The sequence below is a fragment of the Delftia sp. GW456-R20 genome (genome assembly GCF_001622915.1).
Lineage (GTDB): Bacteria > Pseudomonadota > Gammaproteobacteria > Burkholderiales > Burkholderiaceae_C > Comamonas > Comamonas acidovorans.
Map to the genome: position 1 here is coordinate 622740 of NZ_LWCN01000005.1, position 227999 is coordinate 850738.

Genomic DNA, 227999 nt, shown 5'->3' on the forward strand with positions numbered 1-227999 from the left:
CATGAATGGCCAGGCCATACGTTCCTGCGTGACGCCGATCTCGGCGGCCGCGGGACAGAAGATCACCACCATCGAGGCCATGACCTCGGGCTCCGACCGCGTGGGCACCGCCGTGCGCGATGCCTGGGTGCGCCACGACGTGGCCCAGTGCGGCTACTGCCAGAGCGGGCAGATCATGAGCGCCACGGCCTTCCTCAAGTCGCTGCCCAAGGGCAAGAAGCCCAGCGGCGAGGAGATAGACGCGGCCATGGCCGGCAACATCTGCCGCTGTGGAACCTATGCACGCATCCGCACGGCCGTGGCCGATGCCGCGCGCACCCTGGGCTGAACGGAGAACGCCGCATGCTGACCACCTTCAACCCCGCCGAACTGCCGCGCGCCCTGCAGCACATCCTGGACCGTGACGAGGCCGCTGCCGCCATCGCCGACGCGCCCACCCTTGCACAGATCCCCCGCCGCAGCTTCCTCAAGATCGCCGGTGCCGGTTCGCTGGCCCTGGGCGTGTTTCCCGCCATGGCGCAGGCGCCGGGCAAGGGCGAGGCCGCCGGCCTCAAGCCCACCGAGCAGCCCGCCTCCTTCGTGGAGATCTCGCCCAGCGGCGAAGTCACCGTGGCCATCAACCGACTGGAATTCGGCCAGGGCGTGCACACCGCCCTGCCCCTGGTGCTGGCCGAGGAGCTGGACGCCGACTGGAGCAAGGTCCGCGCCCGCCTGGGCGGCAACGATGCGGCCTATGCCGATCCGCGCTACGGCATCCAGATGACGGGCGGCTCCACCGCCCTCAAGCACAGCTACACCCAGTACCGCGAGCTGGGCGCCCGTGCGCGCGCCATGCTGGTGGCCGCCGCCGCCGCGCAGTGGAAGGTGGACGCCGCCACGCTGCGCACGCGCGAGGGCTTCGTGCTCGGCCCCAACGGCAAGAAGCTGTCGTATGGCGAGCTGGCCCAGGCCGCCATGGCCCAGCCCGTGCCGGCCACCGTCGTGCTGAAGAATCCCAAGGACTTCCGGCTGATCGGCAAGCCCACGGGCCGCATCGACGCCCGGGCCAAGAGCAGCGGCCAGCAAAGCTTCGGCATCGACATGCACCTGCCGGGCCAGCTGACGGCGGTGATTGCACACCCGCCCGTGTTCAAGGCGCAGTTGGCCTCGCTGGACGACGCTGCGGCGCGTGCCGTGCCCGGCGTCAAGGCCGTGCTGCGCGTGCCCGTGGACGGTGGCGGCGAAGGCGTGGCCGTGATCGCCACCGGCTACTGGCCAGCGCGCAAGGGCCGCGAAGCGCTGAAGGCGCAATGGAACACCGACGCCGTGGAGAAGGTGGACAGCGAACGCCAGCTGGCCCAGTACCGCGAGCTGGCCGCGCAGCCCGGCGCGCGCCACTTCGACGCCGATATCTCGGCGCTGGACAAGGCGCCGCACCATATCGAGGCCGAGTTCAGCTTCCCCTACCTGGCCCATGCGCCCATGGAGCCGCTCAACTGCACGGTGCAGATGGGCGAGACCGGCGAGGCGGGTGCCGACCTCTACCTGGGCACGCAGTTCGCGGGCGTGGACGGCATGGCCGCCGCGCGTGTGCTGGGCCTCAAGCCCGAGCAGGTGCGCGTGCACGTGCAGATGGCCGGCGGCGGCTTTGGCCGCCGGGGCGTGGGCACCAGCGACTATGTGGTCGAGGCCTGCCAGGTGGCGCTGGCCGCGCGCCGCGCCGGCCTGAGCGCCCCCGTGCGCATGGTCTGGAGCCGCGAGGACGACATCAAGGGCGGCTACTACCGCCCCATGCACCTGCACCGCGCGAAGATCGGCTTCGACGAACGCGGCAAGGTGCTGGCCTGGGACCACGCCATCGTGGGCCAGTCCATCACGGCGGGCACCATGTTCGAGGGCGGCATGATCAAGAACGGCATCGACGCCACGGCCGTGGAGGGCATGCGCGAGCCCTATCCGCTGCCCATGCGCCTGACCGTGCACCACCCCAAGGTCAACGTGCCCGTGCTGTGGTGGCGCAGCGTGGGATCGACCCACACGGCCTTCGTCATGGAAACGCTGATCGACGAGATCGCGCGCAGCAGCCGCCAGGACCCCGTGACCTACCGCATGCAGATGTTCGGCGACAAGCACCCGCGCCATCGCCTGGCCCTGCAGCTGGCCGTGGACAAGAGCGGCTACGGCAAGCGCCAGCTGCGCGCGGGCCGTGCCTGGGGCGTGGCCGTGCACGAGTCCTTCGACACGGTGGTGGCCTATGTGGTGGAGGCCTCGGTCAAGGACGGCCGCCCGGTGCTGCACAAGGCCACGGCCGGCGTGCACTGCAACCTGGCCGTGAACCCGCGCACCATCGAGGCGCAGGTGCAGGGCGCGGCGCTGATGGGCCTGTCCATGTGCCTGCCCGGCGCGGCGATCACGCTCAAGGACGGTGTGGTGGAGCAGAGCAACTTCGGCGACTTCGCCGTGCCGCGCATCACCGACATGCCCGAGATCGCCGTCCACGTCGTGCCCAGCGCCGAGCCGCCGACGGGCATGGGCGAGCCCGGCCTGCCGCCGCTGGCCCCGGCCTTCGCCAACGCCGTGGCGCAGCTCACGGGCAAGCCCGTGCGCAAGCTGCCGTTCGATCTGGCGTGATCGAGCTGGCCTGAACGACCGGACCTGATCCCGGTCAGCCCCCGGAAAGGGCGGCGGCACCTGCGGCCGCCGCCCTTTCCAGTTCTTCCATGGACAGCAGATAGTCCGGGCAGTCCTGCAGCCGCTGCACGGCCAGGTCGATGAAGGCACGCACGCGCCGGGGCAGCGCGTCGCGGCTGCCGTAGTAGACATGCAGGCCGATGTGCTCGCTGACATGCGCCAGCAGCACGGGCACCAGGCGCCCCGCGCGGATGTGCGCGGCCGCGCAGATGTTGGACAGCTGGCCCAGCACCTGGCCGGCCAGCACGGCATGCAGCTCCAGCTCGGCATCGTTGGTGGACAGGGCCGGCTGCAGGTAGCGGTGCGTGAGCTCGCCATCGACCGGCAGGTACCAGGGCATCACCGTGTCCGTGGCCGCATGGCGGAACATGCTGCAGCGGTGCGCGGCCAGCTCGTCCAGCGACCGGGGCACGCCATGGCGCTGCAGGTACTGCGGCGCCGCGCAGACGATGAGCTGCACGGGAAACAGCCGCCGCCCGATCACGCTTTCATCGGGCGAGGCGCCGATGCGAAACCCCGCATCGACCCGGTCCAGCACCCAGTTGCCTATGCCGTCGTCCAGCCGCACATCGGGGACGATGCCCGGGTGCAGGCGGCAGAACTCATCGAGCAGCGGCATCAGCACGGGCGCAAAGCAGGACTTGGGGCCCACGATGCGCAACGGCCCCGCAATGCCCTCGCGGCTGTCGCGTGCCAGGTTCAGTGCGCGGTCCAGCGCGGCCAGCGCCGGCTGGGTGTCCTGCAGGAAACGCTGGCCCTCCTCGGTCAGCGCCAGGCTGCGCGTGGTCCGGTGCAGCAGGCGCACGCCCAGGTGCTGCTCCAGATGGGCCACCGCCTGGCTGGCGGCCTGGGGGCTCACGCCCTGGGACAGCGCCGCCTGGCGCAGGCTGCCCAGCTCGACCGCCTTGGCAAAGGTGGCGATGGCGCGCAGTTCATTGATGGGCATGGTGCGGAAATCCGGTATTCGTGGGCTGACAGTGCCGCAGTATCCCGCCTTTGCGCATGCCCTGCCCGCGGCTTGCGGGGCAAGCTAGCGCCCCTGGCGCGCCAGCCACACGCCGGCTGCCGTCAAGGCCATGCCCGCCAGCGCCAGGCCGCCCAGCGTCTCGCCGAACATGGCCCAGGCGATCAGGGCCGTGGCCGGTGGCGTCAGGTAGAACAGGCTGGCCACGTGCACGGCGCCGCCGCGGCGTATCAGCAAGTTGAGCAGGCTGACCGCGCCCACGGACAGCACCAGCACCAGCCAGCCCAGCGCGAACAGGAACTCGCCGCTCCAGCGCACCTGCATGGTTTCCGTGGCCAGGGCCAGCGCCCCCGTCGCCACCAGGCAGGGCAGGTACTGGATGACCGAGCCCGTGCGCAGATCAAACGAGGGGCAGAACCGCTTCTGGTATAGCGTGCCGGCCGTGATGCCGGCCAGCGCCACCACGGCCGGCACCAGCATGGCCAGCAGGGCATGGACCGGCACCGAGGCGATCTTGCCCGCCACCACCAGGGCCACGCCCGTGAAGCCCAGCGCCAGCCCGGCCCACTGCCGGGGCCGCACGGACTCGCCCAGCAAGGTGCCGGCCACCAGGGCCGTGATCAGCGGCTGCAACCCCACCACCAGGGCCGTCACGCCCGAAGGCAGGCCGTGGGCGATGGCCGTGAACACGCCGGCCAGGTACACGCCATGCACGAACAGCCCTGACACGCCAATGTGCAGCCACTGGCGTGCCGACCGTGGCCAGGGCGCGCGCAGCACCAGGGCCACCGCCGCCATCAGCACCAGGACGATGGCATAGCGCAGCGTCAGAAAGGTCAGCGGCTCCACATAGGGCAGGCCGAACTTGGCGCCGATGAAGCCCGTGCTCCACAGCAGCACGAACAGCCAGGGAAGCAAGGCGGGCGGCGAGGGTTTTTGGGTCATGGAGCGGAAGCGGAAAAGGGCGGGGGCACGGGTGGGGGCGGCGCCAGTGTGTCATGCCCCGTGCGCCAGGGGCTGCGCGTGGCAAACCACCGCACCAGGCAGTCGCGCAGCGCCGTCATGGCCGCGCTGCTGAACGCCGCCGAGGGCCGCACGAAGTAGATGCCCGAGGCGCCATCCAGGCGCCATTGCGGCAGCACCCGAACCAGCCGGCCTGCGGCCATGTGCTCGCTCATCAGCCAGTCGCCACCGGCCAGAATGCCCACCCCCATGACGGCGGCCGTGAGCAGGGCCTCGCTGTCATTGCTGACCATGGGGCCGCGCACCAGCACGGTGTGCCGGGCCTGGCCCTGAGGCACATCGCCCGATGCGCCACCGTGCACCAGCTCCCATTGCGGAAACGACTGCAGCCCCGTGAAGCCCAGGCAGCGGTGCGCCGCCAGGTCCTCGGGGTGCGCCGGCGTGCCGTGGGCCTGCAGGTAGGCGGGCGCGGCGCCCAGGATGCGCTGGTGCCCGCCCAGCCGCAGCGCCACGAGACGGCTGTCCGCCAGCCGGCCTATGCGCACTGCCGCGTCGAAGCGCTCGCCCACGATGTCCACGAAGCGGTCCGCATACTCCACCTCCAGCACGATCTGCGGATGGGCCAGCGCAAACTCGGCCAGCAGCGGGCTGAGCCAGCGCCGCCCCATCGCTGCCGGCAGCGACAGCCGCAGCCGGCCCCGGGCCTGCGAGGCGCCCTGGGCGGCCTCCTTCTGGGCATCGGCAATCAGGCCGGCCGCCTGGCGCACCTTGTCCACCAGGCGCAGGCCCTCGTCGGTCAGGTGCAGATGGCGTGTGCTGCGCTCCACCAGCCGCACGCCCAGCCGGGTCTCCAGCGCGTTCAGGCGTTTGGACAGCACGGACGGATGGCGCAGCAAGGCCCGCCCCGCCGCAGCGAAGGAGCCTTGTTCATGCAGCGCCACCAGGGCCGCCAGTTCATCGGCGTGCTGGCTGTCCAGAAGGTTCATGGGGTCAGGATGATCGCACCTTGGGAGCGTCCCTGCTCCAGATCGCCATGCGCCTGCGCCACCTCCGCCAGCGCATACCGGCGCCAGACGCTAGGCACGATGATGCCGGCCGCCACGGCGGCCAGCACGTCCCGCGCGCGCTCCTGGTACTCGGCCGCCGTGGCCGTGTGCGCGGCCAGCGAGGGGCGCGTGAGGAACAGCGAGCCCTTGGCATTGAGCGTGGCCACCGAGATGGGATCGGGCAGGCCGGAGGTCGCGCCGAAGGACACCAGCAGGCCGCGCGGGCGCAGGCAGTCCAGCGAGGCGCCCAGCGTCGTGCGGCCGATGGGGTCGTAGACCACATCGGCCTTCAGGCCCCCGGTGGCCTGCAGCACCTGGCCCGGCAGCGTGGCCGCATCGAACACGAAGACCTCGTCGCAGCCGGCCGCCCGCGCGCGCTCCACGCTGGCCGCCTTGGACACCACGCCGATCACCAGAGCGCCCAGGTGCCTGGCCCAGGCGCACATCAACTGGCCCAGCGCACCGGCGGCGCCATAGATCACGATGCGGCTGCCGGGGCCCACGGCATGGGTGGTCTTGAGCAGGTACTGCGCCGTGATGCCCTTGAACAGCACGGCCGCCGCCGCGTCGTCAGGCAGCGCATCGGGCAGCTTCACCAGGCGCTCGGCCGGATACAGGCGGGCGCTGGCATAGGCGCCCAGCGGCCCCGTGGCGTAGCCCACGCGCTCGCCCACGGCCACATTCGTCACGCCCTCGCCCACGGCGGCCACCCGCCCCGCGCCCTCCAGCCCCAGGCCCGAGGGAAAGGCGATGGCGACCGCGCCCTTGCGCTGGCTCACGTCCAGCGGGTTCACGCCGATGGCCGTCTGCTCCAGCCAGACCTGGCCGGGGCCGGGCGCCTGCACCTCGACCGGCTCCAGGCGCATGGCGTCGGGGGTGCCTGCGGCGTCCATGCGGACCTTGATCAATGGATTCATCTCGCTGCTCCGTGAAATGAGTGCAGCGTAGAAGAAGCGATTGACGGCAGCAATAGGCCGGCGTGCAGTTCACTGCTGCATGGGGTGCAGCAATGACCACGAACCAGCGCGCAGGCAGCCCACGCTGCCCGTCAGAAGTCGTGCCGGAGGCCCAGCTCGAAGGCCGTGGAGGCGCGCCCGCCAAAGTAATTGGCCGCGGCCGGATTGCCGCTGACTGCCGCACCCCCGGCTATGGCGAAGGCCGCCCCATTGCGGTTGGACATGCGGGCCGCATGCGCGTACAGCGCCGTGCGCCGCGACAGTGAGTGCACATAGCCCAGCGCCCACAGGTCGGCATCGCTGGCGCTTTGCGCCGCCGTTGCGCCCGTCTGGTCGGCCTTGACATAGCTGAGCTTGACCACGCCGCTGCCCACGGGAACACTCATGCCCACCAGGGTGTTGACCGTGCGGTCCACGCCATGGACCCAGCGGCGCTGGGCCAGGCTGGCCTTGAGCCAGCCGAAGTCGTAGGAGACACCGTAGCTCTGGTCCTTGAAATGGATGCCGCTCAGGGTGTTGCGCGTGGTGAACTGCGCGCCCGCCACGTTCCAGCCCGCGCCCGCCCAGCCCAACCGAAAGCCGTTGCCGCGCGTCTGGCCTGCCGCCGTGGCGCCCTTCTCGCCCAAGGTGGCGATCAGGCTGCCGGACACGCCCTGCAGCCCGCCCAGGCCGGCCGGCAGGAAATACTCCACCGCATTGCTCACGCGCAGCGTGGGATTGGCAGCCTGCGACTCCGGCGCCGTGCCGAAGGCCTGGCCCAGCGCGCGGGAAGCCGTGAACGAGCGAAAGCCATTGGCGCTGCCGATGCCCAGCGTGGCAAACGGATCGAAGCCGCTCCACACCAGGTGCGTGGGCACCCAGTCACGCCCCAGCCGCAGCTCGCCCCATTGCCGCGAGGCCAGGCTGACCGTGGAGCGCCGGTCCCAGAACGGGCCGCTGGCGCCCATGGCGCCGGTGTCGGCCAGCAGGCTGCCGTCCAGGTAGAAGCCCGCGCTCAGGCCGTCGCCCAGGTCCTCCTGCCCCCGCAATACCAGCTTGCTGGTGGAGTTGGCGCCGCTGGCCTGCGAGGTGACCGTTCCCAGGCCCTGGTTGCGCACCTGCCTGACGCTCACATCGACGGTGCCCGAGATCGATACCGAGGACTGCGCGCCCGCATGCGCGGCGGCCAGCCCCAGCGAGGCGGCCAGGGCATGGCGTATGAATACCTGCATGTTGTCTCCTTGTGGTTTTTTGCTTTGCTTTGCTCTTTGCTCTTTGTTTTTCTCGGGCGTGTGCCGGGGTCTGCCCCGCTACTCGGGCTTGAAGCCCGCGCCCTTGAGCAGCGCGGCGCTCTGCGCCACATCGGCGGCGATGAAGCGCTTGAACTGCTCGGTGCTCTCCGAAACCGTGTCGATGCCCAGGCTCGCGAAGGCGCCGGACCTGGCCAGCTCGGCCACCGCCGCGTTGGAGGCCTGGTTCAGCCGCTGCACCCGGTCGGCAGGCGTGTCCTTGGGCGCCCACAGTCCGTACCAGGACGTGTAGGCAAAGCGCGGCAAGCCGCTTTCCTGCATGGTGGGCACCTCGGGCGCCAGCGGACTGCGCTTGCCGGAGGTGATGGCAATCGGCCGCACCTTGCCGGCCTTGGCCAGCGGCAGCACGGAAACCATGGAGTCGAGCAGCAAGTCCACATGGCCGCCGCCCACATCCACCAGCGCGGGCTGCGTGCCCTTGTAGGGCACGTACTCGAGGCGCATGCGGCCCTGCTGGGCCAGCAGCAGCGTGGCCAGGTGGCTGGGTGCACCCACGGCGGGAATGGCCGCCGTCCACGTGCTCTTGGCGCCTGCGGCCAGCACCTCGCCCAGCTTGCTGTGGGGCAGCTGCGGCGAGATCACCAGCATCAGCGGCGCCTCGCCCACACGCGCCACGGGGACAAAGTCTGTCTGCGGGTCATAGGGCGGATGGGCCAGCACCTGCTTGGCCAGCACATGCGTGGCGGCCGAGAACAGCAGGGTGTAGCCATCGGGGGCAGCCGCCAGCACCGCGCGGCCGCCCACCACACCGCTGCCGCCCACGCGGTTCTCGACGATGACCGTCGTGCCCAGCTGCTTGCGCAACTGCTCGGCGAACAGGCGCGCGGCGCTGTCCACGCCGCCGCCCGCCACGAAGGGGACGATGACCTTGACCATCTTTCCCGGCTCGGGAAAGGCGGCGGACGCACTGGACGAGGCCATGCTGGCGATGGGCAAGGCAGCCAGCGCACCCAGTAAGGCGCCCAGCACCGGCCCCTTCAGCCGTGTCAGAGTTTTCATGCTTTGTCTCCTGTTTCTTTTGAAAATGGGCCGGCCGTTGCGTGGCTCAGCCCGGGTCCTGATTCGGCGCGCGCCGCCTGTGCCTGCGCACCAGCACGCTCAGCGTGTCGTCCAGGGCCTGGGCATCCAGCCCCCGCGTGATGAAGACGATGCGCGTGCGCCGGTCGGCACCCGGCCAGCGGGGCAGCGTCTGCGGCGGGGCGAACAGGTGCTGCACGCCATGGATGACCAGGGGCTGGTCCGGGTGCTCCTGCAGGTGCACGATGCCTTTGACGCGCAGCAGGTCATCGCCGCGCATGGCCGTGACCCAGTCCATCCATTCTCCGAACGCCTGCGCGGGCAGGGGCTCGTCGCGCTGCAGCACAAAGGACGAGATGCCGTCGCGGTGCGCGCCTGCCGGCGCTGTCACCGGAGCTGTCACCGGAGCCATGGCCCGGTAGCCGGGCGCCTGGAGCATGCCCGCAGCGGCGTCCTGCTGCCCCGTCGCGCCTTCCGACATCAGCCGCTGCAGCAGCGCCACATGGTGGCCGGGGTCCATGCCTTGCGGCGCCTCGCCGTTGATGGCCTGAACCTGGGCCAGCAGTTGCGCAGCGGGCTGTGCGCCGCCCAGCAAGTCTGTCTTGGTCAGCAGCAACAGGTCGGCCACAGCCAGTTGCCGCACGGCTTCGGGATAGCCTGCCAGCGTGGCGCTGCCCAGCACGGCATCGACCGTGCAGGCCACGCCGGCCAGCGCATAGCGCGCCCGCACGGCGGGCTCGCCCAGGAAGGAGCGCAGTATCGGCCCCGGATCCGCCAGGCCGCTGGTTTCGATCAGCACGCGGCGCGGCGCGCCCTGTTCGCGCAGGGCCAGGCGCTCCAGCGCCTCCACCAGATCGCCGCGCACGCTGCAGCACAGGCAGCCATTGGCCAGCAGCACCGTGTCCTCGCAGGCCAGGCTGGTCAGGTCCTGGTCGATGCCGACCGCACCGAACTCGTTGACGATGACGGCCGTCCCGTGCAGGTCCGGCAGCGCCAGCAGCCGGTTGAGCAGCGTGGTCTTGCCGCTGCCCAGAAATCCCGTGAGCACGGTGACCGGAATGCGCTGGCCCGCCGCTTCGGGCAGGGCCAGCAGGCTGGAGAAATGCCCGCTCATGACGCCACCCCGCCCTGTACCCCGCCCTGTGCCCCACCATGCACCTCGGCGAACGAGCGCAGCGTGCGCTCCAGCCGCGCCAGCGCCCACTGCGCCACGGCCTGCGGCACCTCGTCCGAGCCCAGCGCATCGAGCAGGCCGCGCAGCGGCTGCGCGCCCTGCCCGGCTGCGGGCCGGGCACGGAACCAGGCCGCCACCTCGGGCTGCTCGCAGCGCTCGCCCCCGTCCTGCAGGTAGTCCACGATGTCCAGCTCGAAGTCCTCCAGCCGCAGGCTGATGCCGCCCGCCCCGCAGGCGCAGGCACCGCCCAGGGCGACATGGCGCAGCGCCAGGGCGCACCACAGGTCCCAGAGCCGGCCGGCCTGCAGGGCGTGGTCGGACGCCATGGCCGTGCTCACTGCCCGTCCCAGGCCACGGCGGCAGCCGCTGCACCGGATGCACCGGGCACTCTGGGCGCACTGCGCAGCGCCTGCGTGCCCTCGTGGTCCACCTGTCCCTGGCCATCCAGCGCCACGCGGTAGACCTCGCGGGCCACCTGGGCGCTCACATAGCCTTCGCGCACGTCCTCGGCCACCTTGTCCAGTTCGCGCGCCAGCGGGTCGCCAAAGCCCCCGCCGCCGCCCGACAGCATGCGGTAGGCATCGCCGCGTTCCAGGCGCACGTTGAAGATCTTGGCGTTGGCGTGGTCGGTCTTCCACTCGCCCTTGTGGCGCACGGCCAGGCCGTTGCCCATGGCATCGCCGCCGCCCTCCAGGCCCCAGGGCTTGCAGTGCACGCGGTCGATGCGCGTGGTGACGGTGAAGGGCGACAGCGCCTGCACCACCATCTCCGCGCCCAGGCCGCCCCGGTACTGGCCCGCGCCGGCCGAGTCCTGTCGGATCTCGTACTTCTCCACCAGCACCGGGTACTTGGCCTCGAGCTGCTCGGTGGGGCTGTTGTGGGTGTCGCCGTCATTGATGCAGACGGTGACGGACACGCCGTCCTCACAGCTCTTGGCGCCCCAGCCGCCGCCCAGCGGGCCGATGCCGACGATGAACAACCGCCCGTCCTCGGGCGAGATGCCATGGATGTTGGGAAACACCAGGTCCGCATGGTGGCCCGCGATGGAGCGGTCGGGAATCGCCGGCGCCAGGGCCTTGAAGATGGTGTCGATCACCGTCATGGGGAAGGTCATCCACACGCGCATGGGATAGGGCCTCTCGGCGCTGATCACCGTGCCCATGGGCATGATCACCTTGAGCGGCCGGAAGCTCCCGTCGTTGACCGGGTAGTCGGTCGGCGTGGTGAGGCATTTGTAGGCCACCTGCGCGCAGGCGATGCCCGTGGTGAAGCCGGAGTTGTAGAAGCCGCGCACCTGCTTGGAGACATCCGACAGGTCCACCGTCATCTCATCGCCCTGCACCGTGACCTTGACGCGGATGGGAATGCGCTTGCCGATGTCCAGCCCGTCGTCGTCCATGAAGGACTCGGCCTCGTACACGCCATCGGGAATCGACAGCGTGTTCTTGCGCGCCACGGCCTCGCTGGAATCCATGATCTGCGCGATGGCGCCGTTGACCGCATCCACGCCATAGCGCTGCAGCAGTTCCACATAGCGGCGCTCGCCCGTGGTGATGGCCGTGATCTGCGCGCGCAGATCGCCCAGGGCCCGCTCGGCCAGGCGCACGTTCATCGCGATGATGTCGATCAGGTCCTGGTTGACCTCGCCCTGGCGCTGGTACTTCATGATGGGGATCTGTATCCCCTCGCTGAAGATGTCCGTGGTGACGTTGCCCAGCGTGCCGCCCACGTCCAGCCAGTGGGCCATGCAGCAGGTGAAGCCTTCGAGCCGGCCCTCATGGAACACCGGCATGGTGAACGTGAAGTGGTTCAGGTGGCTGCCGGTGGTGTAGGCATCGTTGGTGACCAGGATGTCGCCGGGCAGGATGTTCTCGTAGCCGAAGTGGCGGATCTTGGCCTTGACCGTCTCCGACATGCCGCGGATGAACATGGGCAGGCCCAGGCCGATGGACACCGTATCGCCCTCGCGCGTGAACAGGCCGACCGTGAAGTCCAGCGCCTCGTAGATGATGAGGTTGTAGGCCGTGCGCGTCAGGTTGGTCTTCATCTCCTCCGTGACGGCGTACAGGCCGTTGCGGATGATCTCGACGGTGACCGGATCGACGGGCCTGGAGTCAGTGGGGTGGTTCATGTGCGGTCGCTCCCGATGTCGATTTGCAGATTGCCCAGTTCGTCCACGCGCAGCCGGTCGCCGGGCTGCACGACGGTGGTGGATGCGTGTTCCTCGATCAGCGCGGGCCCCGCGATCTCGTTGCCCGCCAGCAGGCGTTCGCGCAGATGCACCGGCGTGTCCACCCAGCCGCTGGAGCGGAAATAGACGGGCTTGACCGTACGCACGGAGGCACGGCTGGGCTCGGCGCTGCCGCGCTCCACGCTGTGCCTGGGCGGTTTCTTCATCGTGCCCAGCACCGTGACGCGCAGGCTCACGAGGTCGGCCGGCTCCTGCGGGGCCGAGGTGCCGTAGCGCACCTTGTGCAACTCGTCGAACTGGCGCTTGATGGCCGAGCGGTCCCTGCCCTCGAAGAAGGCCATGGGCAGGTCCACGGTCACCGCATGCTCCTGGCCCACGTAGCGCATGTCGGCGGCGCGCTCGATCACGATGCCGTCCGGCGCGATGCCGGACTGCGCCAGCGCGGCGCGGCCCTCGTCCTCCATGCTCTGGTAGGCGGCCTCGATCTCCTCGAAGGAGACCTCGCCCAGCTTGCGGAACACCGAGCGCACGTAGTCGTAGCGCAGGTCGGAGAACAGCATTCCGTAGGCCGAGAAATAGCCGGGCGCATAGGGAATCAGCACCTTGCGGATGCCGATCTCGCGCGCAATGGCCGAGGCGTGCAGCGGCCCCGCGCCGCCGTAGACGACCATGGTGAAGCTGCCCGCATCCAGGCCGCGCTCGGTGGTCACGGCCTTGACGGCATGCGACATCTGCGTCACGGCGATGCGCAGGATGCCGTCGGCCGCCTCGGTGGGCTCCAGGCCCAGCGGGGTCGCCACGCGCTCGGCCATCTGGCGCTGGCAGGCATCCATGTCCAGCTGCAGCTCGCCGCCCAGGAAATGCTCCGCGTCCAGCCGGCCCAGCACCAGGTTGGCGTCGGTCACCGTGGGCTCCAGCCCGCCACGGCCATAGGCCACGGGGCCAGGGATGGAGCCAGCGCTCTGCGGGCCCACGCGCAGCGCGTTGCCCGTCTCCACGCGGGCGATGGAGCCGCCGCCCGTGCCCACTTCGTGGATGTCCATCATCGGGATCTGTATCGGCAGGGCCTGCTCGTAGCCGCCGATCAGCGCCGAGCCCGTGGTCAGCGGCCGGCCCTCGCTGATCACGCCGGCCTTGGCCGTGGTGCCGCCCATGTCGAAGGCGATGGCGTCGCCCATGCCCAGTTGCGCACAGATGGCCTGGGCGCCGATCACGCCGGCCGCCGGACCCGATTCGAGCATGCGCACGCAGCCCACCTTGGCATGCTCGACCGGGAACAATCCGCCCGTGGACTGCACGATGTAGAAGTCGCCCTCGAAGCCCTTGCCGCCCAGGTGGTTCTCCAGCTGGCCCAGGTACTGCGACACGCGCGGCCCCACATAGGCATTGGCCACGGCGGTGGACACGCGCTCGAACTCGCGGTACTCCTGCGACAGCTCGTGCGAGGCGCAGACAAAGGCGCCCGGCATCTCTTCCTGCAGGATCTGCTTGACGCGCTGCTCGTGCGCCGGGTTGCGGTAGGAATGCAGCAGCAGCACGGCCACGGCCTCCACGCCCTGCCCTGCCAGCTCGCGGGCCAGCTCGCGCACGGCCGCCTCGTCCAGCGGCTTGTGCAGGCTGCCGTCGGCGCGCAGGCGCTCGGACACCTCATGGCGCAGCGAGCGCCGCACCAGCGGCTGGTGCTTGTTGAAGAACAGGTTGTAGGCATCGGGCCGGTTCACGCGGCCGATCTCGTAGATGTCGCGAAAGCCCTCGGTGATCAGCAGCGCGGTGTGGGCGCCATTGCGCTCCAGCAGCGTGTTGATGGCAATGGTGGAGCCGTGCAGGAACAGATGGCCGTCGCGCCAGTCGATGCCCGCGCTGTCTATCGTGGCCTGGATGCCGTTGACCAGCTCGCCATGCGTGGACAGGGCCTTGCCGAACAGCAGCCGGCCGCTGGCCTCGTCGAACGCCGCCATGTCGGTGAAGGTGCCGCCGATATCGACGGCAATGCGCAGCCGGGGCCGCTGCGAAATCGCTTGTTGGTTATCCATGAAATTCTCCAGAGACAGTTATTCACAGCGCCATGCGCCGCCCACAGTCCTTGAAACCGGCGTGCCCCAAAGCGAGGGACACCGAGGAAGGGCCGCCCCGCACCGAGGGTGTCGTCCCCCTCCCGCGAAGCGAGAGAGGGGGAAGGCGCGAAGCGACTCAGGGGGTGTCATCTCAGACATCAGTGCCGATACGGTTGCGCAGCACGCCCAGTCCCGTGATCTCGACCTCGACCACATCGCCGTGCTTCATGTACAGAGGCGGCTCGCGGCGGTCGCCCACGCCGCCCGGCGTGCCCGTGGCGATCACGTCGCCGGGCGACAGCGGTGTGAAGCGCGACACATAGGCCACGATGGTGGGGATGTCGAAGATCAGGTCGCCCAGGCTGGCCTGCTGCACCACGCTGCCGTTCAGGCGCGTCTGCAGCGCCAGGCTGCGCACGTCGGCCACCTCGTCGCGCGTGACCAGCCAGGGGCCGAAGGGCGCCGTGCCGGGAAAGTTCTTGCCGGGCGTGAACTGGTGCGTATGGCGCTGCCAGTCGCGCACGCTCACATCGTTGAAGCAGGCATAGCCGGCGATGTGGTCGAAGGCATCTTCCTTTGCAATGTGGCGCCCGCCCCGGCCGATGACGAAGGCCAGCTCGCCCTCCCAGTCGAAACGCTCCGAGAAGGCCGGGCGCAGCAGCTCGTCGCCATCGGCGGCCAGGCTGTCGTTGAAGCGCAGGAACAGCGACGGGTGCTCGCTGTCGGCGCGCCGCGTCTCGGCCACATGGGTCTTGTAGTTCAGGCCCACGCAGATGAGCTTGCCGGGGTTGGGGATGACGGGCAGCGCCTGGGTCTGCGCCGCATCGACGGACACGGCGCCGGCCTGCAGGGCCTGCTCCAGCTCGCCCAGCGCCTGTGCGCGCAGCACGGACAGCAGGTCGGGATGGCGGGCGAGAAAGTCGGCGGGCGGCAGCAGGAAGCGCTCGGCCAGAACCTGCCCGTAGCGGGGCTGTCCGGCATGGATGAAGCTGGCGAGTTTCAACGGATTTTCCTTAGGTTCGGTGTCTGGAAAACCTGCCAAGGCAAGGCCGCTGGCAAGGCATGACTGCACTGTAGAAATCCCGTTGATATCTGGATAGATAGAATTTCAGGCTTTCAGAATTGCCTCATCAGGCATACCTCAACCGGGTAACCACCATGCACCTGCCCAGCGTCAAGCTCTTCCTCGAGGTCTCCGAAGCCGGCAGCATCAGCAAGGTCGCGGCACGGCGGCACACCGTGCAGTCGCACATCAGCCGGCAGATCAGCGAATTCGAAGCGTCTCTGGGCGGCCCCTTGCTGCGGCGCACGGGCCGGGGCGTCACGCTGACGCCGCTGGGCGCGCGGGCCGCGCTGCGGCTGCGCAGCTGGCTGCAGGAAACCGAGCAATTGCAGGAAACACTGCGTGCGGACGCAGGCCAGCTATGGGGAGAGGTGCGGCTGGGCATCGTGCCCTCGGCCGCGCACCCGCTGATGACGCATGTGTTCGACTGGCTGCAGCGCGAGCACCCCGGCATACGCCTGAACATCACCGAGGCCCAGGGCACGGAGCTCGATGCGCTGCTGGACAGCGGCGCCGTGGACCTGGCCATCCTCTTTCGCTTCGCACGCCCGGCCGGCGACGACGAGCGGCTGCTGAGCACCGCGCACAGCTATCTGGTGTCGCGCCCTGGCGACCCCTTGACCCTGGCGCCCACCACGGAGTTCGCCGCGCTCGACGGCCTGCAACTGGTGCTGCCGCGACGCCCCAGCCATTGGCGCGACGCGCTCGATGAGGCCGCGCACAGCCACGGCTTTCGGCTCGCGGCGGCCGCCGAGGCCGACTCGCTGACCGTGCAAAAGGAACTCGTGGCCCATGCGCCCGGCCTCTACTCGGTGATCGGCCCGTACTCCATCGATGCCGAACTGCGCCAGGGCCGGCTGCAGGCCAGCCGACTGGTCAACCCCGGCCTGGTGCGCCATGTGACGCTGGCCCTGCCCCGGCACGGCAAGCTCACCCAGGCCTGCCGCGTGGTGGGCGATGCCATCGAGGCCTTGACGCAGGCCTGGGGACAGCAGCTGTCGCCGGGGCCGCTGAGCACCTCGGGACTGCTCGGCGGTTGAAGGCATCAGATGTCGGCCCCATCGGCTCCAGTCGTCGGCCATGCACGCCGTGGCCAGGCCATCGGAACACAACGGCCGCAACCATGTCAGCGGGCCTGGCCATCACGCACGGCTGCAATGGCTTCGATCTCGATCATGGCCGCCGGGTCGTAGAGCGCCTGGATCTGGGCAATCGTGTCGGCCGGATAGGGGGAGCCGAAGAACTCGCGGCGAAGGGCAACCACCTCGTCGAAGTGGCCCATGTCGGTGACGAAGATGGTGACCTTGATCACGTCCTTCAGGCTGGAGCCGCCCGCCTCCAGCGCGCGGCGCAGATTGGCAAACGCCTGCCGGCCCTGGGCCAGGAAGCCGCCCGGCACGATGCGGCCATCGTCTCCGGCGCCGGCCTGGCCGGAGATGAACAGCAGCTCGCCAAAGCGAATGCCTTGCGACAGCAAAAACGGCTCGTAGGGGTCGGGTTGCGTGGTGACACGGTGCAGCATGGTTTCATTTCCTTCATCCATCCCCGGCAGGATCGCGCTTGGGGCATGGGTGGACGATAGGGAAGCCGGGTGATTGCGACAAAGGTTCATTTGTCAGGCATAAGATGAGTTTTCCTCACCCCATTCCTCACCCGACCCTTGCGTCCTCCAGCCCTCATGCAACGCAACCAGCTGCCGCTTTCCGCACTGCGCGCCTTCGAGGCCGCCGCCCGCCTGGGCAGCTTCAAGCAGGCCGCCGACGACCTGGCAGTGACCCCCACGGCCATCAGCCACCAGATCCGCGCGCTGGAGGAACAGCTGGGCCTGGCGCTGTTCGATCGCCAAGTACGCAAGGTGGTGCTGACCGAGGCCGGCGCCCAGCTCTATCCGGTGCTGCGCGATGGTTTCGACGCCTTTGCCGCCACGCTGGAGCGCCTGCTGCAAAAGCGCCTGCGCGCCCAGGTCAGCATCTCGGCCACCAATGCGTTCACCGTGAAATGGCTGGTGCCGCGCATGGCCAGCTTCCGCGCGCTGCACCCTGAGGTGGACCTGCAACTGCAGGCCTCGGACGATGTGGTGGACCTGCGCTCCCATGCCGTCGATATCGCCGTGCGCTACGGGCGCGGCCCTTATCCGGGCCTGGTGGCCGAGCCCCTGTTCAGCGACCGCTTTGCGCCCGTGGCCAATCCCCGGCTGGGCGTGCTGGGTCCGGCCGACCTGGCCCGCCTGCCGCTGATCCGCTTTGACTGGAAGACGGCGCACGCCAGCAATCCCACCTGGGAGCGCTGGTTTGACGAGGCAGGCCTGGCCTGGAATTCACCGGCGGGGCAACTGCGCTTTTCCGACGAGGGCCATGCCATCCAGGCGGCCATTGCCGGTCATGGCATTGCCCTGGTGAGCCTGGCCCTGGTGGCCGAGGACTTTGCGGCCGGCCACCTGCTGCAGCCCTTCGGCCCCTCGATCACCGGCCATACCTACCATCTGGCCGTGGGCGAGCAACGGAAGCCGGGCCCCCATGTGCGCGCCGTCATGGACTGGCTCAGAAGCCAGTCCATGGCCTTGCCGTAGCCGTACCGTAGCCGCCCTCAATAACCCCGTGCCGCGTCCACCGCCTGCGGCAGCTCGCCGCTGGCGCGCCAGCGCCGGATGTTGCCCGCCACGATGGCCGATGCCGTCGCGCGGTCCGTGGGTGCCGAGATGTGGGGCAGCACGGTCACGGCGGGGTGCGCCCATTGCCAGGACGCTTCGGGCAGGGGCTCCTGCTCGAACACGTCCAGCACGGCATGGGCCAGGCGGCCGCTGTCCAGGGCGGCGCGCAGCGCGGCATCGTCCACGATGGGGCCGCGCGCAAAGTTGATCAGCGAGGCATGGGCAGGCAGCGCGGCCAGCGCCTGCGCGCCGACGATGCCGCGCGTCTGCGGTGTGAGCGGCAGCAGGCATACGAGGATGTCGGTCTGCGCCAGCATGGCGGGCAGCTCGGCATCACCCGCATGGCATTGCACGCCTTCCATCTGCCTGGGCGTGCGGCTCCAGCCGCGCACCTGGAAGCCTGCCGACAGCAGCCGCTGCGCGGCGGCCTTGCCCAGTGCGCCCAGGCCCAGCAGCGATACCGTCCTGTCCTGCGCGCGCACGCCGTCATGCGCCAGCCATTGGCGCGCGGCCTGCTGCCGGGCATAGCGCGGCATGTCGCGGTGCAGGTACAGGGTCCAGGCCAGCACGGCCTCGGCCATGGTGTCGGCCAGTTGCGGGTCCACCAGGCGGACGATGCGCAGGTCGGTATCGCCCAGGTCGGCCACCAGGCGCTCCACGCCGGCCCAGACGCTGTGCACCCATTGCAGGCGCGGCAGCGTGCGCAGGTCGGCGGGCTGGGGGTTGGCGACGATGGCGACCTCGCAGGCCGCGCGCTGGCCCGCATCCAGCGCATCGAGGGCGACCACGCACTCCTCTGGCAGGGCGGCCTGCAGGGCCTGCAGCCAGGCTTGGGCTGCCGGATAGCCGGGTGCGCAGACGAAAGGGAGCGGAGACAGCGAACCGCTCATTTGGCGAAGACCTTGTCCAGGTCGGCGAAACCCTTGACCTCGATGGGATTGCCGCTGGGGTCGCGGAAGAACATGGTGGCCTGCTCGCCGGGCTCGCCCTCGAAGCGGATGCCGGGCTGCAGCACGAAATCCACCACGCCGCCGGACAGCCGCGCGGCCAGGGCCTTCCAGTCGTCCATGGCCATCACCAGGCCCAGGTGGGGCATGGGCACCATGTGGTCGCCCACGCGGCCGGTGTTCGTGACCGGGAAGGGCTCGCCCAGGTGCAGCGAGATCTGGTGGCCGAAGAAGTCGAAGTCCACCCAGGTCTCGGTGCTGCGGCCTTCCTGGCAGCCGAGCAGCGTGCCGTAGAAGGCGCGCGCTTCGTCCAGATCGCGGACATGGTAGGCAAGGTGGAAGCTGGTGCGCATGGCTGATCCTTTGGTTGTGCTTGTGGTGCAGTCAGGTTCGCAGGCCGTGGCCTGCCGTGGGTGGCGCGAGCCTAGCAGAGGCTTTCCGAAAGTGATAGCGTTGATTTCTTTGCAATCCCCAAGGAAATCTTTTGGAGACCCGCTATCTCAAGAGCCTGATCGCCGTGGTGGACAGCGGCTCCATCGCCGATGCGGCGCGCGCCGAGCACCTGACCGCCGCCGCCGTGGGCCAGCGCGTGCAGGCGCTGGAGCGCGAGCTGGGCTTTGCCCTGCTTTCGCGCAGCGGCCATGCGGCCCGCCCCACCCAGGCCTGCCTGGCCCTGCTGCCGCGCGCGCGGCGCCTGGTGCGCGAGGCCGCGCTGCTGGGCAGCGATGCCAGCGCCGATGGCCTGGCCGGCACGCTGCGCATCGGCGCCATCTCGACCGCGCTCACCGGCATGCTGCCGGCCGCGCTGCGCAAGCTCACGCAGGCGGCGCCACAGTGCCGGCCGGTCATCGTGCCGGGCACCTCGCGCGCACTGTTCCAGATGCTGCAGGCCGGCGAGCTCGATGCCGCCGTCATCGTGGCACCCCCTTTTGAACTGCCCAAGGCGCTGCGCAGCGTGCAGCTGCGCCGCGAGCCGCTGGTGCTGCTGGCCCCGCCCCAGGCACGCGGCCGGCCTGCCACGCTGCTGCGCAGCCTGCCCTACATACGCTACGACCCCGATGCCTGGGGAGGCCGCCATGCGGCCGACTGGCTGGCCGACCAGGGGCTGGAGCCTGCGGTGCTGTGCGACCTGGACGCGCTGGAGGCCATTGCCATGCTGGCCGCCGACGGCATGGGCGTGGGCCTGGTGCCGCACTGGACGGGCCTGGAGCGCTTCATGGGCGACTGCCGCATGCTGCCCATTGCGGGCGCCGCCTATGAGCGCGCCATCTTGCTGGTGACCAGCGCCGAGCCCGACCTGCCGCGCATGGCCGAGCTGCTGGAGGGCGCACTCGCGTAGGTTGCGGCCTTCGTTCTCAATCCGCCTGCACGTAGCCCGTGACGCGGATCATTTCGCGGTACTTGGCGATCTCGCGCGCATAGGCGGTCGCCGCATCGTCCAGGCCCATGGGCTTGGCGACGTCACGGCCGTCGGCCTCCAGCTTGGCGATGACCTGCGGGTCCAGCAGGGCCTGGCCGATGGCCTGGTTCAGGCGCTGTTTGACATCCTGCGGCGTGCCGCGCTTGACGAAGTAGCCCGCCAGGCTGGCGTACTCGAAATCGCGCAGCGCCGGCACTTCCGTGATGCTGGGCACGGCCGACAGCACCGCAGGCCGGTTGCGCGACAGCACGGCCAGCGCCCGGAAGCGGCCGGTGCGGATCATCTCCAGCATGGACGCCTGGAACGGCATGATGCTGAAGTCGATCTGGCCGCCGGCCAGGTCCTGGATCACGGGCGCCGTGCCCGCATAGGGCGCGTGGGTGAACGGCACCTTCACCACCTTGCCCATGTACTCGGTGATCAGGTGGTAGAGCGAGCCTACGCCCACGGAGCCGTAGGTCAGCGAATTGCTTTCGTTGCGCGAGCGTGCCAGCGCCAGGAACTCTTGCATGTCCCGGGCCGGCAGGCCCGAGCGCACCAGCAGCACCAGGTGGGTGACGGTGATGTACTGCAGGTTCTCGAACGCATCGGGCTGGTAGCGCACGGCCTTGTTGGTGAGCGGCGGCAGGATGAGTTCGTTTTGCGTGCCCTGGAAGAACATGCTGCCGTCGGCCCTGGCGCCCAGCACTTTGGATGCGGCAATCGTCCCCGTGGCGCCGCCCAGGTTCTCCACGATCACCTTGGCCGCCAGTCCCTCGCCTATGGGCTTGCTCAGGATGCGGGCGCTGACGTCGCTGGGCCCGCCTGCCGGGTAGGGCACCATCAGGCTGACCGGGCCGGGCGCCGAGGCCGCGGCAGGCTGCAGCAGCAGGGGCGCCAGCGGCAGGCCGGCGGCGATTTTCAGGAGCGAGCGGCGTGTGGGCAAGGCAAGTGGATTCATGGAAGTGCACCAGGCAGTGGCTTGAGGGGGAAGGCGGGAATCAGGCGCGCCCTACCACCGGGCGTGGGGCAGGCGCGCAATGGTGTGGAGCACCGCCAGGCCGCGCGGGACGATGGTGTCCACCTCGCAGTACTCGTCGGTGGTGTGGAACTTGCCGCCCACGGGGCCGGTGCCGCACAGCGTGATGGCGCCCAGGCTGGAGGTCACGCCCGAGTCCGCGCAGCCGCCGCTGAACTCGCCCTCGGCCTTGTGGCCCAGCGCGCCCAGCTCGGCCTGGTACAGCTCGAACAGTTGCTGCGACTGCGGCGTGGGAACGAAGGGGCGGAACTCGCCGGTGATGTTCAGCGTGGAGCGCGTGCCCTGGATGAAGGACTTGTCGCAGATGCAGCGGATGCGGCCCACCAGGGACTCGCGCTGGTCCAGGTCGAAGATGCGCAGGTCGATGGCCGCCTTGGCCGACGGCGCCGACGTGTTCACCGACAGGCCGCCCGACACCAGGCCCACGTTGACCGTGACGCCCTTGTCCAGGTCGGTGAGGGCGTCCAGCGCCACCACCTTGTGCGCCAGCTCCGAGATGGCGCTGATGCCCTCGGCGAAGTTGGCGCCCGAGTGCGCCGCCTTGCCCTCGATCTCCACGCCGAAGAACACGCCGCCCTTGCGGCCCGTGACCACGTTGCCCGAAGGCCGGCCCGGCTCCGCATTGAAGACAAAGCCCGCCTTGCGCGCAAAGGGCTCGATGACGGACTTGCTCAGGGGCGAGCCGATTTCCTCGTCGCAGGTGAACAGGCCCGTGACCTCGGGCGCAGGCTCCGCGCTGTGGGCCAGCGCAGCCAGCAGGAAGGCGTTCATGACGATGCCCGACTTCATGTCGGCCACGCCCGGGCCGTAGGCCCTGCCGCCTTCGATGCGGAACGGCCTGCGCGCGGCCTCGCCTTCAGGGAAGACCGTGTCGCAGTGCCCCATCAGCAGCACGGGCCTGCCCACGGTGCTGCCCGCGTTCACGGTCACCGAGATCGCCGCCTCCACGCCATCGACGAAATGCGGGCTGACCTGCAGCCCCTGGCCCAGGAAGAAGGCCTCCAGGCGCCGGAACACGCGCGCCACGCCAGGCTTGTCGAAACTGCCCGAGTCGATGTTGACGATGTCCGCCAGCAGCGAAAGCATGTTCTCCCGCTGGCCCTTGATCCACTCCGACGCGCCGACCGCCCGGTCCGCACTGACAATGGCTTGCTGTGGCATCCGCTGCCTCCGTATTTTTCAATACTTGGTATTGTTATTTAATACTTCAGATTCACAATCAGGTAAAACGATGATCGAAAACGCGTTGTATGTGGGCTCCGTGGGCAAGGCATTCCGCGTGCTGGACTGCTTCAAGGGCGCGGCGGGCGACCTGAGCCTCACGGAAATCATGGAGCGCAGCGGCCTGGACAAGAGCGCCGCCCAGCGCTACGCCTACACCCTCAGCGCCGAGGGCTACCTGCAGCAAAACAGCCAGACCCGCCGCTACCGGCTGGGCCCGGGCGTGCTGGACCTGACCTTCCACTTCCTGCGCACGCATGCGCTGGCCGAGGCGCTCAACCCCCTGCTGCTGCAGCTGTCCAAGGACACGGAGCAGAAGATCAGCCTGTCGCTGCGCGACGGCGACTGGCTGGTGCACGTGCTGCGCCACCAGACCAGCACCGAGCACTACCACGCCTCGCTTGTGGGCCGGCGCGTGCCCCTGCAATGCACGGCAGGCGGGCGCGCCGTGATGGCCCGGCTGGACGAGGCGCAGGTGGAGCAGCTGCTGGCCCCCGGCCGCCTGGTGGCCAGCACGCCCCGGACGCTGACCACGGCCAAGGCCGTCCAGGCGGAACTGAAGAAGGTGCGCGAGCGCGGGTACGCCATGGTGGTCGATGAATTCATCATGGGCGAGGTCGCGCTGGCCGCCGCCGTGGTCGATGCCGACGGCGTGCCGCTGGGCGCCCTGCACCTGAGCGGCTCGTCAAGCCAGTGGAGCGGCGCCGACTACGCGAAGAAGTTCTCGCCCCTGCTGCTCAACGCCATCGCCCAGTACGAGCGGCGCAACGCGTAGCGCCTGCCGTCCAGCGCGGATCCCGCTATACTGCGCCCCTTCTTTCTTGAACGAGCTGCTGCAGGAAAGACGTTTTCCGGGCCTTTGCCGCCCGGGTGTCTTTCATCGTCCGTACACCCACCGGACGCGGCGAGCGCCAACCAGGCCTCGCGGATCTGCAGCCATGAGCACTCCTCAACGACTCCAGCGTGCCTTTGCACGCACGGGCATCTCCCTCGACTATCGCGACGGCATCTACCACGTGCGCGATGGCCAGGCCGAGGCCCACATTCTTCTTCCCGACAGTCTTCCCCTGGAGGACAAGGCCGTGCGCCAGTTGCTGGCCTTTGCGGCCGTGCGCCGGCATGACGGCCAGGGCAGCCACGGCGCCGTCTGCCGCGCCTGCGCCACGCCCGACTTCCATCCGGGCACGGTGGCGCCCGTGGGCAGCGTGGTGGCCACGCCATCGGACTTCGTCATTCCGGCCGCCATCGGCACGGACATCAACTGCAGCGTGCGCCTGCTGACCACGGGTGCCCGGCTGGACCAGTTGGCACCGCACAAGGGCAGGCTGGTGGACTTGCTGACCGCCAGCCTGCTGGGCAGCGGGCGCGACGTGCCCGTGACCACGGCCGCCTTCCGCGCGCTGTTCGACCACGGGCCGGCCGCCTTTGTGGACCGGCTCAGCGGCCAGGGCCTTTGGGGCCATGTCGACAGGGACCGCCTGCACCGCGAGTTGGCCGCCTGCATCGGCCTGGACAGCTTCGCGGGCAGCGCCCGCCACGCGCCCCATGCCTATCTGCAGGAGCGCCATGCCGTGTTCCGCGACCCGTGCCTGGGCACGGTGGGATCGGGCAACCATTTCGTGGAACTGCAGGTGGTCGACGAGGTGCTGGACCGCCACGCGGCCTACCGCGCCGGACTGCGCGCGGGCGACGTGGTGGTGATGATCCACAGCGGCTCGCGCGACCTGGGCTTTTACGTGGGCCAGGCCTGGATGGACCGCGCCCGGGCCGAGTGGCCGCAAGGCGTGAAGCACCCGGCCAGCGGCCTGTACGGCCTGTCGGGTCCGCTGGCCGGCGAGTACCTGCAGGCCATGGGCGTGGCGGCGCGCTATGCCTGGGCCAACCGCGTGGTACTGGCCGAGCTGGTGCGCAAGGACCTGGAGCAGATCGTGGGCGCAGCGGATTCGCGCCTGGTGGTCGATGTGCCGCACAACGTGGTCCTGCAGCAAGGCGGCATGAACATCCACCGCAAGGGCGCCACGCCGGCCAACGAGGGCGACTTCGCGCTGATCCCGGGGTCCATGGGCGATGCCTCCTACCTGGTCACGGGCCTGGGCGCGGCCGATTGGCTCTGGTCCTGCAGCCATGGCGCGGGGCGGCGCATGCGCCGCCAGGCCGTGCGCGCACTGCGCCCCGAGGCCCGTGCAGGCCATGCGGCCGAACAGGGCTGGCAATGCGTGACGCTGCGCGAGGAGCGCCGCATCGAAGAGGCCCCGGAGGCTTACAAGCCCATCGGCCCGGTCATCGAGTCGCAGGAGGCCGCCGGCCTGATCCATGCCGCCGTGAAGCTCAGGCCCTGGATCACCTTCAAGGCCTGAGCACCGGCAGGCGCCTCACTGCAGTCGCAAGCCGTCCGCCGCACGGTCCTGGGCCAGCTTGCGGTACAGCGTCTGGCGGCTGATGCCCAGCATGCGCGCGGCCTGGGTGACATTGCCCCGGCAGTTCTCCAGCGCCTGCCGCACGGCCGAGCGCGAGAGTTCATCCAGGCTCTGCGGCGCAGCGTCGAGCCGGGGGCCGCTGCGGGCGGTCTGCGCCAGCTCGGCCTGGAAGTCGTCGGGCAGATGCTGCCACTGCAGGCAGTCCTCATGGGGATCGAGCATGGCGCAGGCCGTTCTCAGCACGCTGGCGCACTGGCGCAGATTGCCGGGCCAGCCATGGCCGGCCAGCTGCGCCAGCAGGGCCGGTGCCATGCGCAGCGGGCGCGCGGGTTCGATGTCGGCCAGCATGCGCGCGGCCAACGCCTCGAAGTCGCCGCGCTCGCGCAGCGGAGGCAGCTCCACGGCCAGGCCGTTGATGCGGTAGTACAGGTCGGCACGAAAACGCCCCTGGTCGGCATCCTCGCGCAGCCTGCGGTTGGAGGCGCTGACCAGCGCGAAATCGACCGCAACGGGCGTGCCGCCGCCCAGCGGCACCACCTGCCGCTCCTGCAGCACGCGCAGCAGCCGGGTCTGCAGCGACAGCGGCATGTCGCCGATCTCGTCCAGGAACAGGGTGCCGCCGTGCGCCTGGCGCAGCAGGCCCGCCTGTCCTTCGCGCCGCCCGCCCGTGAAGGCGCCCTGGCGGTAGCCGAACAGCTCGGCCTCGATCAGCGACTCGGGCATGGCCGCGCAGTTGATGGCCACGAAGGGGCCGTCGCGGCGCGGCCCGCTGTCGTGGGCCGCGCGCGCAAACCATTCCTTGCCCACGCCGGACTCGCCCTGGATGAGCAGCGCAATCGGCTTGCCCAGCACGCGCCGGGCCTTGTCCGCCGCCGCACGCCAGCGCGCATCGCCCGTGTCCAGCCGCGCCAGCGCATCGCGCGCCGGCTGCTGCGGCGCCTGTTCCTGTTGCTGTTGCTCTGCAACCCGTTCCACGACCGAGGACCGGACCGTGCGCCGGTCCGGCACCAGCTGGCCGAACAGCGCCGTGCCGTCATGGCGCCGCAGCGGCTGGGCCGCATCGGGCTGGCGGTGCTGGCGTGACAGCAGCTCCTCCAGTCCGGCGTCCAGCACCTGCTCCAGCGACACGCTGCCCAGTTGCGCCCGCGACAGGCGCAGCAGGGCCAGCGCGGCGCGGTTGGCGCCTACCAGCCATCCGTCCGCGGAAATCAGCGCAATGCCTTCGGCCACCGTGCCAATGCCTTCGGGCCGCGCGTGCAGGTGCAGGCGGATGTGGCGCTGGCCGTCGCAGGCCATGAGGCGGTTTTCGATCATGCGGGCCGCCGTGCCGACCAGGCCCAGCGTGTGCGGGCTGCCCCGGCCATGTTCGCTGGAGATGTCCAGGATGCCCAGCAGCTGGCCCGTGCCCGACAGGATGGGCGCCGCCGCGCAGGTGAGAAAGCCGTTGCGCTCCAGGAAATGCTCGCCGCCCTGGATTTCGATGGAGTCCATCTCGGCCAGTGCCGTGCCGATGGCATTGGTGCCGCGCTGCGCCTCATGCCAGGACGCACCGCTGGCCAGGGCCACGCGCTCGGCCTTGCCCAGAAAGAAGGGGTCGCCGCAGGTATCCACCAGGGTGCCGCAGGGGCCGGCCAGCACCACCACGCTCTGGCTGCCGCGCACTTGCTCGGACAGGTATTCCATGACGGGCCGTGAATGCGCCAGCAGCGCATGGTGGCGGCTGCGCAGCACGCCCAGCGCGTGCTGCTCCAGGTTGTCGGCGGCGCCCAGCCGTCCTGTGGGACGCAGTCCCTGCTCGATGCAGCGCTGCCACGAGCGCGCCAGGCGCTCGTCCACCAGGCCGCTGGGGCACAGGCCTGACTCCATCAGGCTGTGACGGGCCTGGCGCAAGGCCACAAGGGAGGCTCTCGATTGCATGCTGTCTCCTGCTCGGGCGTCATTGCGCCGCGTTGCAGACCAGTATGCGGGGCCGGCGGGCACCGGGCAAGCCAAGTGGCAGGCCAGGCGCCCGACTGTTCCATTTCTGGACAGTTGTCCTGTTGCGCAACGTCACGGCACAGGGCGAACGCGCACGGGAATACCCGCAGCAGCCACGTCCCGCGTGCCTTTGCGGGCACCTGACCTGCGGCCTGCAGGCTGGCACGGCTTTTGAATCATGTCTGCCGTCCGGCCATGGCCGGATATCCCGATCCACACCCGATCACAACAGACCCATAAGCATCCTCAGGAGACAAGCAGCATGACCGTCTACGCAGCACCCGGCGCCGCTGGCGCCAAGATCGCCTACAAGGCCCGCTACGACAACTTCATCGGCGGCAGGTTCGTACCTCCGGTCAAGGAGCAGTACTTCGACGTGGTCACCCCCATCAGCGGCAAGGTCTACACCCGCGCCGCGCGCTCCACGGCCGAAGACATCGAACTGGCGCTGGACGCCGCCCATGCCGCCAGCGACGCCTGGGGCCGCACCAGCGCGGCCGAGCGCGCGAATGTCCTGCTGAAGATCGCCGACCGCATCGAGGCCAACCTGGAGCTGCTCGCCTATGCCGAGACCGTGGACAACGGCAAGGCCATCCGCGAGACGCTGAATGCCGACATCCCGCTGACCGTGGACCATTTCCGCTATTTCGCGGGCTGCGTGCGCGCCCAGGAAGGCGCGCTCAGCCATATCGACGAGACCACGGTGGCCTATCACATCCAGGAGCCGCTGGGCGTGGTGGGCCAGATCATTCCCTGGAACTTCCCCATCCTCATGGCGGCCTGGAAGCTGGCACCCGCGCTGGGCGCGGGCAACTGCGTGGTGCTCAAGCCGGCCGAGTCCACACCCATCAGCATCCTGATCCTGGCCGAGCTCATTGCCGACCTGCTGCCGCCCGGCGTGCTCAACATCGTCAACGGCTTCGGCCGCGAGGCCGGCATGCCGCTGGCCACCAGCAAGCGCATCGCCAAGATCGCCTTCACGGGCTCCACTTCCACGGGCCGCGTGATCGCCCAGGCCGCGGCCAACAACCTGATCCCGGCCACGCTGGAGCTGGGCGGCAAGTCGCCCAACATCTTCTTCGCCGACGTGATGGACAAGGACGATGCCTTCCTCGACAAGGCCGTCGAAGGGCTGGTGCTGTTCGCCTTCAACCAGGGCGAGGTCTGCACCTGCCCCAGCCGCGCGCTGATCCACGAAAGCATCTACGACCGCTTCATGGAGCGCGTGCTACAGCGCGTGGCCGCCATCCGGCATGCCAACCCGCTGGACACCGACAGCATGATGGGCGCGCAGGCGTCCAAGGAGCAGCTCACCAAGATCCTGTCATACCTGGACCTGGGCAAGCAGGAGGGCGCCGAGGTGCTGGCCGGCGGTGGCCAGGCCCATCTGGGCGGTGACCTGGAAGGCGGCTACTACGTGCAGCCCACGCTGTTCAAGGGCCACAACAAGATGCGCATCTTCCAGGAGGAAATCTTCGGCCCCGTGCTGGCCGTGACCACCTTCAAGGACGAGGCCGAGGCCCTGGCCATCGCCAACGACACGCTCTACGGCCTGGGCGCGGGCGTGTGGAGCCGCAACGGCAACGTGGCCTACCGCATGGGCCGCGCCATCAAGGCCGGGCGCGTGTGGACCAACTGCTACCACGCCTACCCGGCGCATGCGGCCTTCGGCGGCTACAAGGAATCGGGCATCGGCCGCGAGACCCACAAGATGATGCTGGACCACTACCAGCAGACCAAGAACCTGCTGGTCAGCTACAGCGAGAACAAGCTGGGCTTCTTCTGAAGTTCTTCCCAGGTGAATGCGGCCGGCGGCGCACAGCGCGGCCGGCCGCCCAGGAAAGGACCAACCCATGGTTGACAAAGTGATTGCCACCGACGCCGCGCTGGCGCTGATCGCCGACCTGCAGGCGCAGCACGGGCCGGTGTTCTTCCACCAGTCCGGCGGCTGCTGCGACAACAGCGCCGCCAACTGCTACCTGCCCGGCGAGCTGACGATAGGCGCCCAGGACGTGCTGCTGGGCCAGGTGGGCGGCGCGCCCTTCTACATCGGCAAGTCGCAGTACGAATACTGGAAGCACACCCAGCTCATCCTCGACGTGATCGAGGGCCAGGGCGGCACCTTCTCGCTGGAGGGCAGCACGGGCAAGGCCTTCCACACACGCTCCAGGCTGTTCACGGACGAGGAATACGCCGAGATCCTGGCCAGCGAGGGCAACGGCCCCTGACAGCGGCCGCGCGGCCGGCTACTTTCCGGTCAGCCGCTTGACCGCGGCCTCGGTCTGGCGCACATGCTCGTCAGGGTCCGAGCCCATGTGCACGAAGCGGACCTTGCCGTCCTGCCCGATCACGTAGGAGATGCGGTCGGCGCGCTGGGGGTCGGCGGCGGCCGAGGCGTCGTAGGCGCGGATGGTCTGCGCCTGCGGGTCCGATGCCACGGCGAACTGGTCGCGGCAGGCCTCGGTGGAAAAGCGCTTGAGCGTATCGATGTCGTCATGCGACATGCCCACCACCGTGGCGCCCATGGCCGCGAAACGCGGCGTGGCCTCGGCAAAGGCGTGGGCTTCCATGGTGCAGCCCTGGGTGAAGGCCTTGGGGAAGAAATACAGCACCACCGGCCCCTTCTTGAGCGTGGCGGCCATGTCGAAATCGAAGGCCTTGCCCGCCACCGCTGCCGGCGTGGTGAAACGCGGCGCGTTGTCGCCCACCTTGAGCGCGGCCTGGGCCAGCGGCGACAGCAGCAGCGCCGCCAGCAGGGGAGCGGCGGCACGCGCGCAGCGGCGGCCCAGGGATGCGCGTGGGTGGGTGGAATCGCCGCAGCGGATATCGGACATGCATGGCCTCCTGAGCCTGGAACGGGATGCCCCATTGTGGCCAATCGGCCAAAGCCCTGGGCGCGTGTGCCGTGCATCAGCGCCCTGCTTCGCCGGGCCTGATCCTGAACCAGATCGAGTACATGGCAGGCAGGAAGACCAGTGTCAGCACCGTACCGGCGAGCGTGCCGCCGATCAGCGTATAGGCCAGCGTTCCCCAGAACACCGATTGGGTCAGCGGGATGAAGGCCAGGATCGCCGCCAGCGCGGTCAGGATCACGGGCCGGGCGCGCTGGACGGTGGCCTCCACCACCGCCTGGAACGGCGCAAGCCCCTCCTGCTCGTTGTGCTGGATCTGCCCGATCAGGATCAGCGTGTTGCGCATCAGGATGCCCGACAGCGCGATCAGCCCCACCAGTGCGTTGATGCCGAAGGGCTGCTGAAAGACGATGAGCGTCGGCACCACGCCGATCAATCCCAGGGGGCTGGTCAGGAACACCATGACCATGGCCGATATCGACCGCACCTGCAAGATGATGATGATCAGCGTGATGGCGATCATGATCGGGAACAGGGGCAGCATGGCCGTCATGGCCTTGCCGGATTCCTCGATGGAGCCGGCCTCGTCGATGCGGTAGCCCGCAGGCAACGCCTTCCTGATGGGCTCCAGCTGCCGGGTGATGGCCGCCGACACATCGGGCGGCTGCAGGCTGTCATCGATATCACCGCGGACCGTGATGGTGGGCATGCGGTCGCGGCGGCGCATGACGGGCTCCTCCATCTGCACGGTGACCTCGCCCAGCTGCGACAGCGGTATGCGCTGGCCAGTGGCGTTGGTGAGCGTGAAGTCGCCGACCCTGGCCACATCGTGGCGGGTGCCGCCCGCAGAACGCGCCATCACCTGCACGGTGCGGATGTCCTCGCGCGCGGTGGTCACGGGCACGCCGCTGAGCAGGAACTGCAGCTGCTGCGCGACCGCCGCGGAGGTCAGGCCCATGGCCTGCAGCCGGTCCTGGTCCAGGGTAAAGCGCATGACAGGGGTGCGCACGCCCCAGTCGGAGTTCACGGTCCGCATCATCGGGCTGTCGTGCAGCACCTGGTGCACCTGGCCGGCAATGTCGCGCAGCCGCTGCGGGTCGGGGCCGGAGACGCGATACGCCACGGGGAACGGGGAGTACGGCCCGAACACGATCTGCGATGCGCGCACCTGCGCCTGCGGAGCCAGTCCCAGGGCGATGGCCTCGCGCAGCCGGAGCTTGAGTGCGTCGCGCTGCGCCTGGTTGGCGGTGCGCACGACGATCTTGGCGAACGACGGGTCGGGCAGCTCAGGGGAGATGGCCAGAAAAAAGCGCGGTGCGCCCTGGCCGATATAGGCGGTCACGATCTCCGATTCGGGCTGCTGCAGCAGCCAGGCTTCCACCTTGCGGGTGGTCTCGCTCGTCTGGCCGATGGAGGTGCCGTAGGGCATCTGCACCTCGACCATCACCTCGGGCCGGTCGGAGATGGGAAAGAACTGCTTCTTCACGATGGACATGCCCAGCACGGAAGCCACCATGAGCCCGCCCACGACTGCGGCCACCATGCCCTTGCGGGCGATCACCTTGCCCAGCACGCGCCGCAGGCGCTCGTAGCGGGGCGTGCCATACATCGCCGCATGTCCGCCTTCGACCTTCTTGAGAGGGGGCAGCATCTTCACGCCGAGATAGGGCGTGAACACCACGGCCACCACCCAGGACGCGATGAGCGCGATGCCGACGATCCAGAACATGTTGCTGGTGTACTCGCCTGCAGCGGAGCGGGCGAACCCGTTGGGCATGAAGCCCACCGCCGTCACCAGCGTTCCGGACAGCATGGGCGCCGCGGTATGGCTCCAGGCGTAGGCAGACGCGGTCACGCGGTCGTAGCCCTCTTCCATCTTCACCACCATCATCTCGATGGCGATGATGGCGTCGTCCACCAGCAGGCCCAGCGCAAGGATCAGCGAGCCGAGCGTGATGCGGTCGAAATTCTTTCCCGTGGCGGCCATGATGATGAACACGGCCGCCAGCGTCAGCGGCACGGCCGCAGCCACCACCACGCCAACGCGCCAGCCCATGCTGGCGAAGCACACCACAAGCACGACCAGCAGCGCGGCCAGGAACTTGAGCATGAACTCATCGACGGCGGCGCTGATGTTCACGGCCTGGTCCGTCACCTTGGTCAGGCCCATGCCCAGCGGCATGTCTGCGTTGATGGCGCCCACCTCCCTGTCCAGCGCCTTGCCCAGGTCCAGCCCGTTCCAGCCATCGCGCATGACGACGCCCAGCAGCAAGGCCGGCTCCGCGCCGTTGCGGATGATGAAGGTCGAGGGGTCTTCGTAGCCGCGCTGGACGGTGGCGATGTCGGACAGCCTGACCGTGCGGCCCTGGGCCACGATGGGCGTGTCGCGGATCTTCTGCAGCGCGTCGAACGCCCCGTCGATGCGGATGAACACCTGCGGTCCCTGGGTCTCCACCGACCCGGCAGGGGTGAGGGCGTTCTGGTTGTTCAACGCAGCGAAGACGTCCTGCGGGCTGATGCCCAGCGTGGCCAGGCGCTCGTGCGAGAACTCCACGTAGATCCGCTCGGATTGCTCGCCGACGATGTTGACCTTCTTGACGCCCGGCACATGCAAAAGACGCTGGCGCAAGGCTTCGGCATCGCGCACCAGCGCCCTGGGCTCCTCGCCGCGCGCCTTGAGGGCGTAGATCGCAAAGGTCACGTCGGCGTACTCGTCGTTCACCATCGGGCCGATCACGCCCGCCGGCAGGTTGCGGGCCTCGTCACCGAGCTTCTTGCGTGCCTGGTAGAACTCCTCCTGCACCTCGCCGGGGGGCGTGGAGTCGAGCAGGGTCAGCGTGGTGAAGGCCAGCCCCGGCCTGACGAAGGTTTCGGTGCGGTCATACCAGCGCAGCTCCTGCAGGCGCTTTTCCAGCTTCTCTGCCACCTGGTCCTGCATTTCCTGCGGGGTGGCGCCAGGCCAGGCCGTGATGATCGTCATGACCTTGACGGTGAAGGCCGGATCTTCCGCCCGGCCCAGCTTCAGGAAGGCAAAGACACCCGTCAGCGAAATCAGCAGGATCAGGAACAGCGTGATGGAGCGCTCACGGACGGCAAGCGCCGACAGGTTGAAACGGCCTTCACTCACGGGACGCTCCCGTGGACACGGAGGACGCCGTAGACGTTGTTGCCGTTGAAGGCGCCGGCGCCTCGCTGTCCAGTCGCACCTGCGCCCCCTCGCTCAGCAAATGCGCGCCGAGCGCGACGATCCGCTCCCCCAGGCCGAGCGCACCCGCCACCTGGGCATTGCCGTCCTGCACCTGAACCACGGTGACGGGCTGGCGCCGCACCTGATCGCCCTGCACCACCCAGACAGCGGCACCCTTGCCCTCGTCGAGGATGGCGCCGATGGGGACCTGCAGGGTTGCCTTGCCCGCTGTCGCTGTCGCTGTCGATGTAGATGTAGATGTCGATGTCGCTGTTGCTGTCGATGTCCCGCCAATCCTGAGCGTGACCGTGCTGCCCAGCGGGGCGCTGGCCGCCGCGCCAGCGTCCAGCACATAGCGGGCCTCAAAGGTGCGGGTGGCCCGGTCGGCCACATCGGACAGCTGGCGCAGTCTGGCGGGGATGACCACATCCTCCCTGCCGAACAGGCGGGCCTGGGCCGCCGAGCCCAGCGCGGGCCGCAGTGTTTCGGGCAACTGGACGACCGCTTCGCGCCTGCCGGCATGGGCGAGGCGCACGACCACCTGGCCGGCACTGACGACCTGGCCAGGCTCGGCAAGTGTTTCCATCACGATGCCATCGGCATCGGCCAGCAGTTCGGCGTAGCGGCTGGCGTTCAACGCTGCGGCGGCCTGCGCTTCGGCCGCCCTGAGCTGGGCGCGGGCGGAATCCGCGGCCGCCTTGATCTGTTCATGGGCCAAGGCCGAAACGGCACCCGTTCCCTGCAGGTCACGGTAGCGCTGCTCCTCGTCGCTGGCCTGCTGAGCCCGTGCCCTGGCGGCTGCGACGGCCTCCTGCTGGGCATTGGCGGCCAGCTTCAGGTCCACCGGGTCGAGGCGCAGCAATGCCTGGCCCCGCCTGACCGTCTGGCCTGTATCCACCAGGCGCTCGAGCACCTTGCCGGCCACGCGAAATCCAAGATCGCCCTGCACCCTGGCCGCGATGGTGCCGGTGAAGACGCGCTCGGAAGCATTGCCTGGCGCTACCAGGGTGGTACGAACGAGGGGTGGCTGAGTGCGCGGATCCGGCGGCGTGATTTTGCCGCAGGCAGCCAGTGCAAGTGACAGTGCGCCGACAGCGGCGATGGACAGATGGCGGTGCCGAAGCATGAGGGGTCCCGATCAATGAGCAGGACCCGATTCTGTGATTAGTGACCATATATGTCAATGGTCACAACTGCGGATTTTAGGGCGACAGGCTTCTCAGCACCAATCCGGCCAGTTGTGCCGGCGCCTCGTCCGCATGGTCGAGGCTGTGCTGCAGCATCACCGGGTTCAGATAGGGGAGCATGACCAGGAAGATGGCACGCCCGGTTTCATCCAGTGGCGTCTTGCGCTCGAAGTCGCCCCGCTGGCGCCCGGCATCGAGTATCTGCAGCAGCAGCTGATGCATGCGTTCCTCATAGGCCTGCGCTGCCTGCCAGCGCTCGGCCGACGCGGAAATGGCGATCTCGTACAGCTTGCGGTCTTCGGAGAAAAGCCGCAGCGTGGCAGCGACGATCGCCTTGAACAGGCGCCGCAGCTGCTCGGGAGGCGCATCCGTGCTGGCGACGGCCTGGCGGATCTCCGCCTCCATCTCCATCAGGCAGTTGGAACAGATCATCTCGCCGATGACCTGCTTGGACTCGAAGAACTTGTAGATGTAGGCCTTGGAAAAGCCGATGGCCTTGGCAAGGTCGGACACCGTGGTTTTCTCATAGCCGTAGCGGCTGAAATGCTCTTTCGCCGCAGTCACGATCTGTTGCCGGATATCGTGTTCGACCGGGCCGCGCGCAGAGGTCGGATAGACGTTGGTGGTGCTCATGCGGCCTAGCTTACTCCATCAAAAAAATACTATGCAAGTGACCATTTTGGAATATAGTCACAGCGTCACCACGCTTCTGACTGTTGAACATGCCGCGTCTTGCCGCCCCCGTCTTTCTGATGCTCGCCAGCCTCTGTGCAGGGTGTGCGGTAGGCCCTGACTACCAGCCGCCCGCCCCGGCCCTGCCCCAGGCCTACATGGGCAGCCGCGTTCTGGGTGAGGGCAAGCCTCCTTCGCCGGCCTCCTCCACGGACCTTGCGGCCTGGTGGGCAGCCTTTGGCGATCCGCAGATGGCGCGCCTCGTCACGGCGGCACTGCAGCAAAACCTGGATGTTGCCCAGGCCGCTGGCCGCGTGCTTCAGGCACGCGCCGGGCTGGATGCGGCGGCCGCTGCGTTGTTGCCGTCGGCCCAGATCTCGGCGCAAACGGCCAGGAGCTATCAGTCGGTCGAAACTCCGCTGGGCCGGGTGCTCGACTCCATGCCGGGGTTCGATCGCTACGGCAGCGCCCAGGAGGCCAACCTCGGAGCCAGCTGGGAGCTTGATCTCTTCGGCGGCCTTCGCAGGGCCAGGCAGGCCTCCCTGGCCGAGTACCAGGCATCGGAAGCCGGCGCCACTGCCGTGCGGCTCGCGGTGGCCGCACAGACTGCGGACACCTATATCCAGATTCGCGGCCTGCAGGCGCGGCTGGCAGTGGCACGCTCGCAAGTGCAAACCCAGCAGCAACTGCGCTCCATCGTCGAACTCCGGTTTGGCAAAGGCCTGGCACCGGAGCTTCAGCTGCGCCAGGTCGAGGGAGCGCTCGCACGGGCACAAGCCACCGTCCCGCCGCTGGAAAATGCGCTCGAGGCCGCCCTCAACGCCATGGACGTGATGCTGGCCACGGCACCCGGCACGCACCGGGCAGAGCTGGCCGAATCCCGCCCGGTCCCCGTATTGCCAACCCTTTCCCTGGCGGAGGCGCCCGGCGATCTGCTGCGGCGACGCCCGGACCTCATCGCGGCGGAGCGGCGCCTGGCAGCGTCGAACGCACGCATCGGCGTGGCGATCGCCGAGTACTACCCGAAGCTGTCGATCAGCGGCCTGATCGGCAGCGCCACCTCCATCTCCGCAGGCAATCTCTTCAGCGCCGGCGCGTCGCAGGCAAGCGTTGTGGGCGGCCTGCGCTGGCGGCTGTTCGACTTCGGTCGCATCAACGCCCAGATCCACCAGGCGCAGGCACAGGAGGCGGAAAGCCTTGCCGCCTACCGGCAGTCGGTACTGCGCGCCACGGAAGAAGTGGAGAACGCCCTGGTCTCGCTGGACAAGCGGCAGGAGCTGATGGCCGTGCTCGCCAGGGGCGCGGATGCGCTCACGCGGGCCCGGCAGGCCGCAGGCGCCGCCTACGACAAGGGCGTGGTCAGCCTGATCGAGGTGCTGCAGGCGGATGAAAGCCTGCTGGGCGTGCTCGATGCACAGGCGCTGGCACGGACGGAGTCGGCGCGATCGACGGTCGCGATCTTCAAGGCGCTGGGCGGCGGCTGGACGCCGGAGCCCCTGCCTTCCAGGGCGTTGGCGGCCGCCAGCCACGGTCTTCCCGCCAGCGTTGCCCCCTGAACCTGCCACTTCCCGAAAGGAGCCCCCTTTCCACACAGCAAAGAAACCGAACACCCCTGCGGGACATGCGGCCCAGGCGACCTGCCCAAGCAGGCGGCCGAAGCCATGGCCCGGCTCCACCCACTCCATCTGTCAAACCATGTCAAACACAACCCCCTCCCCCACCGTTGCTGCAGCCGCACGCATCCTGAAGCCGGCGCTTGCGGCCATCGCCTTCTCGACCTGCTTCGCAGCCCATTCGCAGCCGCAAGACGCCTCGGCAGCCACATCGGACGCAGCGCTTTCCCGCGCCGAAGTCATCGCCGATCTCGCCCTCTGGCGCCGCGCCGGATTGGACCGCCGTGCGGAGATATCGATCTCCTACGGAGTCGAAACGCAGGAATATCGGGCCGCATACCAGGAGTACCTGCGCCTTCGCAACGGCGAGGCGTTTCAGGCGGAGGTCCGCAAGGCGTTGAGTCGGTAAGGCGGAGCTCCTCCCCGCCCAGGCCATCGCCGCAGCGGCTGGCTGCCTGGGGACGTGGCCCGGGGCTTTGCCTACAGGCCCAGGTCGGACAGCCCGGGGTGGTCATCGGGGCGACGGCCCAGCGGCCAGTGGAACTTGCGCTCCGACTCCTGGATGGGCATGTCGTTGATGCATGCGAAGCGCCGGCGCATGAGACCGTCGGCCTCGAATTCCCAGTTCTCGTTGCCGTACGACCGGAACCAGTTCCCGGCATCGTCGTGCCACTCATAGGCGTAGCGGACCGCGATCCGGTTTTCCGCGTACAGCCAAAGCTCCTTGATCAGCCGGTAGTCCAGCTCCTTCTTCCACTTTCTCTCAAGAAGGGCCTGGGCCTCGGCGCGGCTGTTGGCGAACTCCGCCCGGTTGCGCCATTTCGTGTCGGGGGTATAGGCCATCGCGACCTTGGCCGCATCGCGTGTGTTCCATCCATCCTCGGCCAGACGGACCTTTTGGACGGCGCTTGCGAGAGAGAACGGGGGCAGGGGTGGGCGAGTTTCCATGATGTGACCTTTTGAAAAAATGTAGAACGATCTGTCTACATGCGCCACTCTAACGGAGGTGGAACGATCTGTCTACAATGTCTTCATGAAAACTCCCGAGCCATCCTTCGAGTCATTGCCTCCCCGCGAGCGCATCCTGGTGGCCGCCCATCGCCTCTTCTACGCAGAGGGCATCCGGGCCACGGGCGTGGACCGGATCATCGAGCGGTCGTCGGTCAGCAAAGTCACCTTCTACCGCCAGTACGCCAGCAAGGACGACCTGATCCGGGCGTACCTCGACTACCGCCATGAACGGTGGATTTCCTGGTTCCAGGCCAGCCTGGCGCAGGCGACCGCGACGGGCTCGTCCGCGTTGGATGCTCTGTCCGCCACCCTCAGGAGCTGGTTCGGCCAGCCCGACTTTCGGGGCTGCGCCTTTCTCAATGCCGCTGCCGAACTGGGCTCGTCCGACCCTGAGATCCTGGCAACGGTCCGGCGGCACAAGCAGGAAATGTCGTCCGTGCTGGATCGCCTGTTCGGTGGCCATCCCGTGTCCGTGGGCGCTGCGCTCACCCTGGTGGCGGACGGCGCCATCGTCCATGCGCAGATGGGTCAGCCGATCGATGAAGTCATGGAGAACTTCAAGGCAGCGGCCGAGGGGGTTGTGAGCCGCCCCGGGTCTTGAGGAGGTTGCGCAAGTTCCGCACCGGGCCTCGTTACTCCCCTGCCAGCGCAACGACAGGATCGAGCCTTGCCGCCTGCCGGGCCGGCATGAAGCCGAACACCAGGCCCGTCGCCACCGCACAGCCGAAGGCCAGCAGCATGGCTCTCGCCGAGAAGACCAGTTCGCTGCCCCAGACGATGAGACCCGCCCCGATGGCCACCCCCGCCACGACGCCGGCGGTTGCGCCGACCATGGTCACCAGCACGGCCTCGGTGAAGAACTGTCGCTGGATGTCCCTTTGGCGCGCCCCGGTCGCCATGCGGATGCCAATCTCGCGCGTGCGCTCCTTCACCGCCATGAGCATGACGTTCATCACGCCGATGCCGCCCACCAGCAGGGACACGGCGGCGATCAGGCTGAGCATGGTCGTCATCGAATCCTGGGCCTGTGCCTGCGCCTGCAAACGCGCGGCCGCATTGGCGACGAAGAAATCCTCGCGTCCGTGGCGCAAGCGCAGCAACGCCTCGATGGCCGCCTGCGCCGGCAGCACGCTCGACGAATCCCGCGCCTGGACCACCGTGTAGTGCGGATCGAAGCTGCGGCCGTTCGGAAAAACGCGCAGGATGCCCGAGCGGTAGGGCACCACCACCAGGTCGTCTTGCGAACTGCCGCCATCGCCGGCGCCCTTGGCAGCCATGACGCCGACCACCTGGAACGGTGTATTGCCGATGAGAAGTTGCCTGCCCAGCGGCGATTCATCTTCGAAGAACCGCTCGCGCACCTTCTGCCCGATCACGACTACCGGCGCGAGCTGTTCGTCCTCCGCCTCGGTAAAGAACCGGCCTTCTGCCACCGGCCAGTGATGGATGGACGGCCATGCATGGGTGGCCGCGATGGTGTCCGCCTGCCAGGCCAAGTTGCCATGTCGCAGCATGGCCGGGTCGCGCGCCACGGGCATGGCGTGCGCCACTTCCGGCAGCTTCTCCATCTCTTCGAGGTCGGCCAGGGTCGTCACGCCCTGCGGACCACCCTGCGGTGGCGGGCGGTTGTTGATGTACATGACGGTCGAGCCCATCGCGCCCAATCGCGCGACCACATCCTCGCGCGCTCCCATGCCAACGGCCAGCATCACGATGACCGAGGCCACGCCGATGACGATGCCCAGCAAGGTCAGTGCGGTGCGCGAGCGGTGGATGCGCATGGAGCGCCAGGCCGATCGCAGCGCCTCGCGCAGGTCCGACAGCAGCGGCGTGCCCGGCTCCAGCCGCGCCCGTGCCGCGCCGGGTGTGGGGATGGCGGCGAGCGCGAGGTCTGACGCGGCCTGGCCTGACGCGGCTCGGCCTGTCGCGGCGCGGCCTTCCCGGACGTCGCCGACGATGCGCCCGTCGCGGATCTCCACGACGCGCCGGGCCTGTGCCGCCACCTCGCGGTCGTGGGTGATCAGGATGATGGTGTGGCCGGCATCCGCCAGCTCGTGCAGCAGTGCCATGACCTCGGCGCCGCTTTGGCTGTCCAGCGCGCCCGTGGGCTCGTCGGCCAGGATGATGCGCCCGCCATTCATCAGCGCCCGGGCGATGGAGACGCGCTGCTGCTGTCCTCCGGACAGCTGGTTGGGCCGCAGGTGCAGCTTGCCGGCAAGCCCCAGGCGTCCCAGCAGCGCGCCTGCACGTTCTGCGCGCTCGGCCCCGGTCTTGCCGGCGTAGATCGCCGGCATCTCCACGTTCTCCTGCGCGGAGTCGGTGGCGATCAGGTGGTAGCCCTGGAACACGAAGCCGAAGGCCTCGCGTCTAAGCCAGGCCAGCTCGTCGGCAACCAGGTCGGCCACGTCACGGCCGTTGAAGCGGTACGTGCCTTGACTCGGCCGGTCCAGGCAGCCCAGCAGGTTCATCAGCGTGGACTTGCCCGAGCCGGACTGGCCGACGATGGCGACGAATTCCCCGGCATGGATGGCCAGGTCGATGCCGTGCAGCACCTCCACCACGGGGCGCCCCGTGGTGGCGCCGCCATAGCGCTTGCGGATGCCCCGCAGTTCGATCAGCGGGGTCACCACCGCAATCTCCTGGGGCCTGCGGCCGGGGCCGTCTCACCGGTGATGATCCGGTCCCCTTCGGCCAGCCCCTCCAGCACCTCCGCCTGAAGGCGGTCCCTCACGCCCAGACGCACACGGCGGACTTCCACGACCTGGTCGGGTGACCGCTCGGCAAGCAGGCGGACCTCGTGCGTCTTGTCGGTGTGGAGGTCGCTGGCGGTCTTGAAGGCGGCCAGCGGAGCGACAAGCACCCCCTGGGCCGCCGCAGCCACCACGGTAGCTTGGGCCGTCATCTGCGGCATCAGGGCGCCGTCGGGATTGTCCACGTCGAACAGCACGGTGTACTGCACGGCCTTCATGGCGGGCGCCGCAGCAGCGCCGCTGCCACCGGCGGCACCGGCACCGGATTGCACGGGCGGGGCCGGCAGCACCTGCCGCACCTTGCCGCTCCATCGGCGCCTGTCCCCTCCGAGCGTGGTGAAGTAGGCAGCCTGGCCCACCTTGACATGGCGGATATCGGCCTCGGACACCTCGGTCCACACCGTCATCCGCGAGAGGTCGGCAATGCGCAGCACCACGGGCGTCTGGTAGGTGGCGTTCAGCGTCTGGCCTTCCTTGACGTCGATGCCTGTCACCACGCCTTCAATGGGTGCGTAGATGCGCGTGTAGCCCAGCCGCGCCTCGTCGGCGCGCAGACTGGCCGCCGTCTGGCGAATCGTGGCCTCGTACTGCGCCACCTTGGCCCGCGCCGAGCGCCGCATGGCAGCGGCCGTCTGCACGTCCTCCAGCCGGGTGGCTCCATCACGCGCCATCTGCTGCTGGCGGCTGTACTGCTGGCCGGCCAGCTCCGCCTGGGCCTGTGCATCGTTCAGCTGGGCCCGCAGGCTGGCAATCCGGGCCTGTCCGGCCTCCACGGTGGCCGCCAGCACGCTGGCGTCGATCTCGGCCAGCAACTGGCCCTTGCGGACCGTATCGCCCGGCTGCACGTGGATATGGGTGATCTGGCCTGATACCTGGGCGCCCACGTCCACCGAACGCACGGGTTGCAAGGTGCCGATGGCCGCGACGCTCGATTCGATGTCGCCGCGGCCGACCGTGGCCGTCTGCCATCGCGGCGATGAATCCGGCCGCAGCAGGAGCCAACCCGCGGCAGCGGCCACCGGAATCAGGATCGCCAGGGCGAGCCTGCCCGCGCCGGGCCGCCACCGGCGCTGCGTGGAGTGCGGCGGCATCACCGGGCAGCCTCGCAACTCGATGTGGCGTTACGGCGCATGTCGTCGTGCTTTCCGTCCCGCCGGTCAGTAGTCATAGCGCAGGGTCACCGCGAAGCTGCGTGGCGTGCCGGCGAAGACGCCACCGTAGTTGTTGTTGGTCGGGATGGTCTGGTAGTAGTGCTTGTCCAGTGCGTTGCGAACGTTCACCTGCAGCCGCAGGCGGCTGGTGAACTGGTAACCCGCATGCAGGTTCAGCAGCGTGTAGCCGCCCTGCTGGATGCGAAACCCGGCACCGTCGTGCGACATGGCGCTCTGTGCCTGCACGCTGCCGCCCACACGCCACCGTCCACCGGGCAGGCGGTAGTCGGTGGACAGCTTGAAGACCTTGCGCGGCAAGGTGGTGTTGTAGTGCTTGCCCGCATTGGGGCCGGCCACGTACTTCGGGTCGCTGAAGGTGAAGCCGGCGGCAACGTTCCAGCCTGGTGCGGGCGAGCCCGTGACCTCCAGGTCGATGCCACGGTTGCGTACCTTGGCGCCCTCTGTGTAGCAGCGGGCGCCGCCACTGAGCCCGCAGGTCGAGGCCATGCTCAGGGCCACCGGCAGGTTCAGCTGGTCGGTCTGGAACACGGCCAGCGCAGTTTGCAGGCGGCCGTCGAAGAACTGGCTCTTCACTCCGGCTTCGTAGTTCTTGCCCTTCACCGGGTCGAGCAGGCCGCTCGGGCTGTAGTACTGCTGGATCGAATAGATGTCGGTGTAGCTGGCGTAGAGCGCATGCGCAGGACTCAGGTCATGGACCACGCCCGCATACGGAATGAACTGCCGGCCGGAGTCGAACGAGGCGGTCGTGTACGGGCTGCGGGAGGAATAGTCCGACCAGCTCAACCGGCTGCCGACGATGAAGCTCAGCGCCTCTGTGGCGCGCAGGCGGGTGGCGATGGAAGCGCCTTTCTCGTTGCGCTCCAGCGCATAGACGGAGGGCGTGCTGCTGAAGCCCGGCACCCGGATCGAGGAGAAGTCGAAGCCGGTGACGTCTATCGTCTGCGAGCCCCGGGGCGCGTAGATGTCGTAGTCGAAGTTGTCCCTGCGCGTGCTCAGGCCCAGCATGAGCTGGTGCTGGCGGCCGAACAGGGTGTAGGGGCCTGTGGCATGCAGGTCGAAGGCGAACTGCTTGTCGGTGTACTCCGCGTCCACCCAGGTCAGGGCATGGCTGTCGCCCGAGATCCGTGCGGGGTAATTGGCAACGAAGCTGGCCTTGGAACGCACCGCGTTGAAGGCGGCGGCCAGGTTCCAGCCGTTGCCCAGGCGGTGCTTCACGTCGCCGAAGACGGTGTAGTTGTCCCGGTTCAGGTGCGCGTCGGGACCTGCTTGCGAGGCCGAGCGGTCCAGGGGGTAGAACGAGCCATCTTCCCGCGTGTTGAAGCCGCCCCAGTCGTAGCCCTGGTGGTTGTCGCGCTGCGCGCTGAAGCCGAGGCTGGCCGTCGTGGCGGCGCCCAGGTCGGTCTCCACGATGGCGTAGAGCATCCGGTTGTCGGCCTCGGCGCCCTGCCTGAAGCTGTTGGACTGGTTGTTGAGCAGCACGGCGCGGCCGCGCACGGTGCCTTGGGCATTGAGCGGGCCGGATACGTCGAACTGCGCCCGGTAGTCCGCCCAGGAGCCGGCGCCGACCTCGGCACTCATCTGGAACTCGCGCGTCGGCCGCTTGCGCACCAGGTTGATGACGGCCGACGGGTTGCCCGAGCCCTGGAGCAGGCCGTTGGCGCCGCGCACCACCTCCACCCGGTCGTAGATCGCCATGTTGTTGAGCGACATGGCGTCGGCCGAAAAGCTCTCGGCCATGCTGGTGGACAGGCCATCGATCTGCAGGTCCGTGACCTGGAAGCCTCTGGAATAGAAGTACGAGCGCTCGGTGCCCAGCTGGCTGTAGGTGACACCCACAAGGGCATCGGTCACGTCGTCGAGTGACTGCATGTTGGCATCGCGCATCTGCTGCTGCGTCACCACGCTGACCGATTGCGGCGTCTCGCGGATGGACAGGTCCAGTTTGGTGGCAGTGCGCACCCGGTCCGCGGTGTAGGAGCCGGTGCCTTCGGTCGCTCCATTGGCATCGGCTTGCGCCGTCACCGTCACTTCCGCCAAAGTCACCTTGGAAGCCGCAGCCGCTGCTGTCTGGATGGTGAAGGTACCGGGCTGCGTGCTGACGGCGGCCAAGCCCGTTCCAGCCAGCAGTCTTGCCAAGGCTTCGCGTGCACTGAGATTGCCGCTGACTGCTGCGCCTTGGCGCCCTTCGACCAGCCCGTCATCAAAGAGCACCTGCGCTTGCGTCTGGCGGCCAAATGCCTTGAGGGCTTCGAGCAGGGGCTGGGCCGCAATGTGAAAGGGCTGGCGGGTTTCCATGGAGGCGGCGGGCTGGGCCAGCGCCTCGCCGGGGCTGACGGCCATCACGGCTACCGCTGCCGACACGAGCACCGCCACCAGGCTGGGCCGCAGCACAGGGCCGCACTCCTGTGTGCGGACAGACCGCGCACGGTGCGCGGCCAGCTTCCCATTGTTGTTCTCGAAACGTTCCCTCGACTGACCTTGGTACATGACCTGTAGCTCCTGGATTCCTTGTGCGTACGACGACGGCAGGCCCAGGGCAGGAAGGCGGGTACGCCCGCTTGCCAGATCAGGCGGGGGCGTAAAGGACAGCCAACTGCGCGGGGATGCCGCTTGCTTGCGGCCGTTGGCTGGGAATCAATCAGAAAGCGGTGATTGCTCATTTCCGTGGCTGGCAGCCCCGGGGCGCAGAAATTCCTCGCCCCTACCCATGAAGAAGCAGGAAAAGGCAAAACCAGAGAACCCGACAGAATGAAACAATTTGTATCTCAACGAGAACCGATCAGCCAGCCACCCTCGGCGCGCCGCTGCACGCGCACGCTGGCTACGCTGGGCAGGGCCAGGAGGAAGCGTTCCGGCTCCTCCAGCGCAAGCAGGCCCGAAACAGTCACGGCCTGGAGCGCAGGGCTCTCTATCTCCACCGGCTGGCCGAGGTAGCGCGACAGTTCATCCGCCACATGCCGAAGCGTGGCGCGCTTGAAGTAGATCTGCCCGGTCCGCCATTGCGCAACGTCTTGCGTTGCCACTGAAAGGCTGCGGCGGCGCCCGCTGGCGGGATCGATGGCCACACCCGCACCCGGGCCCATGGCGAGCACGGGGGCTTCGGGATGGGTCTTTGAGCGCACCTCGACGCGCCCTTCCTGCACCTGCACCACGAATTCCGGCGGGCCTGCCCGCACATTGAATGCGGTGCCGACGACGCGCACCTGGCTGCCGCTGCTGTCCACGGTGAAGGGCTTGCCGGCATCCGCCGCGACCTGGAAGAAGGCCTCGCCCTGGTCGAGTACGGTTTCGCGCCGGCGGGGGTAGTAGCGCACCTGAAGTCGGCTGTTGGCATTGAGCGCCACCTGCGATCCATCGGGCAGGTCGATGCGGCGAAGTTCGCCGGGAGCGGTGGCGATATCGACCGCATAGCTGGCGGTGTTGTCCCAGCGGTGCCAGCCGTACCCGGCGGCGACCACGGCGAACAGTGCTGCGGCGAAGGCCGATGCCATGGCGGGTCTGCGCGGCCGGTCCGCGGCCCCTGCAGCACTGCTTGGCTGCGGCGCCGGCCTGCCGGCGCGCGGCGCTTCGCGGGCGGCAGCCGCTGGCGGGTTGCTCCCGTAGACCGCCGGGAACATGGCCTTGAGTTGCTCCGCTTCACGCCAGGCGCGGCCGACACCGTCCATGGCCTCGCGATGGGCCGGGTCCTGCGCCAGCCACTCGTCGAGAGCGCGCTCGTCCGCGCCCGACCAGCCGGGCTGCTGGCGACGCACATACCACTCGCCCGCGCGATGGTTGAGCCCAAGCACCTGCTCGGGCGGGAGGTCCTGCAACCGGGAATGGCCTGGCTCTGCGCTCATGCTCTTTTGCCCTGCGCCGGTGGGGCGGCGCATTCGTCGTCGTTGTCTTCTTCGGCGTCCAGTGTGCCCTGCAGGGCCTGCAGGCGCCTCATCTGAGTGGCACTTGCGAACAGGATGCGCGTCTCGCAATAGCCGACGGCCCGGCCCAGGTGCTTCACCACCATCCGTGTACTGATCCCCATGCAATCGGCGGTTTCCTCAACGGTGCGCCCCTCGATCCGTTGAAGAATGAAGGCTTCGCGCTGCCGCGGCGGCAGTTCCTGGATCGCCTCGTGCAGCCGCGTCAGCCGCTGGCGGCTCTCGGCTTGACGCTCGGTGTCTCCGAAGCCCTCGGCAGAGATGGCAAGCAGCTCTTGCTGGCAGTCGTCATACGGAACACTCTGGAGCCCGTGCGCCTCCGGGCCCTTTTCCCAGTCGCGTGCCGCCACGCTGCGCACGGTCTGCCGCAGATAGGGCTGCTCCTGCCCGGGCTCGAGATTCCTGCCCGTGGCGGCCACCCGCGCGAACACTTCCTGCGCCGCGTCCTCGACCGCTGCAGTGGTTCGAAAGTGTCGGCGCAACATGCGCATCACAGGCGTGCGCCAACGCGTATAGAGCGCAACCAGGGGAGCCTCTGGAGTCTGGCGCCCAGGTATCGGCTCACCCCGCGCTGCGGAGACCGGATTGCGTTTCATCCCCTGGCCTTTGCGCCCGGGAGGAATGCAGCAGCCGACCGTGAACCCGCAAGGGCACTGCATTCGTCAGTGATGAAAGTCTGGAGGTGAGGCACAACGCGCAGATGGGCAACCGATCCGTGGCGCCGGGGGCCCCACGCATCGGATGGACAACGACGGGGAGGGGCGCCCTGAACATGTGCGCAGATCGCATGAATTGATGAATGAGATTCATTCCCATTCTAGCGCCTGGACATCCCTCAACCAAGACTCTGGCCCCCAGCGGCGCGCCGCAGGAACTCCATCGGCGCGGGCTCCGCAGATGCCACGTCTTGCCATAGTGCTGGCCGAGCGATGAGCCAACACCCACCGGGAATCCGTGGCGCAAAAGCATGTGAGGCGTCGTTACACACTGCGGCACATCGACCCTACCCCTTGAATCCTGGCCGAATTGCCTTATTATTAGCACTCGTTGGGTATGAGTGCTAACAGTCCTCTGTCCCACATTGCTTCGAATGCCGGCCCGCCGGGCCGGCAAGTCTTTGTTTCAACTTTGTTGATGATTTAGGAGTTGGTATGAACCTGCGTCCCCTGCACGATCGCGTGATCGTGAAGCGCCTCGAGAACGAAACCAAGACGGCTTCGGGCATCGTGATCCCCGAGAATGCCGCCGAGAAGCCCGACCAGGGCGAAGTGCTGGCAGTGGGCCCCGGCAAGAAGAACGACAAGGGCGAAGTGATCGCTCTGAACGTGAAGGTCGGCGACCGCGTTCTGTTCGGCAAGTACAGCGGCCAGACCGTCAAGGTCCATGGCGACGAACTGCTGGTGATGAAGGAAGACGACCTGTTCGCAGTCGTCGAAAAGTAATCCGCGCTTCGAAACCGCACTTTCCAACTGAATCCGGAGAATTGAAATGGCAGCAAAAGACGTAGTTTTCGGCGGCGAAGCACGCGCCCGCATGGTTGAAGGCGTGAACATCCTGGCCAATGCGGTCAAGGTCACCCTGGGCCCCAAGGGCCGCAACGTGGTGCTGGAGCGCTCCTTCGGCGCCCCCACCGTGACCAAGGACGGTGTCTCGGTCGCCAAGGAAATCGAACTCAAGGACAAGCTGCAGAACATGGGCGCCCAGCTCGTGAAGGAAGTGGCCTCCAAGACCAACGACATCGCCGGTGACGGCACGACCACCGCCACCGTGCTGGCACAGGCCATCGTCCGCGAGGGCACCAAGTACGTGGCCGCCGGCCTGAACCCCATGGACCTCAAGCGCGGCATCGACAAGGCTGTCGCCGCCCTGGTGGAAGAGCTGAAGAAGCAATCCAAGGCCACCACCACCTCCAAGGAAATCGCCCAGGTCGGCTCGATCTCCGCCAACTCCGACGAATCCGTGGGCAGCATCATTGCCGAAGCCATGGACAAGGTCGGCAAGGAAGGCGTGATCACCGTTGAAGAAGGCAAGTCGCTGGCCAACGAACTCGACGTCGTCGAGGGCATGCAGTTCGACCGCGGCTACCTGTCGCCCTACTTCATCAACAACCCTGAAAAGCAGGTTGCCCTGCTGGACAACCCCTTCGTGCTGCTGTTCGACAAGAAGATCAGCAACATCCGTGACCTGCTGCCCACGCTGGAAGCCGTGGCAAAGGCCGGCCGTCCCCTGCTGATCATTGCAGAAGACGTCGAAGGCGAAGCCCTGGCAACGCTGGTGGTCAACACCATCCGCGGCATCCTGAAGGTTGTGGCTGTCAAGGCTCCTGGCTTCGGCGACCGCCGCAAGGCCATGCTGGAAGACATCGCCATCCTGACGGGCGGCAAGGTCATCGCTGAAGAAGTGGGCCTGGCGCTGGACAAGGTGACCCTGGAAGACCTGGGCCAGGCAGTGCGCATCGAAATCGGCAAGGAAAACACCACCATCATCGACGGTGCTGGCCAAGCTGCTGAAATCGAAGCCCGCGTCAAGCAGATCCGCATCCAGATCGAAGAAGCCACCAGCGACTACGACCGCGAAAAGCTGCAAGAGCGCGTGGCCAAGCTGGCTGGCGGCGTTGCCGTGATCAAGGTTGGCGCTGCCACCGAAGTCGAAATGAAGGAAAAGAAGGCCCGCGTTGAAGACGCCCTGCACGCTACCCGCGCTGCTGTGGAAGAAGGCATCGTGGCCGGCGGCGGCGTGGCTCTGCTGCGTGCCAAGCAAGCCGTGGGCGACCTGAAGACCGGCGATGCCGAGCAAGACGCCGGCATCAAGCTGATCATGAAGGCCATCGAAGCGCCCCTGCGCGAAATCGTGGCCAACGCCGGTGGCGAGCCCTCGGTGGTGGTCAACGCCGTGCTGAACGGCTCGGGCAACTACGGCTTCAACGCTGCCAACGACACCTACGGCGACATGCTGGAAATGGGTATCCTGGACCCGACCAAGGTGACGCGTACGGCCCTGCAGAACGCCGCTTCCGTGGCATCGCTGCTGCTGACGACCGAAGCCATGATCGCCGAGTCTCCCAAGGCTGAAGGCGGCCCTGCCATGCCCGACATGGGCGGCATGGGTGGCATGGGCGGCATGGGCATGTAATTGCCCTCCGCAACCGGGCAGGCCTTGCGCCATGCCCGGTTCGCCCAGCAAGACAAAGGCCGCCCTCGGGCGGCCTTTGTCATTGCATGAACGCTTTTGCCTATGTCTTTCAGGACACGGCCTGGCCCCAGGCTCGGCCCAGGCGGGCCACGGCCTCGGTGATCTGGGGCACGGTGGGCGCCGCATACGACAGGCGCATGCACAGGCCGGCCTTGTCTGCCGCATCGGCCGGGAAGAAGGCCTTGCCCGGCACATAGAGCACGCCCTGCTCCACCGCTGCCGTGAACAGCGCACGGGCCAGGGCCTGGGAATCGCCCGCAAGCCGCTGCGGCGGCAGCAGCTGGGCCCAGACGAACATGCCCCCCGCAGGCCGCACGAAGCGGATCTGATCGCCCAGCGCCGACTGCATGCCAGAACACAGCGCATCCATGCGCGCCGCGTACTCGGCGCAGGCCTGGGCCAGCTGGGGCGCATAGCGGCCCGAGCGCAGATAGTGCGCGGCGATCATCTGCGCCAGCGGCGAGGTGCACAGATCGGCCGTCTGCTTGGCGATGGTGCAGCGGCGCAGCAATTGGGCATCGGCCAGCATCCAGCCGATGCGCAGCGCAGGCGCCACGGTCTTGGACAGGCTGGACAGGTAGACCACGGGATTGGCCTGGGCGCCGCACAGCGCCAGGCCCGTTTCGTAGATCGACGGTTCGCGCTGGCCGGTAAAGCGCAGCTCGCCATAGGGGTCGTCCTCGACGATGACAAAGCCATGCTGGCGCGCCAGCGCCACCAGGGCCGTGCGCCGCGCCGCGGGCAGCAGGGTGCCGCCCGGGTTAGAGAAGTTGGGCACGGTATAGAGCAGCTTGGGGACACGCGCATGGGGCCACTGCGCCAGCAGGCGGGCCAGGGCCTCGGTGTCCAGGCCCTGCTCATCCGTGGGCACGGCAACGACCTGTGCCTGGGCCAGCTTCAGCGTCTGCAACGTGGCCGGGTAGGCGGGCGCCTCGACCAGCACCGGATCGCCGGGCTCGACCAGCACCTTGACCAGCAGGTCGAAGGCCTGTTGCGAGCCCGTGGTCACGATCATGTCGGCCGGCGTGCAGGCAATGCCGCGCGTGGCGCACAGCGCGGCCAGGGCTTCGCGCAGCGCAAGCTGGCCTTCGCTGGCGCCGTACTGCAGGCTGGTGGCGGCATCCTGCTGCAGCGCGGCCATGGCGGCCTGCTGCAAACCTTCGGCATCGAACAGGCTGGGCGATGGATAGCCTCCGGCCAGCGAGAGCATGCCGGGACGGCTCAGGTAGGGAAACAGCTCGCGGATCGGCGAGCCTTCGGGCTGTGCGAACAGCGGGTTGAACAGATGGGCGGTGGGCGACGACGCGCCCTGGTCTGCGGTGCTCATGAAGGCCTCCGGCAAATGGCAAAAACAAAGGGGCGCACGCGCAGGCCTGGCGCCTGTGCATGCGCCCCGGGGAAGGGGATCAACGGTGGCGGGCTCAGCCCGGGTCGGCGCTTATGCGGCGACCTTGGTGGCCTGGCCGCGCAGCGCGCTGCGCAGCTGGTCGATGGAGCGCTGCTGGGCCTGCTCGTACAGCGCGATCTCGTCATGCACGCGGGCACCCAGGTCGGCCTCGAAGGCCTGCTGGGCCGCATGGGCCGCGTACTGCTTTTGCTCTTCGCCGCCCAGGTTGGACTGGAAGATGCCGGCCGCGCTCACGGGCAGGAAGTCTTCGTAGACGATGGGCTCGGCCTGGGCCAGGCCGCGGGCGATCAGGGCGTCCAGGTCCGACGCGGCGGCCGCTGCGGCCTCGCCTGCGGCCAGGGCGGCTCCCTCGTCGCTCAGCGTGAAGCGGTAGAAGGCCAGGTCTTGCCGGCGCAGCTGCTCATGGGTGTCGGGGAAAGCCTCGAAGACCTGGGCCAGGCGGCTGCCGTAGTCCGGCGCGGCACTGCCTGCGCTGCCCATGTCGCGCACCTGGGCCAGCAGCTGGTCGTAGAGCGCGCGGCCCTTGCGCGTGAGCGCCACGCCGCGCTGCTCGATCTCGCCGAAGCGCGCCGTGTGCGAGCCTGCGCCCGTGGCATCGCCCGCAAAACGCACGGTCTCCTTGAGCGCCTTGAAGCTGGTCTGGCGCAGAAGGATGGGGCAGGCGCGGCGCGGCGGGCCTTCGACCACGTCCTTGGCGTCCATGCCGCGTGCGGGCATGGCGGCCTGGGCCGCGTCGATGTCCAGCGTGCGCGGCGTCAGGTGGTTGATGTGCGGGCCCTTGAAGCAGACCACGTCGGCGATCAGGCGGTGGGCCTTGTGCAGCGCGTCGTAGGTGGTGCCGTCCACGGTGGACTCGCTATGCCAGCGGAAGGTCTCCAGTGCCTCGCGCACGAATGCGTCGGCATCGGCGTCGGCCAGGCCGCCATGGGCTTCGGCCTGGGCGATCAGCGCCAGCGCGCGTTCGGTGAAGATGCTGCGTTGCGCCAGGATGGCGCCCGCCTGGGCCCGCAGCGCCTCGTCGGCAATCAGGTCCAGGCGCAGCAGCGAGGTGAAGACGCGGAAAGGGTTGGCCAGCAGCGCCGCATCGCCCACGGGGCGGAAGGCCGTGGAGTGCACGGGCACGCCGGCCACCGACAGGTCGTAGTAGCCCACGGGCTCCATGCCCATGATGGCGAACAGGCGGCGCAGCATGGACAGCTCGGCCGCCGTGCCCACGCGGATGGCGCCGTGGCGCTCCACGCCCAGGCGGGCCAGCTCGCCACTGCGCTGCATCCGGGCCAGCAGCGCGGGCTCGGCCTGCAGCGTGCGCTGATTGATGTCGGCCACGAGTTCGATCAGCGTGCCGTACTGGGGCACTTCATCGCGGTACATCTCGGACATGGCGCTGGAAAACCGTGCGCGGATCTCGTCGGAGGGCACGAAGGTGTGGGCAGGCGTAGAGGACATGGTGCTCGTGGGGACTGAAGTTGGAGCCACAGGGCAGCCCTGCGGCAGAGTGGATTCCTGGCACGCATGCTAGGTCTGCGCCTTGAGCCTGGTCAAACGATAATCAGGCCCATAGGTCATTCCCAAACAGAATGCCCCTCCCACGATTGCCCCACCGCCCTCTGCCATGCTGCTGTCCCGCCGTTTCCTGCCCCCCATGTCCCTGCTGTGCGCCTTCGAGGCGGCGGCCCGGCACCAGAGCTTCACGGCAGCTGCGGCCGAGCTGCACCTGACGCAAAGCGCCGTCAGCCGCCAGATCCGCGCGCTGGAGGAGCGGCTGGAGGCGGAGCTCTTTGTGCGCGAGCGCCAGACCGTGCGGCTCAGTCCGGCCGGCCAGGCCTATGCCCAGGAGATACGCGGCGCGCTGATGCGCATCTCCACCGCCACGCTGGGCTTTCGGGCCAACCCGCGCGGCGGCAGCCTGAACCTGGCCATCCTGCCCACCTTCGGCACGCGCTGGCTGGCGCCGCGCCTGCCGCAGTTCTTCAGTGCCCACCCGGGCATCACCATCAACCTGACGACGCGGCTGTCCCAGTTCGACTTCCAGCTCGAAGCCGTGGACGCCGCCATCCATTTCGGCCTGCCGCACTGGCCGGGCGCCGAGCTGGCCTTTCTGATGAGCGAGACCGTGGTGCCTGCCTGCAGCCCCGCCCTGCTGGCCCAGCATGGCTTTGCCCAGCCCCAGGACCTGCTGCAGGCGCCGCTGCTGCACCTGGCATCGCGCCCCGATGCCTGGCAGCGCTGGCTGTCCGTGCACCATGCGCCCATGGCCGAGGGCCAGGGCATGCTGTTCGACCAGTTCGCCACCGCCGCCCAGGCCGCCATCGCCGGCGTGGGCGTGGCCCTGCTGCCACGCTTTCTGATCGAGCGGGAACTGGCCCAGGGCGATCTGGTGCGTGCCCTGCCCCATCTGCCCGAGATGGAAAGCGCCGAGCGCTACTACCTGGCCTGGCCCACGAGCCGCGGCAACTACCCGCCGCTGCAAAGCCTGCGCGAGTGGCTGCAGCAGGCGGCCCAGGATTTCATGCGGGACGGCCCGCAGCCCTGACGCCCGCAGCGCCTGCCACCAGCGCCTGCAGCGCGGCCACCGGCAACTGCCCGGCCAGGCCGATGGCCACGATGGCGGGCACCTGCTGCTGCGCGGGCGCGGGCGCTGATGCGGCACGCAGCCGGCCGCTGCGCCCGGCAAATTGAAGCTCGCTCCACTGGCCCGCCCCGGTCTGCACCACGCCCTTGAGCCGCAGCACGCCGGCCGGCATGGCCTGCAGCCCCGCCTGCAGGGCCGTCTCGGACAGCACCCCGGGCGGCTGGCAGGACCAGGTCTCGAACTGCCGGCCATGCATGGGGCGCGCAGTGCCGGCACCCCATGAAACCTCCCGCACGCCACGCAGCAGGGCTGCGCCGCTGAGCAGCTCCACGGGCACCCGGGCTTCGTGCACATCGCAGCGTTGCGCGGCTGGCGCGTGGCTGGCTATCCAGCCGTGCACGCGCTCCAGGGTCCGGGCATCGGCCAGATCGGTCTTGTTGACGATGACCAGATCAGCCCGGGCCACCTGGCGCTGCAGCGTGTCGGCCAGCAGCGGATCGGCCGCCTGCCCGGGCAGGGCAGCGGCATCAACGACCACGATGACGCCGTCCAGCGCCAGCGCGGGATCGGCCAGGCCCAGCTGGGCAATGCGCCAGGGGTCGGAGACGCCGCTGGCCTCGACCACCACGGCGTCAAAGCGCTCGCGCTGCTGCAGCACGCCAATCAGGGCCATGGAGAGGTCATCGCCGATCTGGCAGCACACGCAGCCATTGGTCAGCGCGATGGTGTCGCCGCTGTGGACCTTGATCAGGCCTGCATCGATGTTGAGCGCACCGAAGTCGTTGACCAGCACGGCCAGCCGCTGGCCTTCCGCATGGCGCAGCCAGTGGTTGAGCAGCGTGGTCTTGCCGGCGCCCAGGAAACCGCCGATGACCGTGAACGGCAGCCGCTGTCCCATGTCATGCCGCCTTGAAGACGCGCCCCGACAGCACCGTGCCCCAGACCCGGAGGTCCTTGAGCACCATGGGGTCCAGGGACAGCGGATCGTCCTCCAGCACGCAGAAGTCGGCGCGCTTGCCACATTCGATGCTGCCGATCTCGTGGTCCAGCTTCAGCGTCCAGGCCGCTCCCAGCGTGACCGCATGCAGGGCCTGGGCCACGGTCAGGCGCTCGGCCGCGCCCAGCACGCGGCCCTTGGGCGTGATCCGGTGGACCGCGCACCAGGCGGTGAACAGCGGCCCCAGCGGCGTGACGGGCGCATCCGAGTGGATGGCCAGCGGCACGCCGGCAGCCAGCGCGCTGGCGCAGGCATCGAGCCGCATGGCGCGGTCCGGCCCCATGGTCATCTCGTAGTGCTGGTCGCCCCAGTACCAGAGGTGGTTGGCGAACAGGTTGGCGCACAGGCCCAGCGCCGCCATGCGGCGAAACAGCGGCGCATCGATCATCTGGCCATGCTGCAGCGTGTGACGGTGGTCGGGCCGGGGCGCGCGGGCCAGCACGCGGCCTATGGCGTCGATGGCGGCTTCGCTGGCCTCGTCGCCATTGGTGTGCGTATGGATGAGCAGGCCTGCGCGGTGGTAGGTCTCGAAATCGGCCTCGTACTGCGCGGGCGCCGTGACCCAGATGCCGTTGGGCGCGCCGTTGTAGTGACCGGGCCAGCGCAGGCGGGCCGAAAAGCCCTGGATGGAGCCGTCCAGCATCATCTTGACCAGGCCGTAGCGCAGGCGGTCGGTGTTGCGCGCCATGAGCGTGCGCACATGCTCGGCACCGGCCTCGGCGCCATGCGTGCCGTGAAACGCCTGGAAGGCCGGCAGGATGCGGATGGGCACCTGGTCGTCGGCCAGCGCGGCCTCCAGCACGCGGCAGTCCTGCTCGCCCAGCCTGTTGACCAGGTCGGTGGCCGTGGTCACGCCCTGGCGGCAGGCCAGGCGCGCAAAGGAGCGCACGCCAGCCTCGGTCATGGGCGCCAGCAGCCCGGCGTTGCCGATCTTGCGCAGCACCAGGAACATGGCGGCCGGCTCCTGCAGCTCGCCCGTGGGCTCGCCGGCCAGGGCGTGGCCGGGCGCAAAGCGCACCACGCCCTCGACCTCGTTGTCGCGCGTGATCTCGGCCAGGCGCAGCATGGCGCTGTTGACGTTCATCAAATGGCCGTTGGCGTGCGAGAGCACGACGGGACGGCCTCCTGCGGCGCGGTCCAGGTGCTCCACCGTCATGCGCTCGCCGCCAAAGTAGATGGGATCGAACCCCCAGGCGATCAGCGGCTGCCCAGGCGGCAGGCCCTGCGCATCCATGCGCGACGCCACCTCGGCCAGGCGGTCCACCACGGCATCCATGGAGCGCAGGCCGGGCCAGGTCTTTCCGTCGGGGTCGCGCCGGTCGAACCAGCCCGTGTATGTCCAATCCCACATGCTGCCTTCCTTGAGGTGGCAGTGGCCCTCCACCAGGCCGGGCAGCAGCACCTGGTCGGCAAAGCGCTCATCGATGCGGCACTCGCCCCAGGCCGTGCAGCGCGCGAGGTCCCCGACCGCGAGGATGCGCCCGTCGCGCACGGCCACATGCGTGGCCTCGGGCTGCATGGGGTTCATGGTGATGATCTTGCGGGCGGCGTAGACGGTGATGCTCATGGTGGCGGGTGCTCCGGGTTCAAAGGGCCAGCGGCGCGCGCGGCACGCCATCGATGTGGTCCACGCGGATGCAGCGCACCCAGTGGCCGGGGGCGGCTTCGCGCAGCGGTGGCGTCTCGGCCGAGCACGCAGGCACGGCCACGGGGCAGCGCCCGGCGAAGCGGCAGCCCGCAGGCGGGTCGATGGGGCTGGGCGGGTCGCCGGCCAGCCGGATGCGCCGCGCCGCGCGCTCGCGCCCGCCGCGCACCGTGGGCACGGCCGACATCAGGGCCACGCTGTAGGGATGCAGCGGCCGCGCGAAGAAGGCCTGGCGCGGTGCGCGCTCCACGATCTGGCCCAGGTACATGACGGCGATGTCGTCGCAGATGTGCTCGACCACGGCCATGTCGTGCGAGATGAACAGGTAGCTCAGGCCCAGCTCGCGCTGCAGCCGCGCCAGCAGGTTGAGGATCTGGGCGCGGATGGCGATGTCCAGCGCCGACACGGGCTCGTCGCAGACCACCAGTTCGGGCCGCGTGGCCAGGGCGCGCGCGATGTTGATGCGCTGGCGCTGGCCGCCCGAGAACTGGTGCGGGAACAGCTGGCGCTGTTCGGGCCTCAGGCCGACCTGGGTGAAGAGCTCGGCCACGCGCGCCTCACGCTCGGCCGGCGTGCCCACGTCCATCAGGTCCAGCGGAGCGCGCACCGCATCGCCCGCACGCTGGCGCGGATTCAGCGAGGAAAACGGGTCCTGGAACACGATCTGCATGCGCCGCCTCGCCTGGCGCAGGGCCTCGCCCGACAGGCCGCCCAGGTCGGTATCGCCCAGCTGCATACGGCCCGCCGTCACGGGCGCCAGGCGCATCACGGCCAGCGCCGTGGTCGTCTTGCCCGATCCCGACTCGCCCACCACGGCCAGCGTGCTGCCGCGCCGCAGGCTGAAGGACACGCCGTCCACGGCCTTGACCACTTCGGGCCTGCCGAACAGGCCCTTGCCCGGGCGCGGAAAGTGGACCTGGAGATCGTCCACCTGCAAGAGGGTATCGTCCATGCGTGCGTTCATGCCAGGGCCTCCGTGTGGGCGCGGATGCGGGAAGCGGGAGCGTGCAGCCAGCAGGCCACGCCGTGGGATGGATCATCCAGCGCGACCAGCGGCGGCGCCTCGCTGGCGCAGCGCGGCTGGGCCTCACGGCAGCGCGCACGAAAGGCGCAGCCGCTGCCCAACTCCCAGATCGAGGGCACGACGCCGGGGATCTCGGGCAGCTCGGTGCGCCCGCCTGCCTGGCTGCTGCCCAGCTCGGGCAGGCAGGCGATCAGGCCGCGCGTGTACGGATGGGCGGGCGCCGACAGCACCTGTTCGCAGCGGCCCTGCTCGATCACGCGGCCCGCATACATGACCATGACGCGGTCGGCCATTTCGGCCACGGCCCCCATGTCGTGCGTGATCAGCACGATGGCCGTGCCCTTGTCGCGCTGCAGCTCGCGCAGCAGGTCGAAGATCTGCGCCTGCACGGTCACGTCCAGCGCCGTGGTGGGCTCGTCGGCGATCAGGATGTCGGGCCGGCACGCCAGGGCCATGGCGATCATCACGCGCTGGCGCATGCCGCCCGACAGCTGGTGCGGGTACTCGTGCACGCGCCGCTCGGGTGCGGGGATGCCGACCTGCCGGAGCATTTCCACGGCGCGCTGGCGCGCGGCGCCCGCGTCCAGGCCGGCGTGCAGGCGCAGCGGCTCGGCGATCTGCTCGCCCACGGTGAGCACCGGGTTCAGCGAGGTCATCGGCTCCTGGAAGATCATGGAGATACGGTTGCCGCGCACCTGGCGCATATGGGCCTCGCCGGCGGCCACCAGGTCCTCGCCCTGGAAGCGCACCTGCCCGCCCGTGATGCGGCCCGGAGGCGAGGGAATGAGGCGCAGCAGCGCCAGCGCCGTCATGCTCTTGCCGCAGCCGGATTCGCCGACCACGCACAGGGTCTCGCCCGCGCGCAGATCGAAATCCACGCCGTTGAGCACCGTCGCCTGGCCGCGCCGGCCCTGGAAGGCCACGCGCAGGCCGCTCACTTGCAACAGGGGGGTGTCGGTATCCATCAGCGCTCCCTCAGCTTGGGGTTGAGTGCATCGTTGAGGCCGTCGCCGATCAGGCTGACGGCCAGCACGGTGACGAAGATGGCGGCACCGGGAAAGGCCACGGCCCACCAGCACGACAGCAGGTACTGGCGGGCCGACCCGATCATCAGGCCCCAGCTCATCTGGTTGGGATCGCCCAGGCCCAGGAAGGACAGGCCTGCCTCGAACAGGATGGCGGCGCCCACGGCCAGCGTGGCCGACACCACCAGCGGCGGCAGCGCATTGGGCAGGATCACCTTCCAGATGATGCGGCCGTGGCGCGCGCCGATGGCGCTCTCCGCGCGCACGAATTCAAGCTGGCGGATGCGCATGAACTCGGCCCGCGTCAACCGCGCCGTGGCCGGCCAGCTCACGCTGCCGATGGCCAGCGTGACCGTCACCAGCGAGGGCGAGAACAGCGTGACCACCACCATGGCGAACAGCAGCGCAGGCAGCACCTGGAAGAACTCGGTCACGCGCATCAGCAGCGCATCGACGCGGCCGCCGTAGTAGCCCGCCATCGCCCCCAGCGTCACGCCGATGCACACCGACAGCAAAGCCGCGAAGGCGCCCACCATCAGCGTGGCGCGGCCGCCGTGGATGATGCCCGTGAGCACGTCGCGCCCCAGCTGGTCGCTGCCCAGCCAGGCCTCCTCGCTGAACGGCGGGCTCAGCGGCATGGTGCGGATCTCGAACGGGTCCGCAGGCCAGATCCAGGGTCCGGCGATGGCCACCAGCAGCACGATGAGCAGCATGGCCATGCCGGCAATGGCCGAAGGGTTGCGCAGGAACATGCGCAGCGCTTCGCGCGCCGGGTGCTCGGCATGGGCTGCGGCCTGCGGCGCGGCGACGCTCGGCACGGACACGGAAAGTGGTGTGATGGCATTCATGGTCTCAGGCCGCCTTGATGCGGGGATCGATCAGCCGGTAGCACAGGTCGGTGACGAGGTTCATCACGACCACGACGATGGAGGAGAACAGCAGCACGCCCAGGATGGTCGGGTAGTCGCGCCGCAGCACCGAGTCGAAGGCCAGCCGGCCCAGGCCCGGCCAGTTGAAGACCGTCTCGACGATGATGGCGCCAGCCATGACGTTGCCGAACTGCAGGCCCAGCATGGTCACCACGGGCAGCAGCGCGTTGCGCAGCGCATGGCGGTAGAGCACCACACGCTCGGCCAGGCCCTTGGCGCGCGCCGTGCGGATGTAGTCGGCGCCCAGCACGTCCAGCATGGACGAGCGTGACAGCCGGCTGTACTGCGCCAGGTAGACCAGGGCCAGTGTCAGCGCAGGCAGCACCAGGTGCCGGGCCACGTCCAGCAGATCGGCAAGGCCTGCGCCGCCTGCGGCATCGGCCGAGCGCATGCCCGATACCGGCAGCACGGGCCACCAGGAGGCAAAGGCCAGCACCAGCAGCATGCCGGTCCAGAACACGGGCGCCGCAAAGCCCACCAGGGACAGCACGGTGATGCACTGCGACAGCAGGCCGTTGGGCCGGCGCGAGGACAGCACGCCCAGCAGCGTGCCCACCACGAAGGCCGTGAGCACGGCGGCCAGCACCAGCAGCAAGGTGGCGGGCACGCGCTCGGCAATCATCTGCGCCACCGGCAGGTTGAAAAAGTAGGAGTAGCCCAGATCACCACTGGCCACGCGCGCCAGGTAGATGCCCAGCTGCACGGGCAGCGGCCGGTCCAGCCCGTAGCGTGTGCGCAGCTCGGCCATGAGCTCGGGCTCCATGCCGCCGCTGGCGCCGGCAATGGTCTCCACGGGATCGCCGGGCGCCGCATGCACCAGCATGAAGTTCAGCACCACCACGGCCAGCACCAGCGCCAGGCCCTGCAGCAGCCGCTTGAGGAGTGTGCGAAGAAAAGCCATGGACTGCACCTCCCCGACTACTTCAGAAAGATCTCGTCGTAGGGCGAGGCCGGCCCCCAGACCGTGGTCGGCAGGTTGCCCACGTTCTTGCGCGCGGCGGTGTGGTAGGGCGAGTTGTTGATGAAGATCACCGGCAGCTCGTCGGTCACGGTCTTCTGGAAGGCCGCATAGAGCTTCTTGCGCTCGGCCGTGTCCAGCGTGCTGCTGGCCGTGTTCAGCAGCTCGTCCACCTTGGGATTGCGGTAGGACTGGGTGTTGGTCCAGACCACGGGCTTGATGTTGGTGGACAGGTAGCTGCGGTGCACGCCGATGACCGGATCACCCCAGTTGAAGACGATGTCCATGGACAGGTCGAAGTCATGCGTGGCCAGGCGCCGGGCCCAGGCCGGGAAGTCGGCCGAGGCCCTTACATCGACGGCGATGCCGACCTTCTTGAGTTGGGCGCGCACGTACTCGGCCACGTTCTTTTGCTGCTCGTCCGAGCCGGGCAGGTAGTCGATGCTGATCTTGAAGCGCTCTCCGTTGGCGCCGGGCTTGAGGCCGGCCTCGTCCAGCAGGGCCGCCGACTTCTTGAGGTCCAGCGGATAGCGCACCAGGTCGGCCGAGGCAAAGGGGCTGGCCGCCACGATGGGGCCGTCGGCCACGGTGGCGAAGCCGCCCATCAGCGCCTTGGTGATGAAGTTCTTGTCGATGGCATGCGCAATGGCCTTGCGCACGCGCACGTCGTCCAGCGGCTTCCTGTCGGTGTTGATGGCCAGCCAGTTGATCGAGCCTATGCCCTCGAAGCCCTTGCCGGTCAGCGTGATCTGGGGATTGGTGGACAGGCGCTTCAGGTCGATGGAGGCCTGCAGGTAGGGCACCATCTGCACGTCGCCGCGCTCCAGGCTCAGCAGCAGGCTGGAGGAGTCGGGCACGATGTTGAAGACCAGCTTGTCCAGGTAGGGGCGGCCGGGCAGGAAGAACTTGTCGAAGCGCTCCATCACGATGCGCTGGCCCGCGCGGAACTCGGTCAGCTTGAACGGCCCCGAGCCCACCACGTCGGCGCTGTTGCGCGCATGGGTCTTGAGATCGGCACCATCGCCATAGATGTGCCTGGGCAGTATGGGCGCCAGCGCCGGGCTCATGGCCAGCAGGATGGCCGGATGCGGCGCGTTCATGCGGATGACGGCCGTGTAGGGGTCGGGCGTGTCCACCTTTTCCACGGGCCCCAGCATGGTCTGGAACGGGTGGTTGGCCTTGATGGCCATGATGGAGAAGGCCACGTCGGCCGAGGTGATGGGCTTGCCGTCGTGGAACACGGCATTCCTGCGCAGGTTCAGGGTCAGCGACTTGCCATCCTCGGCCAGCTTCCAGGATTCGGCCAGGTAGGGCTGGGGCTTCCACTGGTCATCGAAGCGCAGCGGGCTGGCGAACAGCTGGGTGGAAGGCATGGCCGTGGCAATGCCCGATTGCACGGCGCCGTTCAGGTGCCGTGGCACCTGGGTGCTGCCCACGATCAGGGTGCCGCCGCGCTGCGGCTCCTGGGCCTGGGCCTGCAGCGGCGTGGCCGCCAGGCCCGCCAGCGCGCCGGCCAGGGCCAGGGCCGCCAGGGCGCGGCGTCGGAAAGTGATGGTGTGCATGGACTGTCTCCCTCGTTGGATCGCCAGGCCGCGCGGCTCGCTGCCTTCAATCCAGAATACGCAACAAGGGCGCGGGCCGCGGGGGCCACAGCCGTCCAAACGTAGGAGCCAGAGGCCCGGTGTTTACCCGCGTCGGCCGGCCCAAACCTTTACTTGCCCGCACCCGCACCGCAACATGGCGCCGACCGCGCGCCCTCTGCCCGGCCGCGCCAAGAACGCCCCCCGATTGCCTCCGTTGCGCCATGAGCACCCCTTCCGCCACAGACCCACGCCACCAGTGGGCCCGCCTGTTCGCGCTGCCCGAGCAGCCCGGCCTTCCCCTGAAGGACCGCCTGCGCCTGGCCCTGGTCCAGCCCATCCTCGAAGGCCGCCTGCCGCCCGGCGCGGCCATGCCGCCCTCACGCGAGCTGTCGCGCCTGCTGGAGGTGTCGCGCAATACCGTGACCACGGTCTACGAGCAGCTGGTGGATGAAGGCTTTCTGGAATCCCGCCCGCGCAGCGGCGTGTTCGTGGCCCGGGATTCGCGCCTGGCTGGTGTGGACGGCGCCGTGGCCCTGCCTGCGACAAGTCCCGGGGAGCCCGCACCGGACTGGTCTGCACGCGTGCTGCGCTCGCTGACGGACAGGCACACGCTGTCCAAGCCGCTGCAGTGGCGCGAGTACCCCTACCCCTTCGTCTACGGCATGCACGATCCCGCGCTGTTTCCCACCGAAGGCTTCCGGGAATGCTGCACGCGCAGCCTGGCGCGCGCCCAGCTGCCCCACTGGACGCCGGACTTCGAGACCGACGACGTTCCCGACCTGATCGAGCAGATCCGCCTGCGCCTGCTGCCCCGGCGCGGCGTGTTCGCGCTCAAGGAAGAGATCCTGGTCACCGTGGGCGCGCAGCAGGCCTTCTACCTGCTGGCCGACGCGCTGCTGGCCCCCTCGCAGCGCCTGGGCTTCGAGGAGCCCGGCCACCCGCATGCGCGCAACACCTTTTCGCTGCGCCGCCCCCACTGGGTGCCCGTGGCCGTGGATGGAGAAGGCGTGGTGGTCGATGGCCTGCCGCCGCTGGACTACCTGTTCGTCACGCCCTCGCACCAGAGCCCCACCACCGTGACGCTGAGCCTGCAGCGGCGCGAGCAACTGCTGCGCCGCGCCGAGCAGGGCGATTTCGTGATCATCGAGGACGACTACGAGGCCGAGAACCTCTACCAGGGCACGCCCATGCCCGCGCTCAAGAGCCTGGACAAGGGCGGGCGTGTGATCTATGTGGGTTCGCTGTCCAAGAGCCTGTCGCCCGCGCTGCGGCTGGGCTACATCGTCGCGCCGCGCGCGCTGATCGACGAGTTGCGCGTGCTGCGCCATGCCATGGTGCGCCACCCCAGCGCCTTTCTGCAGCATGCCTATGCGCTGTTCCTGTCGCTGGGCCACCATGAGGCCCATGCGCGCCGCGTGAACCAGGCCATGCTGGAACGCGTGGCGCAGGTGGACCGCTCGCTGCGCGCGCACCTGCCGGATTTCATCTTCCGCCAGCCCCAGGGCGGCGCGTCGCTGTGGGTGCAGGCACCGGCGTGGCTGGACGCCGATGCGCTGGCCGCCGTGGCGCGCCGCCACGGCGTGCTGATCGAGGCAGGCAGCGCGTTCTTTGCGACGCCGCGCCAGCCCTGCCCCTTTTTCCGGCTGCGCCTGTCCTCCATTGCCATCGATCAGATCGATGCCGGCATCCAGGCGCTGGCGCGGGCGGTGATGGAGCTGGACTCAGCCCGCAATCACTGCTGCGCGTAGGATTCCAGCGGCTTGTCGTTGGGCTTTTGCAGCAGCTGCTTGAGCAGGTCGCTCATGGGCAGGTTCAGCGGGGCATTCTTGGGCGGAATGGGCTGCACGAACCACTTGTCGTAGATCTTCGCCACTTCGCCCGAGGCCATCATGCCCACCAGCACGTCGTCCACGGCCTTCTTGAAGGCTGGATCATCGCGGCGGAACAGGATGGCGATGGGCTCGGAGCCCAGCACCTCGCCCACGATCTTGAAGCCTGCAGGGTTCTTGGAGTTGGCGATGACGCCGGCCAGCAGGTTGTCGTCCAGCACGAAGGCATCGGCACGGCCCGATTCGAGCATCAGAAAGCTCTCGAAATGGTCCTTGCCCAGCGAGGTGGGCAGGTTCACGCCATTGTCGCGCCCGTACTTGCGCAGCAGCTGCACGGCGGTCGTGCCGGCCGAGGCCGCCACGGGCTTGCCGTCGAGCTGCTTGAAGGAGGTGATGCCCGAGTCGGCACGCACGGCCATGCGCACCTGGCTCACGTAGGTGGTCACGGCAAAGGCCACCTGCTTTTGGCGAGCGAGGTTGTTCGTGGTCGGGCCGCAGCCGATGTCCACGGTGCCGTTCTGCACCAGGGGCATGGTGTTCTGCGAGGTCAGGGCCATGTACTCGATCTTGGCCTTGGGCACGATCTGGGCCAGCACCTTCTCGCACAGCTCCACGTGGTAGCCCACGTACTTCTGCGTGGTCCCGAAGGCATAGGCCATGGGCGCCGAGCTTTCGCGCACGCCCATCACCACCTTGCCTGTGCTCTGGATCTTGTCCAGCGTGCCGGCCGCCTCCTGTGCATGGGCAGCGCCAGTTGCCGCCACCACACATGCCATCGCCACATGGGCCAGTACGAATCGCATCGAGGGTCTCCTTGGATAGTTGTTGCAGGTCCGAAGGCGCGCTGCGCCTCCACCCTGCCGTGCCGCCGTCACCGGCTGCCTCCAGGCAGGGCCGCCGTCAAGGCGATTGCATCAACTATCGAGCAATCAGGCGCCTGTGCATAACGATGAAATGGAAGAAGGTCATGCTCCACCCACATGACCCGGCACCCTGCTGGTGCGCCGCGGTGGCCACAGGCCCGCCGCGCCCGGTCAGCCGGCCGACCCTGCCGCAAGCCGGTGCATGAGGCCCTGCGTCGAGGCATCGACGCCCTGCCAGTCGCCACTGTCCTGGCGTGCATGCAGCTGGCGCGCCAGGTGCTTGCCCAGCTCCACGCCCCACTGGTCGAAGCTGTTGATGCCCCACACCGCACCGGCCGAGAAGACACGGTGCTCGTACAGCGCGATCAGGGCGCCCAGCGATGCCGGGTCCAGCTGCTGCAGCAGCAGGAAGCTGCTGGGCCGGTTGCCCGCGCAATGGCGCTCTGCCCCTTCTTCGCCGTGGCGCCCCTCCATCAGGGCCTGGGCCTGGGCAATGGCGTTGACGACCAGGCTCTGGTGGTGGGCGCCCAGGTATTTGCCGCCGTCGCGCAGCGCGATGAACTCCACGGGAATCACGTCCTGGCCTTGGTGCAGCATCTGGAAGAAGGCATGCTGGCCATTGGTGCCGGGCTCGCCCCAGATCACGGGCGCCGTGCGCACGGGCAGTGTCTGCCCGTCGCGCGTCACGCCCTTGCCGTTGCTCTCCATCTCCAGCTGCTGCAGGTAGGCGGTCAGCCGCCGCAGGCCATGGCTGTAGGGGGCAATGCAGCGGCTGGACAAGCCGCAGAAATCGCGGTACCAGACGTCCAGCAGGCCCAGGCGCAGCGGCAGGTTGCCCTCCACGCCCGAGGAAAAGAAATGCGCATCCATGGCATGCGCGCCGTCCAGCAGCGCACGGAACTGCGCCGCGCCAATGGCGATGGCCACGGGCAGGCCGATGGCCGACCACAGCGAAAAACGGCCGCCCACCCAGTCCCAGAAACCCAGCGTGCGGCGGATGCCGAAGTCGGCTGCGGCCTGCACATTGGTGGTGAGCGCCACGAAGTGCCGGTCGATGGAGCACGCGGCCTGCGGGTCCTCGCTGCCGCCCTGCTCCAGGAACCACCGGCGCGCCGAGTGCGCGTTGAGCATGGTCTCGGCCGTGGTGAAGGATTTGGAGGCGATCAGGAACAGCGTGCTGTGCGGGCGCACGCGGCGCAGCACATGGCCGAGCTCATGGCCATCGACGTTGGAGACGAAATGGAAATTCTTGCCCGCATCGACCCAGTCCTCCAGCGCATTGACCACCACTTCGGGGCCCAGGTGCGAGCCGCCGATGCCGATGTTCACGATGTCGGTGATGCCCTCGTCGCCACGCACCTGCTCGGCCAGGGCCAGCATGGCGTCCAGCGTCTCGTGCACCTGGCCCAGCGCCTCGTGCATGGCCGGCTGCCACTGCTGCACGGTGGCGCAGTGGCGCAGCTGGCCGCCGTCGCGCGGCATGCGCAGCAGCCAGTGCATGACGGCACGGCCCTCGGTGCAGTTGACGGGCTCGCCAGCCAGCATGGCGTCGCGCTGGGCCAGCACGCCGGCCTGCTGCGCCAGCTCGCGCAGCAGCTCTTCGGTGCGCTCGGTCCAGAGGTTCTTGGACAGGTCGGCAAAGACATGGGGCGCCTGCTGGCTCAGCGCGTCCAGCCGGCCCGCGTCCGCGGCAAAGGCCTGGCGCAGATCCAGGGTCTGGATGTCTTCGTGGAAATGGCTTTCAAGTGCCGGCCATGCCGGCAAGGTATTGCACAGAACGGGCAAGGTCTTCATCCAATCAGTCTGCGGCCTGCTGCATCAATGCTTCGAGCTTGCGCGTGTCGGCAGCAAAGGCGCGAATGCCTTCGGCCAGCTTTTCGGTGCCCATGGCGTCTTCGTTGAGGGCCAGGCGGAACCCGGCCTCGTCGTAGTGCACGGGATCGAGCTCCAGGGTCCGCGCCGCCTCGGGGTCCAGGGCGCGCGCCAGAGGCGCATCGCTGGCGCCCAGCTGGGCCAGCAGTTCGGGGGCAATGGTCAACAGGTCACAGCCGGCCAGTGCCACGATCTGGCCCGTGTTGCGAAAGCTCGCGCCCATGACCTCGGTGGCGATGCCGAAGTGCTTGTAGTGCTCGTAGATGGCACGCACGGAACGCACGCCGGGGTCGTTGGCGCCGGCCATGGCGGCCTCGTCCCACTGGGCGCCGGCCTGCTTCTTGTACCAGTCGTAGATGCGGCCCACAAAGGGAGAGATCAGCTGCACCTTGGCCTGGCCGCAGGCCACGGCCTGGCAGAACGAGAACAGCAGCGTGAGGTTGGTGTGGATGCCGCGCAGCTCCAGCTGGCGCGCCGCCTCGATGCCTTCCCAGGTGGAGGCGATCTTGATGAGCACGCGGTCGATGTGCACGCCTTCGGCCTGGTACAGCTCGATCAGGCGCTCGGCACGCGCCACGGTGGCCGAGGTATTGAAGGACAGGCGCGCATCGACTTCGGTGGAGACGCGGCCCGGAATGGTGTTCAGGATCTCGCAGCCGAAGCGCACCAGCATGCGGTCCATGACCTCGTCGAGGCTGCGGCCCTTGTACTGGGCCACGGTGGCACGCATCAGCGGTGCGTACTCGGGCTTTTGCACCGCCTTGAGGATGAGCGAGGGATTGGTGGTCGCATCCCGTGGCTGGAACTGGGCCAGTTGGTGGAAGTCGCCGGTATCGGCCACCACGGTCGTGTACTGTCGAAGCGCATCAAGCTGGTTCATGGAACATCCTTTGGGCGGGAGCCTGGCGAGGGGCGGCATCGCACCAGGGCGGTGCGGTTGTACCGGCAAATCCTCCGAGTGTATGCGCGCGCATGGTTTGCATCGGCGTCAGGAAAGTAAGCGAAGGCTGCCGCTCATGCAAAATGCGCGCTGGACCTGCCTTGCGGCAACCGCTTCCCTTTACCCACAGAACAACGCCCACCGCCTAATGCTGGACCGCATCACCGCCTCGCTGCCCTCGCTTGCTCCCGCCGAACAACGCGTGGCCCGCCTGGTGCTGGCCGATCCACGGGCCTTCGCACGGCAGCCGGTGCGCGAACTGGCCGAGCGTGCCCACGTCAGCAAGCCGACGGTGGTGCGCTTTTGCCGCAGCATGGGCTACGACGGCCTGGCCGATTTCAAACTCAAGCTGGCCGGCAGCGTCAGCGAGGGCGTGCCCTTCATCCACCGCAGCGTGGACACCGACGACAAGACCAGCGACGTGATGGTCAAGGTGGTGGACAACGCCGTGGCCGCCTTCCTGCAATACCGCAATGCCGCCAGCACCACGGCCATAGAGCAGGCGGCGCAGGCCATCGCCTCGACCTGGCAGACGGGGCGGCGCATCGAGTTCTACGGCGCAGGCAATTCGGGCATCGTGGCGCAGGACGCGCAGCACAAGTTCTTTCGCCTGGGCGTGACCAGCCTGGCCACCAGCGACGGCCACATGCAGGTGATGAGCGCCACCCTGCTAGGACCCGGCGACTGCGCGGTGATCATCTCCAACTCGGGCCGCACGCGCGACCTGATGGACGCCGCCGACATCGCGCGCAAGAACGGCGCCACCACGATTGCCATCACCGCCAGCGGCTCGCCCCTGGCCTCGGCCTGCCACATCCATCTGGCCGCCGACCATCCCGAGGGCTACGACCGCTACAGCCCCATGGTGTCGCGCCTGCTGCACCTGCTGGTCATCGACGTTCTGGCCACCTGCGTGGCGCTGCGCATCGGCCCGGCCCTGCAGCCTGCGCTGGAGCAGATGAAGAACAACCTGCGGGCCAAGCGCTACACGTAGCACCGGCCCCAGGCCCACCCGCCTCGTTCAGCCCTGCCAGCGCCTGAGCACCAGCGAGGCGTTGACACCGCCAAAGCCGAAACCGTTGACCAGGGCATGCTCCATGGCCCAGGGCCTGGCCGCGCCGGCGATCAGGTCCAGCCCCTGGGCCAGGGGATCGGGCTCCACGAGATTGCGCGTGGCCGGCGCCATCTGGTCGCGCAGCGCCAGCACCGTGAAGATGGCCGCCACCGCGCCCGCCGCGCCCAGCAAATGGCCCGTGGCCGACTTGGTGGAGCTGATCGCCACGCCGCTGCCCTCGCCAAACAGGGAGCGCATGGCCGCCAGCTCGCCGCGGTCGCCCACGGGCGTGGAGGTGGCGTGGGCATTGAGGTACTGCAGCTGATCCGGCGACAGCCCGGCCATGGCCAGCGCCTGCGCCATGCTGCGGCGCGCGCCGTCGCCATCTTCCGGCCCCGAGGTGATGTGATAGGCATCGGCGCTGGTGCCGTAGCCCACCACTTCGGCCAGCGGCACGGCGCCGCGCGCCAGGGCGTGGTCCAGCCCCTCCAGCACCAGGGCGCCCGCGCCCTCGCCCATGACAAAGCCGTCGCGGCCTGTGTCGAAGGGGCGAGAGGCCTCTTCGGGGCGGTCGTTGTATCCCGTGGAAAGGGCCTTGGCCGCCGAGAACGCACCCAGGCTCACGCGGTCGATGGCAGCCTCGGCGCCGCCGCACAGCGCCACATCGGCCTCGCCCGAACGGATCATGCGCAGGCCGTCGCCCACCGCCTGAACGCTGGCCGCGCAGGCAGTGACCGGCGCACCCAGCGGGCCCTTGAGCCCATGGCGTATCGACACATGCCCGGCCGCGAGATTCACCAGGAAAGACGGCACGGTGAATGGCGACAGGCGCGACACCCCCCGGCTGTCCGTGGTGCGCACGGCCTGGGCAATGGCGCCAAAGCCGCCGATGCCCGAGGCAATGATGCAGGCCGTGCGCGTGCGTTCCTGCTCGCTGGTCGGCTGCCAGCCGGCCTGGGCCAGGGCCTGGTCCGAAGCGTCCAGCGCCAGCGGAATGAAGCGATCCATCTTGCGCTGGTCCTTGGGCGAAACCACGGCATCGATGTCCCAGCCGCCTTCCGGGTCCCGGGCCAGGTCGGGCACCTGGCCTGCCACCTGGCCCGGCACATCGGGCGCCAGATCCTCGGGCAGCCGGCTCAGGCCCGATGCGCCGGACAGCAGCCGGCGCCAGGCCAATTCAGTGCCCCGCCCCAGCGGCGAGACCATGCCCATGCCCGTGATGACCACGCGGCGAGGCAGGTGGGCAGCCGTATGGGCCGTATTCATGAGCCGCTCCTGGCACACCGTACGGAGGTCGGAGCGGGCCCAGGCAGCAGGCTGCGCAGAAGTGAACAGGCATTCATCGGTTCTTCCCTGTAGAGTGCACAGCCCCTGCAGAACATGGCGCACAGGCCATGGCAGGGGCTGATTTATGATGATGGCCGTCATCATAAACGTGTTTTGATAACGACCACAATCATTGGACAGCGCACATGAAAGTCACGAAAGCCCAGGCCGCGCAGAACCGGCAGGACATCCTCGAAGCCGCCGCGCGGCTGTACCGCGAGCACGGGCTGGACGGCGTCGGCGTGGCCGAGGTGACGCGCGGCGCGGGGCTCACGCACGGCGGGCTCTATCGCCACTTCGAATCCAAGGATGCGCTGGTGCGCGAGGCCTGCGCACGCGCCTTCGACTGGTCCATCGCGCCGCTGGACGGCCTGCAGGGTGAACAGGCCGGCAGCCTTGCCGCGCGCGTGCAGTCCTATCTGTCGCCACAGCACCGCGACAGCCCCGGCGAGGGCTGCCCCGCTGCCGCGCTGGCCGTGGACGTGGCCCGGGCAGGCGGCGATCTTTCAGCGGTGTTCGCCGAAGGGGTGGAACGCAACATCGGCAGATTTGCGCGCGTGATCGGCACACTTGGCGACGCTCAGGCACCCGATGCCGCACAGCGCGCCCAGGCCATGGCCATGCTCAGCAGCATGGTGGGCGCCCTGGTCCTGGCACGCGCCACGGTCGCAGCCAATCCAGCCTTGTCCGACGAGATTCTGAAAACGGTGCAGGCCCACCTTCTTGCGCCCGAGAGCCAGGCCCGTTGACCCGCTCCGCCTGCGCTATACGTCCTGCGAATGCAGCGGCATGGCCTGCTCGATCAGGCTGGCGTGCAGGGCAGCGCCCAGCGGCAGCACTTCGTCGTTGAAGTCATACCGGCTGCTGTGCAGCGGCACCCCGGGCTGGGCGCCCGTGGATTGCCCCAGGCGCAGGTAGGCACCGGGCTTGTGCTGCAGCATGAACGAAAAGTCCTCGGCCCCCATGCTGGGCTCCAGCTGCCGGTCCAGGTTCTCCACCCCCACCAGCGACTGGGCCACATCGGCAGCAAAGGCGGCTTCCGTGGGGGAGTTGATGGTGGCGGGATAGATGCGCTCGTAGTTGACCTTGGCCGTGGCACCCAGCCCCAGCGCCACCGCGCTGCACAACTCCTGCAGGCGCTGCTCGACACGGTCCTGCACGGCGGGGTCGAAGGTCCGCACGGTTCCCACCAGCGTTGCCGTGCCCGGCATCACGCTGAAGGCACCCAGGTCCCCGGCCTGCACGGCGCACAGGCTGATGACGGCGCTGTCGATGGCGCGCACATTGCGCGAGACGATGCTCTGCACCGCCGTGGTGATGTGCGCGGCCGCCAGTACCACGTCCACCGTCTGGTAGGGATGCGCACCATGGCCGCCGCGCCCCGTGATCTCGATGGTGATGCGGTCGGCAGCCGCCATCATCGCGCCCATGTTGATGCCCACCGTGCCCGCACGCATGGCGGGCCAGTTGTGCATGGCGTACACGGCCTGCATCGGAAAGCGGTCGAAAAGACCATCGGCAATCATGGCCCGCGCACCACCGCGCCCTTCCTCGGCGGGCTGAAAGACCAGCACGGCCGAGCCATCGAAGCGCCGCGTCGCGGCCAGGTAGCGGGCGGCGCCCACCAGCATGGTCGTATGGCCGTCATGCCCGCAGCCGTGCATCAGCCCCTGCTTGCCGGACTTCCAGGGAAATTCGTTGTGCTCGACCATGGGCAGTGCGTCCATGTCGGCACGCAGGCCCACCATGGCGCCCGAACTGTGGCCCTGCCCGCGGATCACGGCCACCAGGCCCGTGGTGCCCAGGCCCTCATGGATCTCGTCCACACCGCACTGGCGCAAGGCCTCCTTGACGCGCGCCGCCGTGAAACGCTCCTCGAATCCCAGCTCCGGATGCGCATGCAGCTCGCGGCGCAGCGCCGTCAGCTCCGGGTGGTACTGGGCGATCTGGGCAAAGGCCCGACCGCCTGCCTTGTATCGAGTGGCTTCCATAGCCTTGGTTCTTTCGCTTCGTTGGCCTGCGCATTACCTTAACGCAGGAAATCGCGCCCGCCCACCGTCAGCCCATCGACAGGAAACAAAAAGGCCTCCCGAAGGAGGCCTTTCGTTGCGCAGACGCCGCGTGCTCAGAAGCGATGGCGCAGGCCGACGGTGAAGCCCGTGCGCTTGGTGGCGCCATTGGCGTCCAGCATCACGCCCGAGCCGCCGCTGGTCTTGGTGTGGTCCAGGGCCACATAGGCATCGGTACGCTTGGAGAAGGCGTAGTCGACCACCGCCACCAGGAAGTCTGCCTTGCCATTGAAATTACCCGTGCCCGAGCCCGACTGCTTGGCATGGTAGTAATGCGCGCCCACATTGATCTGGGGCGTGATCTGGTAGCCGAAGCCCATCTTGTACATCTGGCGCTTGTTGGCGTCGCCGGCCACGAAGCCGCCGTTGGACGAGCCTGTCCAGAAGGAATTGAGGATGGCCTGGTCGAATCCACCGCCTGCGGTTGCCGCCGGGAACGCGTCCTTGCGCTTGTTCAGGCCGTAGCCCAGGTTGACGTACCAGGGGCCCACACGGTACGAGCCGCCCAGGGTATAGGCATCGACCTTGGTGCCGGCCGGCAGCGTGGTGCCCAGGTAGCCGGCGCCTGCGGAGATGCCGCTTTGCGAATAACGCAGATAGCCGCCGGCCGTCTTGATGGCGCCACCAGGGGCCACACCGGTGCCGACCTTGTCGAAGGTGTTGTTCTCGTCGAACGAATACTGCAGGGCACCGCGCACGGGGCCGAACTCGGCCAGGTACTTGACCATGTTGCTGGCGCGCGCGCCCATGGACATGCCGATTTCAGGCTTGTAGGCCTCCATGTACGGCGAGTACGGGAAGGAGGCATAGGTGGAGGTCACCAGGTCGAACAGCATGTTGTACTGGCGGCCCAGGGTGACCTGGCCAAAGCTCTTGCTGCGCAGGCCCACCCAGGATTGCTGGAAGTAGCTGGCTGCAGCCTGCTCGCCGGTGTCGGTGAGGAAACGGGCTTCCAGGTTGGCAATGGCTGCCAGACCGCCGCCCAGGTCCTCGGTGATGTTGATGCCCCAGCGGCTTTGCGACATGCCGCCGCCGATCATCTGGGTCTTGCCGCTCTTGGTCGGGCCTTCATTGGTGGTGTGGCGCACGCCGGCATCGACGATGCCGTACAGCTGCACGCTGCTTTGCTGGGCGAATGCTGCCAAGGGTGCCGTTGCTGCCAACACCGCCAGTGCCACGCTCTTTTTCACGAATGAAGAATTCATTGTGTTGTCTCTCTCTTGTTAACGATTGGTTGGTGGAAATTTCATTCTAGAAACGCTTTTCCCGCCTCGTCACCGTTGGCACAAGCACAACACAGGTCTTTCCCTAGCACAAAACAAAAGAGCCAGTCCGAAGACTGGCTCTTTTTTGCTTCAAATGGCAACTGGCTTACGCCAGCCGTTCATTAGAAAGCGTGGCGGATGCCGACTTGCACGCCAGTCTGGCTTTCGCCAGCTTGCACGCCACCAGCGTACACGCCCTTGGCTTGCAGGCCCAGGGTCGACAGATCCTTGTTCTTCAGGAACGCCAGGTTGCCGTACAGAGCGGTGCGCTTGGACAGGTTGTGGACGTAGCCCAGAGTGATCTGGTGAGCCTTGGAGTCGATGGCCTTTTGGTCGTACAGAGCGTATTGCAGCTTGACTTCGCCCACGCCGCCGACGGGAGCCGAAGCGCCCAGCATGTAGGAGTTGGTCTTGATGTCGCCGCCGATGTCACGCTTGAACTTGGTCTGTTGCAGCAGGCCGCTCAGCTTGGCAACGCCGAAGTTGTACGAAGCACCCAGGGTGATTTCGTCACGGTCGGTAGCCAGGCCGCCAACGGCAGTCTTTTGCTGGGCCAGGCCCAGGCTGGCGCTCAGGGGGCCGTTGTCGTATGCAACGTAACCGCCGATGTAACGGCCGACGCTGTCAGCAGTACCGATGGTTTGCTTTTCGTCGAAAGCGTAGCCAAAGCCGGCGTTGAAACCGCCGAAGTTGGGGGTGTAGTACGAGATCAGGTTGTTAGCGCGGATGCCGTTGTCGTCGGCGCCTTGGCCAGCTGCCCAGTTACGGAAGCCCATGAATTGGCCGATACCGGTGGCGCTGAACAGGTCGTAGGAGGTCAGCTTTTGGAAGGTCGGGACTTGGTCACGGCCCAGGCGCACTTCACCGAAGTTGCCCGACAGGCTCACGGTCGAACGACGCTTGAAGTTGAAGCCGCTGGCGTTGCCATCGTCACCGAAGATTTCGCCTTCCAGCCAGAAGCCAGCCTTCAGACCACCACCCAGGTCTTCCGTGCCGCGCAGGCCCAGACGGCTCGTGGAAGCGCCGCTGGTGCCCAGGCCGTAACGGCTGTCGCCAGCTGCGTCCTTGTTCACGTAGGCAACGCCAGTGTCGACGATACCGAACAGGGTCACGGAGGATTGAGCCATTGCGGCGCCGGAAGCAGCCAGCACTGCCAGGGCAATCAGAGATTTTTTCATTACGAGTTACTCCAAGGTTTAGAAGGGCGCCGGTCGTGAGGAAGAGAGGCTTGGCCTGATGCTCCACCGGTTTCCCGCGCCAACCTCCTGGTGGGGAAGTTAGGGCCTATTGCACCAGACCACCGCTGCCCATGCAAAGAAATTCACCCACAAACGGGCATTACCCCCCGTTTTTCGTTGCACTGCCGCAACAAACCTGCAAGCCAACACAATCAGGCCCAACCCGAACATCGCGCCGGCCTTGTTGCGCTTGCACAAAGAGAGGGCATGGCGTCCTGGTGTACCGTTCAGACCCTGAATTTGCCAAGATTTTCCGCTCTAGGGACCGCCCATGGACAAGATACTGACTGCCGCCGATGCGGCGCTTCGCACCCTGTTTGCACAGCCTTCCGCCGCCGAACGCTCCCCGGCCGCCGGCATCGCGGAGGGAGAGCTGACCGAGGCACAGCGTCGGCTGTCGGGCGCCTTGATGCGCGTCAATCACGTCGGAGAGGTCTGCGCCCAGGCGCTGTACAACGCCCAGGCCATGGTGACGCGCGACATGGTGCTGCGCGAGCACCTGTTGGAGGCGGCGCGCGAGGAGACCGACCACCTGGCATGGACCCGCGACCGGCTCAACGCCCTGGGTGACCGGCCCAGCCTGCTGAACCCGCTGTGGTTTGCCGGCGCCTTCGCCATCGGTGTGGTGGCCGCCAAGATCAGCGACGCGGCCAGCCTGGGGTTTGTGGTTGAGACGGAGGAGCAGGTGTCCGCCCATCTGGAAAGCCATCTGGGCCTGTTGCCCGAGGAAGACCGCGCCTCACTGGCCGTGGTGGCCCGCATGAAGGATGACGAGGAACGCCATGCCGCCGCTGCGCGCGAAGCTGGCGCCCTGCAATTGCCGCCCCCCGCCCGCGCCCTGATGCGCCTGGCAGCCAAGGTGATGACGACAACCGCCCACCGCATCTGAACCTTCAGAAACATCTGAAACAGCATTCCATCCAAAAAAAGCGGGCATTGCCCGCTTTCTTCATTTCAGGAGGGGCGCCGAGGCGCCAGCCCAGCCATCGGCGGCATCAGGCCTCGACGATGTCGAATCCCGTGGTGATCTCGGCCGTCTTGCCCAGCATGATGGTGGCCGAGCAGTATTTGTCATGGCTCATGGCGATGGCACGTTCCACCGCACCCGTGGGCAGGCCCGTGCCGCTGACGGTGAACTGCATGTGGATCTTGGTGAACACCTTGGGGTCCGCATCGGCGCGCTCCGAGGTGAGCTTGACGCTGCAGCCTTTGACGGCATGCCTGCCGCGCTTGAGGATCAGCACCACGTCATAGGCCGTGCAGCCACCGGCGCCGGCCAGCAGCATCTCCATGGGGCGGGGCGCCTGGTTCTGCCCCCCATTGGCGGGGTTGGCCGCATCCGGCGCCCCATCCATATTGACCACGTGGCCGCTGCCCGTTTCCGCCACGAAGCCCATGCCCGAGCGCATGCCGGTCGTGCCGCCTGTCCAACTCACTGTGCATTCCATTGTTGCGTCCTCAAAAAACTGTTGCTATTTTGCATCAACTACACAAAAACCCTGATTTTGTTGCAACGCAGCACCTGCCGTGCATACAATGCACCCAAGCGTTATCTGAAGGGTTAACCCGGACACCCCTCCAGATGGACTGCAGATTGTGAACCAACTTCGCTCTGCATCGCACCAGTTGTCTCCTCCACCTCCTCTATTGGTGGATTCAGCCCCCGGCTTTACAGCCTGGGGCTTTTTTTTGGTTTCGTCGCTCCCGGCCTGTGCAGGACGCTGCACTGCAGCATGATTCACAAGCGCCTATGATGGCCGCCTGACACCGACGGGCCGCCTCCCGGCCTGCTGCTCTCCAGCCTTTCGCCGACGATGAACCACCCCCTGACCCCTGCCGACTACCTGACCAAGATCCTTACCGCGCGCGTCTATGACGTGGCCGTGGAGTCGGACCTGGAGCCCGCCAAGGCGCTGAGCCGCCGCCTGCACAACAAGGTGCTGCTCAAGCGCGAGGACCAGCAGCCGGTGTTCAGCTTCAAACTGCGCGGCGCCTATAACAAGATGGCGCACCTGTCGGCCGAGCAGCTGGAAAAGGGCGTGATCTGTGCCTCGGCCGGCAACCATGCGCAAGGCGTGGCCCTGGGCGCACGCAAGCTCGGCTGCCGTGCCGTGATCGTGATGCCGACCACCACGCCCCAGGTCAAGATCGATGCTGTGCAGGCGCTGGGCGGCGAGGTGGAACTGGCCGGTGAAAGCTATTCCGACGCCTACAAGCACGCCGTCAAGCTGCAAAAGGAAAAGGGCCTGACCTTTGTGCACCCCTTCGACGATCCCTACGTGATCGCCGGCCAGGGCACGATTGCCATGGAAATGCTGAGCCAGCTGCAAAAGCTGGGCAGCCCGCGCCTGGACGCGGTCTTTGTCGCCATCGGCGGCGGCGGCCTGATCTCGGGCGTGGCCAACTACATCAAGGCCGTGCGCCCCGACGTGAAGGTGATCGGCGTGCACACCAAGGATTCGGACGCCATGCTGCAGTCCGTGCGCGCCGGCCACCGCGTGGAGCTGGCCGACGTGGGCCTGTTCGCCGACGGCACGGCCGTCAAGCTGGTGGGCGAGGAAACCTTCCGCATCGCCCAGGGCCTGGTGGACGACTACGTGGTGGTCGACACCGACGCCGTCTGCGCCGCGATCAAGGACATCTTCGTGGACACGCGCTCCATCGTCGAGCCGTCCGGCGCCCTGGCCGTGGCGGCCATCAAGCAGTACGTTGCCAAGCACAAGACCAAGGGCGAGACCTATGCCGCCATTTTGTGCGGCGCCAACATGAACTTCGACCGGCTGCGCTTCGTGGCCGAGCGGGCCGAGGTGGGCGAGGAGCGCGAGGCCCTGTTCGCCGTGACCATCCCAGAGGAACGCGGCAGCTTCAAGCGCTTTTGCGAAGCGGTGGGCAAGCTGCCCGGCGGCCCGCGCAACGTGACCGAATTCAACTACCGCATCAGCCACGAGAACAAGGCCCATGTCTTCGTGGGCCTGACCACGGCAGCACGCGGCGAGTCCGAGAAGATCGCCAGGAACTTCGAGAAGCAGGGCTTCGAGGCGCTGGACCTGACCTTCGACGACATGGCCAAGGAGCATCTGCGCCACATGGTCGGCGGCCATTCGCCGCTGGCGCAGGAAGAGCGCCTGCTGCGCTTTGTCTTCCCCGAGCGCCCCGGCGCACTGTTCAAGTTCCTCAGCCTGATGGCGCCGACCTGGAACATCTCGCTGTTCCACTACCGCAACCAGGGCGCCGACTACGGCCGCATCCTGGTCGGCATGCAGGTGCCCGCCAAGGATGGCAAGAAATTCGACGCCTTCCTGAGCAATCTTGGCTACCCCTGGGTCGAGGAAACCGCCAACCCGGCCTACCAGCTTTTCCTCAAGTGACGGACCTGGCTGGCCGGCACTGACACGCCCATGCAGCCGCTTCGCCACTTTGTCCTGGCCGTCCAGTTCTTCAGCCGCATCCCGGTCACGGGGCGGCTGGCCGCCTGGGCTGGCTGGAGCCCCCAGCTGCAGCATGCCAGCGTTGCCCATCTGCCCGGCGTCGGCTGGCTGGTGGGCGCATGGGGCGCAGCGTGCCTGATGGCAACGGGCTGGCTGCTGGCGCCCAGCCCCTGGATGCCGCTGGTTGCCGCCGTTCTTTCCACCGTGGCCACGCTGTGGCTGACCGGGGGACTGCATGAAGACGGATTGGCCGATGTGGCCGACGGCCTGGGCGGCTTTGTCCCGCCCGAGCGCGCGCTGGAAATCATGAAGGATTCGCGCCTGGGCGCCTACGGCGCCATGGCCCTGGTGATGGCGCTGCTGGCCAAGCTATCCCTGGTCGCGCTGCTGGTCGACATCCACGTGCAATGGGCGGCCTTGCTGCTGTGCAGCATCCATGTGCTGTCGCGCATTGCGCCGCTGACCCTCATGCAATGCCTTCCCTATGTGGGCCAGGCCGCCCACTCCAAGGCCTTGCACGCCGCGGGTCGGCCATTGGCTGCCAGGGGCCTGGTCGCGGCAATTCTCTGGTGCCTGCCCGCCCTGGCGCTGACAGGCTGGCTGGGGGGCCTGCCGCTGGTCATCGGCCTGGTCCTGCCCGGCGCCCTGGCCACGGCCGCCATGGTGCACTGGCTGCGCCGCCGGCTGGGCGGCATGACGGGAGATTGCCTGGGAGCTGCCCAGCAGGTCTGTGAACTGGCCATGCTGCTGGGGGCTGCCGCCGTACTGGTGCGCGTGCCATGAACTGCGCCTGCACCAACCCGGCACCACGCCTTTGGCTGGTACGCCATGCCCGCCCCCTGGTGGCGCCCGGCATCTGCTATGGCCGACTCGACATGCAAGCCGACGCCCAGGCCACGGCCGATGCAGCGCAGGCCCTGCATCTCGCCCTGCCTGCGGATTGCCGGCTGGTGCATTCGCCCCTGCGCCGATGCCGTCAATTGGCCCGGGCCCTGCAGGCACTGCGGCCCGGCCTGGCATCGGCAGCGGACAGCCGCCTGCTGGAGATGGACTTCGGCGAGTGGGAAGGCCAGCCCTGGGATGCGCTGGACCGCAGCGCCATCGATGCCTGGGCGGCAGACCTTGCCGGGCACGCGCCGGGCCGGGGAGAGTCCCTGGCGACCATGCTGCGCAGAGTGGATGAGGCCTTGCAGCAGGCGAGCAGGGGTTCGGTGGGCGATGGCGCCGCACGCGACACCGTCTGGATCACCCATGCCGGCGTGGCGCGCTGCGTGCAATGGCTGATGCGCGAAGGCAGCGCCTTGCCCCAGGCGGCCCAATGGACGCTGCCCGCGCCTGACTTTGGCGGCTGGCTGGCGCTGGACCTGCCGTTGCCGCGTTGACCGGGATCAGCGCTTGTCGGGCAGGGGAATCTGCAGCGTGATGGAAGCCGGGCCATCGACCCTGGGCCCCAGGCGCGCCTCGCGGCCCGACACCGACTGCAGCACCACGCCGTCTTCCACGGCGCGCCCCACGCGGAAGGGCTTGGCCGGCTGGTTGCCCACGGCGATGACCGCCGCTCCGCCGCCGCTGTCGCGCCCGGCCAGCACACCGACCAGCGCATAGCGCGAGACCACAGGCGCTGCAGCGGGGGCAACGGCGCCCTGCGCGGCCGCCACGCCTCCCAGCGCCTGCGCCAGCGCGGGCGCATCGACCTGCAAGGGCTCGGCGGGCGCGGGTGGCACGGGCGCTCCCGCGCCGCCGTTGCCCAGGCGCATGGCCCAGAAAGCCACGACGCCGGCAGCCAGCAGCCAGAGCACGAATGTGGCCGCCTTGACATGCCAGGTCCGGGCCTGGCCGCGGTTCAATGAAAGTGTCACCATCGCGCGATTATGATGGAGCGATATGTCCAATTTGCTGCACCGTTCCATGACCAGCCTTCCCCGCCGTCCGTTGCCTGCCCTGCGCACTGCCGTCCAGCGCGGCTTCACGCTGATCGAGCTGATGGTGGTCCTGGTCATCATCGGCGTGCTGGCGGCCCTGATCGTGCCCAATGTGCTGGACCGCGCCGACGATGCCCGCGTCACGGCTGCACGCACCGACATCACCAACATCTCCCAGGCGCTCAAGCTCTATCGCCTGGACAACCAGCGCTACCCCACGGCCGAGCAGGGCCTGCAGGCCCTGATCGTCCGCCCCACGAGCGGGCCGCTGCCCAACAACTGGAAGCCCTACCTGGAAAAGCTGCCCAACGATCCCTGGGGCCGCCCCTACCAGTACCTGAATCCTGGCATCAAGGGCCCCATCGACATCATGTCCTTTGGCGCCGACGGCCAGGCCGGCGGAGAGGGCAAGGATGCCGACATCGGCAGCTGGCAATAAGTCGATGGCCCGGGCGACGGCCCGCAGGGGCCGCGCCGCACCGCACCACAGGCCCGCACTCCCAGCGGGCCTGCCTGCTCTCATGCCCCGCCAGACCGCTCCCTCCTCCCTGTCCACCCCTTCGCGCGGCTTCACCCTGCTGGAGCTGATGGTCGTCATCAGCATCATGGCGATTGCCGCCGCAGGCGTGAGCCTGTCGCTGCGCGACAGCGGACAGGCTCAGCTGGAGCGCGAGGCCGAACGCCTGGCCGCGCTGCTGGAGTCGGCCCGCGCCCAGGCCCGTGCCAACGGCGTGCCCGTTCGCTGGCGGCCCATGCCGCAAGGCTTTCGCTTCGAGGGACTGCCGGCCAGCGCGCAATTGCCTTCCCAATGGCTGCAGCCCGGTGTGCAGGCGCAGCCGGCCACGCCGCTGGTGCTGGGCCCCGAGCCACTGATTCCGCCCCAGTCCGTCACGCTGACGCTGCGCGACTCCACCAGCCCGCCGCTGCGCGTGGCCACGGATGGACTGCGCCCCTTTGCCGTGCAGTCCCTGCCATGACAGCCCTCCACGGACCGCGCCGAAAGCACGGTGCCCCCAGGCGCCCGGCACGCGGCTTCACGCTGATCGAGGTGCTGGTGGCCCTGGGCATCGTGGGCATTGCGCTCATGGCCGGTCTGCAGGCCACATCAGCCCTGACGCTCAATGCCGAGCGCCAGTCCGAGGTGCTGCTGGCCCAGCTGTGCGCGCAAAACGAGCTGGTGCGCATGCGCCTGTCGCGCCAGATGCCGCCCGTGGGCGACAACAGCCTGACCTGCGAGCAGGGCGGCCGGCAGCTGCAGGTCCGGCTCAGCGTGCGGCCCACGCCCAATCCCAGCTTCCGCCGTGTCGATGCCCTGGTGGTCACGGCAGAGCACCCCGTGCTGCGCGTATCCACCATCGTGGGACGCTTCTGAATGCGCTTGCGCCCCCCCTCCCGCACGCACGGCTTCACCCTGGTGGAGCTGATGGTGGCCATCGCCGTCATGGCCCTGCTGGCCCTGGTGAGCTGGCGCGGGCTGGACAGCATGGTGCGCTCGCAGGAGACCATTCGTGCCCGCAACGAGCAGCAGATGGTGCTGCAGACCGTCATCGCCCAATGGAATGCCGACCTCGAAGCGCTGATGCCGCTTGAAAACACGCAGGTCATCGACTGGGACGGCCAGGTGCTGCGCATGACCCGCAAGAGCAGCGCCGCCGTGGACGACGGCGCCGTGGTCGTCGCCTGGGCGCGCCGCCAGACGGCCGGGCGCGATCAGTGGCTGCGCTGGCAGTCGCCGCCGCTGCGCACGCGCGCACAGTGGCGCGATGCCTGGAACCAGGGATCGCAATGGGGGCGCAACCCCTCGGACGACCAGCGCCGGCGCGAAACCGTGCTGATGCCCCTGGACCAATGGCGCCTGTACTACTACCGCGACAACGCCTGGAGCAATCCGCAGTCCAGCGGCTCGGACAACGGCACGGGCACGGTCAACCCGCCGTCCGGCGGCACCAACAGCAGCGCGCAGCTGCCCACGATTCCCGACGGCATCCGCGTCGAACTGACCCTGCCGCCCGACAGCGCCATTCCTGGCCGCGTCACCATGGACTGGGTCAACCCCTTGCGCTCCAACAGCCGATCATGATGCGCGCACCCCGCCCCCTGCCCGGCCGCCGCCGCCACCGTGGCGTGGCCTTGCTGGCCGCCATGCTCACGGTGACCCTGGTGGCCACGTTCGCCGCCACCGCGCTGTGGCAGCAGTGGCGCAGCGTGGAGGTCGAGACCGCCGAGCGCAACCGCATGCAGGCCGCCTGGATCCTGCTGGGTGCGCTGGACTGGTCGCGCGTGGTGCTGGCCGAGGATGCGCGCACCAGCCTGCAGGTGGACCATCTGGCCGAACCCTGGGCCGTGCCGCTGCAGGAGGCGCGCCTGTCCACGTTTCTTGCGGCGCAGAACAACGTCAGCCAGGTCGATGACGGCATGGCCGACATGCAGGACGCCTTTCTCTCGGGCCAGATCATCGACCTGCAGTCGCGCCTGAACCTGCGCAACCTGCTGAGCGCCCCCGACAAGCCCGAAACCCTGCGCCCGCTGTCCCGCCTGCTGGAGCGCCTGAACCTGCCCCCTGCCTATGCCACGCAGATCGTCCAGGCCCTGCGCGCAGCCGCCACCGCTGGCGAGGGCGCGCAATTGCTGATGCCGCGCACGCTGCGCCAGTTCGGCTGGTTGGGCCTGCCGCCCGAGGTCGTCGCGCGCCTGGAGCCCTACATCACCCTGCTGCCCGAGAACACGCCCGTCAACCTCAACACCGCCAGCGCCGAAGTCATCTGGGCCAGCGTGGAGGACCTGACCTGGTCCCAGGCCAGCCAGCTGGTGCAGTTGCGCGCATCGCGCCCGCTGCGCAGCCTGGCCGATGCCTCCAACGCGCTGGGCCTGCCGCAGAAATTCGAAGGACAGAACCTGTCGGTGGCCACCAGCTTCTTCGAGGCGCGTGGCCGCATGCGCCTGGGCGAAATCGTGGCCAGCGAACGCTCCATGTTGCGTCGCAACAACATGACAGTCACTACCATCTGGCGTGAGAGGGGGGACTGGGGATTGCCCGAAGCTCCCGCGCCATGACAGATGGCTGTCACACTCGCCCCCTACAATGCCCGCTTCCGCCCATGAGCACCTTGATTCTTCATCTGCCTGCGGGCCCCGCTGGCGAATACGCCTACGCACTCAGCAGTGACGGCCTGCGCGCCGACCGGCATGGCCACGCCGCCGCAGGCCTGCTGCCCGATCCTGGCCGCACCGGCCAGACGGTTGCCGTGGTGCCGCACCAGGCCTTGTCCTGGCATCTGGTCAGCCTCCCCCATGGCGTGCCTACGGGAAGCCGGCGCGGACATGTGCGCCTGCGCGCCGTGCTCGACGGGCTGCTGGAAGAGCGCCTGCTCGACGAGCCCTCCCAATTGCACCTGGCCCTGCAGCCGCAGGCACGCGCAGGCGAGCCCTGCTGGGTTGCCGCCTGCAACAAGGCCTGGCTCCATGCCCACCTTCAGGCCCTGGAATCCGCAGGGCGGCCCGTGGGCCGCATCGTGCCGGAATGCCCACCCCAGGCCACGCCCCAGCTCTGGGCCGTGGGCTCACCCGAATCGGCCTGGCTGCTGGCCACCGGCCTGAGCACCGCCCCGCAGGGCATGGACTCGCTGGCCTGCCTGCCGCTGCGCACCGACAGTGCCGACCCCGCCATGCTGGCAGCCCTGCTTCAGGCCCTGCCCCCTGACACCCCGATCCAGGCCGACCCGGCGCTGGCCCGCGCCGCCGAGGCCCTGCAGCGCCCCGTCAGCCTGCTGACGGACGCCCAGCGCGGCCTGGCGGCCCGCGCACAAAGCTGGGATCTGGCGCAGTTCGACCTGGATCTGGGCGGCGGCAGCCGCACACGGCGGCGCATGCTCGACGGCTGGCAGAGCTTTCTGCGCGCGCCGCAATGGAAGGCCGCGCGCTGGGGCGCCGTGCTCGCCCTGCTGGCCCAGGTAGTGGGCCTCAATGCCTGGGCCTGGACCGAGAACCGCGCCATCGCAGCCAAGCAGGTCCAGGTGCGCTCCACGCTGGCCACCAGCTTCCCCCGCGTGCCCGTCATCGTCGACGCGCCCGTTCAAATGCAGCGCGAAGTCGCCACGCTGCGCCAGACCGCCGGCGCGCTGACGCAGGGCGACCTGGAGCCCCTGCTGGCCGCCGCATCCCGGGCCCTGCCCGCTGGACAGTTGCCCCAGGCCATGGACTACCAGGACCGGCAGCTGCGCCTCAAGGGCGTCTCGCTGGAGGCCGAGGCACTGGAGCAGGCACAACAACATCTGGCCGGCAGCGGCCTGCGACTGCAGCGCGACGGCGCCGAACTGCTGCTTGCCCAGGAGGCCCGGCCATGAACATGCGCGCATCCCGCCAAAGCCTGGCACCCCTGCGCGCGCGCTGGAATGCCCTGGCGCCGCGTGAACAGAACATGACCCTGCTGGCCGGTGGCGTGGTGGCACTGGCCCTGCTGTGGTGGGTGGCCCTGGCCCCCGCCCTGCACAGCCTGCGCACCGCGCCCGAACGCCATGCCCAGGCCGACCGCCAGTTGCGCCAGATGCAGCTGCTGCAGGCCGAGGCCGAGCAGCTGCGCGGCAACGCACGCCCCGTGGTCGGCGATGCCAAGGCGCTGCTGCAAAGCTCGCTGTCCGCCGAACTGGGCGCCTCCGCCCAATTGAACTGGATGGGCGACCGCGCACAGATCACGCTCAAGGCCGCACCCGCCGCCGCACTGGCGCGCTGGCTGGCCCAGGTCCGCAGCAACACCCACGCCGTTCCGGCCGAGATGAAACTGGCCCGCAGTGCATCTGCAAGCACTGCCGCCGCCTCCGGCGCGGCAGGCGGTGCCGATGCCGTGCGCTGGGATGGCAGCCTGGTGCTGGACCTGCCCTTCGATCCGTCGCGGGCGCCTTGAGCATGCAACGCAAGCCCCGCACCCAGCCGGCCCTGCGCGCACCGCGCGGCTGGGCGCTGGCCGGTGCCCTGTGCGGCCTGGTGGCCACCACCGTCGTCTGGGCGCCCGCCGCCTGGCTGGCGCGCGGCGTGGATTCGGCCACGCAGGGCCAGGTGCTGCTGCAGCAGCCGCGCGGCACGCTGTGGAATGGCTCGGCCTCCCTGGTCTTCACCGGAGGCGCCGGCAGCCGCGACCGCACGGCCCTGCCCACACGGCTGGAATGGACGCTGCGCCCCCGCCTGGACGGCGCCCGCATACAACTGCGCAGCGAATGCTGCACACCCACGCCCGTGGTGCTGGACCTGCTGCCCCGCTGGCAGGGCCTGAGCGCCGTGGTGCATGACAGCGACACGCGCTGGCCCGCCTCCCTGCTGTCCGGTCTGGGCACGCCCTGGAACACGGTGGACCTGCAAGGCCAGCTGCGGCTGGCCACGCAGGCCCTGCAACTGCAGCTGCTGTGGCAATCGGGCCGCTGGCGCAGCGAAGGCAGCACGCGCCTGGAGGCGCTGGCCGTATCCTCACGCCTGTCACCGCTGCGCCCGCTGGGCAGCTACCGGCTGGACATCCTCGGGGGCGACAGTCCGCAGCTGCAGCTCAGTACCCTGACCGGCGACCTGCGCCTGAGCGGCCAGGGCCAATGGGTGGGCCAGCGGCTGCATTTCCAGGGCGAGGCCTCGGCCAGCCCGGAGCGCGAAACCGCGCTGTCCAACCTGCTCAACATTCTGGGACGGCGCCAGGGGCCCCGGTCCATCATTTCCTTTGGTTGATCCATGACTCAGCAGCACACGACCCCGTTCTGGCGCAACACCCTGCACACGCTGGCCGTCAGCGCCATGCTGGCCTGCACCGCTGGCACCGCCCAGGCCCAGCAGACCAATGCACCGGCCGGCGCCACGCCCAGCCTGCGCCCCGGCGAGCCTGTGACACTGAATTTCTCAGGCGCCGACATCGAGGCCGTCTCGCGCGCCATCGGCGCCATCACCAACCGCAACGTGGTGGTCGACCCCCGCGTCAAGGGCCAGATCACGCTGCTGACCGACAGGCCCGTGCCGCCTGCCACCGCCTACCAGCAGTTCCTGGCCGCGCTGCGCCTGCAGGGCTTCACCATTGTCGAATCGGCCGGCCTGTACAAGGTCATCCCTGAAGCCGACGCCAAGCTGCAGGCCAGCGAAGTGGCCGTGGGCGCGAGCCGCAGCAGCGCGGGCAGCCAGATCGTCACCCAGATCTTCAAGCTCAACTACGAGAACGCGGCCAACCTGGTGCCCGTGCTGCGCCCGTTGATCAGCCCCAACAACACCATTAACGTCAACCCGGGCAACAACTCGCTGGTCATCACCGACTACGCTGACAACCTGCAGCGCATCTCGCGCATCGTGGCGACCATGGATGTGTCCAACGCCACCGATGTCGAAATCATCCCGCTGCGCCATGCCGTGGCCACCGACATGGTGGCCCTGGTGTCGCGCCTGATCGAAGGCGGCACGGCCAGCCCCGGCGGCCTCACCGTGACCGCCGGCGGCGCCAATATTCCGGGCCAGAGCGACAACGCCTTCAAGACCTCGCTGATGGCCGAGCCGCGCAGCAACTCCATCGTGCTGCGCGCGGCCAACCCCGCACGCCTGGCCCAGGTGCGCTCGCTGATCGCGCGGCTGGACCAGCCCGCCATGAACGGCGGCGGCGACCAGGGCAACATCCATGTGGTCTATCTGAAGAACGCCGACGCCGTGGCGCTGGCAGCCACCTTGCGCGCAGCCATAGGCGCCCAGGCCACGGCCGCGGGCACGGCCAGCGGCCAGCCCGGTGCGGGCGGCACCACGCCGCAGGGCGGCGGCATGTCCTCCATTCCCACCTCGCAGCCCGTGGTCTCGCGCGACTCCAGCGGCACGGCATCCATGGGCATGGGCTCGTCCTCGGGCCTGGGCAGCGGCGGCGGGGGCGGCGCGCTGGGCGTGGCCCAGCAGCCGTCCACGGGCGGCATGATCCAGGCCGATCCGTCCACCAACTCGCTGATCATCACGGCCCCACCGCCCGTCTATCGCCAACTGCGCGCCGTGATCGACAAGCTCGACGGCCGCCGCGCCCAGGTTCTGATCGAAAGCCTGATCGTCGAAATCAAGGACAACCGGCTGGCCCAGTTCGGCATCCAGTGGCAGGCCATGCTCAGCAACAACGGCCGCGTGATCGGCACCCTGGGCACGAACTCCAATGTGGCGGGCGCCAACATCCTGAACCTGCTCGGCCTGGTCAAGGATGGAGGCCTCGACGGCAGTGCCATCACGGGCGACACGCTGACCAGCCTGAGGGGCACCAACCTCGGCTTCACGCAGCGCGTCAACGGCAAGGACACTCTGGGCTTTCTGGCCAACTTCCTGCAAAACAGCGGTGACGCCAACATCCTGTCCACGCCCAACCTGATGACGCTGGACAACGAGGAGGCGCGCATCATCGTGGGCCAGAACGTGCCCATGGTCACGGGCTCCTACGCCAGCAACTCCACGGGCGGCACGGTCAACCCGTTCACCACGGTGGAGCGCAAGGACGTGGGCCTGATGCTGCGCGTGCGCCCGCAGATCAACGAGAACGGCACGGTGAAGCTGGCCGTGTTCCAGGAGGTCTCCTCGGTGGACGAGTCCACGCGCAAGGACACCAACGGCCTGACCACCAACAAGCGCTCCATCGAGTCCAACGTGCTGGTCGAGGACGGCAACATCGTCGTGCTCGGCGGCCTGATCGACGACAACTACTCCCAGGCCGAGGACCGGGTGCCTCTGCTGGGCGACATCCCCGTGGTCGGCAACCTGTTCCGCAACACCAACCGCAAGCGCAACAAGACCAACCTGATGGTCTTCCTGCGCCCCGTGGTGATGCGCGATGCGACTGCGACCAACCAGGTCTCTTCCGAGCGCTACGAAGCCATCCGCGCGCAGCAACAGAGCCTGCAGCCCGAACCCAGCGCCCTGCTGCGCTCGGTCAATGCCGCGCCCGTGCTGCCCACGCTGACGCCGCAGCCGGACCCCGGCTCGTTCACCAACCCGGCCGCCATCGTCAACGTGCCGGGCGCAAAGCCCGAGCTGATCGACTTCACCCAGCCGCAGCCCGCCGCTCCCGCCGTGCCGGCAGCCCCCGGCGCGCTCTGAGGCAGGAAGGCCCCATGCGCTATCCCCTGCCCTATTCGTTTGCGCGCACCAGCCAGCTGCTGATCGAGGACGACGGCCACGAGCCCCTGCTCTGGCACGGCCCCTCGCCCGACTGGCAGGCCCTGTCCGAAGTCCAGCGCAAGCATGCGGTGCAGCGCTGGCAGATGCTGGATGCGGGCACGCTGGCGCACCGCATCAGCGCCGCCTATTCGCAGGGCGAGTCCAGCGCGGCCCTGGTGGTCAGCGAGGTCGAGTCCGACGCCGACCTCTCGCGCATGATGCAGGAGCTGCCCGCCGTCGAGGACTTGCTGGAGACTGCGGACGACGCACCCATCATCCGCATGCTCAACGCCCTGCTCACGCAGGCCGCGCGCGACGGCGCCAGCGATATTCACATCGAGCCCTATGAGCGCCACTCCAGCGTGCGCTTTCGCGTGGACGGCGACCTGCGCGAGGTCGTGCAGCCCAACCGGGCCCTGCACGCGGCGCTGATCTCGCGCCTGAAAATCATGGCCGACCTGGACATCGCCGAAAAGCGGCTGCCCCAGGACGGCCGCATCAGCCTGCGCCTGGGCACGCGCGCCATCGACGTGCGCGTCTCCACCCTGCCCAGCGCCCATGGCGAGCGCGCCGTGCTGCGCCTGCTGGACAAGAGCGAGAGCAAGCTCAGCCTGGAAGCCGTGGGCATGCAGGGCGAGACGCTGAGGCGGTTCACCCACATGACGGCGCAGCCCCACGGCATCGTGCTGGTCACCGGCCCCACGGGCTCGGGCAAGACCACCACGCTGTACGCGGCGCTGTCGCGCATGGACGCCAGCCACAGCAACATCATGACGGTGGAAGACCCCATCGAGTACGAGCTGGCCGGCGTGGGGCAGACCCAGGTCAACGCCAAGATCGAGCTGACCTTCGCCAAGGCCCTGCGCGCCATCCTGCGCCAGGACCCGGACGTGATCATGATCGGCGAAATCCGCGACTTCGAGACCGCGCAGATCGCCATCCAGGCCTCGCTGACGGGCCACCTGGTGCTGGCCACGCTGCACACCAACGACGCCTCCAGCGCCGTCACCCGCCTGATCGACATGGGCGTGGAGCCGTTCCTGCTGTCGTCCTCCCTGCTGGGCGTGCTGGCACAGCGCCTGGTACGCAAGATCGACACCACCGAGCCCAGCGGCTACCGGGGGCGCACCGGCATCTTCGAGATGCTGGTGGTGGACGACACCATCCGCGCGCAGATCCACCGCCAGGCCAGCGAGGCCGAGATCCGCGACACCGCGCTGGCCTCGGGCATGCACCTGATGCGCGACGACGGCGAGCGGCTGGTGCGCGAGGGCATCACCACGCCCGAGGAAGTGCTGCGCGTCACGCGCGACTAGGCGCAGGCGGCCACGCCCGACCCTGCGCAGCACGGGGCATCCCCGTTTGCCACAATGGTCGGCATGTTGGAATCCCTACGCGCCTGGAGCGCTCCCTATGGCGGCGACCTGTTCCTGTGGGTCGCCACGCTGAGCCTGATCAGCTACATCGCCCTGTGGTGGTTCAAGTCCCGGCTGTCCACCAGCCAACTGCGCCGCGTCATCCGCCTGTCGGCGCTGGTGGCGCTGCCGCTGTCCTGGCTGGCCATCCAGCAGGGCGAGAACCATCTGGCGGCTGCCATCCTCCCCCTGGTCTGGTGCGTGGTGCTGGGCATCACCTGCGCACGGGAAATGTCCAGAAGAAACTGAGTGCGCGAACGCGCACCAGGAATGCCCTGGCGCGGCAAGGCCCGCGCCGCCCCCACCCACCGTGAACTGGAAGTTGGAACCTGCCATGACATCATTCAATGAAGTCCGTCTGTCCATGCTCGACCTCGTGGCCGTGCGCGAAGGCGGCACCGTCGCCGAGGCCCTGGACATTGCGCTGGCCACGGCCCGCAAGGCCGAGGCACTGGGATTCGAGCGCTACTGGCTGGCCGAGCACCACAACATGCCCGGCATCGCCAGCTCGGCCACGGCCGTGCTGATCGGCCATATCGCAGGCGGCACCTCGAAGATCCGCGTGGGCTCGGGCGGCATCATGCTGCCCAACCATGCCCCGCTGGTGGTCGCCGAAGCCTTCGGCACGCTGGCCGAGCTGTACCCGGGCCGCATCGACCTGGGCCTGGGCCGTGCGCCCGGCACCGATGGCGCCACCATGCGCGCCCTGCGCCGCGACCGCGTCGAGACCGAGGAAGACTTCCCGCGCGACGTGATGGAGCTGCAGCGCCTGCTGGCCCCGGCCACGCCCGATCAAAAGCTGGTGGCCACGCCCGGCGCGGGCACCAACGTGCCGATCTGGCTGCTGGGCTCCAGCCTGTTCTCGGCCCAGCTGGCCGCCCACCTGGGCCTGCCCTACGCCTTTGCCTCGCACTTCGCGCCGCGCATGCTCTACCAGGCCGTGCAGCTGTACCGCAGCCTGTTCAAGCCGTCGGCCCAACTGGCCAAGCCCTACGTGATCGTCGGCGCCCCCGTGATCGCCGCGCCCACCGATGACGAGGCCGAGTACCTGGCCAGCAGCACCTACCAGCGCGTGCTGGGCATCATCACGGGCCGGCGCGGACTGCTGCCGCGCCCCATCGAGAACTATGCGGCCCAGCTCGGCGAGCAGGAGCGCCGCGCCATCGGCGACTTCCTGGCCGTGGCCTCCATCGGCGGCCCGGACAAGGTGCGCACGCGCCTGCAGAAGCTGCAGGCCGACACCGAGGCCGACGAGCTGATCCTGGTCAGCGACGTGTATGACCGCGACCTGCGCCTGCGCTCGCTGGAGATCACGGCCGGCGTCATGGGCCGCTGAAGGCATGAGCCGCTCCGCCCGGCTGCTGCAGCTGATCGACCTGCTGCGCCGCGCGCGCCTGCCACAGGCCGGGCCGGTGCTGGCCCGGCAGCTGGACGTGAGCCTGCGCACCCTGTACCGCGACATTGCCACCCTGCGCGAACAGGGTGCAGCGATTGCGGGCGACCCGGGTGTGGGCTACGAGATGCGGCCCGGCTTTCTGCTGCCGCCGCTGATGTTCACGCCCGATGAGCTGGAAGCCCTGCTGCTGGGCGCGCGCTGGGCCAGCCGCCAGGCCGACCCCGAGCTCGCCCAGGCCGCCACCGCCGCGCTGGACCGCATACGCAGCGCGCTGCCGCTGGAGCTGCGCATTGAGGTGGACACCAGCGGCCTGCTTGTGCCGCCCATCTGCCACGAGTCCGTGACCGAGCCCTGGCAGACCGCGCTGCGCCTGGCGATACGGCGCCAGCACCGGGTGCTGCTGCACTACACGGATGAGAAGGGCCAGCCGACCGAGCGCCAGATCTGGCCTTTTGCCATGGCTTTCTTCGATCAGCGGCGCATTCTTGCGGCCTGGTGCGAACTGCGCCAGGACTTCCGCCATTTCCGTGCCGACCGCGTGCGTTCCGTCACCGATCTGCAGGAACGCTATCCCGACCACCGCAGCGGCCTGATCGAACGCTGGTCGCGGCAACTGGGCTACACGGTCCGCTGACACCACTGCTGACAAAAACTGTCAGCATGGCCTCCTACAGTCGCTCCCATGGCCTTCTCGCCATGCATTCAAACCACTGGGAGCCTTCATGAACGACTCGATCAAGCCGCTGCGCTTTTACTTCCACCCCCGCTCGCGCGCCGTCATCGCGCGCTGGATGCTGGAGGAATGCGGCGCCCGCTATGAGCCCGTGCGGCTGGAATACGGCAGCACCATGAAGGCTGCCGACTACCTGGCTGTCAACCCCATGGGCAAGGTCCCCGCCCTGGTGCACGGCGAGACCGTGATCACCGAACAGGCCGCCATCCTTGCCTATCTGGCCGACATCTTCCCCGAACGAAGGCTCGCACCGGCCGTGGACAGCCCGCTGCGCGGCGTCTACCACCGCTGGATGTTCTTCCTGGCCGGCCCCGTCGACGCCTTGATAACTGCCAAGAGCCAGGGCCACCTGGAGCAGCAGACGGCCGACCAGGCCATGTCCGCCGGCTATGGCCGCTATGACGACGTGGTGCAGACGCTGCGCCAGGCCGTGGCCGGCAGGCGCTACCTGTGCGGCGACCAGTTCACCGCGGCCGACGTGCTCATGGCCAGCTACCTGCGCTGGGGCACGATGATGAAGCTGCTGCCCGCGCTGCCCGAATTCAGCGATTACGGCCAGCCGCTGATGGAACGCCCGGCCTCGCTGCGCTCCATCCAGCTCAACGAAGCGGACCTCGCGGCCCAGCCGGCATAAGGACCAGGCAGGGGCTGCCGCCGACCGCGGCGGCGGCCTCGCCATCCAGCCGTCACCGGCAGCGGCTACCATCGGGGGTTGGATCGCCGCCTGGCGTTTCCTGAACGCCATCCCTTTCCCAGCCCTTCCCGACTCCCGCCGCGCATGCCTGCCTTTTCCTTCGAAGCCCTGGATGCACAAGGTCAGACCCGCAAGGGCACGATCGAAGCCGACAACGCGCGTGCCGCGCGCAGCCAGCTGCGGGCCCAGGCCCTGGTGCCCATGGCCGTGGAGATCGTGGCCTCGGGTTCCGCGTCCGGCCCGCAGGGCGGCGCCTCGCGCTGGCTGACCCGCCCCGTCCTTGGCTCCACAGGACTGACCGTTTGGACGCGCCAGATGGCGGGGCTGGTCGGGTCAGGCCTGCCCATAGAGCGCGCCCTGGCCGCGCTGTCCGAAGAAGCCGACGACCCGCGCCAGCACCACCTCGTGGCCGCGCTGCGCGCCGAGGTCAACGCAGGCTCCACCTTTGCCCGCGCCCTGGCCCAGCACCCGCGCGAGTTCTCCGACATCTACTGCGCCGTGATCGGCGCCGGCGAGGCCAGCGGCAGCCTGGGCCCGGTGCTGGAGCGGCTGGCCGACGACCTGGAATCGCGCCAGGCCCTGCAGTCCAAGCTCATCGGCGCAGCCCTGTACCCGGCCATCGTGACCCTGGTGGCCATCGTCATCGTGCTGTTCCTGGTCAGCTACGTGGTGCCCCAGGTGGCCAGCGTGTTCGCCGGCACCAAGCGCGCCCTGCCCTGGCTCACCGTGGCCATGCTGGCGCTCAGCGACTTCGTGCGCAGCTATGGCTGGGCCGCGCTGATCGCCCTGATGCTGGGCGCCGTGGGATTCCGGCTGTCCATGAAGAACCCCGTGCTGCGCGAGCGCTTCGACGCCTGGTGGCTGCGCCTGCCGCTGATCGGCCGGCTGGCGCGCAACTACAATGCGGCACGCTTTGCCGGCACGCTGGCCATGCTGGCGGGCGCAGGCGTGCCCATTCTCAAGGCCTTGCAGGCCGCAGCCGAAACGCTGGGCAACCGCGCGCTGCGTGCCGACGCCATGGACGCGCTGGCCCTGGTGCGCGAGGGCGCGCCGCTGGCCTCGGCGCTGGCGCAGAAAAAGCGCTTCCCGGGCCTGATCTCCATGTTTGCCCGCCTGGGCGAGCAGACCGGCCAGCTGCCCGTGATGCTGCAGCGCGCGGCCAACCAGCTGTCCACCGAGGTGCAGCGCCGCGCCATGCACCTGGCCACCATCCTGGAGCCGCTGCTGATCGTGGCCATGGGCATGGTCGTGGCCCTGATCGTGCTGGCCGTGCTCATGCCCATCATCCAGCTCAACCAGTTCGTCAAATAGCGAAAAGCGCCAAGCCATGTCCGTGACCCTGCAAGACAAGCTGGTCGTCGCCATATCCTCGCGGGCGCTGTTCGACTTCGAGGAGGAGAACCGGCTGTTCGACGCCGGTGACGAGCAGGCCTACATGCGCCGCCAGCTGGACCTGGTGCACCAGCCCGCACGCCCGGGTATCGCCTTCCCGCTGGTGCGCAAGCTGCTGGCCTTCAATACGCCCGAGGTGCAGCGCGTGGAGGTGATGATGCTGTCGCGCAACGACCCGGCCAGCGGCATGCGGGTCTTCGCCTCGGCCAAGGCTGCCGACATGCACATAGAGCGCGGCGTGTTCACGCGCGGGCGCGATCCGTTTTCCTACCTGCGGCCACTGGGCGCCCACCTGTTTCTTTCGGCCAACGAGGTCGATGTGCGCAGGGCGCTGTCCATCGGCTTTCCTGCCGCACGCGTGATGGTCGATTCCACGCCGGCAGGCGACCGCTATCCGCAGGAGGTGCGCATCGCGTTCGACGGCGATGCCGTGCTGTTCTCCGACGAGGCCGAACGCGTCTACCAGCAAGGCGGGCTGCCGGCCTTTCTGCGCCACGAGGTCTCCCATGCCGCCACGCCGCTGGCGGAAGGGCCGTTCAAGCCGCTGCTGGTGGCGCTGCACCGGCTGCAGCAGCAGGCGGACTCGTCCCAGACCATGCGCATTCGCACGGCCCTGGTGACGGCGCGCAGCGCACCGGCGCACGAGCGTGCCATCCGCACGCTGCTGGAATGGGGCATTGCGGTGGACGAGGCCATGTTCCTCGGCGGCCTGGAAAAGGGCCCGTTCCTGCGCGAGTTCGAGCCGGACTTCTTCTTCGACGACCAGACCGGCCACGTCAACTCGGCCGCGCGCCACGTGCCGGCAGGCCATGTGAGCAGCGGCATCTCCAATCCGGACGCCGATCCGCCGAAGTAAACAATTGCAAAGGGCGGGCCGGCCGTGCTTGCAAATGCCGGTTCCGTGCCCAAATAAAGCCCATGCATTTTCCCCTCATGAACCGCTCTGCCCTGCTGCGCCGGCCACCGCTGCTGCAGGCCGCCGTCGTCGTGCTGCTGACCAGCGCCTTCATGCTGCCCGCCGCGCGCGCGCAGGCGGCAGAAAACGCAGCCACCGAGCAGGCAACGGCCAGCCCGGCGCCGCTGACCAAGGGGGAGATCAAGGCCCAGCGCGAATTCAAGATGCTGGACTTCAACAAGGACGGCAAGCTCAGCCGTGCCGAAGTGGCGCTGTTCCCGCGCCTGTCGGCGGCCTTCGACGAGGCCGACACCGACAAGGACGGCTACGTCTCCTATGCGGAGGTGCAGGCCTTTGCCGTCAAGTACCGCGCCGAACGCGACAAGGCAAAGGCCAAGGCGCAGGTCGAAGAGGCAAAGGCCGCCGAGCGTGCGGCAGCCGAGCATGCTGCAGCCGCACCCGCTGCCAGGGACAAGAAGGAAGGCGAAGGCTCAAAGGACTGAGCCTTCTTGCCCGGCCCCTGACACTCAAAGACCGCCGGTACGCTTGACCTTGGGTTCCGAATAGGTCAAAGGCTCATCGCGCACCTGCATCTTGTTGCGGGCCACATCGTCGGCCTTGCTGACCTCCTGGGCCTGCTCCACCGCCATGGCGCTGGCACGCCACATGGACTGGATGAACTCGATGAGCTGCTTGGAGATCGGCTCCTTGGGCGGCTCCTCGACCTCTTCCTTCTGCTTGATCTCTTCGGCCAGCGTCCAGTCGCGGTTTTCCTGGTCCACCACGGACGGCTTTTCAGGATCGCGCACCACCCGGCCCTCGCCGATGCGGTCCGTGGATTCGACGGCGTTGGTGGCGTTCACAGGACGCACGGGCACCGCGCCCGACGCACCGGTGGAGTACAGATCGGCGCTTTGCGGGCGCCACGGTATGGGTGATCGGTCAACAGGTGGAATTGGCATGGCTCGACCCTCTTGCTGGATGTGTGCTGTGGGCGGGAATTTCCCGCCGTCGCCTCATCATCGACAGAAGCTGAAAGAACTGAAGCGCTTTTTTTGAAAGACGCTTCGGCCTGCCTCAAACCAAGGGTAAACCCCTTGTTCACCTCGACCAGGCGCTAGAGGAAGCGCTCCAGCAGCTTGCGCGAGGTGCGGTCCAGCGCCGTGCTGTCGGGCACGCTGAACTGCACGCCGTCCTGGCTGGTGATCATCAGATGCGTGCGGCCCGACAGGCGCCGGATGTCCTCCTCGGCCTTGAGCACGAGCTGCACGGGCCCCCGGTCGGTCTCCAGGTCCCAGGTGCTGGGCGTGGAAAAGCCGGACACCTTGTGGATGCGCTGGATGACGGGCACGAACTCGCGCACGGCCAGGTCTTCCTCGATCAGCATGCGGGCCTGCGCCGGCAGGTGGTCCATGTGGTCCACCCACAGCGCCTCCTTGCCATCGACGGAGACCAGGGACAGGCCTTCCAGCGGTGCGGCAATCGGAAAGGCGCGCACGGGCACCACGGATTCGTGGCGCGTGCCGTCGGCCAGGATCAGCACCAGGCGGCCATGGGCGTTGCGCTCCATGCGCACACCGCTCAGATCGGCGCCGGCAGCGGAATGTTGGGCGTTGGACATGGCTTACTCCTCGATGGTGGTTGCGGCCAGGGTCAGGCCTGCGGCCTGGGCATCCTCTTCGGCGCGCCGCGCCTGGGCCTGGTACAGGCGCCAGTAGGCGCCCTGCTTTTCCATCAGCTCGTCGTGCGGACCCACTTCCACGATCTCGCCCCGGTCCATGACCACGAGGCGGTCGGCCTTGCGCAGCGTGGACAGGCGGTGGGCAATGGCAATCGTCGTGCGGCCCTGCACCAGGTTGTCCAGCGCCTTCTGGATTTCCTTCTCGGTCTCGGTGTCCACGGCCGAGGTGGCCTCGTCCAGGATCAGGATGCGCGGGTCGATCAGCAGTGCGCGCGCAATGGAGATGCGCTGGCGCTCGCCGCCCGACAGGCCCTGGCCGCGCTCGCCCACCAGGGAGTCGTAGCCATGCGGCAGGCGCAGGATGAATTCATGGGCGTGGGCAGCGCGGGCCGCCGCCACGATTTCCTCGCGCGTGGCATCGGGCTTGCCGTAGGCGATGTTCTCGGCAATGGTGCCGAAGAACAGGAAGGGCTCCTGCAGCACCAGGCCGATGTTGCTGCGGAAGTCCGAGACCTTGAGCCGGCGGATGTCCACGCCGTCGAGCTGAATGGAGCCCTCGCTCACGTCATAGAAACGGCTGATCAGGTTGACCAAGGTGCTCTTGCCCGAGCCGCTGTGGCCGACCAGGCCGATCATTTCACCCGGGCGAATCTGTAGATCCAGGTTCTTGATCACGGCGCGGCTGCCGTAGCGGAAGCTCAGGTTGTCCAGCGTGATGGCGCCCTGCACGCGCGGCAGCTTGACCGGGTTGACCGGGTCGGGCACGTTGCTCACGTGGTCGAGGATGTCGAAGATGCGCTTGGCGCCGGCCGCCGCCTTCTGCGTGACCGAGACGATGCGGCTCATCGAGTCCAGGCGGCTGTAGAAGCGGCCGATGTAAGCGATGAAGGCCGTCAGGATACCGACCGTGATCTGGCCGCCAGCCACCAGCCAGATGCCGAAGCCCCAGACCACGAGCAGGCCGATCTCGGTCAGCAGCGTCACCGTGGGCGTGAACAGCGACCAGGTCTTGTTGACCTTGTCGTTGGCCTGCAGGTTGACCAGGTTGGCCTGGGCGAAGCGGTCGGCCTCGCGCTTTTCCTGGGCGAAGGCCTTGACCACGCGGATGCCGGGGATGGTGTCGGCCAGCACATTGGTCACTTCGGACCAGACGCGGTCGATCTTCTCGAAGCCCGTGCGCAGGCGGTCGCGCACCAGGTGGATCATCCAGGCGATGAAGGGCAGCGGCACCAGGGTGACCAGGGCCAGCCACGGATTGATGGAGAACAGGATGACCGAGGTCATCACGATCATCAGCACGTCGGTCGCGAAATCCAGCGCATTCAAGGATAGAAACAAATTGATGCGATCTGTTTCCGCCCCGATGCGCGCCATCAGGTCGCCCGTGCGCTTGCTGCCGTAGTAGTCCAGCGACAGCGTCAACAGGTGGTTGTAGGTGGTGGTGCGCAAGTCCGACCCTATGCGCTCGGACACTTTGGCCAGCACGAAGGTGCGCGCCCAGCCCAGGCCCCAGGCCACCAGCGCCGCCGCCAGCAGCCCGCTCAGGTAGAAGACCACGAGGCTGCTGTCGATCTGCTGCCCGTTCTGGAACGGGATCAGGATCTTGTCCACGATGGGAATCGTCAGGTAGGGCGCCACCAGGGTGGCGCCCGTGGAGGCCAGCGTCAGCAAAAAGCCCAGCAACAGCTGGTGCCGGTAGGGATGGGCAAAGCGCCACAGGCGCAGCAGCACCCAGGTGGAGGTCTGCGGACCCTGCTGGCGCGCGCAGGCCGGGCATTCGTCGGCCTCGGGCGGCAGCTCGGCCTGGCAGGCCGGGCAGCGGGGCACGTCGTCCTCGGGCTCGGCGAAGTCCTCGCCGCGTGCCAGGCGCTCGCGCTCATGGTCGAACTGCTGCAGCAGGCGCAGCACGGCCGCCTGGTGGCGCAGCGTGAAGCGCCACAGCGCCAGCCGCGCCGCAGGGCCGTGCAGTTCGAGGTTGCCCACGCCGCCGTGGTCCAGCGTGCGCAGATTCTGATCAATGGATAGTGCCCACTCACTCCACTGCTGATCTGCAGGATCACAGGCGAGGAGCCGCTGGTTGGTCAGCACAACCCAGCCTTCGCCGAAGCGCATATCGAGGGTCAGGTCAACCGGGACGAGGGCCAGCACGTTTTCATTGGAAGCGAGCCTGGCTCGCAGCCCAGCCCCGCGGGGGCTGGCAAGGAAGGCCGAAACGTCCACAGAATGGTGTTCTTGCATGTTGAGTTGTTTTTCCCGCCCCTGGCGGCTCCTGGTGTCATGCGGGCAACCGCAGCTCCCCGGTGGATATCCCGCGCTTTGCACGGCATACCCTGCTCAACGCGCCAACCCTGGTTTAGGCTGACAGCACTGCGCATGGGCTTTCTGAGCGCACAATCCTCTCCCATTCTCCGGCGATCCGCACCCGGGTCGTCGCTCACGCTTACCCGTTGATCGACATGGCGAAATTCAAAGACATCCAACTCTTGCGCACCACCTACCTGCGTGGACCCAGCGTCTGGACCTACCGTCCCGTGCTGGAGGTCTGGCTGGATCTTGGTGAGCTGGAGGACTATCCCTCGAACAAGCTTGACGGTTTCAACGAGCGCCTGACGGCCTGGCTGCCCGACCTGATCGAGCACCACTGCGGCGTGGGCGAGCGCGGCGGCTTCATCCAGCGCCTGGAAGGCGGCACCTGGTGCGGCCATGTGCTGGAGCACATCATCATCGAGCTGCTGAACCTGGCGGGCATGCCGGCCGAGTTCGGCCAGACGCGCGAGATTTCCCAGCGCGGCATCTACCGCATGGTCTTCCGCTGCCCCGAGGAAACCGTGGCGCGCACGGCCCTGGCCTACGGCCACCGGCTGATCATGGCCGCCATCAACGACGAGCCCTTCGACCTGAAGGCCGCCGTCAAGGCCATCAAGACCGAGATCAACGACCGCTACCTGGGCCCGAGCACGGGCTGCATCGTCGATGCTGCAGGCGAGCGCCGCATTCCCCACATCCGCCTCAATGACGGCAACCTCGTGCAGCTCGGCTATGGCGCCGCGCAGCGCCGAATCTGGACCGCCGAGAGCGACCAGACCAGCGCCATTGCCGAAGGCATTGCCCAGGACAAGGACTTCACCAAGCGCCTGCTGGCCGCCTGCGGCGTGCCTGTGCCCGAAGGCCAGATCGTCAACAGTCCCGAAGAAGCCTGGGAAGTGGCGCAGGACATCGGCTTTCCCGTCACCGTCAAGCCCTCGGACGGCAACCACGCGCGTGGCGTGACGCTGGACCTGCGCGACGAGGCCGACATCAAGACCGCCTTTGCGCTGGCCCAGCCCGAAGGCTCCGACGTGATCGTCGAGCGCTTCATCGACGGCACCGAGCACCGCATCCTGGTGGTGGGCGGCAAGGTCGTGGCGGCCTGCCGTGGCGAGACCGTGAGCGTGGCCGGCAACGGCAAGTCCACGCTGCGCGAGCTGGTCGCCGTGGTCAACCAGGACCCGCGCCGCGGCCCCGAGCAGGAATACCCGCTGGACTGGATCAACCTCGAAGCCCCGGCCGTGAAGCTGGAGCTCAAGCGCCAGAACGTCACGCCCGACACCATTCCCGCCCAGGGCACCAGCGTGCTGCTGCAGCGCAACGGCAACATGGCCATCGACTGCACGGATGAAGTCCACCCCGAAGTGGCCTACATGGCCACGCTGGCCGCCAAGATCGTGGGCCTGGACATCGCGGGCATGGACATGATCCTGCAGGACGTCTCGCGCCCCATGAAGGAGCAGGGCGGCGCCATCCTCGAAGTCAACGCCGGCCCCGGCCTGCTGATGCACCTGAAGCCCACCAGCGGCGCGCCGCGCCCCGTGGGCATGGCCATCGCCGACCACCTGTTCCCGCGCACCGAAGAGGGCACGGGTGCAGGCCGCATCCCCCTGGTGGGCATTGCCGGCACGCGCAACAACGGCTTCACGGCCCGCCTGGTGGGCTGGCTGCTGCAACTGTCGGGCAAGCTCACGGGCGTGGCCAGCAGCGAGGGCATGTTCCTGTCCAACCGCCAGACCCAGAAGACCAACACCGCCAATTGGGCCGGTGCCCACCGCCTGCTGACCAACCGCCTGGCCCAGGCCGCCGTCATCCAGACCACGGCCCGCTCCATTCTGGAGGAAGGCCTGGCCTACGACCGCTGCCTGGTCGGCGTGGTCACCGACATGGACGGCTTCGAACAGTTGCCCGACCATGACGTGCACGAGCAGTCGCAGATGACGCGCGTGATGCGCACCCAGATCGACGTGGTGCTGGACGAAGGCGCGGGCGTCCTCAATGCCGACATCGAACAGGTGGCCGACCTGGCCCGCCTGTGCGACGGCGAGGTGCTGTTCTATTCGATGCAGGCAGACAGCCCCGTGGTCGCGGCCCACCGTTCCGAGAGCGAAGGCCGCGCCGTCTTCGTGCGCGGCAACCAGGTGATCCTGGCCACGGGCGCTGCCGAGCGCGTGCTGGGCACGCTGGACGCACTGAGCCTGCCCGGCGGCCTGCGCCCGGACACGCCGGCCCTGCTGGCCGCCATTGCCGCCGCGTGGTCCATGGACATTGCCCCCGACCTCATCGTCGCCGGCATCAAGACCTTCGACTACACGCCGGCCGCCGCAGCCACCGCCGCCTGAGCCCGACCACACGATGACATGCAGGCAGGCCCGGCGACGCGGGCCTGCCCTCCGAAAGAAGACACTATGCAGATCACCCGCATCCGAGCCCTGCGCGGCCCCAATCTCTGGACCCGCAGCACCGCCATCGAAGCCATCGTGCAATGCGAGCCCGGCGAGTGCGACTACTCGGCCCTGCCCGGCTTCGAGGACCGGCTGCGCGCGCGCTTTCCCAAGATCGGCACGCTGCAGCCGCACGGCGCCGACCAGCGCCTGTCGCTGGCCCAGGTGCTGGAAGTCGCGGCCCTGTCGCTGCAGGCCCAGGCCGGCTGCCCGGTGACCTTCAGCCGCACGCATGAAACCGTGGAGACCGGCACCTACCAGGTGGTGGTGGAGTACACCGAAGAGGCCGTCGGCCGCCTGGCCATGGAACAGGCCGGCGAGCTGCTGCAGTCGGCCCTGGCCGACACGCCCTTCGACGCCGACAAGGTGGTCGCCCAGCTGCGCGAACTCGACGAGGACGAGCGCATCGGTCCCTCCACCGGCTCCATCGTCGATGCGGCCGTGGCGCGTGGCATTCCCATCCGCCGCTTGACCTCGGGCTCGCTGGTACAACTGGGCTGGGGCTCCAAGGCGCGCCGCATCCAGGCCGCCGAGCTGGACCAGACCAGCGCCGTGGCCGAGTCCATCGCCCAGGACAAGGACCTGACCAAGCGCCTGCTGCACGCCGCCGGCGTGCCCGTGCCGCTGGGCCGCCCCGTCAAGGATGTGGAAGAAGCCTGGCTCGTGGCCCAGGAAGTGGGCCTGCCCGTGGTGGTCAAGCCCCAGGACGGCAACCAGGGCAAGGGCGTGGTGGTCAACATCACCACGCACGAGCAGCTCAAGGCCGCCTTCGCCACCGCCTCGGAATTCGGCGACGACATCATGGTCGAGCGCTTCCTGCCCGGCCATGACTTCCGCCTGCTGGTGGTCGGCGGCCAGCTGGTGGCCGCTGCGCGCCGCGAGCCGCCCCAGGTGCTGGGCGACGGCCAGCACACCATCCGCGAGCTGGTGGACATCGTCAACCAGGACCCGCGCCGCGGCTCGGGCCACGGCACGGCGCTGACCAAGATCCGCCTGGACGACATCGCCATCGCGCGCATCGCCACCGAAGGGCTCACGCCCGAATCCGTGCCGGCCCAGGGCCAGCGCGTGGTGCTGCGCAACAACGCCAACCTGTCCACCGGCGGCAGCGCCACCGATGTGACGGACGACGTGCACCCCGACATCGCCGCGCGCGCCGTGGAGGCCGCCCAGACCATCGGCCTGCACATCTGCGGCGTGGACGTGGTCTGCGAGACCATGCTGCGCCCACTGGAAGAGCAAAACGGCGGCATCGTCGAAGTCAACGCCGCACCGGGCCTGCGCATGCACCTGGCGCCGTCCTTCGGCAAGCCCCGCAACGTGGGCGTGCCCATGGTCGATGAGCTGTTCGCGCCGGGCCAGGATGGCCGCATCCCGCTGGTGGCCGTCACCGGCACCAATGGCAAGACCACGACCACGCGCCTGATCGCCCACCTGTTCACCTCGCATGGCTGGCGCACGGCCATGACGAACACGGATGGCGTCTACGTCAACGGCCGCCAGATCGACAGCGGCGACTGCTCGGGCCCGCGCAGCGCGCGCAACGCCCTGGCCCACCCCGAGACCGATGCGGCCGTGCTCGAATGCGCACGCGGCGGCATCCTGCGCGAAGGCCTGGGCTTCGACCGCTGCCAGGTGGCCGTGGTCACCAACGTGGGCGCGGGCGACCACCTGGGTCTGAACTACATCACCACGGTGGAAGACGTGGCCGTGCTCAAGCGCGTCATCGTGCAGAACGTGGCCACCGACGGCTATGCCGTGCTCAACGCGGCCGATCCGCTGGTCGCCGCCATGGCCTCCACCTCGCCGGGCAAGGTCATCTATTTCGCGGCCGACCGCCACCACCCCGTGATGGCCACGCACCGTGCCCAGGGCAACCGCGTGGTCTACGTGGACGGCGACAGCATCGTCGCGGCCGAAAGCTCGTGGCGCGAGACCATCGCGCTGCGCGAGATCCCCATCACGCGCAACGGCACCATCAGCTTCCAGGTAGAGAACGTCATGGCCTCCATCGCCGCCGCCTGGGGCGTGGGCATGCCCTGGCAGACCATCCGCCGCGGCCTGGCCGGCTTCGTCAACGACAGCGACAACGCGCCGGGCCGCTTCAACGTCATGGACTACCGTGGCGCCACGCTGATCGCCGACTACGGCCACAACCCAGACGCCATCCGCGCCCTGGTGCAGGCCGTGGACGCCATGCCGGCCCAGCGCCGCAGCGTAGTGATCAGCGGCGCGGGCGACCGCCGCGACCAGGACATCACCGAGCAGACCCAGATCCTGGGCAAGGCCTTCGACGACGTCATCCTCTACCAGGATGCCTGCCAGCGCGGCCGCGCCGACGGTGAAGTCCTGGCCCTGCTGCAGCAAGGCCTGCAAGGCGCACCGCGCACCGACTACGTGACCCAGATCCAGGGTGAGTTCAACGCCATCGACCATGCGCTGGCGCGGCTGACGCCCGGCGACCTGTGCCTGGTGCTGGTGGACCAGGTCGAGGAAGCCCTCGAACACCTGCGCCGCCATGTGGCGGGTGAGGCCTGACATGAACGGCCGGGCCTTGCTCACGGCCGCCCTGGCCACGCTGCTGCTGGGCGCCTGCGGTGCGCGCGCCGAGCAGGTGGGCGCGGTGGACACGGTGTTCAAATTCATAGGCCCGGACCACAAGATCGTGGTCGATGCCTATGACGATCCCAAGGTGGCGGGCGTGACCTGCTATGTCTCGCGCGCCAAGACCGGCGGCATCAAGGGCGGCCTGGGCCTGGCCGAGGACCGCGCCGAAGCCTCGATCAGCTGCGTGCAGACCGGACCCATCCAGATCCCTGCGCCGCTCAAGCAGCAGGACGAGGTGTTCACCGAGCGCATCTCGCTGCTGTTCAAGCGCCTGCGCGTGGTGCGCATGGTCGATGCGCAGCGCAACACCCTGGTCTACATGACCTACTCGGACCGCGTGATCGAAGGCTCGCCGCAAAACAGCGTCACCGCCGTGCCCGTGCCGCGCAGCACGCCGATTCCGCTGGGCAAATAACGCGCCTCAGTCCTGGGCGTGTTGGCGGCAGGCCTGCACAAAGGCCGTCAGCGCCGGCGAGCGGCGCTTGCCCGCCCGCTGCACCAGCGAGAAATCCCGCCACATGCGCGGCAGCGTGGTCGGCAGCACGGCCAACTCTCCCGAGGCGACCAGGGCCTGCACCAGCACGCGCGACAGGCAGCTGACGCCCAAGCCCTGGGCCACGCAGCGCGCTATGGCCTCGGAGCTGCCCAGCGTGGCGGCGGCCGGCAACTGGTGCAGATGCGGCAGCAAGGCATGCTCCACCATCTCGCGCGTGCCCGAGCCCGGCTCGCGCAGCAGCCAGCGCGCACCGCGCAAGGCGGCCACGCCCAGCGGGCGCTGACCCGCGGCCTGCACCAGCGGGTCCTGTGCTGCAGCCACGATGACGAGTTCGTCACGCATCCAGGGCTCGACCTCCAGCCCCGGCCAGTGGCTGGTGCCCTCGATCAGGCCCAGGTCCACGTCCAGCGATTCCACGGCCTGGCCCACCTCGCGCGTGTTGGCGATCTGCAGGTCCACGCTCAGGTGCGGATGGCTGCGCGCCAGGTGCGCGAGCACGGCTGGCAGCGCATAGGTGCCTATGGTGGTGCTGGCTGCCACGCGCAGACGCACGGGCAGGCTGGCGGCCCGCACCGAAAACGCCTGCTCTATGCCCCTGGCCTGCTCCAGCAGCGCCAGTGCCTCGGGCAGCAGGGCGCGCCCCGCGTCGTTGAGCGCCAGCCGCCGGCCCACGCGCTCGAACAGCTGGGCGCCCATGGCCTGCTCCAGCTGCTGCAGCGCGGCGCTGGTGGCCGACTGCGACAGGGCCACGGCGTCGGCCGCGGCCACGGTGGAGCCCGCCTGAGCGACGGCGCAGAAGATTTCAAGTTGGCGCAGGGTGAGGTGCAGCATGGCGTGCAGTCTGGACGAGGCATCAACCTGTTTGCCCGGTTGGTGCTACAAAAACTATTCGTTATACGAATATAGCCAAGAAATCTAAAGTGCCTCCCATGCACCGCGCTCCTGACGCGGCGCGCAGGCACCATGAACACCACATCCCTCCCACGCCCCTCCCATCCGTCCGGCTGGCTGCGCCAATTGACCGAGCTTGCGCCCGGCCTGCTGCTGGCCGGAGCCATTGCCGCAGCCGCCACCTGGGGCGCACGCCAGCCCCTGCTGGCCGGCTCTGGCCTGAGCGCACTGACGCTGGCCATCTGCATCGGCCTGGTCATCGGCAACACCGTCTATCCGCGCCTGGCGCCCGGCTGCCATGCCGGCGTGGGCCTGGCCAAGCAGCGCCTGCTGCGCGCGGGCATCGTGCTCTACGGCCTGCGGCTGACCTTCCAGGACATAGGCCATGTGGGCATGGCCGGCGTGGTGGTCGATGCCCTGGTGTTGGGCAGCACCTTCTTGCTGGCGCAGTGGCTGGGCCGCCGCGTCTTCGGGCTGGATGCGCGCACCACGGTGCTGATCGGCGCGGGCAGCTCCATCTGCGGCGCCGCTGCCGTACTGGCCACCGAACCCGTGATCAAGGGCCGCGCCGAAGACGTGGCCGTGGCCGTGGCCACCGTGGTGGTCTTCGGCACCGTGGGCACCTTCCTCTATCCCGCGCTGTTCCACTGGAACGCCGCCCACGGCTGGCTGGACATGTCGCCTGCGCAGTACGGCCTGTACGTGGGATCCACCGTGCACGAGGTGGCCCAGGTCGTGGCTGCCGGCGAAGCCATCGCCCCCGAAGCCGCCGACGTGGCCGTGATCTCCAAGATGGTGCGCGTGATGATGCTGGCCCCCTTCCTGCTACTGCTGTCCATGGCCGTGGCACGCGGCAACCGCAGCAGCCAGGTGAGCGACGGCCAGCCGCGCCGCATCACCATTCCGTGGTTCGCGCTGGGCTTCGTCGCCATGGCCGGCGTGAACTCCCTGGGCGTGCTGCCTGCAGCCGTGGTGCAGGTGGGCGTGCAGCTGGACAACGCCCTGCTGGCCGTGGCCATGGCGGCCCTGGGCCTGACCACCCATGTCCGCGCCGTGCGTGCCGCAGGCACGAAGCCCCTGCTGCTGGCCGCCTTGCTGTTCGCATGGCTTCTGGTGGCCGGCCTGCTCTTCAACCGCTGGGTGCCGGGCCTGCTCTGAAGCCGTCCGCATCCATTGACCGGCCCTGCAAAGCATCGTCTTGCAGGGCCTTTTTCATGGACGGCCCGCCCCTGAACAAGGGAATACCCTTGAATCAACTGCAGGCACAATTAATTTGCAATGCAAATTAATTGCATTGCAAAGATAATCGAGGCATGTCCTTTGCCTCTGCTCCGCCCCGCGCCCGTCTCGGCTTTCTCATGGTCACCCTGGTACGCCAGTGGCGCCGCCAGGTCGAGGAGCAACTGCTGGCCGACGGCCTGACCGATGCCACCTGGGCACCGCTGATCCACCTGCGCGCCTGGGGCGACGGCGTCACGCAAAAGGAACTGGCCGAGCGCGTGGGACTGGACGGCTCCAGCCTGGTGCGCCTGCTCGATATTCTGGAAGGCCACGGCTGGGTGGAACGCCGCGCCGACCCCGGCGACCGGCGCAGCAAGCGCATCTTCCTGACGGATGAAGGCAACGGCGCCGTGGACCGCGTGCGCGCCACCATGCTGCAGGCCGAGCTGGCCATGCTGCAGGACCTGGACGATGCCGAGGTCGAGGCCATACTGGCCGGCATGGCCAAGATCCAGGCGCGCATGGCCGCGCTGCGCACTGAAGGCGCGCCATGAGCGCCCTCCACGATGCCTATGGCCGCCTGCTGCAGGCCTCGGTCCGCTGGGGCTTCGACCCCGTGCGCCTGCGCCAGCATCTGCGCACGGCCTTTGCCGCCTGCCTGGCGCTGCTGGCTGCCTGGCAGCTGGAGCTGGAGCATCCGCAGTGGGCTGCCATGGCCACCTGGGCCGCGTCCCAGCCGCTGCGCGGGCAACTGCTCGAAAAAAGCTTTTTCCGGGTCGCAGGCACCGTGGCCGGCACGGCCGTGGGCGTGGGCCTGGTGCTGCTGGCCCAGGGAAACCTGCTGTGGCTGGTGCTGGGCCTGGCCGTGTGGCTGGGCCTGTGCGCGGGCGTGGGCAATCTGCAGCGCAGCTTCGTGGCCTACGGCACCATGCTGTCCGGGTATTCGGCGGCCATGGTCGCGCTGCTGGACTTCGCCCATCCCGACCAGGTCTTCGCCCTGGGCTGGGACCGGCTGTTCACGGCGCTGACCGGCGTGTTCGCAGCCCTGCTCGTGGGCTGGCTGTTCACGCCCAAGGGCAGCGGCATTCCCGGCAATGCCGAGGTGCGCCAGCTGTTCGCGCAACTCCTGCGCGATCTGGCCGGCAGCCTGCAGGCGCGCGGCCGTTCGTCCCTGGGCTCGCAGGAGATCGCCGCCCGCCTGCTGGCCATGGCGGTGATCGAGGAGGGGCTGGACCCGCACGCCGCCGGTTCGCAGCGCTCGCGCGAGGCCGTGCACGCGCTGCGCCGGCTCATGAATGCCCAGATCTCGGCCCTGCTGTGGCTGCGCGATGCACCGTCACAGGAGCCGCCTGCGGCCTTTGGCGAGGCGCAGGCCCTGGCCGCCGCGCAGGCGCTGCGCGAAGCCGCCCTGGCGCTGGAGACCCGCGTGCAGTTGCACGAGGCCGCGGCGGCCCTGGTGCGCGCACGCGAGGCCGCCGTGGCCTGGCCCGGCGCAGCCGACATGCTGGCCCCGATGGGCTTTGCGCTGCAGGCCCACCTGGCCGCCACCCATGACGTGGCCCTGCCGCCCGGCCACCGCGCCCGCCAATGGCCCGTGGTGCTGCACAGCGACTGGCTGGGCGCGCGCCGCGCCATGCTGCGTGCCAGCGCGGCCATCGCCATCGTGGGCCTGCTGTGGGTGGTGACGGGCTGGAGCGGCGGTGCCTACATGCTGCTGGGCATGTCCATCATGCTGACCGTGTTCTCGGGCTTCGAGAACCCGTCGGCCACCATGCGCCATGTGACCCTGGGCCAGGCCATGGGCGTGCTGGTGGCCCTGGCCTGCCAGTGGCTGGTCTGGCCGTTCGCCGGCAGCCAGGCGGGCCTGGTGTGGCTGATGCTGCCCTTTGTCTACGTGGGCGCACTGCTGTTCTCGCACCAGCGCACCGCGCTCTCGGGCTATGACTGCAACATGGTGCTGCTGCTCCTGCTGCAGCCCCACTACCCGCAGACGGCCAGCTTCGGCCATGCGCTGGCCCTGGGGCTGGCCGTGGTGTCCGGGCCGCTGGCCGGCTGGGCGGCCTACCGCTTCATCCTGCCGGTCACGCTGCAGGGCCGGCTGCAAAGCCTGCGCTCCATGATGGTCCACGAGCTGCAGGACATGGCCGCCACGCCCGGCCATGCGCGCGATGGCCGCATTTGGCGCGCCCGCCTGTACCACCGGCTGCTGCGCCTGGTGCGCATGTCGGAGCAGGCCGGAGGGCAGCTGGGTGCGCAGGCAGCGGAGTGCGGCCTGGCCGCACTGCATGTGGGCCGCGCCATCCAGGCGCTTCATCAACTGTCCGGGGAAGCGGCCCTGGGCGACGGCACCGCCCGCGCCGTACGCGCCGCGCTGCTGCGCCTGCAGCGGCTGCAGCAGGCGCCCGGCCAGTGCCCGCCGCTTTTGCGCGCGCTGGCGCAGCGCGTGGCCGAACGCCATCCCGACCAGGCGCGCCAGCTGCGCCATGCCGCGCATGAGATCGCGCAGCATGAAGCCTTCTTCCGCAACGCCGGCTGAAGCACGGACCCATGCCAGAATGAACGGCTAAGGTCGGCCAAGGCCGGCAGCGCCCCACGCTCCCTGTCCCCTTGTTGCAAGGAAAGCATCCATGTCGTGGAGCGACACCACCATCACCTCACAGCGCCTGGCGCTGCGCCCCTTCACTGCCGCCGATGCCGATGAGGCCTTTGCCTGCATCACGCCCACGCTGACGCGCTACCTGTCCTTCGAGCCGGCGTCGATGCCTGCCGAGTTCGAGGCGGTCTGGCGCGGATGGCTGCAGGAGATCGCGGCCGGCACGGACTTCAACTTCACGCTGCGCGAGCGCACGTCAGGCCGATTCACCGGCCTGCTGGGCCTGCACCGCGCGCGCGACGCCGAGCCCGAACTCGGGATCTGGATACGCGAGGACGTGCATGGCCAGGGCTACGGCCGCGAAGCCGTGGCCGCGCTGGCAGCATGGGCCCGAGCGACCTTTGCGCCACAGTCCTTGCGCTATCCGGTGGCCGAGCCCAATACCGCCAGCCGGCGCATTGCCCAGGGGCTGGGTGGCGTGGAGGTTGAGCGCCAGAGCCTTTCAAAGTACGTGCTCGTCGTCTACCGCATACCAGGGGTCGCCACGTCGAGCGTTGCCGCCCCATGAAAACAAAGGCCGTCCCACGCGAGTGGGACGGCCTAGTCCATGGGGCAGATGCCTGTCTTACACCGCCGCGATCGACACGGCCTTGGCGACCAGGTAGGCCTCCAGCGCCTCGGGGCCGCCCTCGGAGCCATAGCCCGAATCCTTGACACCGCCGAACGGCATCTCGGCCGAAGCCACGGCAGGCTGGTTGATCCACAGCATGCCGGTCTCGACCTGCTGGGCCAGCTGGTGGGCCGTCTTGATGGAGCGCGTAAACGCATAGGCCGCCAGGCCGTAGGACAGGCGGTTGGCCTCGGCAATGGCCTCGCCCAGATCGTCAAAGCCGCGGATGGCGGCCACGGGGCCGAAGGGCTCCTGGTTGAAGATCTCGGCGCTCAGCGGCACGTCGCCCAGCACCGTGGGAGCGAAGAAGTTGCCCGCGCCGCCCAGCGAGGCACCGCCCGTGAGCAGCTTGGCGCCCTGCTTTTGCGCATCCTCGATCAGATGGGACAAGGCCGTGACGCGGCGCGGATTGGCCAGCGGGCCCATCTGCGTGCCCTGTGCCAGGCCATCGCCGACCTTGAGGCCTTCGGCATGGGCGACCATGGCGCGCGTGAATTCCTCGCGCACGCTGTTGTGCACCAGAAAGCGCGTGGGCGAGATGCAGACCTGGCCCGCGTTGCGGAACTTGGACGCGCCTGCGGCCTTCACGGCCAGGGCCACGTCGGCATCCTCGGCCACGATGACCGGCGCGTGGCCGCCCAGCTCCATGGTCGAGCGCTTCATGTGCTGGCCGGCCAGCGCCGCCAGCTGCTTGCCCACTGCGGTGGAGCCGGTGAACGTGACCTTGCGGATCACGGGATGGGCGATCAGGTAGGAGGAAATCTGGGCCGGATCACCGAACACCAGGCCCACCACGCCGGCCGGCACGCCGGCATCGACAAAGCACTTGAACAGGGCTGCGGGCGCAGCCGGCGTTTCCTCGGGCGCCTTGCACAGGAAGGAGCAGCCCGTGGCCAGCGCCGCGCCGATCTTGCGCACGATCTGGTTGACGGGGAAGTTCCAGGGCGTGAAGGCGGCCACGGGGCCCACGGGCTCCTTGATCACCAGCTGCTGCACCTCGGGGCGGCGCGAGGGCACGATGCGGCCGTACACGCGCAGCGCCTCGTCGGCAAACCATTCGATGATGCCCACGCCGGCCAGGATTTCGCCCTTGGCCTCGGCCACGGGCTTGCCCTGCTCCTGCGTCAGGAGCGCGGCGATCTCGTCGGCGCGCTCCTTGAGCAGGGCGGCGGCACGGCGCATGGCGGCGCCGCGCTCATGGGCCGAGACATTGCGCCAGACCTCGAAACCGCGGTGCGCTGCGGCCAGCGCACGGTCCAGGTCGGCCACGTCGGCATGGGCCACATGGCCGATGACTTCGCCGCTGGCCGGGTTGCGCACGGGAATCTTCCTGCCGCTGGCGGCGTCCTGCCATTGGCCGTCGATCAGGAGTTGGGTGTCGGAGTAGGAATGGCTCATGCTGGATCAGATCCTTGGTAGATGACAGGGGGCAGATGTGTGGTGCAGGCACGGTCCTCGCAGTGTCCGCACCCGGCTGCCGCTGCAGCGCAGCGACCATTCTAGGAAGCGCCGGACGGCGGTGCCGTCACCGGGCTGTCACGCACACAACACCTAAAATGCCCGGGTTTCGCAATATCCACCAATCCGTTGAGAGGGAGCTCATGACCGATCTTTTCGACACCACTGCGCGCAGGGGTTTGCGCAGCGTCGCGCTGGCGCTCGCCTTGGCAGGCAGCCTGGGGCTGGCATGGGGGCAGGAGGGCGCCGCCGATGTGCCTCAGTTCATCCCTCGCATGAGCGTGGACTCGCGCGTCCAGCCGCAGGATACGCCTCGGGAGTTCCTGGCTTCACGCAGCCAGGCTGCAGCCACCGAGGTCACGCCGCTGCGCGTGGAGCTGGGCGCATGGAAGGAATACCGCGCCGCATCGGCACCGGCAGGCGGCGCAATGCAGGTGGGCGCCCAGCGGTTGAGTGCACAAACGGCCACGGTGGACGCACTGGCATCGCAACTGCAATGGAGCACCACCGCCTCCGGCGCACACGTGGCAGCCGTCAGCGTGCGCTCGGAAGGCGCCTATGGCATACGCCTGGGCGTGGAAATGAACCAGTTGCCCGGCAACGCGCTGCTGCGCGTCTATGCGCAGCAAAACCGCGCAGGCGCCTACGAGATTGCCGGCCAGCGCATTCTGCAGGTTCTGCAGGCCAACCTGGACGCGGGCGACACAGGCACCGACGGCCGCACCTGGTGGACTCCCGACACGGGCGGCGACGAGGTGACGCTGGAGATCGAACTGCCCCCGGGCGTCCCGGCCGAGACGCTGCGCATCGCCATCCCGCGTGTGATGCATGTGCATGAGAACCTCTCGCTGCCGCTGGAAGGCGAGATGCAGTTCTCGGCACAGCTCAACGAATCCCTGCCCTGCCAACTGGATTCCACCTGCTACGACGCATACAGCTCGCAACGCAACGCCGTGGCCCGCATGCTCTACATCAAGGATGGGATGGGCTATGTCTGCTCGGGCACCCTGCTCAACGACACGGCGAGCTCCGGCACCCCCTACTTCGTCACGGCCAACCATTGCATCAGCAGCCAGACCGTGGCTTCTACGCTGGAGACCTCGTGGTTCTATCGCACGCCCTCGTGCAACAGCCGCACGCTGTCATCCGGGAACAAGGTTCTGCGCAACGGCGCAACCTTGCTCTACGCAACGGCAACCTATGACGGTGCCCTGATGCGCCTCAACGACACGCCTCCCGCTGGCGCAGTCTTCTCCGGCTGGACCACGCAGACGCTGACGAGCGGTGCCAGCGTCGTGGGCATACACCATCCCCGTGGCGACCTGCAAAAGATCAGCTTCGGCACGGTCTATGGCTCGGTCGCATGCGAGCCGTCGAGTGAAGGCACGATGCTTTGCTCCAACGACAGCAAGGGCAACGGCGGCTTCAACCTTGTGACCTGGAACCAGGGGCTGACGCAGCCGGGCAGCAGTGGCTCGGGCCTGTTCCTGCAGGGTCGGCTGGCAGGCACGCTCTATGGGGGTGACGACCAAACCTGCTCTGCATCTGGCGGCACCTCGATCTACGGGCGCTTCGACCTGCTGTACTCCGCCCTCCAGAAATGGCTGGCAGCCAGTGCGACCACGGCGCGCAGCCCTGTATACCGCTTCTACAACGCGCATACGGGCGCCCACTTCTACACAGGCAGCGTTGCCGAGCGCGATTACGTGATCGCCAAGCTCCCGGAGTTTCAATACGAGAACGTGGCTTTCTATGCCTCTGCCCAGCCCCAGCAAGACCTGAGCCCCGTCTTTCGCTTCTACAACCAGGATTCGGGAGCGCACTACTACACCATCAGTGAAAGCGTTCGCGACTACGTCCACCAGACCTTTGCCCGTTTCATCTACGAAGGCCCGACCTGGTACGCACAAAAGAATGCCGTCGCAGGCAGCGTGCCCGTCTACCAGTTCTACAACCTGGACTCCGGAGCCCACTTCTATACAGCCAACGCCAGCGAACGCGACTATGTGATCGCCACCTTTGCCCGCTTCCGCAACGAAGGCATCGCCTATTACGTCTGGCCATCGCAATAAGCCCAGCACTGCCCGGCCCGGCGCACTGCACCGCAGTGCGCCCCCAAGAAGAAGGCCCCGCACTGCGGGGCCTTCTTCTTGGAGCAACAGCCGTCACCCCACCAGCACCAGCCCAGGCGGCAGGCTATCCCCAAAGCTGCGCTTCGCATCCTGGGCGTCCATCTGCTGGACCTGTTCCACCAGGTCGATCCAGCGCTGCGGCGCACCGGCGCCGCGCAACCGCTCCAGCACCAGGGAGCGCTGGGCATCGGACAGGTCCAGCGCACGGTCGCCCGTCATGCGGGCCATCTGCACGGCGGCGAACATGGCGGTTTCATTGCGGCGCCAGTCCTGGGCCAGGGTGGCGTCCAGGAACTCCTGCGCAGCCTCGGGCGGCATGACGCGGTGGGCGTTGGCCGCCAGCGGCATGCGCGCGGCCAGCCGGCCTATGGCCCACCAGGTCTGCACGGATTCACCAGGGTGCTTCAGCCGCTGCAGCATCCACTGGCCCATTTCCTGGCGGTACTGCCAGGGCACGGCCTCCATGGCGGCGAACAGGCGCAGCATGTCGTCGTAGCTGCCATGGGCGGACTTGCCCTGGCTGCGCTGCGTGGTCTGCTGCACGGCCTTTTGCATGTGGCCGGCAACCTCTTCCAGCAGCTCCATCTGCCGGGCCTCATCCAGGCCCGCGGCCACGCGGCGCCAGAAGACCCACCATTCGGTGCGGTTGGCCGCCTCGCCGCCATGGCCCAGGCCCTGGCCATGCAGTTGCCAGACCTGCTGCATGCGCCAGCCGTCCAGCTCGGCGCCTACGCCGGGGCGCAGGCACCAGCCTGCCAGGTTCAGCCAGACGCGCTCGTGCTCGGCCGTGCGGCGGCGGCGCCTGGCCCGGGCCAGCAGGGCGTCGAACAGTGCGCGCAGCATCGGCAGGTCCCAGTCCTCGCGCGGGCCCAGCCGTCGCTCCAGCGACTGGCGCAGCTGGCGGACATCCTTGGCAGTCACCTCCTGCGCCTGGCTGCCGAAGATGCGCTCGATCAGGGCCACGGCGTCGGCCAGCCGGCCCTGCCGGGCAGAACGATCGCCGGTGTCCTGCCCATCTGCGGCCAGCGCACCGCGCACGCTGAACGGCAGCAGCCACTGGCGCTGCGCATCGTCGGCGGCCACGCAGCGCACCTCCAGCGTGCCGACCTCGGTCATGCAGGCCTGCAGTTGCACCTCGACCTGGGCCTTGTCCCGGCCCTCGGGCGCAGGCAGCACGGTGGACAGGGCGGGCAGCTCGACCCAGCCCTCGCCGTCGAGCGCCGCGATGCGGCCGGCCTGCGCAGGCGCCGCCGCCAGGCTGTTGGCCACCAGGGAAAAGCGCACGGCCTGGCCCAGGCGCAGCGCAAAGCGCCGGCCGGAGAGCACGATGCGCACGCCCTCTTCCGTGCCGCGCGGCAGCAGGCAGATGCCCTGTGGTGCGGCACCCGCCTTCTCGGGCAGGACCAGCCAGTAGCTGCGCGGCGAGCCACCGCCGATGCGCGGTACCGGGGCGGGCACCATCCGGGCCTCCTCCGATTCCGGCAGATCCTCAGGCGGACGGCTCTGGACATGCATGGCCAGGCCATGCGCCGCCGCGCCGCGTGCCACGGCCCAGTCGGGATGCGGGTTATGCAGCAGGCGCAGCGGCTGGCCGCGCCAGGCCTGCAGTTGCGCCACCAGCCGCTGGGCCAGCGCATGGGCGTGGAAGACGCCGCCATTGAGCAGGACCGCATCGGGCAGCTCCCCAGCCGCGTGCTGCGCGAGGAACTGCGCCAGGTGCCGCGTGATCGCCGCATCGGCAGGATAGGGCAGGCCCAGGCCGCGCAAAGCGCCCTGGCGCCGGGTGGGCAGATCCTGCAGGCCGGCCAGCGGCATGAAGCCTTCGACCACGGCCTCGCGCACCTCATCGCGGCGCAGCGTGGCCGTGCGCGTCTGCGCCAGCAGCTTCGATCCGCTGCCCAGCAGGGTCACGGCCACGGACTCGGGCGCATCGTCGGCCAGCAACTGTTCCTTGGCCATGCGGCAGCGCTGCACCAGCTGCGCGAAGCGTGCGGCGGGCAGGCGCTCGCCGGGCGGGGCGAACTGCGGCTCCAGCCGATGGGCCAGCGCCAGGTCCATGTTGTCGCCGCCCAGCATCAGGTGCTCGCCCACGGCCGTGCGTGTCAGCACGGGCAGGCCTCCAGCGTCACCGGGCTGCACGCGGATCAGGGTCAGGTCGGTGGTGCCGCCGCCCACATCCACCACCAGCGCCAGGCGGCAGTGCGCCAGCTCGGCCGCCAGATGCTCGCCCTGCAGCACCAGCCAGTCGTGGAAGGCGGCCTTGGGTTCCTCCAGCAATTGCACCGCAGGCAGGCCGGCCAGCTGCGCGGCCTCCAGCGTGAGTGCGCGCGCGCCTTCGTCGAACGAGGCCGGCACGGTCAGCACGACCAGCTGGTCCCGCAGCAGCGCGCCGGGGTGGGCGCGGTCCCAGGCCTGGCGCACATGGTCCAGGTAGCTGGCCGAGGCCTGCAGCGGAGACAGCCGGGCCACCTCTTCGGGCGCGCCCCAGGGCAGGATGGCCGCCGTGCGGTCCACGCCCGCATGCGAGAGCCAGCTCTTGGCGCTGGCCACCAGGCGCGACGGCACGGCCGCGCCCAGGTCACGCGCCCAGCGGCCATTGACGGCGGGCGCCTGCGCATCCGCGCCCAGCGCCGGCCAGGGCTGCTCCCAGGCATCGCCCAGTTCGCCGGGCGCCGCCTGGTAGCGCGCCGAGGGCAGCAGCACCTGGGCCGCGACCTCGCTGGCCGAGACGCGCTGCGCCACGGGCAGCAAGGCGATGTCGGCCGCCGTGCCGCCCACGGGCACATGCGCCACCACGGTGTGGCTGGTGCCCAGGTCGATGCCCACGATGTGGGCTGCACCGGACACGGGAGCGGGGGCGGAAGATTCGGAGGCGGCGGTATCAGGCATATCGGCAGTCAATACATGGCACGGTGCGCGGCCCGGACCGGGCCTGCCGCCCAGGGGCGGGCTACGCTACATCGGCCCGCACGTCGAACTCCACCTTCCAGCGTTCTTCGCCACCCACGGGCACGGCGTTGAGCTCCAGCGTGCCGATGTCGGTCACCCGCGCATGCAGGGTGACGGGCACGATCTCGCCGGGCGCACGGCCTTCGGCGGGCAGGTGGGCCTCGATTTCCTGCAGCTCGACCAGTTCCTCTGGGCCCCAGAAGTCCAGAACGGTGCCGACCTGGTCGGCGCGGCGCACGGAGGAGCCGAAAAAGCGCAGCCGCACGGGCTCGCCCACGACCAGGCCGAATTCCTGGGTGTCCAGCGCCACCTCGGTGCCCTCTTCCATGCCGAAGGGCGCCAGGCACAGGGCCGAGATGGGCGGCTCCATGCCGGGGATTGCGGGCATGTTGCTTTCCACGCCCACGTAATAGCTCTGCGCCGTGCCGCCACGGATGCGCACGCCACGGCCCGCAGCCGCCACATGGCCGAAGTAGGCGGCGCCGCGCGCCACGGCCAGGTCCAGGTTGGCGCCATCCAGCAGGCGCGCGGGTTGCGCGCCCTCGCCGGCCAGCCAGCCGTTGACGACTTCCAGGATGCGCTGCTCGATCTGCGGCGCCTTGAGCACGCCGCCGTTGAACAGGATGGCCGAGGGATGCAGGAAGGACGCGCCCTCGGGCTGCGTGCCCTTGAGGCCTTCGATCTGCTCGGTGGCGCCGGCCTGGCGCGAGAGGAAGGCCGCCAGGTGGCGCGTGACGGCCGCATCCTGCGCATACGGCAGGCCCAGCTGGGTCAGCGCGGCGCGCGCGCGGGTCTGGGGTTTGTCGGAGACGGCTGCGCGCGGGAAGAAGCCTTCCACCAGCATCTGCAGCACCTCGTCACGCGTGACCTCGGTGCGGATGCTGCCGCCGATGAGCTTGCTGCCCCGGCTGGGCACGACCACGGGCACGGACTGCAGCGAGGCGTCGGCCAGCAACTGCTCCTTGGCCTGGCGGCAGCCATGGGCCAGGGCGCGGGTCTGCCAGGCGTCGAGCTGCTTGCCCTCCTGGGCCAGCTTGCGCGCCACGCCGTAGGCCAGGGCCAGGTCCATGTTGTCGCCGCCCAGCAGGATGTGCTCGCCCACGGCCACGCGCTGCAGCTCCAGGCCGCCGTCCTTTTCCAGCACGGCGATCAGCGACAGGTCGGTGGTGCCGCCGCCCACGTCCACGACGAGGATGATCTCGCCGCTTTGCACCTGCTTGCGCCACTGGCCGCCGCTGGCATGGATCCAGCTGTACAGCGCAGCCTGGGGTTCCTCCAGCAGCGTGAGCTTCTGGAAGCCCGCCGCGCGGCAGGCCTCGGCCGTCAGCTCGCGCGCGGCCGGGTCGAACGAGGCGGGAATGGTCACCGTCACATCCTGGGCGTCGAACGGCGCCTCGGGATGGGCCTGCTCCCAGGCCCAGCGCAGGTGCGACAGGTAGCGGATGGAGGCGGTCAGGGGCGAGACGCGGTGCACCTCCTCGGGCGCATCGGCCGGCAGCAGGGGCGAGCGGCGGTCCACGCCCGGATGGCACAGCCAGCTCTTGGCGCTGGAGACCAGCCGGATCGGCGTGGCCGCGCCGCGCGATCGCGCGAACTCGCCCACCACGAAGTCCTGGCTGGCGCCCCAGGGCAGGGCCATGTCGGCCGCAGTCAGCTCGCTTTCATGCGGCAGGTAGAGGAAGGACGGCAGCAGCGGGCGCGCCTCCACGCTGGAGGGGCCGGTGAGCTGGGGAATGTCCAGCACGCCCTGCTCCACCTTCTCGCCATCGCTGGCCTGGCGGTCCACATAGGAGAGCGCGCAATGCGTGGTGCCCAGGTCGATGCCGATGCTGTAGCGCGCCTGGGAGGATTGACGGGACTGGTCCATGCTCACAGCTCCACCTCGGCCTGGGCCACGATGGCGGCAGCCTTGTGATCGGTGAGCTGGGGCAGGCGGACATCGTCCACGCGCCAGCCGCGGTGGCCCAGCGTGCCCGTGAAGGTTGCCTGGCCGATCACGTTGCCCGTCAGGCGCACGGCGGCGGCATCAAAGCCCGCGGCCAGCGTGACGCGGCTGCCTTCGGCCTCGGCACGCACGGGGGCGATGCTGAAATGCTCGCGCAGCACCTTGCGGCAGCCTTCGTGCACCACGCGCGCTGCGGCGCCGATCTCGGCGTCGGCATAGCCGGCCACGTCTTCCTGCACGAAGTCCACAAAGCGCGCCTCGCGCTGCAGCAGGCCCAGCAGCTGCAGGGCGGCGGTGCCAGCGGGTGCGGCCGGCTCCACGATGGTCTTTTCGACGATCTTCTCGACCGGCACCTCGACACGCTTTTCAACCACTTTCTCGACCACCTTCTCGACAGGCACCTCGACGCGGATCTCGACGATCCGGTCCACGGGCACCTCCACGCGCACCTCCTTGGGTGCGGGCGGCGGCACGTCGGCGGCCAGCGGCTCGCCGTCGCGCAGGCGGGACACATCGGCGGCCAGGCGGCCGTTGCCGAGGATGGCGAAGAAACTGCCGATCGCGATGGCGATGCGGCTCAGGAACGAGGGGGGAGTCTTGGAATTCATGGGCTTCTCTTGGCGAGAGGACCCTGCCGGGCCGATCGCCGCGCAGCAGGGCAACCGGGCGCCGATGGTCCTCCACCGGGCGCCCGCAGGGTCCGTGATGTTACCCAAAGCAACGAAGCCCCGTCCTGTACACGGCCCCATGCCCCCGTGCGCGAATGGCCTCGCGGCATAATCGCGGCTGCTCCTGCCCCTGTCCATGGCCCATACACGCCTTTTCCGCCACGCCCCGACCCGCTGCACCGCCTTGCGCGCGCAGCGGCCGCAGCGCGTGCACGGCGTGCCCACGGCCTTCATCAGCCTGTGCGGCTTCACGGCCCTGCTTTCCGCCGCCGTGCGGAAAGCCTGAGGTCCACCCCCAGCTTCCCGCACGGCCCCCGCAGCGAATCCCGCATGCGAAGCGCATGCCAGGAGCTGCCGGCCCACGCCCCGCATCTCCCTGGCCTGCACGCCTTTTCGGCCGCGCCGCCGCATGGCGCAGCCGCCTTGACCCCGGAGCCGATGATGGACATGGAACTCTCCCAAAACTTTCTGCGTGCCAAAAGCCCCTGCGCGGCGGGCTTTCGCTGGTTCGTGCGCAACCGCCATGACGGCAACGACTACCAGCGCGTGCTCGATGCCCTGGTGGGCGATGGCCGCGTCGAGGACGCGCGCTGGCTCATGAACCAGTTCGGACCCACCGACGCCGTGCTGGAGGTCGATCACCTGGAGGCCGATGCCCTGGTCTTCGCGGGCAGCGTCGTCGTGCATGGCGAGCTGCGCGTGCCCGGCCTGCTGGCCGTGGGCCGCACGCTGCAGGCCGGCGCCGGCATCCACGCCGGCCGCATCGAGGCCGGCCAGGACCTGCACAGCGGCGGCGCCATCTTCTGCAGCGGCCCGCTGCAGGCCGGCGGCCTGGTCAAGGCCGCCTGGAGCGTGGACGTGCACGAGGAACTGCGCGCCGAAGACGTGCGCGCCGGCTGGGAGCTGCGCTGCGGCGCCGACCTGCGCCTGGCCGGCGGCGCCCAGGCCGGCCAGGACATCGAGGTGCAGGGCGCCATCCGCTGCGGCAAGGGCCTGCGCGCGGGCGGCAGCATCCGCGCCAGCGGCCTGATCGAGCTGGGCCACGGCCTTTACGCTGGCGCCGACGTGGAAGGCGGCAGCCACATCGAGGTGGACTGGGGCATGCGCGCGCTGGGCGACATCCGTGCGGCCTGCAGCATCCGCGCGGGCGAGACCCTGCACGCAGAAGGCGAGATCGCGGCCGGCCCCGGCTACGGCATCTATGCGGGCATGAACGTGCAGCAGGATGCCTGGCCGTCCTGTGCCTGGGTGCATGCGGTGCAGCGCCCGCCGGCACTGCTCAGCGGATGGTGGGAGGAAGCCGCAGCACCGGCCTGATGCCCGCAGGGACACGCCGGCCTGCGCCCCCGCAGCGCAGCGCCGCGATGCAAAATACCCGCTTCGCCGCCGCCCGGGCGGCTCCAAGGAATCCCACATCGTGTTCACCGGCATCATCCAGGCCGTGGCAAGCATTGCCGCGCTGCGCGACCAGAACGGCCTGCGCACCTTCACCCTCGACTTTCCCGAAGGCTTCTGCCAGGACCTGGCCATCGGCGCCAGCGTCTCCACCGACGGCGTGTGCCTGACGGTGACGGAGATCCTCTCGCCCACGCGCGCCACGTTCGATGTGATGCTGCAAAGCCTGAACATCACCACGCTGGGCGGCTATGTCGTGGGCGGGCGCGTCAATGTGGAGCGCGCGGCAAAGGATGGCGCCGAGATCGGCGGCCATCCGCTGTCGGGCCATGTGGATTTCACCTCGCCCGTGCTGGAAGTGGCCTCCAGCGACACCAACCACCGCATCCGCTTCGGCATTCCCGAGGGCTTTCGCCACTACGTGTTCGCCAAGGGCTACATCGCCATCAACGGCGCCAGCCTCACGGTGTCCGAGGTGGACCGCCAGGCAGGCTGGTTCGAGGTCTGGCTGATCCCCGAGACGCGCCGCATGACCGTGTTCGAGTCCAAGGGCGTGGGCGACCTGCTCAATGTGGAGATCGACCGCAGCACACAGGTCGTGGTGGACACCGTGCGCGAGACCGTGCAGCAAAGCCTGGGCCGCCTGCAGCCCGTGCTAGAAGCCCTGCTCAAGGAAAAAGGCCTGAGCCTGGACGACTTCATCGAAGTCCCCAAGCTGCCCGGCTGACTACCTTCGTCGTTCAACGCCCCGCCGCCAGCGGCGGATTGAAGCGCCGCAGGCGCAGCGCATTGCTGAGCACGAAGACGCTGGACAGCGCCATGGCCCCGGCCGCGAACACGGGCGACAGCAGCGTGCCGTTGACGGGGTACAGCAGCCCGGCGGCCACGGGGATCAGGGCCACGTTGTAGGCAAAGGCCCAGAACAGGTTCTGGCGGATATTGGCCATGGTGGCCTTGGACAGCGCAATCGCATTGGGCACACCGCCCAGGTCGCCCGACATCAGCACCACGTCGGCCGCCTCGATGGCGATGTCCGTGCCCGTGCCGATGGCCAGGCCCACATCGGCCTCGGCCAGGGCCGGCGCGTCGTTGATGCCGTCGCCCACATAGGCCAGCGTGCCGTGTTCGGCCTTCAGGCGCTTGACGGCATCGACCTTGCCGCCGGGCAGCACCTCGGCCACCACCTCGTCGATGCCCAGCTGCCGCGCAATGGCCTCGGCCGTGCGGCGGTTGTCGCCGGTGATCATGGCCACCTTCAGGCCCAGGGCGTGCAGGGCGGCAATGGCGGCCGGCGTGCTGTCCTTGATGGGATCGGCCACGGCGATCATGGCGGCCAGGCGACCGTCCACCGCGGCATACAGCGGCGTCTTGCCTTCGTCGCCCAGGCGCGCGGCCTCGTCTGCCAGCGTGTCCACCTGCAGGCCCAATTCGCGCATGAAGCGGTCGGCACCGATCTCCACGCGCACGCCGTCCACCTGGGCGCGCACGCCAAAGCCTGTCACCGATTCAAAGCGATCAACAGCACCCAGCGGCAGATCCTCGGCCTTGGCAGCATCCACGATGGCGCGTGCAATCGGGTGCTCGGAGCGGTCTTCCACGGCCGCCACCAGCGCCAGCACGCGGCTGCGCTCGCCCTCGAAGCCCGGGGCCAGCACCAGGTCGGTCAGCTCGGGGCGGCCGCGCGTCAGCGTGCCGGTCTTGTCCACGGCCACCACGCGGGCGTCCTTGAGGGTCTGCAGGGCCTCGCCCTTGCGCAGCAGCACGCCCATCTGCGCGGCCCGGCCCGTGCCCACCATGATGGAGGTGGGCGTGGCCAGGCCCATGGCGCAGGGGCAGGCGATGATGAGCACGGCCACGGCATTGACCAGCGCAAAGCTCAGTGCGGGCGACGGCCCCCAGGCCAGCCAGGCGCCGAAGGTCAGCAGGGCCACGGCCATCACGGCCGGCACGAACCACATGGTGACCTGGTCCACCAGCGCCTGTATGGGCAGCTTGGAGCCCTGGGCCTGCTCGACCATGCGGATGATCTGCGCCAGCAGCGTGTCCGCGCCCACCTTGGTGGCGCGAAAGGCCAGAGCGCCGTTCTGGTTCACCGTGCCGCCGACCAGTTCGGCACCCGGGGTTTTCTCGACCGGCACGGGCTCGCCGCTGATCATGGATTCATCGACGAAGCTGCTGCCCTCGATGACCTCGCCATCGACGGGAATGCGCTCGCCGGGCCGCACCTCGATGGTGTCGCCCGCACGCACGGCGGCGATGTCCACTTCCTGCACGGCGCCGTCCTTGCGCACGCGCGCCGTCTTGGCCTGCAGTCGCACCAGGCGGCGGATGGCCTCCGAGGTATTGCCCTTGGCGCGCGCCTCCATGAAGCGGCCCAGCAGGATCAGCGCCACGATCACGGCCGCCGCCTCGTAATACACATTCACCGTGCCGGCCGGCAGCCACTGCGGCACGAAGGTGGCCACCAGCGAATAGGCAAACGCCGCCGAGGTGCCCACGGCCACCAGCGAATTCATGTCGGGCGCGCCGCGCAGCAGCGCGGGAATGCCCTTCTGGAAAAAGCGCAGGCCCGGCCCGAACAGCACGATGGCCGACAGCAGGCACTGCAGATACCAGCTGTTCTGGGTGCCGATGGCCTGCCCCACCCAGTGGTGGAAGGCCGGCACCATGTGGCCGCCCATCTCCAGCACGAACACCGGCAGCGCGAACACCGTGGCCACGACCAGCGAGCGCTTGAGCGAGGCCCGCTCGCGCGCCTGGCGCTGCTCCGTGCCGTCTTCGGCCGGCGACTGCGCAGCGCCGCCTTCACTGGCCGGGTTCGCGCTGGCGCCCAGCGGACGCGCTTCGTAGCCTGCCTTCTGTACCGCAGCCACCAGGGCCGCCATGTCCACGCTGCCAGCCAGCGTCACCACTGCACGTTCGGTGGCCAGGTTCACGCTGGCCGATTGCACGCCCTCCACCTTTTTCAGCGCCCGCTCCACGCGGCCCACGCAGGAGGCGCAGGTCATGCCCTCCACCTCCAGTTCCACGCTGGACTGGGGCACCTCGTAGCCGGCCTTCTCGATGGCGGAAATGGCGGCCGGCAGATCGGCCGCGCCCTCGAAGCGGATGCTGGCCTTTTCGGTGGCCAGGTTGACCACGGCTTCCTGCACGCCGGGCAGCTTCTTGAGCGCGCGTTCCACACGCCCCACGCAGGAGGCGCAGGTCATGCCCTGAACGGGCAGGTCTATGGCCATGCCGGCCTTGGTCGATGCATTCATTGCCTGACTCCTTTGTTCTCGCATGCAGGCACTTTAGAGATTGCCACCATGTCAAGGTCAAGCCCCCTGCAAGGCGATTTCATCGCCGTGTCATCAGCCTTGCCCAGCATCGGCGGCCGTGACAAACCGATACAGAGAGAACCCGTTCATGTCCTTGACCTCCCATCGCCCCGCCCTGCGCCCGCTGGCCGTGGCCCTGGCTGCCTCCGCCCTGATCGCCGGTTGCGGCGGCTCCGGCAACGACACGCCCGCAGGCCAGCCGCTGGAGCTGCGCATTCTGCACATCAACGATCACCACTCCACGCTGGAGTCCAAGAGCAAGACCCTGCAGCTGGACGCCGGCACGGGCAAGGCCGAAGCCGTGGCCGTGGACGCCGCAGGCTTTGCGCGCGTGACCCAGGCCATCGAGGAGCTGGCCGCGCAGTCGCCCAACGTGCTCAAGCTGCACGCCGGCGACGCGCTCACCGGCACGCTGTACTTCAACCGTGCAGGCGCCGACGGCGAGGCCGATGCCGCCCTCATGAACACCGTCTGCTTTGACGCCTTCACGCTGGGCAACCACGAGTTCGACAAGGGCGACAGCGGCCTCAAGTCCTTCCTGGACCGCCTGCGCACAGGCAGCTGCAAGACGCCCGTGCTCAGCGCCAACGTGCGCTTTGGCGCCAACTCGGCCCTGAACGCGGCCAAGGCGCCCGGCTATGTGAACCCCTCCACCGTGGTGGAGCGCGGCGGCCAGAAGATCGGCATCGTCGGCCTGACCATTGCGGGCAAGACCAAGGCATCGTCCAGCCCCGATGCCGACACCACCTTCGAGGACGAGGCCACGGCGGCCCAGCGCGAAATCGACGCGCTGCGCGCCAAGGGCATCAACAAGATCATCGTCATGAGCCATGTGGGCTATGAGTACGACCGCCAGATCGTGCCCAAGCTCAGCGGCGTGGACGTGGTCGTGGGCGGCGACTCGCACACCCTGCTCGGCCCCGACGTGCTCAACACCACGGGCGTGGGCACGCCCGGCGGCGCCTACCCCACGCGCCTGGCCGACAAGGACGGCAGCCCCGTCTGCGTGGTCCAGGCCTGGGAGTACGCCCAGGTCGTCGGTGACCTCAAGGTCCAGTTCGACGCCGACGGCCGCGTCACCCAGTGCACGGGCACGCCCCATGTGCTGATCGGCGACAGCTTCACCATCGCCGGCAAGGCCGCCACCGATGCGCAAAAGACCGCCCTCAAGGCCAGCGCCGCCGCCACCGGCGTGCTGCGCGTGACCACGCCCTCGGCCAAGGCCACGGCCGCGCTGCAGCCGTTCAAGGACAAGGTCGCCCAGTTCAACCTCAAGCAGGTCGCCACCGTGCCCCAGGAACTGTGCTCGCGCCGCGTGCCCGGCGGCGTCGGCACCATGAACTACAGCCAGTCCAGCGCCGCCTGCAATGCCGAAGGCAGCGTCAGCGTGCGCGGCGGCGACATCCAGCAGCTCGTGGCCCAGGCCTACCTGGAAGAAGCCAACCGCCACTACGGCGGCGCCGACATCACCCTGCAAAGCGGCGGCGGCGTGCGCATCCCGCTGCTGGGCCAGACCACGGCCGCCCAGGTCATCCAGGTCCTGCCCTTCGGCAACAAGCTGTTCCGCCTGGACATCACCGGCACGGAAGTCAAGGGCATGCTCGAAGACGGCCTGCAGGCCGTGTACGGCCCCAGCGGCACGACCGGCCCCTACCCCTACACGGGCGGCCTGCGCTTTGACGTGAATGCGGCAGCGGCGGCCGGCCAGCGCGTGTCGGGCATCGAGGTGTATGACAACGCGAGCAAGACGTGGAAGCCGCTGGATACGGCGCGCACGTACAAGCTGTTCGTGCTGAGCTTCAATGCCACGGGCGGCGATGGCTACAAGACGCTGGCGGCCGTGCCTGATGCGCGCCGTCTGGACATTGGCGTGCTCGATTCCGATGTGTTCTTCAACTACATCGAGCGGCAGCCGGTGGATGCGGTGTCCGGCCTGCCGCTGCTGTCGCGGCTGCCGGCGGACCTGTACAGCACGCGTAGTTTTCAGGGTGGGCGCTGATTAGTTCACGCTCTTTTTTGAGACCCTGCCGGGGGGTTGTTTTTCGAGGCCGGGTCTCGGCCCGGCGGCCGACCACCTTTCTTGATCGCCAAGAAAGGTGGCCAAAGAAGGCGACCCCGAATGTCCGCGACCCTTCGCTTCGCTGCGGGCAACCTGCGTCGTGGCGGTTGCGGGGTTCGCTGCGGAACTCGCTGCGTTCACTGCGTGAACTCCGCTCAGACAACCGCAGCGAGTCAGATCACGAAGCAGTCCTGTCCTTCGGCAGGACTGCAACCCCGCAACCACCACGCCGCAGGCGCTGACATACGGGGAGTTTGCCCGGGCCGTCGCTTCGCTCGGCCTCCATGAGAAAACAGCCGAGCGCAGCGGTGGCGCGTCGGCTGTTTGCATTTCTGGCCTTTGGCATTTTGCTGTTGGCTGTTGGCTGTTGGCTGTTGGCTGTTGGCTGTTGCCCCCAGCCTCCCCCTTCTGCCCACGCCTGCGTTGGGCGGGATGCGGGGTGGCAAGCCTGCCGAAGGACAGGCTTGCTTCGTCATCTGACTTGCCGCAGTTGTTTGAGCGGCGCGCGAAGCGCAAAGCGAGTTCTGCGGCACACCCCGCATCCCGCCCAACGCAGGTCGCCCGCAGCGAAGCGAAGGGTCGTGGGCAGTGCGGGGCGCGCTTCTTTGCCCACTTTCTTATCGCGCGATAAGAAAGTGGGTCGCCTGCCGGGGCGAGACCCGGCCTCTGCCCCCAGAGGCACAAAACAATCAAAAACAGGTCAACCAGAAATCAGCCAATCCGAGCAATCACAGCCCCCAGCACCTGCGCCTTCCCCGCCTCAGCCACCAAAGCCACCACCCCACTGCGATGCGCAGTCACCTGCATCTCCATCTTCATGGCCTCCATGACGGCAATCACATCGCCCTCCTGGACGGTATCGCCATCGGCCACCTTCCACGCATGCAGATTTCCTGCAATGGGTGAGGTGACGGCAGCGGGGTCCACGGCAGATTCGGCAGCCGGCGCGGCAGCCACACCGCCGCCAGCCGATGCCAGCCCCTGCAGCAGCACCGCAGGCAGGCCCAGCGACACCCGGCGCCCGTCGATCTCGACCGCGCAGCGCACCAGGCTGGCGTCGGGCAGCGGCTCGGCACGCACGGCGGCGGCCAGGGGCTCGGCGAAGTCCGATTCGATCCAGCGCGTGTGGACCTTGAAGCCGTCGTTGCCCACGAAGTCGGCATGACCGATGACGGCGCGGTGGAAGGGCAGGACGGAGGACAGGCCTTCGATGCGGAACTCGGCCAGCGCGCGGCGTGCGCGGGCCAGGGCCTGTTCGCGCGTGGCGCCGCTGACGATGAGCTTGGCCATCAGCGAGTCGAAGCTGCCGGGCACGACCGAGCCGGTCTGCACGCCCGTGTCCAGGCGCACGCCGGGGCCCGAGGGCGGATCGAACCGCACCACGGGGCCGGGCGTGGGCAGGAAGCCGCGGCCCACGTCTTCGGCGTTGATGCGAAATTCGATGGAGTGGCCCAGCGGCGCCGGGGTTTCGGTGATGGACAGGGGCAGGCCGTCGGCCACGCGCAGCTGCTCGATCACCAGGTCCACGCCCGTGGTCTGCTCGGTCACAGGGTGCTCGACCTGCAGGCGCGTGTTGACTTCGAGGAAGGAGATGGCGCCCGTCTGGCTCAGCAGGAATTCCACCGTGCCCGCGCTGACGTAGCCGGCCGCCGCGCAGATGTCGCGTGCGGAGCTGTGGATGCGGGCGCGCTGCTCGTCGCTGAGGAAGGGCGCCGGGGCCTCTTCCACCAGCTTCTGGTTGCGCCGCTGCAGCGAGCAGTCGCGCGTGCCCAGCACGACCACGTTGCCGTGGGTGTCGGCCAGCACCTGGGCCTCGATGTGGCGGGGGCGGTCCAGGAATTGCTCGACAAAGCATTCGCCGCGGCCGAAGGCGGTGACGGCCTCGCGCACGGCCGAGTGAAAGAGTTCCTCCACCTCGTCCATGCGCCACGCGATCTTCATGCCGCGCCCGCCGCCGCCGAAGGCGGCCTTGATGATGATGGGCAGGCCGTGCTGCTGGGCAAAGGCCAGCACTTCGCCGGCATCCTTGACGGGGTCGGGCGTGCCGGCCACCAGGGGAGCGCCCACCTGCAGGGCGATCTTGCGCGCCTCGACCTTGTCGCCCAGCTTGGCGATGGTCTCGGGCGTGGGGCCGATCCAGCGCAGGCCCGCATCCAGCACGGCGCGCGCAAAGGCTTCGCTTTCGGACAGGAAGCCGTAGCCGGGGTGCACGGCGTCGGCGCCGCTCTTGTGCGCGATGGCGATGAGCTTGGCGATGTTCAGGTAGGTGTCGGCCGGGCGCTCGCCGTCCAGGCCATAGGCCTCGTCGGCCATGCGCACGTGCAGGGCGTCGATATCGGCATCGGCGTAGACGGCCACGGATTTCACGCCGTAGTCGGCGCAGGCGCGGGCGATGCGGACGGCGATCTCGCCACGGTTGGCAATCAGGACTTTTTTCATGATCAGCTTCTTTCAGTTGCGGGCAGACGCCACCGGGCGCTCCCCGCGTTCAGTTCTTGGAGCCTTGCGCGCCGGGGGTGTATTCCTCGAAGGCGCGAATGGGGTTGAAGCGGATCCAGGCGCCCACGGGAATCTGGCCGGCCAGATCCAGGTGGTGCGGCGCCACGCAGCCGATGACGGGGTAGCCGCCCGTCAGCGGATGGTCGGCCAGGAACAGCACGGGCTGGCCGCTGGGGGGCACCTGGATGGCGCCCAGCGGCGTGCCTTCGCTGGGCAGCTCGCCGGCCACGGCGCGCGCCAGGGGCTGCTCGCCCGCCACGCGCAGGCCCACGCGGTTGGACTGCGGCGTGACCTGCCAGCGCTGCGCGGCCAGCAGGGCCACGGCCTCGGGCGTGAACCAGTCGGTGCGCGGGCCCAGCTCCACGTCCAGCACCACGTCCTGCCCGGTGGTGGGCAGGGATTCGGGCGGCAGCTCGGGTGCGGCCACGGCCTTGCGGTCCGCAGGCCGAACGGGCAGGACCTGGCCCACGGCCAGGGCGGCAGGGCCGACATTCGCCAGGGTGTCGGTGCAGGCGCTGCCCAGCACGGGCGTGACGGCAAAGCCGCCGCGCACGGCCACATAGCAGCGCGCGCCGGCCACGGGCTGGCCCACGGTCAACTGGTCGCCATCGGCCAGGGCCACGGCCTGGTAGCGCGGCACGCTCCAGCGCTGGCCGGACCCGGTGGTCACGGTCAGGGGCGCATCGGCGCCCGTGATGGCGACCACGGTCTCGCCCTGGCTTTGCAGCGACAGGCCACCGCCCACGGTCTCCAGCACGGCCAGGTCGCTGGCATTGCCGACCAGGCGGTTGGCAGCCTTGAAGGCCGCCTGGTCCATGGCGCCCGAGGCCGAGACGCCCTGCCCGGCCTGGCCCAGGCGGCCCCGGTCCTGGAACAGCGTCATCAGGCCCGTGGCCTTGACGCGCAGCGCGTTGCCTTCATGCGGCGCGGCCTGCGCCACGGCGGGCGCGGGCGCCTCATCCACCTGGGCCATGCCGGCCGCATCGACAAAGCGCACGCGGTAGCCGGGCTGCAGCAGCGCAGGCAGCTCGCGCGCAAGGTCCCACATGCGGGCCGAGGTGCGGCCTATCAGTTGCCAGCCGCCCGGGCTGGCCTGGGGATAGACGGCGCTGAACGTGCCGCCCAGCGCCACCGAGCCGGCCGGCACGCGCGTGCGCGGCGTGGTGCGGCGCGGCACGTTGAAGATCGGATCGCCCCCGCTGAGGTAGGCAAAGCCGGGCGCGAAGCCCGTGAAGGCCACGGCGTACTCGCTGCCCGTGTGGCGGCGCACGACTTCCTCGGGCGTGATGCCCAGCAGCTGCGCCACATCGGCCAGGTCCTCGCCGTCGTAGTGCACGGGAATCTCGACCAGCACATTGCTGCGCTCGGCACGCTGGCCCAGGTCGCGCGCGGCAATGCGGCGCACCAGCTCGGCCACGTCCAGCCTGGCGGGAGCGAACTGCACGAGCACGGTGCGCGCAGCCGGCACCAGCTCCTGCACGCCATCGATGGGCTCGCGCTGCAGCGAGCCCAGCAGGGCCAGGGTTTCATCCAGATCGGCCAGCTCCACCATCAGGGCCTGCCGGTTGACGGGTAGAAAACGCATGGTGTGCCCTCAGCCCACGAAGGAGGAAATGCGCACGCCCTCCTGCTCGAAACGTTCGCGCAGGTGGCGTGCAATGGCCACGGCACCGGGGCTGTCGCCGTGCACGCAGATGGAGTCGGCGGCAATGCGCACCAGGCTGCCATCGACGGCCTCGACCACGCCGTCGCGCACCAGGGACAGCATGCGCGCGGCGATCTGGTCCACATCGTGCAGCACGGCGCCCGGATCGCGGCGCGAAACCAGGGTGCCCTCGGGCGTGTAGCCGCGGTCGGCAAAGGCCTCGGCCACCACGGTCAGGCCCGCATCGCGCGCCCAGTCGATCAGGGGCGAGCCGGCCAGCGCCACCAGCACCAGGCTGGGGTCGATGGCGCGCATGGCGGTGATCACGTCGGTGGCCTGGCGCCTGTCATGGGCAATGGTGTTGTAGAGCGCGCCGTGCGGCTTGACGTAGCGCACCTCGGTGCCGGCCACGCGGGCCAGGCCCTGCAGCGCACCGATCTGGTAGATGACGCCGGCCACCAGGTCGGCGCTGGCCACATCCATGTTGCGCCGGCCGAAGCCGACGAGGTCGGGATAGGACACATGGGCGCCCACCATGGCGCCGCGCTCGCGGGCGGCCTTGAGCGTCTCCAGGATGCCTGCCGGGTCGCCGGCATGGAATCCGCAGGCCACGTTGGCGCTGCTGACGATGTCGAGCATGGCGGCGTCGTCGCCCATGCGCCATCCGCCCAGGCTCTCGCCAAGATCACTGTTCAGGTCAATTTTCATCGTTCTCTCCTCGCCGGACTCGGTGCACAGGCTCTCAGTGCAGCTGGCCGGCGTTTTCCTTCAGATCCTGGGTCACGGTCAGGGCCGTGCGAATGGTCTCGCGCACGGCAGCCACCTGGTCGGCCAGGCACATGCTGGGCATGCCCGGCTTGCGCGCTGCCTGCTCGGGCAGGGCCGGCACGTGGATGAAGCCGCCACGCGCGCCCGGCGCCGCCTTGCCCTGGGCCAGCCAGTGCATGAGCGCGAAAAACACGTGGTTGCAGACAAAGGTGCCCGCCGTGTTGGACACGGAAGACGGAATGCCGCGCGCGCGCAGGTTGTGCACCACGGCCTTGATGGGCAGCGTGGAAAAGTACGCGGCGGGCGCGCCCGGGATCACCACCTGGTCCACGGGCTGGCGCGCCGCATGGTCGGGAATGCGGGCGTCGTCGATATTGATGGCCACGCGCTCGGGCGTGAACTCGCTGCGGCCACCGGCCAGGCCCAGGCTGATGACCAGCACCGGCTGCAACTGCGCAAGCGCCTCCTGCAGCTGGCGCAGCGACTCGCCGAACACGCAGCGCAGCTGCAGGCCGTGGACGGTGGCGCCGGCCACGGTCTCGCCATGCAGGGCACGCGCCACTTCCCACGAGGGATTGACAGGGTCCTGCTCGAACGGCTCGAAGCCGGTCACCAGGATGCGCGGGGAAGTGGAATCGGTCATGGCAACAGTCCGTCCTTTAACGGAACATCAGGAAGTACAGCAGGAAGACATTGGCGGTCAGCAAGGCCAGGGCCGTGGGCACCTGGGCGCGGATCACGGCATTCTTGTCGATCTCCAGCAGCGCGGCGGGCACCAGGTTGAAGTTGGCCGCCATGGGCGTCAGCAGGGTGCCGCAGTAGCCCGAGAGCATGCCGATGGCCGCCATCACGGCCGGGTCGCCATGGTAGACGCCGACCAGGATGGGCACGCCCACGCCGCCCGTCATCACCGGGAAGGCCGCGAAGCCGTTGCCCATGACCACGGTGAACAGCGCCATGCCCAGCACGTAGACGGCCACGGCCACGAAGCGGATGTCCATGTTGATATAGGTGGTGGTCACATAGGCCACGGCCTTGCCCACGCCGGCGTCCGAGAACACCAGGCCCAGCATGCCCAGCATCTGGGGCAGGACCAGGGCCCAGCCCAGCGCATCGGTCAGGCGGCGCGATTCGCGCATGCCCTGGGCGGGCGTCTCGCGGGTCAGCCAGCAGGCCAGGCCCAGCGCCAGCACGCAGCCCACGCCCAGGCTCACCAGCGTGGTGGCCTTGGGGTCCAGCAGGGGCGTGCCACCAAAGACCAGGTGCGAGGCGCTGAGCGTGCCCACCATGGTGATCAGAGGAATCGCCAGGGCCGGTGCGAACAGCTTGTTGCCCAGGCGCTTGGCGCTGGCCAGGTATTCGGCATCGCTGCGCGGCGCATGGCGGCCGCTGCCCACGCCGCCAAAACCGGCGATCAGGGCCATGGCCACGGCGATCACGCCCACGACCACGGGCGGCAGTTCATTGCCCACCAGGAAGACGGCTGCATACAGCGCCCAGAACAGGCCGCTGGACCAGCGCTTGGGGTTGCTGGCATCGCGCAGCGTCATCACGGCCGTGACGGCCAGGACGAAGCCGACCAGGTAGTACAGGTGTTGGATGGTCAGCGTCATTTCAGGCTCCCTTGGCTTGGGTGGCGTTGGCGTTGGCTGCGTCGGCTTCGACACCAGCCTTGTACTGGGCCAGCTCGCGCTCCAGCATGCGGTCCAGGCGGCGCAGGCGCCAGGCATGGATCACGAAGGCGCAGATGGCCGTGGGAATGCCCCACAGCGCGACGTGGATGGGCTCGACCTCGATGCCGGCTTCCTTCAGGAAGGTGGTCATCAGCACGATGGCGCCGAAGGCCACGAAAATGTCCTCGCCGAAGAACAGGCCCACGTTGTCCGTGGCGGCCGAGTAGGCGCGCAGCTTGTCGCGCACCTTGGCGGGCAGGATGCCGAAGCGCGACTGGGTCGCACCTTCGGCCATGGGCGCCAGCAGCGGGCGCACCATCTGCGGATGCCCGCCCAGGCTGGTCAGGCCCACGGCGGCCGTCAGCTGGCGTGCGGCCAGGTAGACGATGAGCAGGCGGCCTGCGGTGGCCGACTTGATGGAGCTGATCCAGTTCTGCGCGTGCTGGCGCAGGCCATGGCGCTCCAGCAGGCCGATCACGGCCAGCGGCAGCAGGATGATCAGCGGCAGGTTGCGCGTCTTGATGAAGCCCGTGCCAATGGTGGCCAGCACCTTGTCGACGGGGAAGCCCGCCGCCAGTGCCGTGCCGATGGCCGTGACGATCACGACCAGCATGGGATTGAAGCGCAGCACGAAGCCCGCAACGATGATGGCCACTCCGATAAGCGGCCAGAGATTGACGTCAGTCAGCATGTTGATTCCCCCTTCACACCCCGCGGTGCGGGGCGGCCGTCAAGCCGCCCCGCAGGCCCAACCCGGTGGCGTGGAGTGCGCTGCCAACCTGGTTTTGTTCAACAAAACAAAGAATTTGTCTTACAGAAACGAATTGTGAATAAGACAATCAGCGCATGCTGATAGTACAAACCCGCATATCGTTGCCCAAGGATTGAGCACGCACGGGGTTTTCAAATGTCAAAAACTATCGGATATTGAACATCCATAGAAGGCATGAACACAACAATGCCCCTGCCCCGATATCGCCTGTGACGAGGCCGCCTCCTACAATGGGCCGCCCTCCCGGCCTGCGGCGCACGCGTGGCAGTCGGCGTGAATGGCACCTTCCTGCTCCCATCCCTTTTGTCCGAGCTCTGAATCCATGCAACGCCGTCAACTTGTTTCCCTGCTTCCCCGTGCTGCAGCCATCGCAGCGGTTCCCGCGCTGGCGCCGGCCTTCGTGCGCAATGCCTTCGCCGATGAGGCAGGCCTGTCCGCCAAGACCATCACCATCGGCTGCTCGGCCGCCATGAGCGGCCCGCTGGCCGGTTTCGGCTCCGACATCAAGCTGGGCACGGAAGCGGCCATGGCGCAGATCAACGCACGGGGCGGCATCCAGGGCCGCACGCTGCAGCTGCAGATGGTTGACGACGGCTACGTGCCCCAGCGCTCGGCCGACAACGTGCGGCAGATGCTCTCCAAGGGCACGGCCTTTGCCCTGCTGTCCTGCGTGGGCACGCCCAACAACGCCGCCGTCATCCCGCTGATCGAGGAAGCCGGCGTTCCCTATGTGGCGCCCTTCACGGGCGCCTCGTCGCTGCGCAAGGGATCGCGCAACGTCTTCCATGTGCGCGCCAGCTACACCACCGAGGTCCGCCGCCTGGTCCAGCGCCTTGCGGGCATGGGGCTCAAGGGCATTGGCATCGTCTACCTGGACAACGCCTATGGCCGCGAAATGCTGGAGGACGCCACGCGCGCCCTGGAGGCCGAGAAGATGGCCCCCGCCGTGCAGGCGGCCATCGCCACCGATGGCAAGAATCTGGCCGATGTGTTGAACAAAGTGGACGCGGCCCACCCCTCGGCCGTGCTGCTGGCCACGGCTGGCACGGTGTCGGTCGATCTGGTGCGCGGCCTGCGCAAGAGCGCGCCCGGCGTGCTGCTCACCGGCCTGAGCGTGACCCTGCCCAACGACAGCCTCAAGCCGCTGGGCGAGGACGCCCGGGGCATTGCCCTGACCATGGTCGTTCCCGCGCCCCACCAGGCCAAGCTGCAGGTGGTGCGCGACTACCAGGCCGCCATGCGCGCCCACGGGCAGCAGGAGTTCTCGCTGGGCACGCTGGAAGCCTATGTGAACACACGCGTGCTGGCCGAGGGCCTGGAACGCGCAGGCCGCGACCCCAGCCAGGCCAAGCTGCGCTCGGCGCTGGCGGGCATCCGCAACTGGGACATGGGCGGCTTCGTCATTGACTACAGCGGCCAGACGCCCCATGTCGGCTCCAGCTTCATCGACCTGGGCGTGCTGGGCAATGCGGGGCGCTTCATCGGTTGATGAAGGCGGGTGGCTTGCGGGCCAGGCCGCTGGCGGATCGGCCCATCGTTTCTTCCTGTCGCTGCACCAAGGAGCCTTCGCCATGCCTGCCGAACGTCACCCACTTCCGCGCCCTGCCTTGCACGCTGCCTTGCACCCTGCTGCACATCCCGCTTCGCACCGGGGCCTGCAGCGCCGCCTGCTCATCCTGGCAGCGGCTGCCCTGCCCGGCCTTGCCCTGGCGCAGAAATGGCCCGCACAGCCCGTGCGCATCGTCGTGCCCTACACGGCCGGAGGCGGCTCGGACAACATCGCCCGTGCGCTGGGCACGGAGCTGTCGCGCGAACTGGGCCAGCCCGTGGTCGTGGACAACAAGCCCGGCGCCTCGGCCATGCTGGGCGCCGAGCTGGTGGCACGCGCCGCGCCCGACGGCTACACGCTGCTCCTGGCCGACATGCCGCACACCATCACGCCCAGTCTCTACAAGACACCGTACGACGCGCTCAAGGACTTCACGCCCGTGGCCCTGATCGGCTCCTCGCCGCTGGTGCTGGCCGTCAACCCCAAGCTCAAGGCGCAGAGCGTGAAGGAATACATCGCGATGGCCAAGGCACGGCCCGGCCAGATCAACTTCGCCTCGGGCGGCACGGGCACGGCCACGCATCTGGCAGGCGAGCTGTTCAAGCAGCAGACGGACACCTTCATCACCCACATTCCCTACAAGGGCTCGGGCCAGGCCGTCGCCGACGTGGTGGCCGGCCATACCGAGAGCATGTTCTCCTCGGCCCCCACCGTGATCCCCCATATCAAAAGCGGCGCGCTGCGCGCCCTGGCCACCACCGGTGCCCAGCGCTCGCCGGCCCTGCCCCAGGTGCCCACGATGGCCGAAAGCGGCGTGCGCGGCCTCACCGTGCTGCACTGGTTCGGCCTGCTGGCGCCTGCCCGGTTGCCCCCCGGCATACAGACCGCGCTGCACGATGCCGTGGCCCGCGCCATGGCCACGCCCGCGCTCCAGGCCAAGCTGCAGTCCCTGGGGCTGGAACTGACGCCCCGCACTCCAGCGGAGTTCGGCGCCCAGATGGAGACCGACGCTGCACGCTGGGCCCGCGTCATCAAGGAACGCAACATCAAGGCGGACTGAATGCCCTCCCTGCACCATCACCACGACGCCGTTGACCTGCGCAGCGACACCGTCACGCGCCCCACGCCGCAGATGCTCGAAGCCATGGCCTGCGCCCCGCTGGGCGACGACGGCCTGGACGGCGACCCGACGGTGCGTGCGCTGGAAGAGACGGCCGCCCAGCGCTTTGGCAAGGCCGCAGGCCTGTTCGTGGCCAGCGGCACCATGGGCAACCTCGTGGCCGTGCTCGCCCATGGCCGCATGCCCGGCGAGGTGCTGGCCGAGGCCGACAGCCATCTGCTGAACGCCGAGCGCGCAGCCGCGGGCCTGACCGGCATGCACTACCGCAGCCTGCCCGGCGACGGCGGCCTGATCGCCCTGCCCGCGCTGGAGGCGGCGCTGGACACCTCGGCATCCGCGCGCTGCCCCAGCGCCCTCGTGGCCGTGGAGAACACCCACAACGCACGGGGCGGCAGCGTGGCGGCGCCCGAGTCGCTGGCGGCCCTGCATGCCCTGGCCGCCCGCCATGGCGTGCCCGTGCATACCGATGGCGCGCGCCTGTTCAATGCCGCCGTGGCACTGGGCCTGTCCTGCCGCGAGATCGCCGCGCACACGGACTCGGTCACCGTCTGCCTGTCCAAGGGCCTGTCGGCTCCGGTGGGTTCGGTGCTCATGGGACCGGCCGACTTCATCACGCGGGCGCGCGGCATACGGCGCATGCTGGGCGGCACCATGCGCCAGGCCGGCGTGATCGCGGCGGCGGGCCTGGTGGCGCTGGAGCACATGGTCGAACGCCTGGCCGAGGACCACGCACGCGCCCGCCGCCTGCACCAGGGCCTGCGCGCCATCCACCCGGCATGGTGCGCGGCCGAACTGCCGCAGACCAACATCGTGCAGGTGCGCGTGGGCACCAGCGCGGCCGATGCGCGCCTTTGGGAAGCACGCCTGGCCGAAGCCGGCGTGCTGGTGCGCACGGGCAGCGCAGGCCTGCTGCGCCTGGTCACGCACCGCCACATTGACGACGAGGCCGTGGACAGCACCCTGCAGACCTTCACGCGGCTGCATCACGACAACTGAGCACCACGCGAGGCCGGCAGAAGTGCCGGCCCTGGCTACACTGCCCATCGACCCTTGCATCCCCCATCACCATGACCCGCAGCACCGATATCCTCAACCTGACCGACCGCGTGACCGAGCAGCTGCGCAGCAAGCTCATCGATGGTGCCTGGGAGCCCGGGCAAAAGCTGTCGGAGGCCTCACTCAGCGAAAGCCTGCAGATCTCGCGCAACACGCTGCGCGAGGCCTTCCGGCTGCTGACCAAGGAGGGGCTGCTGGTGCACGAGCCCAACAAGGGCGTGTCGGTGGCGGCGCCCAGCATCGCCTCCATCATCGACATCTACCGCGTGCGCCGCATGGTGGAGTGCCAGGCGCTGGCCCAGGCCTATCCCATGCACCCGGCTCGCAGCCTGATGCGCGAAGCCGTGGAGGCGGCACAGCGCCACCGCGAGGCGCAGGACTGGTCGGGCGTGGGCACGGCCAACATGAGTTTCCACAAGGCCGTGGTGCAACTGGCCGACAGCGAGCGCCTGGACACCATGTTCGAGCACCTGCTGGCCGAGCTGCGGCTGGCCTTCGGCCTGCTGCGCGACCCGCACTTCCTGCATGCCCCCTATGTGGACATGAATGCGCGCATCCTGCAGCAGTTCGAGGACGGCAAGCCGGCCGAGGCCGCTGCCGCGCTCAATGACTACCTGGTGCATTCGGAGCGGCTGATCCTGGCCGCCTATGCCCGACGCCTGGCTGAGAAGGGCATCAAGGTGTGAAAACAATAGACACCCCCTGAGGCGCTTCGCGCCTTCCCCCTCTCTCGCTACGCGGGAGGGGGACGACACCCTCGGTGCGGGGCTGCCCTTCCTCGGTGTCCCCGGCTTTGGGCAGTGCCGGTTTCATTGGCAGTGTTCAGCGCACAACACTGGCTCGCATTCAACGCCGCGCGTCCAGGCTCCAGCGCGCCACGGGCGCCAGCATCAGTTGCACGAATCCGCCGGCGATCGCCAGGTTCTTCAGGAACTGCACCAGCTGGCCCTTGTCGCCGAACTGGTTGTGGAACATCAGCGCCGACATGACGCTGAACACGGCCATCACGGCCGCGGCCTCGCGGGTGCGCCAGCCCAGCAGCAGGGCCGTGGCCACGCCCAGCTCCACCACCAGCGCCATGGCATACGACAGCATGGGCAGCGGCAGGCCCGCCTTGGCGATATAGGCCATGGTGCCCTCCGGCCCCATCAGCTTGCCGATGCCGCTGTAGATGAACAGCAGGCTCAGCAGCACCCGGGCCACCAGCGGTGCGAAGTCGGCCCAGGGCGACGCTGCGGCGTGGGCAGCGCGATGCGTGGCGGCGCGCGTCATCGCATCAGCCCGGGACACGGCCGGAACCCTGGCCTTCGGCCGCCTTCACCGAGCCGCCCAGGCGCTGCACTTCGGCCAGGTACTCGGGGCCGCTGCGCATGCGCTGGTACTGGGCCAGGCGCTGCTGGTAGTCGGCATCCCAGTGGTTCACGTCGGACTCGCGGTAGACGTTGAGGCCGGCGCGGTTCCACAGGGCCAGGTCGGCCTGCACTTCGGCGCGCGACAGCGCGGGGCCGGAGGCGACGGGCTCGGCGCCGAACCAGGCTTCTGCAGATACCGTGGCGGCCGGTGCGGCCGAGGCCATGCCCGACCACAAGGCGGAGGAAAGGGAAACGATGGCGAAGAGGGTCTTTGCGTGCTTCATGGCGAATCCTTTGTCAAATCCTGCAGCGCGTGATTGCGTTCTGCATGGCTGCAGTCTCGTCTTCGCCCGCCTGCGCGTCAGTGCCTAAACGCACAGCTTTGCGCAAACTCTCCGGTTCCCGCGCTCACCGTCCACGCCCACCATCCACGCTCAGGGCCACTGCAGGCCGGGCCGCGCCACATGCAAGGCCGGCAAGGGCTCGGAGCGCCCGCGCACCTGCACCTGCCGGACTTCTCCCAGGCCATCGGCCACGCCCGCGCGGCGCGCCACCTCCAGCGACAGCACCAGCCGCGCCTGGGCGCTCTTGGTGTATTCCTGCAGGCGGCTGGCCGTGTTGACCACCTCGCCCACGGCCGTGAAGGTGGTGGTGTGCTCGAAGCCCACGCGCCCCACGGCGGCGCGCCCCGCATGCAGGCCCATGCCGAAATCCACCGGCTGGCCGAACTGCGCCTCGAAGGTGTGGCTCCATTCCTGCATGCGCCGGTCGATGAGGGCGCTGGCCTGCACGGCCTGGCGGCAGGCCGTGTCCAGGTCGGTGTCCAGGCCGAAGATGGCCATCACGCTGTCGCCGATGAACTGGTTGGCCATGCCGCCGCTGTCGTGCACAGCCTGGCCCACGCGCTCGAAATACTGGTCCAGCACCCAGGACAGGTCCACGGGCCATTGCCGCTCGGCCAGGCCCGACCAGCGGCGCAGGTCCACGAACAGGATGGCCACCGCGCGCACTTCGCGGACCTCCCGCTGCTCGTCGCCCCGACCGGCCTGGGCGGCTGCCGGCGAGCGAAACAGCGGCGCCACCTGCACATCGCCCGTGGGCCGCAGCTGGCAGGCCAGCCGCACGTCCTGCGGCGCGCCCACGCGCTCCAGCGTGAGGCGCTCGTCCCGCCCCGGCGCAGGCAGGTGGGCCGCCGGGCCGGACACGCGCACCCGGCAGGTGGAGCAGCGCGCCCTGCCGCCGCACAGCGACAAATGGGCAATGCCATGCTCGCGGCTGGCTTCGAGCACGCTCATGCCCTGGGCCACCTGCACGGTGCGGCCCGGATAGTGCAGCAGCACCTGGCGGGCGCCGCGCAGGCGCATGCGCCGCCACAGCCACGGGCCGGCCAGCAGCGCCGCCAGGCAGGCCAGCCAGCCCTGGCGCAGCCCGGCCGTCAGCGCGCGCAGCCACTGCGATGCCTCGGGCGAGGGGCCGGCCGGCGCTGGCACGCCGGCCGCCGCGATCTCGCGCGCAATGGAGACGATGCCCAGCGCCGCCAGCACGGGCAGCAGCACGGCCGCCGTGAGCAGCAGCGGCTGCCAGCGCCGCCACCAGCCGCGCGCACGCAGGGCCATGTGCAGGCCCATGCAGCCATGGGTCCACGCGGCCGTCATCAGCAGCAGCTGGATGGCCATGCTGGACGGATTCCAGGAAGAACGCACGATGCGCGCATACGAGGGGTCCACGCCCCAGGCCTCCTGCGCCAGCCGCGTGGCCGGCACGTGCAGGGCCAGCAGCAGCGGCAAGCCCAGTCCCAGCAGCAGCCGCACGGCCTCCAGCGCCGGCATGCGCAGGCTGCGCCGCCGCGCCAGCGCCTGCAGCGCCAGCCCCATGTGCACGGCCAGCGCGCCGTAGAGCAGCAGGCTGCCGGGCAGGGATCGCCACACGCCATGGACCCCCTCGCGCACGGCCTCGGCCGTGCCCAGCGAGACCAGGCCCAGGGCGTGATTGAACAGGTGCAGCGCCGCATAGGTCCACAGCACCAGGCCGGTGGACCAGTGGAGGCTGCGCAGGGACGGCAGAGCCGGCAAAGCCGGATGAGGGACACGGGCCATGGAAAGCGATGATGCGCCCGACGGCGGAAGAAGACAGGAGAAGACTGCAAGAACGGCAGCTTGAAGGAACTTAGGCCGGGCCTGGCCGATCCAGAATCTTTGTACCTTACGCCCGCTATTGGTTCCATGGCCCACCCCACCCAGCCCTCCAGTTTCGCCCTGCGCGGCATCGCCCTGTTCGAGGGCCTGGGCAGCGCCAGCCTGGACCGCATCGCCGCCGACTGCGAATGGCGCCCTCTGCAGGCCCGCCAGCCCGTGTTCAGCCGCTGCTCCACGGGCAGCGACGTGTTCTTCCTGGTCAGCGGGCGCGTGCGCATCACCACCTATTCGCCGGGCGGGCGCGAGGTCAGCTTCCGCGACTACGGGCCCGGCGAGCACTTCGGCGACCTGGCGGCCATTGACGGCCAGGCCCGCTCCACCGATGTGGTCACCCTGGAATCCTCGCTGCTGGCCAGCCTCTCGCGCCAGGACTTCCTGGCCCTGCTGGCGCGCGAGCCCGCCATCGCCCTGCGCATGATGGAAGGCCTGGCCGGCCTGGTGCGGCGGCTGACCGACCGCGTCATGGAGCTGAGCACCCTGGGCGTGCCCACGCGCCTGCACATGGAGCTGCTGCGCCTGGCGCGGGAGGCGGGCGTCTCGCCCGAGCACACGGCCCTCATCAGCCCCGTGCCTTCGCACTCGGTGCTGGCCAGCAAGATCAGCACCAACCGCGAGCAGGTCACGCGCGAGCTGGGCGCCCTCACCCGGCGCGGCCTGCTGCGCAAGGAGGGGCGCCAGGCGCTGCTGGTGACCGATGTGCGCGCACTGCAGGCGCTGATAGCGCAGGAATGCTAGGCGGACTCCATTCGCCAGCCCTGCGGCGACCACACCAGGCGGTCGGTCAGCCCGATGGCCTGCAGAAAATCCTCGTCATGCGAGACCACGACCAGCGTGCCGGCGTAGCCGCGCAGCATGGCCTCCAGCGCCTGCAGGGAAGGCAGGTCCAGGTGGTTGCAGGGCTCGTCCAGCAGGAGCAGGGGCGCGGGCGGCTCGGCATGCAGCGCGCAGGCCAGGGCGGCCTTGAGCTGCTCGCCACCGCTGAGCCGGCCCGCAGGCTGCTCCACCTGCCGGGCCGCCAGCCCGAGCCAGGCCAGGCGCGTGCGCAGCACATCCACGGGGGTGCCGGGGCAGGCGTCCTGCAACTGCTCCATCACCGTGCGCCCGGGCTGCAACAGGGACAGGCGCTGGTCCAGGTAGGCACAGGCCTGCATGCGGCGCACCTCGCCCGCCTGGGGCGCAAGGCGGCCCGACAGCACATCGAGCAGGCGCGTCTTGCCGCAGCCGTTGGGACCGGTCACGGCCAGGCGCTGGCCGCCGTACAGAGACAGGTTCAGGCGCGGCCCCGTGGACAACGAAAACGGCAGCAGCACATCGTCCAGCAGCGCCACCACGTCGCAGGGAGCACCGGCCGGGGGCGGCGCCTGCATGCGGATGCCGGCCTGCAGGTCGATCTGGCGCGCCGCCTCGCGCACGCGCTGGTCCAGCGCCTCGCGCGTGTCTGCATGCTGGCGGCGCAGGCGGCCGGCCGACGCCTCGCTGCGCTCCTTTTGCCGGTCCAGCAGAATGCGCGCCTGGTTGGCCTCCTGGCCCTGGCGGCGGCCGCGCGCCTCGCGGCGCTGCTGGCGCTCCTGCTGCTCGCGCAGCTGCTGCGTTTCGCGGCGGCGCTCCAGCTTGCGCTGCTCCAGCAGTTGCACCGCAGAGGCCATCTCGCGCGCCTTGGCTTCGGCATAGAAGGCGTAACCGCCGCCGTAACTGCGAAGCCCCTGCGGCGACAGCTCCACGATGCGTTCCATGCCCTGCAGCAGACTGCGGTCATGGCTGACCACGACCAGGCCACCGGGCCAGCGCTGCAGTTGCGCGGCCAGGGCCTGGCGGCTTTCACGGTCCAGGTGGTTGCTGGGCTCGTCCAGCACCAGATGGTCGGCGCCCGACAGCAGCGCGCCCGCCAGGGCCACGCGCATGGCCTCGCCGCCGCTGAGGGCGTGGCCCGGCGTATCGGCACGCAGATGGCCCAGGCCCGCCAGCTCCAGTTGGGCCTGCAGGCGCTGGCGCAGATCCCAGCGGTCAGCCAGCCGCTCGAAGTCCCTGGCATCACAGCTGCCGGCCTCGATGCGCGCCAGCGCCTCCAGCGCGGGATGCAGCCCGGCCAGCGCCGCCACCGAAGGCTGGTCATGCCAGTCCGTGCGCTGGGCCAGGTACAGCACCTGCCCCGAGCGCAGGCAGCGGCCCTGCGAGGGCGCATCCAGCCCGGCCAGGATGCGCGCCAGCCGCGACTTGCCCACGCCGTTGCGCCCCACCAGGCCGGTGCGGCGGTGGTCGAGGGTTTCGGAAAGATCGGAGAAAAGGGGGCTGCCATCGGGCAGCACGCAGGAAACGCCGTCGAGCGTGATCGTGGTATTCGTCATATCGCGGTTCATGGATGCCAACGCAGTTCCTTGCCGCTTTGCATGCATTGCGCGTGCGGTGGGCAGGGTCGGGAAAAGCGGGCCGCTGGGACAGCGGCAGCATCAATGGCGCATGGGACGAATACCTCCTGCAATGGCGAACGAAACCGCCATTATAGAAATCATGGGACGGACGTGCTGGCCGTGCCGGAGGGGGCGCCACCGGCGCCACGGCGGCCGGCATGCGCACCTGCGTTTGCACGCGGCGGCTCGGGTCCGGTGGGCCCGGCCTGCCGCTTAGGGGCTGCAGGCGCCGATGGCGCGCAAGGGTTTGAAGACTGTGCCGGCGGGCGGCCCTGAAAGCACAGGGCGTTGAGCGCGATCCAGAGAGGCATGGTTCAGGTTCCGGGGTCGGCAGCAGGCGGCGGCCGGCGCGCGCTGCCGCGCGGCCCGGCGATGCGCCGCTGCCATTCAAGGACGAAGACGAAGAAGACGGGCACGAAGAACACGGCCAGCACCGTGCCGCTGACCATGCCGCCGAACACGCCCGTGCCGATGGCGTGCTGGGTCTCGGCGCTGGCGCCCGATGCCAGCATCAGCGGCACCACGCCCAGCGCAAAGGCCAGCGAGGTCATGAGGATGGGCCGCAGCCGCAGGCGTGCGGCCTTGATGGCAGCCTCGCGCAGGTCCTGGCCTTCCTCGCGCAGTTGCTTGGCGAATTCCACGATCAGGATGGCGTTCTTGGCCGACAGGCCGATGATGGTGATCAGGCCCACCTTGAAGAACACATCGTTGGGCATGCCGCGCAGCAGCACGGCCGCCACGGCGCCCAGCAGGCCCAGGGGCACGACCAGCATCACCGACAGCGGGATGGACCAGCTCTCGTACAGCGCGGCCAGCACCAGGAAGACCACCAGCATGGACAAGGCCATGAGCAGGGGCGCCTGCGCGGCCGACTGGCGCTCCTGCAGCGACTGGCCGGTCCAGGCCACGGCAAAGCCGGGCGGCAGCTGGGCCGCCAGCCGCTCCATCTCGGCCATGGCCGCGCCGCTGGACGTGCCGGGCGCAGGCGTGCCCGAGATGCGCGACGCCAGGAAGCCCTGGTAGCGCACCAGCTGCAGCGGCGTCTCCGACCACACCGGCGTGGCGAACTCGGCCAGCGGCACCATGCCGCCCGAGGCATTGCGCACGTTCAGCCGGAGCACGTCATCGACCTGCATGCGCGCGGGCGCGTCGGCCTGCACGATGACCTGCTGCATGCGCCCGGCGTTGGGGAAGTCGTTGACATACAGCGAGCCCATGGCCGTGGACAGCGTCTCGCTGATGGCGGCAAAGCCCACGCCCAGGGCCTGGGCCTTCTGGCGGTCGATCTCCAGCCGCACGCTGGTGCCCGAGGGCAGGCTGTCCTGGTAGGCCGAGCCCAGCACGCTGCTGCTGCCGGCCAGTGCCAGCAACTGGTCGGTGGCCGACTTGAGCGCGGCATGGCCCTGGCCGGTGCGGTCCTGCAGGTACATGGTGAAGCCCGAGGAGGTGCCCAGCTCGTCGATGGCCGGGGGCTGCAGCACCATGATGGCGCCCTCGGGCGCATGCTCCATGGCCTTTTGCGCGAGCGAGACTTCCTCGCCTGCCGTGGCGCCGTCGCGCTGGTCCCAGTCCTTGAGCGTGGTGAAGGCCATGGCCGCGTTCGGGCCCGAGCCCGCGAAGCTGAAGCCCAGCACCGAGATGCTGGAGGCAATGCCGGGGCGCTGCGCCACATGCTCCTCATAGCGCTTGACCACGTCCAGCGTGCGCTCGGCCGTGGCATCGGCCGGCAGCTGGATGGACGCCATGAAGTAGCCCTGGTCCTCCTCGGGCAGAAAGGCCGATGGCAGCTGGCGCAGCGCAAACACCAGGATGGCCACGATGGCCGCGAACAGCAGCATCATGCGGCCCGTGCGCCGGACCAGGCCCGTGACATGGGCCTCGTAGCGGTTCGTCAGCCGCTCGAAGCCACGGTTGAACCAGCCGAAGAAGCCCTTCTTCTCATGGTGGCCTGCCGCCACCGGCTTGAGCAAGGTGGCGCACAGCGCCGGCGTCAGGCTCAGGGCCAGGAAGGCCGAGAACAGGATGGACACGGCCATGGACAGCGTGAACTGCTGGTAGATCACGCCCACCGAGCCGCTGGCGAACGCCATGGGAATGAACACTGCCGTCAGCACCAGGGTGATGCCGATGATGGCGCCCGTGATCTCCTTCATGGCCTTGAGCGTGGCATCGCGCGGCGACAGGCCTTCCTCGGCCATGAGGCGCTCCACGTTCTCGACCACGACGATGGCGTCGTCCACGATGATGCCGATGGCCAGCACCATGCCGAACATGGTCAGCACGTTGATGGAAAAGCCCGCCACCAGCATCACGGCGAAGGTGCCCAGCAGCGCCACGGGCGCCACGATGGCCGGGATCAGCGTGTAGCGCAGGTTCTGCAGGAACAGGTACATCACCAGGAAGACCAGCACCATGGCCTCGACCAGGGTCTGCACCACCTTCTCGATGGAGATCTTGACGAAGGGCGCGGTATTGAACGAGATGGTGTGCTCCATGCCCCTCGGCAGGATGGAGGCCAGCTCGGCCATGCGCTTTTGCACGGCGGCGGCCGTGCGCACGGCATTGGCGCCCGGCGACAGCTGCACGGCGGCGCTGGTGGCGGGCTTGCCATCCTCGCGGTTGGAGAAGGCATAGGACTGCGCACCCAGCTCCACGCGCGCCACGTCGCCCAGCACCAGGCGGGAGCCGTCGGCATGGGCGCGCAGCACGATGGCCGCGAACTGCTCGGGCGAGGTCAACTGGCCCTGCACGGTGAGCGGCGTGGTCACGCGCTGGCCCGGGGCGATGGGCGCATCGCCCACACGGCCCGGGGCGATCTGCATGTTCTGCTGCTGGATGGCCTGGGTGAGGTCGCCCATGGACAGCCCGTAGGAGATCAGCTTGGCCGGATCGACCCAGACGCGCATGGCGCGCTCGGTGCCGAACAGCTGCACGCGGCCCACGCCCTCAATGCGCCGCAGCTCCTCGACGATATTGCGCGCCATGTAGTCATTGAGTGCCAGCTCGTCGAACTCGCCGCCCGGCGAGATCAGGCCCACCAGCAGCAGAAAGCTCGACGTGGCCGACTCCACCTGCAGGCCGTTCTGGCGCACGGCCTGCGGCAGGCGCGGCTCCACGGCCTTGATGCGGTTTTGCACATCCACCTGGGCCAGCTCGGGGTTGGTGCCGGGCTTGAAGGTGGCCTTGATCTCGGCCGAGCCCGAGGTGTCCACCGAGGACTCGAAGTACAGCAGGTGGCGGACGCTGGACAGCTCGCGCTCGATCAGCGAGACCACGGAGTCATTGAGCGTCTTGGGCGTGGCGCCCGGATAGGTGGCATACAGGCTCACCGTGGGCGGCGCCACCGTGGGATAGCGCGAGATCGGCAATTGCGGAATGGCAAGCACGCCCAGCAGCACGATGAACAACGCGATGACCCAGGCAAAGACGGGCCGATGAATGAAGAACTGTGGCATGGACGCGAGGTCTGGTTTTCAATGCACGCCAGGGCGCGCTGCGGAAAAAATACGGCGCCTGGCGCCGACACATCTGAGGGGCCATCCGGATGCAAATCCAGATTGCCAGGAGGCATGGGGATGGAGGAAACTCCTGCCGGTGCGGCTTCGGCCTGCGGCGTGTTGCCGCCAGGGCCATTCATCCATGGAGCCGCTGCAAAGCTAACAGCTCTCCCACCCGCTCATACGGCATTGCCGCTGTGACTTCATATTCAGGGATTTGTTTCGCATGCCGGCCAATTGCGGCGGCACAGGGAAACAGCTTGCGTTCTTTCGATGGCATTTCGGCCCGGGAAATGTGGAAGAACGATGGAGATGAACACAGCCCCCGCCGCGACCCCAAAATGGCTTCTATCATTGCCCAGCCCTTGCCTTTCCAGCCATCGACATCGCTCATCCTCGTTGCCGAGGACGAGCCCGAGATCGCAGACATCCTGTGCGCCTACCTGGCCCGCAGCGACCTGCGCACCGTGCATGCCGCCGATGGCCAGCAGGCCCTTGAACTGCACCACCACTTGAAACCCGATCTCGTACTTCTCGACGTGCAGATGCCACGCCTCGACGGCTGGCAGGTGCTGTCCGAAATCCGCCGGCGCGGCGACACGCCCGTCATCATGCTCACCGCCCTCAACCAGGACGTGGACAAGCTCATCGGCCTGCGCATTGGCGCGGACGACTACGTGGGCAAGCCCTTCAACGCGGCCGAGGTCGTGGCGCGCGTGCAGGCCGTGCTGCGCCGCTGCGGCCAGGGCCGGCTCCGCGATACCAAGCTGCTGCAGGCCGGCCCCTTTCGCGTGGACCTGGACAGCCGCGAGGTCAGCGTGCAGGTGCAGGGCGCCACGCATGTGCCCGAACTCACCGTGACCGAATTCAACCTGCTGGCCAGCCTGGTGCGTTCGCCCCGGCGCGTGTTCAGCCGCGCCGAGCTGCTGCTGAGCTGCCTGCCCGAAGGCCACACGCTGGAGCGCACCGTGGACAGCCACATCAGCAAGCTGCGCAAGAAACTCGAAGGCCTGGGCCTGCAGGGCATGCCCGACAGCGTGCGCAGCGTGGGCTACCGGCTGGGGATGGACCCATGAGCGCCGCACAGGCCGCAGGCCGGGGAGTGCCGTCATGAGCGCAGCGGCCGGGCTGCGCCGGCAGGTGGTGCTGACCATGTCGGCCGTCACGCTGGCCGTGGTCGTGCTGTGCGTGCTGGGCTCGTACGCCTTCTATGCGCTGCTGCTGACCTTTCACCCGGCCAGCGTCTCCGACGGCTGGATGCCCTCCAGCGTGGAGCTGGCCTGGGTGCTGCTGACCCTGGTGGTGGCCATGCTGATTGCCATCTTCGTGGCCACGCGGCTGTCGCGGCGCATCCTGCCCTCGCTGGACTCGGTGGCCATCAGCCTGCGCCAGCTGGCCGAGGGCGACCTGTCGGCGCGCGCCAGCACGGACGACAGCGCGCTGCACGAGGCCGCGCAGCTGGTGCATGACTTCAACAGCCTGGCCCGGCGCCTGGAAGGCATGGCGCAGGAGCGCGCCTTCTGGAGCGCGGCCATCGCCCATGAGCTGCGCACGCCCGTGACCATCCTCAGCGGGCGGCTGCAGGGCCTGTCCGACGGCGTCTTCCTGCCCAGCAAGGACATGCTGGCCAGCCTGATGACCCAGGTCGAGGGGCTGACCCGCCTGATCGACGACCTGCGCCTGCTGGGCCTGCAGGAAAACGGCCATCTGCAATTGCAGCTGCGCCAGACCTGCCTGGCGGGCGAGGTGCGCTCGGTGGCCCTGGCCGTGGGACCGGCGCTGGAGCAGGCGGGCCTGCAGCTGGCGATGGAGCTCGATGACCAGCCCGTGGTCTGCGACCCCGTGCGCATACGCCAGGCCCTGCTGGCCCTGCTGGAAAACGCCATGCAGTACGCGCAGCCTGGCCCGCTGCTGGTGGCCGCGCGCGTGCGCCACGGCCTGTGCACCGTGCGCGTGGAAGACAGCGGCCCCGGCGTGGCGGCCGACCTTGCGCCGCGCATCTTCGACGCTTTCCAGCGCGGTGAAGGCGCCCGCAGCCGAAGGAATGCCAGCGTGGGTGCAGGCAACGGCAGCGGACTGGGCCTGGCCGTGGTGCAGGCCATTGCCCAGGCCCATGGCGGGCGGGCGCAGTGCCTGCCGGGCGAGCGTGGCGGCGCGCTGTTCGAGCTGAGCTGGCCGGCCTGACCTCGTCAGAGCCGCAGATCAGCCTGCGAAATCATCGGCCCGCACATGGCGTGCGTCCCAGGCGGCAGCCAGCGCAGCGGCCCGGCCCAGGCGCACGCGGCCTGATTCAAAGTCCACGATGCCCGCCTCCTGCGCCGCCGCAGGCCGCGCAGGCCGCTCGCGCGTGCGGCCGTCGGTGAGCAGCCACAGCCAGCCCTGGCAGGAGGCGTCTGCGCCGCAATGGCGCTGCAGCAACTGGCCCGCCTGTTCCACGGCCGCCTGCAGCGGCGTGCCGCCGCCGCCGCCAATGGGAGCGATCCAGTCGTCATTCCAGGCCGCTGCCTTGCGCGGCGGCAGGCGCAATTCCACGCGCGTGCCCGCAAAGCAGATCAGCGCCACCTGCTCGCGGCGGCGGTAGGCCTCTTCCATCAGCGACAGCAGCACGCCCTTGGCCCGCGCGAGTGCGCCGCTGCCGGCCATGGAGGCCGAGCAATCGAGCACAAAGCAATGCAGCCGCGTGGCCTGCGGCGGCTCACGGCGGCGCTGCAGATGTTCGGGTGCCAGCGCCTGGGCGCCGCGTGCGGCCAGCGTGCGCGGCCAGTCCCAGGTGCCGGTGGCCTGCCCGCCTTGCGCCTGGGCAAGCCGGGGCTGGCCTGCCGCCTGCTGGCCCGCCCCCGCAGCCCTTGCCTGTGGCGCGGGGCCGCGGGGGCTCAGGCTTTTTTTGTGGCGGGCGCTCCCGCCTTTGCGGCCTCGCGGGCCAGCAATGAGGGCACGGCGACACGCAGCAGGCCCACGGGCTCGGGCGGCATGGCGCCCCAGTCAGCCTCGGAGGGCGGGCTGTCGCCTGCGCCGTTGGCCGTGGATTCTGCAGGCGGCCGGCTTTGTGCCGGCGACTGCGAAGGCGGATTCGATGGCGCTTGCTGTGGGGATGGCTGCTGCTGCTGCGGCTGCGGCTGTGGCTGCGGCGCCCCCGGCTTGCGGCGGTGCACCAGCACCAGCTCGGCCACGGCCTGCACATGGTCGGGCCTGACCTCGGCATCGCCCAGCCAGGCGGCCCAGGCGCGGGCGGCGCGCAGCAGCACCAGGTCGGCGCGCAGGCCGTCCACCTGGGCGGCAATGCACAGCGCGCCCGCGGCCTGCAGCACCGCGTCGGACCAGGGCAGCGCGCCGGCCGGCTGCAGGCGCTCGCGTGCCGTGCGCAGCTGCGCGGCCAGCGCGGCCTGGGCGTCTGCATGGCGGGCGCGGAAGGCGGCCGGGTCGGCATCGAACAGCAGCCGCGCGCGCACGATGGCCTGGCGCTGGGCCGCATCCTGCACATTGGCCAGGCGCACGCACAGGCCCAGGCGGTCCAGCAGCTGCGGGCGCAGCTGGCCTTCCTCGGGGTTCATGGTGCCCACCAGCACGAAGCGCGCCGCGTGGCGGTGCGAGATGCCGTCGCGCTCGACCACGTTGACGCCGCTGGCGGCGGCATCCAGCAGCACATCGACCAGGGCATCGGGCAGCAGGTTGATCTCGTCCACATAGAGCACGCCGCCATGGGCGCGCGCCAGCAGGCCGGGCGCGAACTTGAGTGCATGGCCGGCCATGGCCTGGCCCAGGTCCAGCGAGCCGGCCAGATGCTCCAGCGAGGCGCCCAGCGGCAGCGTGACGAAGGGCGCGGCATCGATGAGCTCGGCCAGCGCGCGCGCGGCCGTGGACTTGGCCGTGCCGCGCGGCCCCTCGATCAGCACGCCGCCCAGTTGCGGGTCGATGGCGGCCAGCAGCAGCGCCTGGCACAGCAGGGGCTGGCCCGCGATGGCGGCAAAGGGAAACAGCGGCGGCAGCGCGGGCTGGGCGCCGCTGCCCAGGTCAGGGGAGGCGGTCATCCGCGCAATCCTTCGAGATGGTTTTCATGTTCCAGCAGCAGGTCTTCCAGCTGCTGGCGATAGTCGCCGGGCTGCTCCCACAGGCCGCGCTGCATGGCTTCGAGCAGGCGCTCCAGCATGTCGCGCAGGGCCTGCGGATTGTGCTGCACGAGAAAGTCGCGCGTGGCCGCATCCAGCACATAGGCGTCGGCCACCAGGGCGTACTGGTGGTCGCCCACCTGCTGCGTGGTGGCGTCGAAGCCGAAGAGATAGTCCACCGTGGCCGCCATCTCGAAGGCGCCCTTGTAGCCGTGGCGCTTGGCGCCGTCCATCCACTTGGGATTGGTGACGCGCGAGCGCACCACGCGCGCAATCTCCTCCTTGAGCGAGCGCACGCGCGGCTGGGCCGGGTTGGCGTGGTCACCGTGGTAGAGCGCGGGCTGGCGGCCCGAGAGGTGGCGCACGGCCGAGGCCATGCCGCCCTGGAACTGGAAGTAGTCGCCCGAGTCGAGGATGTCGTGCTCGCGGCTGTCCTGGTTGTGGGCCACCACGTCGAGCTCACCCAGGCGGCGGCGCAGCGCGTCGCCTGCGGGCACGCCCTCGGCGTCCTGGCCGTAGGCGTGCTGGCTCCAGCCCAGGTAGGCCTGGGCCAGGTCGGCATCGCCCTGCCAATCACCGCTCTGGAACAGCCCGCCCAGTCCCGATCCATAGTGGCCGGGTGGCGCGCCGAACACGCGCCAGCCGGCCTGCAGGCGGGCCTGCACGGCGTCCATGCCCTGCGCCTGCAGCTGTTCGGCCTCGGCCAGGATGCGCGCGCGTATGGGGTTGTCCTCGGCGTCCTCGTCCAGCGCGGCCACGGCCTGCACGGCCGCGTCGAACATCTGCACGGCGCCCGGGAAGGCGTCGCGGAAGAAGCCCGAGATGCGCAGCGTCACATCCACGCGCGGCCGGCCCATGCCCACGCGCGGCACGACCTCGAAGTCCACCACGCGCTGGCTGCCGGGCGCCCACTTGGGGCGCACCCCGATCAGCGCAAAGGCCTGGGCGATGTCGTCGCCGCCCGTGCGCATGGTGGCCGTGCCCCAGACCGACAGGCCCAGGGTGCGCGGGTACTCGCCGTGCTCCTGCAGGTAGCGCTCCAGCAGCCTGAGCGTGGCCTGCTGGCCCAGCTCCCAGGCCGCCTGGGTGGGAATGGCGCGCGTGTCCAGCGTGTAGAAATTGCGCCCCGTGGGCAGCACGTCGGGCCGCCCGCGCGAGGGCGATCCGCTGGGCCCGGGCGGCACGAAGCGGCCCTGCAGGCCGCGCAGCAGCTGGCGCAGTTCCTCGCCGCCGCAGGCATCCAGCGCGGGTGCCAGCACGGCATGCACCTGTTCCAGTGCGGCGCGCGTCTGCGGCCAGTCACCGGCCGGGGCCTCACCTTCCAGCAACTGCTGGGCCAGCAGCTCCAGGCGCTCGCGCGTGTCGCCTTCATGGCGCCAGGGCTCGTCGCTCACGGCCTGCAGGGCGGCGGGGCGCGCGCCGGTCCAGGGGCGTGCAGGCTCCATGCGCAGCGGGTCGAACCCGGGGCTGTCCAGCAGGTCGGCGGCCAGCGCCTGGATCAGGCCCTGGCCTTCGTCCGACGGGAAGCGCGCCAGCGCCAGCAGCGTGTCGCGGCGCTGGCGCCCTTGAGGCGATGCGCCGAAGACATGCAGGCCGTCGCGGATCTGGGTTTCCTTGAGCTCGCACAGGTAGGCGTCTATGCGTTCGAGCACGGCATCGTCGTCCTGCGCGGCACCGGGCGCCAGGTCCAGCTCCTGGTCCAGGTGCTGGCGGCGCACGATGTCCAGGATCTGGCGGCGCAGCAGCGCGCCGCGCCGCGCATCGACCAGCAGGGCGTCGTAGTACTCGTCCACCAGGCGCTCCAGGTCCTGCAGCGGACCGTGGTTTTCGGCGCGCGTCAGCGGCGGCATCAGGTGGTCGATGATCACGGCCTGGCTGCGGCGCTTGGCCTGGGCGCCTTCGCCGGGATCGTTGACGATGAAGGGGTACAGGTGCGGCAGCGGGCCCAGGATGGCATCGGGCCAGCACGCGCCCGACAGCGCCAGGCTCTTGCCCGGCAGCCATTCGAGGTTGCCATGCTTGCCCACGTGGACCATGGCGTCCACGGCAAAGCGGTCGCGCAGCCAGAAGTAGAAGGCCAGGTAGCCGTGGGGCGGCACCAGCTCGGCATCGTGGTAGCTCGCATAGTCCTGCGCGCCCATGCCTTTACCGACCAATGCACGCGTCGGCTGTATGCCGACAAAGACATGGCCCAGGCGCAGGCCCGCGATCATGAAGCGGCCCTGGCGCAGCAGCGGGTCGGCCTCGGGCGCGCCCCAGCGCGCAGTAATGGCGTCGGCCATGCCGTCCGGCAGCGCGGCCAGGCACGCCAGGTACTCGTCCAGCGCATAGCTTTGCCAGGCCGGGCGCAGCGGCCACTGGGCCGGGTCGTTGGCAATGCCCTGCTGCAGGGTGTGCATCAGCGCCTGGCCATCGGCGGGCAGCTGCGCGGGGTCGCCCAGCTCGTGCCCTTCGGCCGCCAGGTGCTGCAGGATGGCGATCACCGAGGCCGGCGTATCCAGCCCCACGCCGCTGCCGATGCGGCCTTCGCTGCCCGGATAGTTGGCCAGCACCAGGGCCAGGCGCTTGTCACGCGCGGGCAGGCTGCGCAGGCGGCACCAGCGCCAGGCCAGGTCGGCCACGAAGTCCACGCGGTCGGGCTCGGGCTGGTAGGCCACCACGTCGGCCTGGGTGAAGGCGCAGCGGTGGGACAGGCCCTTGAAGCTGATGGCGCGCGTGATGATGCGGCCATCCATCTCCGGCAGCACCACCTGCATGGCGATGTCGCGCGGGCGCAGGCCTTGGCTGTCGGCCCACCAGTCCTCGCGATTGCCGCCGCTGGCAATGACCTGCAGCACGGGCGCATCGCCGGCCAGGGCCGTGCCCGATTCCAGCGCCGAAAACGCCGTGGTGTTGAGCACCAGCTGCACGGCATGGTCTTCGCAGAGCTGGCGCAGCGTGGCCAGGCACAGCGGGTCCTTGAGTGAGTCCAGCGCCACGGGCAGCGGGTTCATGCCGCGCTGCTGCAGCGACAGGGCCATGGCGTCGAAGGCTGCCGTGTTGCCCGCCAGCAGGTGGGAGCGGTAGAACACCAGGGCCACGGTGGGCGCGCCCGGCGTCCAGGCGCGCTGCAGGTCGTCGATGCCGGCCACGTCATGGGCCTGCATCTGGGCAGGGCTGGGGGCGTTATCGAACAGCGCAGGCGGCACGTGCACGGCTGCCTGCGGCAGGGTGCGCGGCGGCAGCGGCGCATCGCCCCGGTCCAGCCCGTGGTAGACGGTGGCCTTGAGGAACTCGCGCGCATTGGCCGCGCCGCCCGAGCGCAGGTACTGCCACAGCTGGCGGCAGGCGGCGGCCGGCAGCGTGCTGCGCGCCAGCAGGTGCGGGTCTTCCTGCAGGTCACCCGAGAACATGGCCAGGCGCTGCCCCTTGCGGCGCGCCAGCGAGCCGATCTGCTCGATGCCGTAGGGCCAGGCCGATTCCGAGCCCAGGTGGTCCACGATGACCACGCGCGCATGGCGCAGCACCTCGTCCACATACAGGTCCAGCGAGGCCGGCTGGCGCAGGTACAGCAGATTGGCCAGCCGCACCGAGGGAAAGTCCGCCGACGCCCCGGCCAGCGCGGCCACGGCCGAGGACAGCAGGGCCAGCGTGGTGTCGGCCGAGCTCAGGATGACGATGTCGGCCGGCGTCTGGTCGAGGCGGGTGACGATGCTCTCGTCCTCGACGAAGCCGCCGGGGCGCGTGGACAGCAGGTGCATGGAACAGGTTTCAGTGCGGAATCGGAAGGTCAGGCGGCCACATTCTCCAGGCCCTTGCGCAGCGCTGCTTCGTCAAGGTCTTGCCCGATGAACACCAGGCGCGTGCCGCGTGCCTCGCCCTCGCGCCAGGCGCGGTCGAAGTGGTGGTCGAAGCGGCGGCCCACGCCCTGCAGCAGCCAGCGCATGGGCTTGCCAGGGATCTCGGCAAAGCCCTTGACGCGCAGGATGCTGTGCTGCTCCACCAGCGTTTCCAGCGCGGCCAGCAGGCGGTCGCGGTCCACGGCGGGCAGGTCGATCATGTAGGAGTCGAAGTCGTCGTGGTCATGGTCCTCGTCGTGGTCATGGTGGCTCACGCGCTGGTCGATGGTGGTCTCGGCCGCCTTGGCCAGGCCCAGCACCACGTCCAGCGGCAGGCGGCCCTGGGACGATTGCACGATCTTGACCTCGGGCGGCAGCTCCTCGCGCACCAGGGCGGTCACGCGCGCCAGGGCCTCGGCATCGGCCAGGTCGGTCTTGTTGAGCACCACCAGGTCGGCCGCGCCCAGCTGGTCCTCGAACAGTTCGTGCAGCGGCGATTCATGGTCCAGGTTGGGGTCGGCACGGCGCAGCTCGTCCACGGCCTGGGGATTGGCGGCGAACTGGCCGCTGGCGGCCGCCGGCGTATCCACCACGGTGACCACCGCGTCCACGGTGAACACGTTGGCGATCTCGGGCCACTGGAAGGCCTGGACCAGGGGCTTGGGCAGGGCCAGGCCCGAGGTCTCGATGATCACGGCGTCGATCTGGTCGCGGCGCTCGGCCAGCGCGCGCATCACGGGGAAGAACTCTTCCTGCACCGTGCAGCACATGCAGCCGTTGGCCAGCTCGTACAGCGCGCCTTCGCGCTCGTTGCCCTCGTCGTCGCAGCCGATGCCGCAGCCCTTGAGGATCTCGCCGTCGATGCCCAGCTCGCCGAACTCGTTGACGATGACGGCAATGCGCCGGCCATCGGCGTTGTCCAGGATGTGGCGCAGCAGCGTGGTCTTGCCGCTGCCCAGGAAGCCGGTGACGATGGTGGCGGGAATCTTGGCGGTTTGCATGGAAGGTTCTCCAGAAAAAAGAGGAAGTCAGACGGTGGCGAAAGGCACGGCGCTGCGCAATGAAGGGAGAACCTCCTGCGCAAACAGTTCCATGCCAGCGAGGGCCTGGGCATCGCTCCACAGGCCGTTGGCGTTGAAGACGCAGCGCAGCTGGCCAATGCCCGTGCGCTCGCGCAATGCGGTGATCTGCGCATGGCACTGTTCGGGCGTGCCATGGATGAATTGCTCGGCCAGCACGCGCGGCACATCGATGGGCAGCACCTGGTCGGCCGGCACGCCGCGCTTGCCCGCAAAGTACACGCGGCGCTGGTACAGCTGCGGCCACAGCGTGGCCAGTTGGGCCTGCACGGCGGCCTCATCGGCACCGATGCAGACATAGCGCGCCAGCGATGAGCGCGCGCGCAGCGCGGCGGCATCGCGCACGCGCTCCCGGGCAGCGGCCTCCAGGCGCTCCAGCTGCGTGCCTTCGGGCGGCTCCAGGCTCAGCAGCAGGGGCAGATTCTGATCGACGGCAAAGCCCAGGGTCTCTGCCGTGGAGCCGGCCACATACAAGGGAGGATGCGGACGCTGCACGGTCGAAGGCAGGGCGGGCCGGTCCTCGAAGCGCCACGGCCCCTGCCCCGCCACGATGGGCTTGCCGGACAGCGCCTCCACCAGGATGCGGCAGGACTGCTCGAAGCGCTCGCGCGTGCAGTCCGCATCGATCTGCAGGGCGCGCAGCGCGGCCGGCTCCGTGCCCCGGCCAACGCCCACGTCGATGCGGCCGGCGCTTTGCAGGTCCAGCTGGGCAATCTCCTCGGCCAGCATCAGCGGATGGTGCAGCGGCAGCACCAGCACCGAGGTGCCCACGCGCAGCCGCTCGGTGCGCGCCAGCACGGCGGCGGCCAGCAGCAGGGGCGAGGGATAGGGCCAGGCGGTATCGGGCACGCGGAATTCGTTGAACCACACGCCCTCGAAACCCAGGCGCTCGGCGCGCTCGAACAGCGCCAGGAATTCACGGTGCCCGCCGCGCGTGGCGTCGCGCGTCCAGCCGGCCAGATCGATGCGCATGGGTTCAGTTCTCCTGTTTCAGCCGCGCGCGCAGCAAGGTTTGCGGGGGTGCGTCGATGCGCTCGAAATCCACGCCGAACACGGCATCCAGCCCCGGCGCATGCAGCAGCTCGGCAGGGGCTCCATCGAGCGCAATGCGCCCCTGGTCCAGCACGATGACGCGCCCGAAGTGCGCCAGCGCCAGGTCCAGGTCATGCATGACCACCAGCACCAGCCGCTCGCGCCCACGCTGCGCCATCGCCTGCACCAGGGCCAGGCGGTGGCGCACGTCCAGCGCGGCGCCGGGCTCGTCGGCCAGCAGCACGGGCGGGTCGGTGGCCAGCACGGTGGCCAGCAGGGCACGCGCCTGCTCGCCGCCGGACAGCGTGGACCAGCGCCTGCGCGTGAAATCCTGCAGCCCGGCGCCTGCAATGGCCGCCTCGACATCACCCCGGCCCGCCAGCCGCATGTGCATGAGCTCGGCCAGCGTCAGGTCCCAGTGCGGCGCAAAGCGCTGCGGCATGTAGCCCACGCGGCGTGCGCGCTCGGCCACGGGCAGGGTTGCAATGTCTTGCCCGTCCAGCAGCACGCTGCCGGATGCAGGCGCCTGCAGCCCCGCCAGCAGGGACAGCAGGCTGGACTTGCCCGCGCCATTGGCCCCCACCAAGGCCACGGCGCCGCAGGCGGGTAGCTGCAGCGAGACGGCGTCCAGCACGCTGCGGCCACGGTGGCGCAGCGTGAGGGACCGGGCCTGCAGGCGTGGCACGGCGTCGTCCATGGCTTGATCGTTCATGCGGACCTCAGCCTGCGCGCGAGCAGCACGATGAAAAATGGCCCGCCGGCCACGGCCGTGACCAGGCCCAGCGGGATCTCGGCCGGCGGCAGCACGCTGCGCGCAATGGCATCGGCCAGCGTGACGATGATGGCGCCCGTGAGCGCCGACGCCGGCAGGGCCGCGCGGTGCAGCGGTCCCGCCATCCAGCGCGCGATGTGCGGCGCAGCCAGGCCCACGAAGGCCACCAGCCCGCCATAGGCCACGGCCACGGCCACCACCAGCGAGCCGGCCAGCACGGCCAGCGGCGTAAAGCGCGCCACGTCCAGGCCGAAGCCCTGGGCCGCATCCTGTCCCAGGCCCAGCAGGTCCAGCCCGCGCGCCAGCGCCATGGCCCCGGCCAGGCAGGCCAGGGAGGCACCGGCCAGCAGGCCCAGCCCGCTCCAGGACGGCGTCTGTATGCCCCCCAGCACCCAGCTGAGCACCACCTGCAGGCTCACCGTCTCATCGGACAGCGCCAGCATCAGGAACGAGCGCAGCGCGCCCAGCACGGCCGCCAGCGCCACGCCGGCCAGCAGCATGCCGGCCGCATCGGTGGCACCGGCCACGCGCGAGACGGCCAGCACCAGCATGGTCGAGCCCCAGGCGCCCGCAAAGGCCAGCACGGGCAGCGTCCAGGCCTGGGACAGGCCGAACAATAGATGCATGGGCACCAGCAAGGCGACAGTCGCCCCCAGCGCCGCGCCGCCCGAGGCGCCCAGCAGATAGGGCTCGGCCAGTGGATTGCGGAACACGCCCTGGAAGATGGCGCCCGACAGGCCCAGCAGCGCGCCCACCAGGGCGGCTGCCAGCACGCGCGGCACGCGCCACTGCAGCAGCAGCCGGCTGCGCAGGCTGTCTTCGCCGCCCAGCGCGGCCAGCAGGTCGGCCGGGCTGGCCCACTGGTGGCCCGCGCAGGCGGCGATCAGCAGGCTGGCCAGCAGCAGCAGGACCGCACCGGCCCAGGGGCGCCACGCAGGTGGATGTGAAAGGGAATTCATGCGGCCTCCCCGGCCCAGGCCGCAGGGTGCAGCCAGCGCGAGAGCTTTTCCACGCCGCCAAAGGTGCGCGGCCCGGGAATCAGGAACTCGGCACGCGCCACCGTGGTGGCCCGGCCGCCACGCACGGCACGCAGGTCGCGCCAGCCGCGCTGGCCGATCAGGTCCTGCATGGCCTCCTGCGTGCCCGCGAACAGCAGCACGTCGGGATCGGCGGCCAGCACGGCTTCGGGCGAGACCTGGGGCACGGTGCCCAGGCCGTCCAGCGCGAACGCAGCGCCCGCGCGCACCATGGCCTCGCCGGTATAGGTGCCCGGCCGGGCCGCCAGCAGCATGCCGTTGCCCAGCCGGCCCGTGACCATGAGCGCGCGCGGCCGGGGCTGGCCGGCCACCAGCCGGTCCACGCGCAGCAGCCGCGCTTCCTGCGCCGTGGCCAGCGCCTGGCCGCGCGCCTGCACGCCCGTGGCGCGGGCCACCAGGCGCAGGTTGTCCATCACCTCGGCCAGCGAGCGGCTGAGCAGCACCATCACCGGCACGCCGATGCGCTCCATGGGATCGACCAGCTGGTGCGCCGCCTGGCGCGCAGGCGTGACGATGACCAGGTCCGGCTGGCGCGCCACCACGGCGTCCACCGAGAACCCCAGCCGCCCGCCCACCTTGGGAATGCGCTCCACGCCCGGTGGAAAGCGCGTGAAATCCTCCACGCCCACCACGCGGTCCAGCAGGCCCAGCGCGGCCACCAGCTCGGTATTGGAGGCAAAGATGGAGACGATGCGCCGCGGCGGCGCGGCAATCTCCACGCGCCGGCCCAGCGCATCCTGCAGCACCACCGGCCCGCCTGCAGCGACGGTGTCGGCCCAGGCCGCGGGCAGGCCGCAGCCCAGGGCCGCCGCCGCGCCCTGGCGCAGCAACTGGCGGCGCGTGGTGCTGGATTGCCTCATGCCGTGGTCCTCAAAACTCTGCTTGCAGGCCGACCATGAGTTCGCGCCCCGCCATCGACGTTCCGCAGCCGCCGTTCTGGTACGCCGGGTTGGCGATGCAGGGCGCACGGTCCAGCGCGATGAAAATGGGATGGCGGTTCAGGTCGAACAGGTTGTTGACGGCCGCGAACAGCTTGACGCCGCGCGACACGCGGTAGTCGGCCCGCAGGTTCCAGATGGTGAAGGCACCCTTGCGGTGGATGAAGGTGCTGCTGGGCTCGCCCTGCGGGATGAGCAGCGCCTCTTCCGTGTCGTACCACATGGGACCGCGCAGCAGCGTGGACAGCTGCAGGCTCCAGTCGCCCTGCAGGCGCCCGCTGCCCTGGCCGTAGCGCACGCCGGCCGAGGCCTCGTAGCGGTACATGCGCTGCACCTTGTCGGTGTTGGCCGACGCTGGCGATCCCTTGTCCCGCATGCTGAAGTGGTAGTAGCCGCCAGCCCAGGCCTTGAGCTGGTGGCCCGTCAGGTTCAGCGCCCGCGCCAGGTCCATGTCGGCCTGCATTTCCAGGCCGCGCGCCACGATGTCGGCCGCGTTGTTGGCGTAGTCCGAGGTGTTGGTCGTGGCCCCGCGCGAGACGGTGATGATGCGGTCGGTGATGGTGTTCTGGAACAGGGCCGCATCCACGCGCCAGCCGGGCTGCTGCAGCGCGGCGCCGACCTCGATCTGGCGGCTGGTCTCGGGCTTGAGGTTGGGGTTGCCGAAGGTGCGGCCACCGCCGACGGCCGTGAAGTCCGAAGCCAGCTCCGTGGCCGTGGGCGCGCGAAAGCCCGTGGAGGCGGCAGCGCGCAGCGTGAGCCGGTCCGTGGCCTTCCAGGTGGCGCCGGCCGACCAGGTGTGGTTGTCGTAGTCGCGCGTGCTGGCCTGGGCAAGGGCGAGGTTGGGCGTATCGTCGAAACGCGTCGTGCCCCAGGTCTTGCGCAGGCCGGCACGCAGCGTGAGGCGGTCGTCGAACAGGGTCTGCGCGTCCTCGAAGTACAGCGCGTGCACCTGCTCGGTCTGGTTGTTGTCGTAGGGCGCGACCTGGCCCGCCGGCCCGCCCGGCATGGCCACGCGCAGGCGGTCGGAGCGCAGCTTGCTGCGCTCCCAGTCGAAGCCCATCAGCAGGTCATTGGTCTGGCTGACACGCAGGCGCGGATGAAAACGCAGGCCCGTGGCGTCCAGCTGGCGGTGGTTGTAGTCGCGCGCCGTGCCGGGCACGGCGCTGTTGCCCGAGCGGATCACGGGCGATGCCCAGTTGAACTCATCGGTATCGATCAGGCTGTAGAGGTGGGTCGTCCAGCTCAGGCGCTGGCCGGGCAGTGCGCCCTCGTAGGTCAGGTCCAGCGAGCGGTTGCTGCGGTTGTCGCGGCTGTAGATGTTGGCGCCCGATCCGCGAAAGCCTGCGTTGTAGATGCCGTCCGTGCGCAGCTGCAGCTCCACGCGGTGCAGCTCATGCAGCTGCCAGCCCAGGGCGCCGCTGGCGCCGCGCCGCTTCCAGCCCGTGTTCTCCATGCGCGTGCCGCCGTCGCCCGACTCGTAGTCGCCACGCCCGCCTGCGCTCACGCCGAAGTACCAGTCGAAGCGGTCATTGGCGCCGGCCGTCTGCGCATCGGTGCGCCACAGGTCCCATGAACCGGCCTGGACCTGGGCGCGCGTGCCAGGCGCGGTCGCCCCCGTCTTCATGATGATGTTGACCACCCCGCCCATGGCCTGGCTGCCGTAGATCACCGAGGACGGGCCACGCACGATCTCGATGCGCTCCACATCCGAGGGGCTGAGCTTGGACAGGTTGGCCGTGCCCGCGCGCCGGCCATTGACCAGCACCAGCACCTGGCTGCGGAAGTCGCGCCCCTGGCCGTCGGTGGAGGCGCCGCGCAGGTTCATCGAGGTCTGGGCAGCCGTCCATTCGCTGAGAAAGCCCACGGCGTTCTCGGCCAGCAGGTCGGTGACCGAGCGCGCGCTGGAGCGCTCTATGGCCTCGCGGTCGATGGTCTGCGTGGTGCCCGCGATGCGGCTGCGCGCCTCGGGCCGCGCGGTGGCGGTCACGAAGACGGCATCCAGCGCATCGTCGGCGGATGCACCGGTTTTGCCGGCCGTCGGTTCCTGTGCGGCGCCGGCCGCTGCGGCGCAGCAGGCCAGCACGGCCGCAGCGGTGGCCGGGCGCAGGAAGGGAGGAAGGGGAAAGGGGCCGGAATAATCGGCGGCCAAAGAAGCGAAGCGCATGCGTTGAATCCAACTGCCCCAGTCACCCGTGGGGCCTATCGTCTGAACCACGCCGCACGGCGCGCACGCCGGAGCCGGCCACGGCAGCGCAGGCTGGGGCCGGACCGGACAGGCGCACTCCCGCGGCGTCCGAAAGCAGTGCAGAAGGCCGGTATCCGGGCTTGCGGAACGCTGCGGCGCGCATCGTGGGCGCGCTGCAGCAGGCATCCCCGCCTTCCCATGTCCGTCCAGACACAGTGGCTTGCGGCGCGCAACCGGTGGGTGGCGCGCCAGCGTGGGGAGTTGTATTCCGCTGACCGTTGCGGGGGCAGCGCAGGCATTGCGAGCGGCCACCTCGATGGCATCGCGCACCTGCTTCCCGTTGAACCCCTGGCCGGTGAACGGCATGGGGCACCTTCAGCAACAGCGCACCGCCACGGCCCAGGGGCTGCGGCGGTGCGCCAGCGGCGGATTATCGCTGATGCTGTCTAGAGCCAGAAGCCCGGCACGCGGGCCAGCGCCCGCAGCGCGCGGCGGCTGCTGCGTGCGCTGGTGGCCAGGCGGGCCTGCAGGTAGCCGGCCGCGAACCAGGCGCGCGGGTCGCGCGCGGCCTCGGCATGGAAATGCTCGGCCGCCACGGCCATGTCGTTGTGCAGGCCCAGCGCGTCCTGGGCGGGCACCAGCGCCTCGGCAAAGCGCCGGCCCTTTTTGCCGGGCCACATTCCGGGCGCGAATTTCCGTGCAAAGTCCGCCAGGTAGCGCAGGCGCTTGAGCCGCTTGCGCACGCGGTGCTGCTGCGCCAGCGGCAGGCGGTCGAAGTGCAGGCCGTCGCGCAGCACCTGGCGGTGCAGGCGCGCCAGCCGCCGTGCCAGGTACTTGCGCGTGCCTGTGGCGGACAGGTGGGCAAAACGGGCCGATGGCTCTGCCTGCGGCGCCTGCGCCAGCGCCTGGATCTCGGCCAGCGCGTGCAGGAACGGCGGCTCGCGCACGGCAGCGGCTGCATCCGCCTGCACGGCCTGCGGCGCCTGCCAGTCGCACAGGGGCGCATGGGCGGCCTGCAGCAGCGGGCGCACCACATCGGCCAGCGTATCGGCATCGCGCAGCGTGCCAAGCTGCGCAAAGGCCTGGGCCAGGGGTTCATCCCATTCGGCGCGCATGCCGGGCGCCAGCCCCGCGCATTCGCGCAGCACGGTGCGCAGGCGCCGCAGGGCCACGCGCAGCTGGTGGATGGTCTCGGCATCGCTGCCACCGCCCTCCAAAACCGCCAGATGCGACTGCACCTGGGCCAGGGCAGCAGTCAGCGCCGCACGCACAAAGCCGGCCGCATCGGGCCGGTCAGGGTGCTGCTTCGCAGGGGTGGACATGGTCAGGCAAGGAGATGGGGACGTTGCCGACGATTGTGGGCGCAGCGCCGCGCCAGGGTCAATCCATGGTCAATCGGCGCCCTCCCCGCTCAGGCTGTGCAGCGCGGGCCGGGCAATGCGCACATAGTCGGCCGAGTCCAGCACGATGGAGCGGTCCAGCCGGCCCGCGTTGAAGGCGATCTCGCCAAAGCGCTCTACCAGGGCCGGGTCCACCACCAGGCGCACCTGCGGGTTGAAGGAGAACGGCGGCACCGATCCCATCACGCAGCCCGTGGCGGCCTGGGCCTCCTCGGGCGAGGCCAGCGTGGCCTTGCGCACGCCCACGGCCTGGGCCAGGCGCTTGAAGTCCAGCTTGCGGTCGCCGGGCAGCACGGCCAGGAACAGCTGGGGATCGCCCGCAGCGGCCGCATCGCGGCTCTTGCAGAGCATGGCCTTGGCGCCCTGGCCGGGGGCGGTGCCCCGGATTTCGGCGACGAGGTCGGAGCGGCCTTCGGCCGGATGTTCCAGCACGCGAAAACGCGCGCCCTGGAATTGCAGCAGGTCTACAAGGGTGTCGAACATGGTGGAAAGCGCAGAGAAGTCGTCTGGATTTTGACATTTTGTCCAATTCAAAACAAAATGTCCAATATGACCCAACGAACCCCTGAACAGCGCCAGCTTCTGGACCAGCTGGCCCAGATCGCCGAAGGCCTGGGCCAGACCTTTGCCCCGTTCTGCGAGGTGGTGGTGCATGACCTGCTCGACCCGTCCCATGCGGTGCTGGCCATCCACAACAACCTGTCGGGCCGCGAAGTGGGCCAGGGCGCGACGGAGCTGGGCCTGGCCCGCATCCTGGACCCCAGCTACGAGCAGGTCATTGCCAACTACCCCAACCAGTTCGCCGATGGCCGCCAGGCCAAGAGCACGTCCATCGGCATCCGCGACTCCGAGGGCCGCTACATCGCCGCCCTGTGCATGAATGTGGACCTGACGATGTTCCAGGGCTTCCAGGGCATGCTCAACCGCTTTGCCGCCGTCAGCGGCGACACCCCCGCGCGCGAAATGCTGGACCCCACGGGCGGTGGCGCAGGCGCCGACACGGTGCGTGCCCGCATCGACCAGTTCGCGGCCCGCCTGGCGACCACGCCGCGCGCCCTCAAGCCCGAGGAGCGCCGCGCCCTGGTCCGCGAGCTCAAGGGCGCCGGCCTGCTCGATGTGCGCCGCTCCATGGAGACCATTGCCGCCCACCTGGGCGTGTCGCGCGCCACGGTCTACAGCTACGCCAAGTAGGTCCGGGCACCCCTTCCCGATCCACCCCTGTTTTCCTGTACCGATGACAAGCCTTCCCACCTACGACGACGTGGCCGCAGCGGCCCAACGCATCCAGGGCCATGCCCACCGCACGCCCGTGCTCACCTCGCGCACGCTGGACGATGCGCTGGGCGCCCGCGTCTTCCTGAAGTGCGAGAACCTGCAGCGCATGGGCGCCTTCAAGTTCCGCGGCGCCTTCAACGCCCTGTCTCGCTTCAGCCCGGCGCAGCGCAAGGCCGGCGTGGTGGCGTTTTCCTCGGGCAACCACGCCCAGGCCATTGCCCTGGCAGCCCGGCTGCTGGAGATTCCCGCCACCATCGTTATGCCGCACGACGCGCCCGCCGCCAAGGTGGCGGCCACCAAGGGCTATGGCGGCCAGGTGGTGGTCTACGACCGCTATACCGAAGACCGCGAGCAGATCGGCCGCGACCTGGCCGAGCGCCACGGCCTGACCCTGATCCCGCCCTACGACCATGCCGACGTGCTGGCCGGCCAGGGCACGGCCGCCAAGGAACTGTTCGAGGAAACCGGCCCGCTGGACGCCCTCTTCGTGCCGCTGGGCGGCGGCGGCCTGCTGTCGGGCACCGCCCTGTCCACACGCGCGCTCAGCCCCGACTGCGCGCTCTACGGCGTGGAGCCCGAGGCCGGCAACGACGGCCAGCAGTCGCTGCGCGCAGGCCGCATCGTCCACATAGACACCCCCAAGACCATTGCCGACGGCGCCCAGACCCAGCACCTGGGCGGCATCACCTTCCCCATCATCCAGCGCGACGTGACCGACATCCTCACCGCCAGCGATGCCGAGCTGGTCGACGCCATGGGCTTCCTGGCCACGCGCATGAAGCTCGTGGTCGAGCCCACCGGCTGCCTGGGCCTGGCCGCCGCGCGCCAGAAAGGCGAAGAGCTGCGCGGACGGCGCGTGGGCATCATCCTCAGCGGCGGCAATGTGGACATGCAGCGCTTTTGCAGCCTGCTGGGCGCGCCGATGTGAATTCGCCACAGGGCCCTGAAAAACGACTGGGCACGCTATGGAGCCGGCTTCTATACTGCGGCGGCAATTGTGAATTAATGTTTCATCGTTAACAAAACCACAACCCCAGCGTGCTTGCCAGGCAGCCCCGAGGACCAGAGGATGCCGCCGCGCGCCCACCACTGCGCCCCATGAACAAGCCCACCAGCCTCCATTCCTCCTGGGTCATCCCGGCCCTGTCCTCCTTGCTGGTCCTGCATGCCGCAGGCGCCCTGGCGGCCGACATCACGCTCACCCCACCGGCGGGCGGCGGCTTTGTCATCAAGAACCAGGGCGGCCAGGAGCGGTTCAGGGTGCAGGACAGCGGCCAGGTCTACGTGCCCGGCCTACCCGCCACCACGCCCGGCAACCAGCTGACCTGCCATGACGGCGCCACCGGCCAGCTGGTGCAATGCGCGGCAGGCACCGGGGTGGGTGCAACAGGAGCCACGGGCGCGACAGGTGCCACCGGAGTCACGGGCGCCACGGGTCCTGCCGGTGTCACGGGAGCCACCGGCCCCACAGGCGCAACCGGCGCCGGCGCAACGGGGGCCACCGGCGTCACAGGGCCTACGGGAGCGACAGGCATCACCGGCGCCACCGGGGTCACTGGCAATACCGGGGCTACCGGCGTGACGGGTTCGACCGGGGCCACGGGGGTCACGGGTGCGACCGGGCCCACAGGAGCGACCGGCATCACCGGTGCCACTGGCCCCACGGGCGCCACGGGCTTGCAGGGAACGGCGGGAGCGACCGGCAACACCGGGCCGCAAGGCATCCAGGGCGTTACCGGGGCCACGGGCAATACCGGGGCCAACGGCAGCACTGGATCGCCCGGTCCAACTGGCCCTGCAGGACCGATGGGAGCTACGGGCAGCGTTGGATCATTAACGCCCATCACGGCAACTGCCACATGCAGCAACGGCCCTACCACGGTCACCGCCGTCTGCTCCAGTGGATCCGTGGTATCGGGTGGCTGCAGGACTGCGGACCCCGTCAACCATGGTCTGGCAAGCACTTTCCGCGCCGCTTCCAATCAATGGTCTTGTACTTATTCGTGCGGTTTGGCGGGAACCGTCACCGCCGAGGCATATTGCCAGTAACCCCTTGACTGCCCCTGTGCTCTCTCACCCGCGCGGGCTGAAGGTGCGCGGAAACACCACGGGCGCGCTGCGGTCGGCCAGGCGGTAGCCCATGGCCGGGCGGCGTGACGTGCCCTCCACCTGGCCGGCCTCCACCAGAAAGCCGGCCGCCATCATGCGCGTGCGAAAACCGCTCTTGTCCACGGGGCGGCCCAGCACCACTTCGTAGGCCTGCTGCAGCTGCGGCAGCGTGAAAGGCTCGGGCAGCAGAAAGGCCGGCAGCGAGGTGTATTCCACCTTGCCCCGCAGCCGCTCCACCGCTGCGCGCAGGATCTCGCCGTGGTCGAAGGCCAGCGCAGGCTCGCGCAGCAGTTCATCGACGGCAAACCACGACACATCGGCCGCATTCGCGCCCTTGGCCAGGATCAGGTCGTGGCCCGGGATCAGCGCGAAATACACATGCGTGGCCGACCAGCCACGCGGGTCGCGCGCCGCGCCGCCCCAGCTTCCCAGCTGCTCCAGGTAGGGGCTGTCCACGCCCGTCTTGTCCAGCAGCTTGCGCCGCGCGCAGGCCAGCAGATCCGCGTCCTGGCGCACATCCACAAAGCCGCCGGGCAGCGCCCACAGCCCCGGGAAGGGCTCGCTGCCCGCCGTGGGGCGCTGCACCAGCAGCACCTGCAGGGCATCGTCTGCCACCGTGAAGATGACCACGTCCACCGTGGTGAACGGGCGCGGGAAGTCCAGCGCGCCCTGCGGGGATGGGGGATTTTTTTCAGCCATGGGATGGATTGTGCTTGACGTGCCGGATTTTAAGTTGCACTATGCAACCCATACAAGTTGTACAGAGCAACTTAAAGGAGAAGCACCATGTTCGGCATCCGTTTCATCAAGTCCCAACCCACGGTCCACCTCATGCAGTTCCGCGCCGGCAAGGTGGTGCGCGAGGGTGCGGGCCAGTCCTTCTTCTACTACGCCCCCACCACCACCCTGGTCGCCGTGCCCGTGGGCAGCCAGGACTGCCACTTCATGCTGGAGCTGGTGACGGCCGACTTCCAGAGCGTCACCGTGCAGGGCCAGGTCACCTACCGCATCAGCACACCGCGCCAGACCGCCACGCTGATGGACTTCTCCCTGGCGCGCGACGGCCAGAAATACATGTCCGAAGACCCGCAGCGCCTGGGCGACCGCGTGACCATGCAGGCCGAGGTCATCATCCAGCAGGCCGTGCAGGCGCTGGAGCTCAAGCAGGCGCTGCGCTCCTCGGCGCTCATTGCGCGCACGGCCCAGCAGGAGCTGGCCGCCCAGCCCGAGATCGAGGCGCTGGGGCTGGAGATCCTGGGCGTCTCGGTCATGGCCGTCAAACCCACGCCCGACATCGCCCGCGCCCTGGAGGCGGAGGCGCGCGAGTCCAACCTCAAGGCTGCGGACGACGCCGTCTATGCCCGCCGCATGGCTGCCGTGGAAAACGAGCGCGCCATCCGCCAGAACGAGCTCGATACCGACGTGGCCGTGGAAAAGAAAAAGCGCCAGATCCGCGAGGCCCAGCTGGAAGCCAAGGCCGCCCAGATGCGCAAGGAAAACGAGCTGCGCGCCGAACAGATGTCCGCCGACGTGGCGCTGGAGACCAGCCGCCGCGACTTCGTCGAAGGCCAGGCCGCCAACAGCCGCACCCTGGCCGAAGCCGAGGCCTACCGCGTGGGCGCCGTCATGCAGGCCCTGGAGAAGGCCGACCCGCGCATCGTGCAGTCGCTGGCCGCCGTGGGCATGCAGCCGGGCCAGCTCATCGCCCAGGCCTTTGGCGGCATTGCCGAGAAGGCCGAGCGCATCGGCCAGCTCAACGTCTCGCCCGAGCTGCTGCAGTCGCTCATGGGCGCCGGTGCAGGCCATGCAGCCGCCGTGCCCGATTCCGAACCCGCAAGGAGCCGCCGTGAACGCCAATGAACGCAAGACCGTGCTGGTGGTGCGGCGCACGCGGCTCGATGAGCTGGTGGCCAAGTACCACACGCTGTCCCAGGCGTGCTTCTACATCGAGCACCTGGGTGCCGACTTCGGCGACTACCTGCGCGAAAGCGCCGCCTACGCCGCCGCCCTGCAGGCCGTGGTGCAGGCGCTGGAGGCGCGCGGCCGCTACCAGATCGTGGACCGCGCCCTGGTGCCCAACTTCGTCTTCGGCGCCGACGACATCGTGGTGGCGCTGGGCCAGGACGGCATGGTGGCCAACACCATGAAATACCTGGACGGCCAGCCGCTCATCGGCGTCAACCCCGAGCCCGCGCGCTGGGACGGCCTGCTGCTGCCCTTCGCCCCCGCCGACCTGGCCACCCTGCTGGGCGACGTGGCCGCCAACCGCCGCCCCACGCGCGCCGTCACCCTGGCCGAAGCGCGCCTGAGCGACGGCCAGGTGCTGCGCGCCGCCAACGACCTGTTCATCGGCCCGCGCAGCCATACCTCGGCCCTGTACGACATCGCGCTGGGCGACCGGCGCGAATCCCAATCGTCCTCCGGCCTCATCGTCGCCACGGGGCTGGGCTCGTCCGCCTGGATCAAGAGCATCGTCACGGGATCGATGGGCATTGCCCGCGCCGTGCGCGGCGCATCCACCGACTTCGACTACCAGCCCTTCGCCTGGGATGCGCCACGCCTGGACTTCGCCGTGCGCGAGCCCTTTCCCAGCCGCTCCTCCACGGCCGAGCTGGTCTACGGCCAGGTCACGGCCGGCCAGCCGCTGACCCTGCGCTCGCGCATGCCCGACCATGGCGTCATCTTCTCGGACGGCATGGAGGCCGACTACCTGCAGTTCACGGCGGGCATGCAGGCCACCATCGGCCTGTCGGATCGGCAGGGCTGCCTGGTGGTGTGAAGCCCGCAGCACGGACAATCATCAACACAACAAGAAAATCCATGGAAATGGACCGTATGAACAACAAGAACACACTGACATCGACCAGCAAATTCATGAGCCTGGTCCTGCGCCACAACCCCGGCCGCGCCGGGCTCGCACTGGACGCCCAGGGCTGGGTCTCCATAGACGCATTGCTGCGCGGCGCCCAGGCGGCCGGCCGCAACATCTCACCCGCACTGCTGATGGAGGTGGTGCAAAGCTGCCCCAAGCAGCGCTTTGCCATCAGCGCCGACGGCCTGCGCATCCGCGCCAGCCAGGGGCATTCCGTGCAGATCGACCTGGGCCTGCAGGCCAGCGTGCCGCCGCAGCGCCTCTACCATGGCACGGCCACGCGCTTTCTGGACTCCATCCTGCGCACCGGCCTGGACCGGCGCAACCGCCACCACGTGCACCTGACCGACAACCTGGCCACGGCCCGCTCCGTGGGCCAGCGCTATGGCCGGGTGGTGCTGCTGGAGATCGATGCGGCGCGCATGCATGCCGATGCCTGCCTGTTCTACCGCTCGGACAACGGCGTCTGGCTCACGGACAGCGTGGCACCGCACTACCTGCGCGTGCTGGCCGAAGAGGAACACGATGAAACCCATCATTGCCCTTGACGCCGATGGCGTGCTGCTGGACTACAACAGCGCCTATGCCGGAGCCTGGGAACGCGCGTTCGGCCAGCGCCCCGCCGAGGCCGACCCCCATGCCTACTGGGCCATGGACCGCTGGGCCGTGCAGGCGCTGGACGGCGAGCGCCTGCAACAGTTCAGGGCCTGCATGGACGACGACTTCTGGCGCAGCATTCCCGCGCTGGGCAATGCCTTGCAGGCCTGCCACGAGCTGCAGGGCGCCGGCTACGAACTGGTCTGCGTGACGGCCCTGGCGGCGCGCTTCGAGCAGGCCCGCCTGGGCAACCTGCGCGACCTCGGCTTTCCCATCGACCGCGTGATCGCCACGGGCCGGACCACCGGCCTGCGCAGCCCCAAGGCAGACGCCCTGCAGCGGCTCGGCCCGGTCGCCTTCGTGGACGACTATCTGCCCTACCTCCGGGACATTGGCCCGGGCATTCACGCGGCCCTGGTGTGTCGCGGCCCGAACGGCACGCCCAACACCGGGCCGGACCTGGTCCACGCCCACTCGCAACATGCAGACCTGATGGCCTTCAGCCAGTGGTGGCTGCAGCAAGCTCCATCGCATTCCTGAAACGGCACATACGGCAACGAGACAGCCCATGACCACCACAGACCACATCGCCTCCCTGCAAGACCTCCAGCACGCCATGGCCCAGGGTCTCACCCCGCGCTTCCTGCCGTTCTGGGGCCACCAGCCTGCGGCCGATGGCTCCATCGGCAAGACCTGCATGAGCCAGTGGTTCGAGGCGGGTTTCGAGGTCGATGGCCAGCACTACCCCACGGCCGAGCATTTCATGATGGCGGGCAAGGCACGGCTGTTTGGCGACGAGGCGGCGCACGCGGCCATCGTGCGCTGCCGCACGCCGGGCGAGGCCAAGAAGCTGGGGCGTGGCATCCAGGGCTTCGATGAAGCGGCCTGGGTGGCCGCGCGCATGGGCATCGTGGTGCGCGCCAACCAGGCCAAGTTCTCCCAGAACCCGGCCCTGGCCGGCTATCTGCTGAGCACGGGCGACCGCGTGCTGGTGGAGGCCAGCCCCGTGGACGCCATCTGGGGCATTGGCATGGCCGCCGACGATGTGCGCGCCACCGACCCCGCGCGCTGGCAGGGCCTGAACCTGCTGGGCTTTGCCCTCATGCAGGTGCGCGCGCGGCTGCGCAGCACCGCTCCTGACCGACCATGAGCGCGAGCACAGGCATGGCCATGGACACGCTGGACCGATACCGTGGTGCCCTGCTGGGCCTGGCCTGTGGCGACGCCGTGGGAACGACGCTGGAATTCCAGCCGCGCGGCAGCTTTGCGCCGCTGACCGACATGGTGGGCGGCGGCCCGTTCTCGCTGCCCGCAGGCAAGTGGACCGACGACACCTCCATGGCCCTGTGCCTGGCCGAAAGCCTGCTCCAGCGCGGCGGCTGCGACCCGCAGGACCAGATGACGCGCTATGCCAACTGGTACGAATGGGGGTACTGGAGTTCCACCGGCAACTGCTTTGACATCGGCATGGCCACCAGGGCGGCCATCCAGCGCTTCCTGGCCACCGGCGATCCGCTGGCCGGGTCGCCCGACCCGGACCAGGCCGGCAACGGCTCCCTGATGCGGCTGGCGCCCGTGCCCATGTTCTTCGGCCCCGACGAGGACCTGGTGCAGCGCATGGCTGAACTCAGCTCACGCACCACCCACGCGGCACCTGAATGCCTGCAGGCCTGCCGCCTGTTCGCCGTGGCGCTGTGCCGGGCACTGCAGGGACTGCCCCGGTCGCAGGTTCTGGACCTGGGCGGCGTTCTGCCAGACGGCGCCAGCCCGCGCCTGCGGGAGATTGCCCGTGGCGACTATCGCGACAAGCCGGCCGCACAGATTCGCGGCAGCGGCTACGTGGTGGACAGCCTGGAGGCGGCCCTGTGGTGCTTTGCGAGGCATGACAGCTTTGAAGGCGCGGTACTGCAGGCCGCCAACCTGGGCGATGACGCCGACACCACGGCAGCCATCACGGGCCAGTTGGCAGGAGCCCTCCACGGCGCCAGCGGCATTGCGGACCGCTGGCTGGAACGCCTGCACCTGGCCCCTGAGATCACAGCCCTGGCCGATGCGCTCTGGCAAGCCGCCAGAGGTGCCAGTGACGCTTCTCCGACCGCACCTCTCAGCAACTGAGCGGACTGGACCAGGCTTGTCTGCGCAACCTCCACGCACCCGAGCTTCGTGACACGCGGGCCTTGCTCTTTACGAATGGCGTGCATGGGCGGCTTTTGACTGAGCCACGCTCCATTATCAGAGCAGTCTGATTGCATCACCTCATATCTTCGGCGTAGAGTGCGAAATACTAAAGAGGCCACCCATCGAATGATTCGATGCTTTCATTTCCAGCCTCTCATTATTCACTCAAAAGTTCAATAAAACTATTGCGTGATATTTTCGAGAATCATACTTCAGCAATGGAGCGAATCAGTATCATGCATTCTTCTTTCATTCCCTCATTTTTCTCGCAAGTACGCCGCCTTGCATTGATCGCCCTTCCATTTCTCATCGCCTTTTCAGCGGCAACGATGAACACCAATGCCTTTGCCGGGGGCGTATTCTCCCCCACCAGCTCCAGCATTTCACTGCCCGAGGAAATAACAGTACCCGGAAATTACTCCAACGGATCGACGCTATGGAAGTCTACGGCAACCGTATTTAATCTTCGAGCAGTGCTGAACACGGCATTCGAGTACGATGTTGCCAAAGCCGTTGTAGCCGCCAATGTTCAATCCGGAAACAAGACGCCCGGATACAATAATGTCTACAGCACCAATATTCCCGGCATTGGAATCCGCTGGTGGGCAACATGGCGCGGCCCCAGCGCTCCCAGTGGCAGAACCATGCCCATTACCACCGAATCAGAAAATAATTCGGGCGCGCTGGGTTATTTCTGGAATGTTTCATCCACCCAGGATGTCTGGATCGAACTGGTGAAAACCGGCAGCGTTTCCGCTGGCACACTAACGGGCTCCGGGATGAACGTCGAGATGCGATTCCAGTGCCCCAGCTGCATCGCAGGAAACGTCAACCTGTCCGGCCGCACCAGGGTGGTGGTCGGTCCCTCCTGCTCGGTGGCCGCCTCGACCATCTCCGTACCCATGGGCGCTGTGCCCATCCTGCGGTTCACGGGCCTCCAATCCACCTCCATCCCCCAGCACTTCGACATCACGCTGGAATGCAAGGGCGGCGCGCCCGAAAGCGTTCTGCGCCCCCACATCACGCTCACCGATGCCAACGACACCAGCAATCAGAGCACCGTCCTGACCTTGAGCCAGACCGCGCCAGACGGCAAGCCGGTTGCCACCGGAATAGGCATACAGATATTGAAGGATGGCACCGCTCTCGGCTACGGCCCGGACTCCAACGTGCCTGGCAACACCAACCAATGGAGTGCGGGAACCATCGTCCAGGGCGTTGCCCAGTTCAAGATCCCGCTGACTGCCAAATACGTGCAGACCGCTGCGGCAGTCACGACGGGGCAGGCCAACGGCAGGGCCACCTTCACGCTGAACTACCAGTGAGCAGCGTCCCCGCCCTCAGGGCTTCTTGTCCAGCTGCATTTCCCAGGACTTGAGCTGCTTGGTGCGGGCGCGGGCGAAGTCGCTCCAGCAGTTGGCGCGCGCATCGTCCTTGGCAAAGCTGGCCGAATTGAATTCAGAGAGGAACTCGCAGGCACTGCGCGCGTATTGCACCCAGTTTCTCTGCGCCACTTCCAGCTCTTCCGACGCCTGGGGCATGCGGGCCTTGAGCTTGAGCGACAGCGAGGCGTAGGCGGCCTTGACCATGGCCACGTTCTGCTCGTGCAGGCAGGCGCGCACCTCGGACATGTTGGTGGAGCTTTCCTCGCAATTGCCCGAGCTGGTGGGATTGGCGGCCCAGGCCACGGGGCTGGCACACAGCAGGGCGGCGCAGGCGAGAGGGGCGAGTAGGGACGCTAGGGCTTGGTGCATGGAAGAGGGCTCGCTGGGAGGTGCCGGTGGGCGCAGCACCCCGGCCGTCGCGATTACACCATCGACCCGCCCTGCCGCGGGCCCACATTTCCCTGGTGATCACCCTGATGCAGCGACGCAAAGCGCATAAACATGCTCCCAAAGCTTTGTTGCCGTGGGTCAAGGGCGGCCAGAAGATGCGGGCGTACGCATCTTTCGTTCGTCCCGACCGCCCCGCTCCCGCCATGCACACAAGCCCCACCCTGCGCCGCCAGCCCCGCGCCACCCTTTCCGCATCCCTGACCTTCATCGCCGCCGCGCTGGCCCTGGCCTGCACCCAGGCCCGGGCCGATGCCACGCTGGACAAGATCAAGCAGCGCGGCAAGGTCACCATTGGCGTGCTGGTCAATGGCGGGCCCTTCGGCTCCATCGACCCGTCCACCCAGCAGCTGGTGGGCTGGAACCCCGAGCTGGCACGCGCCCTGGCCAAGGGCCTGGGCGTGGAGGCCGAGCTGGTCCAGGTGCAGACCGCCACGCGCGTGCAGTTTCTGCAGGCCGGCAAGGTGGATCTGCTGATCGCCTCCATGGAGCTGAACCCCGATCGTGCCGAGACCCTGGGCTACGCGCCCACGCCCTTCTACCGCGTGGGCGGCATTGCCGCCGTGCGCAAGGGCAGCGGCATTGCCAGGTGGGAAGACCTGCGCGGCAAGCCCGTGTGCGTGTCCCAGGGCAGCAGCTTTGCCAAGCCGCTGGCCAGCGAGTACGGCGCCCAGGTGCATGGCTACAAGAGCTCGTCGGACTCGCTGCTGGCGCTCAAGGGCGGCAACTGCGTGGCCGCCGTGCATGACAGCACGCTGATCTACCCGCTGCTGCGCAGCAACCCCGAATGGGCGCAGTACTCGGCCCCCATCACCGGCGAGGTGCTGCCCGCGCCTTCCGTGGTCTGGACCCGCAAGGGCGAGGCCGACACCATCGCCGCCGTGGACAAGGTGGTGCAGGACTGGCACCGCACGGGCTGGCTGATCGCCGCCGAAAAGCGCGTGGGCATCGAGCCGGCCAACCCGCTGCTGCCCGAGCTGCAGGCCAAGTTCAAGTCCGCCAGCTGACCGCCGACCGCCACGGCGGTCCACCCCTGCTTTTTTTCGACCACCCAGGCCCAGGCCCCGCAAGACGGGGCCGGGCCTTCCGTTCCCTGATGGATTCACGCATGCCCCGCCTTCTTCCCCCCCTTGCCGCCGCCCTGGCCCTGCTGCTGGGCGCCGGTGCCGCCCACGCCGATGCCACGCTGGACAAGATCAAGCAACGCGGCAAGCTGTCCGTGGGCATTGATGGCGCCAGCCCGCCGTTCGGCGTGCTGGACCCCGCCACCGGCAAGACCGGCGGCTACCAGACCGAGCTTGCCGCCGACATCGCGCGCCGCCTGGGCGTGCCGCTGGAGACGGTTCCCGTGACGGCCTCCACGCGCGTGCAGTTCCTGCAAAGCGGCAAGGTGGACCTGTTGATCGCCAACATCCAGTGGACGCAGGAGCGCAGCGAGATCCTCTCGTTCGCTCCCACGCCCTATGACCTGATCGGCGGCGGCGCCCTGGTGGCCAAGGCCAGCGGCATCAAGCGCTGGGAAGACCTGCGCGGCAAGGTGGCCTGCGTGTCGCAGGGCAGCAACTTCGCCAAGCCCCTGGCCGAGAGCTATGGCGCCGTGGTCAAGGGCCTGCGCGGCATTCCCGAGTCGCTGCTGGCGCTCAAGGGCGGCACCTGCGCGGCTTCGGTCCATATCCAGCCCGCGCTCTATGAAAAGCTCACCGGCCCGAATGCGGCCGAGTGGAAGGACTTCGAGCTGGGCACGCAGGACCAGTTGATTCCCTCGCCCACCGTGGTGTGGACGCGCCGCGGCGAGGCCGACACCCAGGCCTTCGTGGACAAGGCCATCCAGGACTGGCACCGCACGGGCTTTCTGCTCAAGGTGGCCCGCGCCAGCGGCGTGCCCGACACCTGGATCGCCGAGCGCCACGAACGCGCGCTGAAGGGCCAGTTCGACCGCGCGCCCTACGACTTCGCGGTGTATGCGGCAGCACAGGCCGATGCGCAGGCAACCCAGGCCGCCGCCAAGGGAGCCAAGCCATGAAGCCGACTCGCACCGCACTGGCGGCCCTGCTCGCCCTCACGGCCCTGGCAGCCCATGCCGACGCCACGCTGGACCGCATCAAGCAGCGCGGCAAGATCGTGGTGGGGGTGATGCTTTCGGGGCCGCCGTTCGGCACCATCGACCCCGTCACGCAAAGGCACGTGGGCTACAACGTGCAGCTGTCCGAAGGCGTGGCCAAGGGCCTGGGCGTGGGTGTGGAGACCGTGCAGGTCCAGCCGTCCAACCGCGTGCAGTTCCTGCAGCAGGGCAAGGTGGACATCCTGATCGCCAACATGCAGTGGACGCAGGAGCGCAGCGAGATCCTGTCCTTCGTGCCCACGCCGTTCGAGGAAGTCGGCGGCGCCGCCATCGCCAAGAAGGGCAGCGGCGTGCGCCAGTGGGACGACCTGCGCGGCAAGCCCGTGTGCGTGTCGCAGGGCAGCAATTTCACCAAGCCGCTGGCCGATCAATACGGCGCCCAGATCAAGGCCTTCCGGGGCCAGCCCGAGTCGCTGCTGGCCCTCAAGGGCGGCAACTGCGCGGCCGCCGTGCATGTCAGCCCCACGCTGCGCGAACTCGTGGCCAGCAATGCGGACTGGAAGGACTACGAGATCGCCTCGCCCGCCGACATCATTCCCTCGCCCTCGGTGATCTGGCTGCGCAAGGGCGATTCCGACACGCAGGCGGCCATCGACCGCATCGTGCAGGACTGGCACCGCACGGGCTGGCTGATCGAGGTGGAGCAGCGCAACGGCATGACGCCCACGCCGCTGCTGCACCAGCTGCACGACAAGTTCAGGAAGGCGCCCGCATGAGCACCCACACCAGCACCAGCGGCCACATCACCGGCCCCGCCGACCTGGTCACCGCGCTGCGCCACGCCCTGGGCGGTGCCCATGTGCTCACGGGTGCCGATGCGGCCGGCTACCTGACCGACCAGCATGGCCGCCTCACGGGCCAGGCCCTGGCCGTGGCACGGCCTGCCGACACGGCCCAGGTGGCGCAGCTGGTGCGCCTGTGCCGCGCCCACCGTACGCCCATCGTGGCCCAGGGCGGCAACACCGGGCTGATGGGCGGCGCCACGCCCGACGCCTCGGGCCACGCCGTGCTGCTGTCGCTGGCGCGCCTGAACCGCGTGCGCGCCATCGACACCGACAACGACACCCTGACCGTGGAAGCCGGCGCCGTGCTGGCCCATGTGCAGCAGGCAGCGCGCGATGCGGACCGGCTGTTTCCCCTCAGCCTGGGCTCCGAGGGCAGCTGCACCATTGGCGGCAATCTGTCCACCAACGCGGGCGGCACCCAGGTGCTGCGCTACGGCAACGCGCGCGAGCTGGTGCTGGGCCTGGAAGTGGTGACGGCCGAGGGCGACATCTGGGACGGCCTGCGCGGGCTGCGCAAGGACAACACCGGCTATGCGCTGCGCGACCTGTACGTGGGCAGCGAAGGCACGCTGGGCATCATCACGGCGGCCACGCTGCGCCTGCATCCGCTGCCCCGCGCCCAGCACACGGCCCTGCTGGCCTTTGGCTGCATACGCGATGCGGTGGCCTTCCTCAGCCAGGCGCGGGCGGGCTTCGGTGCCAGCCTGACGGCGTTCGAGCTGATGTCGGACACGGCCCTGGGCCTGATAGCCCGCCATGTGCCCGAGCAGCCGATACCTCTGGCGCTCAACGCGCCCTGGTTTGCGCTGATCGAGCTGTCCGACAGCGAGGGCGAGGACCATGCGCGCCAGCGCTTCGAGTGCGTGGTGGGCCAGGCCTTCGAGGACGGCCTGGTCACCGATGCCGCCATTGCCGAGAGCCTGCAGCAAAGCCAGGCCCTGTGGCGGCTGCGCGACCAGGCCCTGGGCGAGGCCCAGCGGCGCGACGGCCGCAACATCAAGCACGACGTGTCGGTGCCCATCTCGCGCATCCCCGACTTTCTTGCGGCCACGGCCGCGCTGCTGCAGGCGCGCTTTGGCGCCGTGCGGCCCGTGGCCTTCGGGCACCTGGGCGACGGCAACCTGCACTACAACGTGTCGCACGCGCCGGACAGCACGCCCGCGCAGCTGTTTGCCCAGGAAGACGCCATCCACGAGGTGGTGCACGACAGCGTGCACGCCCATGGCGGCTCCATCAGCGCCGAGCACGGCGTGGGCCAGACCAAGCGCGACCTGCTGCCCCGCTACAAGAGCGCCGTGGAGCTGCAGCTCATGCGGCGTCTCAAGCAGGCCTTCGACCCGCTGGGCCTGCTCAATCCCGGCAAGGTGCTGCAAGCCCTGCCGGACGATTTGCCGCACGACTTGCCGCAGGTTTCTCCAACGCCAGCCGCCGCACTCCAGGAAGGCCCCACGCCATGACCACGCCCTTTCCCCTTTCGCAGCGCGTGCAGCGCGTCAGGCTCTCGCCCAATGCCGCAGCCAGCGCGCGGGCCACGGCCCTGGCCCGCCAGGGCCGCGACATCATTGCGCTGACCACGGGCGAGCCCGATTTCGACACGCCCGAGCCCATCAAGCAGGCCGCCATCGCGGCCCTGGCCCGCGGCGAAACCAAGTACACGCCCACGCCCGGCACGGCCGCGCTGCGCCAGGCCATCAGCGCCAAGTACCGGCGCGAGAACGGGCTGGACTTCGACGCCGGGCAGATCATCGTCAGCAACGGCGGCAAGCAGGTGATCTACAACGCGCTGGCGGCCACGCTGGACGCGGGCGACGAGGTCATCGTGCCCGCGCCGTACTGGCCTTCGTTTCCCGACATCGTGCGCGTGAACGACGGCACGCCGGTCATCGTGGACTGCGGCATTGAGCAGGGCTTCAAGCTCACGCCGGCCGCGCTGCAGGCCGCCATCACGCCGCGCACGCGCTGGCTGGTGCTGAACACGCCGGGCAACCCCTCGGGCGCCGTCTACAGCCGCGAGGAACTGGCCGCCCTGGCCCAGGTGCTGCGCCAGCACCCGCAGGTGCTGGTTCTGCTCGACGAGCTGTACGAGCACATCTGGTTCACGCCCCAGGCCCCCGCGCACTGGCTGGCGGTGGCCCCCGACCTGCGCGAGCGCACGCTGCTGGTCAACGGCGTCTCCAAGACCTATGCCATGACCGGCTGGCGCATCGGCTGGGGCGCAGGCCCGGCCGCGCTGGTGCAGGCCATGGTGGTGATCCAGTCGCAGGCCTCGTCAGGCCCCAATTCCGTGGCCCAGGCCGCAGCCACGGCGGCGCTGCAGTCGCCCGACCAGAGCTTTGTGCAGCAGGCCCGCAACGCCTATGCGCGGCGCGCGCAACAGGTCACCCAGGCGCTGGACCAGGTGCCGGGCCTGGCCCTGCTGCCGCCGGGCGGATCGTTCTTTGCCTTTGTGCACTGCGGCGCGCTGATAGGCCACCTGCGCCCGGACGGCCAGCCCATCGCCAGCGACACCGACCTGACCGAATGGCTGCTGGAGTCCGAAGGCGTGGCTGCCGTGGATGGCGGGGCCTACGGCCTGTCGCCGTACTTCCGCATCTCCACCGCTGCCAGCGACGAGGTGCTGGCCGAGGCCACGGCCCGCATCGCACGCGCCGTGGCCGCGCTGAAAGACCCCGCTGCACAAGCGCAAGCGCATGCACAGCCGGCCGCCCTGGAGGCCGTGCCATGAACGACAGCCTGCTTGCCCAGGGCGTGCAAGCGCTCAAGGGCCTGGGCCTGAACTACGCCTTCGTGCTGGACGTGGCCGAGCGCCAGGCCTTTGTGCGCGGCATGTTCGTGACCGTGCAGCTGGCCCTGCTGACCATTGCCGGCAGCCTGGCGGCCGGCGTGGCGCTGGCGGCGGCCCTGACCTCGGGCCGCGCCTGGCTGGCACGGCCTGCGCGCGCCTTTGTGGAGGTCACGCGCAATACGCCCACGCTGGTGCAGCTGTACTGCGCCTTCCTGGTGCTCAACATGCTGATCACCCAGCAACTGCGCGACTGGGGCGCGGGCAACAACCCGCTCACGCCCTTTGTCTGGGTGGTGATCGTGGTCTCGCTGCACAAGGGCGTGTTCCATGCCGAGGCGCTGCGCGCCGGCATCGAGGCCGTGCCCGCCACCACGCTGGAGGCGGCGCGCTCGCTGGGCTTTTCGCAGCGCCAGCTGCTGGTGCGCGTGCAGCTGCCGCTGGCCCTGCGCTTTGCCCTGCCCTCGCTGACCAACAACCTGGTGGACCTGGTGAAGATGACGGCCGTGGCCTCGGCCATTGCCGTGGGCGACGTGACCTACGAGTCCATCATGATCTGGTCGCAGCGCGACAACGTGCTGGAGCTGCTGCTGCTCATCCTGCTGTGGTTCGGCCTGCTGACCTGGCTGGTCAGCCTGGCGGGCCGCTGGCTGGAACAACACCTGAGGATGCCCGGCTATGGCCAATGAAGCCACCCTGAACACCGGCGCCGCGCCCCGCCCGCTGCCCGCCGCCCTGCTGCGCGCGGCGCGCAGCCCCTGGCTGATCGCGGGCGCCGCACTGCTGGCCCTGTGCGCCTGCTGGGCCGCCACGGACAGCGCCCCGCCCGCCTTCGTGCACCTGTGGAAATGGCTGCCCGCGCTGCTGCGCGGCCTCCTGGTCAACATCGAGATCAGCGTGCTGGCCGTGGCCATCGGCACCGTGGCCGGCCTGGTGCTGGGCGCCCTGTCGCTGTCGCCCACGCCGGCCGTGCGCACGGGCGTGCGCTGGTATGTGCAGCTGTTTCGCAATGCGCCCATCCTGGTGCTCATCTACTTCACCACCTATGTGTTCCCGTTCGAGCTGAAGCTGGTGGGCTGGACCTTTCCGTTCCCCGACTGGGTCAAGGTGGTGCTGGGCCTGGCCCTGCCCACCAGCGCCAACGTGGCCGAGATCTTCCGGGGCGCCATCCAGTCCATTCCCAGCGCGCAGTGGGAGGCGGCCCAGTCGCTGGCCTTTCGCCGCAGCGAGATCTTCCGCCTCATCGTGCTGCCGCAGTGCGTGCGCCGCATGCTGCCGCCGTGGATGAACCTCTACGCCAGCATCACCATGAGCACCTCGCTGGCCTCGCTGGTGGGCGTGCACGACGTGGTGGACACCGCCCAGATCGCCAGCAACACCGTGGCACGCACGGACTTCACCATCCTTGTGTATTTCACGCTGCTCGCGCTGTTTTTCGCCTATTGCTATCCCATCGCCCGGGCAACCCGGGCATTGGAGCGACGCCATGAACGCCACTGACTCCTTTCTCTCCCAACTCGCCACGGCCGATGCCCCCGCAGGCACGGCGCCCGCCCTGGTCCACCTGCAGGATGTGCACCTGTCCTTTGGCGACAACCAGGTGCTCAAGGGCATCGACGTGCAGGTGCGGCGCGGCGAGGCGGTGACCATCATCGGGCCCTCGGGCTCGGGCAAGTCCACCATCCTGCGCTGCATCACCGGCCTGCTGCGGCCCCAGCGCGGCGCCATCTCGGTGGCGGGCACGCGCGTGGACCAGCTGCGCACCGAGGCCGAGCTGATCGCCCTGCGCAAGCGCGTGGGCTTCGTCTTCCAGCAGTACAACCTGTTCCCCCATCTGTCGGTGCTGGAGAACCTGGTCATCGCCCCCACGCGCGTGGTCGGCCGCGACCGCGCCACGGCCGAGCGCGAGGCCCGCGCCCTGCTGCAGAAGGTGCGCCTGGACCACAAGGAATCCGCCTACCCCGGCGAGCTGTCCGGCGGCCAGCAGCAGCGCGTGGCCATTGCGCGCGCCCTGGCCATGCGGCCCGAGCTGATCCTGTTCGACGAAGTGACCTCGGCCCTGGACCCCGAGACCGTGGGCGAGGTGCTGACCGTGATCCGCGACCTGGTCAGGGACGGCATGACCTGCGTGCTGGTCACGCACGAAATGCGCTTTGCCGAAGAGGTCAGCGACCAGGTCTATTTCACCGAGGCCGGCCGCATCGTCGAGCACGGCCCGGCCGCCCAGATCTTCGGCAGCCCGCGCAGCGAGCGCACGCGCGAATTCCTGCAGCGCGCCCTGGGCGATGGTGCACGGTCCAGGCCTGCGCCAGCCGCCCCGGCCACACCGGCCACAGCGCCGCTGCCCTTCAACAGCCTGCGCTTTGCCCTTTGATCCCCCACCTCCAGGAGCACATCCCATGACCGCAGAAACAACGACTGAAACCCCGGCCGGCACAGGCGCAGATACAGGCACCCATACAGACGCCGCCGCCCGGCGCCGCCAGGCCGTGGACGCCGCCCTGGCCGACGTGCGCCAGCTGCTGCAGGCCGGCGCGCCCGACCGCAGCACCCTGTCGGCCATCACCGCACGCCTGGAGCAGCTGGCCGCGCACAAGGCCTTGTTCAGCCGCGCGGACTTTCCCCCGCCCGCGCAGACCGAAGGCGTGGGCGCCTCCACGCGCTACCGCCTCAACCCGGCCGATGGCGATGCGGGCCTGGCCCTGTACCTGAACTCCATCAACCCCGGCAAGACCACGGCCCCGCACAACCACACGACCTGGGCCGTGATCGTTGCCGTCGAAGGACAGGAGCTCAACCGCCTCTACGAGCGCACGGACGACCGCAGCGACCCCGCACGCGCCAGCATCCACCTGGCGCGCGAATTCACCGTGCAGCCGGGCGCCTCCATCGCCTTCCTGCCCGATGACATCCACAGCATTGCCGTCGTGGGCGAGCGGCCCACGCTGCACTTCCATCTCTACGGCCAGCCGCTGGAAACCCTGAGCGGCCGCGTGGCCATCGACCCCGACACCGGCGAAATCAAGAACTACAACGCCGCCTACTTCCGTCCCAGCGAGGCCGTGGCATGAGCATCCCCCAAGACAAGCAACGGCCCCTGGGCCCGTCGACCCGCCTGCTGCACGCAGGCACGCCGCCGCTGCAGGGCGGCTCCGGCCCCGTCAACGTGCCCGTGGTGCGCACCAGCACCGTGCGCTTTGCCGACAGCGCCGCCTACGCCGACCTGCACCACCGCCGCGAGGCCGGCGAGCGCGTGGCCTCCTACGGCCGCCACGGCCTGGACACGCACCGCGCGCTGGAAGACGCCGTGGTCGCGCTGGAGGGCGGGCACCGCGCCTTTCTCACGCCCTCGGGCCTGTCCGCCATCACCCTGGTGCTCATCGCCCTGCTCTCGCCCGGCGACCATGCCCTGGTGGCCGACAGCGTCTACTCGCCCGTGCGCCGCGTGGACGCCACCTTGCTGCAGCGCCTGGGCATCACGCTGGAGTACTTCTCGCCCTCGCGCGACGATCTGGCCGGCAAGATCCGCCCCAACACCCGCCTGGTCTACCTGGAATCGCCCAGCTCCCTGCTCTACGAGGTGCTGGACCTGCCCGCCCTGGCCGCCGTGGCGCGCCAGCACGGCATTGCCGTGGCCACCGACAACACCTGGAGCGGCGGCTGGTTCTACCAGCCCCTGGAGCACGGCGCCAACCTCTCCATCCAGGCCGCGACCAAGTACATCGCCGGCCACTCCGACGTGATGCAGGGCATCGTCATCACCGACGGCCCCGCGCTGTCCAAAAAGATATCCACCGCCTACGAGGCCCTGGGCCTGACCATAGGCGCCGACGACGCCTACCTGGCACTGCGCGGCCTGCGCACCCTGCCCGTGCGCCTGGCCCAGCACCAGCGCCACGCCACCGAAATCGCGCAATGGCTGGAGCAGCAGCCCCAGGTCGGCCGCGTCTTCTACCCGGCCCTGCCCTCCGATCCCGGCCATGCGCTGTGGAAGCGTGACTTCAGCGGGGCCAGCGGGCTGGTGTCATTCGCGTTTGCCGAAGGGGTGGACGCCGGTGCCGGTGCCGTGTTCGTTGACTCGTTGCGGCAGTTTGCGCAGGGGGCTTCCTGGGGCGGGTACGAGAGCCTGGCGCTGGTGGCGCAGCCTGAGAGGTTGCGGGAGCACAGTGTGTGGACGGGGACTGCGCCTGTGGTGCGGCTGCATGTGGGGCTGGAGGATCCTTTGGATTTGATTGCGGATCTGGAGAGGGGGTTTGGGGGGGTGGTGGAGCGGTTCAGGTTGGCTGCCTGAGCTTCCTTTTTGACTCTGTCGCGCCTCTGGCGACAGAGGCCGGGTCTCGGCCCGGCAGCCGACTGCCCTTTCTTGATTCGCCAAGAAAGGTCAGATCAAAGAAGGCGACCCGGATGTCCGCGACCCTCCGCTTCGCTGCGGGCAACCTGCGTCGTGGCGGTTGCGGGGTTCGCCGTGAAACTCTCTTCGCGCTGCGCGCTACGTTCAAACATCACGGCGAGTCAGATCACGAAGCAGTCCTGTCCTTCGGCAGGACTGCAACCCCGCAACCACCACGCCGCAGGCGCTGACATACGGGGAGTTTGCCCGGGCCGTCGCTGCGCTCGGCCTTTTTTTTGAGCGCGCTTGTCGTCCAAAGCCTCTATCATTTCGACCGGCCCCCTGTTCAGGGGCTGGTGCGTAAGAACACCGATCGCAGCTGGTGCTGGCCTCCCCATCAGAGAGGCCTTGTCGCGTCTGAATACTTCGGATCGTGGGGCATTCCCACGTCCATCAGTTTTGGACGGGATGGGGCTACCCGCAAGGATGTCCGCACGGCGTTGCACGTGTTCTTAACATCCCGTCCACCTGCTCATGCGTAAGAACATGCGTTGGTGACTGAAGACTCGCAACGGAGCACGCAACCATGCATACAGCGTCCATAAGCCTCGCAACCCTCACCATCACACGGAGGGTCAGGCCATGAAGCAGGAAACACGATCCACCAGCGCCAGAACCACGCAGCTGAACTTCTCCATCACCGAGGTGAACCGAATGGTCCAGATGAGCTGCAACGAGGTCTCTTCCATCTCCCAGCTCGCCCAGGCATGGCTGCTATCACCCGAAGGCCTGCGCGATACGGACGTGGTGACCAACGCCTTGCGCACCATTCAGCACAGTGCAGAGCGGCTAGCCACCTACGTGGAAGACGAGATCTATCTTCTGCGCAACACCGCCAAACCCGAGGTCTGAAGCAGTAGCCTCAGCCCACGAAAACAGCCGAGCGCCACAATGGCGCGTCGGCTGTTTTGCATTTCCGGCTGTTGGCTGTTGGCTGTTGGCTGTTGGCTGTTGGCTGTTGGCTGTTCCCCAATCTCCCCCCTTCTGCCCACGCCTGCGTTGGGCGGGATGCGGGGTGGCAAGCCTGCCGAAGGACAGGCTTGCTTCGTTGTCTAGCTCGCCGTGATGTTTGAGTGAAGCGCGCAGCGCGCAACGAGTTTCACGGCGCACCCCGCATCCCGCCCAACGCAGGTCGCCCGCAGCGAAGCGAAGGGTCGTGGGCAGTTCGGGGCGCGCTTCTTTGCCTACTTTCTTATCGCGCGATAAGAAAGTAGGTCGGCCGCCGGGCCGAAACCCGGCCCCGAAAGACAACCACCCGGCAGGGACAAAAAAAGCAACTCAGACAGGCACCAGCCGAATCTCAGCAGCCCACCCATCCCTCTCCAACTGCCCCACCAACCCCAACTCCCAATCCAGATAAGCCCGAAACCCCGCATCCCTCAACCCCAGATCCCGATGCGCATAAGGGCTGTACCACTGGTCATCATCCCCCGTCAGCACATCCGCATCCCCCTGCCCCAACGGCAGCCCGGCAGCAGCCCAGGCAGAAGTGCCGCCCACCACGGAGCGCACATCGCGCCCCGTGCGCGCCGCCAGTTCGGCCGCCACGCTGCGCGCCAGCACGCCGTCCGGCGAGGTCAGTACCACGACCTGGGCCGGCGGCAGGGCCTGCACGAAGGAGGGCAGACGATCAGGCACGGCAAAGCGCGCGCCGGCGATGTGCTGCTTCTCGAAGGCGGGGCGGCTGTCCACGTCGAAGACGATGGCACGGCCTTCGCCCAGCAGTTCCTGCGCCTGCTGCACGGACAGCTGGGGCGCAGGCGCGTGGGAGGCGAGCACACGCATGGGTTCGGCGCCGACCTCCAGGGTGGCCAGCGCGGGCGGAACGTAGGTGAAGACTTCCCAGCCCAGCTGGGCCAGCCAGGCGCCGGTGGTGAGGGCGCGCACGCCGTCCCAGTCGGCCAGCACGATGCGTGCGCCGCGCGTGGCCGCGTATTCGTCGGTGGCCTGCACGAGCTGGCCGCCCGGCGCCCAGCGCCAGCCAGGCAGGTGACCGGCCTGGTATTCCTCGCGGGTGCGCACGTCGAAGCGGTAGAGCGTGCGTTCGGTGGCTTCGGACTCGAAGCGGGCCAGTTCGGCCGCATCAATGGATTGCACGCCCGCGCGCTGCGCCACGCTGGCTGCGCGCTCGCGGGCGGTGGCCAGGGCGACGGCGCCGGGCTCGGGCAGCGGGGTGCGGCGGCCATGGGCCAGCCTGCGGCCGGTGAGCAGCCAGTCCATGGTGCCGTTGCGCAGCGAGACGACCGGGTTGGGGATGCCGGCGTCGATCAGGGTCTGCGCACCCACGATGGAGCGCGTGCGGCCCGCGCAGTTGACGACGACCAGGGTTTGCGGGTCCGGGGCAATTTCGCCGATGCGGTAGACCAGTTCGGCCCCCGGCACGCTGAGCGCGAAGGGCAGGCTGAAGGCCGCGAATTCCTCGGGCGTGCGGCTGTCGACGACGACGATGTTGTCGCCGCGCTGCACGCGCGCGCCCAGCTCGTCCGAGGTGATCCAGGGCGTGTGCTTTTCATGCTCGATGACTTCGCCGAAGGCCTTGCTGGGCACGTTCGTGCCGCTGAAGATTTCCAGCCCCTCGGCCGCCCAGCCTTCGGTGCCGCCTTCCAGCACGGAGACGTTGGGCCAGCCCAGGCGCACGAGCTTGGCGGCGGCTTCATGGGCCAGCGTGCCGTCGCCATCCACCAGCACGATGCGCGTGCCGCGGCGCGGCACCAGGCGGTCGATGAGCTGCTCCAGCCGCCAGGCCGGGGCCGGCGCCGCGAACAGGATGTGGCGATGTGCGAAGACACCGGCCTCGCGCACGTCGAGCACGGCGATTTCCTCGCCGTCGGCCAGGGCCTGCCGGAGCGCGGCGGGCGTGACCAGCGCATGGCGAATCGACTTGGGCGGGCCGAAGGTGCGGAAGCTGCCGCCCTCCAGGCTCTCGAAGACCACGCGCTCGGGCATGCGCTCCAGGCCGCGCCCGTAGAAGTGCAGGTGCAGGCCGGGCTCCTCGCCGATCAGCTCGATGGTGTGCACGTCGGTGGGCGTGAGCACCACCGAGGTTCCGCTGCCCACATCGACGCTGCGGCCCACCGCCAGGGTGTCGCGCAGCGGGTCGTCGGTCTTGCCGCGTGTGAAGAACACGTTGCGCTCCACGCCTTCGACGCCCGCGATGATGGCCCAGGTGGTGTGGTCATGCGGCGGCTGGGACTTGCCCGGCAGGCCGGTGGACAGGTACAGCGCATAGCGCCCGCCCAGGTCTTCGCTGAGGCGGTAGACCTGGGCCGGGTTGCTGGCAGAGACGGGGAAGTGCGCATGCGGGAACAGTTCGCGCTGCAGGCCCAGCGCCTCCAGCTCGCGGGCCACGGCCTGCAGTTGCTCGGGCGTGGCGTGCTCCGGGTTGGGGAGCAGGCGCCGGGCCGTGGCGATGAAGCCCGTGATGGCGGCTGCGCGGCGGCTGGCCACGTCGCTGCCGCTGAAGTCGATGGAGAGATGGGTCTGTGTCATGGGAGTGCCTGGGAGGACGTTCGCGGGAGGACACGAAGTTAGGCCTCTCCCGCCCCGGCGCCAACGACGCATTGCAGATATGGATATGAGCTTTGGGCACTGCGCGCGCATGCGTGGCGCAAGCGTGACGCACGTTGTGCGGCAGCCGCATATGCATAGCCGCAATGCTTAGTTCACGCCGTGCCAGGAGCCTCCCAGACTGCGGGCATCGACTCTCTGCACTCCGGCACTCCCATGATCCGCACCCCGTCTGCGCTGCGCGCACTGCTGCTTCCCCTGTTCTCCGCCCTGGCCCTGCACGCGCCGGCGGCCCTGGCCTCGGCCGACAGCTTTCCGAACAAGCCGGTGCGCATCATCGTGCCCGTGGCGCCCGGGGGCAGCGCCGACAAGCTCACGCGCACGCTGGCCGACAAGCTGGCCGCGCTGTGGGGCCAGTCGGTGGTGGTGGAGAACGTGGCCGGGGCCAGCGGCACCATCGGTGCGGCCAAGGTGGCCAAGGCGGCGCCCGACGGCTACACCCTGCTGCAGCAGGGCGAGGGCCTCACGCTCAACGGCCTGCTGTTTGCCCAGTTGCCCTACGACACGCAAAAGGCCTTCACGCCCATCATCAAGGCCGTGGTCAATCCGCAGGTGCTGGTGGTCAACCCCGGCACGGGCCTGAACACGCTGGGCGACTACCTGGCCCGCGCCAAGGCCAAGCCGCAGAGCATCAGCCTGGGCCTGCCCGGCAATGGCGGCATTGCCCATGTGGCGCATGAAATCCTCACGCAGGAGACGGGCGCCAAGGTCAACTACATCCCCTACCCGGGCGGTGGCCCCGCCTCGCTGGACGTGCTGGGCGGCCATACCGACGCCACGCTGATCACGCTGGCCGCCGTGACCGAGTACGTGCGCGCCGGCAAGCTGCGCGCCCTGGCCGTGACCACGCCCTACCGCTCCGACGCCCTGCCCCAGGTGCCCACCATGGCCGAGGCCGGCGTGCCCGGCTTCTCGGTGGAAAGCTGGCAGGGCTACTTCGCGCCGGCCGGCACGCCCGCGCCCATCGTCGCCAAGATCAACCGCGACCTGCAGACCGTGCTGCAGGCCCCCGATGTGCGCGCGCAGCTGGAGCACATGGGCTTCAAGGTGGCGGGCGGCTCCCCGGCCGACCTGGGCCAGAGCCTGCAAAGCGAGCGCCCGCGCTACGCCCGCGCGATCCAGTCGGCGGGGTTGTCGCTGCGCTGAGGCGCTAGGGCACGGCGCTCCAACGCTTGGTGTGCGGCGCCACGCCGGGCAGGACCACCGTGATGTCCGCGCTGCCGACAGCCAGCGCCTTCACGGCAAGGTCCATGCACGGCTGGCCTGCGGGCCACGCAACGCTGGCACTGCCCACGCCAAAGATTGAAGGCTGGGAAGAGACCACGCTGGCCTGCAGATCGGCCAGCGGATAGCTGAGCATGGCCCATGAGGTATCGCCCAGGCAGATGGCATAGGACTGCTGGTCGCCCACGGTCATCTGCACATTCGCCTGATCGGGGTCATCCCACTTCCAGCGATCGAAAGACAGCCGGGGCTCGACAACCTCAATGCGCTCGCGGCCCGGCTCGGGATAGAGATCGGGCATGGAGGGTGCCGAGACCTCCAGGTCCGTCGCGCCCAGCGCCAGTCCGAGCACCCGGGCCGTGCCGCTGCTGCCGTCGGGCGCGATCTCGACCTGTTCCTGCGCGGAGCAAATGGCCGCATCAATGCAGCGCAGCCGCGCCTGCATGGGCTGCTCGGGAAGCTCCTCGCTCCCGAGATAGGTGGGCCTGAGCACCACATCGGACGCAAACCCCCGGGCCACAGCCATGTCGCTGCAGTCGCCGCAGGGACGGTTGACGGTGAGGCCCCGGTCCGGCAGGACACGGATGGTCTCGCTGCGTGCACTCTGGCCTCCCGGCAGGTCGGCCCCTATGCGGTAGCTGCCCGGCTGCGTGGCCTCCTCCACGAACAGCGCCGGTGTGCAGCCGCTCCAGGTCTGGATGAAGGCCTTGTCCACGACATCGCCGTCCTGCCTCAGGTCGCGGATGTGCTGGACCACATCGGCCGGCGAGCGATCGTACAGGCCCACGTCCACGCGCATGTCCGGGGCCACGGGGCGCTGCCGGTCGTAGGGCGCGGCCTCGGGCACGGACAGGCAGGCATGGAAGCCCTGGCGCAGGGACATGTAGCGCTGCGGGGTCAGCGCAGAGCTCGCGCTGGAGATCTCGGCCGATCTGCGGGTGGACATCTCGTCCTGGACGATGAGTGCTACGGATTGCGGGCCCACCACCTCGACGGGGATGGTGGCAGTGGTCAGTTGCCGCCCCCCCGCGATCAGGCGCGTGGTGCCCGGGGCCAGGCCGATGATTTCCACGTACTCGGAGGTGCTCCACTCCGACATCTGCACAGACGAACGCACGGTCTGGCAGACCTCCGGGTTCTCGCAGCGCAAATCGACTGACACGCCTGAATACTGGTGCAGGCTGTCCGCATCCTTGCGCCACGACACGCGCACCGCCTGCGGCGCCGTCAGGCCCTGGCCGACCACCACCTTGCCGCTGTCGGCCGTGGCCGCAAGCGACAGCACCGTGGGCATCCAGACCTCGATCTCGCGGGACTCGCCTTCCGCAAAATCGCCGTGCACGAGCACGCCGGCCCGTCCCGGGCCGACGCCCTTGACCGTGACGGGCGCGTCGTACTGGTACATCTGGCCTTCGGCCAGCTGCAGCTCGGCGGGCGCAACGACCATGGCCGCAGGGTTGGAGCTGGACAGGCGGACCTTCAGGCCTCCCATGGGCGGAGGCGGAAGCACCGGCGCCACAATGACGCTTGCCTCCTCGCCCACGACGAGGGGCTCGAAAAGGTAGTCGAAGCCGACGCGCATCCTGTCCGTGAAACTCAGCCAGACCGACTCCTCGCTCAGATGGTTGCGCGCCTTGACAAAAAGCTGCGCGCTTTCACCCACCGCTGCCGCCGTGCCCTGGATCTGGATCTCCCTGGACGTCTCCCCTGCCGCCACCTTGACGCTGGCGGGATGCACCACCCGGCCCTCGGGCGTGCTGGTCAGCTGCACCTCCACGCCTTCGGCAGGCGCGGGGTGGGACAGCTGGACCGAGGCCCGGTGGGGATGACCGATCAGCATCGCGCTGTGCGGCACTTGAAGACCGACCCGTGGCAGGTCGGCCACCGTGATGCTGGCCACGGCCTCGCCCAGATCGGGATGCCTGGCCGTGACCCGCGTGGTTCCGAGGTTGTAGGCGGAGCCTGTGACGTTGAAATCGGCCTGCGTCTGACCTTCCTCCAGATGCAGGCTGGAGCCGACGCTGGCGATGTGGGTGGCACCAGTCGCGAGGCTCACGGTCCGACCGCCCGCAGGTGCCGGAACGCCCAGGTGCAGCGTCATGGTGCCGGTCCTGTCCCTGCCCACGGTGATCTCGGCAGGCTCGATGGAGAAGGGTGCGCGCCCCACCTCGATCAAGCCACCCTCCACGAGATAGGGAATGCCCGTCAGCGCCCATTGGACGGAGGTGGTGATGACACCCGCCGGCACCAGCACGGCATCGAGCCCATTGCCCTCGGCACGCAGGCCGCTGCCGCGAGGCGAGGACTGCAGGTCCACGCGCAGGGCCGGCCCCTTGTGGTGGAGGATGGAAACCTGGTCCAGGCCGGGCGAGGCCCCCTCGACGACCAGGCCACTGCCGTACTCGATGCGCACATGGGCCCATTGCGTGGCCCCGCTCCGCGTCCCCGCGAGAAAGCGCCATTCGCCCCAATCGCCGGGCGCAGGCTGGGGCCGCGAAGAAGTGATGGTGATCGGCTGCTGCGCTGTGCCCATTGCGCGTACGGCGCCGTCCCGCACGGTGAAACTGGCCCCCGGCTCCATCTGTATGACGAGCCCGGGCTCCAGCGTCAGCGTGGCACCGGACTCCAGCACCACATCCCCCTGCAGGAGCACGGGCGAACTGGCTGCCGGCCAGGACGCATTGCTACTGATGGACCCGGAGATACGCATGCCCGCCTGGGCCGGCAGCATGGCGGTCATCCAAAAAAGCGACCCCACAACCATCCACGCGAGCAGACTGGCGGCCCTGCGCAGCAGGAACAAAGCCTTCCGTGGACACTGGATCTGCGCCACCTTGGCGCGCCGTCCCGGCAGGCAATGCCCGCCGCAGTTGCGGGAAATGGGAAAGGCAGAAACAAGGGCGCATTGCAGCAATGCGCCTCCTCCCGGCAGACTGACGCGCATTGGCGCTCCCTCGGCAATGGTTTTGGTATCAGGATATCTGAGGGGTTGAAACTCCCCCGGCAGGACCGGCTCTCTTTACCGGCCGGCCATTGTATTGGCGCTTTGTCGCCGCATCAAATTCCATTGACTGGATTTTTGACCATGGACACACATGCATCCGAGCATCAGCCATTCCATATCACGGCCTGTTCGATTGCATACCAACCAAATCCATTGCATTACCCATAATCGGCCGTATGCGCTGCGTCATATGAAGCAAGACAGTGCCGCCAGCACAACCGGCCGCTGCGGCGGCCAATCGAACACTGAGGGCCGGTTGTCCTGCCGCCATTTCCCGCACGGAGGCCCGCCAGGCTCCGCATATCGTAGGTTGGAGCGGGTCGGCGATGGTGGGCAGGTGAAGTTGGCAGCGGCGCTCAGAAATCGCGGCCCCGTTGCCTCTTCCTGAATATGCGGCACGATGGGTTCCGCCGCAATACGCACGAAATCATCGATGGGTTGTCCGCCAATGAAGCAGCAAGCCTTGGCCAGGGTTTCCAAAACCACGCCCACGTCCAATTTCGGGAGTTTGCTGTAAATACCCGTGATGCACCGGTCGACGGCCTGCTTGTCCTCACCGCTGAACGCAGGTCCCTTGTCGGTGGATGTTCCAGATAGACCCAGTGTTGCCCTGGGTACAAGGCAACGGTTCCTGGTCCTGTGCCGCCAGGGCCGTATCCACCAGGGTCTCGGCCAACATGAAGACATGCTTGGGAACCGGCGCAGGCTTCGGCCAGGTCTGCGGTCACGTTCGCTACGCCAGTTCCATCTGCATGGGTACGAAGGCCACGCCATTCTTCTCCAGCGGCGCGCTTGTGGCCCGAAAACCCAGCCTTTCGTAGGCGGGCACGGCAAACGGCGTGGAGTTGACGGTGACGCTGCCGGCGTCCGGGTGGATGGCAGGCTGCAGCGCCTGCCACAGCCGCCTGGCCAGTCCCTGCCGCTGGAACGGCAGGCCAACGAACAGATGGAACAGATGGCGCCCGTCACGCAGGGCCGCCATGCCTGCCAGGGCATCGCCCTGCCTGGCAACGATGAAGAGGTAGCGGGGGTCCTGCAGGTAGGCCTGGAACGCCTGCGGCCCCAGGGCCTTCAGGAATTCCTGCGCGCCCTGGCTGCCGGAGTCCAGGGTGAAGAGGTGCGACACGCTGGAAACCAGCGCGCTGATCTCTTCGGCGTCTTCGATGTGTGCGGGACGAATGTGCATGGGGAAAAGTGCAAGCGCCTGAGGTGCAAGGGCCGGAAGTGCAAGGGCCGGAGGTGGAAAGGCCACGGGGCCTGTCCCCTGTCCCGCCCCCGCAAGCCTCTCAGTAGGCGGCAGGCCGATTGTCCAGGCGCCACTTCTCCCCCTCGGGCGTGCCCGGCACGGGCGGGCGCAGGCCCTGGATGCTCCAGAGGCTGAAGGGCGTCTCGTCCACATGCATCTCCCAGCGCAGGCCCCGGTCGGCAATGAAGGGGGACAGCTGCCGCCGCACGCCTTCGAGGAACCGTGTCTTGGTCTCCTCGTCGCGTATCTGCCGCGCGATGTGGTCCACGGAGATGCGCACGAAATCATCCGCAGGCTCGCCGCCGATGAAGAACGATGTGCGGGCCACGGCCTCGAACACCACGCCCACGTAAAAGCGCGGCAGGTCGCCGTAGACGGCCGTGATGCGCTGGGCGATGGCCTGTTTGTCTTCATCGCTGAAGGCGTTTTCGGGGTGGTAGATCTTCCACAGGGGCATGGTTTTCTCCGGGTGCAAAAAGAAGGGGTTTCGGGAAATCCGGGGTGGCGACGCGGCGGGCCGTCAGGCGTCAGGCGGGCTGGCCTGCATCCGCGCCCTGGTAGCGCGCTGCCGGCACGCCGCTGAGCGTCAGCGCCTTGACGAGATTGGCGCGCGATTGGTCAAAGTCCAGCCAGGCGGTCGTGCTGCCCAGCGTGGGAAAGCAGATGGCCTCGCCCTGGTCGAGTGCGACCAGGGCCGTATCCACCAAGGACTCGGGCGACATGAACAGGTGCGCGGGAAACGGCGCGGGCTTGCCGCCGAAGAATTCGGAGTGCACCAGGCTGGGCATCACCGCCTGCACCATGACGCCGCTGGAAGCGAGCTCGGCCTGCAGCGAGCGCGTGAAGTTCAGCACATAGGCCTTGGAGGCGCCGTAGCTGGAGGCGCCCGGCACCGGCATCACGGCCAGGATGGAGCCGATGTTGATCAGCGTGCCCCGGCCGCGCGTGGCGAACAGCCGCGCCGCCGCCAGCGACAGCCGCGTCAGCGCATGGATGTTGACCATGACCATGCGATCGACCTCGCCTGCATCCACCTGGGCGGCCGGGCCCAGGGCACCCAGGCCGGCGCAGTTCACCAGCATGCGGATGTCACGCTCACCCGACAGCAGCGCCGCCACGCGCTGCAGACCGGTGGCGTCGGCCAGGTCGGCGGCCACCACCTCGACCTCGCTGCCATGCGCGCTGCGCAGGCGCTGCGCCAGCGCCTGCAGCCGGTCCTCGCGGCGGGCCACCAGGATCAGGGAATGGCCCCTGGCGGCCAGGCGGTCTGCGTAGACGGCGCCAATGCCGGATGAGGCGCCAGTGACGATGGCGGTGCCTTGATGCGTGCTCATGAAGGAAGTCCTTGCTTGAAAAGCCGTGGTTGATAGTGGCTCCAAATATAAACTCCAATCATTAGAGTTACAAGCACGCAATCCACCTTTGCGGACCGGGCTTGCGTTTTGCTGAGACACTCCAGGCCTGCGACAACCGCGAACACACAAGGGAAACCCCATGCGATCCAAGAGCTTCGAGGGCATGGCCTGCTCGATCGCCACCGCGCTGGAGGCCGTAGGCGACCGCTGGGCCATGCTGGTGCTGCGCGACCTGATGCTGGGCCTGAGCCGCTATGACGACCTGAGAAAGTCCACGGACATCACCAACGCCACGCTGACCGACCGCCTGCGCCAGCTGGAGCAGACCGGCCTGGTCGAGCGCCGCCTCTACCAAAGCGGCCCGGACCGCTACGAGTACCTGCTCACGCCCAAGGGCCGCGACCTGTCCCTGGTGATCCAGGCGCTGGCCCAGGTCGGCGACCGGTGGCGCCTGCAGCAGCAGGCCCAGCCGCCCATGCGCTTTGTGCGCGCGCAATCGGGCACGCCCCTGCGGCTGGCGCTGGTGGAGGAGGAATCGGGCCGCAGCGTGCCTTTTTCCGAGCTGCGCGTGGAGGCCGGCCCCGGCGCGGACGACCTGACGCGCTGGCGGCTGTCCAAGCTGGCCGCGCAGGCCAGGACGCCGGCAGCGGCCCCCGGCGCGGATTGAGACCGGCCATGGCCGCGCCCATACCCGGCAAGCGCCCGCAACGCGCCCTGACCTACCGCCGCCACTGCGCGCTGGGCGGCGTGGAGATTCTCAGCGGCCATGCCGTGCAGCACCGCTATCCGCGCCACTTCCACGACACCATGGGCATTGCCGTCATCCACGGCGGGCGCGAGCTGTGCTGGAGCCGGGGCGCCGAGCGCGAGTTCACGGGTGGCGATATCGCGCTGTTCAACGCCGGTGAGATCCACGACGGGCGCCCGGGCGGCGAGCAGGGCTGGACCTACGACATGCTGCATGTCGAGCCCGCCCGCATGCACGCGCTGCTGGGCGTGCGCGATGGCTGGTTCGACGCCGTCAGCCTGCGCGACCCGCAGACCCGGGCCTGCGCCCGGCAGTTGCTGCAAGGCCCGCAGGACGGCCTGGCCGCCGACCAGGCCCTGCTGGCGCTGCTGCGCCGCGTGGTGCACAGCCCCGGCCGGCCGCATGCGCCCGATGGCGCCAGCGCGGCGCTGCTGCGCGAGTTCATCGACGCCCATGCGGACCAGGAGCTGGGCGCCGCGCGGCTGGCCGCCGTCTGCGGGCTCAGTCCCGAGCACGCCATCCGCAGCTTCAGCCGCCGCTACGGCATCACGCCCCATGCCTACCACCAGGCCCGCCGCGCCGAAAGCGCCCGCGGCCTGCTGCGCGGCACGCTGGCGCTGAGCGAGGTGGCACTGTCGCTGGGCTTCTACGACCAGAGCCATTTCTCCAACTGGTTCCGCCGCGCGCATGGCGTGGCGCCTTCGCAGTACCGCCAGGCCATGCGGCCCTGAGCGGCCCTGAGCGGCCCTGAGCGGCCTTGAGCGGCCCGGCCTGATCAATTCCGTCCAAGACCGCGCGCTGCGGCCTGCATAAGCTGCCACTCCTCGACAGACAGGAGTGGTGGATGAAGACACGGACCGTTGGATTTTTCGTCTTTGATGGCGTGGTGCTGCTGGAGTTTGCAGGGCCGCTGCAGGTGTTCGACGTGGCCGCGCGCGTGGCGGTGCGGCGCGGGCTGGCGGCCTCGCCCCCGTTTCAGCCCGTGGTGATCAGCCGCAGCGGCGCCGCCGTGCGCACGCGCGAAGGCGTGGGCATACAGGCACAGGCCAGCCTGCAGGGCCACCCCCCGCTGGACCTGCTGATCGTGGCCGGCGGCGCGCTGCAGGCCGAACTGGCCGCGCCCGAGGTCGCCGCCTGGCTGCGGCAGGTGGCCGGCAGCAGCGAGGTGACGGGCTCCGTCTGCGTGGGCTCCTTCCTGCTGGGGCGGGCAGGGCTCCTGGACCAGCGCGAGGCCACCACGCACTTCGAGGACACGGAAGACCTGCGCGCCATTGCCCCGGCCGCCCGCGTGAGCGCCGACAGGCTGTGGATCGATGAGGGCGCCATCGTCACCTCGGGCGGGTTTGCGGCGGGCATCGACATGGCCCTGCACTTGGTGGAACGCCTGCTGGGCGCGGAGATCGCGGCCGAGACGGCGCGCCAGCTCGAATACCGGCGGCGCAATGCCGCCGACCGGCAAGCGTGACGGGGCCAGGCGCATGAACGGAAAGACAAGCTACCTGGCGCTGCTGGCCGTGGGCGGGCTGATCCTGAGCCTGTCCGGCGTGGCCGTGGCTTTCAGCAGCATGGGCACCAGCGCCATGGGCTTTTACCGCATGCTGCTGGGCGGCCTGGGGCTGGCCGGCTTTGCCCTGTGGCGGGGCCTGCGCTGGCGCATGACGCGCCAGGCCCTGCTGTACGCCTGCCTGGCCGGCGCCGCACTGGCGCTGGACCTGTACTGGTGGCACAAGAGCATACGCATGGTGGGGCCGGGCCTGGGCGCCATCCTGACCAACTGCCAGTCGTTCTTTCTGGCGGGGCTGGCCTGGGCGGTGTTCCGCGAGCGCATCACGGTCGTCTACTTCGTGGCGCTGGTGCTGGCGGCCACCGGCATCCTCATGGTGTCGGGTGCGGGCCTGCCCGTGGCCTCAGGCCCGGATTCGGCGTCCGAGCACTGGCTGGGCGTGGCCCTGGGCCTGGCATCGGCTGCGGCCTATGCGCTGTGCGTGGTCTTCATCAAGAAGGGGCAGACCCCGCCGCACGCTACGCACCCGGCCGTCAACATGGCCGTGCTGTGCGCCGCTGCCGCGCCCTGCCTGCTGGCAGCCGCGTGGCTGGAGGGCGAATCGCTGGCCATTGCCAGTGCGGCCGATTTCGGCACGCTGCTGCTGTACGGCCTGCTGGTGCAGGGCGTGGCCTGGCTCATGGTGAGCACGGCCGTGCCGCATGTGAAGGCCTCGCTGGCCGGCCTCATCCTGCTGGCCGAACCCATAGGCACCTATGCCATCGACGTGCTGTTCTTCACCGCCCGGCCCACGCCGATGGCGCTGGCCGGCATGGCGCTGACGCTGGCGGCCATCTATGCGGGATCGACCTATGGCGGAGCGCCCTCCGGCGGCGCGCCCTCCGGCGGGGCGCCCTCCGGCGGCGCGCCCTCCGGCGGGGCGCCCGCAAGGCGCATGGCGAAGGCGCAAGGCTCCGGCCACTGACCACGGCGGTCAGTGGCCGGCCCGCTCGCTGCCTGTGCCGCTCACTTGGGCAGCAGCACCTTGTCGATCACGTGGATCACGCCGTTGGACTGGTAGACGTCGGGGATGGTCACCGTGGCCGTGCCGCCCTTTTCATCGGTCAGCATGATCTTGGAGCCGCTGGACTTGGCCACCAGCGTGCCGCCGCTGACGGTCTTGATGCTGGCCATGCCCTTGCCGTCCTTGATCATCTTGGACAGCGCCGCTGCATCCCACTTGCCGGCCACCACGTGGTAGGTCAGCACCGTGGTCAGCGTGCCCTTGTTCTCGGGCTTGAGCAGGGTGTCCACCGTGCCTGCGGGCAGGGCCTCGAAGGCGGCATTGGTGGGCGCGAACACGGTGAACGGACCCGGGCCCTTGAGCGTATCGACCAGGCCCGCCGCCTTGACGGCTGCGACCAGGGTGGTGTGGTCCTTGGAGTTGACGGCGTTGTCGATGATGTCCTTGGACGGCAGCATGGGTGCGCCGCCCACCATCACATCGGCCATGGCGGCCACGGAGGCAGCCGACATCACGATGGCCAGGCCGAACGAGGCCAGCTTGCGGGTGTTTTGAATCGAGACCATGGAATGCTCCTAGCGGGTTGATGACAAGCCGAACGATTCCGGCTGATCTGGATACGCAGCGCAGCGGGGTCTGGATTCAAAAAAGAAAAAGAAACGGCTGCATCCGCAAACCGTTACCTGCGCTTTCAATTGCGGCACATCCAGACCTGCGCGGCCTGCGTACTGCCGGATAGCGGGGACGCATCCCATTCCCCTGGAGCAGGTGGCCACCTCTTCAGTGGAACGCGCTTTCGCCACACCCGTGTGCTTTCGGCCGGAGGCGCATTCTTCACGTTGACCGTTCGCGCCTGCCGCGAACCGAGAGGAACCATCATGTCCGACGAATCAGTGTTGATCGGGGTTTTGCAAAAACGTGCCAAGAAGCTGGAGGACAGGCGCCAGTTCTTCCGCAAGACCAGCGGCGTGGCCGTGGGCATGGCGGGCGGGGTGATCCTGTCCGCCTGCGGCGGCGGCGGGGGCGATGCGAATGCGCAGGCCAACGGGCCCACGGATGCGGAGATCCTGAACTTCGCCCTCAACCTGGAGTATCTGGAGTCGCAGTTCTATCACTACGCGGTGTTCGGCACCGGCCTGCCCGCCAACCTGCAGTCGGGCGTGGGCACGCAGGGCGCCATCACGGGCGGCCGTGCCGTGGCCTTCAAGGACCCCGTGGTGGCGCAGTACGCCAAGGAGATCGCCCAGGACGAGATCGCCCACGTGGCCTTCCTGCGAGCGGCGCTGGGCTCGGCCGCGGTGGCGCAGCCGCAGATCGACATCGGCGGAACCGACCCGAACGGAGCCTTCTCGGTGGCGGCGCGAGCGGCCGGGCTGGTGGGCGCGGGCACGGCCTTCGATCCCTATGCGAGTGACGAGAACTTCCTGCTGGGGGCCTTCATCTTCGAGGACGTGGGCGTCACCGCCTACAAGGGCGCATCGCCGCTGATCACCAACAAGACCTATCTGGAGGCAGCCGCCGGCATCCTGGCCGCCGAGGCCTACCACGCAGGCCTGGTGCGCACGGTGCTGTACGCCAAGGGACTGGCCACGCCCGCGCTGCGCACGGCGGCCGGCGCCATCTCGGATGCGCGCGACAGCCTGGATGGCTCCACCGACGTGGACCAGGGCATCACGGGGGACGCCACCACGTCCAACATCGTGCCGCTGGATTCCAACGGCATCGCTTTCAGCCGCTCGCCGGGCGACGTGCTGAACATCGTGTACCTGACCAAGGACACGGCCAGCAAGGGCGGGTTCTTCCCGGCCGGCGTGAATGGCTCGCTGGTGATGAGCAGCGCCTACGCCTGACGCGGACCGCCCGCCTGCCCCGCACCGGCCGGGGCAGGCGGGCTTCCCCGGGGCTGGCCCGAGACAAGCGTTCCCCTGCCAAGGAGTTGCCATGATGTCCCTTCTGCCTTCCTCATCCGCCCCCCGCACTCCGGCTCACACTCCGGGCCGCCCGCCGCGGCGCCTGAAACCTGCCACCGTGGCGCGCCGCTGCGTGGGCAGCCTGATTGTGCTTGCCGGAGCGGTCATCGTGACCGGAGATCTCGTGGCGCTGTGGCGCGGCGCAGGCACCGATGCCGCACCCGCCGCCGCAGCCATTGCGCCCGCCAGCGGCCTGGTGCCGACCGCTCGATAGGCATCCCCCCTGCAACCGTGTGCCCCAGCCGGCGGAAAGGCCCCCATGAACGACACCGTGCTTGCGGCCGAACAGGGCCGCTTCGGCGCCATCGAGCCGGACCACGGCCACGCGGGTACGCCCAGCCTGCCGCAGGTGCATCGCAGCATTGCCGTGCCGCGCGGCGACAGCCGCTCGGACAACGCGCGCCGCTTGCTCGCGTTTGCCGGGCCCGGCTACATGGTGGCCGTGGGCTACATGGACCCGGGCAACTGGGCCACTTCCATCGCGGGCGGCTCGCAGTTCGGCTACTCGCTGCTGGCGGTGATCTTTGCCTCCAACCTGATGGCCATGCTGTTCCAGGCGGCGGCCGTGCGCCTGGGCCTGGCCAGCGGGCGGGACCTGGCCCAGGCCTGCCGCGCGCAGTTTTCCCCGCGCATCAATCTGGTGCTGTGGTTCTTCTGCGAGATCGCCATCGTGGCCTGCAACCTGGCCGAGGTGCTGGGCATGGCCATCGGCCTGAACCTGCTGTTCGGCCTGCCGCTGGTGGCCGGGGTGTGCATCACGGTGGTGGATGTGATGCTGATCCTGGCGCTGCAAAGCCGGGGCTTTCGCTGCCTGGAGTCGGTGGTGATCGCCCTGGTGGCCGTGATCGGCCTGTGCTTTGCCGCCCAGCTGGTGTGGCTGCAGCCGCCCGTTGCGGCCGTGCTGCGCGGCCTGCTGCCGGGCATGGAGATCGTGGCCAATCCGCAGATGCTGTACCTGGCCGTGGGCATCGTGGGGGCCACGGTGATGCCGCACAACCTCTACCTGCATTCGTCCATCGTGCAGACTCGCCGGCATGACACCACGCCCCAGGGCACGCGCCAGGCCATCCGCCTGGCCACGCTGGACTCCACGGTGGCGCTGGGGCTGGCACTGTTCGTGAACGCCGCCATCCTGGTGGTGGCGGCCGGCGCGTTCAACCGGCCCGGCCAGGCGCCGGTGACCGAGCTGTCGGACGCCTACCACCTGCTGTCCCCGCTGCTGGGCGTGGGCATCGCCAGCGCGGTGTTCGGCGTGGCGCTGCTGGCCTCGGGGCTGAGTTCGTCGGTCACGGGCACGCTGGCCGGGCAGATCGTGATGGAAGGCTTTTTGCAAATCCGCCTGTCGCCCGCGCTGCGCGCCCTGCTGACGCGCTGCATCGCCATCGTGCCTGCCGTGGTGGCCACCGCCTGGTACGGCAGCACCGGCGCCAGCGCCCTGCTAGTGTTCAGCCAGGTGGTGCTGAGCCTGCAATTGCCGTTTGCCATCGTGCCGCTGCTGCTGTTCACCACGCGGCGCAAGGCGCTGGGCGAGCTGGCCTTTGGCCCAAGGATGGCGGTGGTTCTGTGGGGCTGCGCGGCTCTGGTGGTGTCGCTGAACCTGTGGATGCTGCAGCGGCTGCTGACGGCCTGATCGCCCGAACCGGGCATGGCGCCACGCGGCGCCTTCATAGACGTTTTGCTTCTATCAAACGCCGCTCTTGTTCGTTGGTGGCTTGCCGCGAAGTTCTTAGATTGGTGCCTATAGCCACCAACCCGCGAATTCTCCGCAAGGACGACGACATGACAGCCCTCACTTTGGAAACCGCCTTGCCCCAGGCGCTGCAGGAGGCACAGGACCACGCCCACGCACAGGGGCTGGGCCACGCAGGCGGCGTGCGCCCGCCCGTGGCCTGGGCGCTGGTGCAGGCCGGCCAGGCCGTGCTGGTCGATGTGCGCACGGCCGAGGAACGCAAGTTCGTCGGCCAGGTGCCCGGCACCCTGCACGTGCCCTGGGCCACGGGCACGGCGCTGACGCGCAACCCGCGCTTTGCCCGCGAGCTGGAAGCGCGCCTGGCACCGCACGGCGGCAAGGAGGCCGTGGCCCTGCTGCTGTGCCGCAGCGGCAAGCGCTCGGTGCTGGCGGCCCAGGTGGCGGCCCAGGCCGGGTTCGCCCATGTGTTCAACGTGCTCGAAGGCTTCGAGGGCGAGATCGACGCGCGTCAGCAGCGCGGCAAAAACGACGGCTGGCGCTTCCACGGCCTGCCCTGGATTCAAGACTGAAGGAGCACGCAGATGGCCAGTTTCGACATTGCCGGACTCACCCAGAACCTGCATGCGGCGCGCCGCGAATGGCGCGAGGCGCACGGCCGCACCCAGGAGCCCGGGGCACGCGAGTTTCCCTCGCGCGACGCGCTTTCCACCCTCATCGACCAGCTCAAGGCAGCCCTGTTTCCCATGCGCCTGGGCCCGCACGACCTGCGCCAGGAAAGCGAGGACATCTTCGTGGCCCACCAGCTGGACTCGGCCCTGCATGCGCTGCTGGGCCAGATACGTCTGGAGCTGCGGCTGTCCGCGCCCCACTCGGCAGCGGGCGCCGACGCCATGGCGCTGGACATCGCACGCGCCTTTGCCGAGTCCCTGCCCCAGATCCGCCGCCTGCTCGACAGCGATGTGCTGGCCGCCTTCCAGGGCGATCCCGCCGCGCGCAGCGTGGACGAGGTGCTGCTGTGCTATCCGGGCGTGCTGGCCATGATCCACCACCGCCTGGCCCACCAGCTGTACCTGCTGGAGCAGCCTCTGCTGGCGCGCATCGTGGCCGAGCTGTCGCATGCGCAGACGGGCATCGACATCCACCCGGGCGCGAAGATCGGGCGGGGCTTTTTCATGGACCACGGCACGGGCGTGGTGATCGGCGAGACCGCCGTGATCGGCGAGCGCGTGCGGCTGTACCAGGCCGTCACCCTGGGCGCCAAGCGCTTTCCCACCGACGAGCACGGCCACCTGCGCAAGGGCCTGGCGCGCCATCCGGTGGTGGAGGACGACGTGGTCATCTACGCGGGCGCCACCATCCTGGGCCGCGTCACGCTGGGGCGCGGCGCCGTCATCGGCGGCAATGTCTGGGTGACCGAGGACGTGCCGCCCGGCGCCCATGTCACCCAGGCCCATGCGCGCGAGCACGCGCAGCAGCCCCGGGAGGTGGCCCTATGAGTACCCGTCTTGTCACCAGCTTCGGCATTGCCGTGCGCCAGGCGCGCGAGGCCCATGGCTGGTCGCAGGAGCGGCTGGCCGAGCACTCGGACCTGAACCGCTCCTACGTGGGAGAGATAGAGCGCGGCCGCGTCATCGCCTCGCTGCTGACCGTGGAGAAGCTGGCCGTCTCGCTGGGCGTGCAGCCCTCGGCCCTGGTCATGCGCGGCGAGACCGTGGCCCACGACCAGCTGGTGCGCGGCCTGCGCTTGGCGGCTATAGCATGTTGAAGACATGTGCGCGGGCCGGGACACTGGCCCTGTTTCCCCTCCTTCCCCTTCCCTTTTTCCTGAACTGATCACGGAGTCTGCACATGTCGGCAACAGTGGGCGGCACGACCGCGCTAGGCGACAACGCCGCGCGGCAACTGGCCAACGCAACCAAAACCGTTCCCCAGCTTTCGACCATCAGCCCGCGCTGGCTGACGCACCTGCTGCAATGGTCGCCGGTGGAGGCGGGCATCTACCGCCTCAACCGCGTCAAGAACCCGGAGGCCATCAAGGTCACCTGCACGGCCAAGCAGGAAGACAACCAGCTGCCGCGCACCTATGTGGACTACGAGGAGCAGCCGCGCGAGTACTTCCTCAACGCCGTCTCCACCATCCTGGATGTGCACACGCGCATCTCCGACCTCTACAGCAGCCCGCATGACCAGATCAAGGAACAGCTGCGCCTGACCATCGAGACCATCAAGGAGAACCAGGAAAGCGAGCTCATCAACAACCCCGACTACGGCCTGCTGGCCCAGGTCACGGACGAGCAGCGCATCTTCCCGCTGACCGGCGCGCCCACGCCCGACGACCTGGATGAGCTGCTGACCAAGGTCTGGAAGGAGCCCGCCTTCTTCCTGACCCATCCGCTGGCCATTGCCGCCTTCGGCCGCGAGGCCACGCGCCGCGGCACGCCGCCACCCACGGTCAGCCTGTTCGGCTCGCAGTTCATCACCTGGCGCGGCATTCCGCTGATCCCCTCGGACAAGGTGCCCGTGGCCGATGGCAAGAGCAAGATCCTGCTGCTGCGCGTGGGCGACAAGCGCCAGGGCGTGGTCGGCCTGTACCAGCCCGGCCTGCCGGGCGAGCAGAGCCCGGGCCTGTCGGTGCGCTTCATGGGCATCAACAACCATGCCATCGCGTCCTACCTGATCTCGCTGTACTGCTCGCTGGCCGTGCTCACGCCCGACGCGCTGGCCGTGCTCGACGATGTCGAGATCGGCAAGTACCACGACTATCCCGACACCTACAAGTAAAGAGGCCGGGCGTTGACCGTGTCTGCAATCACCTCCGTGGCGCCCCAGGCGCCCTTCGACCCCGAGGCGCTGGCGCGCATGGCCAACGCCCTGTTCTCCGCCGCACCGGGATCGGCTCCTGCCCTGCCGGGTCTTCCGGGTCTTCCCGGCCTGCCTGCTGGCGTGCAGGCCCCCGTGAACGTGGCGCCGCCCGGCTCGCCGCTGGCCAGCCCGGCAGGCCTGGGCCCCGGCGTGCCGGGCACGCCCATCCCGCAGGGCCTGGCGCCGGGCAGCAACCTGCTGCCGGCCTCGCCCGCGCCGCTGGCCTCGCTGGCCCACCGCGCACCCGCGCTGCTGCCCCATGCCCAGGCCGGCAACGGCGTGCCCGACCATGTCGTGAGCGCCCTGCCCGCCTACGAGCCGCGCCTGGGATCGCAGGTGCTGGGCGTGCCCCAGCGCCAGGGCGATCCGCTGGATGCGCTGGCCGCGCTCCCGTTCACGGCACCTGCTGCACCTGCGTCACCCGCCGTGCCGCGCATCGGCGTGCCCACCGAAGGGCCCGGCATAGCGTCCACCGTGCCTTCGGCCGAGCCGCGCTTTTACTTTGTCGATCCCGTGGTGCTGCCCTCCGGCTACACCACGCCGGCCCATCCGCTGCAGCGCCAGCAGGCTTCGCACGGGGCAAGGCATGGAGCGGCCGGCGTGCAGGCGCCCTTCGACGTGCATGCCGTGCGCCGGGACTTTCCCATCCTGTCCGAGCGCGTCAACGGCCGGCCCCTGGCCTGGCTGGACAACGCGGCCACCACGCACAAGCCGCGCGCGGTGATCGAGCGCATCCGCCACTTCTACGAACACGAGAACTCCAACATCCACCGCGCGGCCCATGAACTCGCTGCCCGCGCCACCGACGCCTACGAGGGCGCGCGCGAGCGCGTGCGCCGCTTCATCAACGCGCCCGACGTGAACGAGGTCATCTTCGTGCGCGGCACCACCGAGGCCATCAACCTCGTGGCCAAGAGCTGGGGCTGGCAGCATGTGGGCGAGGGCGACGAGATCATCGTCTCCCACCTGGAGCACCACGCCAACATCGTGCCCTGGCAGCAGCTGGCGGCCGCCAAGGGCGCGAAGATCCGCGTGATCCCGGTGGACGACTCGGGCCAGGTGCTCATCGATGAATACCGCAGGCTGCTGAACCCGCGCACCAAGATCGTCTCCGTCACCCAGGTCTCCAACGCGCTGGGCACGGTCGTGCCCGTGCAGCAGATCGTGGAGCTGGCCCACCAGGCGGGCGCCCGGGCCCTGGTCGATGGCGCGCAGTCGGTCTCGCACATGGCCGTGGACGTGCAGGCCATCGGCGCGGACTTCTTCGTGTTCTCGGGCCACAAGGTCTTCGGGCCCACGGGCATCGGCGTGGTCTGGGGACGGCGCGAGGTGCTGGAGGACATGCCACCCTGGCAGGGCGGCGGCAACATGATTGCCGACGTGACCTTCGAGAGAACCGTCTACCAGCCCCTGCCCAACACCTTCGAGGCCGGCACCGGCAACATTGCCGACGCCGTGGGCCTGGGCGCCGCCATCGACTACGTGCAGGCCCTGGGCATGGAGCGCATCGCGCGCTACGAGCACGATCTGCTGCAGTACGGCACGCAGGCGCTGGCGCCCATCCCCGGCCTGCGCCTGATCGGCACGGCGGCCGACAAGGCCAGCGTGCTGTCCTTCGTGCTCAAGGGCTGGACCACGGCCGAGGTGGGCGAGGCGCTCAACGCCGAAGGCATCGCCGTGCGCACCGGCCACCACTGCGCGCAACCCATCCTGCGGCGCTTCGGCGTGGAGACCACGGTGCGGCCCTCGCTGGCCTTCTACAACACCACCGAGGAAATCGACCGGCTGGCGGCCGTGGTGCAGGGGCTGGCGGCGCGCAGGCGGGGTTGAGCCCCGGGCTCAGCCCAGGCGTCTTGCAAAGGCGTCGCCCGTGGCGGCCGTGCCCAGGCGGCCGCCCACGTCGCGCGTGCACTCGCCCGCCTGGATGGCGGCCACAACGGCCTCCTCGATGGCGTGCGCCGCCGCCTCGAAGGCCTGCAGTCCCCGGCGCTGGCCATGCCAGCCCAGCAGCTGGCCGGCCGACAGGATCAGCGAGAACGGGTTGGCAATGTCCTGCCCCGCAATGTCAGGCGCCGAGCCATGTGCGGCCTGGCCCATGGCGTGGTCCCGGCCCGCATTCACCGAGCCGCCCAGGCCCAGGCTGCCCGACAGCTCGGCCGTCAGGTCCGACAGGATGTCGCCGAACATGTTGGTCGTGACGATCACGTCGAAGCGCTGCGGCGCCCGGACCACGTGGGCCATCATGGCGTCCACGATGAAGTCATCGACCTGCACCTCGGGGAAGTCGCGCGCCACTTCGTGGCAGACGTCGATGAACATGCCGTCGCCCAGCTTGAGCACATTGGCCTTGTGCACGATGCTCACGTGGCGGCGGCGCGCCATGGCCAGCTCGAAGGCGCTGCGCGCGATGCGCTCGCAGCACAGGCGCGTGATGCGGCGCAGCGAGACCACGACATCGGGCGTGATCAGCATCTCGCTGCCGCCCGACTCCACGTTGCGGTCCGCGTAAAAGCCCTCGGTGTTCTCGCGCACCACCACCAGATCGAACGCGCCCACCTTCTGCTCCATGCCCGGATAGGTGCGCGCGGGGCGGATGTTGGCGTACAGGTCCAGCTCCTTGCGGAAGAACTTGGAGGGGTTGATCTCGCCCCTGGCCTCGTCCTTGAAGTCGTAGGTGGCCATGGGGCCGAGCATCAGGCCGTCGGCGGCCCGCACCTTGTCGAGCAGGGCGGGCGTAACCGTAGCGCCGTGGCGGCGCAGGCTTTCGTGGCCGGCCACATCGTGCTCCAGCACCAGGCCCAGGCCGAAGCGCCGGGATGCGGCCTGCAGCACCTGCACGGTGGCCGCCATGGTTTCCGGGCCGATGCCGTCGCCGGGCAGAACAATGATTTTCATGAAGCGTTTTCCAGACTGTGTTGAGAGGTGTTGGGGGAGGGGTGTGATGAAGGGACACCGGCCGGCGCCCCCGCCGTCATTTGTGCTGCAGCCCTGATTTGGCGGCAATGCCGCGCCACAGCGCCAGTTCCTTGCGCAGCTCCTCGCCGAAGGCGGCCGGCGTCAGGCGCACGGCGCTGGCGCCTTCGTGCTCCAGTCGGCCGGGCATGGGTTCGGCGGCGGCGGCTTCGTTGACGGCGCGGTTGAGCGCATCGACGATGGCTTTGGGCGTCTTGCCTGGCGCCAGCACGCCCCACCAGGTGCCGACCTCGAAGCCGGGCAGGCCTGCCTCGGCCACCGTGGGCGTGTCGGGAAACAGCGGCGAGCGCCGCGCGCTGGTGACAGCCAGCAGCGGCAGCTTGCCCTCGCGCACCTGGGCCAGGATGGTGGGCACGGTGGCAAAGAACAGGTCCACGCGGCCGGCCAGCAGCTCCACCGTGGCTGGGCCGCTGCCCTTGAAGGGCACATGCGTGAGCTCCAGTCCTGCGCGCTGGCGGAACATCTCGCCGGCCAGGTGGTTGATGCTGCCGTTGCCGGCCGAGCAATAGTTCAGCCCCTGCGGCTGCGCCCTGGCCGCCGCCACCAGTTGGGCCACGCTGGTGGCGCCCACCTGGCGCGAGGCCACCAGCAGCAGCGGCCCCCGGCCGATCATGGCCACGGGCGCGAAGTCCTTGAGCGGGTCGTAGGGCAGCTTGGCCTCCACGGCGGCATTGGTGATGAAGGTGGAGGTGGCGAACAGCAGCGTGTAGCCATCGGCCGGCGCCTTGGCCACGGCGGCTGCGCCAATGGCGCCACCGGCACCGCCCCGGTTGTCCACCACCACGGGCTGGCCCAGGCGCTCGCCCAGGTTCTTGGCGATGTCGCGCGCAATGCTGTCGGTGCCGCCACCGGGCGCAAAGGGAACGACCAGGGTGATGGCGCGCGCCGGGTAGGACGGCTGGGCCAGGGTGGCCAGCGGCAGGGTCAACAAGGCCGCCAGCGTGGCGCGCAGCAGAAGAAAGGGGGGCATCGGTGTCTCCGGTTCTTGGTCTTCGGGAGCGGCGCACCGGACCCGGTCACCGCATGCCTTGAATGTTTACCGCACGCACTCATGCTGTAAATTGCAAAAATCCTTTTGATTGAACCGATCTGCGCATGAATTTCGACCTGGCCGACCTGCGTGCCTTTGTCTCCGTTGCCGACCTGGGCAGCTTTCGCGCGGCGGCCGAGGCGCTGCATCTTTCCCAGCCCGCGCTGTCGCGCCGCGTGGACAAGCTGGAGCAGGCGCTGTCCTTTCGCCTGTTCGAGCGCACCACGCGCAAGGTGGAACTCAATGCCATGGGGCGCAGCTTCCTGCCGCGCGCACGCCATGTGCTGGCCGAACTGGAGAGCGCGCTGCTGGGCATGGGCGAGCTGTCCGAGCGCATCCACGGCCTGGTCTCCATCGCCTGCATTCCATCGGCCGTGGAGCATTTCCTGGCCGGCACCGTGCGTGCCTTCCACCAGCAGTTCCCGCGTATCCGCGTGCGGCTGCTGGACCAGAGCGCGCCCGACATCCTGCTGGCCGTGGCCCGGGGCGAGGCCGACTTCGGCATCAGCTACCTGGGCACGCAGGAGCCGGACCTGGATTTCGAGCCCCTGCTGTCGGAGCCCTTCGTACTGGCCTGCCGCAGCGACCACCCGCTGGCGCGCCGGCGCAGGCTGCAATGGGCTGAACTGGACGGGCATGACTGCGTGATGCTGGCGCCGGGCAGCGGCAACCGCATGTTGATCGACCAGGCGCTGGGCACCACCGCGGCGCGCGTGCGCTGGAGCTGCGAGGTGCGCCATGTGCCAGCCCTGTTGAGCCTGGTGCAGGCCGGTGTGGGCGTGGGCGTGGTGCCGCGCCTGGCCATGCGCCCGGGCCTGGTGGGCATTCCCCTGGTGGAGCCGGCCGTGGCCCGCAGCGTGGGCGTGGTGCGCCCGCGCGGCCGGCCGCTGGCGCCCGCCGCGCAGGCGTTCAGGGACCTGCTGGGCGCAGGGGCAGCCGGGAAAGCCTGATGCTCAGAACAGATGGGACACGCCGATGGCCGTGAACGAGGGATCGGCGCCTGCGCCGGCGAGGGCCAGGCCGTTGAGGGTGATGGCGGAAGCCCCTTCGTTGTTCACGCGCGCATAGCGGGCATAGAGCGTGGTGCGTTTGGACAGCGCGTAGTTGTAGCCAAGTTGCAGACCGGTGGCCCGGCTGTCCGTACCGCTGACGCGCCGCTGCGCCAGTTGTGCGATCAGCGCGTGCGGCCCCTGCACGTTCCAGCGTGCCGACAGCATGCCGTTGCTGCTGGCCGGCACCCCCGGCAACTGCGACAGATTGCGGTTGAAGGTGGCATACAGCGTGACATCGCCCAGCCGGTAGGTGGCGCCCAGAAAGTGCGATTCACTGAAACGGGGCTGGGCCACAGGCGCCGCCGCCGTACCGTTGTAGTTGCGCTGGTAGCCGTAGCCCAGATAGACCGGGCCCTGCGCATACTGCAGGTTGAAGCCCAGGCCGCGCCCGGAGCTGTTGCCGGCCTCGCCCGCCGTGACCATGGCCTCGCTCCAGACACCGCCCACGCGCGGGCTGGTGTAGCGCAAGGAGTTGTCCTGAAAGCCCGGCGTGAAGGCCGTCGATGTTGCGCCCGTCTGCTGCAGGAACATGTTCCAGCCCAGCGAGGTGCGGTTGCGTGCCAGCGGATCGGAGGTCAGCCCGACAACGAAGGTCGGCGACCACATGCGCCCCATGTCGATGGCGCCCCAGGGCCCGGACAGGCCCACATGCACCCAGCGCCCGAAGAACTTGGAGGCATTGTTCTGTGTGCCTTCATCGGCATTGATGGCCGATTCCAGGCGGAAGCTGGCCCTGAGCCCGCCGCCCAGGTCCTCGCTGCCGCGAAAGCCGAAGCGCGACACCGTCTGCAGCCCCGAGCTGAGCCGACCCACATGCGACTGCCCATTGCTGGCGCGCTCCATGCCCAGGTCCACCGCACCGTAGAGGGTGACCTGCGAGCGTCCGCCGCCTGCGGCCTCCTGGGTGTCTGCATCCGCCTGGGCAAACGCCGGCACTGCCGAGGCCAGCGTGCCTGCGGTGGCCACGCCGATGAAAAATGTCTTGCCGTACATGGACCGGGAATCCTTTGACTGAAAGTGCTCTGGAAAGCGTTGAAAGATCGGGCCGGGGCAGGGGTTGCGGTGGGCCGTGGCGGGTTGCAGCGGATCGCGGCACCCGCCGCCTGCGCAACGTCCTGCCCCTTGAAATCCAGTCTAGGCAGCGCCTGTGGTTTCGACTATTCGAAGCTGGGGATCACGCGATGCGTGTTTGGGATCACGGCGCCTTGGGCTCCACCCAGGCACGGGAGAAGCTGCCGGCAGATTCCTCCACGCCCTCCAGCAGCCCGTGCACACGGCGGCTCCACACGTTGCCGCGCGGCACGCTGACCAGGGGCAGCAGCGGCAGCTCGTCCATGGCGATCTTCTGCAGGCGATGCCACAGCGCGGTGCGACGCGTCTCGTCGGTCTCCAGCGCGGCCTGCGCCAGCAAGTCGTCGGCCTGCGCATTGCGAAAGCCCGAGGCATTGACAAAGGGAATGCCCTTGCCCGCATCGGCCGAGGCATACAGGCGCTGCACGCCCGCAGTGGGGTCGAACAGGGCGCCCAGACCGTTGACCTCGAAGTCGAAATCGCGCTGCTTGTACACGCGCTGCACAAAGCCACCCAGGTCCTGGCTGCGCACGGTGACATGGATGCCCACCCGCGACAGCGCCGCCTTCACGTAATCGGCCACCAGCTTGAGCGTGGCGGTGGGAAAGTAGTCCAGCGTGACCGAGAAGCGCCGCCCGCCCTGGCCCCGGGCAAAGCCTGCCTGGTCCAGCAGCGCGTTGGCGCGGTCCACATCGTGGGCATAGGGCCGCAGCGTGGCGTCATGCCAGGGCGCCAGCGCGGGTGGCACGGGCGTGGCCAGCGGCTGGGCCAGGCCCTGGTAAGCGGCCTTGTTGAGAAAGTCCAGGTTGAGCGCGTGGGCCACGGCACGGCGCACCTGGGCATGGGAGAAATGCGGATTGCCGAGATTGAACTCCACGGCCGCGATGTTGTTCAGGTAGGCACTGGGCAGAGCCTGTGCATGCAGGCGCGGATGTTTTGACAGCCGGGCGATATCGTTGAGCGATACGGAGGTGCTGAAGTCTGCGGCCCCCGTCTCCAGCGCAGCGGCAATGGCCGCAGGATCTGCCGAAAAGCGGTAGATGAGGCGGTCCAGATAGGGCAGTCCCACGTCCCAGTAATCGGGGTTGCGCTCCAGCTCGGCATGCGAGCCGCGCACCCATTGCCTGAAACGGAACGGCCCCGTGCCCACGGGCGCGGCCGCGTTGCGCGCTGCCGCCTCCGGGCCCTGGGCATGGAGATGGCGCGGCACGATGGGCGACTCGGCCGATGACAGCGAGCGCAGCAGATAGGGCGCAGGCGCCTTCAGGTGCAGCACGGCCGTGTGCGCATCCGGCGTCTCCACCCGCTCCAGCTGGGCCAGCGTGCCACGCCCGCGCGGATTCACACGCTGCAGCTCCTGCAGGGAAAAGGCCACGTCGGCCGAGGTAAAGGGCTGGCCGTCGTGCCAGCGCACATTCCGGCGCAGCGTGAAGCGGTAGCGCCGGCCGTCGGCCGAGACCGACCATGCCGTGGCCAGCAGCGGCTGCGGCGCAAAGCGGTCGTCAAAGCGCAGCAGCCCTTCGGTGATCTTGGCCGAGATGTCACGCGTGCCCACGGTGATGTTCGCCAGCGATAGCAGGGCCGGCGGCTCGGCGCCGATGACGGTGAGCGTGCCGCCCCGCACCGGCGGGGGTAAGGGCAGGGAGGAAGAGTCCTGGGCGCGGGCGCACCAGGGAAACAGCAGGCCAGGGCCGGCCAGGGCCAGAAAGCCCCGGCGCGGCATGCCGTGGACAACAGACATAGACACTCCAGTCAGACAGGTAAGGAAACAGGGATGCGCACGGGGTTCACACAGGGGCCACACAGGGCGGGCGCTGCTGCGCCCAGGGAGCCAGGCATTCCAGCGCGGCGGCCAGCTGCAGCAGCCGCAGCTCGCCATGCCAGGGGCCGACCAGTTGCAGGCCCACGGGCAGGCCGGCGCGCGTCCAGCCCACCGGCACGGTCAGGGCAGGATGGCCGCTGAGGTTGAAGGGATGACAGTGGTGTATCCAGGCCGTGCGCAGCGGGCCCCAGGCCTGTCCGTCGATGATCAGATCGGCCGATGGTTCGGCCTCGGCCAGCACGGCCGGGGCCGACAGCGTGGGTGTGGCCACCACATCGGCCTGCTCGAACAGCGCCTGCACCTGCCGGAACATGGCCGTGCGCCCGTGCAGTCCCTGCAGCAAGGGCTCCCTGCCCAGCCGTGCACCGGCCTGCAGGCGTTGGCGGAATGTGGGAGGCAGTGCGGCAGCGTGCTCGCGCAGCAGGTCGCCGAAGCGGTGCTGGTTCACGGCCGCAGCCACAGCCCCGAGGATGGCGCTGGAAGCGCCGAGGTCCACGTGCCCCTCTTCCACACCCGCCCCTGCACCGGCCAGCCTGGCCAGTGCCTGCTCGCACAGCGCGCGCACTTCCGCGTCCAGCCCTTCGGCGCCTTCACCGCCAGCCATGAACGGCAACCAGCGCAGGCGCAAGCCAGGAATGGCGCGCAGGCTGCGGCCGGCCTCGGCCGCTTCACGCAGGCCCGTGGCAGGCGGCGCGGCCTGCGACCAGGGATCACCGGCATGGGGGCCTGCAATGGTCTGCAGCACGGTGGCCAGGTCATGCACGGTACGCGCCATCGGCCCGGTCTGCCCCAGGGAGCCGAAGCCGTCGGGCGGATCGTCACTGGGGATCAGGCCATGCGTGGCCTTCAGGCCCAGCACGCCGCAGCAGGCGGCCGGCACGCGCACCGAGCCGCCCGCGTCCGTGCCCAGTGCCAGCGTGCTGGCGCCCACGGCCACGCTGGCCGCACTGCCGCCGCTGGAGCCGCCCGGTGTGCGGCGCGCGTCCCAGGGGTTGAGCGCGGTGCCATAGTGGGCGTTCTGGTTGGTCGGCCGGTGGCCGAACTCGGGCATGTTGTTCATGCCGACGAAGACAGCGCCAGCAGCGCGCAGCCGCGCCACCGCCGGATCGTCGTGTGCGCACAGCTGTCCGCCGAACAGTGCCGATCCATGGGTGCGCGGTGCCGCCCGCACGGCCAGGCAGTCCTTGACGGAAAAGGGCACGCCGCACAGCGGATGGTTGTCGCGCCGCTCGCGCCAGGCACGCTCGGCGCGGTGCGCGGCCTGCAGTGCGGCATCGCGCCCGGTCCAGGTGAACAGGCGCAACGGCGTGTCCAGCGCCTGCATCGCCTCGATGCGTTCGAAGGTGGCGACCGCCACCTCCACGGGGGAGAGTTCACGCGCGGCGAACCGCCGGGCCAGGTCCTGGGCGGACAGCAGGGTGATATCCATTGGGGGGCCGCCGTCAGCGCCCGCGCAGGCGCGGGTTGAGGTGGTCGTTGAGCGCATCGCCCACCAGGTTCAGGGCCAGCACCACCACCGAGATGGCAGCGCCGGGCAATGTGCTCAGGTACCAGTCGGTGCGCAGCGCATCGCGGCCCGCGCCTATCATGCCGCCCCAACTGAGCACCTCGGGGTCGCCTATGCCCAGGAAGGACAGCGCGGATTCGAGCAGGATGGCGCTGGCCACCATCGCCGAGGCGGTGACGATGACGGGCGCCAGCGCATTGGGCAGGATTTCGCGGCAGATGATGTGCAGATCGCCAAAGCCCTGGCTGCGCGCGGCCAGCACAAAGTCGGCCTCCCGCAACTGGCGAAACTGGGCCCGTACCAGGCGGGCGCAGCCCGGCCACGACGCCAGGCCGATGGCGAAGGCCACCGTGCGCGATGACGGGCCTGCAATGGCGACGATGACCACGGCCATGAGCAAGGTCGGCGTGGTCTGGAAGAGTTCGGTCAGGCGCGTGAGCGCCTTGTCCGCCCAGCCGCCGTAGTAGCCGCCCACGGCACCGGCCACCGTGCCTATGGACAGTCCCACCAGGGCCGCGCAGGCCCCCACCTGCAGCGAGGCCCGGGCACCATGGGCGAGCTGGGCTGCCAGATCACGTCCCAGCGCATCCGTTCCCAGCGCAAAGGCGGGGTCCTGCAGGGGCCACAGCAATGCAGGACCGGCCATATCCAGCGGATCACCCGGGTAGAGCCAGCCCGCCAGCGCGGCGGTGACGACAAACAGCGCAAGAATGGCCAGGCCCAGCAGAGCAGACAGGGAAATGCGCGATGGCATGGCCCTACCCTCCCGCCGCCGTGGCGGCCCTGGATGCCACGGACATGCGCGGGTCAATGGCCGCATGCAGCAGATCGACCAGCACATTGGCCACGATGACCACCAGCGAGGCCAGCAGCAGGACGCCCAGCAGCAATCGGAAGTCGCGCGCCATCACGGCCTCCAGCGCCAGGCTGCCCATGCCGGGCCAGCCGAACACGGTTTCGATCACCACCGAGCCGCCCAGCAGGTTGCCGATGTGCAGGCCAGCCACCGTGGTGACGGGAATGAGGGCATTGCGCAGCACATGGCGCAACTGCACGGTCACCGGCCCCACGCCCTTGGCGCGCGCCGTGCGCACGAAGTCCTGCCCGGCCATCTCCAGCATGGCGGCGCGCGTCAGCCGCGCATAGATGGCCACGAAGAAGGTGGACAGTGCCAGCGCGGGCAGCGCCAGATGCCAGGCCCGGTCCGTCCAGGCAGGCCAGCCCTGCAGGTCTGACCCGGCAGAAAAGCTGCCGCCGCTGGGAAACCAGCCCAGGTGCACGGCAAAGCCCACCACCGCCATCAGGCCGACCCAGAAGCCCGGCATGGAATACAGCACCAGCACCCCGGCCGACAGCAGCCGGTCGGGCCAGCGCCCCGCACAGCTGGCCATGACCACACCGGCAGCCATGCCCACGGCCAGTGCAATGGCCCAGGCCGAGAGCATCAGCTGCAAGGTGCCCGGCAGACGCGAGGCGATCAGCCCGGCCACGGGGGTCTGATAGCGCAGCGACTCGCCCAGGTCCAGCCGCGCCAGCCCCAGCAGATAGTGGGCCAGCTGCGTGAACAGGCCCTGGTCCAGCCCGAAGCGGGCCCGCCACTGCGCCATCAGCTCGGCCGTGGCGCTGCCCGACTCGGCGGCCAGCACATCCGCCGCGTCGCCGGGAACCAGCTGCAGCAGCAGGAAGTTGAGGATGACGATGCCCAGCATCGTCGGCAGGGCCTGGGCCGCCAGGCGGCACAGGCGGGACAGCAGGGGGAAGGAGGCAGGCATGGGCGAGGGATCGCAGGGCGAGGGAAGACGGTCAGCGGCCACGGGCATCGAGGCTACAAGCCGGTGCAACGGGTGCAGGCAGTGCGGACGAAAGCGCTGAACGGCCGTAAGAAAGGACGGAAGAGGCAGCGCGGCAATTCACCACGCCAGGAGCATGCGCAAAGTCTAGGAGCGCATGCCCCTTTTGCCGTGATCGAACGCGGGGATCACCCCATACAGCTTTGCGATCACCCGCTTGCAGCATGGCATGGGGCAGGCACTGCACATATGCGAGGTCCGAGCAAACTCATGCGCATCGCTTCGTTCACGCGAAGGGGCTGTGCGGCCAACATGGCCCCTCCCGCAGCAGGTGGGGAACATGTCTCCGGTGCAAGCCGGAGTCGCCAGCCAGCCTGCCAGCAGCCCCGCTTGCATGGATTCCAAGGCGCACCATGACCCTTCCCGCCCCGCCCACGATCGCCACTCTTCCGTTTCGCCTCAAGTTCCGCCAGCTCGTGCTGCTCGATGCCCTGGGCGCATCGCAGTCGCTGCGCAAGGCGGCCGCACAGACACACCTGACCCAGCCGGCGGCCTCTCGCGCCATGGCCGAACTGGAGTCGGCCTTTGGCGTGCAGCTGTTCGAGCGCTCGCATTCGGGCATGGCTCCCACGGTGTACGGCAATGCCCTCATCCAGCATGCACGCCGCGTGCTGTTCGACGTGCAGCAGGCCCATGCCGAAATCCAGGCCCTGCGCTCGGGTTCGCAGGGCGTGGTGCGCCTGGGCTCGCTGCTGCCGCCTGCCACTGGCCTGCTTCCCAAGGCCGTCGGAGAAATCAAGAAGCGCCTGCCCCATCTGCGCATTTCGCTGGAGCAATTGCCCCAGAAGCCGCTGGTGGACCGCGTGCGCGAGGGCAGCCTGGACATCGCGCTGTGCCGCCACATCACCGACCGGGACGATGCCGCTGGACTGGAGCAGTCCGTGCTTTTCGACGAGGACTATGTGCTGGTCGCAGGACGCAGCCACCGGTTCGCGCGCTCGCGCAGCGTGAAGCTGGCCGAGCTCATTGACGACCCCTGGATCCTGCCCCACGGCAGCGGCCCATTCCACGCCCATGTGCAGGCCCTGTTCCTGGGCCGCGTGGGCTGCATGCCCGCCAACGTGGTGGAGTCGTCCACGCCGCTGGCCGCCAACCTGCAACTGGTGGAGCAGTACGGCTTTCTCAACTTCATGCAAAAGACGGTGGCCCAGCGCTACGCGCAGCGCAGGCAGCTGTCCATACTGCCGATCACGCTGAGCAATCCGCTGGGCCCCCACGTCATCGCCGTGCGCGCCAACATGGGCGCATCGCCGGCCGTGCGCACCGTGCTGGAAGCGCTGCGCGATGCCGCCGCCGCAGAGCTGCCCGAGAACCAGCAGGCATTGCAGGCCCTGCGCGCCTGACCTGCGGGCCGCCCGCGCACCACAAGCCGGGTGAACCGATTTGCGCAACACCCGAGGCCGTCTTTCGAATAGGCGGCGCGGCCTTGTGCTCCTATTCTGAAAGTCCGCCGCGCCATGGGGCGCGGACCCTCAGGACGAGATGAGCACACCACCCGCCTCCGCGTTTCGCACCACCAATCCCCCCGCCCTGGGCGAGCCTCTGGGCAGCTACTCGCAGATCCTCGAAGCGCCCGCAGGCAGCGCACTGGTCTTTCTTTCAGGCCAGACGCCCCGGCGCGATGACGGCAGCATCCCCGCCGACTTCGCGCAGCAGGCCGAGCTGGTCTGGCAGCGCATCGCAACGGCGCTGCAGGCCGTGGACCTGACACCCGCCCACATCTGCCGCGTGGTCACCTACCTGACCGACGCCAGTGACGCGCCCACCCACGCCCGCATCCGCAGCCACTACCTGGGCAGTGCACGGCCGTCATCTACGGGCGTGGTGGTGCCGGCGCTGTTCCACCCCGACTACCGCATCGAGGTCGAGGTCACGGCCGCCCGTCCTCCTGGCAGCCCATGAAAACAGGACATCCCATGCATACATCTGCGCCATCGCCCTTTCCTTCCTCGACCCTTTCTTCCTCGGCCTTTTCTCCCTCGACCTTTTCTTCCTCGGTCATTACCCGGCGCCGCGCCCTGGCCGGCGCCCTGGCCGCCCTGGCCGCTGCAAACGCCACGGCCCGGGACAGCGCTCCCGCCTATCCGTCCGGCGTCATCCGCATCGTGGTTCCCACATCGGCTGGCGGCTCGGTGGACTCCACGGGTCGCCTGCTGGCAGAGGCACTTGCCAAGCCGCTGGCGGCCAAGATTGTGGTGGAGAACAAGGCCGGCGCGGGCGGCCTGATCGGCATCGACAGCGTCATCAAGAGCCCGGCCGACGGCCACACGCTGGCCCTGGGCATTGCAGCCACGCTGTCGGTGCAGCCCGCCGTGCGCAGCCAGCTGCCCTATAGCGCCACGCGCGACCTGGCGCCCATCGCGGTCTTCGCGCAGGGCGGCCTGGTCATTGCCGTGCCGGCCTCCAGCCCCGTCCATACGGTGCAGGACCTGAAGGCGCTGGCCAAAACACGGGGCGAGCTGAGCTTCGGCACCGGCGGACAGGCCACCTTCGGCCATCTCACGGGCGAGGTGATAGCCCATGCGCTGGGCATAGGCATGCGCCACATCCCCTATCGGGGCGCCGCACCGGCGGTCACCGACCTGGCCGGCGGCCTGCTGGACCTGGCCATTCCCGATGCCTTCTCAGCCGCACCTCAGGTGCAGGCCGGCAAGCTGCGCGTGATCGCCATCGCAGGCCCCGACCGCCATCCCACGTTTGCGCAGGTGCCCACGCTGGCCGAGTCGGGCATTCCCTTCGACCGGGGAACCTGGCTGGGCCTGTTCGCCCCGGCCGCCACGCCTGCGCCCGTGCTGGAGCAACTGACCGCAGCGCTGCGCCAGCTTTCGGCGTCCCGCGAATTCCAGGACAGCGTTGCCCGGCTGGGCTTCACGCCCGTCTTCATCGCACCGGACGCCGTGCGCCAGATGCTGGCGCGCGAGATCGCCGCCTGGCAGGCCGTGGCACGCCAGGCGCACATACAGCTCGATTGATTTCCCATGCATTCCCACTTCAGAAAAAACACCATGACTTCAAGCATCCTGGACCACCACGGAGACGGCTTCATCCACGCCAACGGCCTGCGCCTGCACTACGAGCAATGGGGCGATGGCCCCCATGTGGTGATCGCACTGCACGGCACCTCCCTGCACGGGCGGGTCTGGGCGTGGCTGGCCGCCTCGCTGGGCCCCGAGTACCGGCTGATCGGTCTGGACCAGCGCTCGCATGGTGACTCGCAGCGCGCCGGCAGCGGCCAGTACCAGGTGGAGCACTACGGCGCCGATCTGGAAGCCTTCATCGACCGCCTTGGCCTGGAGCGCGTCAGCCTGGTCGGCTCGTCGCTGGGCTCACGCGTGGCGCTGTGGTATGCGGCCCGCCATCCCCGCAAAGTGGCGGCGCTGGCCCTGCTGGACCTGAGCTTCGAGATGCCCACCGAGGCCTCGGAGCACATGGTCTCGGCCCATTTGTCACGCCCGCGCCGGTTTGCGGATATGGATGCCGCCCTGGCCTTCTCGCGCACCCTGCCCCAGCGTCGCCGCTTCAGTGACGAAGTGCATCTGCGCACGCTGCAGGGCGATCTGCGCAGGCTGGACGATGGCCAGCTCGAATGGCGCTATGACCGCGATGCCGCCATCGAGACCCTGCGCTGCGCGGCGCGCGACATGTGGGACAGCGTGCGCGCCATCGAAGCGCCCACCACCATCCTGCGCGGTGCCGACAGCGACGTGCTCATCGCGCCCACCGTCCAGCGGCTGCAGCGCGAACTGCGGGGTCTGCACATGCTGGACGTGCCCGATGCAGGCCACTCGATCTGGGGCGACAACCCGCAGTTCACGGCCCGCGCCATCGAAGAGGCTCTGCGACGCGCGCGACCCGCTCCCGCCGCCGAGTCCGAGGATGCCTGCGCGCCCGCGCCGCTGTCCTGGACACAGGGGCGCCCGCTGTCCATTGCCACCGGCAGCCTGCGCTTTCATGCGCTCGAATGGGGCCAGCCCAACGCACCGGCCCTGGTCTGCCTGCACGGCACGTCCATGCAGGCATCGGCCTGGAGCGCGCTGGGCTCGGCCCTTTCGGCCCACTGGCGCGTGATCGCCATCGATATGCGCGGCCACGGCCAGTCCGACAAGCCGGCCAGCGGCTATGCGCTCACCGACTATGCCGACGATCTGCGTGCCATCTTCGATGCGCTGGGCCTGGCGCAGGCCAGCCTCATCGGCAGCTCGCTGGGCACCCAGGTGGCCATGGCCTTTGCGGCTCGCCATCCGCAGCGCGTGCAGCGCCTCGTCCTGTCCGATCCCAGCTGCCTCATCGCGCAACAGGCCATAGACCAGTACGTGGCCCTGCACCGCTCGCGCCCGCGCAGCTTCACCGGCTGGGACGAGGCCCTGGCCTTCTCGCACAGCCTGCCCCAGCGCAGGCGGTTCTCGCCCGAGGTGCACCGCTTCACGCTGCAAGGCGACCTGGGCGTCGGCGACGACGGCCGGCTGCACTGGCGCTACGCACTGGACCCCATCCTGCAGACCTTCGAGGCGCTCACGGTGGACCAATCGGACGACATTGCCGCCACGCGCGCGCCCGTACTCATCCTGCGCGGCAGCGAGTCGCATGTGCTGTCCCGCCCCGATGCGCTGCGCCTGCTGGACGCCTTTCCCCAGGCCGAACTGGTGGAGATTGGCGAGTGCGGCCACACCATCTGGGGCGACCAGCCGCAGGTGATGGCGCAGCATGTGCGGGCTTTCCTGGCCTGAAGGCACAGCCCGCGCCATGGTCACAGCCCTCCCTCGGACAGCAGCCCCGCCGCTGCTGGACATACGCCAGTTGCGCATTGCTTTCCCGGGCCGCGCCGGTGCTGTCGAGGCCGTGCGAGGCCTTGACCTCGAACTGCGACGCGGCCAGACCCTGGCCCTGGTCGGCGAGTCAGGCTGCGGAAAATCCACCACGGCCCTGGCCGTGCTGCGCCTGCTGGCACCGGGAGCCCAGGTGAGCGGCCGCATCCTGCTGCAGGGCCGCGACATCCTGGCCCTGCCGCCGGCCGAACTGCGGGCAATACGCGGTCGTGACATCGCCATGGTCTTCCAGGAGCCCATGACGTCCCTGAACCCGGTGCATACCATCGGCGAGCAGATCACCGAGACGCTGCGCCTGCACGCAGGACCCGATGAACGGCTGAATGCCGCAGCCGCACGCCGCCGCGCCATCGAACTGCTGGAGCGCGTGCGCATCCCGGAGCCCCAGCGCCGTATCGACGACCATCCCCATCACCTGTCGGGCGGCCAGCGCCAGCGGGTGATGATTGCCATGGCCATCGCCTGCCGCCCCCGCCTGCTGGTGGCCGACGAACCCACGACGGCGCTGGACGTGACCGTGCAGGCGCAGATCCTGGAACTGCTGGACAGCCTGCGCCGCGAAATGGACATGGGCATGCTGCTCATCACCCATGACCTGGGCCTGGTCAGCCAATGGGCGGACCGTGTCGCCGTGATGCATGGTGGACGCAAGCTCGAAGAGGCAGACACACCCACCCTGTTCAGGACGCCCACCCACAGCTATACGCGCGGCCTGCTGGGTGCCTCGCTGCACGGCGAGGCAACGGGGGCTACACAGGTGCGCCACCACGGCCAGGGCCCGCTGCCCGAGATCCGCATCCACTCGGAGCCGGGAACGAAGGAGGCGCGCTTCACGCTGTTCACTCCCCAGGTCGCGTCACCGCCTGCCCATGCACTGCAACCGGCCCTGCAGGCCACCGTGCCCTTGCTGCAGGTACAGGCGCTGCGGGTGGAGCACATCCGGCGCGACGCCAGCGTGCTGCGCGCCGTAGACGGTGTGGACTTTCATATCGGCGCGGGCGAGACACTGGGGCTGGTGGGCGAATCCGGCTGCGGCAAGTCCACCCTGTCGCGCGCGCTGCTGCGGCTGCAGACACCCGCGTCCGGGCGCATTGCACTGGACGGGACCGACCTTGTCCCGCTCCATGGCCGCGCGCTCAGGCCGTGGCGGCGTCGCATGCAGATGGTGTTCCAAGACCCTTATGGATCGCTGAATCCGCGCCACCGCGTGCAGGACATCCTGGACGCAGTGCTGGCCGTGCATGGCGAGGCCTCGCGCGCGCGGCGGCAGCAGCGCATCGCTGCCATGCTCGACCGCGTAGGCTTGCCGCGCGGCGCGGCCGAGCGCTATCCGCACGAATTCTCGGGCGGACAGCGCCAGCGCATAGGCATTGCGCGCGCCCTGGTGGTGCGGCCCTCCCTGGTGGTGCTGGACGAGCCCGTTTCCGCGCTCGACGTGTCGGTGCAGGCACAGATACTGAACCTGCTGGTGGAACTGAAAAGGGACTTCGGCCTCTCCTACCTCTTCATCTCTCACGACCTGTCCGTGGTGCGCTACATCGCCGACCGTGTCGTGGTGATGCACCAGGGCCGCATCGTGGAAAGCGGCGACCATGGGCAGATCTGGCATGCCCCCCGCCATGCCTACACCCGCAGCCTGATCGACGCCATTCCCGGAGCCCGCAAAGGCCGACCCGGGTGAGGCAAGACCAGGACAGATGCAAAGGCCGCCTACTCCGCCCTGGCCGTAGCTGAGCCGGCCCGGCCTGGCGCGCGCCGCCTCCAGCAGATCGTTGACCGAGCGCAGCGGCGAGGCCAACAGCAGCAGCGACCACCCGCTGGCGCGCCGGCGCCGGCCGGATGGCCTGCGAGGCCCTGTGCGGAAAAGCGGACGGAACACGGCATTGGAGTCATGAAAAAGCATTGCCAAAATCAGAATGATCCTATGGATTTTCATAAATCACAGGAATAGACTTTGGAGCACGCCCATCAAACTCTCCTGCATCGTTTCCGGTTTCATTCATATGAAAAAAATCAGATATTTTCTCATTCCGGCAACGCTTTGCTTTTCTGTAAGCTCCATTTATGGAGGCATGTTTACCCCGGCAGTATCCATCGTCCAATTACCGGAAATCATCAACGTTCCCGCAGGAAATATCATGAATGGATCAGTGCTATGGGAGTCGCCCATGGTCAAATCCACTCTCGACACCATTTCCTACAGTGTGCTTTCGGGGCCATCTTCAGAAATATGGCCCCAAATCATGAACCCCACTACGCTGGACGGCGATATCTACTCCACATCTTTGCGCGGAATAGGAATCCGTTGGCGTGCCACATGGAAAGCCAGGAATTTCCCCAATGGCAAAACCATGTCCATCACCACTCAATCCAACAATTCAGGAGCCACGGGATGGCAAAAGGATGATGTACATGAGCAAACCATATGGATGCAACTCATCAAGACAGGCGCCGTTCAATCGGGCACTTTCAGCGTCAGCAGCTATGCAACCGCCCGGTTTGACTGCAATAGCCTTTGCAATATCTGGTCCGTGATGGCGGCCGGCAGCACCGTGGTGCGCACAGGCGCCAGTTGCCGGGTGAAGACGAGCAACATCGCCGTGAACCTGCAGCGAATCAACAGGTCACTGTTCAACGGGATAGGCGCTACCTCCGCGCCCCAGTCATTCGATCTGGAACTGATCTGCACCGGGGGCGAAGCCAATTCCACCCTGCGCCCATTCGTCACGCTCACGGATGCCAACGATGCCGCCAACCGCTCCGATGTGCTGACGGTGACCGGAGGGGCTGCCGGCATCGGCATCCAGATCCGCAGCAGCGACAAGGTCATCAGCTACGGCGAGGACTCCGCCAACTTCGGCAATCCCAACCAGTGGCAGGCGGGCATCATCACCCCAAACACCAGCAACCACGTGATTCCATTGACGGCGCGCTATGTCCAGACCCAGCCCTCCGTCACCACAGGCCTGGCCAACGGACGGGCCACCTTCACGCTCAACTACCAGTGACCTGCCAGTGACACGCTGGCTGCATTGCGGCTGTGCAGGCGCTAATGCCGATCCTGCGCGGCCGCCCCCGGGCTGCGCTCACTCGGCTCTGGCCCCCGACACACGCACCTGCTCGGCCGCCACCGGCATCTGCTCGCGCACGAAGCGCCAGAACGCGTCCACGCCCATGGGCTTGACGGGCAGCGAGCCTTGGTCGATGAACTGCTTTTGCACCTCGGGATTGCGCAGCGCCGTGGCCAGTGCGCCGTTCAGGCGCTCCAGCGCCGCGCGCGGCGTGCCGGCCGGGGCAACCAGGCCGTACCAGGAGTCGGTGTAGAAGCCCTTGACGCCTGCTTCCTCGAAGGTGGGCACATCGGGCAGGGCCGGCAGGCGCTGGCGCGAGGCCACGGCCAGGGCGCGCAGCTTGCCTGAACGGATGAAGGGGATGGCGCCCGTGGTGAGCACGAAGTCCACGCGGCCCGCCATCAGGTCGGTCATGGCCGGGGCCGTGCCCTTGTAGGGGATGTGGGTGACATCCACGCCCGTGAGCTGCTTGAAGCTGGCGCCCGCCAGATGCTGGCTGGAACCCACGCCGCCCGAGCCGTAGTTGAGCTGGCCCGGCCTGGCGCGCGCCGCCTCCAGCAGATCGTTGACCGAGCGCAGCGGCGAGGCCACGGGCACCAGCAGCACGCTGGGCGAGGTGGTGATCATGCCGATGGGCGCGAAGTCCTTGAGCGGGTCGTGGTTGAGCTTGGCATAGAGCGCGGAGTTCAGGCCGTGCGAGGCCACGGTGGCCAGCATGATGGTGTTGCCATCGGGCCTTGCGCGGGCCGCCGCGTCGCTGCCCAGGTTGCCGCCCGCGCCGGCCCGGTTGTCGATGGTGATGGGCTGGCCCAGGGCCTCGCTCATGCGCGTGGCCGCCAGTCGCGCCACGTTGTCGGAGGGGCCGCCCGCAGGCCAGCCCACGATGAGGGTGATGGGGCCTTGCGCCAGCGCGGGCAGGGCCAGCGTGCACAGGGTGAGCGCAGCCAGGCTGCGGCGCGACAGAGGGGTCATGGCAGTCGTCCTTGTCCATTCAAAGGTTTGCATGGCCAGGTCCTTCAGGGCTTGCCGTCCTGCCAGGGCATCTCGGTCCAGAGCTTGCGAAAGCCGGCCTCGGTGCGCTCCAGCTCGGCCGCGTAGGCGGGCGGTGCCAGGTAGCGCAGCGGCGCGTACATGGCCTCGGCCTGCTGCCTGAACTGCGGGTCGGCCGCGATGGCGGCCACGGCATCGACCAGCTTTTTGCGCACGCCTTCGGGCAAGCCCTTGGGCGCGGCCAGGCCGCGCAGGGAGGCCAGCTCGATATCGATGCCCTGCTCCTTGAACGTAGGCACCTGCGGCGCCAGCGAGCTGCGCGCGGCCGACATCTGGCCCAGCAGGCGGATGGGAGTGCCGCCCTTCTGGTAGGCCAGCACCTCGCCCACGTTGATGGCGCCAATGGTGATCTGCTGGCCCGTGGCGGCGGCGCGCACCTCGCCCGCGCCCTTGTAGGGCACATGGGTGAGCTGCGTGCCGGTGGCCTTGGCGAACAGCAGCATGGCCAGATGGTCGTCCGAGCCCGTGCCCGTGGTGCCCACGGTCACGGCGCCGGGGTTGGCCCGGGCGTAGGCGGCCAGGCCGGCCAGCGTGGTGATGGCGTTGCTGTTGTGGATGGCAAAGCCGCCCGGGTCGTCCACCAGGTTGCCCAGCAGGTCGTACTGGCTCCAGTGGAAGCTGCTCTTGCGCTCGATGGGGATGGTCAGCACGTTGGGCGTGTTGATGAAGCCGATGGTGTAGCCATCCGGCTTGGCGCGCGCCAGCTCGCCAAAGCCGATGCCGCCGCCCGCGCCGGGGCGGTTGAGCACGACCACGCTGCCGCCCAGCTTCTTTTCCAGATGGCGGGCCAGCAGCCGCGCCACCAGATCGGTGCCGCCGCCGGGCCCGTAGGCCACGATCATCTCGATGTTGCGCGAGGGATAGGGGGCCTCGCTCTGCGCCTGGGCCTGGGCCAGGGCCGGCAGCGCCATGCAGGCGGCGGCCAGGCCTGCGCACAATGCGCGCCTTGCTTGCTGTGTCATCTTTGTCTCCTGGGTCGCCTCTTGCAGTGGTCTGAGAGGCTTTGTAGTCATGGTGAAGGAAGCGGCTAACGGGACGGGTCCAAGGCCCTGGCGATGCGCTCGCGCGCATGCGGCCAGACCTCGGGATTGACCAGGCGCGCGGGCCGCTGGCCGTCGGCCAGCAACTGCACGATCTGGGTGGCGGCCAGCTCGGCGTTGTTGCGCCGGGCCTCGTGCGTGACACCGGCGGTGTGGAAGGTGGCCACCACCTGGGGCAGGGCCAGCAGCGGATGGGAGGCGGGCGGCGGCTCCTGGTCCCAGACATCGAGCCCGGCGCCAGCCAGGTGACCGCTGGCCAGGGCGGCGTGCAGGGCGGCCTCGTCATGGATGCCGCCGCGCGCCGTGCTCACGAAAACGGCGCCCGGCCGCATGGCCGCAAAGGCAGCGGCGTTCATGAGCCCCAGCGTGGAGGCATCGCGCGGGCAGTGCAGGGAGACGATGTCCGCGCGCCGCAGCAGTTCGTCGAAGCCGACGGCCTCGGCCCCGCGCGCCGCCAGGCCTGCCGCGTCATAGGCCGGGTCGCAGCCGATCACCTGCATGCCGAAGGCCCGGCCCAGGGCCGCGACGCGGCTGCCGGCCTCGCCCACGCCGACCAGGCCCAGGGTGCGGCCGCGCAGCTCGTGGCCCATCACGTCCTCGCGGCTGAAGCCCCTGGCAGGGGCACGCAGCAGGCGGTCGGATTCGTTGATGCGGCGCAGCACGGACAGCATCAGGCCGATGGCCATCTCGGCCACCGAGTCCGCGTTGCCGCCCGACTGGTTCATCACGGCCACGCCGGCCCGCGTGCAGGCCTCGATATCGATGGTGTCGCAGCCCGAGCCGCTGGAAGATACCGCCAGCAGATCGGGGCAGCGCGCCAGCAGGTCCGCCGTGGCGAACCAGTGGCGCGGCAGCTCGTCCTTGGCGGCCGTGATCTGATAGACCTGGGCGCCGGCCAGGGCCTGCCAGGCGGCGGCATCGTCGCCCTCGCGCCGGCAGGTGACCAGCTGCACGCCAGGCGCGGCCGAGACGATGCGGTCAAAGGCTGCATCCAGCCAGTAGTCGAAGCGGACAACGCGATGGTCCATCACAGCACCCCCTTGGCGGCCAGCGTGCGCGCCACCCAGGAACGGTCGGCGCGGCCTGCGGCAATGGCGGCGAGCACGTCGGCCTCGTCGCGCTGTATGGCCTCCACGCGGTCGGCAATGGCGGCGGCCTCGGCGGCGGGCACGGACAGCAGGCCGTCGCCGTCGCCCAGCACCAGGTCGCCCGGGTGGACCACCATGCCGTCGATGCTGACGGGCACATGCAGCTCGCCGGGGCCGTCCTTGTAGGGACCACGGTGCGAGACGCCGCGCGCATACACGGGCAGGCCGTGCTGGCCGATGGTGTCGCTGTCGCGGATCAGCCCGTCGATGACGATGCCGGCCGCGCCGCGCGCCATCATCAGCGCCAGCATGATCTCGCCAATGATGGCGTTGGGCCCGGCGCCGCCCGCGTCCACCACGATCACGTCGCCGGGGCCGCAGATGTCGATGGCCTGGTGCACCATGAGGTTGTCGCCGGGCCGCGTGCGCACGGTCAGCGCACGGCCCACCAGCGGCCCCTGGCGGCGATGGAAGGGCCGCAGCGCCGAGGTGCCCGTGGTGCGGCTCATGGCGTCGCTGACGTTGGCGACCGGAAAGCCGCGGTAGCGCTGCAGCAGCGCATCGCCAAGGGCGGCCTGGGGCCGGGCGTGGATATGGAATCCGGGAATCTTGCTCACTGCTGTGTCTCCGTCTGTGTCTGTTGTCTGTTGTCTGTGTCGATACCGTTGTCTTGCCGCTCAGAACGCATCCCAGGCCTGCGCGTGGCGCACGCAGGCCGGCGTGATCTGGTCCAGGCGCGTGGCGCCCAGCATGGCCATGTCGCGCAGCACCTCCTCGCGCAGCAGGGCCATGGCGTGGGCCACGCCCGCCGGCCCGGCCACCGAGGCCGCGTAGTTGAAGGGCCGGCCCACGAACACGCAGCGCGCGCCCAGGGCCAGGGCCTTGAGCACGTCGGTGCCCCGTCGCACGCCGCTGTCCAGCATCACCGGCAGGCCGGGCACGGCGCGCACGATGCCGGGCAGCACGCGCAGCGGTGCCACGGCGCCATCGAGCTGGCGCCCGCCGTGGTTGGAGACGATGAGGCCGTCGGCGCCGTGATCGCGCGCCAGCACGGCGTCTGCGGCCGAAAGAATGCCCTTGACCACGAGCTGCCCCTGCCAGCGCTGGCGGATGGCGGCCAGATGCGGCCAGGCCAGGTGGGAGCGGTCCGAGAAATCGCGCATCACGCTGGCCGACAGGATGGGCGCGCCCCGGTGCGCATAGTTGTTCTCGAAATGCGGCATGCCGTGGCGCCACAGGGTCTTGAGAAAGCTGCCGAACAGCCAGCGCGGGTGGCTGATGCCCTGCCAGGCCAGGCCCGGCCCGGGCCGCAGCGGCGTGGAGAAACCGGCGCGCACATTGTTCTCGCGGTTGGCGGCCACGGGCGTGTCCACCGTGATCACCAGGGTCTGCACGCCGGCGGCGGCCACGCGGTCCAGCAGCGCATCGATCTGGCCCTGGTCGCCCGGCAGGTAGGCCTGGAACCAGGTGTGGGGCGCGGCCGCCATCACATCCTCCAGCCGGATCAGCGAGGAGCCGCTCATGATGGCCGGCACGCCCGCCTGCTGTGCGGCCTGGGCCAGCACCAGGTCGCCCCGGTAGGCCGACAGCGCGGCAATGCCCATGGGCGCCACGCCGAAGGGCGCGCCGTAGCGGCGCCCGAACAGCTCGAAGGAGGGGTCGCGCTGCGCCACGCCCACCAGCGCGCGCGGCACGAAGGCCAGCTCGGCAAAGGCGCGGCGGTTGTCCGCCAACGAGGCGTTGTCCTCCACCGCGCCGCTGATGTAGGCATGGATGGGGCGCGGCAGGTGCCGCCGCGCCAGCCGCTCGAAATCATCGAGCGACAGCACCTGGCGCAGGCGGCGCGGCGGCCGGGCAGGGGCTGGTGCAGCAGCTGCGGAAGCGGTGGCGGTGGTGGAGGGGACGGTGTTGGCAGGCATTGCCGGCCAATGTAGAAGGGCCGACCTGCAAAGAAAAGCGAAATAAATAGGAATCGATATTTCGATTTTGGAAGAATGTCGCCATGACCCTCAAACAGCTCGAAGCCTTCTACTGGGCCGCCACCTGCCTGAACTTCAGCGTGGCCGCCGACCGCGTGCACCTGTCGGTCTCATCGCTGTCCAAGCGCATTGCGGAGCTGGAGGCCTCGCTGGGCGTGCAGCTGTTCGACCGCAGCGGCCGCGCCGCCGAACTCACGCCCCAGGGCGAGCAGTTGCTGCCGCGCATCCGCGAGCTGCTGCACGGCGCCGCCCAGCTGCGCGAGGCGGCGGGCCGCAGCGTGGGCCTGCAGGGCCGCTGCCGCATCGGCTTTGGCGAGCTCAGCGGCCTGACCTGGCTGCCCCGGCTGGTGCAGAAGGTGGCCGAGCTGCATCCCGACCTGCAGCTGGAGCCCCACACCGACATCGGCCAGGTGCTGGAGCAGCGCATCGTCGATGGCGAGCTGGACTGCGTGGTCATCGCCGGGCCGTCCTCGCGCAGCAGCCTGGCCTTCGAGCAGGTCGCCCAGGTGCGCTTCGTCTGGGCCGCCAGCGACGACTTCATCGCCCGCGCCGGCACCGGCCTGCCCCGGCGCCTGGTGCGCGAGCAACTGCTGATCGCCCTGCCCACCGGCTCGGGCGCCACGCGCACGCTGGACGACTGGCTGGGCCGCCACGGCCTGGCCGTGGAGCGGCGCCTTTCCTGCAACAGCTGGGGCGCCGTGGTGGGCATGGTGGTGGACGGGCTGGGCTTCACCTACATGCCCGAGCAATGGGCCCTGGCCCTGCAGGAACGCGGCCGCCTGCGCGTGCTGGACGGCGGCGCCGAGGCCGCAAAGCACAGCGCGCTGGCCCCGCTGACCTACACCGTGCAATGGCGCCGCGACGATGCCCGGCCGCTGATCACGGAGATGCGCGAGATCATCCGCAGCGTGATCGATTTCCCGGCGCCGCGCTGTTTGAGTTGAACTTGCACCCTGGCGGCCCCATGCCCTTTAGCCCGCGCGCAGCAGCCACGGCAGGAGCTGCTGGACAATCACACCCATGACCACCGCGCCTCTTCCAGATTCCGCCGCCGCCTCCGCCGACCCCATGCCCCTGCCGCCCAAGCAGCCCGACCTGGACGCCTGCTGCGGCAATGGCTGCGACCCCTGCATCTTCGACAGCTATGACCTGGCCATGGACGAGTACCGCCAGGCGCTGCGGGCCTGGAAGGCGCGCAACGAAACGCCAGCGGGCCAGGGATAGGAATAGGGATAGGGGTAGCGCGATCAGTCCACGCGGGCGATCAGGTCCAGCTCCACGGCCGCGCCCTTGGGCAGCTGCAGCACGCCCACCGAAGTGCGCGTGTGGGCACGCACGGGGCCCAGCACCCGGGCGATGAGGTCGGAGGCGCCATCGGCCACCTCGCTTTGCTGGGTGAAATCGGGCGCCGAGCGCACATAGACGGTGATGCGTGCAACGGCGCGCACGGCATCGAGCGAGCCGGCCGCGCGCTGCACGAAGGCCAGGGCCCGCATGGCACAGATGGCGGCGGCCGTTCTGGCCGATGCCAGGTCGATCCCGGCGCCGACCGTCCCCACATAGAGCACTTCATCGCCCACGCGGGGAATC

General features: G+C 69.1%; 198 protein-coding genes and 1 riboswitch (2 of these 199 cut by a window edge). Of the genes, 100 read left to right on the top strand and 98 right to left on the bottom strand.

Annotated elements, in window-relative coordinates; genetic code table 11:
* Positions 1–328: the 3' portion of a (2Fe-2S)-binding protein gene (locus A4F85_RS26730; RefSeq protein WP_012207419.1), read on the top strand. It extends 146 nt beyond the left edge of the window; the window shows 328 of its 474 coding nt (coding positions 147–474); its start codon lies beyond the left edge, outside the window; the stop codon is at positions 326–328.
* A 14-nt stretch (positions 329–342) separates the two neighbouring features.
* Positions 343–2610 carry a xanthine dehydrogenase family protein molybdopterin-binding subunit gene (locus tag A4F85_RS26735; RefSeq protein ID WP_063328313.1) on the top strand — a complete coding sequence of 756 codons (2268 nt, stop codon included), beginning with the start codon at positions 343–345 and terminating at the stop codon, positions 2608–2610.
* A 34-nt stretch (positions 2611–2644) separates the two neighbouring features.
* Here A4F85_RS26735 and A4F85_RS26740 read toward each other — a convergent pair whose 3' ends face one another.
* The 11 genes from A4F85_RS26740 to A4F85_RS26790 form a co-directional block, all read right to left on the bottom strand.
* Positions 2645–3616, bottom strand: a complete 972-nt coding sequence (locus tag A4F85_RS26740) for a LysR family transcriptional regulator (protein ID WP_012207421.1) — start codon at positions 3614–3616, stop codon at positions 2645–2647.
* A gap of 84 nt (positions 3617–3700) precedes the next feature.
* The gene (locus tag A4F85_RS26745; protein WP_063328314.1) at positions 3701–4579 is read right to left on the bottom strand and encodes a DMT family transporter; all 879 of its coding nucleotides are present in this window, start codon (positions 4577–4579) and stop codon (positions 3701–3703) included.
* Positions 4576–5583, bottom strand: a complete 1008-nt coding sequence (locus A4F85_RS26750) for a LysR family transcriptional regulator (protein WP_063328315.1) — start codon at positions 5581–5583, stop codon at positions 4576–4578. The genes A4F85_RS26745 and A4F85_RS26750 overlap by 4 nt, the downstream gene beginning before the upstream one ends.
* Positions 5580–6560, bottom strand: a complete 981-nt coding sequence (locus A4F85_RS26755) for a quinone oxidoreductase family protein (RefSeq protein WP_012207424.1) — start codon at positions 6558–6560, stop codon at positions 5580–5582. Before A4F85_RS26755 ends, A4F85_RS26750 begins: the two co-directional genes overlap by 4 nt.
* A 131-nt stretch (positions 6561–6691) precedes the next feature.
* On the bottom strand, positions 6692–7810 hold the full coding sequence (locus A4F85_RS26760) for a porin (RefSeq protein ID WP_043822135.1): 1119 nt from the start codon (positions 7808–7810) through the stop codon (positions 6692–6694).
* Between the two features lie 78 nt (positions 7811–7888).
* Positions 7889–8887 (bottom strand): tripartite tricarboxylate transporter substrate binding protein, encoded by a 999-nt coding sequence (locus tag A4F85_RS26765; RefSeq protein ID WP_063328316.1) that lies wholly within the window; start codon positions 8885–8887, stop codon positions 7889–7891.
* 46 nt (positions 8888–8933) lie between these two features.
* Entirely contained in the window at positions 8934–10019 is a 1086-nt protein-coding gene (locus A4F85_RS26770; protein ID WP_063328317.1) for a CobW family GTP-binding protein, read from the bottom strand.
* Positions 10016–10405 carry a hypothetical protein gene (locus A4F85_RS26775; RefSeq protein ID WP_063328609.1) on the bottom strand — a complete coding sequence of 130 codons (390 nt, stop codon included), beginning with the start codon at positions 10403–10405 and terminating at the stop codon, positions 10016–10018. Before A4F85_RS26775 ends, A4F85_RS26770 begins: the two co-directional genes overlap by 4 nt.
* Before the next feature lie 8 nt (positions 10406–10413).
* The gene (locus tag A4F85_RS26780; protein WP_063328318.1) at positions 10414–12210 is read right to left on the bottom strand and encodes a hydantoinase B/oxoprolinase family protein; all 1797 of its coding nucleotides are present in this window, start codon (positions 12208–12210) and stop codon (positions 10414–10416) included.
* A complete protein-coding gene (locus A4F85_RS26785; protein ID WP_016450909.1) occupies positions 12207–14303 on the bottom strand; it encodes a hydantoinase/oxoprolinase family protein in 2097 nt (698 codons plus the stop codon). Before A4F85_RS26785 ends, A4F85_RS26780 begins: the two co-directional genes overlap by 4 nt.
* Positions 14304–14475: 172 nt before the next feature.
* Positions 14476–15327, bottom strand: a complete 852-nt coding sequence (locus A4F85_RS26790; RefSeq protein WP_063328319.1) for a fumarylacetoacetate hydrolase family protein — start codon at positions 15325–15327, stop codon at positions 14476–14478.
* Positions 15328–15482: 155 nt separating this feature from the next.
* Here A4F85_RS26790 and A4F85_RS26795 point away from each other — a divergent pair, with 155 nt between their 5' ends.
* Complete coding sequence (locus A4F85_RS26795; protein WP_063328320.1) at positions 15483–16427, top strand: LysR family transcriptional regulator; 945 nt, start codon at positions 15483–15485, stop codon at positions 16425–16427.
* A gap of 86 nt (positions 16428–16513) precedes the next feature.
* Here the strand turns inward: A4F85_RS26795 and A4F85_RS26800 are convergent, their stop codons facing one another.
* Positions 16514–16909: a RidA family protein gene (locus A4F85_RS26800; RefSeq protein ID WP_063328610.1), complete on the bottom strand. Its 396-nt coding sequence runs from the start codon at positions 16907–16909 to the stop codon at positions 16514–16516.
* A gap of 156 nt (positions 16910–17065) precedes the next feature.
* On the opposite strand from A4F85_RS26800, the gene A4F85_RS26805 reads away from it, so the two are divergent.
* Positions 17066–17956, top strand: coding sequence for a LysR substrate-binding domain-containing protein (locus A4F85_RS26805; RefSeq protein WP_063328321.1), 891 nt, complete (start codon positions 17066–17068; stop codon positions 17954–17956).
* 17 nt (positions 17957–17973) lie between these two features.
* On the opposite strand, the gene A4F85_RS26810 is transcribed toward A4F85_RS26805, so the two are convergent.
* Positions 17974–18927, bottom strand: coding sequence for a 2-hydroxyacid dehydrogenase (locus A4F85_RS26810; RefSeq protein WP_063328322.1), 954 nt, complete (start codon positions 18925–18927; stop codon positions 17974–17976).
* Positions 18924–19337: a VOC family protein gene (locus A4F85_RS26815; protein ID WP_012207434.1), complete on the bottom strand. Its 414-nt coding sequence runs from the start codon at positions 19335–19337 to the stop codon at positions 18924–18926. Before A4F85_RS26815 ends, A4F85_RS26810 begins: the two co-directional genes overlap by 4 nt.
* Before the next feature lie 131 nt (positions 19338–19468).
* On the opposite strand from A4F85_RS26815, the gene A4F85_RS26820 reads away from it, so the two are divergent.
* Positions 19469–20323 carry a LysR substrate-binding domain-containing protein gene (locus A4F85_RS26820; protein WP_063328323.1) on the top strand — a complete coding sequence of 285 codons (855 nt, stop codon included), beginning with the start codon at positions 19469–19471 and terminating at the stop codon, positions 20321–20323.
* Positions 20324–20339: 16 nt separating this feature from the next.
* Here the strand turns inward: A4F85_RS26820 and A4F85_RS26825 are convergent, their stop codons facing one another.
* Complete coding sequence (locus A4F85_RS26825) at positions 20340–21344, bottom strand: tripartite tricarboxylate transporter substrate binding protein (RefSeq protein WP_063328324.1); 1005 nt, start codon at positions 21342–21344, stop codon at positions 20340–20342.
* A 51-nt stretch (positions 21345–21395) separates the two neighbouring features.
* Positions 21396–22583, bottom strand: a complete 1188-nt coding sequence (locus A4F85_RS26830; RefSeq protein ID WP_016450904.1) for a M20 family metallopeptidase — start codon at positions 22581–22583, stop codon at positions 21396–21398.
* A gap of 70 nt (positions 22584–22653) precedes the next feature.
* On the opposite strand from A4F85_RS26830, the gene A4F85_RS26835 reads away from it, so the two are divergent.
* Both A4F85_RS26835 and A4F85_RS26840 read left to right on the top strand, forming a co-directional pair.
* Positions 22654–23418: an IclR family transcriptional regulator gene (locus A4F85_RS26835; RefSeq protein WP_013800690.1), complete on the top strand. Its 765-nt coding sequence runs from the start codon at positions 22654–22656 to the stop codon at positions 23416–23418.
* Positions 23419–23581: 163 nt separating this feature from the next.
* Positions 23582–25000, top strand: coding sequence for an RtcB family protein (locus A4F85_RS26840; RefSeq protein ID WP_043790055.1), 1419 nt, complete (start codon positions 23582–23584; stop codon positions 24998–25000).
* A gap of 15 nt (positions 25001–25015) precedes the next feature.
* On the opposite strand, the gene A4F85_RS26845 is transcribed toward A4F85_RS26840, so the two are convergent.
* A complete protein-coding gene (locus tag A4F85_RS26845; protein WP_063328325.1) occupies positions 25016–26977 on the bottom strand; it encodes a sigma-54-dependent Fis family transcriptional regulator in 1962 nt (653 codons plus the stop codon).
* A gap of 322 nt (positions 26978–27299) precedes the next feature.
* Between A4F85_RS26845 and exaC the strand changes: the two genes are divergently transcribed.
* Together exaC and A4F85_RS26855 are read left to right on the top strand one after the other, a co-directional pair.
* Positions 27300–28823 (top strand): acetaldehyde dehydrogenase ExaC, encoded by a 1524-nt coding sequence (gene exaC, locus A4F85_RS26850; protein ID WP_012207447.1) that lies wholly within the window; start codon positions 27300–27302, stop codon positions 28821–28823.
* Positions 28824–28890: 67 nt separating this feature from the next.
* Positions 28891–29265 (top strand): DUF779 domain-containing protein, encoded by a 375-nt coding sequence (locus A4F85_RS26855; RefSeq protein WP_012207448.1) that lies wholly within the window; start codon positions 28891–28893, stop codon positions 29263–29265.
* Positions 29266–29283: 18 nt separating this feature from the next.
* On the opposite strand, the gene A4F85_RS26860 is transcribed toward A4F85_RS26855, so the two are convergent.
* The 4 genes from A4F85_RS26860 to A4F85_RS26875 form a co-directional block, all read right to left on the bottom strand.
* Positions 29284–29871 carry a peroxiredoxin gene (locus tag A4F85_RS26860; RefSeq protein ID WP_063328326.1) on the bottom strand — a complete coding sequence of 196 codons (588 nt, stop codon included), beginning with the start codon at positions 29869–29871 and terminating at the stop codon, positions 29284–29286.
* A 76-nt stretch (positions 29872–29947) separates the two neighbouring features.
* Complete coding sequence (locus A4F85_RS26865; protein WP_063328327.1) at positions 29948–33016, bottom strand: efflux RND transporter permease subunit; 3069 nt, start codon at positions 33014–33016, stop codon at positions 29948–29950.
* Positions 33009–34202: an efflux RND transporter periplasmic adaptor subunit gene (locus tag A4F85_RS26870; protein WP_063328328.1), complete on the bottom strand. Its 1194-nt coding sequence runs from the start codon at positions 34200–34202 to the stop codon at positions 33009–33011. Before A4F85_RS26870 ends, A4F85_RS26865 begins: the two co-directional genes overlap by 8 nt.
* 76 nt (positions 34203–34278) lie before the next feature.
* Positions 34279–34896 carry a TetR/AcrR family transcriptional regulator gene (locus A4F85_RS26875; RefSeq protein ID WP_063328329.1) on the bottom strand — a complete coding sequence of 206 codons (618 nt, stop codon included), beginning with the start codon at positions 34894–34896 and terminating at the stop codon, positions 34279–34281.
* A gap of 89 nt (positions 34897–34985) precedes the next feature.
* Here A4F85_RS26875 and A4F85_RS26880 point away from each other — a divergent pair, with 89 nt between their 5' ends.
* Both A4F85_RS26880 and A4F85_RS26885 read left to right on the top strand, forming a co-directional pair.
* Positions 34986–36491, top strand: coding sequence for an efflux transporter outer membrane subunit (locus tag A4F85_RS26880; RefSeq protein ID WP_082848325.1), 1506 nt, complete (start codon positions 34986–34988; stop codon positions 36489–36491).
* Positions 36492–36630: 139 nt separating this feature from the next.
* Positions 36631–36957, top strand: coding sequence for a hypothetical protein (locus tag A4F85_RS26885; RefSeq protein WP_063328331.1), 327 nt, complete (start codon positions 36631–36633; stop codon positions 36955–36957).
* 71 nt (positions 36958–37028) lie between these two features.
* Here the strand turns inward: A4F85_RS26885 and A4F85_RS26890 are convergent, their stop codons facing one another.
* A complete protein-coding gene (locus A4F85_RS26890) occupies positions 37029–37496 on the bottom strand; it encodes a nuclear transport factor 2 family protein (protein WP_016445466.1) in 468 nt (155 codons plus the stop codon).
* A gap of 85 nt (positions 37497–37581) precedes the next feature.
* Between A4F85_RS26890 and A4F85_RS26895 the strand changes: the two genes are divergently transcribed.
* Positions 37582–38160 (top strand): TetR/AcrR family transcriptional regulator, encoded by a 579-nt coding sequence (locus A4F85_RS26895; RefSeq protein ID WP_063328332.1) that lies wholly within the window; start codon positions 37582–37584, stop codon positions 38158–38160.
* Positions 38161–38191: 31 nt separating this feature from the next.
* Here A4F85_RS26895 and A4F85_RS26900 read toward each other — a convergent pair whose 3' ends face one another.
* The 5 genes from A4F85_RS26900 to A4F85_RS26920 form a co-directional block, all read right to left on the bottom strand.
* The gene (locus A4F85_RS26900) at positions 38192–40186 is read right to left on the bottom strand and encodes an ABC transporter permease (protein ID WP_231890632.1); all 1995 of its coding nucleotides are present in this window, start codon (positions 40184–40186) and stop codon (positions 38192–38194) included.
* The gene (locus tag A4F85_RS26905) at positions 40183–41400 is read right to left on the bottom strand and encodes an efflux RND transporter periplasmic adaptor subunit (protein WP_063328334.1); all 1218 of its coding nucleotides are present in this window, start codon (positions 41398–41400) and stop codon (positions 40183–40185) included. Before A4F85_RS26905 ends, A4F85_RS26900 begins: the two co-directional genes overlap by 4 nt.
* 66 nt (positions 41401–41466) lie before the next feature.
* A complete protein-coding gene (locus tag A4F85_RS26910; RefSeq protein ID WP_231890633.1) occupies positions 41467–43872 on the bottom strand; it encodes a TonB-dependent siderophore receptor in 2406 nt (801 codons plus the stop codon).
* A 374-nt stretch (positions 43873–44246) separates the two neighbouring features.
* Positions 44247–45320 (bottom strand): FecR family protein, encoded by a 1074-nt coding sequence (locus A4F85_RS26915; protein WP_063328336.1) that lies wholly within the window; start codon positions 45318–45320, stop codon positions 44247–44249.
* Positions 45317–46057, bottom strand: coding sequence for an RNA polymerase sigma factor (locus tag A4F85_RS26920; RefSeq protein WP_082848301.1), 741 nt, complete (start codon positions 46055–46057; stop codon positions 45317–45319). Before A4F85_RS26920 ends, A4F85_RS26915 begins: the two co-directional genes overlap by 4 nt.
* 492 nt (positions 46058–46549) lie before the next feature.
* On the opposite strand from A4F85_RS26920, the gene A4F85_RS26925 reads away from it, so the two are divergent.
* Positions 46550–46840 (top strand): co-chaperone GroES, encoded by a 291-nt coding sequence (locus A4F85_RS26925; RefSeq protein ID WP_012207457.1) that lies wholly within the window; start codon positions 46550–46552, stop codon positions 46838–46840.
* A 46-nt stretch (positions 46841–46886) separates the two neighbouring features.
* The gene (gene groL, locus A4F85_RS26930) at positions 46887–48530 is read left to right on the top strand and encodes a chaperonin GroEL (RefSeq protein WP_013800679.1); all 1644 of its coding nucleotides are present in this window, start codon (positions 46887–46889) and stop codon (positions 48528–48530) included.
* A 109-nt stretch (positions 48531–48639) separates the two neighbouring features.
* On the opposite strand, the gene A4F85_RS26935 is transcribed toward groL, so the two are convergent.
* The gene (locus A4F85_RS26935; RefSeq protein ID WP_063328611.1) at positions 48640–49917 is read right to left on the bottom strand and encodes an aminotransferase-like domain-containing protein; all 1278 of its coding nucleotides are present in this window, start codon (positions 49915–49917) and stop codon (positions 48640–48642) included.
* Positions 49918–50028: 111 nt separating this feature from the next.
* Positions 50029–51444, bottom strand: a complete 1416-nt coding sequence (gene hglS / locus A4F85_RS26940) for a 2-oxoadipate dioxygenase/decarboxylase HglS (protein WP_034397069.1) — start codon at positions 51442–51444, stop codon at positions 50029–50031.
* 166 nt (positions 51445–51610) lie between these two features.
* On the opposite strand from hglS, the gene A4F85_RS26945 reads away from it, so the two are divergent.
* A complete protein-coding gene (locus tag A4F85_RS26945; protein WP_012207461.1) occupies positions 51611–52531 on the top strand; it encodes a LysR family transcriptional regulator in 921 nt (306 codons plus the stop codon).
* Here A4F85_RS26945 and A4F85_RS26950 read toward each other — a convergent pair.
* The 7 genes from A4F85_RS26950 to A4F85_RS26980 are packed head-to-tail and all read right to left on the bottom strand — an operon-like array spanning position 52506 to position 60710.
* Positions 52506–53468, bottom strand: coding sequence for a CobW family GTP-binding protein (locus A4F85_RS26950; RefSeq protein WP_063328337.1), 963 nt, complete (start codon positions 53466–53468; stop codon positions 52506–52508). The genes A4F85_RS26945 and A4F85_RS26950 overlap by 26 nt on opposite strands.
* Before the next feature lies 1 nt (position 53469).
* On the bottom strand, positions 53470–55134 hold the full coding sequence (locus A4F85_RS26955) for an amidohydrolase (RefSeq protein WP_063328612.1): 1665 nt from the start codon (positions 55132–55134) through the stop codon (positions 53470–53472).
* A gap of 19 nt (positions 55135–55153) precedes the next feature.
* Positions 55154–56176, bottom strand: coding sequence for an ABC transporter ATP-binding protein (locus A4F85_RS26960; protein WP_063328338.1), 1023 nt, complete (start codon positions 56174–56176; stop codon positions 55154–55156).
* Positions 56173–57201: an ABC transporter ATP-binding protein gene (locus tag A4F85_RS26965; protein ID WP_016448710.1), complete on the bottom strand. Its 1029-nt coding sequence runs from the start codon at positions 57199–57201 to the stop codon at positions 56173–56175. Before A4F85_RS26965 ends, A4F85_RS26960 begins: the two co-directional genes overlap by 4 nt.
* Positions 57201–58109: an ABC transporter permease gene (locus A4F85_RS26970; RefSeq protein WP_063328339.1), complete on the bottom strand. Its 909-nt coding sequence runs from the start codon at positions 58107–58109 to the stop codon at positions 57201–57203. The genes A4F85_RS26965 and A4F85_RS26970 overlap by 1 nt, the downstream gene beginning before the upstream one ends.
* A 4-nt stretch (positions 58110–58113) precedes the next feature.
* Complete coding sequence (locus tag A4F85_RS26975) at positions 58114–59091, bottom strand: ABC transporter permease (protein WP_063328340.1); 978 nt, start codon at positions 59089–59091, stop codon at positions 58114–58116.
* Between the two features lie 17 nt (positions 59092–59108).
* Complete coding sequence (locus tag A4F85_RS26980) at positions 59109–60710, bottom strand: ABC transporter substrate-binding protein (protein ID WP_063328341.1); 1602 nt, start codon at positions 60708–60710, stop codon at positions 59109–59111.
* Positions 60711–60952: 242 nt separating this feature from the next.
* Between A4F85_RS26980 and pdxR the strand changes: the two genes are divergently transcribed.
* Entirely contained in the window at positions 60953–62479 is a 1527-nt protein-coding gene (pdxR, locus tag A4F85_RS26985; protein WP_063328342.1) for a MocR-like pyridoxine biosynthesis transcription factor PdxR, read from the top strand.
* Here the strand turns inward: pdxR and A4F85_RS26990 are convergent.
* From A4F85_RS26990 to tal, 3 genes are all read right to left on the bottom strand, one after another.
* Entirely contained in the window at positions 62464–63363 is a 900-nt protein-coding gene (locus tag A4F85_RS26990; RefSeq protein WP_012207470.1) for a transporter substrate-binding domain-containing protein, read from the bottom strand. The two genes, pdxR and A4F85_RS26990, sit on opposite strands and share 16 nt — an antisense overlap.
* Positions 63364–63594: 231 nt before the next feature.
* The gene (gene pgi, locus A4F85_RS26995; protein WP_063328343.1) at positions 63595–65217 is read right to left on the bottom strand and encodes a glucose-6-phosphate isomerase; all 1623 of its coding nucleotides are present in this window, start codon (positions 65215–65217) and stop codon (positions 63595–63597) included.
* 4 nt (positions 65218–65221) lie between these two features.
* Positions 65222–66175, bottom strand: a complete 954-nt coding sequence (gene tal, locus A4F85_RS27000; protein ID WP_034397078.1) for a transaldolase — start codon at positions 66173–66175, stop codon at positions 65222–65224.
* A 208-nt stretch (positions 66176–66383) separates the two neighbouring features.
* Between tal and A4F85_RS27005 the strand changes: the two genes are divergently transcribed.
* The gene (locus A4F85_RS27005; protein WP_016448717.1) at positions 66384–67229 is read left to right on the top strand and encodes a MurR/RpiR family transcriptional regulator; all 846 of its coding nucleotides are present in this window, start codon (positions 66384–66386) and stop codon (positions 67227–67229) included.
* A 27-nt stretch (positions 67230–67256) separates the two neighbouring features.
* Here A4F85_RS27005 and fabF read toward each other — a convergent pair whose 3' ends face one another.
* Positions 67257–68555, bottom strand: coding sequence for a beta-ketoacyl-ACP synthase II (gene fabF, locus A4F85_RS27010; protein ID WP_063328344.1), 1299 nt, complete (start codon positions 68553–68555; stop codon positions 67257–67259).
* Between the two features lie 206 nt (positions 68556–68761).
* Between fabF and A4F85_RS27015 the strand changes: the two genes are divergently transcribed.
* Complete coding sequence (locus A4F85_RS27015; protein ID WP_063328345.1) at positions 68762–69364, top strand: TetR/AcrR family transcriptional regulator; 603 nt, start codon at positions 68762–68764, stop codon at positions 69362–69364.
* 15 nt (positions 69365–69379) lie between these two features.
* Here the strand turns inward: A4F85_RS27015 and A4F85_RS27020 are convergent, their stop codons facing one another.
* The 3 genes from A4F85_RS27020 to A4F85_RS27030 all read right to left on the bottom strand — a co-directional run bounded on the left by A4F85_RS27020 (position 69380) and on the right by A4F85_RS27030 (position 73127).
* A complete protein-coding gene (locus A4F85_RS27020) occupies positions 69380–70606 on the bottom strand; it encodes a M20 aminoacylase family protein (protein ID WP_012207476.1) in 1227 nt (408 codons plus the stop codon).
* 134 nt (positions 70607–70740) lie between these two features.
* Complete coding sequence (locus A4F85_RS27025) at positions 70741–71889, bottom strand: porin (protein ID WP_013800664.1); 1149 nt, start codon at positions 71887–71889, stop codon at positions 70741–70743.
* Between the two features lie 182 nt (positions 71890–72071).
* On the bottom strand, positions 72072–73127 hold the full coding sequence (locus A4F85_RS27030; protein WP_013800663.1) for a porin: 1056 nt from the start codon (positions 73125–73127) through the stop codon (positions 72072–72074).
* A 331-nt stretch (positions 73128–73458) separates the two neighbouring features.
* On the opposite strand from A4F85_RS27030, the gene coq7 reads away from it, so the two are divergent.
* A complete protein-coding gene (gene coq7, locus A4F85_RS27035; protein WP_012207480.1) occupies positions 73459–74076 on the top strand; it encodes a 2-polyprenyl-3-methyl-6-methoxy-1,4-benzoquinone monooxygenase in 618 nt (205 codons plus the stop codon).
* A gap of 106 nt (positions 74077–74182) precedes the next feature.
* Here the strand turns inward: coq7 and A4F85_RS27040 are convergent, their stop codons facing one another.
* Positions 74183–74635 (bottom strand): OsmC family protein, encoded by a 453-nt coding sequence (locus A4F85_RS27040; RefSeq protein WP_012207481.1) that lies wholly within the window; start codon positions 74633–74635, stop codon positions 74183–74185.
* A 366-nt stretch (positions 74636–75001) separates the two neighbouring features.
* Between A4F85_RS27040 and ilvA the strand changes: the two genes are divergently transcribed.
* From ilvA to A4F85_RS27055, 3 genes are read left to right on the top strand one after another with little or no spacing between them, the layout of a single operon-like run.
* Positions 75002–76555: a threonine ammonia-lyase, biosynthetic gene (gene ilvA, locus A4F85_RS27045; RefSeq protein WP_013800662.1), complete on the top strand. Its 1554-nt coding sequence runs from the start codon at positions 75002–75004 to the stop codon at positions 76553–76555.
* Between the two features lie 30 nt (positions 76556–76585).
* Positions 76586–77398, top strand: coding sequence for an adenosylcobinamide-GDP ribazoletransferase (locus tag A4F85_RS27050; protein ID WP_063328346.1), 813 nt, complete (start codon positions 76586–76588; stop codon positions 77396–77398).
* Positions 77395–77997, top strand: a complete 603-nt coding sequence (locus A4F85_RS27055; RefSeq protein WP_063328347.1) for a histidine phosphatase family protein — start codon at positions 77395–77397, stop codon at positions 77995–77997. The genes A4F85_RS27050 and A4F85_RS27055 overlap by 4 nt, the downstream gene beginning before the upstream one ends.
* 6 nt (positions 77998–78003) lie before the next feature.
* On the opposite strand, the gene A4F85_RS27060 is transcribed toward A4F85_RS27055, so the two are convergent.
* Positions 78004–78477 carry a type II secretion system protein N gene (locus tag A4F85_RS27060; protein ID WP_034397087.1) on the bottom strand — a complete coding sequence of 158 codons (474 nt, stop codon included), beginning with the start codon at positions 78475–78477 and terminating at the stop codon, positions 78004–78006.
* A 22-nt stretch (positions 78478–78499) separates the two neighbouring features.
* Between A4F85_RS27060 and gspG the strand changes: the two genes are divergently transcribed.
* The 17 genes from gspG to A4F85_RS27145 all read left to right on the top strand — a co-directional run bounded on the left by gspG (position 78500) and on the right by A4F85_RS27145 (position 93701).
* On the top strand, positions 78500–78976 hold the full coding sequence (gene gspG, locus A4F85_RS27065) for a type II secretion system major pseudopilin GspG (RefSeq protein ID WP_012207486.1): 477 nt from the start codon (positions 78500–78502) through the stop codon (positions 78974–78976).
* An 82-nt stretch (positions 78977–79058) separates the two neighbouring features.
* Positions 79059–79514, top strand: a complete 456-nt coding sequence (locus tag A4F85_RS27070) for a GspH/FimT family pseudopilin (RefSeq protein ID WP_034397088.1) — start codon at positions 79059–79061, stop codon at positions 79512–79514.
* A complete protein-coding gene (gene gspI, locus A4F85_RS27075; RefSeq protein WP_063328348.1) occupies positions 79511–79909 on the top strand; it encodes a type II secretion system minor pseudopilin GspI in 399 nt (132 codons plus the stop codon). The genes A4F85_RS27070 and gspI overlap by 4 nt, the downstream gene beginning before the upstream one ends.
* Positions 79910–80617, top strand: coding sequence for a prepilin-type N-terminal cleavage/methylation domain-containing protein (locus A4F85_RS27080; RefSeq protein WP_063328349.1), 708 nt, complete (start codon positions 79910–79912; stop codon positions 80615–80617).
* Positions 80614–81591 carry a type II secretion system minor pseudopilin GspK gene (gspK, locus tag A4F85_RS27085; protein ID WP_063328350.1) on the top strand — a complete coding sequence of 326 codons (978 nt, stop codon included), beginning with the start codon at positions 80614–80616 and terminating at the stop codon, positions 81589–81591. The genes A4F85_RS27080 and gspK overlap by 4 nt, the downstream gene beginning before the upstream one ends.
* 44 nt (positions 81592–81635) lie before the next feature.
* On the top strand, positions 81636–82880 hold the full coding sequence (gene gspL, locus A4F85_RS27090) for a type II secretion system protein GspL (RefSeq protein ID WP_063328351.1): 1245 nt from the start codon (positions 81636–81638) through the stop codon (positions 82878–82880).
* Positions 82877–83437, top strand: coding sequence for a type II secretion system protein GspM (gene gspM / locus A4F85_RS27095; RefSeq protein WP_063328352.1), 561 nt, complete (start codon positions 82877–82879; stop codon positions 83435–83437). Before gspL ends, gspM begins: the two co-directional genes overlap by 4 nt.
* A gap of 2 nt (positions 83438–83439) precedes the next feature.
* A complete protein-coding gene (gene gspN / locus A4F85_RS27100; RefSeq protein WP_012207493.1) occupies positions 83440–84243 on the top strand; it encodes a type II secretion system protein N in 804 nt (267 codons plus the stop codon).
* 3 nt (positions 84244–84246) lie between these two features.
* The gene (gspD, locus tag A4F85_RS27105) at positions 84247–86613 is read left to right on the top strand and encodes a type II secretion system secretin GspD (protein ID WP_063328353.1); all 2367 of its coding nucleotides are present in this window, start codon (positions 84247–84249) and stop codon (positions 86611–86613) included.
* A gap of 14 nt (positions 86614–86627) precedes the next feature.
* Positions 86628–87989 (top strand): GspE/PulE family protein, encoded by a 1362-nt coding sequence (locus A4F85_RS27110; protein WP_063328354.1) that lies wholly within the window; start codon positions 86628–86630, stop codon positions 87987–87989.
* A gap of 63 nt (positions 87990–88052) precedes the next feature.
* Positions 88053–88337 (top strand): hypothetical protein, encoded by a 285-nt coding sequence (locus tag A4F85_RS27115; protein WP_223275171.1) that lies wholly within the window; start codon positions 88053–88055, stop codon positions 88335–88337.
* A gap of 85 nt (positions 88338–88422) precedes the next feature.
* Entirely contained in the window at positions 88423–89424 is a 1002-nt protein-coding gene (locus tag A4F85_RS27120) for an LLM class flavin-dependent oxidoreductase (RefSeq protein WP_016448739.1), read from the top strand.
* 4 nt (positions 89425–89428) lie between these two features.
* Positions 89429–90118, top strand: coding sequence for a helix-turn-helix transcriptional regulator (locus A4F85_RS27125; RefSeq protein WP_013800648.1), 690 nt, complete (start codon positions 89429–89431; stop codon positions 90116–90118).
* An 88-nt stretch (positions 90119–90206) separates the two neighbouring features.
* The gene (locus tag A4F85_RS27130; protein ID WP_063328355.1) at positions 90207–90851 is read left to right on the top strand and encodes a glutathione S-transferase family protein; all 645 of its coding nucleotides are present in this window, start codon (positions 90207–90209) and stop codon (positions 90849–90851) included.
* Between the two features lie 144 nt (positions 90852–90995).
* Complete coding sequence (gene gspF, locus A4F85_RS27135; protein WP_063328356.1) at positions 90996–92222, top strand: type II secretion system inner membrane protein GspF; 1227 nt, start codon at positions 90996–90998, stop codon at positions 92220–92222.
* Positions 92223–92238: 16 nt separating this feature from the next.
* A complete protein-coding gene (locus A4F85_RS27140) occupies positions 92239–93159 on the top strand; it encodes a 5'-nucleotidase (protein WP_043822074.1) in 921 nt (306 codons plus the stop codon).
* 62 nt (positions 93160–93221) lie between these two features.
* On the top strand, positions 93222–93701 hold the full coding sequence (locus A4F85_RS27145; RefSeq protein WP_063328357.1) for an EF-hand domain-containing protein: 480 nt from the start codon (positions 93222–93224) through the stop codon (positions 93699–93701).
* Positions 93702–93725: 24 nt separating this feature from the next.
* Here the strand turns inward: A4F85_RS27145 and A4F85_RS27150 are convergent, their stop codons facing one another.
* The 3 genes from A4F85_RS27150 to A4F85_RS27160 all read right to left on the bottom strand — a co-directional run bounded on the left by A4F85_RS27150 (position 93726) and on the right by A4F85_RS27160 (position 97117).
* A complete protein-coding gene (locus A4F85_RS27150) occupies positions 93726–94160 on the bottom strand; it encodes a hypothetical protein (protein ID WP_012207503.1) in 435 nt (144 codons plus the stop codon).
* Between the two features lie 155 nt (positions 94161–94315).
* Entirely contained in the window at positions 94316–94819 is a 504-nt protein-coding gene (locus tag A4F85_RS27155; RefSeq protein WP_063328358.1) for a cyanophycin metabolism-associated DUF1854 family protein, read from the bottom strand.
* A 3-nt stretch (positions 94820–94822) separates the two neighbouring features.
* Positions 94823–97117, bottom strand: a complete 2295-nt coding sequence (locus tag A4F85_RS27160) for a cyanophycin metabolism-associated ABC transporter (RefSeq protein WP_063328359.1) — start codon at positions 97115–97117, stop codon at positions 94823–94825.
* Between the two features lie 218 nt (positions 97118–97335).
* Between A4F85_RS27160 and A4F85_RS27165 the strand changes: the two genes are divergently transcribed.
* The 3 genes from A4F85_RS27165 to A4F85_RS27175 all read left to right on the top strand — a co-directional run bounded on the left by A4F85_RS27165 (position 97336) and on the right by A4F85_RS27175 (position 102652).
* Positions 97336–99528, top strand: a complete 2193-nt coding sequence (locus A4F85_RS27165; protein ID WP_063328613.1) for a cyanophycin synthetase — start codon at positions 97336–97338, stop codon at positions 99526–99528.
* A gap of 66 nt (positions 99529–99594) precedes the next feature.
* Complete coding sequence (gene cphA, locus A4F85_RS27170) at positions 99595–102168, top strand: cyanophycin synthetase (protein WP_063328360.1); 2574 nt, start codon at positions 99595–99597, stop codon at positions 102166–102168.
* 1 nt (position 102169) lies between these two features.
* Entirely contained in the window at positions 102170–102652 is a 483-nt protein-coding gene (locus tag A4F85_RS27175; protein WP_013800639.1) for a CreA family protein, read from the top strand.
* A gap of 6 nt (positions 102653–102658) precedes the next feature.
* Here the strand turns inward: A4F85_RS27175 and A4F85_RS27180 are convergent, their stop codons facing one another.
* Positions 102659–103564 carry a LysR family transcriptional regulator gene (locus A4F85_RS27180; protein WP_063328361.1) on the bottom strand — a complete coding sequence of 302 codons (906 nt, stop codon included), beginning with the start codon at positions 103562–103564 and terminating at the stop codon, positions 102659–102661.
* Positions 103565–103696: 132 nt separating this feature from the next.
* Between A4F85_RS27180 and A4F85_RS27185 the strand changes: the two genes are divergently transcribed.
* The 4 genes from A4F85_RS27185 to A4F85_RS27200 all read left to right on the top strand — a co-directional run bounded on the left by A4F85_RS27185 (position 103697) and on the right by A4F85_RS27200 (position 108006).
* A complete protein-coding gene (locus A4F85_RS27185) occupies positions 103697–104782 on the top strand; it encodes a YeiH family protein (RefSeq protein WP_063328362.1) in 1086 nt (361 codons plus the stop codon).
* A 155-nt stretch (positions 104783–104937) separates the two neighbouring features.
* Complete coding sequence (locus tag A4F85_RS27190) at positions 104938–105399, top strand: MarR family winged helix-turn-helix transcriptional regulator (protein ID WP_063328363.1); 462 nt, start codon at positions 104938–104940, stop codon at positions 105397–105399.
* A complete protein-coding gene (locus A4F85_RS27195; RefSeq protein WP_063328364.1) occupies positions 105396–107381 on the top strand; it encodes an FUSC family protein in 1986 nt (661 codons plus the stop codon). Before A4F85_RS27190 ends, A4F85_RS27195 begins: the two co-directional genes overlap by 4 nt.
* A gap of 91 nt (positions 107382–107472) precedes the next feature.
* On the top strand, positions 107473–108006 hold the full coding sequence (locus tag A4F85_RS27200) for a GNAT family N-acetyltransferase (protein ID WP_063328365.1): 534 nt from the start codon (positions 107473–107475) through the stop codon (positions 108004–108006).
* A 57-nt stretch (positions 108007–108063) separates the two neighbouring features.
* Here the strand turns inward: A4F85_RS27200 and A4F85_RS27205 are convergent, their stop codons facing one another.
* The gene (locus tag A4F85_RS27205; protein WP_063328366.1) at positions 108064–109506 is read right to left on the bottom strand and encodes an NAD-dependent succinate-semialdehyde dehydrogenase; all 1443 of its coding nucleotides are present in this window, start codon (positions 109504–109506) and stop codon (positions 108064–108066) included.
* 203 nt (positions 109507–109709) lie between these two features.
* Here A4F85_RS27205 and A4F85_RS27210 point away from each other — a divergent pair, with 203 nt between their 5' ends.
* Positions 109710–111638, top strand: a complete 1929-nt coding sequence (locus A4F85_RS27210; RefSeq protein ID WP_063328367.1) for a trypsin-like peptidase domain-containing protein — start codon at positions 109710–109712, stop codon at positions 111636–111638.
* A gap of 93 nt (positions 111639–111731) precedes the next feature.
* On the opposite strand, the gene A4F85_RS27215 is transcribed toward A4F85_RS27210, so the two are convergent.
* The 3 genes from A4F85_RS27215 to A4F85_RS27225 form a co-directional block, all read right to left on the bottom strand.
* Entirely contained in the window at positions 111732–114587 is a 2856-nt protein-coding gene (locus A4F85_RS27215; RefSeq protein ID WP_063328368.1) for an Hsp70 family protein, read from the bottom strand.
* 61 nt (positions 114588–114648) lie between these two features.
* On the bottom strand, positions 114649–116514 hold the full coding sequence (locus A4F85_RS27220) for an Hsp70 family protein (protein ID WP_063328369.1): 1866 nt from the start codon (positions 116512–116514) through the stop codon (positions 114649–114651).
* A 2-nt stretch (positions 116515–116516) separates the two neighbouring features.
* On the bottom strand, positions 116517–117200 hold the full coding sequence (locus A4F85_RS27225; protein ID WP_063328370.1) for a DUF2760 domain-containing protein: 684 nt from the start codon (positions 117198–117200) through the stop codon (positions 116517–116519).
* Between the two features lie 196 nt (positions 117201–117396).
* Here A4F85_RS27225 and A4F85_RS30940 point away from each other — a divergent pair, with 196 nt between their 5' ends.
* The 3 genes from A4F85_RS30940 to A4F85_RS27235 all read left to right on the top strand — a co-directional run bounded on the left by A4F85_RS30940 (position 117397) and on the right by A4F85_RS27235 (position 119382).
* Complete coding sequence (locus tag A4F85_RS30940) at positions 117397–117546, top strand: hypothetical protein (RefSeq protein ID WP_013800628.1); 150 nt, start codon at positions 117397–117399, stop codon at positions 117544–117546.
* A gap of 155 nt (positions 117547–117701) precedes the next feature.
* Entirely contained in the window at positions 117702–118577 is an 876-nt protein-coding gene (locus tag A4F85_RS27230; RefSeq protein ID WP_063328614.1) for a hypothetical protein, read from the top strand.
* Between the two features lie 100 nt (positions 118578–118677).
* Positions 118678–119382: a riboflavin synthase gene (locus A4F85_RS27235; protein WP_063328371.1), complete on the top strand. Its 705-nt coding sequence runs from the start codon at positions 118678–118680 to the stop codon at positions 119380–119382.
* A gap of 13 nt (positions 119383–119395) precedes the next feature.
* Here A4F85_RS27235 and A4F85_RS27240 read toward each other — a convergent pair whose 3' ends face one another.
* Positions 119396–121915 carry a heavy metal translocating P-type ATPase gene (locus tag A4F85_RS27240; protein ID WP_063328372.1) on the bottom strand — a complete coding sequence of 840 codons (2520 nt, stop codon included), beginning with the start codon at positions 121913–121915 and terminating at the stop codon, positions 119396–119398.
* Between the two features lie 148 nt (positions 121916–122063).
* On the opposite strand from A4F85_RS27240, the gene A4F85_RS27245 reads away from it, so the two are divergent.
* A complete protein-coding gene (locus A4F85_RS27245; RefSeq protein ID WP_063328373.1) occupies positions 122064–123974 on the top strand; it encodes a bifunctional metallophosphatase/5'-nucleotidase in 1911 nt (636 codons plus the stop codon).
* Positions 123975–124745: 771 nt separating this feature from the next.
* Here A4F85_RS27245 and A4F85_RS27250 read toward each other — a convergent pair.
* From A4F85_RS27250 to A4F85_RS27275, 6 genes are read right to left on the bottom strand one after another with little or no spacing between them, the layout of a single operon-like run.
* Positions 124746–126473, bottom strand: a complete 1728-nt coding sequence (locus A4F85_RS27250) for an acetyl/propionyl/methylcrotonyl-CoA carboxylase subunit alpha (RefSeq protein WP_013800623.1) — start codon at positions 126471–126473, stop codon at positions 124746–124748.
* Between the two features lie 49 nt (positions 126474–126522).
* Positions 126523–128118, bottom strand: a complete 1596-nt coding sequence (locus A4F85_RS27255; RefSeq protein ID WP_063328374.1) for an urea amidolyase family protein — start codon at positions 128116–128118, stop codon at positions 126523–126525.
* 9 nt (positions 128119–128127) lie between these two features.
* Complete coding sequence (locus tag A4F85_RS27260) at positions 128128–128886, bottom strand: LamB/YcsF family protein (protein ID WP_012207525.1); 759 nt, start codon at positions 128884–128886, stop codon at positions 128128–128130.
* Positions 128887–128920: 34 nt separating this feature from the next.
* Positions 128921–129589 (bottom strand): pyroglutamyl-peptidase I, encoded by a 669-nt coding sequence (gene pcp / locus A4F85_RS27265; RefSeq protein ID WP_013800620.1) that lies wholly within the window; start codon positions 129587–129589, stop codon positions 128921–128923.
* A 16-nt stretch (positions 129590–129605) separates the two neighbouring features.
* Positions 129606–130559 (bottom strand): DUF979 domain-containing protein, encoded by a 954-nt coding sequence (locus A4F85_RS27270; RefSeq protein WP_043825613.1) that lies wholly within the window; start codon positions 130557–130559, stop codon positions 129606–129608.
* A gap of 1 nt (position 130560) precedes the next feature.
* Positions 130561–131310, bottom strand: a complete 750-nt coding sequence (locus A4F85_RS27275) for a DUF969 domain-containing protein (RefSeq protein ID WP_012207528.1) — start codon at positions 131308–131310, stop codon at positions 130561–130563.
* Between the two features lie 403 nt (positions 131311–131713).
* Between A4F85_RS27275 and A4F85_RS27280 the strand changes: the two genes are divergently transcribed.
* The 4 genes from A4F85_RS27280 (at position 131714) to A4F85_RS27295 (ending at position 135802) form a co-directional block, all read left to right on the top strand.
* Positions 131714–132880 (top strand): ABC transporter substrate-binding protein, encoded by a 1167-nt coding sequence (locus A4F85_RS27280; protein WP_043825611.1) that lies wholly within the window; start codon positions 131714–131716, stop codon positions 132878–132880.
* Positions 132881–133010: 130 nt separating this feature from the next.
* Complete coding sequence (locus A4F85_RS27285; protein WP_231890634.1) at positions 133011–134000, top strand: tripartite tricarboxylate transporter substrate binding protein; 990 nt, start codon at positions 133011–133013, stop codon at positions 133998–134000.
* Positions 134001–135056 carry a threonine aldolase family protein gene (locus tag A4F85_RS27290; RefSeq protein WP_063328376.1) on the top strand — a complete coding sequence of 352 codons (1056 nt, stop codon included), beginning with the start codon at positions 134001–134003 and terminating at the stop codon, positions 135054–135056.
* Between the two features lie 71 nt (positions 135057–135127).
* Complete coding sequence (locus A4F85_RS27295) at positions 135128–135802, top strand: GntR family transcriptional regulator (RefSeq protein WP_012207532.1); 675 nt, start codon at positions 135128–135130, stop codon at positions 135800–135802.
* Positions 135803–135962: 160 nt separating this feature from the next.
* Here A4F85_RS27295 and A4F85_RS27300 read toward each other — a convergent pair whose 3' ends face one another.
* From A4F85_RS27300 to A4F85_RS27310, 3 genes are all read right to left on the bottom strand, one after another.
* Complete coding sequence (locus A4F85_RS27300; protein WP_231890635.1) at positions 135963–136406, bottom strand: DoxX family protein; 444 nt, start codon at positions 136404–136406, stop codon at positions 135963–135965.
* Entirely contained in the window at positions 136393–136752 is a 360-nt protein-coding gene (locus A4F85_RS27305) for a DUF4148 domain-containing protein (protein WP_063328378.1), read from the bottom strand. The genes A4F85_RS27300 and A4F85_RS27305 overlap by 14 nt, the downstream gene beginning before the upstream one ends.
* Before the next feature lie 150 nt (positions 136753–136902).
* Entirely contained in the window at positions 136903–138564 is a 1662-nt protein-coding gene (locus tag A4F85_RS27310; protein WP_063328379.1) for an adenylate/guanylate cyclase domain-containing protein, read from the bottom strand.
* Between the two features lie 126 nt (positions 138565–138690).
* Here A4F85_RS27310 and A4F85_RS27315 point away from each other — a divergent pair, with 126 nt between their 5' ends.
* Positions 138691–139398 carry a Crp/Fnr family transcriptional regulator gene (locus tag A4F85_RS27315; protein WP_063328380.1) on the top strand — a complete coding sequence of 236 codons (708 nt, stop codon included), beginning with the start codon at positions 138691–138693 and terminating at the stop codon, positions 139396–139398.
* Here the strand turns inward: A4F85_RS27315 and A4F85_RS27320 are convergent.
* Both A4F85_RS27320 and A4F85_RS27325 read right to left on the bottom strand, forming a co-directional pair.
* Positions 139395–141020, bottom strand: a complete 1626-nt coding sequence (locus A4F85_RS27320; RefSeq protein ID WP_063328381.1) for an ABC-F family ATP-binding cassette domain-containing protein — start codon at positions 141018–141020, stop codon at positions 139395–139397. The two genes, A4F85_RS27315 and A4F85_RS27320, sit on opposite strands and share 4 nt — an antisense overlap.
* Before the next feature lie 365 nt (positions 141021–141385).
* The gene (locus A4F85_RS27325) at positions 141386–144526 is read right to left on the bottom strand and encodes an efflux RND transporter permease subunit (RefSeq protein WP_063328382.1); all 3141 of its coding nucleotides are present in this window, start codon (positions 144524–144526) and stop codon (positions 141386–141388) included.
* A gap of 383 nt (positions 144527–144909) precedes the next feature.
* Between A4F85_RS27325 and A4F85_RS27330 the strand changes: the two genes are divergently transcribed.
* A complete protein-coding gene (locus tag A4F85_RS27330) occupies positions 144910–145644 on the top strand; it encodes a response regulator (RefSeq protein ID WP_016448779.1) in 735 nt (244 codons plus the stop codon).
* A 34-nt stretch (positions 145645–145678) separates the two neighbouring features.
* Positions 145679–146752: an ATP-binding protein gene (locus A4F85_RS27335; protein WP_013800609.1), complete on the top strand. Its 1074-nt coding sequence runs from the start codon at positions 145679–145681 to the stop codon at positions 146750–146752.
* An 18-nt stretch (positions 146753–146770) separates the two neighbouring features.
* Here the strand turns inward: A4F85_RS27335 and A4F85_RS27340 are convergent, their stop codons facing one another.
* The 11 genes from A4F85_RS27340 to A4F85_RS27390 form a co-directional block, all read right to left on the bottom strand.
* A complete protein-coding gene (locus A4F85_RS27340) occupies positions 146771–147232 on the bottom strand; it encodes a vWA domain-containing protein (protein WP_082848303.1) in 462 nt (153 codons plus the stop codon).
* Between the two features lie 209 nt (positions 147233–147441).
* Positions 147442–148596, bottom strand: coding sequence for an ATP-binding protein (locus A4F85_RS27345; RefSeq protein WP_063328384.1), 1155 nt, complete (start codon positions 148594–148596; stop codon positions 147442–147444).
* Entirely contained in the window at positions 148593–152414 is a 3822-nt protein-coding gene (gene cobN, locus A4F85_RS27350; RefSeq protein WP_063328385.1) for a cobaltochelatase subunit CobN, read from the bottom strand. The genes A4F85_RS27345 and cobN overlap by 4 nt, the downstream gene beginning before the upstream one ends.
* A gap of 29 nt (positions 152415–152443) precedes the next feature.
* Positions 152444–153493, bottom strand: a complete 1050-nt coding sequence (cobW, locus tag A4F85_RS27355; protein ID WP_063328386.1) for a cobalamin biosynthesis protein CobW — start codon at positions 153491–153493, stop codon at positions 152444–152446.
* Between the two features lie 27 nt (positions 153494–153520).
* Positions 153521–154543: an LLM class flavin-dependent oxidoreductase gene (locus A4F85_RS27360; RefSeq protein ID WP_063328387.1), complete on the bottom strand. Its 1023-nt coding sequence runs from the start codon at positions 154541–154543 to the stop codon at positions 153521–153523.
* Between the two features lie 4 nt (positions 154544–154547).
* Entirely contained in the window at positions 154548–155315 is a 768-nt protein-coding gene (locus A4F85_RS27365; RefSeq protein WP_063328388.1) for an ABC transporter ATP-binding protein, read from the bottom strand.
* Positions 155312–156334, bottom strand: a complete 1023-nt coding sequence (locus A4F85_RS27370; RefSeq protein WP_063328389.1) for a FecCD family ABC transporter permease — start codon at positions 156332–156334, stop codon at positions 155312–155314. Before A4F85_RS27370 ends, A4F85_RS27365 begins: the two co-directional genes overlap by 4 nt.
* A complete protein-coding gene (locus A4F85_RS27375; RefSeq protein WP_063328390.1) occupies positions 156331–157272 on the bottom strand; it encodes an ABC transporter substrate-binding protein in 942 nt (313 codons plus the stop codon). Before A4F85_RS27375 ends, A4F85_RS27370 begins: the two co-directional genes overlap by 4 nt.
* Before the next feature lie 10 nt (positions 157273–157282).
* Entirely contained in the window at positions 157283–159514 is a 2232-nt protein-coding gene (locus A4F85_RS27380) for a TonB-dependent receptor (RefSeq protein WP_063328391.1), read from the bottom strand.
* Positions 159515–159643: 129 nt separating this feature from the next.
* Positions 159644–159927, bottom strand: a riboswitch (cobalamin riboswitch).
* Between the two features lie 54 nt (positions 159928–159981).
* On the bottom strand, positions 159982–160857 hold the full coding sequence (locus tag A4F85_RS27385) for a CHAD domain-containing protein (protein WP_063328392.1): 876 nt from the start codon (positions 160855–160857) through the stop codon (positions 159982–159984).
* A 69-nt stretch (positions 160858–160926) separates the two neighbouring features.
* Positions 160927–161418: a YbaK/prolyl-tRNA synthetase associated domain-containing protein gene (locus A4F85_RS27390; RefSeq protein WP_063328393.1), complete on the bottom strand. Its 492-nt coding sequence runs from the start codon at positions 161416–161418 to the stop codon at positions 160927–160929.
* Positions 161419–161484: 66 nt separating this feature from the next.
* On the opposite strand from A4F85_RS27390, the gene A4F85_RS27395 reads away from it, so the two are divergent.
* The 3 genes from A4F85_RS27395 (at position 161485) to A4F85_RS31290 (ending at position 164259) form a co-directional block, all read left to right on the top strand.
* Positions 161485–162126: a helix-turn-helix transcriptional regulator gene (locus tag A4F85_RS27395; RefSeq protein ID WP_063328394.1), complete on the top strand. Its 642-nt coding sequence runs from the start codon at positions 161485–161487 to the stop codon at positions 162124–162126.
* Between the two features lie 43 nt (positions 162127–162169).
* On the top strand, positions 162170–163138 hold the full coding sequence (locus A4F85_RS27400; RefSeq protein ID WP_063328395.1) for a threo-3-hydroxy-L-aspartate ammonia-lyase: 969 nt from the start codon (positions 162170–162172) through the stop codon (positions 163136–163138).
* A 170-nt stretch (positions 163139–163308) separates the two neighbouring features.
* Positions 163309–164259 (top strand): collagen-like protein, encoded by a 951-nt coding sequence (locus tag A4F85_RS31290; protein WP_082848305.1) that lies wholly within the window; start codon positions 163309–163311, stop codon positions 164257–164259.
* 24 nt (positions 164260–164283) lie between these two features.
* On the opposite strand, the gene A4F85_RS27405 is transcribed toward A4F85_RS31290, so the two are convergent.
* Positions 164284–165018, bottom strand: coding sequence for an NUDIX hydrolase (locus A4F85_RS27405; protein ID WP_063328396.1), 735 nt, complete (start codon positions 165016–165018; stop codon positions 164284–164286).
* Between the two features lie 87 nt (positions 165019–165105).
* Between A4F85_RS27405 and A4F85_RS27410 the strand changes: the two genes are divergently transcribed.
* The 7 genes from A4F85_RS27410 (at position 165106) to A4F85_RS27440 (ending at position 171291) form a co-directional block, all read left to right on the top strand.
* On the top strand, positions 165106–166179 hold the full coding sequence (locus A4F85_RS27410; protein ID WP_063328397.1) for an SPFH domain-containing protein: 1074 nt from the start codon (positions 165106–165108) through the stop codon (positions 166177–166179).
* The gene (locus A4F85_RS27415; RefSeq protein ID WP_063328398.1) at positions 166166–167098 is read left to right on the top strand and encodes a hypothetical protein; all 933 of its coding nucleotides are present in this window, start codon (positions 166166–166168) and stop codon (positions 167096–167098) included. The genes A4F85_RS27410 and A4F85_RS27415 overlap by 14 nt, the downstream gene beginning before the upstream one ends.
* Positions 167099–167154: 56 nt before the next feature.
* Positions 167155–167739: an RNA 2'-phosphotransferase gene (locus A4F85_RS27420; RefSeq protein ID WP_047327826.1), complete on the top strand. Its 585-nt coding sequence runs from the start codon at positions 167155–167157 to the stop codon at positions 167737–167739.
* Positions 167717–168328: an HAD family hydrolase gene (locus A4F85_RS27425; protein ID WP_063328399.1), complete on the top strand. Its 612-nt coding sequence runs from the start codon at positions 167717–167719 to the stop codon at positions 168326–168328. The genes A4F85_RS27420 and A4F85_RS27425 overlap by 23 nt, the downstream gene beginning before the upstream one ends.
* 28 nt (positions 168329–168356) lie before the next feature.
* Positions 168357–168938: an NADAR family protein gene (locus tag A4F85_RS27430; protein WP_063328400.1), complete on the top strand. Its 582-nt coding sequence runs from the start codon at positions 168357–168359 to the stop codon at positions 168936–168938.
* The gene (locus tag A4F85_RS27435) at positions 168935–169903 is read left to right on the top strand and encodes an ADP-ribosylglycohydrolase family protein (protein ID WP_331710736.1); all 969 of its coding nucleotides are present in this window, start codon (positions 168935–168937) and stop codon (positions 169901–169903) included. Before A4F85_RS27430 ends, A4F85_RS27435 begins: the two co-directional genes overlap by 4 nt.
* Positions 169904–170202: 299 nt before the next feature.
* The gene (locus tag A4F85_RS27440; RefSeq protein ID WP_231890636.1) at positions 170203–171291 is read left to right on the top strand and encodes a fimbrial protein; all 1089 of its coding nucleotides are present in this window, start codon (positions 170203–170205) and stop codon (positions 171289–171291) included.
* A gap of 15 nt (positions 171292–171306) precedes the next feature.
* Here A4F85_RS27440 and A4F85_RS27445 read toward each other — a convergent pair whose 3' ends face one another.
* Positions 171307–171720, bottom strand: a complete 414-nt coding sequence (locus A4F85_RS27445; RefSeq protein WP_034397148.1) for a lysozyme inhibitor LprI family protein — start codon at positions 171718–171720, stop codon at positions 171307–171309.
* A gap of 224 nt (positions 171721–171944) precedes the next feature.
* Here A4F85_RS27445 and A4F85_RS27450 point away from each other — a divergent pair, with 224 nt between their 5' ends.
* The 11 genes from A4F85_RS27450 to A4F85_RS27500 all read left to right on the top strand — a co-directional run bounded on the left by A4F85_RS27450 (position 171945) and on the right by A4F85_RS27500 (position 182729).
* Positions 171945–172805, top strand: a complete 861-nt coding sequence (locus A4F85_RS27450; RefSeq protein WP_063328401.1) for a transporter substrate-binding domain-containing protein — start codon at positions 171945–171947, stop codon at positions 172803–172805.
* 101 nt (positions 172806–172906) lie between these two features.
* Complete coding sequence (locus A4F85_RS27455; RefSeq protein ID WP_034397150.1) at positions 172907–173821, top strand: transporter substrate-binding domain-containing protein; 915 nt, start codon at positions 172907–172909, stop codon at positions 173819–173821.
* On the top strand, positions 173818–174636 hold the full coding sequence (locus tag A4F85_RS27460; protein WP_063328402.1) for a transporter substrate-binding domain-containing protein: 819 nt from the start codon (positions 173818–173820) through the stop codon (positions 174634–174636). The genes A4F85_RS27455 and A4F85_RS27460 overlap by 4 nt, the downstream gene beginning before the upstream one ends.
* A complete protein-coding gene (locus tag A4F85_RS27465) occupies positions 174633–176162 on the top strand; it encodes an FAD-binding oxidoreductase (RefSeq protein WP_063328403.1) in 1530 nt (509 codons plus the stop codon). Before A4F85_RS27460 ends, A4F85_RS27465 begins: the two co-directional genes overlap by 4 nt.
* Positions 176159–177430, top strand: coding sequence for an aminotransferase class I/II-fold pyridoxal phosphate-dependent enzyme (locus A4F85_RS27470; RefSeq protein ID WP_063328404.1), 1272 nt, complete (start codon positions 176159–176161; stop codon positions 177428–177430). The genes A4F85_RS27465 and A4F85_RS27470 overlap by 4 nt, the downstream gene beginning before the upstream one ends.
* Positions 177427–178176: an amino acid ABC transporter permease gene (locus tag A4F85_RS27475; RefSeq protein ID WP_063328405.1), complete on the top strand. Its 750-nt coding sequence runs from the start codon at positions 177427–177429 to the stop codon at positions 178174–178176. The genes A4F85_RS27470 and A4F85_RS27475 overlap by 4 nt, the downstream gene beginning before the upstream one ends.
* Complete coding sequence (locus A4F85_RS27480; RefSeq protein WP_013800582.1) at positions 178166–178987, top strand: amino acid ABC transporter permease; 822 nt, start codon at positions 178166–178168, stop codon at positions 178985–178987. The genes A4F85_RS27475 and A4F85_RS27480 overlap by 11 nt, the downstream gene beginning before the upstream one ends.
* Positions 178974–179861 carry an amino acid ABC transporter ATP-binding protein gene (locus tag A4F85_RS27485; RefSeq protein ID WP_063328406.1) on the top strand — a complete coding sequence of 296 codons (888 nt, stop codon included), beginning with the start codon at positions 178974–178976 and terminating at the stop codon, positions 179859–179861. The genes A4F85_RS27480 and A4F85_RS27485 overlap by 14 nt, the downstream gene beginning before the upstream one ends.
* Positions 179862–179886: 25 nt before the next feature.
* The gene (locus tag A4F85_RS27490) at positions 179887–180558 is read left to right on the top strand and encodes a cysteine dioxygenase family protein (RefSeq protein WP_063328407.1); all 672 of its coding nucleotides are present in this window, start codon (positions 179887–179889) and stop codon (positions 180556–180558) included.
* Positions 180555–181778, top strand: a complete 1224-nt coding sequence (metC, locus tag A4F85_RS27495) for a cystathionine beta-lyase (protein ID WP_016454426.1) — start codon at positions 180555–180557, stop codon at positions 181776–181778. The genes A4F85_RS27490 and metC overlap by 4 nt, the downstream gene beginning before the upstream one ends.
* Positions 181779–182459: 681 nt before the next feature.
* Positions 182460–182729 carry a hypothetical protein gene (locus tag A4F85_RS27500; RefSeq protein ID WP_063328408.1) on the top strand — a complete coding sequence of 90 codons (270 nt, stop codon included), beginning with the start codon at positions 182460–182462 and terminating at the stop codon, positions 182727–182729.
* Between the two features lie 426 nt (positions 182730–183155).
* Here A4F85_RS27500 and A4F85_RS27505 read toward each other — a convergent pair whose 3' ends face one another.
* Positions 183156–185366: a rhodanese-like domain-containing protein gene (locus A4F85_RS27505; RefSeq protein ID WP_063328409.1), complete on the bottom strand. Its 2211-nt coding sequence runs from the start codon at positions 185364–185366 to the stop codon at positions 183156–183158.
* A gap of 234 nt (positions 185367–185600) precedes the next feature.
* On the opposite strand from A4F85_RS27505, the gene A4F85_RS27510 reads away from it, so the two are divergent.
* Complete coding sequence (locus A4F85_RS27510) at positions 185601–186590, top strand: tripartite tricarboxylate transporter substrate binding protein (RefSeq protein WP_013800577.1); 990 nt, start codon at positions 185601–185603, stop codon at positions 186588–186590.
* A gap of 4 nt (positions 186591–186594) precedes the next feature.
* On the opposite strand, the gene A4F85_RS27515 is transcribed toward A4F85_RS27510, so the two are convergent.
* The 5 genes from A4F85_RS27515 to A4F85_RS27530 all read right to left on the bottom strand — a co-directional run bounded on the left by A4F85_RS27515 (position 186595) and on the right by A4F85_RS27530 (position 192252).
* Complete coding sequence (locus A4F85_RS27515; RefSeq protein WP_063328410.1) at positions 186595–189408, bottom strand: hypothetical protein; 2814 nt, start codon at positions 189406–189408, stop codon at positions 186595–186597.
* A gap of 450 nt (positions 189409–189858) precedes the next feature.
* The gene (locus A4F85_RS31450; protein ID WP_442856627.1) at positions 189859–190446 is read right to left on the bottom strand and encodes a tautomerase family protein; all 588 of its coding nucleotides are present in this window, start codon (positions 190444–190446) and stop codon (positions 189859–189861) included.
* Positions 190406–190858, bottom strand: a complete 453-nt coding sequence (locus tag A4F85_RS27520; RefSeq protein WP_063328411.1) for a GNAT family N-acetyltransferase — start codon at positions 190856–190858, stop codon at positions 190406–190408. The genes A4F85_RS31450 and A4F85_RS27520 overlap by 41 nt, the downstream gene beginning before the upstream one ends.
* Before the next feature lie 100 nt (positions 190859–190958).
* Positions 190959–191375, bottom strand: a complete 417-nt coding sequence (locus A4F85_RS27525) for a tautomerase family protein (protein ID WP_043824385.1) — start codon at positions 191373–191375, stop codon at positions 190959–190961.
* A 70-nt stretch (positions 191376–191445) separates the two neighbouring features.
* Positions 191446–192252: an SDR family NAD(P)-dependent oxidoreductase gene (locus A4F85_RS27530; RefSeq protein ID WP_063328412.1), complete on the bottom strand. Its 807-nt coding sequence runs from the start codon at positions 192250–192252 to the stop codon at positions 191446–191448.
* A gap of 160 nt (positions 192253–192412) precedes the next feature.
* On the opposite strand from A4F85_RS27530, the gene A4F85_RS27535 reads away from it, so the two are divergent.
* From A4F85_RS27535 to A4F85_RS27550, 4 genes are all read left to right on the top strand, one after another.
* On the top strand, positions 192413–192940 hold the full coding sequence (locus A4F85_RS27535) for a winged helix-turn-helix transcriptional regulator (RefSeq protein ID WP_043824381.1): 528 nt from the start codon (positions 192413–192415) through the stop codon (positions 192938–192940).
* An 8-nt stretch (positions 192941–192948) separates the two neighbouring features.
* Complete coding sequence (locus A4F85_RS27540; protein WP_063328413.1) at positions 192949–193752, top strand: helix-turn-helix domain-containing protein; 804 nt, start codon at positions 192949–192951, stop codon at positions 193750–193752.
* Positions 193753–193865: 113 nt separating this feature from the next.
* Complete coding sequence (locus A4F85_RS27545) at positions 193866–194486, top strand: GlxA family transcriptional regulator (RefSeq protein WP_063328414.1); 621 nt, start codon at positions 193866–193868, stop codon at positions 194484–194486.
* Positions 194487–194499: 13 nt separating this feature from the next.
* Positions 194500–195489: a DMT family transporter gene (locus A4F85_RS27550; protein ID WP_063328415.1), complete on the top strand. Its 990-nt coding sequence runs from the start codon at positions 194500–194502 to the stop codon at positions 195487–195489.
* A 41-nt stretch (positions 195490–195530) separates the two neighbouring features.
* On the opposite strand, the gene A4F85_RS27555 is transcribed toward A4F85_RS27550, so the two are convergent.
* A complete protein-coding gene (locus tag A4F85_RS27555; RefSeq protein WP_013800571.1) occupies positions 195531–196094 on the bottom strand; it encodes a fasciclin domain-containing protein in 564 nt (187 codons plus the stop codon).
* Positions 196095–196406: 312 nt separating this feature from the next.
* On the opposite strand from A4F85_RS27555, the gene A4F85_RS27560 reads away from it, so the two are divergent.
* From A4F85_RS27560 to A4F85_RS27595, 7 genes are all read left to right on the top strand, one after another.
* Positions 196407–197378 carry a ferritin-like domain-containing protein gene (locus tag A4F85_RS27560; RefSeq protein WP_063328416.1) on the top strand — a complete coding sequence of 324 codons (972 nt, stop codon included), beginning with the start codon at positions 196407–196409 and terminating at the stop codon, positions 197376–197378.
* Positions 197379–197757: 379 nt separating this feature from the next.
* Positions 197758–199128, top strand: coding sequence for an Nramp family divalent metal transporter (locus tag A4F85_RS27570; RefSeq protein WP_063328418.1), 1371 nt, complete (start codon positions 197758–197760; stop codon positions 199126–199128).
* A gap of 149 nt (positions 199129–199277) precedes the next feature.
* Positions 199278–199757: a rhodanese-like domain-containing protein gene (locus A4F85_RS27575; RefSeq protein WP_063328419.1), complete on the top strand. Its 480-nt coding sequence runs from the start codon at positions 199278–199280 to the stop codon at positions 199755–199757.
* Between the two features lie 12 nt (positions 199758–199769).
* On the top strand, positions 199770–200684 hold the full coding sequence (gene epsC / locus A4F85_RS27580; protein WP_016450784.1) for a serine O-acetyltransferase EpsC: 915 nt from the start codon (positions 199770–199772) through the stop codon (positions 200682–200684).
* Positions 200681–200953 (top strand): helix-turn-helix domain-containing protein, encoded by a 273-nt coding sequence (locus A4F85_RS27585; protein WP_012207587.1) that lies wholly within the window; start codon positions 200681–200683, stop codon positions 200951–200953. The genes epsC and A4F85_RS27585 overlap by 4 nt, the downstream gene beginning before the upstream one ends.
* Before the next feature lie 83 nt (positions 200954–201036).
* Positions 201037–201969, top strand: coding sequence for a family 2A encapsulin nanocompartment shell protein (locus A4F85_RS27590; protein ID WP_013800566.1), 933 nt, complete (start codon positions 201037–201039; stop codon positions 201967–201969).
* A gap of 12 nt (positions 201970–201981) precedes the next feature.
* Complete coding sequence (locus A4F85_RS27595) at positions 201982–203880, top strand: family 2A encapsulin nanocompartment cargo protein cysteine desulfurase (protein WP_063328420.1); 1899 nt, start codon at positions 201982–201984, stop codon at positions 203878–203880.
* A 9-nt stretch (positions 203881–203889) separates the two neighbouring features.
* Here the strand turns inward: A4F85_RS27595 and A4F85_RS27600 are convergent, their stop codons facing one another.
* The gene (locus tag A4F85_RS27600) at positions 203890–204945 is read right to left on the bottom strand and encodes an isocitrate/isopropylmalate dehydrogenase family protein (protein WP_063328421.1); all 1056 of its coding nucleotides are present in this window, start codon (positions 204943–204945) and stop codon (positions 203890–203892) included.
* Between the two features lie 76 nt (positions 204946–205021).
* Positions 205022–205993: a tripartite tricarboxylate transporter substrate binding protein gene (locus A4F85_RS27605; protein WP_063328422.1), complete on the bottom strand. Its 972-nt coding sequence runs from the start codon at positions 205991–205993 to the stop codon at positions 205022–205024.
* A 125-nt stretch (positions 205994–206118) separates the two neighbouring features.
* Between A4F85_RS27605 and A4F85_RS27610 the strand changes: the two genes are divergently transcribed.
* Complete coding sequence (locus tag A4F85_RS27610; RefSeq protein ID WP_063328423.1) at positions 206119–207003, top strand: LysR family transcriptional regulator; 885 nt, start codon at positions 206119–206121, stop codon at positions 207001–207003.
* 3 nt (positions 207004–207006) lie between these two features.
* Here A4F85_RS27610 and A4F85_RS27615 read toward each other — a convergent pair whose 3' ends face one another.
* The 5 genes from A4F85_RS27615 to A4F85_RS27635 form a co-directional block, all read right to left on the bottom strand.
* Positions 207007–208098, bottom strand: coding sequence for a porin (locus A4F85_RS27615; RefSeq protein ID WP_063328424.1), 1092 nt, complete (start codon positions 208096–208098; stop codon positions 207007–207009).
* Between the two features lie 202 nt (positions 208099–208300).
* Positions 208301–209917, bottom strand: coding sequence for an ABC transporter substrate-binding protein (locus A4F85_RS27620; RefSeq protein WP_192368331.1), 1617 nt, complete (start codon positions 209915–209917; stop codon positions 208301–208303).
* A 46-nt stretch (positions 209918–209963) separates the two neighbouring features.
* Complete coding sequence (locus A4F85_RS27625; protein WP_063328426.1) at positions 209964–211427, bottom strand: amidase; 1464 nt, start codon at positions 211425–211427, stop codon at positions 209964–209966.
* 13 nt (positions 211428–211440) lie between these two features.
* Positions 211441–212259, bottom strand: a complete 819-nt coding sequence (locus A4F85_RS27630; protein WP_063328427.1) for an ABC transporter permease — start codon at positions 212257–212259, stop codon at positions 211441–211443.
* A 4-nt stretch (positions 212260–212263) separates the two neighbouring features.
* On the bottom strand, positions 212264–213277 hold the full coding sequence (locus tag A4F85_RS27635) for an ABC transporter permease (protein WP_063328617.1): 1014 nt from the start codon (positions 213275–213277) through the stop codon (positions 212264–212266).
* A 431-nt stretch (positions 213278–213708) separates the two neighbouring features.
* Here A4F85_RS27635 and A4F85_RS27640 point away from each other — a divergent pair, with 431 nt between their 5' ends.
* From A4F85_RS27640 to A4F85_RS27665, 6 genes are all read left to right on the top strand, one after another.
* On the top strand, positions 213709–214698 hold the full coding sequence (locus tag A4F85_RS27640) for a LysR family transcriptional regulator (protein ID WP_063328428.1): 990 nt from the start codon (positions 213709–213711) through the stop codon (positions 214696–214698).
* Positions 214699–214837: 139 nt separating this feature from the next.
* Positions 214838–215257: a RidA family protein gene (locus A4F85_RS27645; RefSeq protein WP_063328429.1), complete on the top strand. Its 420-nt coding sequence runs from the start codon at positions 214838–214840 to the stop codon at positions 215255–215257.
* A 14-nt stretch (positions 215258–215271) separates the two neighbouring features.
* Complete coding sequence (locus tag A4F85_RS27650) at positions 215272–216327, top strand: Bug family tripartite tricarboxylate transporter substrate binding protein (RefSeq protein ID WP_063328430.1); 1056 nt, start codon at positions 215272–215274, stop codon at positions 216325–216327.
* Between the two features lie 33 nt (positions 216328–216360).
* On the top strand, positions 216361–218082 hold the full coding sequence (locus A4F85_RS27655) for an alpha/beta fold hydrolase (RefSeq protein WP_063328431.1): 1722 nt from the start codon (positions 216361–216363) through the stop codon (positions 218080–218082).
* A 16-nt stretch (positions 218083–218098) separates the two neighbouring features.
* Positions 218099–219862, top strand: a complete 1764-nt coding sequence (locus tag A4F85_RS27660; RefSeq protein WP_063328432.1) for an ABC transporter ATP-binding protein — start codon at positions 218099–218101, stop codon at positions 219860–219862.
* 322 nt (positions 219863–220184) lie between these two features.
* Complete coding sequence (locus A4F85_RS27665) at positions 220185–221189, top strand: fimbrial protein (protein WP_231890637.1); 1005 nt, start codon at positions 220185–220187, stop codon at positions 221187–221189.
* A gap of 78 nt (positions 221190–221267) precedes the next feature.
* Here A4F85_RS27665 and A4F85_RS27670 read toward each other — a convergent pair whose 3' ends face one another.
* The 5 genes from A4F85_RS27670 to A4F85_RS27690 form a co-directional block, all read right to left on the bottom strand.
* A complete protein-coding gene (locus A4F85_RS27670; protein ID WP_063328434.1) occupies positions 221268–222224 on the bottom strand; it encodes a Bug family tripartite tricarboxylate transporter substrate binding protein in 957 nt (318 codons plus the stop codon).
* Between the two features lie 44 nt (positions 222225–222268).
* On the bottom strand, positions 222269–223264 hold the full coding sequence (locus tag A4F85_RS27675; RefSeq protein ID WP_063328435.1) for a tripartite tricarboxylate transporter substrate binding protein: 996 nt from the start codon (positions 223262–223264) through the stop codon (positions 222269–222271).
* A gap of 65 nt (positions 223265–223329) precedes the next feature.
* Positions 223330–224370 carry a hydroxyacid dehydrogenase gene (locus A4F85_RS27680; RefSeq protein WP_063328436.1) on the bottom strand — a complete coding sequence of 347 codons (1041 nt, stop codon included), beginning with the start codon at positions 224368–224370 and terminating at the stop codon, positions 223330–223332.
* Positions 224370–225047: an RraA family protein gene (locus A4F85_RS27685; RefSeq protein WP_063328437.1), complete on the bottom strand. Its 678-nt coding sequence runs from the start codon at positions 225045–225047 to the stop codon at positions 224370–224372. Before A4F85_RS27685 ends, A4F85_RS27680 begins: the two co-directional genes overlap by 1 nt.
* Before the next feature lie 60 nt (positions 225048–225107).
* Positions 225108–226349, bottom strand: a complete 1242-nt coding sequence (locus tag A4F85_RS27690; RefSeq protein ID WP_063328438.1) for an alpha-hydroxy acid oxidase — start codon at positions 226347–226349, stop codon at positions 225108–225110.
* Between the two features lie 83 nt (positions 226350–226432).
* Here A4F85_RS27690 and A4F85_RS27695 point away from each other — a divergent pair, with 83 nt between their 5' ends.
* Together A4F85_RS27695 and A4F85_RS27700 are read left to right on the top strand one after the other, a co-directional pair.
* A complete protein-coding gene (locus A4F85_RS27695; RefSeq protein ID WP_063328439.1) occupies positions 226433–227353 on the top strand; it encodes a LysR family transcriptional regulator in 921 nt (306 codons plus the stop codon).
* A 76-nt stretch (positions 227354–227429) separates the two neighbouring features.
* Positions 227430–227633, top strand: a complete 204-nt coding sequence (locus A4F85_RS27700; protein WP_063328440.1) for an oxidoreductase-like domain-containing protein — start codon at positions 227430–227432, stop codon at positions 227631–227633.
* A gap of 23 nt (positions 227634–227656) precedes the next feature.
* Here the strand turns inward: A4F85_RS27700 and A4F85_RS27705 are convergent, their stop codons facing one another.
* On the bottom strand, positions 227657–227999 hold the 3' portion of the coding sequence (locus A4F85_RS27705) for a RidA family protein (protein WP_063328441.1). 128 nt of this gene lie beyond the right edge of the window; only the last 343 of its 471 coding nucleotides appear in the window; its start codon lies off the right edge, out of view; the stop codon is at positions 227657–227659.

Coding starts and splice junctions, on each gene's coding strand:
- A4F85_RS26755 (WP_012207424.1), bottom strand. CDS start 6,560: ATGAATCCATTGATCAAGGTCCGCATGGACGCCGCAGGCACCCCCGAC.
- A4F85_RS27650 (WP_063328430.1), top strand. CDS start 215,272: ATGCATACATCTGCGCCATCGCCCTTTCCTTCCTCGACCCTTTCTTCC.
- A4F85_RS27460 (WP_063328402.1), top strand. CDS start 173,818: ATGAAGCCGACTCGCACCGCACTGGCGGCCCTGCTCGCCCTCACGGCC.
- A4F85_RS27610 (WP_063328423.1), top strand. CDS start 206,119: ATGAATTTCGACCTGGCCGACCTGCGTGCCTTTGTCTCCGTTGCCGAC.
- A4F85_RS27365 (WP_063328388.1), bottom strand. CDS start 155,315: ATGAACGATCAAGCCATGGACGACGCCGTGCCACGCCTGCAGGCCCGG.
- A4F85_RS27600 (WP_063328421.1), bottom strand. CDS start 204,945: ATGAAAATCATTGTTCTGCCCGGCGACGGCATCGGCCCGGAAACCATG.
- A4F85_RS27260 (WP_012207525.1), bottom strand. CDS start 128,886: ATGAAAATTGACCTGAACAGTGATCTTGGCGAGAGCCTGGGCGGATGG.
- A4F85_RS27280 (WP_043825611.1), top strand. CDS start 131,714: ATGCAACGCCGTCAACTTGTTTCCCTGCTTCCCCGTGCTGCAGCCATC.
- A4F85_RS26880 (WP_082848325.1), top strand. CDS start 34,986: ATGCCGCGTCTTGCCGCCCCCGTCTTTCTGATGCTCGCCAGCCTCTGT.
- A4F85_RS27690 (WP_063328438.1), bottom strand. CDS start 226,349: ATGCCTGCCAACACCGTCCCCTCCACCACCGCCACCGCTTCCGCAGCT.
- A4F85_RS27615 (WP_063328424.1), bottom strand. CDS start 208,098: ATGTACGGCAAGACATTTTTCATCGGCGTGGCCACCGCAGGCACGCTG.
- A4F85_RS27255 (WP_063328374.1), bottom strand. CDS start 128,118: ATGCGTTTTCTACCCGTCAACCGGCAGGCCCTGATGGTGGAGCTGGCC.
- A4F85_RS27145 (WP_063328357.1), top strand. CDS start 93,222: ATGCATTTTCCCCTCATGAACCGCTCTGCCCTGCTGCGCCGGCCACCG.
- A4F85_RS27375 (WP_063328390.1), bottom strand. CDS start 157,272: ATGAGGCAATCCAGCACCACGCGCCGCCAGTTGCTGCGCCAGGGCGCG.
- A4F85_RS27185 (WP_063328362.1), top strand. CDS start 103,697: ATGAACACCACATCCCTCCCACGCCCCTCCCATCCGTCCGGCTGGCTG.
- A4F85_RS27440 (WP_231890636.1), top strand. CDS start 170,203: ATGCATTCTTCTTTCATTCCCTCATTTTTCTCGCAAGTACGCCGCCTT.
- A4F85_RS27700 (WP_063328440.1), top strand. CDS start 227,430: ATGACCACCGCGCCTCTTCCAGATTCCGCCGCCGCCTCCGCCGACCCC.
- A4F85_RS26990 (WP_012207470.1), bottom strand. CDS start 63,363: ATGCGATTCGTACTGGCCCATGTGGCGATGGCATGTGTGGTGGCGGCA.
- A4F85_RS27325 (WP_063328382.1), bottom strand. CDS start 144,526: ATGCCACAGTTCTTCATTCATCGGCCCGTCTTTGCCTGGGTCATCGCG.
- A4F85_RS27160 (WP_063328359.1), bottom strand. CDS start 97,117: ATGCAAGAACACCATTCTGTGGACGTTTCGGCCTTCCTTGCCAGCCCC.
- A4F85_RS27305 (WP_063328378.1), bottom strand. CDS start 136,752: ATGAAGCACGCAAAGACCCTCTTCGCCATCGTTTCCCTTTCCTCCGCC.
- A4F85_RS27585 (WP_012207587.1), top strand. CDS start 200,681: ATGAGTACCCGTCTTGTCACCAGCTTCGGCATTGCCGTGCGCCAGGCG.
- A4F85_RS27420 (WP_047327826.1), top strand. CDS start 167,155: ATGAACAACAAGAACACACTGACATCGACCAGCAAATTCATGAGCCTG.
- A4F85_RS27315 (WP_063328380.1), top strand. CDS start 138,691: ATGGCCCACCCCACCCAGCCCTCCAGTTTCGCCCTGCGCGGCATCGCC.
- A4F85_RS27380 (WP_063328391.1), bottom strand. CDS start 159,514: ATGCGCTTCGCTTCTTTGGCCGCCGATTATTCCGGCCCCTTTCCCCTT.
- A4F85_RS26765 (WP_063328316.1), bottom strand. CDS start 8,887: ATGAAAACTCTGACACGGCTGAAGGGGCCGGTGCTGGGCGCCTTACTG.
- A4F85_RS26975 (WP_063328340.1), bottom strand. CDS start 59,091: ATGGCTTTTCTTCGCACACTCCTCAAGCGGCTGCTGCAGGGCCTGGCG.
- A4F85_RS26905 (WP_063328334.1), bottom strand. CDS start 41,400: ATGCCGCCGCACTCCACGCAGCGCCGGTGGCGGCCCGGCGCGGGCAGG.
- A4F85_RS26885 (WP_063328331.1), top strand. CDS start 36,631: ATGTCAAACACAACCCCCTCCCCCACCGTTGCTGCAGCCGCACGCATC.
- A4F85_RS27465 (WP_063328403.1), top strand. CDS start 174,633: ATGAGCACCCACACCAGCACCAGCGGCCACATCACCGGCCCCGCCGAC.
- A4F85_RS26925 (WP_012207457.1), top strand. CDS start 46,550: ATGAACCTGCGTCCCCTGCACGATCGCGTGATCGTGAAGCGCCTCGAG.
- A4F85_RS27665 (WP_231890637.1), top strand. CDS start 220,185: ATGAAAAAAATCAGATATTTTCTCATTCCGGCAACGCTTTGCTTTTCT.
- tal (WP_034397078.1), bottom strand. CDS start 66,175: ATGAACCAGCTTGATGCGCTTCGACAGTACACGACCGTGGTGGCCGAT.
- A4F85_RS26955 (WP_063328612.1), bottom strand. CDS start 55,134: ATGAGCATCACCGTCTACGCCGCCCGCAAGATCATCACCATGAACCCC.
- A4F85_RS27335 (WP_013800609.1), top strand. CDS start 145,679: ATGAGCGCAGCGGCCGGGCTGCGCCGGCAGGTGGTGCTGACCATGTCG.
- cphA (WP_063328360.1), top strand. CDS start 99,595: ATGCAGATCACCCGCATCCGAGCCCTGCGCGGCCCCAATCTCTGGACC.
- cobN (WP_063328385.1), bottom strand. CDS start 152,414: ATGCACCTGCTGTCCACGCGCCCCGGCGGCTTCGTCGAGGACGAGAGC.
- A4F85_RS26920 (WP_082848301.1), bottom strand. CDS start 46,057: ATGCAGTGCCCTTGCGGGTTCACGGTCGGCTGCTGCATTCCTCCCGGG.
- A4F85_RS27200 (WP_063328365.1), top strand. CDS start 107,473: ATGTCGTGGAGCGACACCACCATCACCTCACAGCGCCTGGCGCTGCGC.
- A4F85_RS27455 (WP_034397150.1), top strand. CDS start 172,907: ATGCCCCGCCTTCTTCCCCCCCTTGCCGCCGCCCTGGCCCTGCTGCTG.
- A4F85_RS26950 (WP_063328337.1), bottom strand. CDS start 53,468: ATGGGACAGCGGCTGCCGTTCACGGTCATCGGCGGTTTCCTGGGCGCC.
- A4F85_RS27385 (WP_063328392.1), bottom strand. CDS start 160,857: ATGTCCACCCCTGCGAAGCAGCACCCTGACCGGCCCGATGCGGCCGGC.
- A4F85_RS27395 (WP_063328394.1), top strand. CDS start 161,485: ATGACCCAACGAACCCCTGAACAGCGCCAGCTTCTGGACCAGCTGGCC.
- A4F85_RS26770 (WP_063328317.1), bottom strand. CDS start 10,019: ATGAGCGGGCATTTCTCCAGCCTGCTGGCCCTGCCCGAAGCGGCGGGC.
- A4F85_RS26855 (WP_012207448.1), top strand. CDS start 28,891: ATGGTTGACAAAGTGATTGCCACCGACGCCGCGCTGGCGCTGATCGCC.
- gspI (WP_063328348.1), top strand. CDS start 79,511: ATGACAGCCCTCCACGGACCGCGCCGAAAGCACGGTGCCCCCAGGCGC.
- A4F85_RS27555 (WP_013800571.1), bottom strand. CDS start 196,094: ATGGTCTCGATTCAAAACACCCGCAAGCTGGCCTCGTTCGGCCTGGCC.
- gspL (WP_063328351.1), top strand. CDS start 81,636: ATGAGCACCTTGATTCTTCATCTGCCTGCGGGCCCCGCTGGCGAATAC.
- A4F85_RS27310 (WP_063328379.1), bottom strand. CDS start 138,564: ATGGCCCGTGTCCCTCATCCGGCTTTGCCGGCTCTGCCGTCCCTGCGC.
- A4F85_RS27150 (WP_012207503.1), bottom strand. CDS start 94,160: ATGCCAATTCCACCTGTTGACCGATCACCCATACCGTGGCGCCCGCAA.
- hglS (WP_034397069.1), bottom strand. CDS start 51,444: ATGTCCTCTACGCCTGCCCACACCTTCGTGCCCTCCGACGAGATCCGC.
- A4F85_RS27110 (WP_063328354.1), top strand. CDS start 86,628: ATGCGCTATCCCCTGCCCTATTCGTTTGCGCGCACCAGCCAGCTGCTG.
- A4F85_RS27345 (WP_063328384.1), bottom strand. CDS start 148,596: ATGACCGCCTCCCCTGACCTGGGCAGCGGCGCCCAGCCCGCGCTGCCG.
- A4F85_RS26890 (WP_016445466.1), bottom strand. CDS start 37,496: ATGGAAACTCGCCCACCCCTGCCCCCGTTCTCTCTCGCAAGCGCCGTC.
- A4F85_RS27210 (WP_063328367.1), top strand. CDS start 109,710: ATGACCGATCTTTTCGACACCACTGCGCGCAGGGGTTTGCGCAGCGTC.
- A4F85_RS27125 (WP_013800648.1), top strand. CDS start 89,429: ATGAGCCGCTCCGCCCGGCTGCTGCAGCTGATCGACCTGCTGCGCCGC.
- A4F85_RS27015 (WP_063328345.1), top strand. CDS start 68,762: ATGAAAGTCACGAAAGCCCAGGCCGCGCAGAACCGGCAGGACATCCTC.
- exaC (WP_012207447.1), top strand. CDS start 27,300: ATGACCGTCTACGCAGCACCCGGCGCCGCTGGCGCCAAGATCGCCTAC.
- A4F85_RS27490 (WP_063328407.1), top strand. CDS start 179,887: ATGACCGCAGAAACAACGACTGAAACCCCGGCCGGCACAGGCGCAGAT.
- A4F85_RS27190 (WP_063328363.1), top strand. CDS start 104,938: ATGTCCTTTGCCTCTGCTCCGCCCCGCGCCCGTCTCGGCTTTCTCATG.
- A4F85_RS27680 (WP_063328436.1), bottom strand. CDS start 224,370: ATGGACCATCGCGTTGTCCGCTTCGACTACTGGCTGGATGCAGCCTTT.
- gspG (WP_012207486.1), top strand. CDS start 78,500: ATGTCCAATTTGCTGCACCGTTCCATGACCAGCCTTCCCCGCCGTCCG.
- A4F85_RS27505 (WP_063328409.1), bottom strand. CDS start 185,366: ATGACACAGACCCATCTCTCCATCGACTTCAGCGGCAGCGACGTGGCC.
- metC (WP_016454426.1), top strand. CDS start 180,555: ATGAGCATCCCCCAAGACAAGCAACGGCCCCTGGGCCCGTCGACCCGC.
- A4F85_RS26835 (WP_013800690.1), top strand. CDS start 22,654: ATGATCGAAAACGCGTTGTATGTGGGCTCCGTGGGCAAGGCATTCCGC.
- A4F85_RS26735 (WP_063328313.1), top strand. CDS start 343: ATGCTGACCACCTTCAACCCCGCCGAACTGCCGCGCGCCCTGCAGCAC.
- A4F85_RS27550 (WP_063328415.1), top strand. CDS start 194,500: ATGAACGGAAAGACAAGCTACCTGGCGCTGCTGGCCGTGGGCGGGCTG.
- A4F85_RS27180 (WP_063328361.1), bottom strand. CDS start 103,564: ATGCTGCACCTCACCCTGCGCCAACTTGAAATCTTCTGCGCCGTCGCT.
- A4F85_RS27400 (WP_063328395.1), top strand. CDS start 162,170: ATGACAAGCCTTCCCACCTACGACGACGTGGCCGCAGCGGCCCAACGC.
- A4F85_RS27410 (WP_063328397.1), top strand. CDS start 165,106: ATGTTCGGCATCCGTTTCATCAAGTCCCAACCCACGGTCCACCTCATG.
- A4F85_RS26795 (WP_063328320.1), top strand. CDS start 15,483: ATGCACCTGCCCAGCGTCAAGCTCTTCCTCGAGGTCTCCGAAGCCGGC.
- A4F85_RS27695 (WP_063328439.1), top strand. CDS start 226,433: ATGACCCTCAAACAGCTCGAAGCCTTCTACTGGGCCGCCACCTGCCTG.
- A4F85_RS27535 (WP_043824381.1), top strand. CDS start 192,413: ATGCGATCCAAGAGCTTCGAGGGCATGGCCTGCTCGATCGCCACCGCG.
- A4F85_RS27270 (WP_043825613.1), bottom strand. CDS start 130,559: ATGACGCTGACCATCCAACACCTGTACTACCTGGTCGGCTTCGTCCTG.
- A4F85_RS27165 (WP_063328613.1), top strand. CDS start 97,336: ATGGCGAAATTCAAAGACATCCAACTCTTGCGCACCACCTACCTGCGT.
- A4F85_RS27570 (WP_063328418.1), top strand. CDS start 197,758: ATGAACGACACCGTGCTTGCGGCCGAACAGGGCCGCTTCGGCGCCATC.
- A4F85_RS26870 (WP_063328328.1), bottom strand. CDS start 34,202: ATGCTTCGGCACCGCCATCTGTCCATCGCCGCTGTCGGCGCACTGTCA.
- A4F85_RS27120 (WP_016448739.1), top strand. CDS start 88,423: ATGACATCATTCAATGAAGTCCGTCTGTCCATGCTCGACCTCGTGGCC.
- A4F85_RS27655 (WP_063328431.1), top strand. CDS start 216,361: ATGACTTCAAGCATCCTGGACCACCACGGAGACGGCTTCATCCACGCC.
- epsC (WP_016450784.1), top strand. CDS start 199,770: ATGGCCAGTTTCGACATTGCCGGACTCACCCAGAACCTGCATGCGGCG.
- A4F85_RS27370 (WP_063328389.1), bottom strand. CDS start 156,334: ATGAATTCCCTTTCACATCCACCTGCGTGGCGCCCCTGGGCCGGTGCG.
- A4F85_RS26825 (WP_063328324.1), bottom strand. CDS start 21,344: ATGAATCCACTTGCCTTGCCCACACGCCGCTCGCTCCTGAAAATCGCC.
- A4F85_RS27470 (WP_063328404.1), top strand. CDS start 176,159: ATGACCACGCCCTTTCCCCTTTCGCAGCGCGTGCAGCGCGTCAGGCTC.
- A4F85_RS27020 (WP_012207476.1), bottom strand. CDS start 70,606: ATGGAAGCCACTCGATACAAGGCAGGCGGTCGGGCCTTTGCCCAGATC.
- A4F85_RS26915 (WP_063328336.1), bottom strand. CDS start 45,320: ATGAGCGCAGAGCCAGGCCATTCCCGGTTGCAGGACCTCCCGCCCGAG.
- A4F85_RS26815 (WP_012207434.1), bottom strand. CDS start 19,337: ATGCGCACCAGCTTCCACCTTGCCTACCATGTCCGCGATCTGGACGAA.
- A4F85_RS31450 (WP_442856627.1), bottom strand. CDS start 190,446: ATGGCGTGGCCTTCGTACCCATGCAGATGGAACTGGCGTAGCGAACGT.
- A4F85_RS27670 (WP_063328434.1), bottom strand. CDS start 222,224: ATGACCCCTCTGTCGCGCCGCAGCCTGGCTGCGCTCACCCTGTGCACG.
- A4F85_RS27295 (WP_012207532.1), top strand. CDS start 135,128: ATGACCCGCAGCACCGATATCCTCAACCTGACCGACCGCGTGACCGAG.
- A4F85_RS27025 (WP_013800664.1), bottom strand. CDS start 71,889: ATGAATTCTTCATTCGTGAAAAAGAGCGTGGCACTGGCGGTGTTGGCA.
- A4F85_RS27625 (WP_063328426.1), bottom strand. CDS start 211,427: ATGGATATCACCCTGCTGTCCGCCCAGGACCTGGCCCGGCGGTTCGCC.
- A4F85_RS27560 (WP_063328416.1), top strand. CDS start 196,407: ATGTCCGACGAATCAGTGTTGATCGGGGTTTTGCAAAAACGTGCCAAG.
- A4F85_RS27660 (WP_063328432.1), top strand. CDS start 218,099: ATGGTCACAGCCCTCCCTCGGACAGCAGCCCCGCCGCTGCTGGACATA.
- A4F85_RS26860 (WP_063328326.1), bottom strand. CDS start 29,871: ATGTCCGATATCCGCTGCGGCGATTCCACCCACCCACGCGCATCCCTG.
- A4F85_RS27055 (WP_063328347.1), top strand. CDS start 77,395: ATGAACTGCGCCTGCACCAACCCGGCACCACGCCTTTGGCTGGTACGC.
- A4F85_RS27205 (WP_063328366.1), bottom strand. CDS start 109,506: ATGAGCCATTCCTACTCCGACACCCAACTCCTGATCGACGGCCAATGG.
- A4F85_RS27320 (WP_063328381.1), bottom strand. CDS start 141,020: ATGAACCGCGATATGACGAATACCACGATCACGCTCGACGGCGTTTCC.
- A4F85_RS27390 (WP_063328393.1), bottom strand. CDS start 161,418: ATGTTCGACACCCTTGTAGACCTGCTGCAATTCCAGGGCGCGCGTTTT.
- A4F85_RS27480 (WP_013800582.1), top strand. CDS start 178,166: ATGGCCAATGAAGCCACCCTGAACACCGGCGCCGCGCCCCGCCCGCTG.
- A4F85_RS27405 (WP_063328396.1), bottom strand. CDS start 165,018: ATGGCTGAAAAAAATCCCCCATCCCCGCAGGGCGCGCTGGACTTCCCG.
- A4F85_RS27030 (WP_013800663.1), bottom strand. CDS start 73,127: ATGAAAAAATCTCTGATTGCCCTGGCAGTGCTGGCTGCTTCCGGCGCC.
- A4F85_RS27155 (WP_063328358.1), bottom strand. CDS start 94,819: ATGTCCAACGCCCAACATTCCGCTGCCGGCGCCGATCTGAGCGGTGTG.
- A4F85_RS27485 (WP_063328406.1), top strand. CDS start 178,974: ATGAACGCCACTGACTCCTTTCTCTCCCAACTCGCCACGGCCGATGCC.
- A4F85_RS27115 (WP_223275171.1), top strand. CDS start 88,053: ATGTTGGAATCCCTACGCGCCTGGAGCGCTCCCTATGGCGGCGACCTG.
- A4F85_RS27430 (WP_063328400.1), top strand. CDS start 168,357: ATGACCACCACAGACCACATCGCCTCCCTGCAAGACCTCCAGCACGCC.
- A4F85_RS27450 (WP_063328401.1), top strand. CDS start 171,945: ATGCACACAAGCCCCACCCTGCGCCGCCAGCCCCGCGCCACCCTTTCC.
- A4F85_RS27080 (WP_063328349.1), top strand. CDS start 79,910: ATGCGCTTGCGCCCCCCCTCCCGCACGCACGGCTTCACCCTGGTGGAG.
- A4F85_RS27640 (WP_063328428.1), top strand. CDS start 213,709: ATGACCCTTCCCGCCCCGCCCACGATCGCCACTCTTCCGTTTCGCCTC.
- fabF (WP_063328344.1), bottom strand. CDS start 68,555: ATGAATACGGCCCATACGGCTGCCCACCTGCCTCGCCGCGTGGTCATC.
- A4F85_RS27240 (WP_063328372.1), bottom strand. CDS start 121,915: ATGAATGCATCGACCAAGGCCGGCATGGCCATAGACCTGCCCGTTCAG.
- A4F85_RS27005 (WP_016448717.1), top strand. CDS start 66,384: ATGCTGGACCGCATCACCGCCTCGCTGCCCTCGCTTGCTCCCGCCGAA.
- A4F85_RS27070 (WP_034397088.1), top strand. CDS start 79,059: ATGCCCCGCCAGACCGCTCCCTCCTCCCTGTCCACCCCTTCGCGCGGC.
- A4F85_RS27215 (WP_063328368.1), bottom strand. CDS start 114,587: ATGCCTGATACCGCCGCCTCCGAATCTTCCGCCCCCGCTCCCGTGTCC.
- A4F85_RS27575 (WP_063328419.1), top strand. CDS start 199,278: ATGACAGCCCTCACTTTGGAAACCGCCTTGCCCCAGGCGCTGCAGGAG.
- A4F85_RS27515 (WP_063328410.1), bottom strand. CDS start 189,408: ATGACCGCCATGCTGCCGGCCCAGGCGGGCATGCGTATCTCCGGGTCC.
- A4F85_RS27530 (WP_063328412.1), bottom strand. CDS start 192,252: ATGAGCACGCATCAAGGCACCGCCATCGTCACTGGCGCCTCATCCGGC.
- A4F85_RS27630 (WP_063328427.1), bottom strand. CDS start 212,259: ATGCCATCGCGCATTTCCCTGTCTGCTCTGCTGGGCCTGGCCATTCTT.
- A4F85_RS27510 (WP_013800577.1), top strand. CDS start 185,601: ATGATCCGCACCCCGTCTGCGCTGCGCGCACTGCTGCTTCCCCTGTTC.
- A4F85_RS26775 (WP_063328609.1), bottom strand. CDS start 10,405: ATGGCGTCCGACCACGCCCTGCAGGCCGGCCGGCTCTGGGACCTGTGG.
- A4F85_RS27540 (WP_063328413.1), top strand. CDS start 192,949: ATGGCCGCGCCCATACCCGGCAAGCGCCCGCAACGCGCCCTGACCTAC.
- gspF (WP_063328356.1), top strand. CDS start 90,996: ATGCCTGCCTTTTCCTTCGAAGCCCTGGATGCACAAGGTCAGACCCGC.
- A4F85_RS26830 (WP_016450904.1), bottom strand. CDS start 22,583: ATGCCACAGCAAGCCATTGTCAGTGCGGACCGGGCGGTCGGCGCGTCG.
- A4F85_RS26760 (WP_043822135.1), bottom strand. CDS start 7,810: ATGCAGGTATTCATACGCCATGCCCTGGCCGCCTCGCTGGGGCTGGCC.
- A4F85_RS27605 (WP_063328422.1), bottom strand. CDS start 205,993: ATGCCCCCCTTTCTTCTGCTGCGCGCCACGCTGGCGGCCTTGTTGACC.
- A4F85_RS26810 (WP_063328322.1), bottom strand. CDS start 18,927: ATGAGCGGTTCGCTGTCTCCGCTCCCTTTCGTCTGCGCACCCGGCTAT.
- A4F85_RS26970 (WP_063328339.1), bottom strand. CDS start 58,109: ATGAATGCCATCACACCACTTTCCGTGTCCGTGCCGAGCGTCGCCGCG.
- A4F85_RS26845 (WP_063328325.1), bottom strand. CDS start 26,977: ATGCAATCGAGAGCCTCCCTTGTGGCCTTGCGCCAGGCCCGTCACAGC.
- A4F85_RS27360 (WP_063328387.1), bottom strand. CDS start 154,543: ATGCGCATCGATCTGGCCGGCTGGACGCGCGACGCCACGCGCGGCGGG.
- A4F85_RS26745 (WP_063328314.1), bottom strand. CDS start 4,579: ATGACCCAAAAACCCTCGCCGCCCGCCTTGCTTCCCTGGCTGTTCGTG.
- gspM (WP_063328352.1), top strand. CDS start 82,877: ATGAACATGCGCGCATCCCGCCAAAGCCTGGCACCCCTGCGCGCGCGC.
- A4F85_RS27620 (WP_192368331.1), bottom strand. CDS start 209,917: ATGTCTGTTGTCCACGGCATGCCGCGCCGGGGCTTTCTGGCCCTGGCC.
- A4F85_RS30940 (WP_013800628.1), top strand. CDS start 117,397: ATGGCCCATACACGCCTTTTCCGCCACGCCCCGACCCGCTGCACCGCC.
- A4F85_RS26875 (WP_063328329.1), bottom strand. CDS start 34,896: ATGAGCACCACCAACGTCTATCCGACCTCTGCGCGCGGCCCGGTCGAA.
- A4F85_RS27220 (WP_063328369.1), bottom strand. CDS start 116,514: ATGGACCAGTCCCGTCAATCCTCCCAGGCGCGCTACAGCATCGGCATC.
- A4F85_RS27275 (WP_012207528.1), bottom strand. CDS start 131,310: ATGCTGACTGACGTCAATCTCTGGCCGCTTATCGGAGTGGCCATCATC.
- A4F85_RS27435 (WP_331710736.1), top strand. CDS start 168,935: ATGAGCGCGAGCACAGGCATGGCCATGGACACGCTGGACCGATACCGT.
- A4F85_RS27635 (WP_063328617.1), bottom strand. CDS start 213,277: ATGCCTGCCTCCTTCCCCCTGCTGTCCCGCCTGTGCCGCCTGGCGGCC.
- A4F85_RS26780 (WP_063328318.1), bottom strand. CDS start 12,210: ATGAACCACCCCACTGACTCCAGGCCCGTCGATCCGGTCACCGTCGAG.
- coq7 (WP_012207480.1), top strand. CDS start 73,459: ATGGACAAGATACTGACTGCCGCCGATGCGGCGCTTCGCACCCTGTTT.
- A4F85_RS26750 (WP_063328315.1), bottom strand. CDS start 5,583: ATGAACCTTCTGGACAGCCAGCACGCCGATGAACTGGCGGCCCTGGTG.
- A4F85_RS27590 (WP_013800566.1), top strand. CDS start 201,037: ATGTCGGCAACAGTGGGCGGCACGACCGCGCTAGGCGACAACGCCGCG.
- A4F85_RS27245 (WP_063328373.1), top strand. CDS start 122,064: ATGTCCTTGACCTCCCATCGCCCCGCCCTGCGCCCGCTGGCCGTGGCC.
- A4F85_RS26740 (WP_012207421.1), bottom strand. CDS start 3,616: ATGCCCATCAATGAACTGCGCGCCATCGCCACCTTTGCCAAGGCGGTC.
- A4F85_RS27475 (WP_063328405.1), top strand. CDS start 177,427: ATGAACGACAGCCTGCTTGCCCAGGGCGTGCAAGCGCTCAAGGGCCTG.
- A4F85_RS27525 (WP_043824385.1), bottom strand. CDS start 191,375: ATGCCCCTGTGGAAGATCTACCACCCCGAAAACGCCTTCAGCGATGAA.
- A4F85_RS27645 (WP_063328429.1), top strand. CDS start 214,838: ATGAGCACACCACCCGCCTCCGCGTTTCGCACCACCAATCCCCCCGCC.
- A4F85_RS26800 (WP_063328610.1), bottom strand. CDS start 16,909: ATGCTGCACCGTGTCACCACGCAACCCGACCCCTACGAGCCGTTTTTG.
- pgi (WP_063328343.1), bottom strand. CDS start 65,217: ATGAAGACCTTGCCCGTTCTGTGCAATACCTTGCCGGCATGGCCGGCA.
- A4F85_RS26980 (WP_063328341.1), bottom strand. CDS start 60,710: ATGCACACCATCACTTTCCGACGCCGCGCCCTGGCGGCCCTGGCCCTG.
- A4F85_RS27445 (WP_034397148.1), bottom strand. CDS start 171,720: ATGCACCAAGCCCTAGCGTCCCTACTCGCCCCTCTCGCCTGCGCCGCC.
- A4F85_RS27290 (WP_063328376.1), top strand. CDS start 134,001: ATGCCCTCCCTGCACCATCACCACGACGCCGTTGACCTGCGCAGCGAC.
- groL (WP_013800679.1), top strand. CDS start 46,887: ATGGCAGCAAAAGACGTAGTTTTCGGCGGCGAAGCACGCGCCCGCATG.
- A4F85_RS27175 (WP_013800639.1), top strand. CDS start 102,170: ATGAACGGCCGGGCCTTGCTCACGGCCGCCCTGGCCACGCTGCTGCTG.
- A4F85_RS27425 (WP_063328399.1), top strand. CDS start 167,717: ATGAAACCCATCATTGCCCTTGACGCCGATGGCGTGCTGCTGGACTAC.
- gspD (WP_063328353.1), top strand. CDS start 84,247: ATGACTCAGCAGCACACGACCCCGTTCTGGCGCAACACCCTGCACACG.
- A4F85_RS27130 (WP_063328355.1), top strand. CDS start 90,207: ATGAACGACTCGATCAAGCCGCTGCGCTTTTACTTCCACCCCCGCTCG.
- A4F85_RS26785 (WP_016450909.1), bottom strand. CDS start 14,303: ATGGATAACCAACAAGCGATTTCGCAGCGGCCCCGGCTGCGCATTGCC.
- A4F85_RS27330 (WP_016448779.1), top strand. CDS start 144,910: ATGGCTTCTATCATTGCCCAGCCCTTGCCTTTCCAGCCATCGACATCG.
- A4F85_RS31290 (WP_082848305.1), top strand. CDS start 163,309: ATGAACAAGCCCACCAGCCTCCATTCCTCCTGGGTCATCCCGGCCCTG.
- A4F85_RS26935 (WP_063328611.1), bottom strand. CDS start 49,917: ATGAGCACCGCAGACCAGGGCGCGTCGTCGCCCACCGCCCATCTGTTC.
- cobW (WP_063328386.1), bottom strand. CDS start 153,493: ATGCAAACCGCCAAGATTCCCGCCACCATCGTCACCGGCTTCCTGGGC.
- gspK (WP_063328350.1), top strand. CDS start 80,614: ATGATGCGCGCACCCCGCCCCCTGCCCGGCCGCCGCCGCCACCGTGGC.
- ilvA (WP_013800662.1), top strand. CDS start 75,002: ATGAACCACCCCCTGACCCCTGCCGACTACCTGACCAAGATCCTTACC.
- A4F85_RS27225 (WP_063328370.1), bottom strand. CDS start 117,200: ATGAATTCCAAGACTCCCCCCTCGTTCCTGAGCCGCATCGCCATCGCG.
- A4F85_RS27195 (WP_063328364.1), top strand. CDS start 105,396: ATGAGCGCCCTCCACGATGCCTATGGCCGCCTGCTGCAGGCCTCGGTC.
- A4F85_RS27500 (WP_063328408.1), top strand. CDS start 182,460: ATGAAGCAGGAAACACGATCCACCAGCGCCAGAACCACGCAGCTGAAC.
- gspN (WP_012207493.1), top strand. CDS start 83,440: ATGCAACGCAAGCCCCGCACCCAGCCGGCCCTGCGCGCACCGCGCGGC.
- A4F85_RS27040 (WP_012207481.1), bottom strand. CDS start 74,635: ATGGAATGCACAGTGAGTTGGACAGGCGGCACGACCGGCATGCGCTCG.
- A4F85_RS27140 (WP_043822074.1), top strand. CDS start 92,239: ATGTCCGTGACCCTGCAAGACAAGCTGGTCGTCGCCATATCCTCGCGG.
- A4F85_RS27230 (WP_063328614.1), top strand. CDS start 117,702: ATGGACATGGAACTCTCCCAAAACTTTCTGCGTGCCAAAAGCCCCTGC.
- A4F85_RS27545 (WP_063328414.1), top strand. CDS start 193,866: ATGAAGACACGGACCGTTGGATTTTTCGTCTTTGATGGCGTGGTGCTG.
- A4F85_RS26945 (WP_012207461.1), top strand. CDS start 51,611: ATGCTGCTGTCCCGCCGTTTCCTGCCCCCCATGTCCCTGCTGTGCGCC.
- A4F85_RS27675 (WP_063328435.1), bottom strand. CDS start 223,264: ATGACACAGCAAGCAAGGCGCGCATTGTGCGCAGGCCTGGCCGCCGCC.
- A4F85_RS27250 (WP_013800623.1), bottom strand. CDS start 126,473: ATGAAAAAAGTCCTGATTGCCAACCGTGGCGAGATCGCCGTCCGCATC.
- A4F85_RS26960 (WP_063328338.1), bottom strand. CDS start 56,176: ATGAACGCACGCATGGACGATACCCTCTTGCAGGTGGACGATCTCCAG.
- A4F85_RS27060 (WP_034397087.1), bottom strand. CDS start 78,477: ATGGTGACACTTTCATTGAACCGCGGCCAGGCCCGGACCTGGCATGTC.
- pcp (WP_013800620.1), bottom strand. CDS start 129,589: ATGACCGATTCCACTTCCCCGCGCATCCTGGTGACCGGCTTCGAGCCG.
- A4F85_RS26840 (WP_043790055.1), top strand. CDS start 23,582: ATGAGCACTCCTCAACGACTCCAGCGTGCCTTTGCACGCACGGGCATC.
- A4F85_RS26965 (WP_016448710.1), bottom strand. CDS start 57,201: ATGGATACCGACACCCCCCTGTTGCAAGTGAGCGGCCTGCGCGTGGCC.
- A4F85_RS26895 (WP_063328332.1), top strand. CDS start 37,582: ATGAAAACTCCCGAGCCATCCTTCGAGTCATTGCCTCCCCGCGAGCGC.
- A4F85_RS27520 (WP_063328411.1), bottom strand. CDS start 190,858: ATGCACATTCGTCCCGCACACATCGAAGACGCCGAAGAGATCAGCGCG.
- A4F85_RS26805 (WP_063328321.1), top strand. CDS start 17,066: ATGCAACGCAACCAGCTGCCGCTTTCCGCACTGCGCGCCTTCGAGGCC.
- A4F85_RS27050 (WP_063328346.1), top strand. CDS start 76,586: ATGCAGCCGCTTCGCCACTTTGTCCTGGCCGTCCAGTTCTTCAGCCGC.
- pdxR (WP_063328342.1), top strand. CDS start 60,953: ATGAGCACCCCTTCCGCCACAGACCCACGCCACCAGTGGGCCCGCCTG.